This is a genomic window from Stieleria magnilauensis, from assembly GCA_007753675.1.
GTDB lineage: Bacteria > Planctomycetota > Planctomycetia > Pirellulales > Pirellulaceae > Stieleria > Stieleria magnilauensis.
Genome location: CP036432.1, coordinates 8596890 through 8827575 on the forward strand (window position 1 = coordinate 8596890; position 230686 = coordinate 8827575).

Genomic DNA, 230686 nt, shown 5'->3' on the forward strand with positions numbered 1-230686 from the left:
TTTCACTTTGCACGACTTGTCGAAATTATCTATGCGCTCGAACGGATGAAGGAGTTGCTGGACAATCCCCATATTCTGGACACGCGGGTGCGAGCCCGCGCACGTGGCAACAGCGACGAGGGCATCGGGGTTGCCGAAGCTCCTCGGGGAACGTTGATTCACCACTACAAGATCGACGACGACGGTCTGATCACGTGGGCCAACCTGATCATCGCGACCGGCCACAACAACCTGGCGATGAATCAAGGCATCAAGCAAGCGGCCAAACACTTCGTCGACGGCAACAACATGCAGGAAGGGATGCTCAATCGCGTCGAAGCGGTGATCCGGTGCTACGACCCGTGCTTGAGTTGTGCCTCGCACGCCTTCGGCCAAATGCCGCTGCGGATCGAATTGCAAGACTCACGCGGGAAGGTCCTCGATCAGTTGCTGCGGCAGGTTTCCTGAAACTTGAAACTTGAAACTTGAAACTTGAAACTTGAAACTCACCGCACTCGTCATCGGTCTCGGAAACACCTTGCGCGGTGACGATGCGCTCGGGCCCATCGCCGCCGAACGGGTGCGGCAGGCCGTTGATCCGCAAGTGGTCCGCGTCATCAACCGCTGCGCGCCGACGCCCGATCTGGCATTCGAACTCAGCGAAGCCGGACGCGCCGTCTTCCTGGACGCGTCGATCGAAGGCCCTGCCGATCGGGTTCTCGTCCGACGGCTGCATGAAACCAATGCTGCCGAAGCACTTGGGCACCAGCTGAGTCTCGGCAGGCTGTTGAGTCTCACGCGTCGTTTGTATGGCGACGTTCCGGAAGCGTTCGCGATCACCTTTCGAGGCCGGACGTTCGAGTTGAGCGATCGCTGTTTGACCCCCGAAGCGGAATCGGCTGTCGCGACAATGGTCGCCGAGACGCTGCGGGTGATCGAGTCGGAGAAGGTGATCGCTGATGCATGAACTCTCCATCGCATTGAATATCTTGGATATCGCGGCCGAAGAAGCCGAACGTCGGAACATCGATTGCGTCGAAGCCGTCCATATCAAACTCGGTCCGCTCTCGGGGATCGTGAAGTCCGCGTTGCTCTCGGCATTCGATCTGGCCCGCGAGCACTCGGCTCTGCCCGCGGCTCGACTGGTGGTGGAAGACGTGCCGATCGTCATCTACTGTGAACACTGTCAGGCCGAACAACCGGTCGAGTCGATCCAGGAACTCGTTTGCCCGGTCTGCCGAACGCCTTCCAACCATGTGGTCGCCGGGCGAGAAATGGAAATCACTGCGTTGGAAGTCACTGCGCTGGAAATCACTGATCCGGATATCAAAGCATGAATTCTCAAACCCGCCTTGTCGAAGTCCGCACGAAGATCTTGAAACAAAATGATGTGCTGGCAAGGGAGCTGCGGGAGCGGTTTCGACAAGACGGCGTGACCGTTGTCAGCTTGGTGTCCAGTCCGGGCGCGGGCAAGACGGCGCTGTTGGAGGACTTGTTGCTTCGTCTGCGCGAGAACTATCGAGTTGCTGCGCTCGTCGGTGATCTGGCCACCGACAACGATGCCCGACGTTTAGCCCGGGCCGAAGTCCCGACGAAGCAGATCACGACCGGAACGGTGTGTCATTTGGAAGCGGACATGGTCGCCGACGCCCTTCAGGGCTGGAACACCGACGAACTGGACTTTCTGTTTATCGAGAACGTCGGCAATCTGGTCTGTCCCGCCACGTGGGACCTCGGCGAGGCCTTGCGTCTGGTCCTGTTCTCAGTGACCGAAGGCGAAGATAAACCGCTAAAGTATCCCACCATCTTCAACACCGCCGACGTGGCCGTGATCACCAAGATGGATCTTGCGGCGGCCGTCGAATTCGATGCCGCCCAGGCAAAGCGTAGCCTGCAATCGGTGCGGCCGGGAATCGAATCCTTCGACGTGTCGGCCAAGACCGGCGAGGGAATGGCGGAGTTGCTCGAGCGGTTGCAGAGGCTGCGGGGGCTCGGCGTTGCCGGCAACCAACAGCGGACGAAGTGAAAAGGGAAGGCAGACACGAATGGCACGGGCAGACGTGTTGGTGTGCAGGCTTTAGCCCGGATATTGCATCCGCTGACTGGTTGACTCTGATTTTAGACTGAGTTACGGCGAGGCTGTCCACGATAGCCGGTTTTTGCTGCAATCGATTCGCTGCGGGCAGAGGGCCCCCTACCCCCAGACGACCGGAAGTCGCTGCGCGGTGCCACACGATGCGATGGGAGTGGCTAATCGCTACGGCACAGACGTGCCAGCACCTGATTGAACAGCGGTTCCCAGGGGCAATGGCTGCAAAGATGAAATACCACCCGACGACAAGTCACTCGAACTCGGGCTGCTATTTTCAACAGTCGCAATCGAATCGTGTCCACACGTAGACGACTCTGTTTCGTTCCACTCAGGCCCAGGCGACGCAACCCATCGAGTAGAACGTAAGCAAATGATGAAAGCATCACGCGGAACTGATTGGCAATAAAACGGGTGCAACTGGTGCGATCAGCGAACAGACAAAGCTGTTGCTCTTTGATCCGATTCTCCATCTCGCCACGCATGCAGTAGTGCTCTCGATAAAACTTCTCCGGGTCATAAGCGACAGAGCACCATGTCCCTGGAGTCTTAACTTGTAGCGGCTGCCTTTTGCCATCGACCATCGGTCGATGGTAGGTCGTGTCGACAATGTCGTCACTTGAGAAACAGTTTGTTACGACGAAGCGAGGATTGGGGCCTTTGGCGGTATACTCTGCTTTGCCGACCACCCAGCGATGGCGGTCCCACGTCCTGCCGGTGCGATAGCGAAACCACTTGTAAAAGGCTTGTTTGCCACCACGGTGGAATCTCTCGACTCTTGCGCGAGTCATTTCGCAGGCAATTTGCTTGACCAAAACCTTATTCTTGGGCAAACCAAAGACGTAGTGGACATCGTTTTTGTCGCACCAGCGCATGAGGCGTTCGATCGCAAAACCTCCGTCACCACGAAGGGTGATTTTGACCCGAGGCCATCGTTGGCGGATCCTTGCAACAAGCAATTTTGTGATTCCGCGTGCGTGATGGCCATCACCGAGGTTGGCTGGACGAAGATACGAGACGAGAAGTTGGTCGCCGCAAAACACGTACAGAGGTTGGAAGCAATAGCTGTCGTAGTAGGCATTGAAAGCCTTTTTATCTTGATCGCCGTGTACCTTGTCGTCCGTTGCGTCTAGATCGAGTGTGATTTCATCAGGCGGGGTGTCGAAGCTGTCAAGAAAAATGTCGACGAGGATCTTGCTGAGTTCGAAGAGTTCTTTTTTGGTGATTCGGTTTTCAAATCGGGAATGAGTCGAGGGGCTCGCCAGAGTGGGATCCCAATCGTCATCCGACCTGTCATTGATTCGAGGGGGCCGTCCGGCGGCGACTTGAAAGGCGGCATCATCGCGAAGCTGCTGTTGATCGTTTGCGTCTTCGTATCCGGCCGCGATCGCAAAGATTCGACTGATAAGGATTTCCGCTTGAGAATGAACGGTGTGAATCGGATCACGCGGGTCGTGAATCGCTTGGTCGATCCGCTTGATCAAATTGAGCTTTTTGTCGACTTCGCGAAGCAGGACGAGGCCCCCATCGGAAGTGAGCGATCCGCCGTCGAAATCTACCTCAACGGCCTGCCTTCTGAGGCGTTTCAATGCGGGACGATTTCGTTTACGCTTTGTCATTGCCGAAAGCCTTGGTTTTGTGGTCTATGAAGTGTCGTAACTCCAATAGATACACGAACTAAGGCTTTCGCGCTATAGGGGCAGTCGAATAAGCGGATGCAATATCCGGGTTAGCCGCCCACTGACAACCAAAAACGTGTCGGACACCTTGTCTAGGGTGCGAGGCGTTTGCGTTCCCAGCCTTGGTGTTCGTCGGCTTCGTAACAGATCCGATCGTGCAGTCGGTTCGGGCGGCCCTGCCAGAATTCGAAACGCGTCGGTTTCACGCGATAGCCTCCCCAGAAACTTGGCAGTGGCACTTCTTTGGACGCGAATCGCTGTTTCATTTCTTGCATCTTGGCTTCCAACATCGACCTCGACGAAACGATCTCGCTTTGGTGCGATACCCACGCCCCAAGTCGACTGCCCCGCGGTCGCGTCAGAAAATACTTCAGCGACTCGGCGGTACTGACCCGTTCGGCCGTGCCGCCGATTTCGACTTGTCGTTGCAATGGCAGCCACTGAAACAGGATCGAAACGCGGGAGTTGAGTGCGATATGTCGCGCCTTGCGGCTTCCGTAATTCGTAAAGAAGACAAAACCGCCCACATCGAAGTACTTCAGCAGAACCGTTCGTTGGGTCGGCTGACCGTTCGGGGCGACGGTGGCCAAAATCATCGCGTTGGGTTCCAGCAATTCCGCCGTCGATGCTTGGTGGTACCACCGCTCAAATTGCACGAAGGGACACGGATCGACACGATCAATGCCGAGAGATTCGAGTGCATATTCCTGTCGAAGATGTGAGAGATCCATCGCAAACGATTCCGTGAAGCCACAAAGACGCAACGGGTTTAGTTTAGTGGATGGGGCGACGTGGTGAGTTGGAACGACATTTGCGACACTCAATCACCCTGGGGAAACTTTGGACCAAACGCACACCCACCCCCAACTACATACCCACCCCTGGTCCCCCGCCGAGAACGAGTACCCCGACATGCCGCAACGCGGTGTCGCGAAGAGGTTGCAGTGTCCAATCGCACTGACAACACTTCCCATCCGATGGTGGCGACACGCCTGAGTTTCTCGTGCACCTTTGATTGCGGCCTGCCGCAAGAAGGAGTCATGCGCGATGTCAATACGATCATCCCTCTGGTTCATTCTGTGTTTGACGTTGGTCTGGCGCAGCGTCGCGATTGCGGATGGTCGCACGGCGAACCTCTATGAAAGTGCTGTTGCAGCAACTCCGAACGGCGAGATCGACAGAATCGTTTTTGCCGAGCTGTCTTCGTTGGGCATTCAGCCCGTCACCTGCTCCGACGCGGTGTTCGTCCGCAGGGTGTACCTGGACATCATCGGCACGCTGCCGACGGCCGACGAAGCGCTGCAGTTCATCGAAGATCCCGACGTCAAAACGAAACGCGCGGCGCTCATCGAGCGCCTGTTAGACCGGCCCGAGTTCGCCGACTATTGGTCGATGAAATGGGGCGACGTGTTGCGGATCAAGGCGGAGTTTCCCATCAATTTGTGGCCCAATGCGGCTCAAGCGTATCACCGTTGGGTGCGGGCATCGATTGTGGAGAACAAACGTTACGATCAATTTGCCCGCGAGCTGCTGACCAGTAGCGGAAGCAATTTTCGAGTCGGCTCGGTTAACTTTTATCGCGCCATGCAGAACAAAACTGCCGAGGGCATTGCCAGCAGCGTGGCGTTGACATTCATGGGCACGCGGACCGAATCGTGGCCTGAAGAACGTTTGTCCGGCATGGCCGTCTTCTTCTCGCAGGTCGGTTACAAGCCTACTGCCGAGTGGAAGGAAGAAATCGTTTTTTGGGACCCGCTCGATGCAAGCACTCTGCCAGACAACGCGGCGCCCGGCCAGGCTGCGGTCGCTGCATCGCTGCGATCGAGCGAAGCTGCCGACCGCGCACGTGTATCAAACGCGAAACCGGCGAAACCAGCGAAGGCGGAGAAACGGTCCGCGGCGGTCTTTCCCGACGGCACCAAGGTGTCGCTGAGACCTGATCGAGACCCACGCGAGGTGTTTGCCGACTGGTTGATCACGCCGGAAAATCCGTGGTTCACGCGAAGCATCGCCAACCGCGTTTGGGCTTGGCTGATGGGCCGCGGGATCATCCACGAGCCGGACGACATTCGAGAGGACAACCCACCCAGCAACCCGGAACTGATGGCGTTCCTGGAGCAGGAATTGATCGCCAGTGACTACGATTTGAAACACTTGTATCGACTGATTCTGAATTCCGCGACGTATCAAATGTCTTCGATGCCGGTTGCGGATCCATCGGAGGCTCCCTGGGCCAGGTATCCACTGCGTCGACTTGACGCCGAGGTGCTGATCGATGCGGTGAACCAGATCACCGGAACAGTCGACCTATACACCAGCCCGATTCCGGAACCGTTCACTTACATTCCCAGTGACCAACCTGCGATTGCGCTGGCCGATGGCAGCATCACCAGCCCTTTCTTGGCGTTGTTCGGACGTTCCGCGCGGGCCACGGGAATGGAGAACGAACGCAACAATCGACCGGTGGCTTCCCAGTGGCTGCACCTGCTCAATTCCGGGCACATCCAAACCAAACTGGAACGCGGCCCGGCGCTCAAAGCAGTGCTGACGTCCAGTCGCGATCCCGCCGTGATCGCCGAGCGTCTCTATCTGACGATTCTTTCACGCCGGCCGACCGACGCGGAGTTGAAGACGGTGGCGTCGTACGTGCGATCCACCCCTCTAAAAAGGAACGAGGCAGCGATCGACGCCGCATGGGCGTTGATCAATAGCCCGGAATTCCTTTATCGACACTAACTGTCTTTGGATACCGATCACCATGAACACGAACCATCGATCTGCCACCGCAACGCGGATTTCCAGACGTGACTCATTGCAGCGCGGCGTTTGCGGTGCCGCGGGCGTGCTGGCGGCCCATCAACTCGGATCCCCATTCGTCTCCGCCAAGCCGGCCAACACCACGCCGCGATCCGACCCCAAGTCGGCCAGCGCCAAGTCGGTCATCCAGGTGTTTCTATGGGGCGGGATGTCTCACAACGACACCTGGGACCCGAAACCCGAGATGGGACGCGAGTACATGGGAGAGTTTGGCGATGTGTTGTCGACCAACGTTGTTGGAATGCAGATCGGCGGATTGTTTCCCGAACTGGCCAAGCAGGCCGACAAGTATTCGCTGATTCGCAGCATGACCCACGGTATCAATGGGCATGAAACCGCGGCCTACCTGATGCAGACCGGGCACAGCGCCGGCGAACGGCTTGCCTATCCGAGCATCGGCGCCGTGTTTTCGCTGTTCAAGGGCCGGGACTACACGGGAATGATTCCGCCCTATGTCGTGTTGACCAAACCGCAGGGCCGGTTTTCCGAGGAAGGATTCCTGGGGCCGAAATTCAAACCCTTTGCAACCGGTGGCGACCCGGCAGCGGCCCGTTTTGAAGTCGAAGGCATCGTGGCTCGCGGCATCACCGACCAACGTCAAGCGGCGCGTCGCGACTTTTTGGACAAGATCAACACGATGGGCCAGCTGATGGACGGGCATCCCCAGTTGGCGGCCGCGGAGGAAGCCAAGGCACAGGCGTATGAGTTGATGCTGGGGCAAGGCAAGCAGGTGTTCGATCTAAGCAAGGAGACACCGGAATTGCGAGATCGCTACGGTCGCCATACGTTCGGCCAGGATTGCCTGGTCGCGCGGCGGTTGGTCGAATCAGGCGTTCCCTACGTCGTGATCAACTATCCCGGCGGCTGGGATACCCACAAGAATCACTTTGCGACGATGCGCCGACAATGCCCGGAACTGGATCAAGGCTTGGCGATGTTGCTGCAGGATTTGGATGATCGCGGATTACTCGACAGCACCGTTGTCTGGTGCTGTGGCGAGTTCGGTCGCGGCCCGAAGGTGGATTGGCAGCCGCCATGGAACGGTGGTCGCAACCACTACGGCAAAGTCTTTAGTGCATTGCTGGCCGGCGGTGGATTCCGTGGCGGGCATGTCGTCGGATCGTCCGATGAGAAAGCCGAAGAGGTCAAAGATCGCCCCGTGTACCCGGCGGATTTGCTGGGCAGTATTTATCAGCTGTCCGGTATCGACGCGAATGCCGAATTGCCGCATCCACTCGGCCTGGAAGCCCACGTGCTGCCTACCGCGAGCGAAGGCGCGCCGTCGGCCGGACGGTTAGCTGAAATCATGTAAACAAAACGTGGGATAGGCGTCCAGCCTGTCAACGCGGGAAAGAGGCTTTAACTGAACAAGGAACTCACCATGGACAAGTCGACTTGGATCCCGATCTTGGGACTGACCCTGGTTCTGGTCGCGGGTCCCTGGGCACCGGCTCCCTCGGCAACGGCCCAGCGGGCATCGGGCCAATCGGCACCGTACATCGGATTCGTCTATCCCGCCGGCGGTCAACAGGGCACCACGGTCGAAGTCAGACTGGGCGGGCAACGGATTGACGGCGCGCACGCCGCGCTGGTCAGTGGTGAGGGCGTGTCCGCCGAAGTCAGCCAGTTTTATCGCAAGCTGAGCAACCAGGAAGTGACGTTGCTCAGGGAGCAGCTCAGGGAGCTGCGGGGCGAAGTCGCTCAGCAGAAGAAAGCCAAACAGGAGGTGGATGAAGCGACCGAGCAGTTCATCGTCAGGCTTGAAAAGCGTATCGGCGAATGGGTCAACCGGCCGGCCTGTGAAGCTGTTTCCAGCATCGCGCTGGTTAAGGTAACGATCGACCGTGACGCCGAACCCGGGGCCAGAGAAATCCGCTTGATCGGCGCTCGGGGGCTGACCAATCCGATGGTCTTTCACGTCGGGCAATTGCCCGAGTCTTCTCGCAAACCCATGCTGACCAGTCCGTTTCAGGTGCTCGGCAAAGAAGCGCTCGCGCAACGAAAGCGACCGGCGGAGGAGATCGAGTCAAGGATCGAATTGCCCTGCACCGTCAATGGCCAGATCGCATCGGGTGAAGTCAACCGCTATCGCTTTGAAGCCCGTGCCGGTCAACGACTTGTGATTTCCACCAAAGCGCGGGAATTGGTTCCCTTCATCGCCGATGCAGTCCCCGGCTGGTTTCAGCCCGTGATGGCGCTATATGACTCTGACGGACGAGAGCTGGCGTTCAACGACGACTATCGCTTCAAGCCTGATCCGACGCTGTTTCTGGACGTTCCCCGCGACGGTGAGTACGTGTTGACGATCACCGACGCCTTGTACCGTGGTCGCGAAGATTTCGTCTATCGCATCTCGATCGGCCAGTTGCCCTTTGTCACGAGCGTCTTTCCGCTCGGAAGCCGTTCCGGTCAAACACCGGACGTCGAACTCTTCGGGCGGAATCTGGAGCAGACGCAACTCTCCCTGCCTTCACCCGATGCCGCCCCGGAAATATACCAAGCCGTTGCCGATGTCGACGGTCTTGCCAGCAACACCTTTCCCCTGGCTGTCGACGCACTTCCGGAAGGTTTGGATCGCGAACCCAACAATCGCCCGGCCGATGCCCAACCGGTGAAGCTTCCGATCATCATCAACGGGCGTATCGATCGACCGGATGATTGGGACGTTTTCAAGATCACCGCCAACGCCGGCGACAGAATTGTGGCGGAGGTCCATGCCCGCCGACTCGATTCGGCGTTGGATTCGATGTTGAAAGTCACCGATTCGAGCGGCAAACCGCTGGCCCATAACGACGATCACATCGACGCGGCAGCCGGCTTGAACACGCACCACGCCGATTCCTATGTGGCGATCACGTTGCCCGAGGATGGAGATTATTTCGTGCATTTGGGGGACACGACGCGTGACGGCGGACCGGAACATGGCTATCGCCTTCGCCTCAGCCGTCCACGCCCCGACTTTGCCCTCCGCGTGGTCCCGTCGAGTCTTAATCTACGCGGCAAATCGGCCGCCGCAGTTACCGTTTACGCGATCCGCCGGGATGGATTCGAAGGTCCGATCAACTTGAATGTCGAAGACTTGCCAGACGGCTTCACCGCGGCACCGGTAACGCTCAAGGCCCATCAGAACGAAGCCAAACTCTTTGTCAGGAGCCATCGGAACAACATGGATCAACCGGTCGACCTGACGATCGTCGGCCGCGCGAAGATGCTTCACCGCACAGTCACACATCCGGCGGTCCCGGCGGAGGATCGCATGCAGGCGTTCCTGTGGCGTCACCTCGTTCCCGCCCAAGACTTGAAGGCCCTGGTGATCAACGCCGCCGCGGGGCGTCCGCCCACACGCGTCCGCCCGCCCAAGCTGGAACCGAAGGATCTGCCGACAGGTCCGCCGCAGTTCTCCAAGAACCAAGTGGCGGGGCGATTGAGGCAGCTCAATCTGCTGTTCGACGAGTGGCTGTTGACCGACGACTTCTACCGTCGCAAGGTCGCTCAGTGCGAGGTCTTCGGGGCGGCAGAACCGGTGGTGGCGAAGAAAAAATAGCAGGGCTCCATGGCGACCTCGCAGTGCTCCATGCCGACTTCGTCATTGGGCATTTGTCGCACTGCTGAAATGGCCACCGGCGAATGCGTTCATGATCCCCATTCTCGGTCGCGAATTTTCCGGCCACCGCTTCTTTGCACTCAAGCCCCGATTGAGCAGCGGGATTCGTTGTGACGGAGGGGCGGACGTCGAAAGTGTAAAATTTACAGCCGATTGAAAAATGGGGAGGCCTCGCGGGCGGTTCCGGTTTCGTTTGACGGGCCGGCCCGATCGAGAATCCCGTTTTTTCCTTCCACGCGCGCCGTCCTGCATTTCCGCCACTGATCCTGGCGGCGGTAACTTACGGTGCGTTCGGCAAAGCGCGGGCAACTAGAAACATCGCCCCTCGCCGTTGAAGCGTCGCTACCTTCGCCAGAAGGTGGAGCTTCGCCGTTTTCCACACTCTGGCGAACGTCGAAACGTCAAAGTGGCGCTGTCCATCTCGATGGATCGCGGCCTTTGGCATGCCGGTTGCTTTCCTGGTTGCCGCTCGCCGTCGGACCGACCCACCGGGACGATCAACTCCAGCGGCCTTCGAAGAGTCAGGATGACCCGCAATCAGAATTCAGGAGGAATTCGACCATGTTTCAATCTCACCTTCTCCCCGGTGGTTCAATGGAAGTCGCACGATGTTCGGGCCAGCGATGTTCGGGCCAGCGATTATCGGCACAGCGATGTTCGGGGCACCGGATTGCAGTGGTGCACGCGTTCGCTAACGCCGCTCTCGCCTGTGTCCTGTTCGCCGTTTGTGCCTTGCCGGTGTCGCCGGTTTCGGCCCAGCAAGCGGTTTCGGCCCAGCAAGTCCCGCCATTGGATCAACCCGGCCACCGCTTCGCGGTGATTGATGTCGGCCATGTGTTCAAAACTCTTCCGGCAATTCAGGCACAAATCAGCAAGGTCAAAGCCGAATTACAGAAACACGAGGCCGAGGTGAAACAGAAGAGGGATGCATTGAATCAGGCTGCCATCCGCCTGAAATCGATGACCCCTGGCACGGCGGAATACAACCGACAAGAAGAACTCGTTGCGAGTTTGGATTCGAAGCTGCGGTTGGACATGAGACGCCGCCACAACGAGATGAGTGAGGCCGAGGCGAAGATCTACTACGACAACTATCTGAGTCTGAGTGCGGCGGTGAAGGCCGTTGCCGTCCACAACAACATCAACGTGGTGTTGCGTATCAATGGTGAAGACGTCGATTCGCAGAAACGCGATTCGGTCACGCGTCACGTCATGAGGAACATCGTCTTTCACGATCCCGGCATCAATATCACCGACACCGTGATGCGGTATTTGGAACAACAGACGCAGACGTCGCAAGCAGCCACGGGATTCGGTTCTACCGGGGGGACGCAACGTTGAGGCTTTGGCGGTACGGTCAGACAGGCTGCGGTGGGGGCAAACGGATGGGGCTACCAGATGGATTGGGGGCAAGAAGGAGGAAGGGAAACGCGAAATCGCTGGTGACGCGGAAGCGTCAGACTTGATACATCTAGGGAGTCCGTTGCGCCACGTACGTTCCATTGCAAGCATTCGATTTGATATGAGTCTCCAATCCCCCCAACCGTCTGCCAAGTATTCGGACACACAAACGTTTGAAGCCGGGACCCTCCGCGTCGAGGAAGGGGTCACGTCTTCGGATCGCCAAACGCCCAAGCGGGCGTTTTTGAATGTGATTCGCAGCCGCGCCGACATCGGCGTCAACGCATTTCTGGAAGATCGAACCGTGATCGGCCGCAACCCGACGTGCACGTTTCCGTTGCATGATCTGAAGGTGTCCGGACATCACGCGGCCATCACGCCCAGTGGCGACGGCGAGTTTGTTCTGGAAGACTTGAATTCCACCAATGGAACACGGGTCGACTCAACCCCGCTGATCGGTCGCAGGACGCTGCGGGATGGTGACAAAATCTTCGTCGGGGAAACGGTGATCCGTTTTTCACTGGCCGACGAGCTGGACATCGATTTTCACAGCGAAGTCGCAACCCTCGTCGGCAGGGATCCGCTGACCGATCTGCCCTCGAAACGACGCTTCGACGAGGCGTTGGAGTTTTCACTGCAGAGTTCGCAACGCCGTGACGTTCCGCTCGCCGTCTTGATGATGGACATGGATGGCGTCAAGCAGATCAACGACACCTATGGGCATCTTTACGGCGCACACGTCATCGGTGAAACCGGACGGCTGATTGCAAACGTGCTGGGATCTCGGGGACAAGCGTGCCGATTTGGCGGCGATGAATTCAGCGCCTTCCTGCCCGGTCATGACTTGGAGGCCGCTCTCGGGATCGGTGAACAGATTCGCGTTGCGGTCGCATCGGCGGGATTTGAGAAGAACGGGGTCGCGCTGCGGCCCACGATCAGCATTGGCGTGGCCTGTTTTCAAACGACCGCGACCGACACGCTATCGCTGGTCACCGCCGCCGACGCGGCACTCTATCGAGCCAAAGCCCGGGGAAAGAACTGCGTGACCGCGTAAGACCGCTCGGGTCTGCTGCGAGAGTGGCTCAGGGAGATTCGTTCAGGGAGATTGCCGCGGATGCTCCGCAACTTTTGCACAGCAACTTTTTCGTCTGGCTGGGGTTTAGATTAATGCCCCGGGACGTCCTTGATCTTGCTTGGTAGCCCGACGTGTGAGCCAGGGAATGGACGAGTTTTCCTCGCTCACGCGTCGGTTTGCGAATTCTCCAAGCGATCTTCGTTCGTTCTCGCGGCACCCGCATCCGATAGCACCCCGCACTTCGCTTCTCGCGGCACCACCATGACCGAACATGAAAAACCACTCGTGCAGGCGTCGTCGAACGGAACGACGCTCGTGCTCGAGATTCAAACCGATCAGATCCGCGATAGCGACACCGCCTCCGCAATCAGCCGGGAGATGATTGCGTTGGCGAAAGAAAATCAGGCGAACCGACTGGTGATTGACATGCACAGCGTTCGTTTCATGGGCAGCGTCGGCTTTCTCGCCTTGATGGGGTTGCGCCGACACCTCGACGAGCCCAGCATCATTTTGTGCGGCTTGAGCGAGCACCTGAAAGACATCCTCGAAGCCTGTAAGCTGATCTCAAGAGACCCCGATGAATCGGCGATGTTCACCATGGCAGACACGGTCGACGAAGCCAAGGAGCGGCATTAAATCGACTCGGACGCGGGACTCGTATGGTCACGTCCACGCAAACGGCGACGGCGAATCCATCCAGGTATTCACTTCAATCGAGTTCGGCGGCACCTCACCAGAGAGTCACTGAGACAGCTCTGTCTCATTGTGATAGCGTGCCGCTTCCCGCTCGATCAAGTCGAGATCAGACGTCGACCAATCGGGATACTCGGTCAATCGCTGTGCCCGACACTCAAGCCGCAAATCAAGGACTTGCAATGCCCGTTCGCTCGCCGCATAGGTCGCTTTGACGTGCTCAACGAATTCGACGAAACGATGGCTCAACAAATGGTTCTGCATGTTACAACTCCGTTGTTGTATAGAAGTAAGTTGATCAACACCCGAGATGACGGTTGATAACGTTTTAAAGCAGAGCAGACGCAGCGACCAGTTGAAGCATGTCTACCAGCTCATGCTTGCATCAGATGCATGAACGGTTGGTGAATCGATAAATGGGATTCGGTCACACAACAGATGCGCTCGACGCGATCCATCAGGTCCGGTCGATGCCAACCTGTGCGGTTTCAGCTGACCTGTGCGAATCCAGACCACTTGGATGCCAGCACGCGTTCGGCCGCTTGCTGTCCGCTGCGAATGCAATGCGGAATGCCGACGCCGTGATAGGCGTTGCCGGCCAGTTCCAGACGGGGATGTTTCGCGGCAAGCTGTTCGATTCCTTGCACACGTTGCGCGTGCCCGAGCACGCATTGCGGCATCGCGCGATGCCAACGCTTGATTCGCGAAAACAACGGCGGCTTGTTGACTTGCATCAATTGACGTAGTTCGTCTTGCACGGTTTGCACAATCGTTTCGTCGGACCACTGCATCACTTCCTCGCGGCAGGCTCCGCCGAGAAACGCCCGCAACAAGACTTTGCCTTCGGGGGCCCGACCGGCATACTTCACACTGCTGAACGTGCAAGCCAACACGGGCCGCTGTTCGACATGCGGCACGAGGAATCCAAAATTGTCGGGCTCACCGGGAAACGCATCGCGATCGTAGGCGAGATTCACTACGACACATCCCGCGTACGGAATCTCGTTCAACGCTTGCGAGAGTTCTGGATCGGTTGTCCGTAAGATCGAACCCGCGTGATGCGCCGGTACGGCCAGGATCACCGACGAATACTCTTCGCGTCGCGTTTCTCGGGATTCGGTTTGCTTGATTTGCATCGCCCAACCGTTGTCACGGCGTGACAGTGAGAGCACTTGATGGTTGGTGCGCACGTCGCATCGGCCCAACTCAGATGCCAACGCATCGATCGCGCTGCCCAAGCCGTGCCGCGGCGCGACGAACAAACTGTACTCGGGTCCGCCGGCGGCTGGATTTGGGGGCTTCGTTCGCGGGGCTGCCGCTCGTAGCGTTTTGGCACCCGCGCGCGCCGCCTTGATCAGACTGCCGTACTTGGATTCCATCTCCACAAACTGCGGAAAGGTCGCGTTGATGCTGAGCTGTTCCGGGTCGCCCATGTAAATCCCGCCGGCGAGCGGTTGGACGAGGCGCTGGAATGCTTCACGGCCCAGTCGGCGGCACGCAAAGGCAGCCAAGCTCTCGTCATCTGAACCATGACGCCTGGGAATCAAACGTTCGGCGGCGAGTCGGACTTTGCCGCGCCAGCTGAGAATCGGCGTCGTCACCATCGGCCAGATTCGCTGCGGTGCCATCACCGCCAAGCCGTCGGGCAAGCGTTCCAAACGCCCGCGACAGACCACGTCGACTCCAGGGTGCGATGAATTGGTATTGATCAGCTGGTCAGACAGGCCGATGTCGCGAAACAGGTTCACGGCCAAGGGCATTCGGCTGAGAACACTATCGGGACCGAGTTCGATGCAAAAGCCGTCGGTCTGTTCGGTTTGCAAGACGCCGCCCAACCGATCGCTCGCTTCGAACACGGTGATCTCAAGTGAAGCGTCCGATCGACTCAACTGATGAGCGGCGGCCAAGCCGCTGATCCCCCCACCGACAATGGCGACGCGATGTTTGATCTGGTTCATGAAAGGTTCGCCACGACGTCGGTTTCAATCGGCGAGTAGACGCAATCCGGTTCGCTGGCCAACGGGTCGCCGAAGACGGCATAGGCACGCGATCGGCTGCCGCCGCAAGCGTCTCGATACTCGCACACGCCGCACTTGCCACTGAATTGTTCCGGGTCGCGCAGCGAACGAAAGGTCGGATGATTTTGATAGGTGTCGACCACGCTATCGTTGGGAAAGCGTCCGCATCGCAGCGGCAGGAATCCGGCCGGATAGATTTCACCGGTGTGACTGACAAACATGATGCCCTTGCCGTCGCCGACGCCCAGCGGTGCACGCCGTCGTCGTCCGGGATGGGACGAGGCCAACGGGTCGCCTCCGCGTTCGATCACATAGCGCCGATAGTGTGGCGCTTCGGTCGTTTTGATCCCATAGGGTTGCCGTTGCGACTGCGTCCACAGTTTTTCGAAGACCTGCTCGTATTCTTCCGCCGAAATTCGCTCCTCCATCGTGCCGCGTCCTACCGGTACCAGGAAAAAGACCGACCACATCATGATCTGTTGATCGGCGAAAAGCTCCGCCATGGCATCGACTTGGTGCACGTTGCGGCGCGTGATCGTCGTGTTGACTTGGACCGGCAATTCCAACTCACGCGCATCGGCCAACATCCGCAGCGTCCGCTCAAAGCTGCCTTCCCAGCCTCGAAACGCGTCGTGCGTCTCGGCGTCGCTGCCGTCCAGGCTGATGCCCAACACACTGACACCGGCATCGCGGGCCTGCTGCAGCGCTTCGCGCGTGGCCAGAGGTGTCGCCGACGGTGTCAGCGCGATTTGCAATCCCTTGTCGCGGGCGTAGCGAATCAAAACCAAAAGATCGGCGCGTTTCAACGGATCGCCGCCGGTGAACACAACGACCGGCGGGCGAGGAAAGCTCGCGACCTGGTCCAACAACGCCCGTGACTGCACCGGTGTCAGCTGTTGCGGGTCGGCGATCGGTTGCGCAGAAGCTCGGCAATGTTGGCAGGCCAGATCGCACGCCTGCGTCACTTCATAATAAAACATCAGTGGGGCGCTGCCGAAATCGACTTGCCCGTAGTCAGCATGGGGATGGGGCATGAAAGTGGCAAGTTGCTAAAAGTGATCTGCCGGGATTCTGATTCGCAATGTGGCGTGTCCGTGACTGGAAAGTCGTTGGGGCGCCAGAACCGGAAAGGCGAGAGAGTTGGTCAAAAGCTGGGTTGGTCAAAAAATGGGTTGGTCAAAAAATGGGTTGGTCAAAAAATGGGGCGTGCAAAAATGGCGGGCTGGTGGGGTGTGACGTGACTAAGGGGCTCGCCTGGCGGGCGAGCCCATGTGTTTGGCCTGGGACTAGAGTTCGACCCACTCGCCGGCTTCGGGCGGCGGGAAGAATCCGTTTTCATCGGCTTTCACCGGCGGCGGGCTGTCTTCGGTCAGATCGTCCAGGTAGTCACAGAATTGGAAATCGGACTGGGTGACTTCGTCCCACGTCACGGTTCGATTCAAGTGCGCCGCCGCTCGGCCCATCAGCGAAGCAAAATCGGCGTACACCGCCCGCTTGCCTTCGTTGTGGGGCAGGTCGTTGCGGATACTGTGAATGAAGTCGATCCATTCGTAGTCCCAGGGATTTTCGGCATCCGGTGCCGGCGTCCATTCGATGTTGTCTTTGGCGATCCGATGGTCTTTGAACATGTGGACGGTCGCCTTGTGAACGTTGCCGGAGAACTGCCCCGCTTTCTTGCTGCAATGAACGTAGGTGGCGAAGTCGTTGTCGCCGTTCTTGGCCCGACGGAAGCCGCAAAATGCTTTTTGGCCATTGGGGAACGTGTACTCCATCGAATAGATGTCGTTGTTCTGGCCACGGTCTTCACTGTTGACTTCGCGACCGCCCATCCCGTGACAGCTGGTGGGCCAATCGTCCATCAACCAACAGCATTCGTCGATCTGGTGAATCAAGTTGTCGACCATGTGTCCGGAGCCGACCCACATCAGTTGGGCCTTGCCGAACTTGAGTTGTTCGCCGAACAGGTTGGACTTGTCACGTTGGTCGCCCAGCCAGCGCCGTCCGGTCAGTCGGTTCGCCCGGATGTACGACAGCTCGCCCATTTCGCCGCTGGCGATTTTGTCGATCAAGGCGGCGCGTGCCGGCGAGTGTCGGCATTGCAGTCCGGCCGCGATCTTGACGCCGTTTTGTTCGGCCAGTTCAGCGGCCTGGAGCATCCGCCGCAGACCCACCGGGTCCGGCGAGAACGGTTTTTCCATGAAGACGTTGATGCCTTTTTGGACGGCGTATTCGACGTGTACCGGGCGGATGTAGGCCCGCGTCGTACACAGTGCGACGTCGCCGGGACGCAGCGTGTCGATCGCAGCCTTGTAGGCCTGGAACCCAAGAAACTGTCGGTCCTTGGAGACATTGATGCCGTCGGGGAATTTTCTCGCCAGCGGTTTGAGCGAATTCTGGATCTTGCTGGCCTCCAAATCCGCAACGGCGTACAGTTCGATCGGCCCTTGATTGCTGGTGTTGAGGGCGTTGACGACGGCGCCGTTGCCGCGTCCGCCACAGCCGATCAATGCCAAACGGATCGTGTTGTTTTCACCTGCGTGGACCGCCGGAATGGTGTGCCCGAAGATCGTTGCGCCGACCGCCGCGGCACCGGATCGTTGAATGAATTGGCGACGGGACGTTTCGGAGGAGGTTTGGGGTTGGGCCATGGTTAACTCCTAACCATCAAATGGGGATGGGGGTGGGCAGCGGGCGCGGCGTCGCTGCCGGCCGAACAAGCCGGGCACGACCACGCCGGATCCGAAGGTGAATGCCGATCAAAGGATGCAAATGGCGTTCCAGGAGGCCTGGTTTGGCGAACGGGAATGTCACCACCGAGAGATCGAGCCGCACGCGTCAGACGGTGATTCGGCCATTTTTAGCGGTCTTTCGATCCGTGGAAGCGCACCGGCGCCGCTGCGACAGGACGCACACGTTCGCGTTGATCCGATGCTCCGGATCGCACGCCTGTGCGAAACACCGAATGCGCCGGGGGGCGACGGCGTGATGCCACGTGCGTTGGCACCGCAGGTCTTAGCGGAACGGCGCGAGCGGCCTGTCGGTTTAGTGTATCCACAAAACGAGGGGAGGTGGCTTAGTAGGCATCGTCACGATGTTTGCTATTCTTGGCGGATCGTCGTCGCGATTCACTTCTCACGCAGGGAGGCTTGCCCAGTGAGCCAGAGACAACCCAAGACCAGCTATTGGCAGGAAGCTCCTACACCACGCGGGCAACTGGTCCTCATTCCCACCGCCCTGGAGGAACTCATCCCTCAGGATCATCCCGTTCGCTTGGTCGACGAGATTCTCGATCAGATGGACTGGACTGATTGGGAGGCGGCCTACAACGGCGGATTCGGTCAGCCGCCGATCCATCCCAGCGTAATGGCAAAGATCCTGCTGTTTGCCATGATTCGGCGAATCCGATCCAGCCGGAACATTGAATACGAACTCAAGCATTCGATCGATTTTATCTGGCTTAGCAGCGGTCGCCGCATCGATCACAGCACGATCAGCGACTTCCGCCGAAACAATAGTGATGCAGTCAAAGGCATCTTCAAACAAATGGTCAAGCTGGCGATCAACCTGGGGATCGCCAATCTCTCGGAACTGTGCATCGACGGCACACGCATCCTGGCTGACGCCAACAAATACAAGACTTGGACGGCCAAACGATTAGCCAAAGCACTCGAAGAACTTGACGCGCAAATTGATGAGGCCCTGGAAACCTTCGAAGTCAACGACGCATGCGACGAAGATCTCATCGGCCAGGACGTTTCGGCGGACCGCCTCCCCGCCGCCGTCGCCAACTTGAAGTCACGCCGCTCACAACTGGCCGCTCATCTGGAGACGGTCAATGCGATGGACGAAGTCCGCAGGAAAAATGGGACGAAGGGCCCCGCCCAGTTACCCAAGACTGACACGGACAGTCGCATTCTTCCCAATAAGGAGGGTGGTTACGCAGCCAACTTTACTCCGATGGCGACGACCGAAACGCAGAGCGGCCTGATCGTTGCGGCGGACGTCTTGATCGGCAACGTCGAACACCACGAATTTGCCACCATCGTCGACTGTGTGGCCAACGACTTTGGAATTGACATTAAGCGAGTCATGGCTGACTCGGCTTACACGACGGGCAAAAACCTCACTGCGGCTGAGGAAAAACAGATCGAACTGATTGGCCCGCTTGCCGAAACCAATCGCGAGAACAACCCTGCCGAGCGTTCGGATTTGACTGAGCCCGTTGCCGCCGATCAGATTGATCAGTTGCCGGTTAATCCACAAACCAAACGATTTGACAAAGCAGCGTTTGTGTACGACGAAGCGAACGACTGCTATTACTGCCCGGCAGGCAAAGTGCTTTCACATCGGACGACCGAGAACACGACGCATGGCGACGGCTCTCCGGTGCAGCGAAAGGTTTACACCTGTTTTGAATGCGAGGGCTGCACGCTGGCTGGGCGTTGTCGCAAGAACGTGAAGCCAAAAGACGAGGCAAGCAGCAGCGAGGCATCGTCCCAGGAGTCCAGCGAAGCGACCTCGTCGGACAAGCGAGCGGGCAAGCGACGTGGTCGCAAGCCTGGCCCGCCACGTGGTCGCGAGACGATGCATGATGAGCATGAAGGAGCGCGACGTCGGCAGCGTGCGCGAATGGAAACGCCTGCAGCCAAAGAGGCTTACTCTCGTCGTCAGCATTTCGGTGAAACGCCTTTCGCCGTGATCAAGAGCACGCTTGATATGCGGCGATTCCTGCTTCGAGGTATCGCAGGTGTGAATCAAGAATGGCGCTGGGCGGCGACCGGATTCAATCTGAAGAAAATCATGAGTTACTTGGCGAAGCTGCGCGCCGCCGCGGCGACACAATCGCTCGGAACAGCAAACTAGGGGAGATAGGGGGCATTTCGAACGAAATCCGCCACAAGCGAACGCCACGATCCCGTCAACACGCTTACCAACGACTCTGGATGCCCCGCATAGCACCATAAAAGCCTCGTCCGGAACCAAAATCGAATCAACCGTCCCCAGGAACTAAATCGACAGGCCGCGAGCCGTCCGGTGTCGGCTTGACAGACCGGAGGGCTCGCGCCCCTACCGCTCAATCGACAAGGCACTTCGTTTGTTGTCAAAGGGTCGCGTCGGCGATTCCAGTCTCCCGGAGGGCTGACAGCTTTCGCGACGTTTGGCTGAGATTCCTTCTCTCGGAACCAGCGACGGGGAGATCAGATCGCTACATTGTGGTCTACCAACATGCTTGTCACGTTGGATTGGCCGCGTTAGACGATCGGGCGATGCGGCGAGAAGACGCCACGGGGCGGACGCTCGTGGCTGGCTCCCGATCACGCTCTCCTCCGGACTCATTCACGCCTTTCGGGCATCAGGGACAATCTTGTGTATTTGGTCACTCTTCTCTCGTTCCTTTTTTTCACGGGACTTGTCGGCCTGTGTACGTGGTGGATCACTCGCAAAGACGACCACGGCAGCAGCACCGGTTACTTTTTGGGCGGGCGTTCGCTGACGTTTCCGCTGATCGCGGGCTCGCTGCTGCTGACGAATCTCTCCACCGAACAAATGGTCGGGCTCAACGGAGCGGCCTTCACCGACGGACTGTGCGTGATGGTCTGGGAGGTCGTCTGTGTGGTGGCGCTGGTGTTCATGGCGTGGTTCTTTCTGCCACGGTTTTTGCGCAGCGGTGTTGCCACGGTTCCGCAGTACCTGGAGATCCGTTTTGACCATCAAACCCAGGTGATCACCAACCTGATTTTCCTGTTGGCCTACGTCGGCATTTTGTTGCCCATCATCCTCTACACCGGCGCGACGGGGATGGTCGGCATTTTGGATGTGCCTTCGATGCTGGGCAGTCTGCCCGAAAGCGTGGGAATGGAACCGGGCACCCTGGCGTTGTGGTTGATCGTCTGGGCGGTGGGGCTGATCGGTTCGGTGTACGCCTTGTTCGGCGGGCTGCGCACCGTCGCGGTTTCCGACACGATCAACGGCGTCGGGCTGCTGGTCGGCGGCTTCATGATCACCGTCTTTGCCCTCGCACAACTCGGAGGCGACGGCGGGATCTCCGAAGGCGCGAACCTGCTGGTGGAACAACAACGTGATCGATTCAATTCGGTCGGCGGCGAAAACAGCTCGGTACCGTTCGGCACCATTTTTAGCGGCATCTTTTTGCTGAACTTGTTTTACTGGACCACCAATCAGCAAATCATCCAGCGGACCTTCGGCGCTAGCAGCCTGGCCGAAGGTCAAAAAGGCGTCTTGTTGACCGGCGCGTTAAAACTGCTCGGGCCGCTTTACTTGGTCATCCCCGGCATGCTGGCGTACAGTTTGTTTGCCGGCGATGACATCAAGGCCGACCAGGCCTATGGCATGTTGGTCAACAAAGTGCTTCCCGCACCGCTGACGGGCTTCTTCGCCGCGGCGATGATCGGGGCGATTCTGTCCAGTTTCAACTCGGCGCTCAACAGTTCCTGCACGCTGTTCAGTCTGGGACTTTTTAAGAACGTGATCAAGAAGGATGCCAGCGAACAGGCTGTCGTCCGTTCGGGAAAAATCTTTGGATGGATCGTCGCGGTGGTCGCCATGTCGATCGCTCCGTTGCTGGCCAACACGACCAGCATCTTTGGCTACCTGCAAAAGATGAACGGCATGTACTTCATTCCCATCTTCGCGGTGGTGTTGGTCGGCATGCTGACCAAACGGGTTCCGCCGTTGGCGGCAAAGGTCGCGTTGATCGCCGGGTTTTCCGTCATCGCCATCGGGTACTTTGTGCATCCCTTCGACATCATTGTCGCGTCCCTGCACGAGTACCATTTCCTGGGAATCGTCTTCGCCTGGTTGCTGATTCTGATGCTGGTGATCGGCGAAATCAAACCGCGCGAGACGGAATTTGTGCAGGAGGATGTCGGCGCCGTGGACATGACGGCGTGGCGATTTGCCAAACCCGTCGGTCTACTGCTGATTGCGATCGTGTTTGCCATTTACACCACCATGGCTGATTTCTCGGTGCTCATGCAATGATCTGAATCGTCGGCCCGGTCGCTGTGCGGCCTGTTGATTCAATGGAGACTGTGAAACGAAGGGTGAGCCGCTGGCCGTAAGGCCCAGGCATTGCGCTGTTCCCGGCCGCTCACGCGTCACGGCGGCCGAGACGGATGCGAGTTGGCACGCAAATTGCCTCATTGATACAGAGAACTGAATCCAATCCCTTTCCCGGAGGAACTCTGCGATGAAAATTGTTAGTGCGATCATCAATCCGTTGAAATTAGATGCCGTCAGGGATGCCCTGGCCGAGATCGGTGCGAAAGGAGCAACGGTGACCGAGGTGAAGGGTTACGGACACCAACGAGGGCATACGGAGATGTATCGGGGCGCGGTCGTGGACGTGAAGTTCAACCCGAAGGTCAAGCTGGAGGTCGCGATCGAAGACGCTTTGGTTGATCCGGTCATCGAGGCGATTTCCAAGGTTGCCAAGACGGGACACATCGGTGCCGGCAAGATCTTTGTCACACCCCTCGAACGCGTCGTACGAATTCGCACCGACGAAACCGGAGAAGCCGCCCTTTAATTTTGGTCAACGTCTGGCCAATATCAGGCAACGCAGTGAGGCGGACTGCGGTTGCCGACATCCGATCCGGGTCTGAGGAAAAACATTCGTTGAGTACGCCCGATCGTGCCCACCCTCTGTGAAGCAAGTTTGCGATCAAGAATGTGCCAATCCGCGCGCCGGCAAACCCGTTCAATCGCTCATCGCACACCTCCGTTCGGGCCGCAATGAACCCCCGTGAATCTGGAATGCGAATCGGGCGTCGACTCCCGTCCGGCGAATCGGCCTGTTGTATGATGTGGATCATCCCGTAGCCTGCGTGCGACGCGACGGTGGAGTTGGCGAAGCGGGGCCGCGTTCATTCCGTGATCAAGGACAATCCAGATGGCAAAGCATGAAGTCGATTTTGATGTTCCCAAACGCCCGCTCGGTCGCGCGGACATCGAATTCACGGTCAAGGCAGACGGCAGCGTGCTGGGCACGTTGACCGTTTCCAACGGATCGCTGGTTTGGTTTCCCAAAGGCACGACGAACGGCTGCAAGATGGGATGGAGCAAGTTTGATGCGTTGATGCAGGAACATGCCACCAAGCAAGAACGACGTTAGCGGCCGACTGAGTCGGCTTGCCGATGCGGAAAACAGGTAGGAAGATTTTGGAGGTAAGAAAATGATGCGGATGCACCATCCCTTCGATTGAGCCAATCTTCCTACCTTCAAAATTTTCCTACCTCGCCAGCCAACGAAGCGAGAAACTTCGGCACTTCGATCGATGCTTTGCCCCGAATGGTCAAATCAAATTGGTCGCTTTGGGGAGTGTCGTCCAGATTGATTTCGACGCGGCGACAATGCGGGGGTGTGGCTGCGACAATGCCTGCGGCCGGATAGACGACGGCCGAGGTGCCGATCGCCAGGAACAAATCGCAGTCTGCGGCAAAGTCGGCGATGTGATCCAATCCGATCGGTACTTCACCGAACCAGACGACGTGGGGACGCAGAGTGCCGACCAAGTCGGGTTCGGTCGGGTGCGGCGTTTGGACACTCAAATCGCCACGCCAATCAAACAGATCACCTGTCAGCGAGCAGCGTGCTTTGAGCAGTTCGCCGTGCATGGGCAAAACGTTTTGGCTGCCGGCCCGCTGGTGCAGGTCGTCGATATTTTGCGTCACCAGTAGAAACGGATCGTCGTGCTGCTTTTCGAATTCGGCCAACGCGACGTGTGCCGCGTTGGGTTGAATCGATTCGTCGAGCAGATTGCGTCGTCGAGCGTTATAGAACTCGTGAACCAGATCCGGGTTGCGTTGGAACGCTTGCGGTGTGGCGACGTCTTCGAACCGATGCCCTTCCCATAATCCGTCCTCACCGCGAAACGTCGGGATCCCGGATTCAGCGGAGATCCCGGCGCCGGTGAGCACAAGAACTTTCATCGTGACGGGGCCGCGTGGGTGTGGGTCAAACGGTCGTTGGTTCGGGGCGACGCGCGATCAAACGCCGGCCAGACGGTCGGCCAAGACGGGATCGTCCGCCGCCACCCGCATCGGATCCGCGCCGAGTGTTCCGACCAAGCTGTTCAAATACGTCGACGATTCCGATTGGGCCAAACGTTCTTTGGCGTAACCAAGGCGTTCATCGAGATCGAGATTGAGCCGCAGGCCGTCGCCGTTGAGGGATTCGATCGCTCGTTCAATCCGCTCGATGCAGTCCGTCCAGTGTTGGATGTCGCGTTGTTGTTGTTCGACGAGTCGACGCCGATACCATTTGCTTTGCAGCATGTTGTCCAAGGTGAACAGGTCGCGGACTTCGGGATCGTCGATCGTTTTGCCTTCGTACTTGCCCGTGGCCAGGATACTCAGGATCGCGCGAAGCGGCGGACAGGCCAGTTCGTAGCCTCCGTCTCCCATGTAGACCTTGGCGACTCTGGCTTGAGCTTCGGCGATATGCAAGATTCCGTCGGCGAACGAATCGGGGTCTTGAAGTTCGGGTTTCAGGATATCGTCGGTAAAGACTTTGCTGGGGTTATCAAAGACGCGAGCCATGTAGGTGCGGACGAAGCGTCGGGTGATGCGATAGCCGAGTCGGCTGGCAGGGATGTCGACACCGTTGTGCTGGAAGTCTTCGACGCGTTCCAGCATTCCGTTGTCGATCATGTGTTGCGGCGATCGCTCTTCGGGGGTCAAACGGCACCAGACCTCGGGGATCAGCAACGAGATGTCGTGTCCGACTTCGAACCGCGGCCCGATGTGACCGGCGGCGGTGCTGTACCCACCCAGCCCGGTCAGGATCATGGACACGATCATGTTGTTCATGTCGGTCGACGGCATCAACGCATTGAAGGGGCCCTTGGTCAGTGCGCCTTCGCTGCCGGCACCGGTGGTGCTGGGGCTTTTGCCGGTCAATGAACAGAGGTAGTCCATCACCAACTCGGGCAACTCTTGATAATGCAGGGGTGAGTAGACGGCCAAGGAACGAATTCGTTTGGCCGGCTCCGGCGGATTGTTTCGCCGGCCTCCCAGTACTGCTCCGACCGGGATATGGATCGGTTCATCGGGGCCGAGTCCGCGGTTGAATTGGACGCCACGTCGGGCGACGTAGGTGTCGCGGGCAAACACCATGTCGGGCCGATCTTGCAGGTATCGCGGGTTTTTCGTTTGTTGGCCGTCGACCAGCCGTGGGTTGGCCGTGCTGACGACGAAGCTGTCTCCGCGCTCATAGGATTTCGTGAGCAGATCCGCCATCGGGCCGGTGAATTTGTCAAACTCGATCGCGTCGAGCACGATGTCGCGAACTTCCGAGTGGGTCAACGGGTGGAAATTGCTGATGAAGTTGGCCGGCCGCGACAAGTCCCATTCGGTCTGTTTGTCCAATCCTCGATGGATGGCATCATCGGGACGTTGGAACAAGCGGTACTCGCAGTTTTCGATGAACTTGTAGCTGGTCGCGGGCAGCACGCTGTCGCCGAGATTATCGATCCGATCGGCCGGGACGATCGTGCTGGCACTGATGTCGTCTTCACGCTGCACCTTGGCGGCCGGCATGAAATCCTGACGCACCTTGAACGTTCGCCAGCGTTTGTTGTCCAAGCCGACGCGAAGATACGTCCCCACCAGGGCTCGGTCACCGATCTTCAATTCGTGTCCGGGCGAGCCGTTGACGATGTCCACGCCGAATCGTTCTTTCCAATTCAGCGCCTCGCCTTCCTTGGTGAATCGTTTGATGATCAAGGCCATCGAGTACACGCGCTCGGGGATGCTCTCGAGCCATCGATTGTAGTCTTCGTTGTAATCGGGCGACGGTGTCAGCAGCTTGATCACACTGCCGAGACTCCGCTTCGGGCTCAACACACTACGGCTCGGTCCATCGGTGTAATCGGTGCGCCCGGAATAGGTGTCCGACCAGCGGGTGGAGTAATCCTTTTCGAAGATCTCGTCCAGTTTCGCAAAGTCATCGTCTCGGTCGCCGATAAAGATCGGGCCGTAGAGCATGTAGTCACGCAGGCTCTTGCTGATTTCGCTCTTTCCGCCGCCGCTGACGGTGCAGGGTTTGTGACAGAAAACGCCTTCGCCGACCGTCCCGACCAGTCGCCACGAGGGCGCGTTGGGGTGTTTTTCCAAGCGGATCTTGTACCCGCTCGGGGCGATGTAGATTTGTTCCGGTGAAAGCGGAATCCGGTGGTCGTTGCCGTCGCGCGTCCACTTGATGCACCGCTCTTCCAACGTCACCTTGGCATTTTCGGGAATGTAGATGATCGAATCATCATTCCGGTCCACGCCATAGCCTTCCGGTTTGGCATCGACAAATTCCGCATAGTCGCGGACGACGTCATCAAACGTCCGCCCGTTGTAGCGTTGACTGTCGACTTGAAATTCTTCGCCCAAGGAATACGACGCGAACGCGAGTGCTCCACCGGCGTGTTCTTCTTCCGATCGCCCCATCAGATTGCAGGCGTAACTGATCTGCGTCTTGACTTCTTTTTTGCAGTATCCGTAGTAGTTGTCCGCGATCAGCGTGACGACGACGCCACGGCGGTCACGACAGGTCAACTTGAAGGCCGTGCCGTTGTTGTAACACTCCGATTCGTCACTCCAACACATGCCGTCGCGGCGTTGCCGTTCGGACGCACTGCTTTCATGGGGCAATCCAAGTTCCTTCTTCGTCAACTTGGTCAGGTGGGGTGCCAAAATCACACAGCCCGTGTGTCCGGTCCAGGATTTGACATCGAGCCCGGCATCGTTTTCAGGGATCAGCGGATCACCACCGTTGCCGAAAATCGATTCGACAAAGTCCAGGTTGCTGACCAAACTGGCGGGGGCAAAGAAACGAGTCTCCATCGACAACGCGTTGGTGAATCCGGGGACTGCCGGGCAGACCAACGGACGCAACATCAGCGAGACCCAGGCGTGCGCCGGATTGGTCAACTCGCTGGTGTAAGGTAGCAGCATCAAATCTTTCGGCGGCGACATCGCCGCGCGGAACAGTTTGACAAACACGCCTTTGGGGACGGAGCGTTTGTCACCGGGGATCGGCAGCCCGCCTTCGACAACATGGAACGTTCCCGCCGTCGTCCGACGGTCCGCGCGTGGATTGTTCAGCACCCCATTGGTGCAGCGATAGGAACTGACCAGGTCGTTTTCAAAGGAGTCTCCGTTGATCGGCAGACTCAATTTGCGGGCCATCCCGTGTCGGTCCAACGTCAACGGGTTGGACGGTAGATGAAGTTTTCCGTTGCGGAGTTCATCGGCAAAGTAGCCATTGAGAAACGTTTCGATGCGTGTGTCCACCGGGACACGGTGGGACGAAAGCAAACGCGACTTTTCCCGAATGCTATCGAGAATCCCGCTCGAAAACTTGGTCATCGCGTTGCCGAGTTCATTGTCTCGACCCAGCAGCCCGGCGGCCGCCAATTGCAAGACCAAGTACGTGCGTAGATTGTCACGTTCGACCGGGTCGGTGGTGAGCGACTTGTCCCAACCAACGGCACGCTGCAGTTCGTCAGCATCATGGAACAGTGAGAGATTTTCACGAATGAGCGACATAAAAATCTTGGTGGTTGGAGACAAAATGACAAAAACACGAAAAGAATAGCAGACACGCAGCTGCCCGATGACGTCTCAGCGAAAGGAATCGCCGACACGTATCGCTCTAGCCTGGGAGAGGTTTCTCGCTCGTCAATGCCCGTGCCCCGTAGCGTTGTCTAGCTGCCCATTGTCTGGCGATGATGGCGTGATGCACGCCGCGTTCGTTCGGGGGGTGTCTCCTGGCCTTGCCGTTCGGCGTTCCGAAGGTTTTCCGGCAATCGGATGATTCTCCGCTGAAACGGCGCCGCTCAATCAACCGGTTGCAGGATCGGTTGGGGCGATTCACCGAAGGTGTAGATCAAGGTTTCACCATCGATCGTCGCTCGAACGCGTCGCAGTTCCGGTTGGGCGGTCACGAAGGTGGTCAGCCCGGTCGACTGTGGCGAAACGACTCGTTCCAGCTGTTCGTGGATGGTTTCGCCATCAGTCAGACGGATCATGGCAACGTCCATTTTGGGCGTTGATTTGTTGATCTCATAAATGGTTTTCGAACGGGCTAGCAACACCACGGGCGAACCATAGGGCTGGTCGATGGTCATGCCCCAAGGATCTTGTTCGAAATCTCGCCTCCAATTGATTTCGCCCGATTGTGTCGACACGGCGATGATCTTGTGAACGGTACGGTGTGTTTCTCCATGCTGGGTCAGCATGTCGCCTTTCTGACGCACGACGGCGTTTGCCGGTAGCACCAGGATCTGGCCGTCCATCCACATCGCGTACATCGATTGAAGATCCGGCATCTCACCGATTTCATGACGACACAGCTCGGTCGCCTGCAGCAGGTCCCAGATCACAAGCCGCCCCGTGCTGTCCAACAGCACCAGATAGCGGTCTTGCAAGATGCGTCCGCAGCCTCGTCCGGCCGCCTGGGTGAGCGGTTGTTTGATCAAGGCTTCGATTTCCAAGGCGACTTGGCCGCTGAACGGATCCACCAAACGCACCATCGCCGCGGAGGATTTCGAATCGACTTCATAGGCCAAGACGTGTTTCCCGCTGGTTGCCCAGACCTTTCCATAATCCCAGTCTGCCGAATCGAGCTTGCGGCCGTCATGCAGGTCAAACTGTGACACCGAGGCGAAGATGCCTTTGACGTAGGAAACCACGGCGACGCGGTTGTCGTCGACCACGATGTGGCCGATCGTCGGGGCCGACGAATTTCGCCACAGCGTTTCTTTGTCTCTGGTATCAACGGCAATCAAGTCACCTGCTTGCAGCACCAGGACGCGATCCCCCAGCACCGGCCCGACGCGGAACTCGCTGATCTGATTGGCCGCACCGGAATTGGTCGGGTAGGAGAAATTGGAATCCCCGAAGACGGTCGTTTCAATCTTGCGCTGGGTATTGGTTGCCCCGTCCGCCCCAAAGTCGCGCGACCATAAGGACGCTTCGCTGCGCCGACTGCTCTGCATCGCAAACAGATCCACCGCGGAGATCCGCCCCGGACGCTCCAGGATCATCAGCCCGCCGCTGATCTTGGCCTTGCGGTCTTGAATCCTGGCGGCGCGGAATTCATCCATCGGCAACGGCATCACATCGCCGTTGGGATTTTGAAACATCACCGAACCGCCGCGGTTGACCACTTTCCAGCCTTGAAAGGTTTGCCCGCCGTAGAGCGTCGGGTCGACCACCGCTTGCAGAAACGTCGACCGGCCTCCGCCCGGCAGCGATTGCGATTGCCATGACAGCGAGACCGGCGCGGTGACATCGAGTGTCGGCGTTTGCGCCGCGATCCGGTCTGCGGCGAGTGTCTCTATTTGCTGCAGCTCGGTTTTGACATCCGCCCCGAGATCGGCGGAGTCTTCGTTCGCATCGGGATTCAGCATCGCCCGACTGACGGCTAAGGCATCCTGATGTAGCGAACCGTCGTTGTAGACCTCGCCGAGCATGGCGGCACGACGGGGCGTGTACCGCCACTGTTGCTGGTCAACAAGCCGAGACGGCAGAGTCGGTCCTAGCAACAAGCGTTCGGCCGAAAACAATTCGTCCTCGGCAACGCGTCGTTTGGCCAGCGAGATGACAAGATCATCAATGCCCAGCGGGCCTAACTGCCCGGTCATGACCGACAACCGTTTAGTCGATTCCAAAGGCATCGATTCCAAGTGTTTTCTTAGTTCTTGCGCAACGGCGTCGAGTTGGTTTTCTTCCTCGGCGATCCGCATCACTTCGGCGGCTCGCGCGGACACCCAGCTGTCCAGTGCACAACCACGCGTCGGGTCGCGAAGGATCGCATCGTCTTCATTACCGACCAGGGAAATGTTGGTCATCACGTTGGAGAATTCCAGCAACCGCTTCGTCGCCGTCTGGACGGATCGGTTGCGCAGTGCCGATTGGATTCTCAATGCCACGAACTCCAAGCGTTGCGCCGGTGTATCGATCAACGCATCGAGTTCCTCTTCCAAACCCGGTGGCGGCGTCGGGTTTTCACGCAATTCGCCCAGCATGGACGAAATCGACAACATCAGCACGTCGTCGCTGTCCGGATCGATCTTGCGTGCTTTCTGCAGCACCTTCAGTGCTTCTTGACGCTCGCCCCGTTCGCTCAATAGCAACGCCTTTTGGACGAGCGCATCTAAGTTGTCCGGGTCTTCTTGGAGAATCCGTTCGACACGCGGCCCCAGCGTTTTTTTTCCGAGGGCGACGACAAGACGTGTGGGGCTCTGTGAAATGATTTCACCGTCGATGGCGATCAAGTTGCCGAGCGGGAATTGCGCCGTCACACGATCGACCAACGTGCCGTCGTCCAATGAAATCTCGACCAACTCGTTGCCGCTGGTCGGAACGATGTAGGAATGGTCTCCGAACACACCCCGGCCGACGATTTGTTGTCCGGCGGAGATCAGACGTTGGTCGGTCCGCCAGTTCAGACGCCCGTTTTCCAGATCGTGGCTGACGACTTCACGTGCACTGACCATCAACAGCTGGTCGTCGCGAATGCCGGCCACATAAAACGCGGCCTGTCGCGATTTGCTGAAACGCTTTTTGCCATCGACCAGTTCAAAGCAGTACAGGTTGTCGGTCGCGGCGGGGGTGACCAGCACACTCAACCCGCTGGCGGTCGCGACGGAGTTGTGCCAGCGCTGCAGCAACTGGTCGGACGATTTCCCCGAACGCGAGTTGAACATGATGCTGCCCATCGCCCGGCGTTGATAAGAATTGCCCCAGCGTAACGTCCGGTCGGCCAAATCGACCGCGACGGTCGCGCCGGCACCGGTCGGACAGATCAAGACTCCCTCGTGATAGCTGGGCGTCGCTCCGGAGATGCGTCGGATCGCGTCAAATTGAATCCCGGCACCCTCGATCGCCACCAGTTGCTGTTGCCACAACAGTTTTCCCGTCGCGGGATCCAGGCTGACCAGCATGATGTCACCGGCGATTTCCGCCATCGCGTACAAGGACCCATCGACCGCGATCGGAGCCCCCAAAAAGAAAGCCTGGTTCAACTCGCTTTCGATGGTCGGGTTTTGGCCCAGACGCCATAACGTCTTGCCTTCGGTTTCCAATTCCAGCGCGACCAATGTGTTGCGTCCGCCGTCGGCCGTACTCGTGTTGCGAACCCCCATCAGCGGATTGATCTGCAACATTTGAAACGGCGAGAGGTCGTCGAGCAAATAGACGCGCTGGCCGTCGCTGGTGATTTGCCCGTATGGCAAATCATTCCACACGCGGCGGCTGAGGCGGTCCGGCGGATCGGAGGATCCCATCCCCAGCATCGCGTCGTATTGTTCGTTGTCGGCCGAAACGTCGGTTTGAAACCAGGGGTACTGCCAGACCCGTTTTCCGGTTCGATAATCCACGCCCCGCAGACGTTCGGTCGTTCGCATCAGCAATTGGTTGCCGACGCGGATCGGTGTCCAGCTGGGCGGAACCAAACGACCGCTGGCCGCCAACTCGTCTTCCTTCTGCCGCAGCCGTTGTTCTTCCAGCGGAGTCGCGGTGGTTTCCAGCATCCAACGGGGCGTCGAAAGCGGTAGCTGGCCGTCGGCGGTTTCGTTTCGCGACGTCGAACCGCCCAGCATCGGATAGTCGGTCGAACGACTGATCGAATCGGTATCGGGCAATTGGTAATGCTCATCGATCCAGCTCCGCCAATCGGTCACGGTTTCGGCGGTCTGGTTGTCGCCCACGTTCCATTGCACGCTGATCGACCCTAGATCACGCGGGACCGTGCGACCGGCCAAGCGACAGGCAATCGCGTGCATCGCCGACACCTCGTCGCCGAGTTGATCGACGGCGTGTCGACTGGTCACCACATCATCGAGCAGCAACGAGCACGCCAAGGGATGCCCCAGGTACAGCTCGCGCTGTGCCAAGATCAACGACGCTTGATATCCCGCCGCGGTGTGAAAGTACTTGCGGCGGACGCTGCGGAGAAGTTTCCAATCGCGTTGCCGGGTCGCTTCATCGAGCAATTGTTTGGCCAGCGCGCCGTAACGAAGCTCGTAGGTGGCAAACGCGTCGCTGGGAAGCGCCCCGATCAAATCACGACAATGACGCAAAAAGCTCTTGTCCAACCGCTGTTGGTCGCTGTCTCGGATCTCCAGGAAAAAGTCTTGGCCGGCGATCGTCGGATCGTTCGTCGGGTCGACGTGGCGTTCGAGGATGTCACCGAGAATCACGACCGCGTCACTGTACCTGGCGTCGGCGATCGCTTCTTCGGCGTCCTTCAATTGCTGATTGAGCAAGCGAGGCGGCGGGATGAACCGCGACATGTTCTGATCAAATCCCACCCCGAAGCGGCCCTGTTGGGCCTGGGCATGATCGCCAACGCAAATCGCAAACCACAGCGAAAGCGACAGCGCGAAAAACCGAGACGTAAACGGAACGGCGGATGGGGCAGCAAAATTCATGTTCAAACGACTTGCGGAGCGGAACAGCGGAGCAGACGCGGCGAGGCAGCACGCCGCAGCCTCCATTGTAGCGCCGCAGGGCAAACAAGGCGCCCGCAGCTGACCATTTTATGGGGGGAACGCGCCGTTTACTCGGCGAGCAACTCGCGGATGGTCGCGAACACTTCGTCCGGTGTTCCCGCGGCGTTGACGTCGATGACGATGCCCCGCTGGCGGTAAAACTCCAGCACCGGCTCGGTTCGGTTTCGAAACACCTTCAATCGGGTCTGAATCGTTTCGGGGGTGTCGTCGGCTCGTCCCTCCGACTCCGCCCGGGCGAGCAACCGCCGAACCAAAGCGTCTTCTTGAATGATCAGATTGATCACCGCGTCGAGCCGCTGATCGCGCTCGGCCAAGAACCCGGTCAGCATCTCCGCTTGGTTCACCGTGCGGGGGAACCCGTCGAACAGGTACCCGTTTTCGCAATCGGGTTGTCGAAGCCGGTCGATGATGAATTGCATCATCAAGTCATCGGGCGCCAAGTTGCCACCGTCGATGTAACCGGCGATCAACTCACCGAGCGGTGAGTCGTTCCGGCAGGCCCGAAGCATTTCACCCGAAGAGATGTGCGGGATCCCCAACTCGCGACTGAGGCGACGGCACTGTGTGCCCTTGCCAGCGCCCGGTGGACCGATAAAGACGATGCGCACTGGATTGTTCGCTTCGAGCAGGGTAAGTGGCGTGAGCATCCAGCTTGCGTGAATGGGACCACGCAAGCGGTAGGTTTACGCCACGTTGATTTAGACGACTGGGCTGACGCCACCGCCGGCGCCTTCCAACAGGCCGCGGTAGTTTCGCATCACCAGGTGGCTGTCGATTTTCTGAACCAGGTCAAAGGCGACACTGACCGCGATCAACAACCCCGTTCCGCCGTAGAATCCGGCAATCGAATACGGCACACCGAGTGAACCGTAAACAATCGTCGGCACGATCGCGACGATCGAAAGGAATCCCGCACCGACGTACGTGATCCGAACCATGACCTTTTCCAAGTAGTCGGTCGTCCGTTTTCCGGGCCGGTAGCCGGGAATGAACGTCCCACTGTCCCGCAAGTTGTCCGAAATCTCTTTCGGGTTGAACGTGATCGCGGTCCAGAAGTAACAGAAGAAGAAGATCAGCGCGACGTACAGCAGATTGAAGAAATACGACGCCTGGTCTTGCATCGTCAAACTGACCAAGTTCAACCCCTTGAAGATCGCTCCGCCGGTTTCGAAGGCTCCGGCCATCAAGCCGAAGAACACGCCGGGAATCATCAACAAGCTGCTGGCAAAAATGATCGGCATCACGCCGGCCTGGTTGATACGCAGCGGCAGGTGTTGGCGGGTTCCGCCGTAGACCTTGCGGCCGCGGGTGAATTTCGCCGATTGGGTTGGGATTTTACGCTGGCCGAGGGTGATGAAGACCACCCCGACGACCACGCCGATGAACAACACGAATAGCAAGATCAACGTTTCGATCCCGACTTGACCACGGCTCAGCCCGGTCAATTGGGTTTCCATGTTGCGAATCAATTCGTACAGCGCTTTGGGCATCTGCGCCAGAATCCCAGCCATGATCAACAGGCTGATGCCGTTGCCGATCCCGTGTTCGTCGATTTGTTCGCCGAGCCACATCAGGAACACACTGCCGCAGGTCATCACCGCGACGGCGACGAACTGCCAGGGCAGGTACAGCCCCGTGCCGGCTTCGTTCAAGAAGTTGGCGTTGATGTTGCCGCCGCCCGGTCCGCTGGCCGACAGCATGACCGAGACATAGATCCAGCTCTGCACCAGACAGATGCCGACGGTCAGGTAGCGGGTGTATTCGTTGATTTTCTTCTGGCCGGCCTGGCCTTCCTTCTTCAATTCCGCCAGCGCGGGAACGGTCGTTCCGAGCAACTGCAGGATGATCGAAGCAGAAATGTAGGGCATGATGCCGAGGCCGAAGATCGTCAATTGACGAAGGTCGCTGGCGGCAAACAAGCTGACTTTTTCCAGGAAATCGGCCGCACCACCGCCGGCCGAGTCGGCCGGGGCGTTGTCCACCATCGGCAGCGGGATGTGGAAACCGATCCGATAAATGGCCAGCAATCCCAGGGTCAGGAAGATTTTCTTCCTCAACTCGGGGATGGTGAACATGATTCGCAGTTTTTCAAGCATTCGCTCGATCCGTCTTTCGTTGATTGGGACGCGGCAACTCTGGCGATCGGCCGAATTTGTGCCGCCTGCGGAAATTTAGTGTTTTTGGCGATCCATGGCGAGGGCAACGCCCATTCAAAACAAAACGCCAGTCCGCGGGGGCGACTGACGTTTTGAACGTTTCATTCAGTGGCTCGTTTGTCTCAAACGAGTGCTCGCTGCGCCGGCCGAGCGACCCCTCGATCAGGCTTGTTTCAGGGCCGCGACGCGTTCGTCGGGGGTCCGTTTGGGAGCCAATTTGTTGACGGTCCCGCCGGCAGCGGTGATTTTTTCTTCGGCCGACTTGCTGAACCGGTGCGCCGACACGGTCAGCTTCTTGGTCAGTTCGCCGTCGCCGAGGATCTTGACTTCGTCGAACGTGCCCTTGGCGACATCTTTGGCAGCCATCGCTTCCAAAGTCACTTCGGCACCGTCTTCGAAATGGTCGTTCAGCTTGCCGACGTTGACCGCAAACACGGTCACCGCCCAACGGTTGTTGAACCCGCGTTTAGGAACGCGCCGGAACATCGGCATCGCCCCGCCTTGGAAGCTGGGTTTACGACTGTAGCCGCTTCGGCTCTTGTGACCCTTGTGGCCGCGGGCGGACGTTTTGCCGGTGCCGCTGCCGGGACCACGCCCGATACGTTTACGTTTGCGGTTCTTTTGAATTCCGCGATGGACATCATTCAGGTTCATAACGAAACCCAGGTAAGCAATGTTGCAAGTTGCGTCGCGGCATGATTCGCTCCGGACGCGTCAATCTTGAGTGTTTTTTTAGGACGACAGTTCTTCGACGGTCAACCCACGCAGTGCGGCAGTTTCTTCACGCGTCCGCAGTTGCTTGAGGGCTTCCACGGTGGCTTTGACCAACGTGACCGGGTTATTGGTGCCGTAGGACTTTGTCAAAATGTCGTGGATGCCGCAGGCTTCGCAAACCGCACGCACGGCCTGGCCGGCGATGATACCGGTACCGGCCCCGGCGGGGATCAACGTGACCTTTGCGGCACCGAAGCTGCCCCAGACTTGGTGGGGGATGCTGCCTTCGACCAGCGGCACCTTGACCATGTCACGGGTGGCTTGTTTGGTTGCTTTTTGGACGCTCGGGGGCACTTCATTGGCCTTTCCGTAACCCCAGCCCACTTTGCCCTGGCCGTCACCGACGACGACCATGGCGGCAAAGCTGAAGCGACGACCGCCCTTGACCACAGCTGCACAGCGTTTGATCTTCACCACGCGATCGAGCAAGCCGTCATCTTTCGACTCTTCCGCTTGCTTTCCGCCACGACGACGATTCTGGTTACTTCCGCTACTAATTGTTCCGACCCTCGGTTAGCCGACCCATTGGGGTGCGGCAAGTTGAATTGGTTTTCGTAATCTCTGCTTTTCGATTAAAGCACGAGCCCGCTTTCACGGGCGGCGTCTGCGAACGCTTTGACGCGTCCGTGATATTTGTTGTGGCCGCGATCCAGTTTGACTTCCTTGATCCCGGAGGCTTCTGCCTTGGCAGCGATCGCCTTTCCCACTTCGGCGGCACCGTCACAGTTGCCACCGACCTTGACCGATTCGCGGAGGTCCTTGTCGCGGGTGCTGGCGCTGGCCAGGGTTCGTCCGGTGGAATCGTCCACCAATTGAACCGAAAAGTGCTTCAGGGTGCGTTGCACGCACAGACGCGGTCGGTCCGCGGAGCCGCGGAGCACGTTCCGCACGTGGTTGCGTCGACGAACACGTCTCTGTCCGAGTTTCTTGTTTTTGTCCATTGAAGTGCCGTCCTGTATCGCGGCCGATTCTTTTCGTTATTTGAAACGGGTGTGACGGGATTACTTGGTCGCCGACTTACCGGGCTTGATCTTAACTTGTTCGCCTTGGTAGCGAATCCCCTTGCCCTTGTAGGGTTCGGGCTTGCGGAGCGATCGGATTTCGGCGGCGAACTGGGTGACCATTTGTTTGTCACAGCCCTGGACGACGACGTGCGTCTGGTCGGGGCAGGTCACGGTCAGATCGCTGGGGATCTTGCGGTGCAGTTCGTTGGCATAGCCGACACGCAGTTGCAGCGTATCGCCGGAGATGCTGGCGAGGTATCCCACGCCGACGATCTCGAGTTTCTTTTCGTAGCCGTTGCTAACGCCTTCGACCATGTTGCCGATGATCGCCCGGGTCAACCCGTGCAGTTCTCGACTGGTTCGGTCTTCACCGCTTCGCGTGCAGTTGACGGTATCACCCTCGACGTTGACCGAGATCTCGGGACGATGGGTGAAGGTCAGCTTGCCCTTGGCACCCTCGACGGTGACGACACGATCGGCAACGCCGACGGTGACACCGCTGGGGATCTGGACTGGTTTTTTTCCGATACGACTCATTTCAGATCACTTGCTGAAAACGTTATTTGTACGGGTGTTAGGCGACTTCGCAAAGGATTTCGCCGCCGATCTTTTCTCGCCGAGCTTCACGGTCACTGATCACACCCTTGCTGGTGCTGATGATCGTGATGCCCAGCCCGCCCAAGACCGGTTTCAGGTCCTTGCAGTGAGCGTACAAACGGCGTCCGGGTTTGCTCATTCGGCGAATGGTTTGGATCACGCGTTCGCCATTGGAACCGTATTTCAGTTCCAGGCGAAGCACATTGACGGGGCTTTCTTCGACCTCCGCCCAATCCCAGATGAAACCTTCGCGCTTCAGCACGTCGGCAATCCCCCGCTTTACGCGGCTGGAAGGGATGTCCACAAAGGCACGTTCAACGCGAACGGCATTGCGGATTCGGGTCAACATATCGGCAATCGGGTCTGTCATCATGGCTTTTCGTCGCTCCGTTGTCTTACCAACTGGCCTTACGAACACCGGGGATCAAACCCAAGTTCGCATTTTCGCGGAAACAGATTCGGCACAAACCGAACTTGCGGTAGACCGAACGAGGTCGACCACAGAACTTGCACCGGTTCTCGCGCCGGGTACTGAACTTCGGCTTCCGATTTGCCTTGGCGATTTTTGATTTACTTGCCACTGGCTGTCTTGGGGTTGCAGCTGTGAAACGGTTCGCAAAATAAAGTGACTGTTAAAACGTCGCTCACGCAGCGTCGCTTTTTCCCGGCGCCGCTTTAAACGGCATGCCGAACAATTCCAACAACGCTCGTGCTTCATCATCGGTCTTGGCCGACGTCACGTACGTGATGTTCATGCCCTGCGGGCGGGTAAACTTGTCAGGGTTCAGTTCGGGAAAGACCAATTGCTCGGTCAGTCCCATCGTATAGTTCCCACGGCGGTCGAACGCTTTGCGGCTGATTCCGCGAAAGTCGCGGACTCGAGGCAGCACGATCGAGACCATCCGGTCGAGGAACTCGTACATGTGTTGTCGACGCAGGGTCACCATGCATCCGATCGGCATGCCTTCACGCAAGCGGAAGTTCGCGATCGATTTTCGGGCGACCGTCATCACCGGTTTTTGGCCGGCGATCTGGGTCATTGCATCGTAAGCCAGGTCGAGGATTTTTTTGTCGCCGATGGCCTGGCCGACACCCATGTTCAGCGTGATCTTTTCCAGACGCGGAACTTGGTGCGGGTTCTTGTAGCCGAAGCGTTCCACCAACTCTGAGCGGATGGATTCTTCGTAGGCCGTTTGGAGTCTTGGTTTGTTTGCCATGGTTCGGTTCACGCCTTCTTATAGCTGTCACGGGGCGGGGAGATCTTTCCCAGGCTTGCACCGCTTTTCTTTGCAAATCGTTCCTTGGTGCCGTCGTCCAAGTAGCGGACTCCGATCCGCGTGGGCTGGCCGGTCGTCGGGTCGATGACCATCACGTTACTGGCGTGAATCGGCATCTCTTTGCTCAGACGACCCCCTTGCGGGTTCTTCTGGCTTTTCCGAACGTGTTTCCGCACCAAGCCGGCGCCTTCGACGACAACTTTGTTTTTCTTGCGATCGACGACCAGCACCTTCCCGCGATGACCCTTGTCACCGCCGGCGATCACTAGCACTTCGTCTTCAACTTTGAGCAACATGACTGGAATACTCTGCATGGACTGGGCGATGGGACGCCCAATGTGATTTGTTTCGAGACTCGGAGTCTGGCGACTCCGGCCGCTTGGAGGGTTAGACCACTTCGTTGGCCAGGCTGACGATCTTCATGAAGCTCTGCTCACGCAGTTCACGGGCGACCGCACCGAAAATCCGCGTGCCGCGAGGGGCTTTGTCTTTATCGATCAGGACCACAGCGTTGCTGTCGAATTTGATGTAGCTGCCATCGTTGCGGCGGGTCGGGGTTTTCGTCCGAACGATGACCGCTCGCACGATCGCCTTCTTCTTGATCTCGCTGCCCGGGATCACGCTTTTGACGCTGCAGATGATGACGTCGCCCACACGGGCGAATCGGCGTCGGCTGCCGCCGAGCACCTTGATGCACATCACCTGACGAGCACCGGTGTTGTCGGCAACATCGAGACGGGTTTCTTGTTGGATCATGGCTGGTTATTCAACTGAAAAATTATTCGCTTTCGCTTTCGGATCCGGCCGACGCAGCCTCTGCTTGTTCAGCTTCCTTACGTGCGGCACGCAAGGCGACCAAGTCCACTTCGGTGCTCTTCTCAATCACTCGAACCAAACGCCAACGCTTCAACTTGCTCAGCGGTTCGGATTCGATGATCTCGACGCGGTCACCGACGCCCGACTCGTTTGCCTCGTCATGGACGTGACAAACCGTTCGACGGCTGATGTATTTCTTGTACTTGGGGTGCTTCACCAGGCGATTGATTTCGACGCGGCGCGTCTTATTCATCTTGTCGCTGGTGACGATGCCCGAAACTACGCGTTTTGGCATGGTGCTACGCTTCGGCTGGGGTGTTGTTGGCTGCTTTGCTTCGCTCGGTCTGAATCGTCTTGACGCGAGCAATCAAACGTCGGTTCTTGCGGATGTCGCTGGGCGTATTCAAACGCTCCGACTGAGACTGAAAACGCAGTCGAAACAAGTCGGCGGCCGCTTCGGCAGCGGTCGCTTCGAGCTGTTCGTCGCTCATCTCTCTCAGTTCGCTATTGCTGGTCATGACCAGGCCTTCGGTAAACAAAAGTGGAGGTCGGGTCCGTGGGCGGTTGATGCCCGTCGGCTACTCATTGTCTCAATCGAATCAGAGCCAATCTCTGATTCCCAATTAGAACGACCGTCGTTCGACGAATCGTACTTTCACCGGCAGCTTGCTCGCCAATCGGGCGAAACAAACCTTGGCTTGCTGTTCGGTCACACCGCCGAGTTCGTAAAGGACGGTGCCCGGCTTGACGACCGCGGCCCAGAAATCTGGTTCACCCTTACCCTTACCCATCCGTGTTTCCAGCGGCGTGCTGGTGACGGACTTGTCCGGGAAGATTCGGATGTACAGTTTTCCTTCGCCACGGACGTATTGCTGAGCCGCAATCCGTCCCGCCTCGATCGTCGTCGCCTTGATCCAACCGGGTTCCAAGGATTGGATCCCATAGTCACCAAAGACGACCGTGTTGCCACGAGTCGCACTACCTTTTATGCGCCCTCTTTGGCTTTTTCGATGCTTGACCCGTTTGGGCATCAGCGCCATCGTTGTCGTCTCCGTAAGTACCTTGGTTAATCCAGACCTGAATTCCGATGTGCCCCTGTGGCGTCATCGCTTCGGTCGTTCCGTAATCAATCTTCGCCTGCAATGTGCTCAACGGAATCGAGCCCATGCTTTGTTTTTCGCGGCGTGCCATTTCGGCTCCGCCCAATCGTCCGGCCAGTTGGATCTTGATGCCCTTGGCACCGGCGTCCATCGTCTGCTCGAGCGATCGCTTCATCGTGCGTCGGAAACTCGATCGCTTTTGCAACTGCTGTGCGATGTCTTCGGCCACCAGTTGAGCTTGCAGCTCGGGGCGTCCGACCTCTTCGACCTTCAGGTTGATGCGGCGGCCGATCAGGTTCTGCAATTCCGCTTGCAGGATCTCGATCTCTTGGCCTTTCTTGCCGATGATCAAACCGGGCCGAGCGACGTACATCATCACTCGCACTTCGTCACGCGTTCGTTCGATCTCGATGCGATCGATTCCGGCGTTCTTGTATTGGTTCTTCTTGGGGTGGTTGGTGATGAAGTTTCGCAGTTTGCGATCTTCGACCAACAGGTCCGCAAAATCTTGCTTCGACGCGTACCATCGACTACTCCAGCCGCGGGTGACACCGGTTCGAAACGCGATTGGATTGACTTTCTGTCCCATCGTTTACGACTCTTTGATTGTGCTGTTTCCGAGGGGCTTAAATTTCGTCGATCGGCGTCACTTTGACGCTGATGTGGCTGCTGCGTTTTTTGATGATGTGGGCACTGCCTCGTGCCTTGGGACGCATCCGCCGGAACATCGCTCCGCCGTCGACTCGCACATCGGTCAAAACCAGTTCATCGATTCGGTGTGGGCTGCCGCCGGTCTGGTCCGGATCGAGTGCGTTGGCAACGGCACTGCGGATCACTTTTTCCAGCATGCGGGCACCGCGTTGCGGCTGATACTTGAGCGTATCGAGCGCTTCGTCGGCGTATTGGCCACGCACCAAGTCGGCAACCAGACGCACTTTTTGTGCACTGATCCGAGCGTTGCGATGGCTTGCTACAAATGTTGACATCGTATCGACCTATTTCTTTTTGCCGCCGTGACCCTTGAACGTCCGAGTCGGAGCGAATTCGCCCAACTTGTGACCCACCATGTCTTCGGTCACTTGGACGGGGATGTGTGCCCGTCCGTTGTGGACCATAAACGTCAGATTGATGAACTCGGGAACGATCGTGCAGGCACGAGCCCAAGTTTTAATCGGCGTCTTTTTGCCTTCCTCGGCCTGCTTCTGCACCTTGAAGTACAGCTTCGGGTCGACGTAGGGACCTTTTTTGCTACTGCGGCTCATCGTTCTTCAGCTACCTGATTACTTGTGCAGTTTCAACTGACCGTATCGCTTGCTCTTGCGACGACGAACGATCGAGCTGTTACTTGGTTTACGTTTCTGGCGAGTGGCACCACCCTTGGCGCTCTTGCCCTGCGGGCTGACCGGGTGACGACCGCCCTTGGTTCGGCCTTCACCACCACCGTGCGGGTGATCGATCGGGTTCATCGCGGTCCCACGCACGTGCGGGCGACGTCCGAGCCATCGGGCTCGGCCGGCCTTGCCCAAGACCACGTTCATGTGCTCGCTGTTGCCGACCTGGCCGATCGTTGCTCGGCAACGGCTGGGCACTCGTCGTACTTCACCGCTGGGCAGTTGCAATTGTGCCCAATCGGCTTCGCGAGCCATCAGCGTGGCACCCGTGCCGGCCGATCGGCACAGCACCGCACCGCCACCGATTCGCATTTCGATGCAGCACACCGTGGTGCCCAGCGGAATGTTCTTCAGCGGCAGGCAATTGCCCAGCGTCGGTGGGGCTTCGGGACCGTTGAGCAGTTTGTCGCCGGCCTTCAGACCCGAGGGAGCCACGACGTAGGTCTTTTGACCGTCGGCGTACTTCAGCAACGCGATTCGAGCCGACCGGTTGGGGTCGTACTGAACCGAGTCGACCGTCGCAGGCACTCCGTCCTTGACGCGACGGAAGTCGACCAAGCGGTACATCTGCTTGTGGCCGCCGCCGCGATGTCGGGCGGTGATTTTGCCTTGGTTGTTGCGACCACCGGTCTTTCGTTTCGGCTTCAGCAGCGACTTTTCCACGGTGTAGCCGGGCGTCAGTTCAGCGAAATCGCTGACCGATGCATTTCGGCGACCGGGGCTGGTCGGCTTGTAGATGCGAATTCCCATCGCTGAGTTCTATCTGGCTGTTAGGAAAAAACTGGTTTCTGGAGGCCCGCCCCGGTTGGAGCGAGTGGCTGGACGACTTTGTCGGCGGCGGTTGGCGGCCTAGAAGAAGTCGATTTTGTGATCTTCGTGCAAGTGGACGATGGCTCGGCGCCAGTCGGACGTGCGTCCTAGACCGTTGCGTGTGCGACGAAACTTGCCTTTGCGGTTTTGGGTGCAGACCTTTTCGACCTTGACATCAAACAGCTTTTCAACAGCCGCTTTGATCTCAGGTTTGGTGGCCATGCGGTGCACTTCAAACGCGTATTCGTTGTGCCGTGTCGCGCGGTGAACGCCTTTTTCAGTCACGAGCGGACGCAACAGGATCTGGTGCGGCTCGAGCTTGATCTTCGTTTCCGGCTGGGCAGGTGGTTGAATTCTTGCCATCGCTCAAATTCTTCTTGTATTAGTGTGGGGGTGCGGTCGGACCTAAACGGCCTGCCCGTCGGCAAACGAGCCATCTTTGATCTTGTCCAACGCCGCCTTGGTGACCAGCATTCGCTTGGGCTTGAGCACCGAAAGTGCGTTCAGCTGGCGAACCGGCTGCACGTCAACTCCGGGGATGTTTCGGCCGCTCTTGTAAACCGCGACGTCTGCATCGGCGGTTGCGACGAGCGTGGTGGTCGATTCGAGGCCCAGGTTTTTCAGCGTCGACGCCAGTTTTGACGTTTTGGGCGCGTCGTAGCTGAGTTGGTCGATGACCAACATCTCGCCGTCGTCGATTTTGCTGCGGATCGCCATGCGGGTGGCTCGTCGCAACGCCTTTTTAGGCAATCGGTAGCTGTAATCGCGTGGTTTGATCGTCCGTGCAACACCACCACCGCGGCGAACGTTGGTTCGCTTGGAGCCGGCACGGGCGTGGCCGGTGCCCTTTTGGCGGTACATCTTTTTGTTGGTGCCGCTGACTTCGCCACGGGTTCGCGTGTTGTGAGAACCCTGGCGATTGTTCGCCTGGTACATCACCACTGCGTCGTGGAGCAGTTGCTTGCTGATTCGGTCCGCGATCGCGGCTGAATCGATTTCGTAGGTTCCGACTTCTTCGCCGGATTCGTTGACGATTGAGAGTGTTGCCATCGGGACTAACCCACCTTGTTCGTTTGACGGATCGTCACCAGGCCACCATTCGGCCCGGGGACGGAGCCGCGGATCAACAGCAAATTGTCTTCGGGGACGACTCGAACCAGTTCCAGGTTTCGCGTGGTGACCTTGGTGTTTCCATATTGGCCCGCCATGCGAATGCCTTTGAACAGGCGGCTCGGCGACGCACTGCAGCCCGTACCACCGGCGTGGCGGTGTACTTTCTTGACACCGTGGGTGGCTCGTTGGCCCGAGAAATTGTGGCGTTTCATGACGCCGGAGAAGCCGCGGCCCTTGCTGGTGCCGGTCACGTCGACGCGTTTGACGCCGTCGAAGATTTCCACCGTGACCGTGCCGCCGACCGACAGGTCGGTTTCGCCGCGGAATTCGCGGATGAAGCGTTGGGGTTCGCAGTCAGCTTTTTCAATCAGCTCGACGCCTGCGTCGGCCCGTTTCTTGGACCGTTTGCTGTCGAGTTTAGCGACGTGGCCGCGTTCGGCGCGACTGGCCAGTCGGCGTGGTTTGTCTTCAAAACCCAATTGGACGGCGCTGTAGCCGTCGCGATCAGCAGAGCGAATCTGGAGCACATTGCACGGGCCGGCCTGGATCACGGTCACGGGGACGACGGTACCGTCCTCTTCGTAGACCTGAGTCATTCCGATTTTGCGACCAAGTATTGATGGTGACATAGCTCTAGCACCCCGGCTTTCGCCGTGGTCATTTATCGCTCGTATCTGGGTTTTGAACTTCTCGCCCCGAACCGGAAGCTTGCGTTGTCCGCGAGAGGCGGTGGCAGCTAGGGTTATCGGGAGCGATATCCGTTCATGCGGAATACCGGACCTAAAAACTTTGGGGCATCGACCCGCACCGCTTCAGGCGGTGAGGCAAGGGCGAAACGTCGCGACGAGCGACGTTCGTGCTATCGAGCCGAAGCTTTGATTTTGATATCCACCCCGGCGGGTAGACTCAGTTTGTTCAGTGCTTCGATCGTCTTGGCGGTTGCTTGGACGATATCGATCAAGCGTTTGTGGGTTCGGATCTCGTACTGCTGACGAGCCTTCTTGTTCACAAACGGACTTGAAAGCACGGTGTAGCGTTCGATGCGAGTCGGCAACGGGATCGGCCCGTGGACTTCGCTGTGAGTTCGCTTGACCGTATCCACAATCTCCTGGGCACTCTGATCGAGCACGGAGTGATCGTATGCTTCCATACGGATCCGAATGACTTCGTTGGCTCCGGCTGACACAGTACGCTTCCAGTAAATAATGAGTGGCGAAACAAAGGACGGTGCACCTGGCCGCTCGGCGAGGTGTTTCCCGGGCGACGTTCGTCTCACGGGAGGGCGAGAATGTAGGGGCGGCTCTGGTGAGCGTCAACGGCTCTTCGCAAAAACTGATGAAAAGTTTCTTCAAATTGGTTGGCGTGGGATTTCACGGGGGTTAGCGAGGTCGCCGGTTCGCTGCAAAACCGCCGCCCTGGGCGATTTGCCACGTCGACACGCATCTGCCGGGCCGGTATCAGATAAGTGACAGCCAATTCTCGCTGCTGAACGGAATGATCGGTGGCGGAATGGCGAAACTGAAATCAGATGGAGTATTTGTATCGTGAATCAGCTCGGCGGGCTTTGGCGTGACACTTGGTGGGTTTGGATCGGGTTTCTCGTGCTGACGGTGGTGTTGGCCGTTACCGTTGGCAGGTTTTTCTATCTGCTGATCCCCTGTTTGCCCGTGCCCTTTGCCTATTTTGCCTTCAACCGCTACGACGAGCAGGGAAACGAGAAGGCGGATCTTTGAGAGCGTGGGGCAGCGGTCGTTCGGTACGGGGTCTGCGGGCGATTGGTGGTCGTTGGCATGGCCCCGGATGGGTCAAAGCCAGTAGCCGGAGGTGAGCGGAGCGGCACCTCCGGATATTCGGTCCCCTGTCTCACGCGACCCCGGAGGGTGTCGAAGCAAGTCGCGTTCGAACCCTCGTCCGGCCCCGCCCCACCGATTGGACCCGCCTCTCGATCGACTCTTTCCGGGACGCGAACTGCGTCGCCGCTACCGAATAGATTCGCTGCGACCCCTCCGGGGTCGGTGGGCTTCTGGCGGCGTGCTTTCCGGAGGTGGCGCTGCGCTGACCTCCGGCTACTCGCTGTCATCCCTCCGGGATACCCAGTTCGCTAAAGCGAATCGGCTGGGATCGCTCGCGCTATGAGCCGTTTGGCGCGAGATCTGCGGGCGATCGGTGATCGCTGGCAGGGCCATGGCGGGGCAAGGCCAGTCGCCGGGGGGCCGACGCAGGTGTCGTGCCGGCGTGCCCGAGAAATGAAAAAGGCACCCTCGGCCGAGCCAGGGTGCCTTTTTCGCATTTGAGAGCGGCTGATGGGATTCGAACCCACGACAATCACGTTGGCAACGTGATGCTCTGCCAACTGAGCTACAGCCGCGTCATTTCTGTCAGTGCGGGGAGATTATCAACAGATTGTGAGAATCGGCAAGCCCTCGGGGAAACTTGAGGCAGATTGTTTTCAGAAATCCTGACGAATGTGCGAGAATGGCCGGAAGCAGCGTAAAATCGCGGCGGTGACTTGCCGATTTTGACTCGACCGCGATAGATTACGGGCTTCTCCAGCAAACAGAGCATTTCGCTGCAGCGAAAAAACGCTTTGCGGCAGACACACTAATTTTGTTCACCCCGTTCCCGTCCAAGGTGCGTTACAGGATGTCCACGTCCATAGATTCCCCCGAAAACGCCGAAGAAGCGACCCCTCTCCAACTGGAGGTCCAGGTCAGTTCCCCGCAGGCGTGTGTCCGCGATGTTGTCGTGACCGTTCCCGAGTCCGAAGTCAAACGCTACCTCAAAGACGCGTATGATGAATTGGTGCCGGAAGCTCAAGTACCCGGTTTCCGCAGCGGTCGTGCACCGCGGCGTCTGGTTGAAAAGCAGTTCAAAGACCGCGTGGTCGAGCAGGTCAAAGGCAAGCTGCTGATGGACAGCCTTTCGCAGGTCACCGAAAGCCAAGACTTCTCGGCGATCAGTGAGCCGGACTTCGACTACAACTCGATCCCCGATCCGGGCGAAGGTCCGTTCTCGTTCCAGTTCTCGATCGAAGTGCGTCCCGAGTTTGAGACTCCCAACTGGAAAGGGTTGGAACTGACCAAGCCCGTCGAAAACATTGACGACGAGGCGGTCACCGCGGCGTTGCAACGGGTCCTGAAAGACCGGGCTTCGTTCGAAGCGACCGACGAGCCGGCAGAACTGGGCGACAAACTGGTCGTCAACATTCGCTTCAAAGAAGGCGACGAAGTCATTTCGACGATGGAAGAAGAATCCATCACGCTGGCTCCGGCACTGTCGCTTAGCGACGCCGTGTGCGAATCCTTCGGCGCTGATGTCGCCGGAAAGAAGGAAGGCGATACCGTCACGACGGCCGTCACGCTCGGTGATTCCGACGACGAGGCGGACAGCGCTCGCACGATCACCGCCGAAGTCGAGTTGGTCGAAGTCCAGAAGCTTGAAAACGTCGAGCTGACCAGCGACGTGCTCGAAGAACTCGGTGACTTTGAAACCGAAGAAGAGCTTCGTGAATTCGTCAAAGATTCGCTGGTCCGTCAAGCCGAGTACCGCACGCAGCAAGCCGTTCGCCAAAAGGTGACCAACCTGTTGGCCGAGTCGGTCAGCTTTGAGTTGCCCGAAGACTTGGTTCGCCGTCAAACCAATCGCGAATTGCAACGGCGCGTTTTGGAAATGCGTCGCAACGGATTCGACGACACGACGATCCGCGGCATCGTCAACGCACTGCAGCAGAACGCGCGTGCGTCGACCGAGGCGGCATTGCGTGAGCACTTTGTGCTCGAGCAAATCGCGGAAGAGGAATCGATCGACGCCGAGCCTCAGGAATTCGAAAGCGAAATCATGTTGATCTCGCAACAGTCCGGACAAAGTCTGCGGGCCACCCGGGCTCGGTTGGAAAAGACCGGTCAAATGGATGCGCTGCGGAATCAAATCGTCGAGCGGAAGGTGATCGAGTTGGTTGTCGAGAACGCCAAGGTCACCGAAGAAGAGATTTCGGCCGACATGGATGATCCGAACAAGGACTCCTATCCGGTCTCGCACAGCGTCTTCGGGACGAAAGCGGAGTCGGAAATTCCGGAAGCGAAATACGAGGACAATAGTGCCCCCGAATCGCCGCTGCCGGGATCGTCCGAGCAAGACAAGGATTGATTCGGACCTGGTTCTACGAGCACCGGCAACCTTTTGAGGGGCCAACGGATCGATGGCGTTTTTGTCAACTAGTGTCGGAAGCAGTTCACTCGATGCAGGCGTCGACTCCGCCGCTGGCGCGCTCAGCGGCGGGCCGGAACGCTTTGAACTGGCCGAAGAAGAGACGTCGATCGGACGCCATCCCGATTGCCACATCGTGGTTGATGCCGGTGCGGTCAGCCGATTTCATGCCAAGGTCGTTCGTCAGAATGACCAATTCACGGTGTTCGATCTGGGCAGCCGAAACGGCACCTTTCTCAACGGTCAGTTGCTCTCCGGCGGACAGGTACTGCGTGAAGGCGACCGCATCCGGATCAGCGACATCGAGCTGATCTTTCACGGCGATAGTTATCCCGAATTCGCCTCCAGCGGCGCGGCGGAATTGACGTTCAGCGGTTCCAGCTTCGGAATCGTGATGGTCGACGACGAATCGGATAACTCGCGCGTCGTCTCGCCGCAGGTGGAGTTCGAAAAGTCGGGCGAAGGCCTGAAGATGAGAGCGACGCCCGAGGCGAAGCTCGAAGCGTTGTTGAAGATCAACCGCAACCTCAGCAACACGCTCTCGCTGGACAGCGTGTTGCCGGGGATCTTGGACAGTCTGTTCTCGATCTTTCCGTCGGCCGACCGCGGTTTCATCGTGATGGAAACCGAAGACGGCGGGTTGCAGACCCGCTGGATCAAAACCCGTCAGGCCCGTGACGAGACCGAAACGGTGCGGATCAGTCGCACCATCATTCGCCGCGTGATCTCAAGCGGTGAAGCCCTGCTGTCGTTCGACGCCATGCAGGACAGCCGATTCGATAGCAGCGAGTCGATCGCAGACTTTTCGATCAAAAGCATGATCTGCGCACCGCTGGGCGATTCCGAAGGCAATCGGTTCGGTGCGATTCAAATCGATTCGACCCAAGGGCGTGGCCAGTTCGTCGAAGAGGACATCGATCTGCTGGCCGGCATTGCGGCCCAGGCAGGTATTCTGATCACCAATGCTCAGATGCACGAACGGGCCTTGCATCAACGCGAGGTGGAACAAGACCTGAAACTCGCGACGGACGTTCAAAAGGCGTTCTTGCCGCAGCGGTCGCCCGACGCGAACGGCTATGCCGTCGAAAGCTATTACCAGGCCGCCAATCACATCGGGGGCGACTACTTCGACTACATCCACTTGGCCGACGGAAAAATCGCAATCGTGGTTGCCGACGTCGTCGGCCACGGCGTGGCGGCGGCGATGTACATGGCCAAGTTGTCCGCCGAGACGCGGTTCTGCTTGGCCGGGGAGCCCGACGTCGCACGGGCGATCGAAAAACTGAACGATCGCATGAGTGAACTGGGCGTCGAGCGATTTGCGACGTTCTTGCTGGTCGTCATCGATCCGGCCAGCCCCAACGTGACGATCGTCAACGCCGGGCACATGCCTCCGATTTGGCGGCACGCACGCACCGGTGAGATCACCGAACCAGGTGGTGAAGAATCGGGGTTGCCGATCGCAATCTATGCGGGAATCGAATACGAAGCCGTCAGCGCGGAGGTGGAACCCGGCGACGTGCTGTTGCTGTACACCGATGGCGTCAACGAAGCGATGGACGCCGATGACAACGAGTTCGGGATCGAATCGATTCGAAAGCTTGCCGCGATGGAGAGCGAAGCCGGGGCGATCAAAGACCGCGTCGTCCAGGCGGTGATGAAGCACGTCGGTGACGCGCCGCCGTTTGACGACATGTGCATGGTCGTGATCCAGCGGACTCAGCCTGCCGAGCCCCCGCCAGAGGCCGAACCGGTGGACACGGTCGATGGCGATGAGATCGATACGGCGCTGCGATGAACGTTCGATTGATCGCACGCTACCGTGGTCGCGTTCAAGGCGTCGGATTTCGAGCGACCGTGCTGTTTCACGCCAACGGCCTGGACATCCATGGCTTCGTTCGCAATGAGCCCGACGGAAGCGTCTTGGTCGACGCCGATGGGACCAAGAGCCAATTGAAGGAACTGATTCGTCGGATCGATTCGCGGCCGGCCGGTTCAATCGACGATTGTGACGTGACGTGGGTGGATTCGTTGCAGCGGAACAGTGGGTTTTCGATCGGTTAGTGTGATTTCGTTGCGGACCAGCCAGCAGGCTCACCCGGAAGGTGGATTTGGATCATGGAACAGTCTTTTCTCGCTTATTTAAAAGGTCGCACGCGGTCGTTGCCGCAGGTCACCGTCGGCATCGGTGACGACGCTGCCGTGATCCAGTCGCCCGCCTCGCCGTCGATTGTCTGCACCGACCAGATCATCGACGGGGTCGATTTTGCCATCGATGAACACGACTTGGCGGACGTCGGTTTTAAAGCGATGGCGATCAACTTGAGTGACATCGCGGCGATGGGGGCGATCCCGACCAGCGCCCTGGTCACCCTGGCGTTGCCCAAACAAAACGCAACGAAGATCGCCGGCGAGGTTTACGAGGGGATTCTCGAGTCTGCCAAACAGTTCGATGTCGCCATCGCGGGCGGGGATCTGTCGACCTATGACGGTCCGCTGGCGATCAGCATCACCGTGCTCGGCCACGTCCCCGACGGCGATCCCTGGTTGCGGAGCGGCGCCGTCGAAGGCGATGTCGTGTTGGCTAGCGGCAGCTTTGGCGGCAGCATCGGTGGACGGCACCTGAGGCCGACCCCACGCATCGAACTCGCCTCCGCCATCCGCAAGCTCGCCACCATCCACGCGGCGATCGATGTCAGCGACGGCCTGTCCCTGGACCTGGATCGGATGTGTGCCAGCAGCGGCTACGGTGTCGAATTGGACGTCGACGCGATTCCGATCCACACCGATGCGATCAAGTTATCGGCCAAAACCGGACGTGAGCCGTTTCAGCACGCCTGGAGTGACGGCGAGGATTTCGAACTCCTGCTGACCGCCGCGCCGGCCGACGCCGAGCGCCTGCTGGCGGCGGACCTTCCCGCCCCGCTGACCGCGATCGGAAAAATCGTCGGACGCACCGGGCTGTGGAAAATCCATGAAGGCAAGTACTTGAGACTTTCGCCGCAAGGTTACCTGCACGGCGAGTGAGGCCGCGGCACTGGTGCGATGGAGGTGCGATGCCGAAGAAATCGGTTGATCGAAGAATAGGTTGGTCAAAAAATGGGAACCCGGTGGGCTGCCGCAAAACGGCTGATGTCCATTGATCAGCCACCTGACTGAGCTCTCATTTTTTGACCAACCCATTTTTTGACCATTTCTTCTCCCGCCCCGCTTCAGCGCCACATCCTTCGGGCGTACCCCGCTCCGACACTTCGCCAACGGAGTCGATAGCGTTCTTCCAGGCACCACTGGACGAAGGTGTTGCTGTTGGGGCCGGGGACGTAGCGGTAGGTGTGGCACCAGGGATAAGCGTGCGGTGCGACTTCGATTCGGCGCGCCAGTTGGTCGGCTTGCTCGCCACTCCATCGATGCAACCCATAGGCGAGGTGATTGCGGATGCCGGCGGTGGGGGCCATCAGATTTCGATGCACGTGCCCCCAGCTCTCTCCTCCGGCGTCGGCATCTTGCCAGACCTCCCAGCGGTCGCATTGGTCGCCGCGACGGACCAGCAGCCAGCAGTGCTCGGCAAATCGAAAGGGGCCCGGCAGACGGGCCGCCCAGAGTTCCACGGTGACGGCATCGGCTGTCATGCGATTGAATTGTTCGGCTTTGATGTTTGGGTGGTGTTTGTCGAGCGGAAGAGGGATCAGGCTGAAGCTTGCGGAGCGATGAAGTGATCCGTGAGCCAACCGATGGCAGCGAGCCCACCGATGGCAGCGCGGACCCGCGGCTTGATTGCACCCTGTCATCCGTGGGTTCGCGCTGCTATCCGTGGGTATTGTTTTCGGTGTTTCGCCCGACAAAACTGCTGGAGCACTAAGACCCGATTTCGCCTCGGTCACCCGTTTGCCCGGCGGCGATGTCGGCGGCATAGCAATCGATCAAGGTGGACACGTTGGCCATCCGTTCGAGTTCTCGAAGCGCGCGAACGCTGCGATCGAGCCGCGCCAGCGTGATCGGTCGAGGGGCTGCGGCGAAGGCTTCTTCACGCATCGTCTTGCGGTAGTGCCCGATGGCCATCGAGAAAACGTCGCGTAGCACGGCGCGTTTTTTCGGAGCCTCTTTGCCGGCTTCGTCCACGCGCGTCGTGACGATCCGTCGGATCGCGATCGGATCGGGGAACGGGCTCGCCAGGGCACCGATCAACGCATCGCGAAAGCGTCTCGATTCGTCACTGAGTAGACGCAGTGCCGCCGGAACGTCTCCGCCGGCGATCTCGACCGCGTGAGAGATTTCGGCCGGTTCGGCTGGGATCTGGTGGACGTCACGGATCAGCCGTGTCGCTTCTTCGGCGTTCAACGGCGCAAAGCGAATCACCTGGCAGCGGGAACGGATGGTGGGCAATTGTTTTTGTTCGCTGGTGCCGACCAGCATGATCACGGCATCCGAGGGCGGTTCTTCGAGCGTCTTGAGCAGACAGTTGGCGCCTTCTTCGTTGAGGAAATCGGCGTCTTCCAGGATCGCGACTTTGCGGCGCCCACAGTACGGGCTCAACCGGACGTCGCGACAGAACCCTTCTTGCATCCGCACTTCCGGGCGACCGATCAGCAGGTCGACGGGGATCACCGTTTTGTCTTTCGGTTTACGAATGCGGATCAGGTCGGGGTGGGTTTCGGCGTCGACTTGGACGCACGCTTCACAGGTTCCGCAGGGCTGCATCGACTCGGGCGGATTGCGGTTGCACAGCATGGTCCGGGCCAGCAGCGTCGCGACGCTGCGTTTGCCGACACCGGGCGGGCCGACCAGCAAGAAACTGCCGCCGAATCGTTGTTGTCGAATCGAGTTGCCGAACCACTGTTCCAGGTGGCGGTTGCCGATCAAATCGGTCCAGTTGGCGATCATGAGGCCTGGGAATCCGCGGCGGCCGTGTGGCCGGTCACGCGGTTGTCGCTATGGCAATTGGGGCCGTGCACGTTTTCCTTTTCGATCTTTTCGATCTTGGCGATCCGTTCGGCGTGGCGGCCGCCGTCGAATTCGGTTTGCAGCCAGCGGAGGACGAGGTCATCGATGGAACGTTCGCCGATCAGATCGCCGGGCAGGCACAGCACGTTGACGTCGTTGTGTCGACGGCTCATTTCGACCATGACTTCGTCGTAACACGGTGCGGCGCGGACGCCGGCGAACTTGTTGGCCGTGATGGCCATGCCGATGCCGGTGCCGCAGATCAGGATGCCGCGATCGGCCTGGCCGTCGCTGACGCGTTTGGCGACCACTTCGGCAAAGTCGGGGTAGTCGACCGAGGAGTCGTTGAAGGTGCCTTCGTCGAGGATCTCGTACGAGTTGGCGGTCAGGGATTGGACCAGACGCGCTTTGATCTGTACGCCGCGATGATCGCTACCGAGTGAAATTCGCATTACGCAGACTCCTGATCTCCGTCGGAGACCTCGGGAAAAAAGTCGTCGTCCAGCCGCTCGAACCATTTTTCCAGCTCGCCTTCCATCTGGTCGGCACACTGTCGGTACGCATCGACCGGCATTCCGATCGGATCGGAAATGTCGCCGCCGTCGTGACGCAAGGTGAACACCCGATCGTGCATCTCGGGCCAGGCGGCCAAGATCGCAGCGCGGTGCGAACGGGTCATGGTCAAGACGAGATCGGCGACGTTCATGATGTCATCACCAAGCGGTTGGCTGGCGTGTCCGGTTAAATCCAGTTTACGCTCTCCCATCACTTCGATCGACTGTGGACTCGCACTCCCGCCGGCGGAGGCGGCCACACCGGCCGAAAGCACCCGAACGGCGTCTTCCCGGCCCATCTTCTTTCGCAGTAGTTCACGCATCAGGGTTTCCGCCATCGGGCTGCGACAGGTGTTGCCGGTGCATACCATTACAATAACGGGTTTGACGAATTGATTCATGGCGGCTCGTTCAATCACTCCTTCTCGCAACAGTTCCCAACGTTTTCCGATCACCCGGACCACCGTCGATGCCCCACCATAACGAGTCGGGCCGTCGTCGAGCAGCAGTGGTAGGGTACCGGAGAGTTGCTCAAGCACACCGGCGGCGGTGGTTTGTGTCGGTTTTCCAGTTAAATTGGCACTGGTCAGCACCAACGGGGCGGCCATAAATCGGTGGATCGATTGCAAAATTCGGTGGTCGACGACGCGGAATCCGACCCCCCCACTCGGTCCGGTGATCCGCTGGCGGACCGATGGTGGTAATTGGTGCACCGCGGAGTGGTCGTTTTCACAGGGGGTGACCAAGGTCAACGGACCCGGCCAACAGCGGTGGCTCAGCCGACGTGCGACCGGAGACGCTTCGCAGAAAAAGTCTTCGGCCGCCTGACGACTCCGCACCGAAATCGCCATCGGTTCCTCGCCTCGACCCTTGATCTCGATCAATTTCTCAACCGCTTGGGCATCCAACGCGTGTGCGGCCAGTCCGTACACCGTGTCGGTCGGAAACGCCACCACCTGGCCTTCGGTCAACGCTTGGACGGTGCGGTGGATGATGTCGCTGGGGTCGTCGGTTTCGCGAAGATCAAGGACTTTGGTCATGAATGCCGACGAATGAGTCTGTCAAAGACGAGCAGGGCCCGCGCCCCGGATCGAGTGCCGCCATTGTAAGAGCGGCAAAATTAAGTCCACAACCGGACGAACCGGAAAAGCCCTGTAGAATGAGAACGTCCCCTGCGAAAAACGACGACGCGTCAATCCGATCCGATGAGACACCTGCGACAACCGGTCATGCAACCCACAACCTCGCTCACACGCCGCGCGATGCTGAAACGGGCGGGGCTCGGCGCTGCAGCGGCGCTCGCCGCCACCGTGCCGGGATGTGTGCCGGCCAGCGGGCACGGCCAGACCGAATTGGTCTGGGGCCGAAGGGGCCAGAGCTCGGGCCGTTTCCTCAAGCCTCGCGCCATCACCATCGATCGCAACGATCAGCTTTACATCGTCGATACGACCGGTCGCATCCAAGTCTTCGATCGCGATGGGAACTGGTTGCGTCAATGGAAAACGCCGGAGACGAAGAACGGCCGGCCGACGGGGCTGGCGATCCAACACGGGCGACGCCCCGAAGACGATTTGTTGTTGGTCGCCGATACACACTATTACCGCATGTTGGTCTACCACCTCGACGGCCGGCGGATCGAGTCCAAGGAGATCGGCGGCCAGCCCGGACGCGATCCCGGCCAATTCGCCTTCGTCACCGATGCGGTCTCCGACGACGACGGCTGTTTTTATATCGGCGAATATGGCGATTCGGACCGCATCCAGAAATTCGATCCCGATGGCAACTTCATGACCCAGTGGGGCGGGACGGGACGCGAGACGGAAAAATTTGTCCGTCCCCAAAGCCTGGTGATTGCCGGCGATGTGTTGTGGATCGCCGATGCGTGTAACCATCGGATTCAACGCTACGACATCAGCGGCCCGACACCGCGGTGGATCGACGCTTGGGGACAGCAAGGCCAACAGCCGGGCCAGTTTCATTATCCCTATGACTTGGCGCTGCTGGCCGACGGCGGCGTGCTGGTGTGCGAATATGGCAACCAGCGGATTCAACGTCTGGCCGCCGACGGCACGCCGCAGTCGATCTGGGGCGCGCCGGGATTCGAGGTCGGCCAGCTCTACCAGCCCTGGGGGCTGGTCGTTGATTCAGAAAACAGAATGCACGTCCTGGACAGCAACAACCATCGCATTCAACGCACCCGTTTACCGGCGTGATGCTAACCGGCGAGTAGTTCGTCCATCGTTGCGACGAGACCCTTGACCGCGTCGACGCTCTTTTGGAAGTCGGCCGTTTCGGATTCGGTCAGATTCAGTTCGATGACCTTTTCCACACCCGCGCTGCCCATGATCACCGGCACGCCGACGTAGTAGCCGCCGACGCCGTATTCGCTTTCGCAAAGTGCGGCGACGGGGATGCAGCGTTTCTTGTCTTTGACGACCGCTTCGACCATCTGTGCACAGGCCGCCGCGGGGGCATAGTAGGCACTGCCGGTCTTGAGCAGCGAGACGATTTCCGCACCGCCCTTGCGGGTCCGCTCGACGATTTCTTCCAATCGTGCCGGATCGATCAGCTGGGTCACCGGGATTCCGCCGACGCTGGTGCAGCTGGGGATCGGAACCATCGTGTCGCCGTGACCGCCCATCAGCAAGGCGCTGATGTCTTCGACGCTGACGCCCAGTTCCATCGCCAGGAATGTGCGGTATCGCGCGGTGTCCAGCACGCCGGCTTGCCCGCAAACCTTGGAGCGATCAAAACCGGTGACCTTCCACATTTGCTGGACCATCGCGTCGAGCGGGTTGCTGACGACGATCACGACGGCGTTGGGACTGGATTTTTTGATCTCTTCGCCGACGCTGGTGATGATCCGTGCGTTGGTGCTCAGCAAGTCATCGCGGCTCATGCCCGGTTTTCGCGGGATTCCGGCGGTGACGACGATCACATCGCTGTCCGCCGCGTCGTCGTAACTGGTCGTCCCCACGATCTTGGAATCAAAGCCCATGATCGGCGACGACTGCATCAGGTCGAGTGCTTTCCCGGCCGGCATGTCCTCGGTTTGCGGGATATCCAACAGGACGATGTCACCGAGCTCTGCAGCGGCACACCAATGTGCACAGGTGGCTCCAACGTTACCAGCTCCGATGACGGTGATTTTTGCGCGACGCATGGTTGATTCTTGAAACGAGGAAGGGGGCGAAAACGCTTTGGCGATACAAGCGCCCATCGTCTCAGCGCAGCCGTGGCGGTCAAGTAGAGGCAGTGTCGCTGGAGTCGGCGTTGACCAGAATTTCAGTCGATTCGCTCGCCGGAACACGCCGCACGAACAGGAATCAAGCCGCCAACAGCGACAAGGCTGCGAATTTTAGAAAAAACATCCGGCTCGGCGTGATTCGCTCCGCCGGCGGCGCCTTTGTTTATCGCAAGCGAATCGGCGAGACCGCCGCGACGCGATGCTCGCAGCATCGTTGAGATGAATCGCAGCAGAACCCTTGCAGGAGGAATCGAGATGGTGCGCCCTATCCGCACATCCACCCGCGTGCTGGCGGCCGGTTGTTTCGTTATGACCCTCGCCGCAACGGGCGTCACCCAACACGCTCTCGCGGCGGAACCGAGCGATTGGGCGCAATACAACTACGACAATCGCGGCTGGCGATTTAATCACGCCGAACAAAAATTGAAGGCCGGCAACATCGGGACACTCGAAGAGAAGTGGCGGTTTCCGCGACGTGGCGCGACCGACCCAGTGGGCGTCGTGCACGCGACACCCGTCGTGGTCGACGGCTACGTCTATTTCGGTACCACGCGAACGCGTCCGTCGTTCTACAAGTTGACGCCCGATGGGGAGGTCTGCTGGTGCTACGAGATCGAATCGATCGTGACCGCTGAACACGGGGATCCATACATCGAGCACGGATTAACCTTGACCGTCGATGGTGTGATGAATTCGGCCTTGGTGGACGATCAACGCGTCTACTTCGGCACGTTCGGCGGGCAATTGATCTGTCTGGACCGATTCAGCGGTGCCGAACGATGGAAGGTCAACACCAAGCATGATTCATTTCCGTTGGCGCATCCGGCCAACACCATCATGTCGTCTCCGATCCTTGCCGACGGCAAATTAATTGTCGCCGGCGGAGGATTCGAGCACGCCTTGGGAGCGATCCCGGACTATCCCTGTTGCTCCGGACGAGGCTTTGTCGCCGCCTTTGACCCGGAAAACGGAAATTGCCTTTGGGACTACGCGGTCGGTCCCGAGCCACAACAGTTCGACCCTCCCATCGCCATGGAGTTTGACAACGGCGAACGCATTGAATTTGTTGCCGGCCCCTCGACGAGTTCCGTCTGGTGTACGCCCAGTTACGACCAACAGTCAAAGACGCTGTTCTTTGGCACCGACACCCACAACGCCCCCCGCAAGCCGACCCCGGACGATCAACGTCCCTACAACAAGTATTCTTCGGCGATCATCGCGATCGGTGTCGAACACGGGAATGAAAAATGGGTGCGGCAACTCGTTGCCAACGATGTTTGGAACAATTCCATCCCGGCTTATGATTCGCGGACCGGTCGATACAAAGACCTGTCGATTGGTGACACGCCCAAACTGTATTCGATCACCGAAAACGGAGTGCGCCGAAATGTGTTGGGTGTCGGGTGCAAAGATGGAGCATTCTACGTGATCGATCGAGACGACGGACAGATGCTCTATCAAACACCAACGTATCAAGGACCGCCCGAACCCGACAGGATCGCACCGAAGCAAACCCGGATTTTGGCTCTTCCCAGCGCGCTGGGCGGGTTGCAGACCGGATGCGGATTCGATGGCGATCGTGTCTATGCCAACGGGACCGACTGGCCGGGACTCGCGATCGCACTGCAGGGCGTCGCGAGTTCCAGGACCCATCCGATCATTCCACCTTCGGCGGGACGTGTCACCGCGATCTCCCCCAATACCTTGGTCGAACATTGGCGTCATGAGCGACCGCGTCTGCATCACACCAATCTGGACGACGGTGGGAAATTCACGTGTGGTGATCCCGTTGCCTCCGGCGTCGCGTTGACCGACGAACTGGTTTTCTTCACCACCAACCTGAGTGGATCACTTTCGGCGCTCGATTCGAACACCGGTGAGTTACTCAAAGCCATTCCCATTGGTCCGGTTTGGTGTGGCCCGTCGGTCTCCCGGGGCAGAGTCTATGTCGGGTCGGGGTCGGATCTGTTCCAGGCCTGGAGCAGCAAAAAACAAGTTCAATCGCGGATCGGATTTTCGCTGCCCAAGACGAAGGTCGGAGCCGTCTATTGTTTCGGATTGCCCGACGACAACGGATCCCAGTTCTCAAACGCGGAAACTTGTCCGGAATGCGAAACCGACTGATTCACTCTTGTCTTCCTTCTGTCCAATCATTTCGGAGCCAGCTATGCCCGTTCGATGCATCGTGCCCCTCTTGCTATTCGCCTTCGTTTTCCACCGTTCGGCATCTGCGCAGCAGCCCGGCGGCGGACCGTTGCCAAACGCCATCGATCAGCACTTCAAGTTCCTGACCGGGACGTGGGATTACAGCTATCAGGACAACGGGCAAGCCTACCACGGCGTTTGGAGTGTTCGACGAAGTGAAAACGGCGCGGCGCTGTTGAGCCATTTCGAAGAAGTCGGGCCCAACGGAGCGGTCTCGGGAGACTATCTCCACGGTTGGAATGCCGGCTCGAATCAACTGATCGACAATTTCGTCAGTGGCAAACTGGGTATCGGCCGAGCGACCTACACCCTAGTCGCGGAAGAAAAAGCCGAGGGATCGAGTGAGAGCACGTTACCCGACGGCACACCACGCACGACGAAGTTGCGATCGGAGTACTCGCCCGACAAGATCATTTGGACAAACTACCAGACGGTGCTGGACGGAAAAAAACAGGCGGATCGGGTCTTTACGTTCACCCGGCGAAAACCCACCACGCAAAAGGAGAGCACCGAAACGGCGGCTGCGACGTTACCTGACGATGTGAAAGCGAAGATGGCCAAACAAGTCGGGACCTGGACGACACGCGGGACGCGCGACGGAAAACCCTTCGAAGGTTTGTACCTGGCGCGATGGAACGACGCAAAAACCGGATTGATTTTCAACAGTCGCGAAGGACATCATGTGCTCAACGGTATGAGCCACTGGGATCCGCAGACGGGCGCGATCGTCGAAGTTTGGGCGACGCCGCAGGGTACCGCGATCTTGCATTTTGAGAAGTTTGACGATGACCGTTGGTCAGGGCATGCGGATCTACAATTCGATGCCAACGGTCCAATCAATGGTGTGGGAATCGAACTAAGATTTCACGATGGTGGCTTCGCCTTCGTCGGTGATGCAGCCCCAGGAAAACTGCCTTTCTCCGTCACCAACACCAAAGTTTCTCTCGACCAATCAATGCAAGCCTTGCAGTCATTTGGCGACTTGCTCGTCGGCGGGATTTGGGTCAACAAAGACGAGGATTCGGTAGCGGAGCACACTTACACTTGGCTGCCAGGCGAAAACGTCTTGAGCCTTCAACGCGAGGGGGGGACTTTTCCAGGAACCTCCGTCTATTCGATCCATCACCCGACACACAGCGTCCGCGGGTATGAATCGGACCATGATGGTGTCATGGGCGTCGCGACCCTGGTCCAAACTCGCGATGACCAGTGGAAACTCTATGGCCATTACAGCGGAGAAGACGCCACACAGGACCTGTTGCTGACCATCACGCAGACGGGCCCTGATTCGGTGGAAGCAACCGGTTCGATTCGGATCAATGGAAACACGCAGCCATGGAACGCCTGCCACTGGACGCGCGAACAGCCCTAATATCTACCGTCGAGGCGGTGTGACCGGATACACCACGCTCGAAAATTGACCGCTCGTTCGGGTGGGTGCATGGTAGTCTGGCAAGGTCGTCTGGTCGACCGCAGATCCACCGCGAGCGGACATGGCTCATGTCGGGAACGACTTCAATTTCACTGGTTCAGCGACTGCAAGCGGAGAATCAACCGCGATCCTGGCAGCAGTTTTTCGAGTTTTATGAACCGTTTATTCGACGCTGGTTGACCAGGCAGCGGCTGCCTGAGCCGGACGCCGAAGACATACGGCAAGAGGTGATGTGCACGGTATTCAATGAGATTTCGAATTTTCGACACAACGGATCGGTCGGTGCATTCCGTTGCTGGCTCAGGATGATCACCGTCAATCAACTGCGGCGGCATCGCCGCCGGCGACGTGATCAATCCGGCGTGGACTTGGAATGGTTAGCCGCATCGCTTGCGTCCTCGGATCATGAGATCCATCAGCAATTTGACGTCGAACACGATCGCTATCTGCTGACGAGGTTACTGGACTCCGTCGATGGGGATTTTGCCTCGGCGACGATCGATGCGTTTCGCCTGACGGCGCTCGAGGGGGAATCGCCTGCCGACGTCGCCGAGCGACTGGGCATTACTAAAGCGGCGGTCATTGCGGGACGCTCTCGAGTGCTCTGTCGATTGCGTGAATCGGCAGCCGCGTTGTTTGTCGATGATTCATGAACGTTGACTGAGCAACAGTCTGAGACACGTGAGAGGGACGAACATCGATGCCGCAGTCAAACGAACACCCGACACCGGAGGAATGGCATCAGTTCTTATCGGGAAAGCTCTGTTCCGGTCGCGCCAAGGAATTGGAAGAACATTGCAATCGTTGTCCGGCGTGCGCGACGTTTCTGGAACAACAGTCGGATTCGGTCGGCAGCGTCTCGCTTGTTCCCTGGGACGACGCGGGGCAGACGCCGGGCGTCCAACCAGGCTCGACTTCTCGCGGCGAAGATTCCGCGATTCCGGATGTCGTCTACTGCGATCCGCTCCCGTCGTTCGAAGCGGGAACCGAGTTCGGTCATTATCGTCTGGAATCTCTGATCGGAGAGGGCGGCAATGGAGTGGTTTACCGCGCGGTGCAGCAACAACCCATTCGGCGTACCGTCGCCGTAAAAATCGCAAAGCAGGCGGCGAGCGATGCCAACCAGCCTCAACGATTCCTGCTGGAGCACCAAACGCTCTCGGAGTTGAGGCACTCCGGAATCCCACACGTCTACGATGCGGGAGTCACGGCGAGCGGTCGGGCTTATTTTGTGATGGAGTACATCGACGGGCAGCCCCTGTCCGATTACCTGTGTGATCATCACTTACCAGTACCCGATTGCCTCGTGTTGATGAAGCTTCTTTGCGAAGCGGTTCAGTACGCACATCGCAATGGGGTGATCCACCGAGATCTCAAGCCCTCCAACATTTTACTGGAGCGAGACGAAGCGTCGGGGATGCCCGTCATTGATCGCCCTCGGGTGATCGACTTCGGCATTGCCAAGAATCTTACCAGCGATGCCCCGTCGTTGACCAATACGAACGAGATGGTCGGAACGCTGGAGTACATGAGCCCCGAGCAATTGGAACTCAATCCACACTGCGACACACGTGGCGACGTCTATGGTTTAGGGCTGATCTTCTATGAACTGCTCGCGTTTCGCCTGCCGTATTCCGCGACCGAGCTTCGTCAAATGCCTCTCGCCGCGGCCATTCGCACTGTTCGTGATCATGATCCCCTTTTGCCCAGCCAAACATTGGTGCAAACATCCGTCTCGCCAACGAACCGCGAGGTCAACCTGCGAATTCGGCACCTTCAGGGTGAATTGGACTGGATCACGATGAAGGCGATTGACCGAGATCCGGAGCGTCGCTACCAATCGGCCGCGCTGTTTGCCGAAGACATTCAGCGACATCTCAACGGCGACTTGATTACCGCAGCACCTCCCTCGTTGCGGCACAAAGCGGGCAAGTGGATTCGGAAGCATCGCGGCTGGTTTGCGGCGAGTGTCTCGTTTGTGTCTTTATTGTTGCTGTCGGGGACCATCATCGTTTGGTTGCTCGCGGCGACGTTGGAGGTCAACCGGGAACTGGCTCTGCGAACTTACATCGGCGAAGTTCAAATCGCCGAAGAGCGTCTCGAACGCGGGCACACGGCCGAAGCGATCGAAATCCTTCAGCGGCACCGCGACGATCCCGCACTGGCCCGGCTGCGAGGACTGGAGTCGAGGTTGCTGTGGAAGAAAACGCACCCCGACGCGTTGTTGGACCAAGTCAAAGTCTTTCATGATCGCATTGATGACATGGCCGTGTCTGCTCGAAACCAAGTCGCGACGCTTTCGCGGAAATATCAGACGATCAAGTTTTACCGTGCCGACGCGGACAAGTTGCACCCGATCGGAACACTTGACTCTGCAGTGCTTGGGAAATCCGATCCCCGCGTTCGTTCGCACTGGGAGAAACATGCCGGCGAATCCGATCGACGGCGTGTCAACGCGATGACCTGGGGGCGGAATCCTCAGCCGCTGATTTCGTGTGTCGCCTACACACCAGATGGCAATACCCTCGCGATTGGGACCTGCAGCGGCATGGTGTTGTTGTGGGACGTCAAACGACAAACAGTGACGCGGGTGTTGGATTGCCAATCCGATCTTGTCTACCGCGTGGCGATTTCGGAGGACCAGCGATGGTTGGCGACCGCGGGAACCGCCGTCCGATTGTTTGATCTCAACAAGCTCACCGCGGATGACAAGCCTCGATTGTTGCTGCAGGCCCCCCAGACCTCTCGTGTCGATTTTTCTTCGGACGGTCGATATCTGGTCCTCGCGGACCACGAGAGAAATCTCAGAATTTGGAGAACACAACCAGAGACGGACGAATTGCCACAGATGCCGATGACAGTCCGTGTCGCAGAACACGCCACGATCCGTGACGTTCGCTTTTCACCGGACGATGCCTACGTCGTCTACGGAATGTCGAACTCCACCGTCGTTCGACGATCCTGGGATGGCAATCGACTTGGTGAACCCGACCAGATGACCACGACCAAGAACGGGGTGAAATCGGTTCGGTTTGCCAGCAATGGAATCTTGGCAAGCACCTGTGACGGAGGCCTCTTGCAATATTTGGATCTGACGGATCCTGAGCGGCCGCAACGGGCCGCCAACCTGGCCGGACATTCCGGTCCGGTGGGCTGCTTAGCGTACCTGACGACGCATGACCGATTTCTCACCGGCGGGTATGACGGAACTCTCGGGCTCTACCATCCCAGACCCCCTCGGCAAAGGTTTAGACCCACGACGCCGATCACCTGTCTGGATGTCAGCTCGGACGGGAAATGTCTGGTGCTCGGATTTCGGTCGGGCGTCATCGAATTGCGCCGCACAGCTTCTGCAGCGATCGAAAAGACGTTACAAGAAAGCAAGGCTTCCGTGTCGGCACTGTTTTACTCGCGCGACCAAAATGGGGTGGTTGCCGTCTGCTCGGATCGCCGACTACGGATTTGGAATGTTCAAACCGGCCAATGCGATTCGATTCCGCTGCCCGCGGCGCCGAAAGGGATTGTGGGCGATTTACCCGACGGTCGGTTCCTCGTTGCGTTTCGAGACAGCACAATCGGACTGTTCGATGCGAGTGGCCGGATGATTCGACGATGGCGGGTTAATGAGAAAGGTTTCGCCGGAGCGGCCTACTATCCTGAAGCGAAACAAATCGTTACCTGTGAAAACAACTGGATTCGATTTTGGGATCTTGGCGGAAACCCGATTCGAAAAATCCCCGTCAATCAAGATGTTCGTGCCGTGGTTGCACATCCGACCGAAGACGTTCTGATCGGGTACGGAGTCATCGGATGTATCGTTGCGATCAACCCCGCGACGGGAGCAACCCTCCGAGAGTATCGCGGTCATGTCGGTGTCGTCGAACGGGTGATCGTGCTCCAAGGCGGCAAGCGGTTGCTTTCGATCGGCAGCGATTTTACCTCTCGATTCTGGGACTACGAATCTGGATTGGAAGTCTTGATGCAGGACGGCGAATCGAGACACTACCGCAGGTATGGGACCAATGAACGTCAAGACATTTTGGTGACGGTGTTTTCGGACGATACCGTGGAAATCGTCAATTTAGAGTCGGACGGAAAATAAATGTCGGAACGATGCGTTACAGATCGATCGTCGTGGTTTGGCTGGCACGCCTGCGAACCTCAGCGTCCTCTTTGGCGTTGCGCCGCGTCCACCAGATCGTCGCAAGGATGGCCAACGCGATTCCGATCGCCAACGCGTATCCGATCACCCGCACGCCGCCATCTTCGTTCGCCGGTGGGGCCATGGAATGCCATTGCGAAACGACGATCAGCGGACCGACCTGTTTGCCGCCGCCCTCGCGGGTCATGAATTCGTTCTTGTAGCTCCACAAGCGATAAAAGAAACCTTCGATCGCGACGGGATGGCTGAGCATCGTGACGACTGCCTTTGGATCGTCCCGCTCGGCGCTGAGAAAATCGGGCAACTCGGCGGCGACCAGCGAGACCGGGTAAGTGCCGCTCATCCGAATCGGCTCGCCGGGATCGTCCGCGCCACGGGCCAATTGGATGATCGTGTTGCCCAGATCGCCGCTGGCGTCGACCTGGTAATAGTGGTCCTGACCCAGCTGCGCCCGCCGCGCCGGATCGGACACGCTGATGCGTGTGATCCGGACCGTCGACGCGTTCATCCGGATCCACTGCCCGTGATAATCCTGAGGGGATTCCAACAACTTCACCGGTTCGATTCTCAGGGGAGCCAGGGAGACGTTCCGATCAAAGGGTTCGGTGTTCAGGTTCTTGGCGGCCGCGAGCATCGAGTAAAACGCGTCTCCGTCGGCGGCTTCGAGCGATCGGCGATTCCTGGACGCCGCTTCGGCGATGCGACTCAAGTCGACGCCCTGACGGGCCAGCAGTTTCCAGCCGACGGTTTCAGCCATCGCGGGGAACCAGGCGACGCGTCCGGCCGCAAAAACTTGTTCGGCACTCGAAGCGTCGATCACAACGGCATTCGCTTTGACTCGGTCGCCCTCGGAAACCTTGCCCACCAGCGACGGCGCAAATACTGCAATCGAGTCTTCGGAATCCGGTAGCTCTAGAACCAGCTCTTGAAACGTTTCCAACTCCAAGAACTCGATCAACGATTCGGGGACATTGTATTGGCGAACTGCGGCGATCGTGCCTTCGACCTCCACCGAGTCGCCAGTCGTCAAGCGGGCTGCGATGGCGGCGTCGGTGAGCGAACCGACCGATCGCGATGCCAACGCGTCTTCATCGGCTTTGCGCAAGCGAAACAACAATCGCGCCATTTCACCGGCCACCTTGGAATCGCTGACCGGATAACAGCCTTCGATCCGCCGGGCATCAAAACCGCTGAGCAGATCGATGGCGGATTGTGCGGGCGCCCGCACACCGAAGCACAACGCCGAAAGCACGAACATCAAGTAAACAACAGAACTCGCCACCAGTGACACAGTCCGACGGGACTGACGTTTCAGCAACCGTTGGTGTCCAGCCTTGAGGCGCTCCCCGCTCGCTGCATCGCAGCGACAGTCGGCGGCTAAAGCCTGCACACCAACACTTGTGCCCGTGCCCATCGTGCCAAATACCGTTCTTGTCCAAACCAATCTCATGATGGCGTTCCTTGCGTGTCGGAGTCGTGGTCGGCGAGGGCGTCGAGGTCAAGTTGGACATCGTCGCCGGCTTGTTGCCGCAAGATTCGAGTTCGCTTGGCATCCAGGGCACTGCGGTACATCAGCCATCCGGCCAGCGCGATGCCGGCAAGCACCGCGAATAAAATCCCCGTGATCCACGCGACGTGATCAGCATCCGCATTCGGGCCGCCGTCAGCGTTCCTCGCCGGTTGGCCGTCCGTCGTCGCCGCGACACCCTTGGCTCCGACGAGTCGACCGATCACCACCGGCGCCAAGTCGGCGCCGATCGATGAGCGATAGGGTAGCCGTTTGATGAACCGACCGACTGCGGCAATCTGGCCGTCTGGGTTAGCGGGATTGGACGCTCGGTCCCATGATCCGTCGGCGGTCAATGCGTCCGCGATGGCCTCGGGCAGTTGTCGCGTCATCAGGATCGTCGGACGGATGCCGCCGTCGGCAGGAATGATCCACAGTTTCCAGTAACTTTCGACGGCGACACGATTGGTTTGAGCGGTTTTCTTTTCGGCCAGTTGCAGCCGACCGACCAGCCGAACCGTCTGCCCGCGATAAACCTCGGGTTGTTGCAGCAGCGGCAGCGTGCCCGTCGTGACACCCTGATCGACGGCAAGCCGGTCCGAACGAGCCAGCCCTAAATAAAACGCGTCGCTGTCGGTGCTGGTCCAAAAGGTTCCGTCGTTGACACGCTGGAATGCCGCGGTTTCGAGCGCGTCGAGCAGCGGCAATGCCCAGGACGAAATCTGGTTCCATGATTCCGGATCGCATTCGCCCGCGGCGGCACACGCGCGAAGTGACTTCAGCCCCGCCAAGACTTCAGCGTTCGGTTCACTGCCCTGTGAGTCACTGCCCTGTGAGTTATTGTCGGGGGCACTACTATCGGACGCATCACTTTCTGACAGAGGTGACTGCGACACCAGCCGTTCGGCCGACGCATCGAGTTGCTCGACCGACAATCCGACCCACTCCACTGGTTTGCGATCGTCACCCGATTGTCGGCTGACCGATTGCAGCTGGATCAACGACTGAATCCAGGCTTGTTGCAACGACAATTCCATCGCGCTGACCCACAGCGGGGCGGAGTCCCAAGTGGCGGCAAGTGACGTCGCCGCGGCGGATGGGGGCGATGCATCGCGAGCCGAACGATTAGCGGGCGGATTGGCGAAGGCGTCTGTCGAAGCCTCACCCGGCTGAGCCATCGCCAAGGTGGGCTTGGTTGCCGGTTCGATTTCGACCCAGGTTTCTTCTTGGGCGTCAAAAAAGGTCTGGTAAAGCCCCGGCCGGCGGGCTTCACGCATCATCACGATCACCAACAGCAACACCACGCCCAGCCGAATCAGCCGTCGCCGATTGTCTGCCGCGCCGGGCACCGACGTCCGCTTTTTTGCATTTTTCTCCCCTCGCCTGGGGCGATAAAGGCTGGAATCGTTAAATTGCGATGGGATTCGCATGACTCGTCGGACCGAAGGGGGGCGTGCGCTTGAATGACTGCAGGGACGACTTTACGCTAGATTAACCTCTTTCTTCAATCTGATCACTTTTCGACGAATCGCGGTATGACGAATCTCATGCGCCACAGGCGGCCGAAGTCGTGTTTCCATTGGCCATCGGATCCAGTTCGCCGCCTCATGGTCATGGCATCTTGCGTGCTGTTTGCGTCGGCGCTGCCGCAAAACGCGCGTGCCGAGGGTGAACCGGCCGAAGCCTTCGTCAAGCAACTTCGCAACGCCGGCTACTTTGATACCGCGATCATGTATTTGGATCGAGCGGAAAAGATGCCGGGGGTCGATTCCTCGTTCGTCGCCGCGATCCCGCTGGAGAAAGCACAGACGTACATCGAGACGGCGCTCCATTCCCGTAACCCCGACGACCGGGACAAGGCGTTCGCCGACGCCGAAGCCGCGCTCCAGGAGTTTCTCAAACGCGAAAGCCACCCGCGCCAAAGCGAGGCGCGGCTGCAGTTGGGCAAGTTGCAAATGATTCGGGCGGCACAATTGCTGGCCGGCGAACCTGTCGAAACCGAAAAGCGGCAAGCCCGCGAATCGTATTTGGCGGCCGCCACGACGTTCGACGGCATTGTCAGTGACCTGAGGGGGAAACTGGAATCGATGCGGGGCCAGAAAATCGATCCCGAGAAGGATCCCGACGCCGCCGCGCTCCGCGATCAATATCGATTCGAATTCCTGCAGTCTCAGCTCAACGCCGCCGATGCCATCAAGCTCGCGGCAAAGACGTATGCCGATCCGGCCAAAGACGGCAAAGCACAACTCGAAGACGCGGTCAAACGATTTGAGGAACTCAACGAGAAGTATGCCACCTACTCCCCCGGCGCGATCGCGCTGTCCCATCTCGGCGATTTGAACGAATTGCTCGGCAAGTCCGATGCGGCGTTGGACAATTATTTGCGGATGCTCGAAGAACCTGCCGTCGACCAACTCCGCGAGGCCAAGTTCATGTCGGCCGCCGGCGTGATTCGGCTCAAGTTGGCCGCCGACCCGCCGGCGTACCAAGAAGCGATCGACCGCACCGCCAACTGGGTCAAGGAAATTCGCCCCAACGAGGAGTCGCTGCCGGTGGTGCAGGAATTTCGCATCCAATTGGCCAAGGCTTATCTCGCCAAAGCCGCCGACGACAGTTTGAAAAAGGGTGAAATCGGCCGCGCCAAATCCGAGGGACGCGATCTGCTGCGCGCCGCCAGCAAGGTTCCCGGCCCGCACGTCGAAGAGGCCAAGGCGATGTTGGCCGACTTGGGGATCGAGCAGAAAGCCGAAGCACTGCCCACCGCGGAGCCCCCCTCCAGCTTTGACGACGCGATGGAAAAGGCCACCCAGGTGTTGACCGTGACCAGTGATCTGGAAGAAGCGCTCAAGGTCATTCAAGCCCAGACGCAAACGCCTGAACTGAAACAACAGATCGAAGACATTCAAAAGCAGATCGACGAATCGTATCGTATCGGCGTCCAAGTCTTGCGCGGCGGTTTGGCGATGGTCACGTCGGAAACCAACATCGAATCGCTCAACCAGGCGCGCCAGATTCTGGCGTACTTTCTCTACCAGTCCAAGCGGCTTCGTGAGACCGTGGTGGTGGGTAACTTTTTGGCACGCCATGCCCCCGGCACCGAACTGGGACTCAAGGGCGGCTTGATGGCGCTGACCAGCATGCAGTTGCTGTTGGCCGAGGTCCCCGATGATGCCAACGAAGGTTTGATCCTTCAATTGGAATCACTCGGCAAGTTCTTGGCCAAGACCTGGCCGGACGATCCCAACGCCGCCGCCGCCCAAGGATTGCAGATCCGATTGTTGCTCAAGAAAGATGACTTCGACGGCGCCCAAAAGCTGATCGATGACATGGCCGCCGGCAGCGAACGGGCTTCATTCAAACGGTTGCTCGGCCAACTGTTGTGGAACCAATCGATTGTTGCGCGGGCTCAAGAGAACGACGACGCCAAGTCTGAAATGTTGATGGACCGCGCCAAGCAGAATCTGCAAGCCGGGTTGGATGAGATCGAGGGCAATCTGATTGAAGTCGAGGGCATGCAGGCCGCGACGGTGCTGGCCAAGATCCATCTGATGCAACAGGACAGCGCCGCCGCACTCAAGGTCCTGGATCATCCGAAGTACGGTCCGCTGGAGTGGATCACCAAACTCGGCGCGCAGTCGGAAGCGTTTGCCGGCGAGTTGTACAGCACCGAACTGAAAGCCCTGGTCGGCCAAATGTTGGCCTCCGACACCCCGGACAAGTATCTGGACCGGATGACCGCCACCATGGAAAAGCTCCGCAAGGCGTACCAGGGAGAGGAGTCGCAAACTAGGCTGACGCAGACTTACATGCGTTTGGCCAACGACCTGAAAGAACAACTCGACACCGCCACGCCGGCCCGAAAGGTCAAGTTGATCGAAGCGTTTCGCGTGATGCTGCAACGCATCTCCGACGCGACCAACGACAACGCGACCCTGCGGTGGGTCGGCCAGACGCTGATGTCGATGGGCGAGGCTTCGATGGACCAAGGACAGGTCAAAGCGACCGGCCAAGCCGCGGACTTGTTGGCACAAGCCGTCGAAACCTTCAAATCGCTGCCCGATCAAGACAACCCGACGACCGCCTATCTGTTGGGACTCGCTCAGCGTTTGATGGGTGAGTACAAGGACTCGATCGACACGTTTGACAAATTGTTGCAGCAAAAACCGCTGATGCTGGAAGCCCAGGTCGAAGCCGCCCAGGCCTACGAATCCTGGGCCGGCACCCTGCCGCCCAACATCGCCTACAAAGCCTACCGGGCCGCGTTGGAAGGCGCCCGGCCGGGCAAGGACAAGAAGAATGTCATCTGGGGTTGGGCGGAGATCAGCAGCAAAACCAGCAAGATGATCAATCGCAACGAGAACTTTAAGGAGAAATTTTTTGAGTCTCGCTACCACGTCGCCCTCTGCTTGTACCTGATGGGAAAAGCCGGCAAGCGAGACGACGACATCAAGAAAGCGATCAAGGTGATTCGTGAAGCGGCCACGTTGTTCCCCGACCTGGGCGGCCAAAAACGACGTGCCGAATACGACGCACTGATGAAGGAGGCTCAGCGCTCGGTCGGCCAAAATCCGGTCGGGATCGCCAAGCCACAACCCAATGGAAACTAATCTTCACCGCCGGCCGCTGCCACAATCACCCATTCAACCTTTGCGTCCCACGATAACACGATTCATGACCCACCCTCGCCTACTCTGCCTCTGTGTCGTTGCCGCCGTTTTCAGCTTCGGTCTCATGACCGAGGATGCCCAGGCTCAACTCGATCGCGTCTACACCCATGACTCCGGGACCGCGTCCAGCGGAACCATCACGACGGTGACCAAGAACGGCATCCAGTTAAAGGTCGGATCGAATACGAAAAACTTTAGCGAAGACGAAATTCGCAAAGTCGCTTTCCAAGGCGATCCGCCTCCGTTGGCCCGCGCCCGTGAATTTGCCATCGATGGGCAATACGAACAGGCGCTCGACGAATTGAAGGCGCTCGATTTCAACACGATCTCGCGAGAACTGATCAAGGTTGACGCCACCTACTATCGGTTCCTCTCTCGCGCCAAGTTGGCGTTGGCCGGACAGGGCGATCGCAAAGCCGCGACGGCCGAAGGACTCAGTTTCGCCGGCAGCAATCGTGATTCCTATCACTTCTATTCGGTCGCCAAGCTGCTGGGCGATCTCGCCCTGGCGCAAAAACAGCACGCCAAGGCACTGCAGTTCTACGGAGCCCTGGCCCAAGCGCCGTCGACGGAGTCCAAGATCCAATCACGCTACCTGATCGGCGTCACGCTGTTGGAACAAGATGACATTCCCGGTGCCGAAAAAGCATTTTCAGACGTCGCCTCGGTCGAAGTCAATTCGACCAGCGCGCTGCGTTTGAAAACGCTCGCAAAGGCGGGGCAAGCCGTCGCGCTGGCCAAAGGCGGCAAAGCGAAAGAAGGGCTGGAGTTGGCTGACAAGTTGATCACCGAACTCAATCCCACCGACATCGAAATGTCCGCCAAGATTTACAACGCCCAAGGCGCCAGCTACGAAGCCGCCGGCGATATCGAAGGCGCCATCCTGGCGTATCTGCACACGCACCTGATGTTCTCCGGCCAGCCCGACGCACACGCCACCGCGCTCAGCCGATTGGTCGAACTCTGGCCCAAGGTCGGCCGAACCGAACGCGCCGCCGAAGCCCGACAAGAACTGCAAACCCGCTACCCCGGCTTCGTCAATTGACGCCTTGCGACCGGCAACCATACGCGGCCAATCCGATTGAAGTCACCCTTCCTGGCAGCAATGGTATCGACATAAGTCGCTTTTTGCCCAAAGGGCATACAGATCCATAGCCTGGGGCAAGCAAACCGAGCATTTGCGAGGGTTGCGCCGCCCCAGGAACCTCATCGCAATGAGGTTCAATTTGGCCAACGGCCATGCACAACCTTCGCGTTTGACGAGGCATTTGTGGATGACCGTTGGCCAATCCCTCTGACATGCAAACGAGGGGTAGATACCAATGCCCTCGCAGCCAGGGGAGGGTCGTCATTCATCGCAACGCGATTCTCCCGCACATAGAACCCTCCCCATCCCCTCGTTCCTCGCGTCCGACAAAATCTAAAATGGAAGTCGCGTACGCGAGGTTTCCCACGAGCCATCACCGTCCAAGCATCCCGCCGATGAACCGTCCAGTCCATCCACCGTTGGCCGTCACGCTCTTCCTGGCCGTCACAACCTTGGCCGGTTTCATCGGGAACCGTCGTGCCCTCGGCGACGAGCCACCAGCCGATTCGGCGACCCCAACGACCGTTCAAATCGCCGGCCAGTCGGTCACGTTGGCCGAGCCGACGCTCGGCGACGAATCGGATGCCGATGCGCAGCGACGGCTGATCACACCCCTGCTCCGCGGACTCAGTTTCAACCAGTTTGCGCGCGATTCGGTCGTCGCACCGGTGCGCATTTACCTGCGATACATCACCAACGAAGCCGGTGACCGTTTGGGGCACGATGTCCATGTCGTCTTCATCATCCACGAGAGCTTGCAAACATTCTCGGACCAAGACATCGCTCAGCGACTCGGCGGAGAAGTTGCCGACGAGACTGCCGAGACGCCGGCGGAGGTGGACGACGTCTCGGCCGAAACGTTACAGGGTCTTGGCATCAACGACGCCGGGCCACAGATCCGCTACCGAAAGCTGGATTTTGAGTTGCTGGACAAGGTGCGGCTGACGGGGTTGTTGCGAATTGCACAGCGTTCATCCGCCACGCAAAATCGGATCGATGTTTCGCTCGTCGATCGCTTCGACAACCGCTGGCAGGCGACCGACGGACGCGAGGCGGGAGGCGAGTATTCCGGGTTTCAGGGGTGGCTGACGGCAACCGCGCTGGCTGGGATGGACGCGGTGTTCGTCGAAGCGCGTTTTGTGATGCATGAACCGGAGCAGTGGTTCGCCGGTTCCAACTACGTCCGCAGCAAGTTGCCGTTGGTGTTGCAACAAGCCGCCCGCGACCTGAGGCGACGGTTAAAGCGGGATCAGTAAAGCGTCGCCGCAAAGTCCAGCGCAAAGCCACACTGGTCCCCGCCGCCGACCGTCCTCCAACGTGTGAACAAACCCGCACGCCCGTATACACGCATGCACGGTCCACAACAGTTTGGTTGACCAGCACATCGGGAACCCGTAAGATTGGGTGGTTCGTGATATTCCGCAGTCCGACCACGAAGTATCTGCTTTTTACCGCAGTCGGACCACCAATAATTGATTGTTCGTCAGGAGAATACGATGATCCGACACCTGATGCTTACAGCTCTGACCGTTTGCCTGCTAACGCATGCGACGGCGACTGAACCGCCACCGGTCGAGGTCAAGCATCTCGACTACAAATCGATTGCGAGAGCAAATGACTGGATTGGATTACATTTCTCGGACGCCATAACAAGAAATTCCGTTTCACGAATAATCTTGACTCGGCTAACACCCGTTGGAATTCCCGGCACCGCTGACAATGAGTCAACTGATCAGCAAACCCATGATATTGCGTCCGGATTAACTCGCACACTGTTTTCTGAGACAGGTGCGATACAAAAATGGGGACAATTGGCGGAAGAAGTGGAGACGGCAGAACTTGTCATTGTCACAAAAACAGGTGAAATCTTCTTCGTGAACGTGCTGCGGAAAACGGGAGAGGAAAAAGCAAACGCTTTCATTCTTCGTGGCTCTGGATTTTCCGTTAGGCTCCCAGTTGTCGGTGTCTCGGAATAGTAAATCTGACGAACCATCGCGTGCACCCGAGCACGCGAATCAGGCGAATTTGAAATGGAAAATCTCTCGCGCGTGCCGGGTGACGCGTAACGTTCGCCTCAAAGAATGATGAAATCCAACTTGGAACAACAGTTTGCGGAACTTTGCTCAACTTTGGAGCGAGATCACATCATCGATCAGGGCACGGTCACCGGGTGTACGGACTCTGAGATTCAGACACTCGCAGATCGCTATCAACTTGAATTGCCACTTTCCTACCGGCTGTTCCTCGCCCGGATGGGTAGGAACGCCGGTAGGTTGACCGCGTACGGAGAGTATGACTTTGACTATGACACCGTCTTGAGACTCACAGACGATACGAGACGATTCGCACTTGAAGACGGTACTCGGCAGCATCTTGACTGTGTGGTGGGACCGACGGATCTAATTGTCTTGACGAGACAGGGTGATTTTCAGCTAGTCATACGATGTGATGGGTCGCCCGATTCTAAGGTGTGGTATTACTTTTCCGACGACTTTCGGACCGAGGTTGTCCATCCCAATATCTATGCGATGATTGACTCCCTGGCCGATGAGTGCCGACGTATCAAGTATTGGTGAGAATGCGGCGAACCAACGGATGCACACGGAGCCGCGGAGTCGTCGTTACACTGTGTTCAGGTCGCTTGCCGCGGCCCGGTGATCCTTTACGTTCGCGCTTCTAGCTGACGCCGGACCGCAACGCCACGTCGTCTTTCGTGTTTTTCGCGTCTTTCGTGGTTGCTCTCTTTCCGCTGATCACAGCACTGCACAACGACTGACGGCAACGGCCCTCTTCTTCTCTATGTCCCTCCGTGACCTCTGTGATTGCTCATTCATCGACGGTTTGATTGGTGCGCTCGAAGGGCGCCCACCGGATTTCATCGGACCTCCTATATCCTGGGATTCGCTCCTGATGTCACGGTTCGATAGGTGCGCGGTCGACTCAACTGGCAAAGACAAACCGACGCCTGTCGATTCCAACGTTGGTAACCAACGCCTGAAATGCCGGCTGCTGATTGGGACCCTGGATTTCCCTTGGCGATTCGGATCAGCTACATTGGCAAACAGCCACGATGGATCGGGCTGTCGTCGTGGCCGGACGCGCGAACCATCCGTTGCACCCGCAGGCACGGAGTCGGCGTCCATCGAAAACACAACGTCGTTCGCCGTGCCGCGGTGAACGGTGGCCGTTCACGCTGCTGACCGACGCCTGACGACAATGCCGATTTCTCTTTCGTGTGATTGGTCTGTTTCGTGGTCACCTCTCTTCCGCGGTTCCCAGCGTTGTCCAACGCCTGACATCCCGACTGCGATTGGTACGCTCGAATTGCGCTCACCGGATTTCATCAGACCTCTGTTTCCTGGGGTTCGCTCCTGATGTCGCGGTTCGATAGGAGCGCTGGCGTACTTGCCGGAAGGAGCTCACGCAAAGTCGCCAAGCCGCAAAGATTTGAACCCGCTCCTTTGCGGCTTGGCGTCTTTGTGTGATTGTTATCTTGCTTGGTGCGCGGTCGTCTCGGCCGAACGAGGCAAACCGACGCCTGTCGATACCAACGCTGACAACCGTCGCCTGGCATGCCGACCGGAAAATGGGGGTCTCGATTTCCCACGGCGTTTCGGAGTGAGTACATTGACAAAGAGCAGCGATGGCTCGTGCCGTCGTCGTGGCCGATCCGCGTGAACCAAGTGGTGCACCGCAGTCGGCGAGTCGAGTTTGTATTTGAGTTCCGGTCGATCGCGCCGACGCGGTGACCACCGCCGTTCACGCTCTCGACTGCTTGAAACGGGTTCCGAGATTAGCGTTCATTCGCGTGGATTAGCGGTTCGTGTTTCCGGCGTTTTGGCACCGCTAATGAACGCCGATGAACGCAAATGCCAGTACCCGAAGTCGCGCCCACCAGATTTCAGCAGACCTCTGTTTCCTGTTATTCGCTCCTGAAGTCACGATTCGACAGGTGCGCTGACGTACTTGCTGGAAGGGTCTCACGCAAAGTTGCCAAGCCGCAAAGACTGGAACCCGCTCCTTTGCGGCTTGGCGTCTTTGCGTGACCCTTGTCTTTCTTGGTGTGCGGTCGTTTCGGTTGGACGAGGCAAACCGACGTCTGTCGATACCAACGCTGACAACCGTCGCCTGACATGCCGACTGCTGATTGCGAGACTCGATTTCCCTGGCGATTGCAATCGAGTACATGGGCCACCAGCGGCGATGGCTCGTGCTGTCGTCGTGGCCGAGCCGCGTGAACCAAGTGGAGCACCGCAGTCGGCGAGTCGAGTTTGTATTTGAGTTCCGGTCCATCGCGCCGACGCGGTGACCATCGCCGTTCGCCGACTGAAGCGTTGCAGGTGTTGTCTGGCCTTCGCACCGTTACAATTTGGGTATGGACACCATTTACATCGAAACCTCAATTGTGAGTCATGCATCGGCGTGGCCCAGTTCCAATATCCAGGTTGCTGCAGTGCAGCACCAAGCTCGCGAATGGTGGGCTGTCGAGCGGCCAAAATTCAATCTCGTCACTTCTCAGCTCACGATTATCGAGGCATCAGATGGCGATCCATCTGCAGCCGCCAACCGGCTGAAAATGCTCGATGGTTTACCTCTGGTCCCACTCGGCCCTGAGGTTGATGCATTGGCGAATTTGATCCTTTCCAACCACTTGATGCCACAAAAGGCGACCGCCGATGCGGTTCACGTTGCTGCTGCCGCGATTGCCGGTGTAAACTACTTGCTGACGCAAAACTGCAAGCACATCGCGAACGCACACGAACTTCCTCGTGTCTATCGCTTATTGAAAGATCAAGGTTACGACCAGCTGTTGATTTGCACACCGGCTGAATTTTTGGGCGGAGATAACGATGACGAAGAATCCGATACTTGACGAACTGCATGCGACGCGTGAACGACTGCTAGCCGAATCTGGTGGTACGGTCACCGGGTTGCTTGACCGCCTGCGTGCCGACCAAGCTGCCTCAAAACGTCCCGTTTTCAAACCGGCGAACCATGCGATGCAACGGAGCGGCGGTGGTGACGTTTCTGCAGGTGGTGAGTCAACTCCCGCCACCCGCTGATCGCTACCGTTCGCCGAATGAGAGACCGCGTTGACAGCCTTCTTTGATAACTTCAAGTCTGATGATTGGGACGACCGCATCGTGTGGAAGACGGAGGCCCCGCTGTTTGTAGACGCGCAGCTGATCTATGAGTTTAATTCGTTGCGAGGAGTCATCACTAAGAATCCGCGATCGCGCCGCACCAATCGCGTCGACGTTTACGCACACAATCAACTTGAAAACGGATATCAGAGATATCAGGAAGTTGCTTGGAAATACTTAACCACACGGGTGGACTCGATCGAACGAGCTGTAACGAAGAAACTTTGGCTAGATTGCCACGACAATTTCAATCGCTGCTTGGACTCCATCTCAGATACGGATAGGACTTGGAAATCGATCCGCAGTCGAGAGAACTGGAACGACACCTCGGTGCTGCGGAAACAGATAGCACTAGCTGATATTTCGCTCTTTGATACTGAACTCAACGGTCATGGGCTATTCACGCTCGACTTCGCCGTTGGGTGGGACGAAGAACACGGTGTCAGCGTCCTAATGTGCCGCAACAAAGTAATTGCGACCAGTAGTTGCGCCGACTTTACGTGTCGCGGAGACTCGTTGCTCGATCACGCGAAATGTATCCAAAACTGTAACTACACTGAAGGCGATTTACGTCTTTGAGTGGTACAAGAACGGGTAACAATGCCGTGCACGCGGAGCACGGTTTGCATGGTTTCATATATGGAAAGTCAACTGTCCGTTCCCGGTTACGGCAACCGTTACGCTACGACGGGGACTTATACTCGAAGCGATCAATGAAGCACGACGTGAATCCGTACACGCCGCCCGGCGACGTGGGCTCGGAACTGCCTGCGCTTAGAACCGCTAAGAAACACAGGGGACCGTTGCTCTACTTCGCCCTTGCCGGAATCGCGACGGCCATCATTGCCGTGCCTCTTATCGTTCCGCGGTCACTGGCAGTGAAGGACGATCCGAATCCGATCGGATACCTTCTGATATTGCTTAGCATGCCTGTTGGCGGATTGGTGTTCCGCTTACGGTCACGGAAGTGGCCGATTGACCGAACCGTAAGAAAACGACAGATCACCGCTTGCTTTGCAACTTTGTTGCTGCCACTCTCTGTCGGGGTACTCACCGGTTTGCGAGGCCAAGGCCTTCACATGACTGTCCTGAGTGGAGTCGTGTCATTGACCCTAATGGCTGGTATACTCATTTCCGGTTTGCGTCGCGGTCGAAACGTGGCGTAACAATGCCGTGCACGCGGAGTCGCCGATCGCGCGGTTTGCCAATGGAGAGCGTACTCCGGCGGCCCGGTGACGGCCACCGTTCACGCTCTCGACTGCTTGAAACGGGTTCCGAGATTAGCGTTCATTCGCGTGGATTAGCGGTTCGTGTTTCCGGCGTTTTGGCACCGCTAATGAACGCCGATGAACGCAAATGCCAGTACCCGAAGTCGCGCCCACCAGATTTCAGCAGACCTCTGTTTCCTGTTATTCGCTCCTGATGTCACGGTTCGACAGGTGCGCGGTCGACTCGGTTGGACGAGGTCAAACCGACGCCCGTCGAATGCAGCGCTGACAACCGACGCCTGACGACCGACCGCTGATTGGGATACCGAATTTCCCTTGGCCATTCCGATCGAGTAAATTGACCGTCAGCGGCGATGGCTCAAACTGTCGTGGTGGCCGATCCGCGTCAACCAAGTGGTGCACCACAGTCGGCGAGTCGAGTTTGCTTTAGAGTTCCGGTCGATCGCGCCGACGCGGTGACCACCGCCGTTACCCGATCGAAAACTTATACTTGCAAGTCTCAAATGCGATTTCTGATTGTTGCCTTGGTTTTCGCTCACGTCATCGGATGCACGCGTGACGACGACCGATGATTGAAGACAAAGAAGCGTTCGTCGATCTTTCTGTAGATCAGCAGTCATCCCTCATCGGTGATGACCCACGTCTGGATTCGCGAATCGTGGAACTGACCGAGGCAATTGAATCGATGCCAATCTCCAGAGCGTATTCGCGACGCGGTGGCGCGTATGTCTTGAAGGGGAACTACGAACTCGCAATGACCGACTTCGATACCGCGATCAAGCTTGATCATGGAAATGCGCATGCCCACTACAACCGAGGTGTTCTACACTCTCAGTTGCTCGAGCATAAACTGGCGATCCAGGACTACACATCTGCGATCAACGCAGACCCGCAATACTCGCTTGCGTACGCAAATCGCGGTATGGATCTCCTTGAGCTAAAGAACTACGCGACGGCAATCGCTGACCTTCGCGAGGCGATAAAATTGGACCCGGATGACCACCTTGCGATGCACGCGCTAGGAATCGCGTTGTTTGAGAATCCAAGCCGTGCGGGAACTGATATTGGTGCCGCTCGAGATCTACTTACACGAGCATGCGAACTCACCCATTACGAGTACGACAACTATGTGCAATCGCTTCGCTACGTCGAAGGCGCCGCCGACGTTCGATCCGATGACGGCGGGTAACCACGCGATGCACACCGAGCCGCGGAGGTGTGATTCTTGAAGTGATTGATCGTCCGCCGCGACCGCGTGATCGCCACCGTTGAACTCAATTGAATTGCTCTCCGCTTCGGCGGTTGATCTGCGGTCACCGTGGAGCGACGTTGCGTGAGGCTCCAGCCCGAAAGGCTGACGCCAGCTTCTTGAATCCTCTGGCCGCAGGTCGTCAGCGTTTTGGTGTAGCAGTCGTCTTGATCTCTTGTGGTCCATCGAGTGATCCGCAGGCGCCTGACTCCCCCGTCACTTGCGTCGTGTGGTCCGCGGTGTTTTTCTTTTATTGAAAGACGAATCTGACCGAACGCACGACGCGCCGATCCTTGGAAGTCGAGCGCCTTTGGATGTTTGAAGTGCACCCGTGAGACCAAAACGACCATCGCACCGCGACGCCGATGTACGGCGTGCCGGAGACTTCTGAAGCGGACGGTCTGGAGAAGTGGCCCGGAGGTGGCGCTGCGCCTTAGGTTTGACCACATCTTTTTACAATCTTCATTGCGTCAACGCCGCAGAGCATCGCTTGGAGGTCGTTCCAGCCTCGCCAAATCGTTTGCCATCCCGGTGGGTGATCGGATTTGCGGTTCTGATGACCGCCGAGTCTCGCCAGTGCATAGAAGAAATCGTGAATTGACCAGTCGGGTTTGATTTGGCCATGTCGCCAAGCGCTCAGCACACTCACGTAGTCGCTGCAGATAACTTCGGTCGCTTTGCGTTTCTTTGCGTCCCAACGACGACTGGCATCACGCATTTGCAGCAGAGTCAACGCCACCACTGAAATCAAAGCGATCGCTGGCTGCAGACGTTCTTCGCTAGTGAATTGCGGGCTCTCAATGCTACATCCTGTTTTCATCCCTTTGTGATACTCTTCAATGATCCAGCGACATTCGTACCAACCGACAACCTGATAGGCATCTTCAAAATCAAGTACGGGTTGGTTTGTAATCAAAAACCATTCCAGACGCTCTTCTCCGGCGGGCGGATCTTCTTCCCAGACTCGAACAACCCAGACGGCAAGCGGATCGTTGCCGTGTTCTCCTAGTTTCTTCGCGGGTGGTTTGATTTGAACCGGGGCAAATGAGACAGCCATCTTCGCCTCACGAGCCCGTCGATTGGCTGATTTCTTTTTGCCTTTGCGAACCCGTACTTTCTTGTCGACTTTGCTCGTTACCGATAACGTCCAGTGTCCTGCTGGCGGAAGGCTGGCAGCATAGTTGCGAAGGTAACAGGCTTGATCGCTACTGCCTTGATCGCCATGTCCAGGAATGATCGCCCGATTATGAGAGGCACGAATGACGAACCTACGGCCGCTGGCCAATTCATGTTCGAGGAACTCGAACGTGTCAGCTCCTCGATCACAAACATCAACGAGTTTCTCGCTGTTAGCCAGTGGATCGGCACCGCGCAACCACAATCGACTCTCTCGTGATTCACGCTTGCGTTTCTGAGCGGTCAGTTCGTCTTTGGGAGCATCCTCCCGATGGTGCAAAACCTGATTGTACAATCCAATTACTTGCCGTGTTTTCGGGTTCACGGCCAAGCTGTTTTGCGCGATGTACCCACGGCGATTGCCGTTGCCAATTTGGCCCATGTCATCGGAAAGTGACTTGTGATTGGTAAAATCCAGCTCGGTGGCATCATGAAGAATCAGGACTGGGCCTCTGATTTGCTTGATCTTGAGACAGGTTGCCTCACGATGAGATGCGAGAATTGCCTCATGCGTCACCTGGTCACGGTCCATCAACCGGTAGAAAGCCCTGAGGTCTTTGGGGCTATTGAATTTCTGTGGCAATGTTCCACTTGGTCGTCGAGCCATCGAGTCAGCGAGTTGTACGAGACGATTTGTTCTACGTTTGTCGCCGAGTTGAGCGTTGGCAAAGTTGACTTGTCCAAATGTCTGCAGGGGCAAAACCATGGGGGGCCTTCCGTGATACGAGTGCTGGTAGCCATTCCGTCACCAGCAACCATCTCAACCCGCCGTCGCGAATCAATCGCAGCGTGTGTTCCACGCCACGGTTCCCACAGGGAAAAAACTCCAGGCATCGCCAAATTACCAGATCAACCTTACCAAGCTTGACTCATTTACAAAGATCAACAATTGGTTTCACAGCCGCGCCAACTCGACACATCCGCCGGCAAACAAAAAGATGTGGTCAAACCTAAGCGCTGCGCTGACCTCCGGCTACTGGCTGTGGTCCCTCCGGGATGAGGACATCGCTTTGGGGTGGTGGATGGGTGTCGTCTTGATCCGGCAGCGCAAGCGTTGCCACGGGGCTTGAGACTGTCTTGTTCAACCCCGATTGGGGTTTGCGGCGAGGTGGTGTCCGGATCTTGGGGTGCGCTATCGCGACCCCACGCTTTGATGTGGCACGCCGCTGGTGTGACTCTGCGGCCCCGTCCGGGGTCGGTGGAATGGAGGGGGGCGTGGTCCGGAGGTGACGCTGCGCTGACTTCCAGCTACTTGCTGTGATCAATTAAGATGAGCTACGTTTTAGCGGGCGTTCATCGTGCGCAGAAGTCCGAGGCTGGACCGGATCGTGGGACTGCCACTGGACACACATTCGGCCGGAATGAAAATACTGGCACCGCTTGCCACGATCCGTTCTAATCGAGTTCCATCGCCGGCCCACTTGTGGGCCGTTAAAGTTCGGACGCCCGATCTGTCCCCGTGCTTCTGGATTCGCGGATCGATCGCAATACGTTATCCGAATGAATTGATCTCCAACGCTGTCCGGCTCCAAGCTTTGAAACGCTACTCGATCCGAACTCTGCTGCTTGCCACGCTGTTGATCGCTGTTTGTATCGCGGTCCCACTGCGCCGTGCCCGGATGCAGAGGCAGGCTCGCGAATGGGTCTCGGCACAACGAGGGCATAGCCTATTCCAATACGGATACGGACGCGACACGCAATGGTACGAAACCGATTCGGAGCTCGTTGTTCCCGACATCCTCATTCGTGCGTTCGGCATTGACGCTTTCAATCCTGTTACGGCGGTTATCTTTGATTGCGACGAACTTACCACCCTCGACCCGCTTGTTGGGATGGTGTCGCTTCGCAATCTCCATGTCAACATCGAGATGGCCGACGAGATTGATTTCACGCCGCTTGCTGAACTGCCGAAGTTGCAATCAATCCACTTTACCGAATGGTCGTTTCTGAACGACTCGCAACTCGCCGAACTCCGCGTTCTTCTGCCGCGCGTCCGCATTGTTTCTGATGCTCATTCGGATACAGACGCCAATGGTCCATGAAGCGGATGGCCAAGACGTACAGCGGAGCACGACATCAAACGGTTCGGCGTTGACATCCAATCGACCGTTGCCGGTAACGAAAGCAGGGATGAGACAACAGTCTCTGTCGATTCGAGTTGGTATAGAATATTGGTCGCCGCGGTGATGCGATGGCGATTGTGGTTTTGCTGGGCAGGGGAGACGGCACTTTGAGGTCACTGATGCAACGAAGACGAATGATCCGCCGGGCGATGATCGCCGCGTCATGTTTGGTGGTGACGGGCTTGGTCGCGTCTTGGTTTGTCGCCGGCGCACTCGTCGCGCCGAGCCCTCGTGTCATCGGCGATCCGCCACGTGAATTGAACGCGACCGCGTTCGTTGTGAAAAGCGATTCGGGGTCGTTGGTCTCGGGTTGGCAGACAAGGCCGAATGACGGAAACGGTGTAATCGTGTTGCTGCACGGGATCCATGGTTCGCGTCTGTCGATGTTGGACCGCGCGCGAATGCTGCATGACGCCGGGTATGCGACGGTGATGATCGATTTCCAGGCGCACGGCGAGAGTCCTGGAGACACCATCACCGTCGGATACCTCGAACAACACGACGTTCGTGCCGCGGTTGAATTCGCACGACGCGAACACCCGAATGAACCGATCGGCGTGATCGGTGTTTCGCTTGGTGGCGCCGCGGCGCTTCTGGCGTCGCCGTTGAAGATCGACGCGCTGGTGCTGGAATCTGTTTATCCGAACATTCATGACGCCATCCACAATCGTGTCGCCGCCAAGCTTGGCCCGCTTTCGACGGTTCCCGCGACGATTCTGCTGCTGCAATTTCAACCCCGCTTAGGGTTTTCGCCGCAGCAGCTGCGCCCCATCGACCATCTGCCGGACGTCGGATGCCCGGTTTGCGTCGCGTCGGGATCCGACGACCTGCACACCACCGCGTCAGAGACACAAGCGATGTTTTCCGTCGCCACTGAACCCAAACGGTTGTGGTTGGTCGATGGAGCTGAACACGTGGATTTGTTCGGTGAAGATCCCATGGAATACCGAGAACGGATCGTCGGATTCTTCGACGAGTACCTGCGCGGTGATCGCGAGACTCCGACGCGCCCTCTGACGGAATTGGGGACAGAGCCTAATACCGAACAATCAACTCGGTTTGCAGCCGGCCTTCGATCACGTCTTTGAATTCGGTCAACGGGAATTCGTACGCGACGCCCCATTCCGTCTTGGCGTTGGGTTTGAATTTCAAGCCGACGTTTTGCGTGACCAAATCGTTGCCGGTTACGTCGCTGGTGGACAAGTTGAACAGGTCTTGTCCGGCAACACCCAGCGCTGCACCGCCCTCGGCACTGTCAATCCAGTGCCACCAAGCGACTTCGGTGACGAAGTAGGTTTTCTCGGTCAGCTTGAGGTCGAAGTGGTTGGACCAGTGGATCGATTCCGATTGCAGGAACCCGTCGCTGGGAACGCGCCAGCCGAAGGCCGACATCAGGTGGGCCTTGCCGCACATCAGCCGTTGGCCACCGGTGGCGAACAGGTGGAATTCCCCGTCGGCAATGTCTTGCAAGGAGTCACGACTGCCTGGCAATTCATACGTGCCCCCGATCGAGGCGATCGTGCCGCTTTGCGTGTCTCGGAGAATGTTGTATTTCAAACCGGCCGTGACCGAAGCCCAACCGTCATCCAACAGCGTGTCCAACGCTCCGTTGGTGTTGTCCCAAATGTAGCCGTCTTTGACTCCGATCAGGCTAAGTCGTTCGGTCAGCGCGATGCGGAATTGCATGGCCAGCAACTGGATGGATCCGCCGGCGGGAATGTTGTTGCCGATCCGTTCGGGAACCCAGTGATTGACAAAGATCGGACGGAGTTCGGTGAGGGTACGTGGGTCTTCGAAGTGAACGAAATTGATCATCGGGCTGACAAAGTCGTCGAAGCAACGATCGCTGGGTTTGATCAAACCGCCCAGCAAGCCGGCGTCACAGCAGTCGGAGACACAGCTGACACATCCGTCGCAACCGAGGCCACTGCAGTCGGCCGCGTCGCAACCCAGCGGGTCGCCGCAAGCACTGTCACAGCAGGCCGCGTCGCAGGAGGGCATGACACATCCGGCGTCACAGGCGGATCGGTTGAACAGTCCAAGGCCGCCGGCATCAGCGACCGAGGCTGAGCCGGTGGTGGCGGCCGCCAGCCCCAATACGAGTGCAACGAATTTGGGCCGAATGAATTTGGGGGTGAGTGATTGAAGCATGGGTTCGCATCCGTGAGAAAAATTCCGTCGATTGTCTTTTCTCTTCGGAAAACGCACACCCGTTCAGGCGACAGCAAAAACTGTCGGGCTCATCAGGTACCCAAACGTTACAGTGTGATGTTGTCAGCCCGAATACCCCTGCGATCCGCAATGGAATCCGAGGCCAGATCGCGACACGCTGTGACGAAGCGGCACGTTTTGGGCTTCGCTCTCCGAGCCTACAGCTCACGGATTCGGATGTTGCGCCAGGAAACTTGGTAGGGGCCGCTCCCTTTCTTGATCGAGTGGACTTGCAGACCGATTAGACCTTCCGCATCACGGTCGTCGGTGAAGTCAGCGACGGGAACCCCGTTGACGAAGCTTTGGATCCGATTGCCTTTGGCAACGATGCGAAATTGATTCCACTGACCGGGCTTGTAAACGGCCTGTTTTTCTTCCGCGTTGACGGATTCGTCCAGCCATTTCGTCCGGCGGCCTTCGTCCCAGAAGTTCCCCGAGCATCCGTTGGCCCCATTTGTTTTCCCGGTGATCTCGCACTGGTAGCCGTACATCTCGCCTTGTTCGCGGATTCGATCAGGTTTCGATTCCTGGGGCGTCGGTTTGGGATAAAGGTGGCTGCGAATTTGCACCCCCGAGTTCAGTTCGCGATCGCACTTGACCTCGAACTCCAACTCGAAATCTGCGTAGGGTCCCTTGGTCAAGAACGTGTTCTTGCCCGGACCCGTTTTGCCGGTGATCACGCCATCGTTCAAGTGATAGCTTGCCTCTCCGCCGACCTTCGTCCAGCCGTCCAGGGAATCGGCGCCGATCAAGGACACCCAGTCGCCGGCCGAGAGGGAGATGGCGGAGAGCATCAAGAGAACGAACGTAGCGGATCGCAGAATCATGGCGGCGGCCTCGCGGGCGTGGGGGGAAATCGGATGATGGACGGCGATAGATCCCACCATCATACCGAGTTCGATTCGGCGTCGCGTTTGATCCCCCGCAACATGACGGGAAAGACCAGTCCGTGCAGCGGTAGGACGCTGTACCAATAGGCCAAACCCAGCAAGCCGCTAGGGCGAAATCTGGCGGTCATGGTGACAATGGTGGATTCATTTTCCGCCGGAGCGAGCTGGAAATCGAGTTCGGCGTCGCCGGGCAGTTTCATTTCGGCGGTCAATCGCAATCGTTCGTTGGTTTGGTGGGCCGTGACCCTCCAGAAATCAACCGCTTCGCCGAAATGAAGGTCGTTCGGGTGGCGACGTCCGCGCCGCAGTCCCGGACCGCCGACCATCAAGTCCATCCAGCCACGCACGTGCCATAGCCAGCCGGCTCCCCAGTATCCGTGGCCGCCACCGATCTTTTCGATCACCTGATAGGTTTGTTGCGGAGTGGCGTGGACGGTGATCGACCGCTCGTCGATTTTGGTGGTTCCGCCTGCCCAATCGGGATCACCCGGCATCACGCCGGCGGTCGACCAGCGGGTTTCGATGTCATGACTTTCGATCTTGCCCAGCGCCGCGTCGAGCGCTTGTTGCACGTTAAAGAGGGGGCCCGGCATCAGTTTTGTCGCCCAATCGTTGCGGCACACCGTGCGATTGCGAAGCCCTTCGGCAAGTGGTCGTCCGATCGCGCTACTGACGGGAGTGACCAACGAAATCCACAGCGAACTCAGACGCGGCGTCAACACGGGCACCGGTACGATGATGCGTCTGGGTAAACCGATCGCCTTGGCCATCGCTTGCATCAGTTCGCGATACGTCATCACGTCCGATCCGCCGATGTCGATCGTTCGTCCGCGGGTTTCCGGCACGCTGATACACTCCACCGCGTACCGCAACACATCACGAATGGCGATCGGCTGAGTTTCTGTGTTCACCCATTTCGGCGTCACCATGATCGGCAAACGTTCCACCAGGTAACGCAGGATTTCGAACGACGCCGAACCGGACCCGATGATCATCGCGGCACGCAGTACCGTGACCGGAACGGTACTGGTTTGCAAAATCTCGGCCACTTCGCGACGGCTTCTCAGGTGGCGACTGAGATCGGGACCGAGTTCACCGAGGCCACCCAGGTAGACAATCTGACGACACGGGGATTGATCGATCGCCGCGACGAAATTTTCAGCCAACTCGCGATCGCGCTGCGCGTACTTGTCGCTGGCGGCGATCATGGAGTGCACTAGGTAGTACGCCACGTCGATGTCGACGACCGCCGTGTCAATCGCTTCGCGGTCCTGCAAATCGCCCTCGAGTACCTGTAATCGCGGATGGTCACGCCAGCCGAATTTGCTCAGTTTCTGCTTGTTTCGGACCAGGCAGCGCACGGAGTGGCCTTGGTCCAACAGCAATCGAACCAAACGGCCGCCGACGTAGCCCGTCGCGCCACACACGAGGATCTTCAACGAGGGCGTATCCATCAAATCTCGGCGGCAGTTGGCGTGGTGGTTCGGCGTGGGGCAGGTTCATCAGGCTATCGTAGACGGGAAGGAAGTGGGGGCGGCGTCAGCGACCTGGACTGATTTACAGATGAATTCTTGTCGAGCCGCTGTTGCGTTTCGACGTGCGGGTGTGCCCGTCCCGCACGGACGACCGATGGTCCGCCGCTTATGTAATACGAAAGTTTTGCCAAACTCGGCAGAGTCGTGGGGAAGCGCTGATGGGCAAACTTGTAGGCAGTAGACTCGTTGGTTGTCGGGGCAATTCACGCGTTCGTGTTGACCAGCGAGGCTGTCTGCAATGGGATCTCGATTACGACGCCGCAAATCAATCGCGGAGCGTCGTCGGCGCCGCCGCGCCGGACGACTCGAAGTCTTGGAGACACGTTGTCTGTTGGATGCCGCCCTGGCGGTTGAGTCCCCTTCGCTGGACATCGACGCCGGCGCGTTTGATTCCGAAAGTGTGCTGGTGCGGTTTCATGCCGGTGCGGCGACCTCGTCGAGCAATCCGATCGCCGAGTTTTCCGCGTTGCCCGGGCTGAAGCAAGTCGAACTGCCGCAGGGCCTGGATGTCGACCAGACGCTTGATTTTTATCGACACCATCCCGGCGTGATCTATGCCGAACCCAACTACGAGATCCGGCTTTCGGTGGTCCCCGATGATCCAGGCTTTGACAGCCTTTGGGGGCTGCACAACACGGGACAAACCGGCGGCACCGTGGATGCCGACATCGATGCAAGTGAAGCGTGGGCGATCACGACGGGAGACTCGAACACGGTCGTCGCGGTGATTGATACCGGGGTCGATTATCTGCATCCAGATTTGGCCGCGAACATGTGGTCCAACCCGGGTGAGGTTGCTGGTGACGGGATCGACAATGACGGCAATGGCTTTATCGACGACGTTCATGGGTTCGACTTTGTTTCCGGTGATGGCGACCCGATGGACGACCACAATCACGGGACGCACGTTGCCGGCACGATCGGTGCGGTGGCGAACAACGGGATCGGCGTGGTCGGCGTCAGTTGGAACGTTCAGATCATGGCCGTCAAATTTTTGAATGCCTCCGGCGGCGGATCGACCGCCGCCGCCGTCAGCGCCATCCAATACGCGGTCGACAACGGCGCCACGATCTCCAACCACAGTTGGGGGTTCAACGGCACCGCGTCTCAGGCACTCGCCGATGCCATCGAGTACGCGCGGGCGGCCGATCACATCGTGGTCGCGGCGGCGGGCAACGGTGGCGGAGACCAAATCGGCGACGACAACGAGACACGGCCTTTCTACCCCGCCAATTTTCCCCATGACAATCTGATCGCGGTTGCGGCGACCGACCACAACGATGCATTGGCGACCTTCTCCAACTTCGGAGCCACCCAGGTCGACCTGGGGGCGCCCGGCGTTGGTATCTACAGCACGACACGAAACAACACCTACAGCACATTCAACGGGACGTCGATGGCGACGCCGCATGTTGCCGGAGCCGTTGCATTGCTCAGGAGTCAGCATCCTGATTGGCCGTCTGGGAAGATCCGCGATCGTCTTCTGGACACGGTCGACGTGATCCCGGCCCTCCAGTCGCGCACCACGACGGGCGGACGATTGAACGTCGCCGCGGCGGTGGCGCCCGATGAAAACGGCCCGATCGTTGTTGCAAACGTTCCTGACGGCGACGTGATGAAGGTTCAGGATCGACTGCGTGTTACCTTTGACGAACGCATCGATGTCGATTCCTTCACAACCGATGACATTGTGGATTTCCAGGGGCCGTTGGGGTCGATTGCGGTCACCGCAGTTCAAGCTGTTTCCGGTTCCGCCGGACGAGTGTTTGAAATCGTCTTCCAACCCCAAACGGCACTCGGTGACTACGTGATCACCTTGGGGCCGGACATCGTCGATCCGTTCGGCAACGCCATGGACCAAAATGCCAACGGCATCAACGGCGAAGTGACGGCAGACCGATTCATCGGCGGGTTCACGATCGTGCCCGATACCGTCGGACCCTACGTCGTCGCTGCCTCGCCCCAAGACGCCGTGGATGTTCCGGTCGATCGGGTGCGGATCACGTTTGACGAACCGATCGCGGCTGATTCGTTCACCGTCGCTCGGGTCAGCGATTTCGTCGGACCGGCCGGACCGATCGGCGTTTCGGCGATCGAGTCTGTTTCGCAGACTGAGTTCGACATCGTTTTCCCGACGCAGGATGTGTTGGGAACCTATCGGCTGACGATCGGCGGGGCGATCACCGATCTCGCCGGGAATGTGATCGACCAAGACCAAGACGGGGTCGGTGGCGAAGTGGAGGATGATCGGTACGACATCCAATTCACGCTGCAGAGATGGTTGTACGCGGATGAGGTGATTGATTTTAGTTCCCAGTACACGACAACGGCCTGGTCAGCCGCGCAGGCACTCGGGGCACCGGATACGTTCAGCTACGGTGACTTGCAAACGGCTTGGGCGCCGCGATCAGAGAACGGGACCGAAGAGTTTTTGACGGTCGGCTTTGCGGAACCCTTGTTGGCCAGTGGCGTCGTGATTCGGGAAACATTTGGAAATGGATTCGTGCGAACCATCGAAGCCCGCAACGCGACGACCGGAGAGTTCGCCACCGTGGCTCAGCCGCAAGACAACAGTTTGCCCAATGTCCCCTTTGACTTTCTCGTGACGTGGCCGCAAACCAGCTATCCGGTCGACGCGGTGCGGATCACGATCGATACCGATCACAATCTCAATGCTTACGAAGAGATTGATGCGGTCCAGTTGCGCGGGGTGACGGTTCCGGATACCGACGGTGCTCGGATCATCGAATCGACGCTGCAGGGTAGTGTCAACGGTCCGGTCAGCCGTGTCGAACTGACGTTTGACGAGCCGATTCAAGATGGTTCCTTCACGCTCGACGACGTGTCGAGCTTCGCAGGCCCGGAGGGTGCAATCCAAGCAACCGCGGTCAATCGACTGACCAGCACCCGCTACGAAATCACGTTCCCGCCGCAGACCGCGTTCGGTGACTACTCGCTGTCGGTCGGCCCAGATCTGTTGGATCTGAAGGGAAAACCGATGAACCAGGATGGGGATGGAATCGACGGAGAGCCGTTGGAGGATGCTTACGTCGTCCAGTTCACGGTCGAACTGTGGCAGTTTGCCGAAGTGGTTGTCGATTTCAGTTCTCAGTACAGTCCGACATCGTGGTCGGCCGAGCAAGCACTCGGTGCGTCGGACACCTTTGCCTATGGGGACTCGCGGCAGGCTTGGGCGCCACGTGCCATCAATGGAACCAGCGAAACGCTGACGGTCGGATTCGCGACGCCGGTTCAATCGACCGGTGTCATCATTCGTGAAACCTTCGGCAACGGTTTTGTCACGGCGGTGCATGTTCGTGACGCCGACACGGGCGAGTACCATTTGGTTTCGACCGCCCAGGACGACAGCCAAGCGGGGACGGCGGTTGATTACAACGTGTCGTGGCCGCTGACCGACTACCGCGTCGACGCGGTTCGGATCACCGTCGATACGGATCATTCTTTGTCGTATGAAGAAATTGATTCGGTGCGATTACGGGGCATTGTCCCACCGGACACGACCGGCCCGCGCGTGGTCGCTTGGTTACCCGACGCCGGGCATCCCGGCCCCGTGGACCATGTGGAATTAACGTTCAATGAGCCGATCGACGTGGGAAGTCTCTCGCTGGACGATTTCTCCTCGTTCAACGGCCCCGGCGGTCCGATCTCCATCGACTCGATCGAATCCGTTTCCGAAACGGTCTACCGGGTTTGGTTTGCACCGCAGAGCGATTGGGGAACGTATTCGTTGGCCGTTGGTCCGGATGTCGTCGATTTGGCGGGCAATGCGATGGATCAAAACGGCGACGGAGTTTCCGGCGATCCTTCCACCGACGTCTTTGAGCTCAGGTTCGATCTGGAGCTTTGGCAAGACGCGAGTTCCGTCGTCGATTTCAGCTCACAGTACAGCGCAACGTCGTGGTCCGCGTCTCAAACCCTTGGGCCGCCGGACACGTTCGTCTATGCCGATCAACGCACCGCCTGGGCGCCAGGGGCGGTCAACGGGACGACCGAGACGTTGACCGTCGCGTTTGAAACGCCCGTGTCAGCGACCGGCGCGATCATTCGCGAAACCTACGGCAACGGGTTCGTGAGGATGGTGGAAGCCCGCGACAGCGAAACCGGAACCTTTCACATCGTGTCGACGGATACCGATGACAGCCAGCCGGGGACGCCAGTCGACTACTTTGTTTCCTGGCCGATGACGACTTACGACGTCGACGCGCTGCGGATCACGATCGATACCAACCACTCCTTCTCGTACGAAGAAATTGATTCGGTGCGTCTGCGTGGCATCGTCGCACCCGATACGAGCGGCCCCCGGATCATCGCGACGGTTCCCGATGCAACGCACTCCGGCCCGATCGACCAGATCACGGTGATGTTCAATGAGCCGATCGATCCTCTCAGCTTTACGCCGGACGATGTGGTCAGCTTGTCCGGTCCCGCTGGAGCGTTGGCGGTCGATGAAGTCGTCCAGCTCAGCGATGACACCTATCAGATCCGGTTCGCGACGCAAACGGCAATGGGTGTCTATGCATACTCGATTGGGCCGGAGATTCGCGATGTCGCTGGAAACCTGATGGATCAGAACGCGAACGGTGTCGGCGGCGAAGCGGTAGACGACGTGTTTTCCTCATCGTTTGCAGTGGAATTGTGGCAATACGCTTCGACCGTCATCGACTTCAGTTCCCAGTACAGTCCCTTCGGATGGTCAGCCGCCGATGCGTTGGGCGAACCGAACACGTTCGCCTATGGCGATGCCCGCACCGCGTGGGCGCCGCGTTACGCAAATAGCGGCGATCAAACCCTGACCGTCGGATTTGAAGTTCCGGTCCGTTCGTCCGGTGTGGTCATTCGCGAAACCTTTGGCAACGGGTTCGTGCGCGCGGTGGACGTCCGGGATGCGGTCAGCGGGCAATTTCACGTGATGCCGATCGGACCCGATACCAGCCAACCCGGGACACCGGTGGACTACGACGTGTCGTGGCCGCTGACCAGTTTCACCGTTGATGCGATCCGTATCACGATCGATACAACGCATTCGTTGAGCTACGAAGAAATCGATGCGGTGCGATTGAAGGGGCAGTAGGGCATGCTGTGCATGTCGATTGTCACGCACAGCGTGACCTACTGTTAGTTCTGGCTGACCTTGATCAGTGTCAGCTCGTTTCCGGTTTCGTTGTAGGTGACCTTGTCCATCAGCGTGCTCATCAGCGCGATGCCAACTCCGTCTCCCGTCCCGAAATAGTCTTCACGCGTGAACGTGCGGGCAGAGAGGCGTTGGTTTCCGACGCCGCCGTCGCGAATGACGAACCGTGCCGTGCTGTTGGTGACATGGACTTCCAGCACCATCTGTCGATCACGATAGGGCGATTGCGAACGACGTTGCGAAATCAGCTCCTTGAGTGCTTCCCAACCGGCGGCACGACTGCGATCGAGTTCGTCACTGGTCAATTCCAGGTTGCCGTGCCAGATCGAATGGAGCAGCGCTTCTTCCAATGCCACGCCGACACGGATGTGCTCGGTCTCGTCGCTCAGTTCCAGCCCGCCAATGATCTGTTGGACATAGTCGACCAACGCGGGGATCTTGTCGAGATCGTTATCCAGGTAGAACGTCGCATTGATCTTGCCATAGAACTTGGTCGACCGGTTGCGATTGCGGTTGGCGCGGGCACGGGCCAGGACCCGGTAGACGGTTTCCACCAGCCGCTCCACCCGTTTGGCTTTGGGGACATAGCTGGCCGCACCCTCGTACAAGGCGTCAACCGCCAACGATTCGTTGCCGTAGGCGGTCATCAACACCATGGGGATCTCCGGAAACTCGCGTCGGGAAGCACGCACCAATTCCAAACCATCCATTTCTGGCATGACCAGATCGGTGATGACCAAGTCGGGAGCCGAGTGACGCATCTGCTGCAACGCGTCGAGACCGTGTTCGGCAAAGACAATCTGAAAGCCTGGCTGATCCGCAATCAGGTCGCGCGTGAAGTGCCTATCGACCGGGGAGTCGTCGACGATCAGTATCGTGGTCATAGAGTCTCACCTGCATCTCGATAGAAGGGGGGCCGTGACGTTCGCACGCAACCTCGCCCGCATCACCCTATGCTAATGGATGGCGGCCACGGAAGCACGAAAAAAGAGCGCTTTCGGCGGCCAGGAGGTCACGCTGACGGAAGTGTCCATTCGCACACTGCTTTGTTTTCGACAAAATCGTCACAACGGCACTGGCGTCGAACCGCCATGTCCACGAGCCGTCCGAAACCGACTTCAAAAAAATCGGAATTCGGTGCGCAACACGTTTACTCCGGAAGGTTCTGGTGTAGGTGAAGGGGACACGTGCCACGGGGATCACGAAAGCCTCCCCGGATCCGTCCGGCCACGTGACTTGGCATCTGAAATGCTGCCAGGATGGATGTTGTCCATGCCGGTCTCCCTCTTTCCCCCATTTGCAGGAGCCTGACGATGAGCTTTTTCTCAAGAGTGTCGGACATTATCAATGCCAACGTCAGTGACATGCTGGATCGGGCAGAAGACCCCGAAAAGATGGTCAAGATGTTGATCTTCGAAATGGAGGAACAGATCGCTGTCGCACGCGACGGTGTAGCCAAGGCGATTGCCGGTGAAAAACAGCTGGAGGCGAATCTGCAGAAGAATCGCGGTCTGGCCGAACAGTGGCGGGCGAAAGCCGGAGCGGCCGTTGGACGCGACGACGACGATCTGGCGCGCAAGTGCTTGGCCCGCAAGAAGGAATACGATCAGATCGCCGCCAGCTTGCAGCCTCAATGGGAAGCCGCCCGCAAGACCAGCGACGCACTCAAGTCGGACTTGCGACGCATCGAAGAAAAACTGGAGGAAGCGGTTCGCCGTCGCGACAGTTTGATCGCACGCCAGATGGCGGCCGAAGCGTCACGCGAAGTCCAGGGTGTTGCGCCTTCGATGAATCGGGTGCAGCGCAATTTTGACAAATTCGACCGCATGGAACGTAAGATCGAAGGCATGGAGGCGGAAGCGGCGGCCTATGCCGAGCTGTCCGATTTGTCGACGGATCTGGATCGCGATGTCGAGCAGGCCCAGCGGGATGCCGAAGTCGAATTGGAACTGGCGGCGTTGAAGCAGCAGGCGACTGTCGACGGGCAACCGTGACAGAGTGATTGAACTGCAGGTGTTAGCGGAACGGCGCGAGGCGTCCGGTGTGGGCGTTGCAAACGCGGTGAGGGACCGGAGGGCTTGCGCCCTACCGCTAACAAATAGCAGCAGGTGTTCGCGGAACGGCGCGAGGCGTCCGGTGTTGGCGTGGGAAACGCGTTGAGGGACCGTAGGGCTTGCGCCCTACCGCTAACAAATAGCTGCACGTGCATTCGTTTCCTAACATGAGCTTGCCGTTCCATGAATGCATCCGATTGTCGTTGCCCCGCGTGCGGCCATCCGACCTCCTTCTTTCGTCTCTGGTGCGACGGCTGCCACGCACCCTTGCCGCATCCCGCATTCGAACCGGCGCCCGCGGACGTCATCAAGAAAGAGTCCGAACGGAAGCAACTTTATCGACGAGTCTTAGCCGATCTGGAGCAGCTTGCTCGGTCATGCGAAGTGCCAGGCGATCAGGCCGCGACGATCCATGCGTTCTATCGAAAGCAACTGGGCGAACTCGAACATCGAAACGCGGAGCGGTCAGAGACGATCGCGATTGACAATCTGGTTCGCGGCGCAAGGGCCGCGGCGCAAGCGGGACGCTATGAGCAGGCGATCGAGTCGTTGCGGTCGTTGGACCGGCAGCATCCCGGCATCGTCCCAACCGAATCGATGTCGCGGGAGATCCAGGCCCGGGAGGTGGAGGAGCGAACCGAACGCGAAGTCGACCGACTGGTCGCTTCCGCACGAGCGTGTCTGCGACGAGGGCAAGTCGACGAGGCGCAACAACAACTTTCTCGGGCACGCGAGTTGCGCCCCAATAGCGAAGCCGTACAACAGGCATTGGCCGCAGTCCAGACCCGGCGGGCGGCCGAGTCGGTTGAATCCACTGTCGGCCCGACGGAGTCGCTCGATCAGGTCGCAGCGGATCGTGTCGAAGCGAATCAAGTCCCAGCGAATCAGGTCGCAGCGGAACAGGTGCAACAGCCGCCGGTTGACCAGCAGGTTGCCGTCCCCGACACCGCTCCAGAGTTGCCATCGGCGGGCGAGGAACCGCCCGCTGTGCAGCCGACCGATCCGATGTGGAATCCGATGCCGTCCCAACGTCCGACGCCGGCCGCGCGGAGCTTTGCGGTGGAGGACGAGGAGGTCCCCAGTGCGACGCAGCGGTTGATCGATTCGGCGTCGCAATGGTCCGCGGTACTCAAGCCGTTTCTGCTGGACAACGTCGGCTGGTTCGTCGGTGCGTTTCTAGTGATTGCCGGTTTTGTGGTCTTGATCGTATCGTTCTGGGGCAACATCGAACAGAACCAAGTGCTGATGCACTCTTTGGTTTACCTGTCACTGGCCACGACCACCGGCATGTTTTTCGCGATGGCGTACTTCATGCGATTGAAGTACCCGCAACTGGAAAGTTCCAGCAATGTGTTGCTGGTGATTGTTGCATTGTTGATTCCCTTGGTGTTCGCGGCTGCGGTCTTAACGACGTTGGTGCCCGGTGCGACCGGCGATGTCATCGTCCAAGCCGGCATGAGGTAAATGATGAATCCACTGGCCATTGTCATCGGGCTCGTGTTCGGTGTTGTTTCCGCGGCAGCCTTCTATGGCGTGTCGATGATCACGTCGGGTTTGTTCGCCCGTCCGTTTTATCGGACCTACTCGCGGGTCTTGATCGGTATCTGTTGTGTGATGTTACTGGCACCGGGTTTGCGTTTTCTCGCTGCGTCGAATCCGTTGGCCGGAGCGATCGGGTTGGCGATGACTCAGTACCTGGCGATGGCGATTCTGGGTTACGGGGTGTACCGATTCAATCGCGACTTCATCAAACGGGTCTTTCTGCGGCGAAGGACAACGACGTTCTTCATCTTTGGCACCCTGGCCTACGCGACGGTGGTGACGTTGACGTTCTTGCACGTTGCGGTCGGCGGCACGCCGTCTTGGGCGGGACACGGGCACGGCCTGATCACGTCGGCTCACTACGGGCCGCTGCTTGTTCTGTTGGCCGTGATGTTGTTCGACACAGACAACCGACTGAAATCATTGCACAACGAACCGCGTCGCTTCAGCCGATTCACGTTCGTCGGTTACGCGATTTCGTTTCTGGGTGTTTCGGTTTCCACCGTTCCGATTGTTGCCGACGCGTTCCATCGGCTCAGTTCGATGGCCGTGGATTCACCGTGGATACAGAGCGTGAGTGCGGCGGAGGCGTTGTTGATCTCGATCGGTTTGTATGGATGGCTGGTTTGGCGTTACGAATCGATTCCGCCGTTGTTCTTGCTGCTGCTGGCGATCATTGCCGAATACCATGTGCTGGTCACCCAGTGGGTGCTGCAGGCATTCGGGCCGGAAAGCTGGGGGCTGGCGTCGCTGCCGCTGTTTGCCGGAATCACGCTGCTGGATCACTACTTTAGCCATTGGGATCAGCGCAAGCGGGAGTCCGACGAACGACGGTCCATTGCAGGTGAGCGATCACTCGACACGATGCTCGAATCGCTTCGATTTGCCACGCCATTTCGGATCGTGCAATGGGGTTTGGCAGCGGCGCTGTTCGGTGTCACCTTTTGGACGCATTTCTACACTCCAGCCGTCGCGCCGGTTTGGCTCGGTGTCACATTTGCCGTGTACTGCGTTTTCTTTTTGCTGACTTCGTTTGTCCGGCGACAACCGACGCTGATCTATCTGGCCGGCGGCCTGGCGGGGCTTGCCGCGTTCTTCGGTGTCGCACCTGCCGGCGGCCCCGTTGCGACGGTGGTGCTGGCGGGTATCGGTTCGGTCGCGGGACTAATGGCCTGGGCGGGCGAGCGACGGGGGCTGAAACTCTGTTGGCGGACACCGCTGGTCGACGTTTCGATGCTGGCGTCGGTGTGCGTCATCGGACTGGTGTTCTCACGCCACATCTTCGGCGCCAATCCGTACCACTTTCATGCCGTCGGAATGTTAGACGGGATCGCGTTGGCGGGATCGATGTTGGGCTGCATCGCGTGCGCGTTGCAGTATCGATCGCAACTGCCGATGTACTTCCTGATGATCGCAGCGGTCACGTTGATCCCGGTGTGGAGTGCGGGGCTGGGGCTGTTGGCAGCGATCGCCGCCACGTGGCTTGATCACACATTTGCAGCAGGTCGACGCCTGTCGGTCGGCGACCGAGTCCGCTGGTTCGACCGTGTCGGGCTTCCCTTGGCCGATGAATTGCCGGGGCTGCTGTCGCGTCCCCTCTCGCTCGGTGGGATTCCGTTGGCGTTGCTGGGGCTTGCAATTTCGATCGTGCATGTCGTGCAAGCTGATTTTTCCGGCAGTGTGTTGTGGGGGGCCGCGATCGCTGCTTTGGTGCTGGTGTTGCTGACACGCAACTATCGCGAGCCATGGCTCTACGTCACGGGTATTCTGGCCACCTACTTCGCCGTGGGTGCAGTTGCCCAGCGATACTGGTTCACGGACTGGGCGGCCGATGAGGTCGTTGCTGGTCAGATGACGATTCTGTCGGCCGTCTCGTTGCTCGGATGGCTCGTCGCCGGTGGCTGTGCCTGGTGGTGCACGGCATGGCTGCGGCGTTGTGCGGAAGAGAAAGAGTCGTCGGTCGTCGCCAATCGGGCGTACTACAGCGGTTGGTTGTTTCACGTCACGGCGATCGTTGCTGTCGTCCCACTGGCGGGCAACTGGGGTGTCTGGCTGAGTACCGACCTGCCGTTGTGGACGATGGGTTCGGCTTCGCTGGTGGCGATTCTGTTTGCACTGGCGGCGTCGGTCTACCGGACGCAATTGGCATCGTATTGTTCGTTGACCGCGCTGACACTGGCCGTGTTCAGCGGGATGGAATCGACTACGTGGATGACGGTCCAAACGTCGACGATCCTCGCCGGTCTCAGTCTTCTCGCCGCCCTGGTGTCCTGTTTTGGGTTCAAACGCTTGTCGGATGCGGGGCGATCCGAACAGTCGTCGGCGTCGTGGATGATCGCTCTGCCGGCGCTGCCGGCGGAAGGGTTGGGGCTGTGGATCCGTCCCTTGGCGACCTATGCGTTGCTGTGCAGTCCGATTGCCGTGCTCGCATCGATGCACAGCGATGCGACATGGTCGTTGAGTCATCTTTGGATCCGGCCGGCGCCGATGACCTTCGCCCTGGCAAGCGTCACGTTTCTGTTGAGCACCCGTGCCTATCGCGTTGGCGCCATCTACGTCGCTAGCGTTGTGCTGGCGTTTGCGGCCATCCATTCGGCAGCCCAAGTCGGGTTGAACGAAGGTTGGCTAGGCGACGATGGAAACGGCGTTCACTTGTTGGTCGGATCCGTCATTGCGTTGTCGAGTTGCTTGATCGCAATCACGGTGACCTGGGCAATCAATCGGCGGCTTTCACGCGTTGACCCCTCCCGTGAATCCGATCTACGTGCCAACCGCGAATTCTATAGCGGAATCTTGCAGCATCTGGCGCTGCTGCTGGCCGCATCGTGTTTGATCGGCCTGTCCGGCATGTGCTTTTTCGATTCGGCATCGTTTGCGGCGTCAGCGCCTCTGCATTCTTTGACGGCGGTGGTTCTGACAGTTGCATTTGGGATTTCCGGAATCATCTACCAGTCGCGTTTGCAAACGTATGCGGCCTTGGGTTCGGTATTGATTGCGGTGCTGGCCGGAGTCGCGCTGTGGGTCGGTCCGTCGGAACACTTGGCCGACCAAACGCTTGCGATGGCGTTGATGGCGTCAGTCTTTGGTATCGCTTCGTGGTGCTGGCTGCCGGCGGAAGGTACCGGGGCGGACGGTGAAGGCGAGGGGCGAAGCGGTGGTATGGCGTGGCGATTGATCCGATGCTGGGAACATCCGCCGTTGCCGTTGGTTTCGCGAGACCGAACGTTGTGGACCAAGCCGCTGGCGCAAACGTCGACCGTCGTGGCAGCGGCCACGCTCGTCCCGCTGGCGATGCATTGGGGGCAAATGCCGATCTGGATGGCCGTTCAACCGATTTTTCTGGCATCGTTGGTTTGGTTGATCGCCACCTTCACTTACGGATTCGGCATGCTCGCGGTGCTGGATCAAGCCGCCACTTCATCTGGGCGTGCCGGTGGCAGGATGCGATGCGATGCGATTGAACGACGATTGCTTTATGTGGCTGCCGTTCTGACGTTCGGTGTCGGCGTTCACTTGACCACTCACTTCACCACGCTCGCGATGCTGACCGATCGCATTGCAATGGCATGGCACCTCGTCCTTGCCGCGAGTTTACTGTTGGCCGGTTGGTGCTTGGCGGCGGTGGTTTCGATGCACCTGGCGGTTTCGGCCGACGGAGACGCTGAGGACTCGTCGAGGCGGCAGTCTCGGGAACTTTACAGTGGATTGCTGCAACACCTTGTTGCGACAATCGGTGTGTTGGTTCTGCTCGGTGCTGTGATGCTGGGGCTGGCCGGAAATGAACTGTCGTTGCCGCTGGCTCTCTCATGCGGCATCCTGGTGGTCGTGTTTGCCTTGTCGGGCGGCACCTATCGGACACAGTTTGGCAGCTATCTGTCGCTGGCGTCACTCGGATTGATGGTGGTCCATCTGGTCCTGTTTGCCCCAGGGCGTTGGGACGTAGGCGGTTGGGGACCGGACGCGGCCATGGTCGCCGCGGCAAATTCGTTGCTCGGTTTGGTCCTGATCACGATCGCCGTGGCCAGCGATCGAGCGGTGAGCCATCGAAAGGGCGTCGATGGATCAGAATCCACCGGCGGGCGTCGCCTGCCGCCCAGCATCTGGACGACGTTGCGGCTGCCGCTTCAAGGCGATTCGTGGTCATCGTTGTGGTTCCAGCCGCTTTGCCACGCTGCCGTTCTGTTTGCTCAGATTGGTGTCACGATCGTTTTGGTCCAGATCGTGTGGCAGGGCACCTGGGCTGGATGGGCGATGCCGGGGTTTGTCACGTTGATCGTCGCTGGGATGGTCTGTGCGATCGCCGCGAAACTCTATGACAACGCGTTGTTGACCTACCTCGCCGCCGCTCTCGCTGTGGTGAGTATATTTCCGTGGTTCCCGGGAGGCGGAGGAACGGATCCGCGAGTGGGCGTCACCTGGTCGCTGATCGCGATCGTTTTCTGGGTGGTCGGTTATGGTTGCGAGCGGTTGGGCGGGGCTACATCGGAGCATCCGAGGAACAACGCTTCTGATTCTCCGTTGGTTCGAATTTACGAACGGCCCCTGATCCGGTCGTCGGCGGTGCTGGCGATCATCGCAATCGCTCAAAGCCTTTACGCGTGGAAGGTTGATTCGCCGACGGCTTCGCTGGTGCCGATGTTGGTCGCCAGCGGCATCGGCACGTTGACGTTATTGCTCGGTGCCCGCTCGATGAATGTCTTGCATCGGTTTTCGCTTGGGCGTCTGCTGGTCTACCTGGCGTGTCTGGCGGTCACGGTGTGTGTGTTGGTGGTTGCTTCTACAAACGCCGGTGTGCTGTCGATCGGTCCGGCGGCGGCACTGACCGCCTTGTTCCTGTCGGGGGCCGGTTTGTTGACGATGGAGTGGGGGCGAATCGAGAGCGTGACGAAACCGCATCGAGCGGCCGGTATCGTGACGTTTGCGAGACCGCTGTCCAACTTTGCAGTGGGACTTGCCATGGCGGCATCGCTGGCGGCAATCTTGATTGCGATCGGAACGGCCGGTTACGACACGGGACCGGTGCTGATCACCAGTTTTGCCCCATGGGTGCAGCGTCTGGCACTGGGCCCGATCGCGTTGACGTTGACGTTGGCCGCGGTAGTGAGTTTGCTGACCGTTCGGGCATCACGCAAGGTGATCTGGTTAGACGTGGCGGTGGTGCTGGGAAGCACCGGCCCGTTGTTGCTGGTCAACGACGCGATGGGGTGGTCGGCCGCCTCGTTGATGTTCATCGCGTTGATCGCGATGAATGGTTTGGTCGTCATGGCTCGCTTGGTCAAGTTCGGATCACAGCGTGTCCAGTCTTGGTTGGGGCTCTCGGATGCCTGCTGCGAACGCTCGTTCTATCGCTGGCCGTTGGTGGTCGCGTCGGGATGTTTGCTCGTGCAGTCGGTCAGTTTGCTGCTGATTCGTTCGGGCGTGGCGGAACCCGACCCCAACTGGAATTGGTTGTTGGGCGGCGGTCTGTGCGTTGCGTTATTCTTCCACGTCATCTACCTGCGACCTCATCCCGCGCTGGTGCACTTGTTGATTGCAAGTACGGTGATCAGCTTTTTCGGAGCCTGTCTGAAACGTGGCTGGGACGTCACCCCGGATGTCGCGTTGTCCGTGATGGGGTTGGTTTGGGGGATGATCGCGGTTCCGCTGAATCGCAGCGTCGGAAAACGCATGTTATCGATACTCCGATTGCCGATCACCGCGACCGAAGAGGCGGCGATGGGGCGCGCGTTGGTCGGCTGGGCGATGGGCATGACCAGTTTGGCCGTCGCAATCACGTTTCCGATCTTCCGGATCGTTCGTCCAGACTTTCCGAACTTGACGGTCACGTTGCTGCTGGCGTCGATCAGTTGCCTGTTGACGGGCGTGAGTTGGCGAAACGTCTACGCAACCATCGCGTCGGCGATCCTGTTGCCGATTGGCCTGGTGGCGACCGTCGTCCTTTATGGGGATCCGATGTTGTCGCGCGACTTTGCCGCATTGGCGACCGCGGGATTTGCATTGGGCTACGTCGCGATCGAGTTCGGATTCCGGTGTCACGCGAATTCCAACGCCGGGGCGTCCGATGCCTCTGTGGACGACTATACACGAGGTGTCAGCCGCTCGTTGATCACGCTTTCCCATGTGATCGCGTCGGTCGCAGTCGTGATCACCGCGGCATCGATGACGATGTTGAACCCCTCGCCGGTATTCGCCATCGCGATGGCTTTGGTTGCGGCCAGTTGGTTGTGGATGGCTTGGGAATCGGGACGCGAGTTGCTGGTCTACTTGTCGGTTGCGGCGATTTTCGCATCGTTGATTTACCTGTGCACCTCGCTGTTGGGAATCGCGTTTGAACGCAGCACCCTCGGGGCGTTTTCCGTCGTCGGATACAGCTTTCTGCTGTACGGGGCCAATATTCTGATCGGCCGCTCGCAGAATCCGCGGGCTGGCGTGTTCTTGAATCCGACCTATCACATGGCGCTGCTTTCGCCGGTCGTCTTGATGCTGGTGACGCCACTGGATCAGAAGGCGGTAGCCGCATTCACGTCTCTGGCGGCCGGCTCGTTCTACCTGGTGGTTTCGCATCGCACGCACGCTCGATGGACGGTCTACGTTGCCGCTGCCCTGTTCAACTTGGCGATCTATCTTTGGATTCCGGAGGCCAAGCAATGGACCGGGCTGGCACAGGTCTATGTGATTCCGGCCGCCGTCACGGTGTTGATCTTTGCCCAGTTGCATCGCAAGGACTTGAAGCCGCGAGCGCTCAGTGGAATTCGTTCAGCCGCCGCGGGCGCCATCTTGGCCGTTTCGACCTTCGAAGTGTTCTTTCAGGAGGATGCGGGACTGACGCAGTTCATCGTCGTCCTGATGCTCAGCCTGATCGGGATCGCGACAGGGATTTCGTTGCGGATTCGGCCCTTCGTTTCGATCGGGATCGCGTTTTTGGTGATCAACGTTCTGGGCCAACTCGGGCTGCAATTTCACCGCGAAGGAGGCGTCATCCGGGCCGTGATCCTGATCGGCTTTGGCATGCTCGTGTTGTTGGCCATGATCTTTTTCAACATCCACCGTGAACGGATCCTGCGTCGCTACCGGGGATTCGTCGCCGATGAGAATTGGAGCTGAGGTGATGCTGCGGCGCGACTGCTGTCAGTGTGAGGTTGGGGGCAATGAGGCTTTGGTGGAGGCGGATGGGTTGGTCAGAAAATGGGTGGTCAAAAAATGGGTGGTCAAAAAATGGGTTGGTCAAAAAATGGAGTGGTCAAAAAATGGAGTGGTCAAAAAATGGAGTGGTCAAAAAATGGAGTGGTCAAAAAATGGAACGGTAAAAAAATCGAACGGTAAAAAAAATTGGGTGTGTGGAGTGATTGGGGCAGCGACGAGCAAGGTCGTCGTCGCCATCATTCTGCCCCGAATCAATCACTCTGGACTTGCCACCTTGAACGTCTTGAGCAAGAAGTCGACTTGCATTTTGCGGATTTCGGGTTGGGCGAACTGGGGACCGCCGTGTCCGGCACCCTCAATGACGTGCAGCGTGCTTTGGACCTTTGCCGCTTGCAATGCTTGGTGCAGCAATTCGCTTTGGTTGGGCGGTACCGTACGGTCGTCGCTGCCGTGGATGATCAGGAACGGCGGGTCGTCTTTGTCGACGTAGGTGATCGGGTTGACTTGCTTGATTCCGTCTGGTTTTTTCAGCACTTCGCCGCCGCCGAGCAGTCTTGATTCCGGCGAACCGTCGCGGTTGTGCGCCTCGTATCCGGGTGTGGTGACAAAGGTATTGAAGTCGGTGGGGCCGTAAAGGTCCACGACCGCCTGCACGCGGCTGGATTGATCGGGCCAGCCGCCGCTGCCTTCGAGTGCTTTGACCCCGCCGGAGGTGCCGAGCAGGGCGACCAGATGGCCACCGGCTGAACTGCCGCCGACCGCGATGCGATCAACGTCGAGGTTGTACTTTGTCGCGTGGGCACGCAGGAATCGTATCGCGCACTTGCAATCTTCGATCTGAGCCGGGAACGCGGCCTCGCCGGTCAACCGGTATTCGATCGTGGCTCCGACGAACCCGCTGCGGACCAGTGGCGTGACCTGGCCGACGCCTCCGTCTTTCGTGCCGCTTCTCCACCCTCCGCCGTGGATCCAGACATAGACCGGCATCGGACGCTCGGACGGTTCTTTCGGCAGCACGAGATGCATCGTCAAATCGCGTCCGCCGCCGGTACCGAAGACGACGTCCCGTTCGACGGTGACATCGTCCGGTGCATTCAGACGACCGGCATTCGGGCGGCCAGGGTTCGGGCGGTTGGCATTCAGGCGATCGGCGATCGGAAAATCCTCGCGTGTCAGCACGTCATCACGATTGCGATCCAAACGCTGGAACAATCGCGGCGCCGCCTTGAATTCGTCCTTCGTCACTTTCCCGTCCCGGTTCGTATCCTCGCGCCGCAACACCTCGGCGAAGGTGATCCGTGGCCGCCGCTGCTGGGGCGTTGGTTGTTGCGGTTGAGGTGCTTGAGCCCCGCCGGAGTCGCAGAAACAACATGTCAAAGACAAGACGGTAGCGAAAGTAAAATGACGATTCATCGATTGCTCGTCGAGAGGTGAGAGAAAAAGTGTCGTGGTGGGACCGTGAGATCGTTCGACCACCAATATACGGCGAGATTGTGAGGGCAGTGATCAACAGGACGGGGTTGGCGTTGATTTCCAGACCTCGGGACACTTGGTGAAACGATTTTCGCCGAGTCGAATCTGTCGCAGCGCGATGATTCGTTACCATACGGTCCTTGACCGGCTACTTTCCTCCCTCCAAGTCGACGATTTCATTCGCTCCATGGCCATCGACACGAATAAACAACCCGCCAATTTCGAACAGACGGGACCAGCCCTGTTGGCTCACCGTCGAATCGCGATTCTCACCGACGGCTACTCCACGCCGTTCGTGGCCAAGACCGCGATCAGCCTGCTTCGATATCGCACGCAAGATGTCACGGCCGTCATCGATGCTGCCGCGGCGGGTTCAACCTCACAGGACTTGCTGGGGGTCGGCGGACCGATCCCCGTGGTGAGTGGGTTGTCAGAGATTCTAGACGTGGATGCCTTGTACATCGGCATCGCGCCGCCCGGGGGAAAACTGCCCGAGGAGTGGCGTCCGATCATCCTCGAAGCACTCCGCCGAGGCATCGACGTCGTTTCGGGGCTGCACGATTTTCTGACCGAGGACGCGGAGTACATCGACACGGCGGCGGGATCCGAGAGCCGCTTGATCGACGTCCGTCGCAATCGATTGAAGTCGACGGCGGATTGCCACCGGTTTCGCCCCGGCTGCATCCGCATCCATACCGTCGGTCAGGATTGTAGCCTGGGAAAAATGGTCACGTCGTTGGAGATCCACCGAGGATTGGTCGATCGCAAACTGAATTCCAAATTCCTCGCCACCGGTCAAACCGGCATCATGATCTCCGGCGAGGGCGTGCCGATCGATTGCGTCGTCGCGGATTTCATCAGTGGTGCCGCCGAACAACTTGCCCGGCAAAACGAACAGCACGATTTTTTGCTGATCGAAGGCCAAGGCAGCATTTCCCATCCGGCCTTTTCCGCGGTGACGTTGGGGTTGTTGCACGGCAGCGCCCCGGACGGATTGATTTTTTGTTACGAAGCGGGACGCACGCACGTCAAGGGACTCGATGACATTCCCATTCCGCCGATGAAAGATCAGATGGAGGCTTACCTGGTTGCAGCAAATTTGCGGCATCCGTGCAAGTTCGTGGGCATCGCGATCAACACACGTCATTTGAACGACGAAGAGGCGCTGGCGGAAATCGAGCGAGCGGAGTCGACGTTTGGGTTGCCCACATGCGACGTCTATCGCACCGGTGCTGACAAATTGGTCGATGCCTGCATCGGATTGCGAGCCGAGGTGCTGGGGCGATGAAGCTGACCGTTTATCGATTGAAGTTGCCCCTGAAGCACGCGTTCACGATCGCGCGCAGTTCGATCGAGACACAATCGAGCTTGATCGTGGAGCTGGAGCATGATGGCGTCCGCGGCTATGGCGAAGTGACCGAAGACTCGTTCTATCGCCACAGCTACGATTCGATGATCGAGTCACTCAATCGGGTCGCTCCTGATTCACTCGATCGGTACGCCTCAGAGTCTACCGCGGATCTTTGGCCGATGATGCGAGAGGAGACGGCGGGCGACATGTTTGCGTTGTCGGCGCTGGACATGGCGGCGCATGATTATCACGGCAAAAAACTGGGGATCGCGGCCTGGCAGGATTGGGGACTGGAATGGAACGACGTCGTGGATTCGAGTTTTACGATCGGGATCGACACGCCCGAAACGATGATCGCAAAACTGGATGAAGAGCCCGGATGGAGGGTTTACAAAATCAAACTTGGCACGAAGCGAGACATTGAAATCGTGACCGAGTTGCGGCGGCACTCCGACGCGGTGTTTCGCGTCGATGCAAATTGTGGTTGGACGGCAGACGAGGCGATCGCCAATTCCAAGCCGTTGGCGGATCTGGGAGTGGAGTTCATTGAGCAGCCGCTGCCGATCGACGCCTCGCGTGAGGACAAGCAGCGGGTTCATCGCGAATCGGCGTTGCCGATCATTGCCGACGAAGACTGCCAGGTGTTTGATGACGTCCAGCGATGCCGTGGTCTGTATCACGGCGTCAACGTCAAACTTTGCAAGTGCGGCGGTCTGTCGCCGGCGCTGCAAATGCTGAAGGATGCTCGCCGGCTGGGATTGAAAACGATGATCGGCTGCATGGTCGAAAGCTCGGTCGGCATCAGCGGCGCGGCGCAGCTGTTACCGCTGTTGGATTTTGCCGATCTGGACGGGGCGGTGTTGTTGGCGGACGAGCCCTGTGTCGGCGTTTCAATCGACAAGGGAAACGTCACCGCGTCCCGGTTGGCCGGTTGCGGCGGCGAACTCGATCGCGATCGGTTGGGCGAATTCCTGGTTTCGCCGCCGGTGGTGATTCATTCATCGTGAGGGCTTCGCCTGCCGAGCGACAATTTGGCCCCACACGTCGCATCTGGGGCAAGTAAACTGCGGTGATTCGTGTTCGCACCGGCTGTCCCCTTTTCTTCTTTTCGGCGAGCTGATCGTGAGTGCCCCCGCCCGTTTTATCTTGCATCCGACTGATTTTTCCGCCCAATCGCAGCTGGCATTTGCACACGCCTTGCGTCTGGCGCTCAGCAATGAATCGACGTTGTCGTTGTTGCACGTCGGCGACGACGCCTATGAAGACTGGGATCGCTTTCCGGCGGTTCGAAAGACACTCGAGCGCTGGGGGCTGATCGAACCGGACGCCAAACGCAGCGACATTCAAGAAAAGCTCGGTGTCGGTGTGGAAAAGGTCATCGCCGAGCAAAAGGACGTTGTCGACGCGATCACTGGTTTTTTTCAAGAACGCCCGATCGACTTCATGGTGTTGGCCGCTTCCGGTCGCGATGGTCTGGCATCGTGGTTGATGCCCTCCAAGGCCGAGAAGATCGCGCATCAGACGCATGTGCCGACATTGTTTGTGCCCGCCGGCGGGCACGGTTGTGTTTCGCTGGAAACCGGCGCCGTCAACATCGATCGGATCATCGTACCGGTCGATCAGACGCCGCATTCCAGCGAGGCCATCGAACGCGGGCTGCGCGCGATCTCGGCGCTGGGAAGCGAGAACGCGACGTTGACGCTGTTCCACGTCGGCTCGACGTCGATGCCCGACGTCAAGATTCCCGAGGGTCCCTGGCGAGTCGAGCAGAAGGTGGTCCCGGCGGGCGATCCGGCGTCTGAAATCATCGCGCTGGCCAGCAAAACCAAAGCCAACCTGATCGCCATGGTGACCGACGGCGCTCACGGGTTCTTGGATGTCTTTCGTGGCACGACGACCGACAAAGTCGTCCGTCACGCACCCTGTCCCGTGCTGGCTATCCCGACCAACGGATGATCTGCAGTGGCGTACGCTTCCAGCTTGCGATCCACAATCGCGAATCGCAAACGCGGAAGCCTCGCCCACGCTCTACTCAACAAATTCGACAAAGCCGAAGTAGTCGGGGTGGTGGAAGCGTGGGAAATTGCGGTCGCCTTGCGACCATTGGCTTTTGACCGCCATGTTGCCCTCGAGCCGATTCAGGTTCAACCGCCAGCGGTCGCCGACCTCGGGGCGACCGGATGGTAAGACGTGTTGAAACAATCGGAATGGAATGGCGACTTCCAAGGTCCAGCCACGGTCGGTGTCGGTCGAATCGTTTAATGTTCCGTCGACGACGACCGCGCATCGAATTCCATCTGGGTTCCATTCATCGTCGGGGTTTTTTCCTTGGGGACGATAATTGTCCAGCTGGGTTCCGAGCGCGTTCATTTCGAGATTGAAGTAGTTTTCAGGGTGAGCGATCTCGGGTGATGCGAACACCTCCACGCAATCATCGCGATACACGTCACTGTCGCGCTCGGTCCGCGTCGCCAAGACATCGCTATCGGTGCAATGGAACGAAACGTAGAGGAACTGATCGTCCCACAACAGTTTGGCGTCGGTGGGTTGCCGCGGTCCATCGCCTTCGTTCCACCAGGTAAACACAAACTCGCCGACCGATGGCGCGGATGCCCAGGCGGCTTCGTCACGTCGTCCATCGATCACGACCGGTTGGCGGGTGCGTCGAATGATCGCCGACTTGTGTTGCAACGGTCCGATCTTGCGCTGCGATCTCAAATAGGCTAACAGGTCGGCGGCTTGCTGGGGCGTCATGCCGGAGAGCAATTGGTCGGGCATCACCGACTTAGCCGACGGTTCCATCAACTCGATTTCATCGACCGCTAGCGTGCGTGATTTCCCGGTCGCATCGGTCATCGTCAATTGTTCCGCTGTCTCCTCGGTGACGATCCCGACGAACACCTCGCCGTCGCCGGTCAACACCTTTCGAGCGCGGTACTTGGCATCGATCTTTTCCGAGGGACGCACGATGCTGGCCAACAATTCGCCGGGCGTCATTTGGGTTCCGATGCCGCTTAAGTCGGGGCCGACGTTTAGCCCGATCGCTCCGATGCGATGACAAAGTCGGCAATTCACGTCCTTCGCTTGCTCGAACAAGTGCTTGCCACGCTCGGCGGAACCCTCGATCGCCAACAGTGTCTCTTCGTCGATTGTCGCGCCCAAACGGGTGACACGCTGGTCTTCGGGGAGATAGTGTTCAAACAAATCTCGTACCAGGGGATCGTCACTCCGGGTTGCCCGCTGAATGATGGCACTTCGAAGTTCGTTGGCCGCAGACAGTTGGGCACAGGCCAGCGACAATTCCAACGCTGCTCCGGGCGACTGCAGCCGTTGGTCCAGCTTGCGGTCGAAGTCGTCATCCAGTGTCAAACCGGCGATCGCTTCGGAGACGTCATCGGTCTTGTCCCCGCCCTTCATCGAGGCAATCCAGTCGCGCAGCAGCGTCACTCCTTGCACATCGATCACGTTGGATCCGAATTGCGGCATGTGTCCTCGGCCGGTTTTCAGAGCACGATACAACAGCACGCTGCGGTGCGGATCGCCCGGTGCGACGACGCGAGCGTCTGGAATGCCGAACGTGCCTTGGGCCGGTGGTTCGTCAAGGTAATTATTGAACTCCAATGACTTCGTCACCTCGAAGTTGAAGTTGGCGGTCCCGCCGCCTTGCTTGCGATGACAAGTCGAACAGTTCAGTGCCAGGTAGGATCGTGCCCGGTCCTGGATCGGCTGGGATGGGTCATGGGGTGACGCGATCGGTGGCTTCGCGGGAACCGGATCACGAAACAATCCCAGCTTGGTCAAACGGGTCAGCTGGTTGTCTTGCAGGGAGCCGATGTTCAATTGTTCTGGCCAGAAGGCGTGCACGGTTCCGGCGGCCCAGATGTGACAGAGTAGACATTCGCTGCGGCTGGCGTGTCGCCAGGTTTGGGTGCGTTTGCCGCCGGGAACGTTTTTGTCTTTGATGGTCAACGTGCGTTCGGTCGCGACGTCGTCTTGCAGCACCGCGTCGGTTTGATGGTCGTTCCAGACGTAGTTGTACGCTTGCCATTCGTCGCCGAGCAGGTGTAGCACTTGGGTTTCCAAGCGTCGCTCGGTCGCCGGGTCAGTGGGATCGGTGCGGTAAGTGACCGTTTTGGCAACGACGGTATCGGGAGGGAAACGGAATCGGCCTGCCGTTTGGCCGGTCTGCCAATCGTCGCGATCGTACAGCGTCAGTTGCTCGTCGCCGGGGATCGCGATCCACTGTCGGGACTGGGTACCGTCGGCCCAACGGTGCGCACTGATTTCGTACTCGACGACACCCGCGGCCGGCGTGAGTGATTCAACATCGGCGAACAGTCCGGTCTCGCTGAGTCGTTTCGGAAACGTTTGACTGGCCTCGGTGATCGGATTGGGCTGCAACCGCAGGATGGTGCCGTCGTAGCCGACGATCAGCACTTCGCCGCTCGGATCGAGCATGAAACAAATGACTTGCAGCGGGGTGTCAACCAATTCCTTTTGCCACAGCACGCGATCGCCTTGGGACTTCAACGCCCACACCTTGCCGGTCATCCAATCGCCATAGAGGTAGGCTCCCTTGAGTTCCGGCAATCGGTCGCTGTGCCAAAAATGGCCGCCCGAGATCGATCGCGAATCCAAGTGGGTGTGTTCGAACAAGGGCGGTGTAATCGGGATCGCCGGCTGCTCGTCCGGCTTGACCGGCTGGCTGCCCTCCATCACGCTCCAGCCATGGTTCCGACCACGGGCGACGCGGTGAATCATTTCACGCATTTCCCAGCCGACGTCGGCCGCCAACAGGTCGCCGCTGTCTGGATCAAACGCGATCTTCCAAGGGTTTCGGAATCCGTAGGCCCAAATCTCGGGGCGTGTCGAGTCGCGGCCGACGAACGGGTTGTCCGTCGGAACGCGATAGGGTTGGTCGGCAGTCGGGTTGTCGACGTCGATTCGCAAGATCGCTGATTCCAGGTCGCTTAAGTCTTGTCCGGTGTTGTTCGCGTCGGGCGGATACGGCGGTTGGCCGTCACCGATCGAAACATAAAACATGCCATCGGGACCAAACTGCATCGAGCCGCCGGTGTGGCCTGAACCGCTCCATTGCGCCAAGACGACCCGGCTGGTCAAATCGATCGTGGGGATGGTCGGGTCGAGCACCTTGAATCGAACGAGCATGGTACGTGGGTTCTCGCCACCTCGAAACGAATAGGTGACGAAACACCAGGGCTGGTCGGCCAGGTCGTGATGAAACTGTATCGCTAACCCTTGGGAGATCGGGCGGTCGTGACAGTCATTCAGGTCCAGGCACAGTTCGGCCGTTGCGTTTTCGGGATCGTTTTCGAAGGAGACGATCTGGCCCTTGAGCTGAGTGGCGATCCACCGCTCGGCCTCCGGCAGCCAGACGATGTCTGTCGGGTGGTCGAGCTGGACGTCGGCGAAGACGCGTTGAGTGATGTAGGGCAACGGTGGGGCGGGGCTGCCCTGGATCTTGGAACTGGTCCAAGGCACCTGCCGTGGCGGTGGCGTCTCCTGGCCGACCAGTGGCAGACCGACGAAACAGACAGCGAGAAGGCATGCAAGAGTGCGCACGATCGAGAGTCTCTGGCGGAAGGGGAATCCGGCGACACGTTGAACCAACCATCATACCAGGAACGCTCGTCGCGGCGCGACGAGAGACCGAGCGGTTCAGAGTCGGCCCAAGATGGCCTTTCGCAAATTGGAAAGGAGACGGACGTAACGAAGCAGCATCAGAATCATGATGACCAAGACGACGACACCGGCCAGTCCCGCGATCGAACCAATGAAAGCGACCGCGACTGCGACTGCGATCGCTAAAACAAACACGACGGCCCCCATCACGACCAGTGATTTCGCGTCGCCTTCCAAATCGGGACGTCGGATGTACGCCGAAACCCGCTTGAGAAACAGGACAAACAGTACCGTCGCGATCAACGAGAGCAGGTTCCCCAGGCGTTGAGGCCAATAGGGTATGACGAGAATGTAGGACAGCGCCCCACCCACGATGGCGGCCAGATCGAACGCGACCGCGGCGTAAATCAATCCCCTGGCTCGGCTCTCCTCGGGGATCGTCAGACAGCAAATCCGACCGACCAATCCGAGGAATACGCCAAGCATCATGCCCAGGCCCAGCATCAGGGCTAGCACCCCGATCGTGGCCACCCCCGATCCTCGCATCAACAGCGGGACCATCACGCCGGTACCGATGATCGAGATCATGATCAAGGCGATGCCCCAATAAACCAGACTCAGGCCGGTGGCCACCCGCGACATCGCTTCGGGCGACCCGAACGCCGGCAACGGATCAAACGAATCGTCGGAAGTCGCTTGCGTGGGAGCGTACGGATTGAGAGGCTCTTGGGGTGTCGTCATGGTTGAAGTCTAGAGCTCCGCTGGTGGCTCCCATGCTGTGGTGTCATGAACGGCAAGATGGGGGCGGCAGAATGATGGGGTGGCAGAATGATGGGGTGACAAAACGATGGGGTGACAAAACGATGGGGGCAAAACGATGGGGGCAAAACGATGGGGGCAAGACGATGGGGGCAAGACGATGGGGGCAAGACGATGGGGGCAAGACGATGGGGGCAAGACGATGGGGTGGCAGCCCGGGCTCGGCAGGTCCTCTTCCGATCGATCGTCCCGCCCGACTCTCCTTGTCTCCCTCTCTCCTTGTCTCCCACTCTCCCGCTGCCATCACCTTCGCGGCGGCGGCGTGACCACGGCGGTGTCGAACAGGCTCGGCTCGTCTGAATCTTGCTGTTCCAAGTCATGCGCCAGCTGTTCGGCGATCCGTTTGAAGACCGACGCCGAAGCACTGGGTAGGTCTCCCAGCGCCTGATGCGTCTCCTGCATGTGTCGGCCGAGCTGTTGCTTGCTGACTTCGCCGGGTTCGATCCGCAGAAACGTGCCGGTGGACGTGGGGGCTTTGGAAAGCAGTGTCAGGTAGCGATCCAGGCTGGTTGCGGTCAGCAATCGGGTCCGAGCGGCTTCGTCGGCGGCGACATGAAATCGCTTCGCCGTGCCCAGCCGTTGAAGTTTCAGCAAGCAGCCCAGGAAGGTGCTGTCCAGGTATTCACACCCCAGCAAGTCAACGGTCACGGTCGCATGGGGATCTTCGACCAGGCATCCCTTGACGAACTCCGCAAACGCCGGACTGTGGGTCGCAGTCCCCTTTCCCTGGACACGGACCACAAAACCATTTCTGGTTCGCGAGACACACAGATCGCAGCGTAACGTCATCGGACCCACCTCCGCCAAGGAATTTCAATCGCTCCGGCAATTGGCAAGCCTAACAGAGTTTTTTGATGGCGGCAAATTTTGTCGATGGTGTCACTGGCCGGTCTCGCGCGGCGAGCACAGTGCTGAGCCGCTTTTCTTCGGCACCGATCCGCCACCACCGCCCATCGGAGTGGCTATGATACTGCCAGACATTACCGCCAATTCACTGGAAGGCCGTTTGGATATCATCGCCAAGGCAGTGGGGAAATTTGAGCCGGATGCCGCGGCGTGGGAGGCAAGTTTGAAGGCGGGCCCCAACAGCGTCACCTCGCAGTTCACGCAACACCACATGATGCAAGGTGGAACCCGAGCCAGCGCCAAGGCGCTGATGCTGACGTTGTGGAGACTGGTTCCGTTGGCGACCGTTCTGATCTTCGCCGCCCTGTTGCTCTGCATGCGATTGATGTCACAAAGTTTCAATCGCGCAATTCGAGACCTGGTACGCGAAGAATCGGCGCGCGATTTGAGACGCATTCGACGTCGCTATTTACAAAACACCGCTCAGTCGCAACTGCCCAAATGACGCAGCTACCCAGCTGACGCAGCGGCCCAGGTGACGCAGCGGCCCAGGTGACACCCGGGCCGCAGCGATGACAACGACCGCACTTAGTTCTTGAAGAACTCGTGCTTCGGATCGCCGGCGCTGATCAGGTAGGCGACCAAATCCAGGATCTCGTCTTGGGTCATTCGGTTGAACAGCCCTTCGGGCATCGCCGACGTCTTGGAAACCATCATTTCTTCGATCGTCTTGCGGTCGATGTTGACCCGGTCATTGGGATCGGTCAGATCGGTGTTGATCGTCATCGAATCGCCGTTCAGATTGACCACCACACCGACGTGGATTCGACCGTCGTCGGTCAGGACCTTGACCGCCGAGAACTGGTCATTGATCACCTTGCTGGGATGGATCACCTGGTCCAACAAGTCGTGCGGCGAATAGCGACGTCCGGCCGAGGTCAGGTCGGGGCCGGTCATGCCGCCTTGGTCGCCGAAGCGGTGGCAGGCATAACACCCCGTCGCGGCGAACATTTTTCGACCGTTTTCAAAGTCGCGCTGCTTCAATCCGGTGCGGGCGGCTGCCGACAACTCTTCCAGCGTCCACTTCTTCTCGGGGCGTCCCTCAAAGATTTGGCCCAAGTTTTCCAACGCCGACTTCTTGACCGGCTTTCTCGCCAGCAGTTCCGCCATCTCGGCTTTTTGCGTTTCACTCAGCGAGGCGACTGCATCGTCGCGAATGAACTGAATGAACTGATCGAAACTGGCACCGCCTTTGTAGTTGGCCGCCTTCAGGAACCACTCGAAGTACGCGGTGTGCAACTCGGGCGTCCAGCCGGCTTTCAGCATGCGAATCGAACGAGCGTATTGCATCTGTTCTTCTTGCGTGGGCGCGTCCTGGATCAACGCGATCGCCTTCTGGGCGACGGTCGGCGATTGCAGCCAGGCAAGCGTCTCGCACAACAGCCAATTCAATTCCGGAGTGGACGCGGGAAACAGCGGGTCAAACTTGGCGATCAGGCGATCGATCATGGCATCATCGGGCCGGCCGAATCGATTCAAGATGATCTGTGTAGCCCGGTGAAGCGTCAGTTGCTGCGTTTCGGTCAAGCGTGCCACGTCGATCGAGAGCACCGCGTCGAGCAATTTCTCTCGCATGTCGGTGTCAACCGCGGCAGTCGAGTCGTCGCGGTGTTGGGGGCAGACGCCGGTGACGCGAGCCAGGGCAAGCAGGGCTTCGACTTGTTTCGCGGCGTCCGATTCGTTCAACGCTTTGTCGGCCCATTGATCGGTTGGTTGGTGCTCGATCGCGGTTCGGGCGGCGAATCGAATGAAGCGGTCTTGATCGTCAAGGTACGGCCAAGCGACAGAGATCGCCTGGGGGTCTTGTTGACCGTGGAAGGCTTCCAGCATGTGTCGCGTCTGGCGAGCTTTGCTTTTCGTCGCCTTTGCTTGGACGGGTTCGGTCGACTGATCGCCGACATAGGTCACGCGGTACAGGCCCGATTGCACGCGTCGCCCGCCGATCGTGAAGTACATCGCACCGTCTTGGGGGCAAATGATGGCATCGGTGATCGGCAACGGTGCACCGGTGACGAACTCTTCTTTGGTCGCGGTGTAGGACGATCCGCTTGGTTCCAAGTGGATCGCGTAGAGCTTTCCCCAGCTCCAGTCGAGTGCGTAGAGTGCGTCTTGGTACTTGGCGGGGAACTTGGCGCCGTAGCCGAACGTCATGCCGGTCGGAGACCCGGGGCCGATGTCAAGCACGCCGGGCAGGTTGTCGGCGTAGAACGGCATGCGTTTTCCGGCACCGTTTCGCCAGCCAAACTCGGCGCCGCTGGTCACCAAACAAATACGCGTGGGGCGATACCACGGCGTGTTGAAGTCGTACTCCATGTCGGCGTCATAGGTGAACAACTCGCCGTCACGATTGACCGCGGCGTCGAACACGTTGCGAAATCCGGACGCGTAGGCTTCGAAGGTTTTTCCGTCGGGCGTGACACGGTAGATGATGCCGCCGGGGGCGAGCACGCCGCGGTTGTGCCCGCGTCCGTCCGGCATGCTGGGCAACAGATGGTCTTCGCCCCAGACCTGACGCACCGGTGAGCTGTCTGCTAGCGGCGGCGGAGTCGTGTTGTTGCCGGTGACCAGATACAGCGCTTTTCCGTCGGGGGTCGGCATCACTGCATGAACGCCGTGATCGCCTCTGGATTTGACTTCGTGAAGCAGTTCAACCTTGTCCAGGGAATCATCGCCGTCACTATCACTGACCCGGTACAAACCGGAGGGGATTTTTTGTTCGTAGTCGTTGACACCGACGTACAGGGCTCCGAAGGCCCAGACCATTCCGTTGACCGCTCGGATGTCGGCCGGAACTTGTTCGACGTCCGCCGCTTGCAGGGTTTCGCCAGCCGGCGGCGGCGTGATGCGATACAGGCCGCCGAATTGATCGCTGACCAGAATTCGACCTTTGTCGTCGGTGCAGAGATTCACCCACGAGCCCTGCTCTTCGCCGGGAACCGAATACAGCAATTCGACTTCAAACCCCTCGGCGGCCTTGATCCGATCGATCGGAGTCGCGGTGTTGCCGCCGATGGCCGGACCGACGCTGGTGGGCCGCGTTCGTTTTGCCGGCGTTTTGCGTGCCTTGGCCTTTGCCTTCGCCGCGCCGTTCTGGGCAGCGGCATCGGGGACGAACATGGCAACGCAGAGGAGCGACAGGCAGATCGCAGCGATACGCCGGCCGGTCGATTGAAGCCCGCACACGCTAGCCAGGGGCCACGCAGCGCTCCTCGCTGACGCGTCGGGCTGGCATGATGGCGTTGATTCCGGAATGTCGATCAAATCGACAGGCCGCTGCGCGGCGGGGGAGAGGATCAATCGGAGGGAAGCTAGGTTCATTTCAGTTCTGGTTTCGCGGAAGATCATGGCGTGCGAGTGGGGTGGGGAGCGACGCTCTCTACCGAGTGGGAGCATTGCGTCAGAGCGTTTTCCGCTCGGGGTCCCTTATGTTACACCGTCCGCCCGTGGATGACAGACTGGAAGCCTGTTGCAGTTTTCCGCCCGGTGTCGCAGCCCGCCGATTTCGTCGATGTTTCGAATTCGACGCGCTGGTGTGAAACGCGACGCGTGGGCGCGGGGGGCGGCGTCAGCGAGCGGCACGGCGTGCACCCTTGCTAACGCGTGCGGGCTTGGGGCCCCGGGCCGCTAGCGGACGCGGCGCATGTACGTAACGAGGAACTTGTCGATTTCGGCGACCGAGGCGTCAAAGGTTTCTTCGAACATTTCGATCCGCTCTCGGGCGGTCAATTCGGCCATCGGTTTTCCGCTGCTCAATTTCCTCAGGTACTCCACGTACTCTTCCCGCCGCGTCTTGAGCAAGAAATAGGTCAACGCCCAGCTTTCGGCGTAGGCATCGGTGGCGGTCTCCGAATTGCGAAAGCGATCGTCGTCGGACAGCAAGGTGACCAGCGAGTTGGGCGGTCGCACCGGCAAGTAGTCTCGCCATCGTTTCAGATTCACTTGGTTGACACGGCCGATCCCGCGCCAACGCGAGGCACTTTTGAAATCGGGCGATTCAAAAAACATCGCCAACCCTTCGCTGATCCACATCGGGTTGTCGGCGAATCGTCGCTGCAGTCCACAGTTGTAGGCCAGCTGGTGCGTGGCTTCGTGAATGATCGTTGCGACGTTGCGTTCCAGGTTAGGCATATTGAACGTCGTCATCCGGTTGCTGGACAGATGGTAGTACCCGATGACCAATTGGGCCGTGTCCCCGACTTCCGCACCGGCATGTTTCAAAAAGTCATTGCGGTCGGCCAGCACCAGGGCGACAAGCGGGAACTTCGGCTCGGGAAGTCGCCAACGCTGATTTTTCCAGAACGTGTAGAAGCCTTTGTAGAGTTGCTCGAACAGCAATCCGACCTGTTTGACGTAGGCATCGGAGGTGTTGTGGGCGATCACATAGTGGGCGGTTTGGTAGATGGAAAAGCCGCTCGGCAATTCCTGTCGCATCCGCTCGGCCATCTGGTCGGCGGTGAGCGGTTGCAGCGGTTCGTCGTCGGAATCGCGTTGAATGATTTGATCGGGCTGGATCATCCAGATCCGGCCATCGTCACTTTGCAGCATCAAACCCCCGTCCTGGGCCTCGACCAGGATCTCGCCGACGACGGTGCGTGTCGGCATCGGCGCACCATTGACCAGATCCGTTTTATCCGATCGAAAGGTGACGGTTTCCACGCCGAGGGCCGGCGTCGCCGCAAGGGTCAGGCTGGTGAAGCAGAGAAGAAAGATTCGAATCGCAATCGCGTCGGCGTTGATCAACTTCAATCGAGCATCCTTGGAATGGGGATCCATCGGGGGGCACGTGGGAAGGGGCCATCTCAGTCTGTTCCAGTGTACGTTATCACGCAGAACGCTTCCAACGTCTCGAGCAAACGATCGCCAGAACGATGATCGAACAGACATACCAGAACGCCAATGCGGCTTCCTGATTGCGTGCACCGCTGTGCAGTAAAGCGAATAATCGCGTGCCCACGGTGACGACACCTGGTGGCAGGACGGGGAGCGTCGCCGGCACATCTCCGCTGGCCATCACCGCCGCGGCGACCGCCGCAATCGCCAACGGTTTGGCCAAAAGGGGGCGTTCGATCCACCAAACGCGGCCGATCCAGGCCAGATCGAGTTTCGCACTGTCCAGGATCGATCGATCGATCCCCGCATATCCCGCTCGCAGGATCCAGTACGCGACCGGCACGGCGCGGACTGATAGGGCGACCACGGTCGGCAGCAACGTTTGGTGGTAGAGGGTTTGCAGACCCGGTAGGGACAGAGTGAAAAACCGCACCACCGTCAGGCCGACGACCGGACCGGGAATCAGAAACAGCAGCAGTGAAACCAGGTCGACGGCTCGGCGAAGTCGGGGGCGTTGCCGCGTGATCGACGCGAGCACCCAAGCCAGCGGGACGCACACCGCAGCGGTCAGCGCGGCCAGGACCGCGGTCCAAAGGTATTCCCGGGAAAACTCTTGGGGCGCCGAGGCCAGCAATCCGATTGCCTGCCGCAGGGACCAGCCGACCGAGAACGTCGGCTCGGGATCCGCTGACACGGTGATCTGATGACCGATCTTGACCAGTAGACCGCCCAGCGGAAACGCGAACATCATCGTCGCCAGCATCACCGCGGCCGATGCGGCCAGGTGGGCGATCATTCCCAGCGGTTCGGCCGCGTCGCCGGCAGAGCGGTTTTGTTCCAGCAGTTGCACGTCCAATCGGCGTCGGCGGGAAACCGCGACGGTGGCGATGATCCCGATCGCGAGCACACAGGGCAGCACCAGGACGATCATGATGGACGTGATCGACGGTTGCACGGCATGAAACAGATAGAACTCGTCGGCGAGGGTCCGCACGCCATACAAGTCGACGACCGTCATTTCGGTGGCGGCCAGAATCGCCGTCGCCAGCAATCCCGTCACGACCCAGGGGGCGGCGATCGGCAATCGGATCCGCCACCAGGTCCAGATCGGTCCGCCATCGAGTCGACTTTGATCGATCACTTGGGCTGGGATCCGCGAGGTGCCGAACCAGGTCGCCAGCGACACCAAGGCGGACCCCAACAGTCCGTGGATCCAAACGCAGGCGACCAGTCCGCCGTATCGGCCGGCCAGCCCGGTGTAGGTGCGCGAGGCGGTTTGAGAAAACGTCAGCCAGCCGAATTTACCCGCCGTCGCCTCCCACGCGGCCGCATGCAGAATCATCGGGGTGGCGATGCAGGCGACCAGGCTGATCAGACAATACCCGACGACCGCCCGGCCGATGCGACGATGGCGTGGGACCAACGAAATCAAGAACGCCAGCGTGATCCCGATCCCCGCGGCGACCAGAACGCTGAACGCCATCAGCTGCAACGTCAACAGAAGCGGACGGATCCAATGCATGAATCAGTACACGCGGATTTCGATCGCCGTCGACTCGCTCGGGCGTTCCATGATGGTTTGCTCGTAGGTCGGCGGCCCGACCAGGCTGCGCGCGTTGTTGGAAAAACCGTAGGGTTCCACCGGGGCGTTGAACAAGGCCCGGTTCAGTTCGCCGTTGTCGTCCAAATCATGGTAGGCCGCGATCGCGAATTGTTCCGGCAAGATGCCGAGTTGGATTTCCCAGACCACAAATCCATCGATCGGAACCAGGGAGTCCTTGATGATCGCCCGATCGGGATTGCCGAAATTCTCCGCCGAATCGTAAACCGCGATCCGAATCGGGCCTGGGGAATCGAGCTGGCTGGTCACGACGCGAATCAGGATCACGTTGGGCGGCAGCGATTGGGCCTGATCGGTATTGGCCACGGTGCCCAGATCGACGTCAAACTCGGACGTGTCTGGCGGGCTGGCCCAAATCATCGCCAACCCGATCAAGAAGATGACGCCGGCGAACGAGAGCAACAGGTTTCCGTGGCTTTCTTTCCAGGCGCGGCGGTAGCGGCCTTTCTCGTTCGGGGAGCGAAACGGGAGTTTGTCATTCTGAACTGGCATGCGATCAACGGCCGGGTGAGTCACCGAAGTTGAGTTCCAACTGAGTTTCGTCGACGGCTCCGCCGAACTCACGGTACATCAAACTGGGCTGAATGTCGCGGCTGTGCTGGTACTTGTCGCTGCAATACGCGGCACCGTCACCGCTGAGCTGCTGATAGTAGATTTGGCAGATCTGCATTCCCGGGACGATCCGGACCGGTTGCACGCAGTACATCTCCAAGGTCCAGGTGCCACAATAACCCACGTCCCCGATCGACCCGCCGGGATTGATGAACAACCCCAGCCGGCCCAGTGAACTGCGGCCCTGGATCAGCGGCACCAGACCTCGCGTTTCGGTGTATTCGACGGTTCGGCCGAGATACAAGACGTTCGGTTGCAGCGTCAGCCCTTCGGCAGGGATTTCCAACCGGCGATAGCGATTGGGGGTCGCGACGTCGAGCACGATTTCCTCGTACACCAACAACTCGTCGTGCAACGCCAGGTTGTACCCGTTCGGGTTCAGCCGAGCGGCATCAAACGGTTCGATTTTGATTTCGTCATTTTTCAGCCGCCGGTGAATCTCGTCGCTCGATAGAAGCATCGCCGTTCCGAATCGATCCAAATGGAAAAACCCGAGCCGGCAAACGATGCCGAGATCGGGCTATCCAGAGTGTAACAAATCTCAGTGACGTCGAGCGAGAGGCCACTATTTTCGTCGCTTGGCGGAGACTTTTCCGCTGACGAAGACTTTCAGCGAATGGCATGGCATTTCGACGGCCCGGTTGCTGGGCGGCATCGGTCCATCCAACTCGGGATAAATGTCTCTGGGGGAATCCGCGGCGGTGTCCAGGAACAGGTTCCACTTCATACCACGTCCGATCGCCGGCAATTGCTGGGTCCGCTCGTCCCCGGTGCTGTTGAACATCATCACCAGGTCGCGGCCGAGTCCGGCGGGATCTTCCGAGCGACTCGGGGCGGCGATGTAGGCCACCATGCTCAGATGGTGTTGTCCCCAGTCCAAGGGGCTGCCGTCATCGGCGTACCACGAGACGTCGCGGATCAGCCGGCCATCGACAGGTTGGCCGGTCAGGAAATGGATCCGTCGGACAGTCGGTTGTTGGCGTCGGAAATGAATCAGCGTCTGGACGAATCGCAGCAGATCCTTGTTTTTCTCGACCAATCGCCAATCGAACCAACTCAGGTCGTTGTCTTGGCAGTAGGCGTTGTTGTTGCCGCGGGCGGTGCGTCGGACTTCGTCACCACTGACGATCATCGGAACCCCTTGCGACAACAGCAGCGTGGCGAACATGTTGCGGACTTGTCGCGCCCGAATGGTGTTGACGCCTTTTCGACGCGTCGGGCCTTCTACCCCGTAGTTGTCGCTGATGTTGTGGTTGTCGCCGTCGCGATTGTCTTCGCCGTTGGCTGCGTTGTGCTTTTCTTTGTAGCTGACCAGGTCGTTGAGCGTGAAACCGTCGTGGCTGGTGATGAAGTTGATGCTGCAAAACGGCGGCCGTCCGGCATGCTCGTACAAGTCGCTGCTGCCGGCCAAGCGGGTCGCCAACGCGCCCAACGTTCCGCCATCGCCACGCCAAAAACCGCGCACGTCGTCGCGGTAGCGGCCGTTCCATTCGGCCCAGCGGTGATTGCCGAACGAACCGACCTGGTACGCACCGGCCGCATCCCAGGCTTCGGCGATGATCTTGGTGTCGGCCAACAACGGGTCTTCGGCGATCAATTCCACCATCGGCGGGTTGGGGACCAGGTTGCCGCTGCGGTCGCGTGACAAAATGCTGGCCAAGTCGAATCGAAAACCGTCGACGTGATAGTTGTGCACCCAATGCCGCAAGCAGTGGAAAATCATTTCGCGGACGACCGGGTGGTTGCCGTTGAGTGTGTTTCCACAGCCGCTGTAGTTGGTGTAGTGCGTGCCTTCGCTGAGGATGTAATAGACCTGGTTTTCCAGTCCCTTGAACGACAACGTGGGGCCTTGCTCGTTGCCTTCGCAGGTGTGGTTGAACACGACATCCAAAATCACCTCGATCCCGGCCGCGTGCAGCGCCTTGACCATCTGTTTGAATTCGTTGACCTGGGCGCCGGGCCGTTTGTCGTGGGCGTATCCGCGGTGCGGAGAGAAAAACGCCATCGGGTCATAACCCCAGTAATTGGGGCGTTGCGGCGGGTTGCCGTAGATATCCAAGATCGGGAATTCGTTGACCGGCATCAATTCGACGGCGGTCACACCGAGCGACTGCAGATAAGGAATCTTTTCGATCACACCGAGGTAGGTCCCCGGGCATTTGATTTTTGCGGTGCGGCTTTTGGTGAATCCACGAACGTGCATCTCGTAGATCACCGATTCGCTCAGCTCGCGGCGCAGGTGTCGGTCGCCTTCCCAATCAAAGTCGTCCTTGACGACGACGCACTTGGGCGGGCGAACGACGCCGTCGGTGCTTTTTCCAAACGTTCCTGCGAGCGCTTGGGCATAGGGATCGATCAAACGGGCGGCCGAATCGAATCGTTGCCCCTTGGCCGGATCCCACGGTCCGCTGGCTTGGTAATGGTACAGCTGGCCCGCTTCGAGCCCCTTGACGTTCAGACTCCACACATCACCCCAGCGATCGGTCTCGCGATCAAACTCGATGATGTCGGCCGGCTCCTGGTCGGTGACTTTGTTGTACAGCAGCAAACGCATTGCGGTTGCCGAGCGGCTGAAAACCGAAAACTGGACGCCGTTCTCCTGCAACGTTGCACCGAACGGCGGTTGGTAGGTGAACTGAAGGTTTCCGGTCGGTTGTCGCATAAGCATGTTGTGAGTGTCTCCTGCAATCCTTTCTAAACGCGTCTGTGGGGTGACACACCATGTGTCATCTCCAATGCGCCTGCATCACGTGCCTGCACAATGCTTGCCAGAAACCCTACCACCTACCGACCGGAGATCAGAAACCCTCGGGGAGGAGATTGGAAAACAGGCAGGCAGTCGATCACGCGATGACGCCTAGCGATGGATTGCCGAAGAAACCTCAGGAAACAGTTGGTGAAACGGTGACGGTCGGGACTATCAGCCGGGTTTGGAACCCGACATCTCTTAGTCAACCGGCACAGTTTACCGTTTTTCGGCGTATTTGGCGGCCTCAATGACGGTTGACGGCCGCCCGCAGGAGTGGGCGGATCATCGCAGCGCACTACACCACGGATAATGGCGTTCTGATTGCCAGACGGCTACCAGAGCCGGGGCGAGGATGTCAAACTGGCTTTTGCTGACCAGACTTCCACTTCAATCTTGACTGCTGACCCCCCTCCATGGCTGCGACTTATAAGGACGCCGGCGTCGACCTCGACGTGTACGCCGAATCAATGCGGCGTTTACCCAAACTGATGCACCGCACTTTTTCGCCGCGCGTGCTGGCCAGCGATGGAGGGTTTGCCGGGCTGTTTCAACTCGATTTCGCCGGAAAACTGTTCGCCCGCAATTACGAACAACCCGTTCTGGTCAGCGGCACCGACGGCGTCGGGACCAAGCTGAAGATCGCCCAGACCACCGGCATCCACCACACCGTCGGGATCGATCTGGTGGCGATGTGCGTCAATGACCTGCTCTGCACCGGCGCCGAACCGCTGTTCTTTCTCGATTATGTCGCGATGGGCAAAGACGACCCGGCGCGGCTGGAAAAGATCGTTCAAGGCATCAGCGACGGCTGTGTCGCCGGCGACATGGCCCTGCTGGGCGGCGAAACCGCGATCATGCCCGACATGTATGGCGATGAGGACTACGACTTGGCCGGCTTTGCCGTCGGAGTCGTCGAGCGAAAACGCCTGATCGACGGCAAACAAATCGGAGAGGGCGACGTCGTGCTGGGCATCGCGTCCAGCGGGCTGCACAGCAATGGCTTTTCGCTGGTCCGAAAAATCATCGCCGATGCCGGCCTGACCTGGGACTCCACCCCCGACGCCCTGGGCGGCAAGACGATCGCCCAAGAATGCCTGACGCCGACTCAGATCTACGTCGCCGCCGTCCGCGCGATCCAAAATCACTATCGCGTCAAACAAGTCATCCACGGCTTGGCCCACATCACCGGGGGCGGTATTGAAGAGAATCTGGACCGCATCCTGCCCCCCGGCGTCGACGCCGAGATCGATCCCACGTCTTGGGAACGCCCGGCAGTGTTCCGCTTTCTGCAGGAAACCGGCAAGGTGGCCGATGCCGAGATGCGACGGGTGTTCAACATGGGCATCGGCATGGCCATGATCGTCAGCGATTTTTATGCCGCCAGCATCCAATCCCAGCTGAACGAGCTGGGGATCGCGGCCACACCGATCGGACGGATCACCTTCGGTACCGGCAAGGTCCGCTACCTCTAGTGCTTTGTCAACTTTTGGATTGAGGGTGCCGCGGAAAAGGCAACCCTCAGATCTGGATCGATTGCTACTCTACTCTTCCGTCTCAGCCCAATTATCCAGGTCGTGGACGAGGCGACGAGTCCTTTTCTCCTCTTCCTCTGCAGTGGGCATATTGGCAGAGGACTCGTCGCCTCGTCCACTACCGCCTACCCGAAATGCAAGGTGAAACGGAGCACTAGCGGTAAATGAACTCGATCGGTGCGTCGATGTCGGGATGAATGCTTTGGTGGACCGGGCATTTCCGCGCGGCCGTCTCCAGTCGGGTTCGCATCGCGGCGTCGTTGACCGAGCCGGCCGGCAGCGTCACGACCGTCCGTAGACCCCCGATGCGTCGCACCGGCTGCTGGATCATCTCTTTGGTCACCGTGACCTCTGCCCCGGTGAGGTCCAATTCGTGACGTTCGGCGACGAGTCCCAAGATGGTCAACACACAGCTTCCCAGGGCGGTGGCGACCAGATCGGTGGGAGAGAACGATTCGCCCTTGCCGCCGTTGTCCAACGGCGCATCGGTGGTCAATGTTTTGCCGCTCGGACCGTGGGTGGCGGTGCATCCGAGCTGGCCGGTGTACACCCCGTGAATCTCGACAGCCATGTTTGCTACTCCTCGTCGCGCTACAGTGAATCGTGCTCGCCGTTGTTGACGGCGCCCCATTGATAGCCGAACAGATCGGCGGGGGGGATCCGGGGAGAGCGATCAACCGGCCTGAAAGGTATGAGATTTTGGAAAAATTTCAGAAAACAAAACGTTTTTTCGAGCGTCTGATTAGCGTTAAGAGACGATTGCGGTAGATGGCGCAACATTACGCGTTTTGACTGAATCCGAAAACTTGACTCCGATTCGGGTCGACGTAGGTGTTGCCGCCTGATATTTCTGCGTCCCAGCAAAATTTACATTTTTGTTTGTCACTTCTGCGGCCGAAGTTCGCTTGTTCCCTTAGCTGAAACCCCCTTCTGCCGCTTGGGAGATAGCCCGATGGCTACTACACAATTTTCTGATTCGCGAATCACCAACCTGATTCAGCGAATCGACTCGGTCCTGTGTGCCCACCACGAGCTCTGCAATCACCTGGCAGACCTCAAGATTTCGATGGAGGGGTCCCGCATCGTGCTTCGCGGTCACCTGCCGTCGGTGGCACTCAAGCAAGCTCTGGTACCGGCGATCCGCCAAGCCGGTGTGCTCGGGCAAGTTTGCAACTGCGTCGAAATCGCCTGAGAGTCAGGTCGATCTCCATCAATTCAACGCCATTAAGTAGCCCGACGCGTAAGCGAGGGGCGACGCGTGGCCCCTCGCTAACGCCCAATACCACCTTCTTTCAAACCAATCGGGGTTGTTGTTTGATAGCGGCAGGGCGCGAGCCCTCCGGTCTACCTACGCCGGCACCGGACGGCTCGCGGCCTGTCGGTTTAGTGTATCCACAAAACGAGGGGAGGTGGCTTAGTAGGCATCGTCACGATGTTTGCTATTCTTGGCGGATCGTCGTCGCGATTCACTTCTCACGCAGGGAGGCTTGCCCAGTGAGCCAGAGACAACCCAAGACCAGCTATTGGCAGGAAGCTCCTACACCACGCGGGCAACTGGTCCTCATTCCCACCGCCCTGGAGGAACTCATCCCTCAGGATCATCCCGTTCGCTTGGTCGACGAGATTCTCGATCAGATGGACTGGACTGATTGGGAGGCGGCCTACAACGGCGGATTCGGTCAGCCGCCGATCCATCCCAGCGTAATGGCAAAGATCCTGCTGTTTGCCATGATTCGGCGAATCCGATCCAGCCGGAACATTGAATACGAACTCAAGCATTCGATCGATTTTATCTGGCTTAGCAGCGGTCGCCGCATCGATCACAGCACGATCAGCGACTTCCGCCGAAACAATAGTGATGCAGTCAAAGGCATCTTCAAACAAATGGTCAAGCTGGCGATCAACCTGGGGATCGCCAATCTCTCGGAACTGTGCATCGACGGCACACGCATCCTGGCTGACGCCAACAAATACAAGACTTGGACGGCCAAACGATTAGCCAAAGCACTCGAAGAACTTGACGCGCAAATTGATGAGGCCCTGGAAACCTTCGAAGTCAACGACGCATGCGACGAAGATCTCATCGGCCAGGACGTTTCGGCGGACCGCCTCCCCGCCGCCGTCGCCAACTTGAAGTCACGCCGCTCACAACTGGCCGCTCATCTGGAGACGGTCAATGCGATGGACGAAGTCCGCAGGAAAAATGGGACGAAGGGCCCCGCCCAGTTACCCAAGACTGACACGGACAGTCGCATTCTTCCCAATAAGGAGGGTGGTTACGCAGCCAACTTTACTCCGATGGCGACGACCGAAACGCAGAGCGGCCTGATCGTTGCGGCGGACGTCTTGATCGGCAACGTCGAACACCACGAATTTGCCACCATCGTCGACTGTGTGGCCAACGACTTTGGAATTGACATTAAGCGAGTCATGGCTGACTCGGCTTACACGACGGGCAAAAACCTCACTGCGGCTGAGGAAAAACAGATCGAACTGATTGGCCCGCTTGCCGAAACCAATCGCGAGAACAACCCTGCCGAGCGTTCGGATTTGACTGAGCCCGTTGCCGCCGATCAGATTGATCAGTTGCCGGTTAATCCACAAACCAAACGATTTGACAAAGCAGCGTTTGTGTACGACGAAGCGAACGACTGCTATTACTGCCCGGCAGGCAAAGTGCTTTCACATCGGACGACCGAGAACACGACGCATGGCGACGGCTCTCCGGTGCAGCGAAAGGTTTACACCTGTTTTGAATGCGAGGGCTGCACGCTGGCTGGGCGTTGTCGCAAGAACGTGAAGCCAAAAGACGAGGCAAGCAGCAGCGAGGCATCGTCCCAGGAGTCCAGCGAAGCGACCTCGTCGGACAAGCGAGCGGGCAAGCGACGTGGTCGCAAGCCTGGCCCGCCACGTGGTCGCGAGACGATGCATGATGAGCATGAAGGAGCGCGACGTCGGCAGCGTGCGCGAATGGAAACGCCTGCAGCCAAAGAGGCTTACTCTCGTCGTCAGCATTTCGGTGAAACGCCTTTCGCCGTGATCAAGAGCACGCTTGATATGCGGCGATTCCTGCTTCGAGGTATCGCAGGTGTGAATCAAGAATGGCGCTGGGCGGCGACCGGATTCAATCTGAAGAAAATCATGAGTTACTTGGCGAAGCTGCGCGCCGCCGCGGCGACACAATCGCTCGGAACAGCAAACTAGGGGAGATAGGGGGCATTTCGAACGAAATCCGCCACAAGCGAACGCCACGATCCCGTCAACACGCTTACCAACGACTCTGGATGCCCCGCATAGCACCATAAAAGCCTCGTCCGGAACCAAAATCGAATCAACCGTCCCCAGGAACTAAATCGACAGGCCGCGAGCGTTCTGTCGATTCAATCGGTGAGGAGCAGCCCAGCCGCTGGCGCGAACCGGCTGACATCAATTGACGATCAGCGGTTAGCCGCGGGCCAACGGGCCAACACGCGACGGCTAGATTCGGCCGATGATCACGACCGAGTTGATGCCGAGCATGCCGAACGAATTGTTCAGGATGTAATCGACCTTACGAGCTTCCTGGACTTCGTTAAGCACCAGCCCCGGCAGCCGACAGTCTTCGTCGAGCGTATCGACATTGATCGTCGGGTGGACCGCAGAATCACGGAACGAGGCCAGATTGCCGGCCAACTCCAACGCCCCGGCGGCGCCCATCGCATGACCGATGTAGCTCTTGGTGTTGTTGATCCGGACGTTCTCACAGTCACCGAAGACCGATCGCAGTGCGGAGCATTCCTGAGCGTCGCCGCTGGAGGTCCCGGTCGCGTGGGTGCTGACGATGTCGATCTGATCGGGCTGCAATCCGGCTCGATCGAGCGCCATCTGGACGCACTGGGCCTGTCGTTCCGGGTTGGGCAAGACGAAATCGGTCGCGTCGGTGTTCATCGCATAGCCGACCAATTCGCCGTAAATCTCCGCGCCACGTTTTTTCGCGTCGCTGAGCCGTTCGAGCGTGTACAAACAGCCGCCCTCGGCCACCACGATGCCGCTGCGGTCGACATCAAACGGCCGCGAGGCTTTGGCGGGGTCTTCGTGGCTGGCCAACGCGTTCTGGCTGTTGAAACTGGCAAAAATCCCGAACGTGTGAATGCTCTCGCTGGTGCCGCCGGCGATCGCCAAATCACATTCGCCCAACCGCAACATCTGGGCACCTTGGATGATCCCCGCGTTTCCAGCGGCGCACGCCGCCCCGATCGTGTAGTGCGGACCGGTGACCTTTAAATTCAAGGCGATCTCACCGGCCGGGTTGTTGGCAACCGTTCGCGGATTGTGATGGTGCGACCAACAACTGGTGTCATAGTCGAATCCCTTGATCACATAGATCTCGTTCTCGGTTTCCACGTTCCCGTGCTCGGTGACGCCGACGTAGATGCCGACCCGCGACTTGTCGGTGTTTTCCCAGTCGATTCCGGCATGCTTGATCGCCTCGTTGGCGGCATAGACGCCGACGCTGCCGGCGCGTGTCCCGCGACGGAGATCTTTCTTGGTTTGGTAGCGGGTCGTTTCGAAATCACAGATCCCCGCCAGCGTCTTGCCAAAATAGCGGATTTCGTAAGGCTTGACGCCGCTGCGTTTTTCCAACAGCGCTTCGCGAAACGCATCCCAATCATTTCCGTTGGGAGCGGTCAAGCCGATTCCGGTGATGACGATTCGCTGTTCGTCGGGTAATTCGGAGGCGAGATTGGGAGCGATCACGTGTTTGCTGGGGTGGGGTCGGTCTGGTCGGTCGGGTTTCGCGTGCGTACAAATCCTTGCCTGCTGGAACCGAGCGTACCAGTTAAGAAATAACCGATCAATGGTCGCCGACGACGCGATGGCTGGCTGGATATACTGAACCGGGGGGACAGTCACCGCGCAACATCCCTACCTGCTTTCGCGTCGCGGTGGTGTCGCCAGACGGCGGCCACCGCACGTCTGCTGCCGTCGCTCGTTCGAACGCCTTCCCCCCTGACACTTTTTGAGTCCGAATCGATTTGACTACGCTGTCTCCCTCCCCCACCGCAAGCGATGCGACGCGACAGAAATGCAGAGAAACGCTTGACCGAGTTCGCCGCGAATTGTTGCAGGCCCAAAACGATGCCGGGCACTGGACCGGGCAACTGGCCGCCAGCGCCCTGAGCACCGCGACGGCCGTCAGCGCGATGGCGGCGGTCCTACAACACAGCGATTCCCAGCACAGCGATTCCCAGCACGGTGATTCATCGCAGCCACAACAGCAAGAGTTGCTGCGATCGCTGATCGGGCAGGGGATGGAGTACCTGAGCGGCCAACAGAACGGCGATGGCGGATTCGGCGACACCGACCGCAGCCACTCGAACATCGCGACCAGCTACTTGGTGCTGTCGGCGTCGACATTGGCGGAAAAAGTCGGCCAGCAACCGCTGCCGTCGACCGCGATCGACAAACTGCAGCAATACATCGACCGCTCGGAAGGACTGGACGGACTTCGCCGGCGGTACGGCAAGGACAAAACGTTCGTGGTGCCGATCATGAACAACATGGCCATCGCCGGGCTGATCTCCTGGGACGACGTCGCCGCCCTACCGTTCGAAGCGGCCGTGTTTCCGCAATCGATGTATCGCTTTCTGCAGATGCCGGTGGTCAGTTACGCGATTCCCGCACTGGTCGCGATCGGGCAAGCCCGTCACTTTCTCGGCCGCCGCGCCTTCGCACCGATTCGCCTGATTCGGTCCCTGAGCGTTCGACGCACCCTTTCGGTGCTGGAGAAAATGCAGCCCGCCAGCGGAGGCTATCTCGAAGCGACTCCGCTGACCGCGTTCGTCGTGATGAGTCTGGCTGCGACGGGACGATGCGACTTGCCGGTCGTCCGCAACGGGCTGCGTTTTTTAAAGGAATCGATGCTCGACGGTGGATGCTGGCCGATCGACACCAACCTTGCGACATGGGCGACGTCGCTGTCGATTCACGCGTTGGCATGCGATCCGGACGACGATGGCCGCTGGTACAGCGAGCGTCTGGCCGATTGGCACCTGGGTTGCCAGCATTTGACGCGACATCCATTTACCGGTGCCGAACCGGGCGGCTGGGGATGGACGGATTTGAGCGGGGCGGTTCCGGACAGCGACGACACGCCGGCGGCCATCCTGGCCCTGGGACTGATGCAGCCCCACGCCGATGAAAGTCGACGGCACCAGATGCACGAGGCGATGATCCGCGGCGGCCGTTGGCTGATCCGGCTGCAAAACCGAAACGGCGGCTGGCCGACGTTCTGCCGAGGCTGGGGAAAACTGCCCTTTGATCGCAGTAGCACCGACCTGACCGCGCACGCCATGCGGGCTTTGAAATCGATTCCCTGTCGCCCGGAAGCATCTCGGGGGGCGGGACCGAGCCAAGCGGATTTCCAGCGTCCAGAGCGAAAGGCGATTCGATTTCTGAACCGTCAGCAACAGCCCGACGGCTCCTGGATGCCGCTCTGGTTCGGCAACCAAGACCGCGACGACGAATCCAACCCCGTCTATGGAACGGCGAAGGTCTTGATTGCAGGTGGAATCGGCACCCGCCCAGAAGCGGCAGCATGCGACTATCTCCTTCATGCCCAGAACCCGGACGGTGGCTGGGGTGGGGGGCCGTCGGTGGCGACAAAAATCCGCGGACTGATCGACTCCGATCCCGAGTACGCCTCGATTGCACCATTAATCCCCGACGATTTGCACAGCAGCGTGGAAGAAACGGCGTTGGCGGTCGAAGCCCTGGCGACGGTCATTCTACGAACTCGCGATCAAACCGAGTTCGCTGCGCCGCAATCCGGAATGCCGCAATCTGGCCCTGCGCTGTCGAATCCGCGATCCGATCGGGCAAATGCCGGGTTAACAGAACTACGACCAGAATGTTCTGCCGCAGTCTGCTCCGCCGCTGTGAACGATGCCGTGCTGGCGGCTATACTACGCGGGGTCGAATTCTTGATGCAGAGTGTCGAGGATCGGCGACATCAAGTGGCTTGGCCGATTGGATTTTACTTTGCCAAGCTCTGGTACCATGAACGCTTGTATCCGCTGATTTTCACTGCCGCCGCACTGGGGAAATTTCTCCGTGCGTTCAACGAAGAACACGACCCGAATTGGCCTCGATGACGACCGGTTTTCCGGTCTCAGGCTACAGTGAACCCACCTTAGATTTCCGCACCATTTCTTGCCCGAGGTAATCGGTTTGTCGACCGGATTCAGCCCCACCGATACCCCTGCCAGCCAAACCGTCACCCAAGCCTCATCGGACCCTGCGTCATCGGACGCGGGGACCGTCTCACGCAGCAAGCGACGGAAGACGAGTCATCTGAAAGAGGTCCCCGAAACGCTTGAGTTGCGGGAGAGTCTGCGCGCCCGTTGCGAGGAGGTCGCCGACCGGCTGGACCGCAGCGTTCCAATGACCAAAGATGAATTGGAACAGGTCGCCCGGCGGACACTCGAAGAAGCGGATCTCCCCGAATCCCTGGTCGGCTGGGTGATGGTGATGATCAGCACCTCGTTTTGGCGCCATGCCCTGGAAGGGGTGCCGCCGGAACGACGATTGTTCCTGCTGCCCCATTGCCTGAAACACGCCGAGGGCTGTCCGGCGGAATACGACGAGTTCGGCATGAACTGCAAAGAGTGCGGGGCCTGCAGCATCGCCGATTTCCGCGGGCTGGCTGAAGAAATGGGTTACCGCGTGCTGGTCGCCGAGGGCTCTCCGGTGGTGATGAAGATCATCGTCGGCGGATACGTCGACGCGGTGGTCGGCGTGGCCTGTTTGAACGTCTTGGAAAAAGCGATCGACAAGGTCTTGCTGGCAGGAATCCCTTGCATGGCCGTCCCGTTGTTGAGCAGCGATTGCCGCAACACCAAGGTCGATGAAGCGTGGGTCGACCAGATGATTCGCACGCCTTACACGCCGGCCAAACAAGAGACACGCAGCTACGTCCACCTGATGCGTGCGGCCGGTGATCTATTCGCGCCCGAGACGCTCGACGAGATTGCACCGCGACTGCGTGGCAAAACACCGTTCGGAACGGGCGATCTGAGTACCGAGAGTGTTGCGGCGATGGACGCGATCGAAGCCACCGAACACATCGCCTACGACTTCCTGGCTCGTGGCGGCAAGCATTCACGGCCCTTCATCACCTTGGCCGCCTACGATGCAATGACGGGCGGCGAGTGCACCGGCAGCGATGCGGCGCGTGCAATCTCCAAACTCCCCAACGCCGTCCGCCGAGCCGCACTCAGCATCGAGACCTTCCACAAAGCGAGCCTGGTCCACGACGACATCGAAGACGATGACGCCTATCGCTACGGACAGCCCTCCCTGCACAAGGTGTTCGGAGTGCCCACCGCGATCAACGTCGGCGACTTCCTGGTCGGCATGGGATATCGCCTGCTCAGCGACCGGGCCGCAATGTGCGGCAACAACGCCCAGACCCCCATCGATGCGATGGCCCAAATCGATGTGATGGATTGCCTTGCCGCAGCCCATATGCGACTCGGCGAAGGCCAAGGCGCCGAACTGCTCTGGCGCGACGGCACCGACCGCCGATTGACGCCGCTGGATGCGTTGAAAATCTATTCGCTCAAAACCTCTCCGGCGTTCGAGGCCGCGCTGTTCAGCGGCGTTCGACTGGGCTGTGGCGATGACAGCGAAGGAAAAGCGGAGCAGTACCGTGAAGCCATCCGAACGTTCAGCCGCAACCTGGGCGTCGCCTTCCAAATCCTCAACGACCTCGGCGACTTCGCCGGCGACGACGACAACAAACTCTCCGCCGGCGGTGACATCTTCGGCGGCAGACCGACCTTGTTGTGGGCACTGGCTCTGGAATCGCTGGACGAAAACGATCAACAACAGCTGCTGGAACTTGCCCACGCCGATTGTCCGTTGAGCGACGGCGAGCGACTGACCGCCGTGCGTCGGCTGTACGAAAAAGCGGGCGTGTTCGAAACCGCATTTCGCCTGGTCGACAAACATCAGCAACGCGCCGAACAGGTCGCCGATACATTGGAACCGGATGCCTTGCGTCGGCTGCTGTACTTCTTGGTCGACACCGTGCTCGAACGCCCCGAAATCAAGACTCCCAATGTGGTCGCACTGGGCGTCGCCGCATCCGCGGTCTGAATCGATGGGTTCATGAATCACCACTTTCAACACTCAAGAATTCCCCGAGCGGAAACATGGTTGTAGGGCTTTCCAAAGACGATGCCGACGTAAAAATCGAAACGCTATTGGCGGAGTTCTACGAGCCGGAAACAGGGTTCTCCCAGTGGGGGCGATGCAATTCGACGCTGCGGGTGCCATCACCCTACGACGAATTGATCAACCACCATTCGCACATGACCGTGACCGTCGAATCACACTACGGCGAAAAGGTCGACGTCGTCGTCCATCGACACCACCGCCACGCCGACGACCATGGCGATTGGTACGTCCGCGAAATCACGCTCAAGACTCAGGTGACCGGCAAGGTCGTTCAGTATGGAATCGTTCGTCTGAACGTCGCCGCACTCGACCCGAAAGTCTGGGAACGCATCGAAGCACGACAGACACCGCTGGGGCGGGTCCTGATCGAACACAACGTGCTGCGTGAAGTCCAACTGTGCGAGTTGTGGGAGATCCAGGCCGGACCGGCCCTGGCAGGCTTGCTCAACGCCAAAGAAGGCGAAACCGTTTACGGACGAACCGCACTGATCTACTGCGACGGTGAACCCGCCATCGAACTACTCGAAGTGGTCGCGAAGTAGCCCCCAAAACAATCATGACTCCACTTCGAACCACCACCCTGGCCTGCGTTTCGCTCTGCATGATGACCTTCTGCTTAGCTCAAACAAATCAGGCAGCTCAATCGAACCAGGCAGGCCAAACGATCGAAGACAACTTGCGATGGGCCGGCGAAGCACGTCAGGCGCTCGAGCGACAAGACTACCCGGCGGCGTTAAAGGCGGCCAACAAACTCGCCAAGTCGCCGGCGAGCGATGAGTTTCGACGCGTCGCCGGTGACACCTTCCTTCGCTGCGGTGAACCGAAACGCGCGATCGAGATGTTCCAGGGCTACTTGGCCAAACGCCCCAACGATCGACCGTACTTGTGGCAACTGGGGATCGCGTTTTACTTCGACGGCAAATTCAAAGAAGGCGCCGAGCTGTTTGAAGTCCACCGTGAGGTGAATCCCAATGACGTCGAAAACGCGGCGTGGCATTTTCTGTGCATCGCCAAAAACGAATCCCCCGAAAAGGCAAAACAACTGCTGTTGCCCGCGCCGAACGATTCCAGGGCTCCGATGGCCGAGGTCTTAGAAATGCTTCGCACCGGTGACCCCGAACCGGTCAAACAACGCATGAATTCCTTCACGCCCGGCACGTCGGCGGAAAAGTCGGCCAAGTTCTATGGGCATTTCTACCTGGGGCTCTACGCAGACGCCATGGGCGACGACACGACGGCCAAACAACACCTCAAACTCGCCGCAACCGACGCGCCGCGAAACTACATGGGTGACGTCGCCAAGGTCTACGCCGACCACCTCAACAAACGCGAGTAGGTCACGCTGTGCGTGATATCCAGGTAGGTCACGCTGTGCGTGACAGCTCAAGCCGTGTAGGTCACGCTGTGCGTGACAGCTCAAGCGACCGATGGCATGCACAGCATGCCCTACGCGCTCGCAGCCGACCCTAAACCCGATCCGGCTTGGCGGTCGCTTTCATGATGGTGAAGAATGAAAACGGGTTGGGTTTGTAGCGTTGGTCGATGCGGATGGGCAACTCACGCAAGACTTCTTCCAGTTCCAGATCCGTTCGCCAACCGAGTCGTTTGGTGACGTTGCCGGCCGAATCGACCACGCGGGCGATGATAGGATTATCGCTGCGAAAGTGATTGATGATCAAAATCTGCCCGCCGGGACGACAAACGCGGACCAGCTCACGCATCATCTTGGCGGGATTGGACACGACACTGACGGTGTGAAACGAAGTCACCACGTCAAATTGGTCGTCTTCGAATTCCAACTCTTCGGCATTCATCGGTTGAACCGAGATGTGGTCCCAACCCTTTCTGTCGATCAATGTCTGGGCTTCGGCCAACATCGATTCGGACAGATCAATGCCCGTCAATCGAATGTGTGTGGGATAGCTTGCCAATGAGAGCCCGGTGCCGACGCCGACCTCGAGAACCTTGGTATCTTTGGCCAGCTGCAACGCGCCGACCTCGGCACGAATATTCTTGCCCGCGACGGCCGGCCAAAATGCTTGGTAGGCGGGAACAAGGTTGTGATAAAGCTTAGCCGCGTGCGGCACACGCGACCGTTTGTGCTCGGAATCGGACTTGTCTTTTAAATCTTGCTGGTGCGGCGTAGCGGTGCTCATCAACAATTGCTCTTGGGCGACGAACGCCAGGTGGTATGGTTGGCCGGCCAGCAGCGACACCTGATCGCTTCGAACGCACCGCCCCACCCGATGTTTTCGGCTAGTCTGTAGCGAAAAGCATGGCAAATTTTGCCAAGCCGTCAAATCGGAGACCTCTCGGCAGGGAAACCCCAAACCCGTGATAGGTTAACGGTTTAGGATCGCTCGTGCCACGCCGCTGGAAAGACAATTCGCACCATTTATTACGTCGCCGTTACAAAGCAGTCGCCGATTTGCAGGCGTGGAGCGTCCCAAGCCATCTCGTCAGGTGCGGACGCGTAAGCAAATACCGCCAAGTGAAGCAGAATGGAGAGGTCCGCACGCTGGCGCGAACCGGCTGATGATCAAACGATGACCAGCCGTTTGGCGCGAACCGACAGGGCGCAAACCCGAGGAAACGAGACGCAACCTAGCGGTATTGGGCCTAAATCGGCTGGCCGTCACGTGGCGGGATCGGGCCGAAGCGTTTGACCGGTGTGGTCCTGAAGATTCAGCAGTGACGGACGACACAAAGCCGCCCACCAGGGGAGTCACCAACAGCCACTCAGCGAAATTCAGCTTTCTCGGCCGGGGCCCTGGCGGTCGCCGGGGCCGTTCGGGCGTGAAGCATCGCCTGCCGGATCGCCGACGTTTCCCGTTTGGCCACGCGAGCCATCTCGGGAAACCGCCGATGATGTCGATGGCCAAATGCCGCTGGGACCCACGACCAACGTTTCTTTCAGCCCGTGAACGGACTCGATCGTTAAGCTTGGCGGGACAGACCAGCTAGACGGAGTGATCATCTCTTTACCTATAGCTACTTGCTCGCCCTGAAGTTGCGAGCGGAATCGAACAGTGAGGCACTGCCAACAACTTCGCCCATCGATCCGATGGAATTGGGTTTGATTTGACGATCCCGTCAATCAAGTTTCGCTCCATCGGGTGATTGAGACGATTGCAGGGACCTTACATGCAATCTAACGGAAAAACCAAGACCGATTCCACTTCGTATCCCATCCCATGAGAGTTGATTTTTTAATCACCGAATTGAACGTCGGAGGCGCCGAGAAAGCGTTAACCGAATTAGCCCTCGGGATGCAACGGCGGGGCCACCGCGTCCGCGTGCTCTCGATCGGTTCGGCGCCGTCGGCTGACCGACACCGTCTGGTCGACCGCTTGGCCAACGAACACGTGACGGTTGAATTCGGTGGCTTTGATCATTGGAGCCGGATGATCTCGGCAACCCGCTGGCTGGCCCGCCGAATCCACGCGGACCCACCGGATGTTTGCCAAACCTTCCTCTTCCATGCCAACTGCTTGGGAACCCTCGCAGCCAAACGCGCCGGCGTACGACACGTCGTCGGCGGGCTTCGCGTCGCCGAAGCCAAACGCGTGCGGTTGATCCTGGAATCGAAAGCGATCCGCCGCATGAGTCACCTCGTCTGCGTCAGCGAACAGGTTCGTTCCTTCGCGATCGAGCAGCTGTCCGCTAACCCTCAATCGTGTTCGGTCATCCCCAACGGCGTCGACGCGCCAACCTATCGAGACGCCGTGGCGTTGGACTGGTCCCAAATCGGTTGGCCGAGCGAAAGCCAAGTCGCGGTCTTCATCGGTCGACTGCATCCCCAGAAAGGGATCGAGTTGATTCAACAGCAGTTCCACGAACTGTTTGCTGATCACAGTAACCGGCGACTGGTGATGATCGGCGACGGCCCGCTGCGAGAACCGTTGTCGCGCTGGGCCGATGAAGTGGGCCAGGATCGTGTCAAAATCCTGCCCTGGCAAAACGATGTCGCGCCGTTCCTGAAAGCCGCCACGATGCTGTTGCTGCCGAGCCATTACGAGGGCATGCCGAACATCGTCCTGGAAGCGATGGCCGCCGGTTGCGTGACCGTCTGCAGCCGAGTCGAAGGCAGCATCGAACTGCTCGGCGACGCGTCTACCCGACGCGGCCAATCTCAGGGGTTCGCTGCCGGCGACGGTGCCGCCCTGACACGTCTGGCTGACGCCTTTTTTCGCTCCCCCGAGTTGCGCCGCCAGATCGGCGAGGCCAATCAGCTACACGTCGAAAACTATTTCTCCAACCGCCAGATGATCGAGCGTTACGAAGCGTTGTACGAATTATTGCTATCCCGATAAAACACGCTCGGTCCACACGACGCGAGTGACGGGGAAGTCCTGCGTCTGCGGATCTCACGATGGGCCACACGAGATCAAGACGGTGCGAGCGTTTCCTCAGCGATGACCTCCAGCCGGACTCGCTTCGGTCGATGCAACCTCTGCGCCGGCGTGCTGATTCTGAATTCGGGCGTCGATTTGTCCGATGGAGTGAAAATCGAGAACGAGCAGGGGGCAAAACGATGCGGGGCAAGACGATTACTATCTGGAATTGTTTTGCCCCTATTGTTTTGCCACTCATTCCCGAATCGTCCGCTGGAAAAAGGCAAGAAGATTTCGGAGGTAAGAAAATGAATTCCGGCTGCGATCCTTGATCGTCGGCAATTTTCTTACCTCCAAAATTTTCCTACCCCCGCTTCTTCGTCGTCCGAAGCAACGAAACAACTCTCTCAAACTCGCGGAGGCTGGACCAACCGCCTGGAGTGACGCGTCTCGCCAATTGCGTTCGGTGCTGGACACGGCGTCCCCATCACACCAAGCCGTCACCGTTCTCGTCGATGCCATGCCGGTCGGTGTGGGCGGCAGATGTGGGCAGCGGTGGCCGGGCTGGAATACAATCAGCAGCTTGGCCAGACGGGTGCCGTGAGGTCCATCGGTTGGCAGCCGATTGGATCGCGCCAATTGGATTGCACTGCTCGCCTGGATTGCACTGCTCGCCGGTTCCCGTCTCGGTACCCCTGGGCGTACAATCTCGACGACCGAATCACCGACTGGCGAGGCCGGTTGCTGGCCGCCAGCGACGGCGGTTTGTCTGCCGGCGGGCCATTCGGAAGGCGCAGGCGGAACGCCCCGCCCCCCCATTCACCCCCACACAGTTTCTATGGCAATTCAGCGAAATCAAACTCGGGCGGTCGCGATCGGCAATGTCGTCGTCGGCGACGGCCATCCGATCGCGGTGCAGAGCATGACCGCGACCAAGACCCAAGACATCGACGCCACCGTTGCCCAGGCGGAAGCCTATCGCGAGGCGGGTGCGGGCGTGGTCCGGATTGCGGTCGACAGCGACAAAGATGCCGCCGCACTGGCCGAGATTCGAAAGCAAACCACCGCCAACCTGGCCGTCGACTTGCAAGAGAATTTTCGGCTGGCGGAAAAGGTCGCGCCGTACGTCGACAAGATTCGCTACAACCCCGGTCACCTTTATCACCATCAGCGCGACAAGCCCTGGCAAGACAAGGTGCGGTTCATCATCGAGCAAGCCCAACAACACGACTGCGCGATTCGGATCGGGGTGAATTGTGGCAGCGTCGACCCCGACAAAAAAGCCAAGTACGATCCATCGGACTCGATCACGCCGATGCTCGAAAGCGCCTTGGAGCACTGTGACTTCGTCGACTCGCTGGGCTTTCACCGCTACGTCGTCTCGCTCAAAGATAGTGATCCGCAACAGGTCATCGAAGGCAATCGACGTTTCGCCCAACAACGGCCCGAGATCCCGTTGCACCTGGGCGTCACCGAAGCCGGGATGCCGCCGGAGGGAATCATCAAGACACGGATCGCGTTCGAACAGTTGATCGGCCAGGGCATCGGGGACACCGTGCGAGTCTCATTGACGCTTCCCAACGATCGCAAGCCCGAAGAGATCGCGGCGGGGCGTCAGATTATCGAAGACATCTATGCCGGACGTGTCCGAACGGTGGTCAAGCTGAATGAAAAAGCGTTGAACATCATCAGTTGTCCGAGCTGCTCGCGCGTGGAGAACGAAGCGTTTATCGATCTGGCCCAAAGCGTCAAGGAAATGACCGAGTACGCCAAGGACCACGACATCACGATCGCGGTGATGGGCTGCCGCGTGAACGGCCCCGGCGAAACCGACGATGCCGACCTCGGGTTGTGGTGCGGCCCGGCCAAGGTGAACCTGAAACGTGGCACCGAAGCCTTGGGTGCATTCGGGTACGACGAGATCCTGCCGCGGCTGCGACAGGAACTGGACGCCATCATCGCGACGAAATGCTGAAGATTTTACTGACCAACGATGACGGCATCGATGCGCCGGGAATCCATGCCCTCTATGACAGCGTCCGTCATGCGATCCAGGTGCATCGCCCCGACGAAGACGTCGAAATCGTTGCCGTTGCGCCGGACCGCTGCCGTAGCGAGTGCGGACACAGCATCGTGACCACGCATCCGCTGACGGTCACGACGGTTCGCGAGAACTGGCACAGCGTCAACGGGACACCCGTCGATTGCATCCGCGTGGCCCACTACGCGATGGATTTCCAACCGGACATCGTGTTTTCGGGAATCAATGCCGGAGCGAATCTAGGTGTGAACTTGATGATCAGCGGTACCTTCGCCGCAGCCCGTGAAGCGAGTCTGTTGGGGATTCCGGCACTGGCGGCGTCGCACTATCGGCGGCCCGATGTGCCTCGGACCTGGGACCACACGCCGACTTGGCTCGAGCCGACGATCGGTGACTTTTTTCGTGCGGCGATCGACGCCCCGGCCGGTGGCAATCCGCCACCGCTGTGGAACGTGAATCTGCCCGCCGTGGCTCCAGACGCCGACCTTCGACCTGACATCATCGAATGCGAAGTCGATCGTTGCCCCATCGATCGAACGGGAACGATCGAACCGGGGGGACGTGTTCGATTCGAGTTGGATTTTCATGCCAGGCCGCGAGAACAAGGACGTGACGTCCAGCATTGTTTCGACGGCCGAATCACGGTCAGTAAACTTGGCGTCCACCTGGGCCAATGACCCATGCGGGGACGGACACCGCAAGCCCCGATCGGAACGGGCACCCTCACGCCTCTGCTTTGCTAGCGACCGCGATCGCTGCTTCGCCCATCGACGCCGTGTTTGGGGTGGATCCCGAGGGGGCGACTTGATTTTTTTGCAACTCGCCTCGCACGATTCGGACATTCCGGGGCGCTTCGATGCCGATGGCGACTCGGTTTCCCGAGATCCGATTGACGGTCAGAACAATGTCATCGCCGACCATCAACTTTTCACCGACTTTGCGACTGAGAACCAACATGAGCTTACTTCCTTGATCTATGGAGTCTGAAACGATTCGTTTGCGGAAACAGAGTACAAACCGTGTGCCAATCACTAGCCTAAATCGCGTCAACCAATCCCAAACGCCGGCGAACTTTAGAAAATCCGCTGAAAAAAGTCGAACTTTTCTGTACCACCACGGGACGAGATTGACATTGCTGGCAATTTTCGACCGTGCTTGGGTAACTCATCCTGGAATGCTTGTCGCGAATTGAGACGTCTGCCCTGGTCGGCTTGTTTCCCTGACGCTGATAGAGTTATCTGCGCTGGACCTGACACGGCTGGTCATTCGACCGCGACAAGTCCGATGCTATACTCCAATTGCAGGGCGGGCCTGGCTGATCCATCCAAGCACAGCTTGCCGATTCAGAAGAGACCGATGAAACGAACGATGCATCTAGACGATCTACTCAAGGAATGGGAATTCAACCCGCACACGTTGAATGTCCGCATGGTGAAAGGAAATGACGGACGCGATGTGATCCAGATGCGAGTGGACATGGGTGTCCTGCAGCTCGAGACGACCGGCCGCCCTGACGGCACCGTGGTCGAGGGGCATCCGACCTATCTGGAATACCTGCAGGAAGCGGTCTTGGAAGACCCCGAGATGGAGCTGGACGAAGATCAGTGCATGGAGGTCGATCGGGAGTTCATGCAGTTCTACCATCGCCGTATCTGCTGGTTGCGGTTGCAGTACTACAACCGCGCCGTGATGGATGCCGATCACACCTTGCGGCTGATGGATGTCAGCGAGCGGGTCAGCCCCGACGAGGAATGGTCGCGATCGCACGAGCAGTATCGACCGTTCGTGCTGTTCCATCGCACGCAAGCGGCCGCCCTGGGCGCCTTGGAAGAGGAGGAGTCGGGCGAGGACGCGGTGATGGCGATCAACGCCGGCCTGGAAACGATCCGACAGTTCTTTGAAAAACACGAAGCCGACGAGCACTTCGAAGAAGACGAACTGGTCGTCCGTCTGGTCGAATTGCGTGAAACCCTACGCAGCGAATATGAAGTCGGCCAAACACTGCGCGAGAAACTGACCGCCGCGGTGGAACAAGAACAATATGAGCTGGCCGCGAAACTGCGCGACGAACTCAATCAACGCGAACTGGACTGAAAAAAAACGCGTGCGAACGAGGTCGGGAACCTCATCCGCACGCGTCATCAACGAGTCGGCCGAGTCTGGGCCAACTTAATCTGGCCCAGCCGAGGGCGGCTCAAACGGCCGCCCCCAGCAAGTCCATCTCCTTGGCCAGTCGCTTTCGCGCGACGTGCAATCGTCGCTTGATCGTACCGATCGGGGCTTGGAACGCGTCGCTCATCTCGATCAACGTTTGACCGTTCAAGTAGAACGCGGTCAACGTTTCTTGATCCAATGCGCCGAGACGGTCGATGCTGTTTCGAACCGCTTCGGCTTGCTCACGATGCTCGGCCACCTCGTCGGGAGCGTCCTCGGACACGCAGGTCGCTTCCAAGGTTTCCGGATCGCAGGCGATGGCCGATCGATTGCGGGTCACGCGATTGATGGCCATTCGGTGCACGATCTGACGCAACCAACCGCCGAATGCTTCGGGCACTCGCAGTTGGTCGATCTTTTGCATCGCCTGGATGAAAACGTCTTGCGCCAACTCGTCGGCTTCGTCCGCGTTACGAACCCGGCTCATCGCACCGGCGACGATTGCGGATCGGTATCGGTCAAACAATTCGCCAAAGGCATCGCGATCGCCGCCTTGGGCGCGAACGACCAGTTCAGCGACAGTCAATTCTCGGAGATCAAACAGGGTTTCAGTGTTGATGTTCATCGCTCGGTTCCTTCCGAAAGCTGACCGGTGTGGCGGATTGATTCCGCACGGGGAAAATCAGCGTCTTCGGGTGTCAGCTTGATCGCCGCGTCGTTTCTTTGCGCTGTGCTGGAGCGCTCCGTGACGCGGCAGGGTGATCAAGCCAGGTTGATCGTCGGGGTAAGGCGAGGCCGAGCTTGTGAGGGGGTCTGTGGCAACAGGCCGCGTTCACGCGATCGACTTGGATGTATCAGTCGCGACTGCCAAACGTCTCGATGTCCGAAATCGGAGCGATGCACTTGATTCTCGAAACGGGCCGAACGGCTTTTCGATCGAGAACGGGCGATGACTTGAAAGCGCTGGGCTTCAGGTCAAAACCGTTAAACACATCTCCGAAGGTGCCTGGGGGGAAACCTGCGTCGCGTTGACGCCGGTTTCGGCTAGGACCATCGGCCTGGCATTCGCAGTGGGATTGGGAGACCTGCCTCGACAGGCTTCCAAATCTCAGCCTCTCTGTCGCAGAGCGGCCGAGCCACGTTCGGCTAGTCCCAGTAGCCGGACGGTGAGTGGTAAACGTTTCCGTTTACCCCCGGCCGTCTGGACGACGCTGGCTAGCCAAGCGTGGGATGTCGGAGCACTCGGATGGCCGCAACGGGGCTGATCTTGCATCAGCAATCGTTGTGGCCCCGAATACATCCCGATCCCGGGCGATACACACGCCATACAGAGCTGGAGGTCTGGTGCGTGTGCAAATACATCGGCGCTCGAAATCTCACGGACACCTGCGATATTCAGGCTACGTGTGACAGCTGCGATGATTTGATTAATACGCATTTCAAACCTCCCGGCACCGTTCGTGGTGCGGCGTGGAGCAAAGAATAAAAATTCAAATGGCGGACCGACCAAACCGTTCGCCCGACGGGAACGAACTGCTGCGGATGCATTAACATGCCGCTGGCCGAGGGTCTGCCGACCTGCGTTAACGGTAACGCACGTCGACCCCAAAAGCCAGTGAAAACTCACCGACCTGTGGTAGTTGATCGTACAGAGCGAGCCCTCAAAGAAAGGTTCGCGCGAAAATAAATCAATTTTTGTTTTGCCTGATCATGGGTGCAGACAGTTCCCCTCCAAACGCCGCCCCGGCCGCCCGACGGCTGCGGCTCCTCGAGCGGGGCGCCCGTTTCGGGGGTCAACTGGGCCGGCAAGCGTTGGAATTGGTTCTGCCGTCGACCTGTCGGTTGTGCGACGCCTGCATCGCGCCGGAGCGAGATTTTTGTGCCGATTGCCGCCCACAACTCGAATCGAGCGAATCACTGATGCGATCGGCCTGCCTGCGCTGCGGGCACCCTGGCGCTGGTACTGCTGGAGCTGGCACTGCGGGGGCAAACCATCGGGGGGCTGCTCCTTTCGCCCTGGCCGCGGCGGATCCGCCAGGTCAACAACCGCCCCCGCTCGACCGCTGCCCGCGATGCAAACGGGAAACCTACGCCTTTGACGGCTGTATCGCGTTGTGGAGCTACGACGGGTTGGTACGCAGCGCGGTCGTGGCGGCGAAGTACGGCAGCCAGATTTCGCTTGCCGACGCATTGGCACGACGCTTGGCCCGCCGCATTCGAGAGGTCATTGAACCGCCATCAGACGACGGCAACAACGCTGAATCCGACATTCCGAACTTGATCACGTCCGTCCCGTCGCATCTGTGGCGTCGTATTCAGCGGGGGGCCGGCGGCAGCCGTGTGCTGGCCCGATCGGTCACCCGCGCCCTGGGCCGGGACTGGCCGGGCGTGGCCTACGCGGACTTGCTGGCGACCACACGCAAGATCAACAAGCAGGCTTGGTTGGGGGAAAAGGAGCGGATTGCGAACGTGAGCGGCGCGTTTCGCACCTCGCGGACGCCCTGGCGACCCTGGCAACGGCGGTCGCTGGCAGGCAAACACGTGCTGTTGATCGACGATGTGATGACAACCGGCGCCACCGCAGGGGAAAACGCGAAGGTGCTCAAACAAGCCGGGGCACGCCGTGTGACCGTCGCGGTCGTTGCACGCGCCTGCTCGGGATGACCGAGTGTCGAGTTTTCGGGGAATTGCTACTAAGAATTCCGTCGAGGGGCCGAAGCGCCTTAATGCAGGCAGTTCGCGAAGTTTCGGCAAATTCAAAGCGTGGCGGAGGCGTGGCGGGCTGGAAGACGGGTTTTTCAATGCGATGATTCTTGCGAACATGCCGATTGTGCATACTGTGAGGGTTAGGGGCCGCTACGTCCGAAGGCGGCCCCGGGAATTCCAATCCAGACTTGACCCAGTAGCGTACAGTTCTACTCACAACCTTTTTCCATTGCTTTGCCTGATTCAACCACACCCGCTGTGACCGATCACGACGAAAACTTTCATGCTTCTCGAACGGTGAGCGTGCGAAACATTTTGGTTCGCGGCCTGGGGGTCGTTTTGCCGCCGCTGCTGACCATTCTGGTCCTGATTTGGGCGTGGCGAACGATCGAAACGTACGTGCTGCGTCCGACCGAGTGGATCGTCCAAGAGGGACTGGTGTGGGGTGCCGAATACTTTGACGGCACGCTGAGCACAGTTCCTGAAGGGGCGGTCCCCGAACCTGGCGGCGGCTTCAGCACCTACACGCTGCTGGGCTACAGCAAGTACGTCCCGGATCCGACGGGGCGACGTTACTTGCCCAAAGAAATCGTCGACAGGGTCAACGAGAACGCGGACAAGTTCGGGACCGACGCCAAACCGCTGGTTTCGGCAAACGCCTACTGGCATCGCTACATCCAGATCACTTGGATGCAGCGAAAGTACGTCGTCCCGGTCTTCCTGATCGTGTTCCTGACGGTCCTGTATTTCATGGGACGTCTGTTCACGTTTCGCCTCGGCCGCTGGTTTTTCCGCGGCTTCGACGGAGCGATCTTGCGCATCCCGTTCGTCAACAAGGTTTACGGCAGCGTGAAGCAGGTCACCGATTTTGCGTTCAGCGAACGTGAAATCGAGTTCAACAACGTCGTCGCGGTTCAATATCCCAGCAAGGGCATCTGGTCATTGGGGTTCGTCACCGGCAACAGCGTCCGTCAATTGCACGACGCCACGGGTGAAGAAATGATGAGCGTGCTGATGCCGACCAGCCCGATGCCGATGACGGGGTTCACCGTCACGGTCCGGCGCAGCGATACGATCGATATCGACATGACGGTCGACGAAGCGATCCAGTTTGTCGTCAGCTGTGGCGTCGTGGTGCCACCGAATCAGCGGGTCAACGGCGCGCCGAACAACAAACCCCGACCGACCGGAAAGCTTCGCGACGGCGCGGTGATCCTGCCCGGCAACCCGCAAACCGAACACTCCGTCGACCCGTCGACCGTTTGAATCGGCCAACGCTCCGCCGGCAGACCGTCACTTCTTACGACTTGTAGATTTCCGGGTTGAGCGACGGATCGTTGTACATCTTCATTTGACGATACGTCTTGTGTTGCTTCTTTCCGTCGAAGATGTCGACCAGTAATTCTTGCAGCGAATTGGAAAGATCCGTGTGCTGTTGTTGGCACAGATCGATTCGAGCGGCGACCATGGCGCGGTGATTCGCATCGGCATCTTCACGATCGAGTTGCTCGCGATAGTGATACAGTCGCAGCGACATGATCGACAAACGGTCGATCGCACTGCCGGCGGTTTCGGTGTTGATCGGCGCGGCGGGGGCGGGTTGGACATGCAGCGTGCGGAGCAGTTCGGTGATCGCATCATCCAGCTTTTCGATCATGTCGTTTCGCTGTTGATTGAGCTTGTCGATCGCCCGTTTCACTTCGGCAATCTTGACATCGTCGGCGGTCGGGCTGCGGGCGATGTCTTCCTGGTGCCACAGCCGATAGTTGTATTCATGCTGGGTGCACACGAGTTGCTTGAACCCGTCATAGGGATTCTCGATCGGCCCCTGGTGCCAAGCGGCCACGGTGTCGATTTGCAATTGCGTGATTTCTGAAACCGAGGGCAAACGCGTTGCGGCGAGGGTGGATGCTGACATGGTGCTGGAGGCCGGCTAGACGCCGGGGCGAGCGAGGGAGCGAAATGAAGCACCCGCATTGTGCGGATTCTGGCGGCTCATTGCGAGAGCAATCCGACGACACAAAAAAAGCCCGGGTTCCCTGCTGTCAGGAAACCCGAGCCGTTGTCATCGTCCGGTGCAGCAGGCCCTTCAGGGGGTAACGCTGCGAAGCATTTTCCCCTGCGTTTTGCGAGACGATAGCGGCAGGGCGCAAGCCCTCCGGTCCCTCATCGTTCCCGAAACACCGGAGGGCTCGCGCCCTACCGCTAAAAAATGCTTCACCGCGATGCCCCGTCGGGGCCTGGGCCGATGATCAGGAGACTTCTTTTTCTTCGATCCAGGACATCATTTTTCGCAGCCCACGTCCGATCTGCTCGACACCGTGGTCTCGTTCGCGTCGTCGGGTGGCTTTGAAGAACGCGGCGCCGCCACGGTTTTCCAGGATCCAGTTGCGGGCGAAGGTGCCGTTTTGAATCTCTTCCAAGACGCGTTTCATCTCGGCCTTGGTTTCGTCGGTGATGATGCGGGGACCGGTGACGTAATCGCCGTACTCGGCCGTGTTGCTGATGCTGTAACGCATGTAGCTGAGTCCGCCCTGGTACAGAAGGTCGACGATCAGTTTCAGCTCGTGCATGCACTCGAAGTACGCCATCTCGGGCTGATAACCGGCTTCGACGAGGGTTTCAAAACCGGCCTTGACCAGTTCGCTGACGCCGCCGCAGAGCACGACTTGTTCGCCGAACAGGTCCGTTTCGGTCTCTTCCATGAACGAGGTCTCGATCACACCGCCTCGCGTTCCGCCGATCCCCTTGGCGTAGGCCAAACCGATTTGCTTAGTGGTTTCCGACGCGTCTTCGCCCAACGCGATCAACGCCGGGACGCCGCCGCCTTTTTCATATTCGCTGCGGACCAGGTGACCGGGGCCCTTGGGTGCGACCAGCAGCGTGTCGATTCCTTTGGGAGGAGCGATCTGCCCGAAGTGGATGTTGAATCCGTGCGAACACATCAGCACGTTGCCTTTGGAAAGGTTCGGCAGAATGGCGTCGCGGTAGACATCGGCCTGCACTTCGTCGGGCAGCAGAATGTTGATCACGTCCGCTTCTTTGGTGGCGTCCGCGATCGATTTGGGCTCAAAGCCGTGGGAAACGGCCAGGTCGTAATTGGCCGAACCGGGGCGTTGGCCGATGATGACATTGACGCCGCTGTCACGCAGGTTCTGTGCCTGGGCGTGGCCTTGGGATCCGTAGCCGAGGATCGCGACCGTTTTGCCTTTGAGGTGCGAAAGGTCGGCGTCGTTGTCGTAGTAAATGGTGGCTGCCATGATGAAATGGTCTCGAGGTGATTGGAAAGGTGGTAGGGAAGGAATTCCGAGGGAGAAATCAGGCGGTCGCCTTGGCGGCTTCGTCAGCGATGGAGATGTCCGAATCGCTGCGTACCATCGCGACGCGGCCCGTTCGCACCAACTCGGTGATCCCGTAGGGGCGGACGCGTTCGATGAACGCCTGGACTTTGTTCTCTCGGCCACTGATCTCAATCATCAGCTCTTCCGGCCCGACATCGACGATGCGTCCGCGAAAGATATCGACCAGCTCACGAATTTCGGCCCGCTTGGGCCCCGAAGGGGCTTGGACCTTCAACAGCAAAAGATCCCGTTCGACGAAATCGCGACTGCTGACATCGATGACACGGACGACCGTGACAATCTTCTCCAACTGCTTGCGTACTTGCTCCAGCACTCGATCGTCGCCGACGACGACAAAAGTCATGCGAGAGAGCGTTTTGTTTTCGGTTTCACCGACTGCGAGCGAGTCGATGTTGAAGCCACGCGAGGCAAGCATCCCAGAAATATGGGCGAGTACCCCGGGAACGTTCTGGACCAGTGCGGAGAGAACGTGTCGCTGAGTGGGGCTGGGCATCAGTCCGGTTTTGACCGTGAAAGGGAAAGAAAGTCCTGAAATTTGAGCCCGGTAGGATAATTTTGAGAGGTCAGACCAGCAAGGGCCTGATCCCCAGCCCTCCCCGTGCACCTTGCACCCGGGTAGAGGGGAGCCGCTGTTTGAGCAGACAAAAGCGGGTCAAACGCGGGAAATCAATACTGCACCGCGTACACGTTGGGGGTGCCAGTGAGGCGTTCGTTCAGCGGTTTCCACAGGGAGTTTCGCTTCGGGAGATCCACACCGGGATCCCAACAGCTCTTAGAATCTGGTGGATTGGTCCTTGTTTCCGTGGAGAAATCTGATGGGTTTGAATCGTTTCCCGCTGGTCTTGTTGGTCGCGCTGGCCTTGCTGGGATCCACGCTATCGGCAGCCGAGGACGCGACGGCGGAAGGTTGGATGAGCTTGGCCCCACGGGAGGAGATCCAACCGATCTTTCAAACGTCGCCCTCCGCCGACGGGGACCCGGCCGGGCTGGAACTCATCATCCGAGCGGACGATCGCCAGGGGCTCAGCGGGCATTGGCGACGCAGCGTCCCCGTCGTCGGCGGTCGGCACTACCAATTCTCGGTGCTGAGAAAAACCGACGGGATCGAACACCCCCGCCGCTCCGCGATCGCACGAGTGCTGTGGCGTGACCCAAACGGCCAAAAAGTCAAACATGCCGCGCCGGCCATCGACGCCTTTCGCCGAGGGATTCGGCCACAGTCGGAACCGGAGTTTCCCGCGGTGGTGGGAACACGTGACGGCTGGGACGAACTGGCGGGCGTCTATCTGGCACCGCCCGACGCAACCACGGCGACGATCGAACTGCATTTTCGGTGGGGCGATCCGCATTCGTCGGTCCGTTGGAAGCAGGCTCGGCTGGAAACGGCACCGGCTCCGCCGAAGAACCTGGTTCGCCTGGCGACCATCCACTACCAACCACGCGGCGGCGAAACCTCGATGGACAAATGCCGCCAGTTCGCGCCGTTGATCGAACAAGCCGCCAAGCAAGACGCCGACCTGGTCGTGCTACCGGAAACCTTGACCTACTACGGCACGAAGGGAACCTATGCCGACGCTGCCGAGCCGATCCCCGGACCGTCGACGGACTACTTTGCCGAACTGGCCAAGCAACATGACCTGTACATTGTCGCCGGACTGCTCGAACGCGACGGGCATTTGATTTACAACGTCGCCGTCCTGTTGGGCCCCGACGGTAACATCGTCGGCAAGTACCGAAAGGTCTGCTTGCCCCGCAGCGAAATCGAAGGCGGCATCATGCCCGGAAACGAATACCCGGTCTTCTCGACCCGCTTCGGCAAGGTCGGCATGATGGTCTGCTACGACGGCTTCTTTCCCGAAGTCGCGCGGGAACTGGCCAACAACGGCGCTGACGTCATCGCCTGGCCGGTTTGGGGATGCAATCCACTGTTGGCCCAAGCGCGGGCGTGTGAAAACCACGTCTACCTGGTCAGCAGCACGTACACCAAGTCGACCGACAACTGGATTCGATCAGCGATCTACGGACTCGACGGCACCGCCCTGGCCGCCGCCGACGAGTTCGGAACGATCGCGATTGCCGAAGTCGACTTGAATCAGACGCATCATTGGCATTCCCTCGGCGATTTCAAAGCCCAGCTTCCCGCCCACCGACCGGTGGCGGTTCGGCCTGTCGATTAAAGCCCTACACCACTCAGTTAAGCGTGGCTTCCTTAGTTGAGGGCCCGTAGGCTCGCGATAAACGGCTGCCTACTAGAGCTTCACTCCACACGTTGCATCCAAGCCTCGTTGCCGATCACTTCACTGATAAACATTTGCTGCGCGACCAGAATTGATTGATGCAGCTGTTCCGCGGTCGCCTTGCCGGCTTCGTTTTCCACCGTCAGTGTGCCGGTCGCGTCACGCAAGAACTCCACCTTGTAACCGCGATGAAAGGCTTGGCGGGCGGTCGTGTCACAGCACATGTGGGTCATGTATCCGGCGATGCTGATCGTGTCGGCAGCTGTTTTCTTCAGCCAATCCTCCAGCTCGGTTCCGGTAAACGATCCGGGCCATTGCTTGTCGATCAGCACATCGCGGGGGCGCGATTGGACGTCGGGGTGCAATTGCCACATCTCTGAATCCTTGCGAAAAATCGGTGATTCGGGATCGGCTTGGTGGTGGCGAATGACGGCGGTGGGCACGCCCGCTTCGGCCGCTCGATCCATCACCTCCAGAATGCGTTCGAGGTGTCCGGCGGGATGAGAAATCGGCAGTGCTCCGTCGAAATACTCACGTTGAACATCGATCACCAATAACGCTCGGGACATGCAGCGGTCTCCTGACAGGTTCTACGGTAGAAGGAGTGTCTAATGTAGGCGTTCGATGCGTTCTCGGGGGCATTGCAATGCTGCCCCCCGACCACGCTCCACAAAAAAACCTCGCCGTTGCCAATGGGCAACGACGAGGCAATGGAACCAACCGGGAGTTTCGATTGGGCAATCACTCGGCGACGGGTGCCGGCGGGGCCGCCGGCGGTGTCGGCAAAGCTTCTGACGGAGACCGATAATAGTCCGCCGCATCGACGGGTAGCTCGACGGGTAGCTCGACGGGTGCATCCACCGCGGGCTCAGCGACCGGTGCCGGCAGCACCGATGCTTGGCTAGGCTGCAATGCCAGCGGGGCGGCGGCACATCCGCTATCGCAGCCCGTTCCGCCCCCACAGGCACCTGCACACGAACCGGGGCAGCAGCCGCAGCGATCCTTCTTTTCCGCCGTCCAGGTGTACTCGCAGGCGGGGCACTTGTACTTTTCAGTCTTCAGCACGCAGACCTTGCGGACACGGGCTCCGTTGTGCACACACGCGGTACAGCCGAGTCCGTCGCAGGCGGTGCACGACGCACAGGCAGCTTTCTTGGCTTTCTGCCACGGAAAGACAACTCGTGGAATACAGATCGCTTTGGATTCGACGGTGAAACACGTCTTTTCCTCTTCGACCTGTTCGGCATCGAGTTTGCAAACATGGTCGCACACGGGGCAGCACGCACAGCCGGTTTGATCGAGCAGTTTACCGCCGAGGGCAAACGCACTGTGGCAATCGAGCAGACAGAGCGCGGCGGTCAGCAACAGGGCGGCCTGAATGTTTTTTTGAATGGACATGACTTCTTCTTGAAATGGAGTGGTTTGTGAAAACACCCGTTGGGGCGTCTGACATTGAACGGATCGTTAGAAGTCGATCATGTAGCGGAAACCGAGGATGCTGAAGTCGCCATCGATCCCGGCGGCCAGCGGCACGGCCGAGCGACCTTGGCCGGCATTCTCGATTTCACCCATCACCATGTTGGCTTGGATCTTGGAGTACGCGGTCCAGTACCAGTTCAGACCGGCCGTCAACGCATACCCTTGTCCGCCGCGGATATCGGAATCAGACAAATCCAGGTAGTCCGCACGCAGCCCCATGCCCAACGCACCCCAACCCCTCCCGGTGCCGCCGGTGCAGCGATCGACGACGAAGAAGTTTTCGAAGGGTTTGACGCGATCGATCGTTCCCGAACTTCGCTTCAGCGGAATGTGCTCTCCGGTCAGGAAGTAGTGCGCGAACAGGTAGCCGCCATGGAATGTCAGGTTGCTGCCGTTGAACCCGCCCAACGCGTCACGCTGCATCCAGGTGGTGAAGTACTCACCGGTGATCTGAAGCGCGCCGATGTTCAACATCGACTCAAAGGCAAGTTGTTGGTAGCCCTCGGCACCGAGGATCCGCCCGGTGTCCCACCATCGCGAATCGCTTCGCGCCAACGGTCGCGTTCGAAAACGTCCTTCGTTGGCGTTTTGGTCATTGTCCAATTGGCCGTCGCCATCGGTTTGGTTGACCGACCCGGCGATCCCCCAGTGCCAATAGCCGCGCCCGCCACTGATTTCGTCGTACCAGGGACTGCCCGACAGACGACCATACAAACCGCATTCGTCAAAGTCACCGCGATAGCGTCCGTCTTGGCTGATGTTTTCCAACAGAAACGCACCGTATCGCCAGTGGAGCGATTCGTCATCGGTCAGGCCGTACATGCAAACACCCAACCGACGGGCGTCTTCGTTGAACGTTTCCACCGCCAACGGTCGTTCGGCGAACACGTTGTGACGGCTACTGTTGAGGTGATCGAGACCGATGGGTCGTTTTTGATTGCCGATCAACAGGGTTTGGTTGTGCGGAAGCTCATTGAACCCGAAATAAACGTCCTTGATCTCCGCCGAACTGGGATTGTTGAAGTCGATCTGGATGCGGTACTCCATGTTGCCGGGCACGTCGCCGGTCCAGGTCAGACGAATCCGACGGAAGTCCCAACGGTCTTCCGGATCGTCCGTCGGATCACCCGTCTCCAATTCGTTGATCCCCGCATCGCTGTCGAGGAAGTTCCAATTGTCCAGGTGAATCCGTCCGTTGAGCTTGTACGACGGCTTCTTCTTTTTGGCGTCGGAGTCGCTCTTCAGCTTGTCTTGGTACTTTTCCCACGACGACTCCAAATCGCCGACGCGGCCGAGCAACTTTTCGTAGTCCTTCAAGGGAACGGTTCCGCCGTCGACAACCGCATCGGATGCGGACGGCTCGACCCCCGAATCAATCAGCCCGGCATCATCGAGCGGATTCAATCGGGCGGTTTGATAGACCGGCGCCGCGTGGTCGGCCGGCATGCCGAAAAAAGTATCGTCGGCAAAAGTGTTGTCGGCGTTGACCGCCGCAGTGCCGAAGCACGTTGCCAGCGCCAGCGCGAGCGAGAATCGCCGCGAGCGCGCACCATGAGTCTTTTTCATCGCTTCGTTGTCGTCCGTGAACAGTCGCGACGAGCGTGAGGTACCGATCCATCAGTACCTGATTAGCCACTCGTCCTAAGTTGATGGGAGCAGGCTCGGGAAACGCCCCTCTCCCAGTTCAGCCATCGTCGCGTGCGGCATGAAACAATGCGTCGGTGTACATAGTTTTGCCGCTAACACGGATCCCCCACTCTGACGACGCGTTCGACCGTTGTTTGCCGATCAATTCGCAACACCGTCACCATCGATACACCTTGACTCGATTCGCCGTCCCGTTCCCCCGAATCGTTGCAGCTTTCCTGCCATTGGCCCGACCATGAAGATCGCGTGAAGCACAGATGAAGAACCGGTGATCACGACGCGATCAGCGCGAGGTAGCGAATCAATCGATCCGGTGACTCAGAATCCGTGTTGTCCAACGCAATCGTCAACAATTCGCCTGCCGATTTCCGCCGCTGCGGCTCGCCGACTGCCGCGGCTTCAAGCCGGCGGATCATCTCTTCACAGACCGCTTGGGTGTAAGCGGATCGCGAGGTGGATCCGTTTTTGATCGCCCGCAGCGCCCCGACCACCGCGGAATCGTTGAGCGCGGCCTCTCGTTCAGCGATGCTGAGCACGGCTTCGATCAGCAGTTGGGGGACATCGACACCGTCCGTCGGACGTCGATTCACGTCGCTTGGGGCGGTCGGCCGGTCGTGACCGCGACCGGCCAAATTTCGGCGGCGACGGCGGCGATCAGCGGCCTTGAGATTGGATCGTAACTTCGGTGATTTCGGCATGGAACGGCGCCGCCGGCGACGACAGGAAGATGCTGCAGGTTCATCAGTAGTAATAGGTAACGCGTCAAGTGCGAGTGTAATCCGTCGACCGGTCAGAAGAAAACTCGCGCGTCTGTCGCAGACGCCCCCCCATAAGCGTTGCCGTTTCTGTCGGTTGTGCCGCGGAGGATGAGTCGATCCCATCGTGGTGCCGCGGGATTTGAAACACACGGACCATTCAATGAGCTAGCTTCGAGAAGCCATTTCAGACAGACCGCACCTTGGGCCCGCTTTTTCGCATGATCCACGTTCAACATCTGACCAAGACGTATGAGGATCTCCAGCGTGGCCGGTTCGTGGCCGTTGACGGCATCTCGTTTTCGGTGCAAAAGGGCGAGATTTTTGGTTTGCTGGGGCCGAACGGGGCGGGCAAAACCACGGTGCTGCGGATCTTGAGCACGGTGCTCGAACCGACCGAAGGCATCGCCACCGTCGCCGGGTATGACGTGGTTCGCGATTCGGCCGAAGTCCGGCGGCACATCGGGTTCGTCAGCAACAACACGGCCATCTACGACCGCATGACCGCCTGGGAGATGGTGGAGTATTTCGGGCGACTTCACGGGATGAAGTCCACCACATTAAAAAAACGTTTGGAAGACCTGTTTGATCAATTGCGAATGAACGACTTTCGCGATGTCCCCGGCGGCAAGATGTCCACGGGGATGAAGCAAAAGGTTTCGATCGCACGGGCGATGATTCACGACCCGCCCGTGCTGGTGTTTGACGAAGCGACGTTGGGCTTGGATGTGCTGGTCGCCCGCAATCTGCTGGGCGTGATTCGATCGCTGCGTGAAGCCGGCAAGTGCCTGATCTTCTCGACGCACATCATGAGTGAAGTGGAACGGTTGTGCGATCGGATTGCGATCATGTATTGCGGCAAGATTCTCGACAGCGGCACCCTCGAAGAACTTCGAGACCGCCATCGCGAAGATGACTTTGAAGAGCTGTTCTTTGGGTTGCTCAGCCAACACGAACAAGAGATGCGCGTCGGCGGACGAATCGGTCATGCGTCGGCGGCCAACCATGGGGTGGGAGAACAACTGGTATGAGCGATTCGTCCCGAGCGATTCGACGACAAGCTGAACTGGCAGGCAAGCCTCGCGCGTCCGCGGTCTGGCTGATCTACATGCGCGAGATGCGGGACCAGCTGCGCGACCGCCGAACGCTGTTCACCATCGCCGTGCTGCCCATCATGCTGTATCCGCTGGTGGGCATGCTGCTGTTGCAGATTGCCCAGTTCACCCGCCAAAACCCGACCTCGGTCTGCGTCATCGGCACCGAGAACATCGAAGGGGCACCGCCACTGTTCGAGGGCGAAACGTTTGCCCCCGAATTGATCGAGCAACCTGATTCGCTGGAACTTCTGACCTATCGCTGGGACGAACTGTCGGCCGATCGACCGGTTCGTGACAAAGCCAACGAGTGGGTCAAGACCGGTGCGTTTGATTTGGTCGTGTTGATCCCGCCCGCCTTCAAAGACAACGAACTGATGGGCGACCTGGTCGGGACAGACTCGAAGTCGACCTCGGCAGAGGAGAACCGCGACTCGGACATCGAACTGTTGTTCAACGTGGGCAGCGACCAGTCCGTCGTCGCCAGACAACGTGTCGCCGGCGTGCTGGCGTCCTGGCGAGGCGAATGGATCAAAGAGCGTTTGTCCGGCGTCGGCATCGATGCCGAAATGTTACTGCCCTTTGAGTGGTCCGACACCGACATCGCGCCCGAACGGACGCGTGAAGCGGCGTTCTGGAGCAAGCTGCTGCCGTTCATCATGCTCGTCTGGGCGATGACGGGAGCGTTCTATCCCGCCGTCGACCTGGTGGCCGGAGAGAAAGAACGGGGAACGCTGGAAACGCTGCTGTGCAGCCCCGCGCTGCGCAGCGAAATCGTCTGGGGAAAACTGGGCGCGGTCGCTTCGTTCAGCATGTTGACGGCCCTGCTCAACGCCGGAAGCATGCTGCTGACCAGCTCACTGGTCTTTCAACACATGGGTGTCGGCGGTGCCGGCGCCGCATTGGGCTCACCGCCACTGGTGCCGATGCTTTGGTTGTTCGTCGCGCTCGTACCCCTGTCGTGCCTGTTCAGCGCGCTTGCCCTCGCGGTCGCGGCGATGGCCCAGAGCAGCAAAGAGGGCCAGTACTATTTGATGCCGCTGATGATGGTGACATTGCCATTGGTGATGTTGCCGATGCTGCCCGGGACTACGTTAAATATCGGCACCAGCCTGATTCCCGTCTCGGGGATGTTCTTGCTGGTCCGCGCCTTGGTCGAAGGCCAGTATGGGACCGCATTGTTTTATGTTCCGATGGTGGCAACGGTCACCGGTACCTGTCTGTGGCTGGCCGCCCGCTGGGCCCGACGCCAATTCGAAGACGAAGCGGTGTTGTTCGGCGGCGGCGAACAATGGGAACTGGGGATGTGGGTGCGGCACCTGTGGCGAGATCGACAAATCGCGGCCACCCCCGCGCAGGCCTACGCCTGTGGGGCGATCGTGCTGGTCACCTTGTTCTTTGCCCGGTTAACGATTTCGGAAATGCCGAAGGACTTTGCCGGCATCGCGAAACTGGTGATGATGCCCCAGGTTCTGATCGTGTTCCCGGCGTTGATCATGGCGACGATGCTGACGACCTCCGTCCGCCAGAGTTTGCGACTGCGGATGCCGCACTGGACCACACTACCGCTGGCGGTCTTGTTCGGCATCACGCTGCACCCGAGCTACGTGATGCTGTCCAAGATGATCAACCACGTCTATCCGGTCAGCGAGCAAGCGGCCGCGGCGATGAAACCCTTCGCCGAACAGATCGCATCGGCTCCCTGGGCGGCCGTCGTGCTGCTGATGGCGTTGGTGCCGGCGGTTTGCGAAGAACTCGCGTTTCGAGGATTCATCTTCGGCGGACTGGTTCGCGAAAAAGGCAAACTCCGCGCGGTGGTGTTGACCGCCGTCATGTTCGGCATCTCACACGGCGTGCTGCAACAATCGATCGCCGCGTCCGTGATGGGCGTCGCACTCGGCTGGATCACGCTGCGAACCGGAAGCATCCTCCCCTGCATCCTGATCCACTTCACCAACAATGCGTTATCGGTTTCACTGGGCCGCATCGCGGACAGCGGCTGGTCGGGCGCAACGGTCTTTTTATCTCAGACCGAACTGGGGCCTTCGTACCAGCCGTTCTGGACGCTGATCAGCATGGGAATCGCAGTGACCTGCCTGCTGTACTTCGGAACGGTTTCGCCGGCGACCGATGAGAGCGAATCCGAATTGGTCGGTTCGCACCACGACTATGTCGACCCCACGGCGTCACTCGCCTCGGCCTAGCATCAGTCGGTCTGGGTCCAATAACGAAACGCCCGCATGGTTTGACGGGCGGCTTCGTGGGGATCGGGCCACGGAAACGCTTCGGCGCACAAGTAGCCTTGGTAGTCGATCGCCCGCAACGCCTCGATGATGCGTCCGTACTGCATGTGACCACATCCGACCGGCCGGCGGTTGCTGTCGACGAAGTGAATGTGGCCGACGAGGTCACCGCCGTGGGTCAAGGCATCGGCGATGTCGGTCTCTTCGATGCCCATATGAAACAGGTCGCACAGCAATCGCACATTGGAGGTCGACAGCGATTGCAGCAGTTCGACGCCTTGGGCGACGGTGCAGCACTGATTGGTCTCGTAGCGATTCAGCGGCTCATAGATCAACGGCACGCCGTACTGGCTGGCATGCTCCCCGCCGTCTTCGAGCGCCTCGGCGAGGTACGCCCGGGCGGTTGGCGAATCGACCTCGGCGTCACTGCGACCCTGCATCGACCCGATGATCGCCATCGCGCCGAATCCGCCGGCCGCGTCGATGATGGTGCGAACAAACGCGCGGGCGTCGGACCGTTTCTTCGCATCGGCATCGGCCAACTGCAGCCGATGTTTCACCCAACCGGCACCGGTACCGAGTGCGGCCAGTCGAACGCCGGCGCCGTCGAGCAGATTGCCGAGCGAATCCAAGTTCAACGATTCCACCGAGGGGGCAAAGATTTCGACGGCGTCGTAACCGAGTTCGCCGGCAAACGCGATCGATTTTTCAAGTCCGTCCCACAGGACGAACGGCCCACCGCGAGCTTCTTCGACCAACGAAATGGTAATGCAAGATTTCATGTGACAGGGGGGTAGGGGGATTGGGAGAGACAGGGAGAGACGGAGACAAGGAGCGGACTCAGGACTTGAAACTTGAAACTTGAAACTTGAAACTTGAAACTTGAAACTTGAAACTTGAAACTTGAAACCTCACTTGTCGTTGTTTTCGGGACGTCCCTCGACGTAGACCCAATTGTGAATCGGTTTGAGGATCTCTTTGACTTCGGCGACCAGGGTTTCGTCCAGGGGTTCGTCGAGCCAATCGCACCAACCGGCGACGCGATCGGGGTTCGCCGATCCGACGACGCAACTGGCGAAGGATTCGTTGGCGGCGGAATACTGCAGCGCCAACTTTGCGATATCCGATCCCCGCTCGCGGCAATGGGTGGCGGCCGCCTTGGCGACCTCACGCACCTGATCGGTGGCCTTGTGCCACGACGGCAAGGGGGCGTCGGTCAGCAGCCGCGCCGAAAACGGAGCCGCGTTGATCAGCCCGACGCCGGCGTCTCGACAGGGCTCGACCAGGCTCAGCGCCATGTCGTTCTGTAGCGTGTAGTGGTTGTAGGTCAAAATGACATCCAGCTCGCTGCGCCGAATCATCTCGTGGAAGATTTTCATCGGGTATCCGCTGACGCCGACAAATCGAACCTTGCCCTTTTCCACCTCTTTTTTCAGGGCGGGGATGGTTTCATTGACGATTTGATCCAGGTCCACGAATTCGATGTCGTGACAGAACACCATGTCCAGATGGTCCAGCTGCATTCGTTCGAGCGAAATATCGATGCTTTCGGCGACACGGCGGGCTGAAAAGTCGAAGTGTTTGGGAGCGAAACGGCCCAGTTTGGTGCTCAGATAAAAGGAATCACGCGGCAGTTGCGGCAGCACGCGTCCGAGCATGATTTCGCTCATTCCGCGTCCATAATAGGCCGCGGTGTCGATGTAGTTCATGCCACGATCCAGCGCGACGTTCACACATCGCAGCGCCTCCGACACATCAATCGGGCGGAACTCGGCTCCGATCGATGAGGCTCCGAATCCGAGCACGGACAGTTCCAAACCGGTATTTCCAAGTGGGCGTTTTTGCATCCTGAATGTCTCCTTTTTGGTGCGATCGCTTGAGCGATGAACCTACCACACAATGGCCTCCGCTGGACACCACCGCCCACACCTGGCGGATCGATGCACCGACGTGCGACAGGAGGTTTCGGACGCTGATTGTGGACGATCGGTCTTCCCGTCGACGAAGCCGGTAAACCCGATCAATGGGTCAGAACCCGCACAGCCGATTCGACCGGATTGAGGAAAACGGCCAAACCCCGACGAAGCGATTGATAGGATTCGCTGGCCACCACACGCGAACCAAGAGTTCCGCAGATTCTTTCTTTCGTTAGGCGGAGTGCCATGAGTTCCAACGTTTCCTCGATCAATCATCCATCGTCCAACCAGGGGATCCCGGTCCCGGCGGTCAACGCCCCCTTGGTCCTCGACTCGCAGGTTCGCGTCGAACGCCGTCAGGATGTCCCGCCGGGCAAGATCATGATCGTCGATGACGAGATCGCCAACGTGCTGATCGCCAAGAAAATCCTGTCTCAGGCCGGGCACAGCGATTTTGAAACCACCACCGACTCGACGGTCGCGATGAATATGATTCACACGCGCGAACCCGACGTCGTGTTGTTGGACATCAACATGCCGCACGTCGACGGGATTTCGATCTTGTCGCAGATCCGCAGTGTCGAAAAATTCAAGCGTCTGCCCGTGCTGATCTTGACCGCGAACACTCACAGCGAAGTCAAATTGCGCTGCCTGGAACTCGGCGCGACGGACTTTTTGATCAAGCCGATCGACCCGATGGAACTTGCACCGCGGGTTCGCAATGCACTGCAGAGCAAGATGTACCATGACCAGTTGTTCTATCATGCCGCAGAACTGGAAAAGATCGTGTTGCGACGCACGAAGGAACTGGAAAAATCGCGTCGTGAAGTGATCTACTCTCTGGCCCGTGCCGCCGAGCTGCGTGACAACGACACCGGAAACCACGTCATCCGCGTGGGCCGTTACGCGGGCGTGATCGCCCGAAACCTCGGTCTGCCGGAACGCTTCGTCGACGATCTCGAACTGGCCGCCCAACTTCATGACGTCGGCAAGATCGCGATCCCCGACGCCATCTTGCTCAAGCCCGGCAAACTGGAACCGGAGGAGTACGAGATCATCAAGGGGCACGTCAAACACGGACGCCAGATCATCAAGCCCTTCGCCGCCCACGACGCCGCGACGATGCGCAGCCATGTGCAAACCGGTTCGGAAATCCTCTCCGACGGGACCTCGCTGATGCGATTGGCGGCCAGCATCGCGCAAACCCACCACGAGAAAGTGGACGGAACGGGCTACCCGATCGGACTGGCCGGTGATGACATCCCGATCGAAGGCCGGATCACCGCGGTGGCAGACGTCTTTGACGCCCTGTCCTCCGAACGGCCCTACAAGAAAGCGATGCCGCGCGAAAAATGCTTCTCGATTCTCGAGGAAGGCCGCGGAACCCACTTCGATTCCGACGTGCTGGACGCGTTTTTCGCCGGCGCGGCCGACATCGTTCGCATCCAGGTCGAATTCGCCGACTACGCCTGATCGCATCTACGCCTGATCGCATCAGGCCCAATCACATCCGGGCTCGGCTGCGCCTGCGGCGGTCCGCGTGAGATCGGTTATCGATTCAGTGAGATCTCTTCCCAATCCCGGCGTGTCGGCGGCGCGCCCGTCGTGTTCCATGTTATCTTCTTGGACTTCGTTCCAAGCTGCTGAATTCTCCGCTCGTAGAATCACAGCGGATGGAATCACAGCAGTGGACACGTTTAGAGAACATCAGCAGCGATGACAAATGCGCAGTGTCGTTGGGGAATCCTCAGCTCGGCTAATATTGCAAGGAAGAACTGGAAAGCCATCCGATTGAGCGGCAACGGCGTCGTCCGGGGTGTGTCCAGTCGATCGGTCGAACGAGCCGATCAATTCATCGCCGATTGTCAACACGAAGCCCCCTTTGACGTGGTTCCCGAGGCGTTTGATGGACACCAGGCACTGTTGGACTGTGCCGAAATCGACGCCGTCTACGTCCCCATGCCGACCGGCAGCCGAAAGGAATGGGTGATTGCCGCCGCCGAAGCCAAAAAACACGTGCTGATCGAAAAACCGGTCGCCGTCAACGCCGCCGACGCACAAGCGATGCGCGACGCCTGCAACGCCAACGGCGTTCAATTGATGGACGGGGTGATGTTCGACCACGGCAAGCGGATCGACGCCGTCAGCGAACAGGTCCGATCGGCGGCACTGGGCCAACTCCGCCGTATCCAAACCCACTTTTCCTTCGCCGGCGATTCGGAATTCCAATCCGCCAACATTCGCACCGACAGCGTTTTGGAACCCCACGGATGTCTCGGCGACCTGGGCTGGTATTGCATTCGATTCATCCTGTGGGCGAGCGGCTTCCGCGATCCCCTGGAAGTCTCCGGACGCACCCTGACCCGTTTGACACGGGAAGGATCCGACGATTGGGTCCCAGGCGAATTCGCCGGCGAACTGGTTTTCGATGACGGACTGACGGCCGGTTTCTTTTGCTCGTTCTGCACCGCCAACCAGCAACTGGCGACCCTCTCGGGTGATTCCGGATACCTGACGATCGATGACTTCGTATTGCCGTTGTACGACTCCAAAACCGAATACCAAATCCATCGTCACGAGCTGCAGATCGACAATTGCCAGTGGAATTTCCGTCGTCGCAGCGAAACGTTCCAGTGCGATGAATACCACAGCGGTGAATCCAACGCGCAAGAAGTCCAGATGATGCGGACGTTCAACGAGATTGCCCGTTCCGGCAATCTCGATCACGGCTTGGCTGACCGCGCGGTCCAAACCCAGCGCATTCTCGATGCCTGTCGGCGGAGCGATTCGTTGGACGGAAAACGGATCCCGCTCAGCGATCCCAACTGATACCCACGACGATCCCGCCCAACATCTCGCAACCCAGCGCAGCCCCACCTGCCCCTCGCTACGGGTCCGCCCCCTCTCTCGCTTCGGCACGGTCCATTGACGATTGCAACCTTTCTGTTCTTTACCGCCCTGGTCGCGTTTGCCACGTGGTGGGTCACCCGCGGCGGTGGCGAATCGACAGACGAGAGCTACTTTTTGGCAGGCCGATCGCTGACCGGTGTCTTCATCGCCGGTTCGCTGTTGCTGACGAATCTTTCCACCGAACAATTGATCGGGCTCAACGCAGCGGCCTTCACCGAAGGACTTTCGGTGATGGCTTGGGAGGTCGTCGCGGGGATCTCCCTGGTCGCCCTGGCGTTGGTGTTTCTGCCGCGTTATTTGAAATCCGGGATCGCAACCATCCCACAGTTCTTTGAAGAGCGTTACGGCAGTGGCGTGCGAACGTTGACGACGTTTCTCTTCGTCATCGCCTACATGCTGATCCTGCTGCCCTTCGTGCTCTACCTGGGGGCCAACGGATTGTCGGGAATGCTGGAACTGGAATCGCGGTTGAACATGACACAGATCCAAACGATCTGGACGGTGATCATTTTTATCGCAACGGTCGGTGGTGCCTATGCGATTTGGGGCGGATTGAAAGCGGTGGCGGTCTCGGACACCTTCAACGGTGCGGGGCTGCTGATCGGCGGATTGATGATCACCTATTTCACACTCTCCACGATCGCCGGGGAGGACGGCAGTTTACTCACCGCGTTGTCGCTGATCGCCGACCGCGACCCCGATGCCTTCCGTTCGCTCGGATCGGCCGACGAAGATGTCTCCTGGCCGACCCTCATTACAGGGGTCTTGCTGCTGAATTTTTTCTACTGGTCCACCAATCAACAAATCATTCAGCGCACGTTCGGCGCCAAAAACCTGGCCGAGGGGCAAAAGGGTGTCCTGTTGGCCGCGTTCTTCAAAATTTTGGCGCCGCTGATTTTGGTGTTGCCTGGGATTGCGGCCGCGTACTTGGTTGCCACGAATCCCGAGTTTGCCGAGCGCGTCGGCGCGACGACCGATGGGGCGGCCAACCGGGCCTACGGCACGCTCGTGGTTTCAGTTTTACCCGAGTCGTTGGTGGGATTTTTTGCCGCCGTGGTCGTCGGGTCGATCCTGTCAACGTTCAACTCGGTGCTCAACAGCAGCGCGACGTTGTTTTCCCTGGACATCTACAAGAAATTCATTCGTCCACAGGCGTCGACACACCAGGCCGTGCTCTCCGGCCAGCTGTGCAGTTTCGTCGTCGCGGTGTTCGCCGTGATCGCCGCCCCCACGTTTTTTCATGGCCGTGAAGAGGTTTTTGGTTTCTTTCAAAAGCTCAATGGCGTCTACTTCATCCCCATTCTGGCGATCATGTTGGTCGGCTTGACCAATCGCACCGTCGACGGGATGTCTGCGCTGATCACGCTGATCGTCGGCTTGACCGCAATGTCGATCGGGACGTTCTTAAGTGGCCAAAGCGAAACGGAGCAGGGCTGGGTGATCGGGACCTTCGGGTCGGGGTATCACTTCATGGGCGTCGTGTTTCTGGGTCTGATCGTGCTGCAGTTGGTTCTCGGCGCGGTCGGGTTCCGCCGCAGCACACCCTACGTCCAACAAGACGTGGGGGCGGTCGACCTGACTCCGTGGAAAGCCGCTCCCTACGTCGGCGGCGGGCTGATCCTGTTGGCCATTTCGCTGTACGCGGTCTTTGCGTTCTGATCGAAAGCGAGCGGCGGCGATGGGCGACAAATCGGGCCGCCGACAAAGGGAAGGCAGCCCCCCCACGATGCAACATTGCGGGGACACGATGTGCGCAAACGCCACGATTCAACTTCTTCTGGCGCACACCTGGATTTTGCCTCCAGCGGTTCGACCGAGTCGTTTATACTGCGTCTGAAAATTTGGCGGGGCTTCGCCACCAAAGAGATCAGAGGCAAACGATCAGGGCCAAGAGGGCTGCCGAGAGGCGAACGAACGGTTGTTGCCGAGCAAATGAACTCGATTCAATCGATCCAAGCATACGGCTAGCGTCATCGCGATGGATGCACCTCCAGAGAACCCTCCTGCAAATCCGTCTGACGAAACTCAGGGCCGCCCGTCACGCAACGACGAAACGCGTTTATCCAACTCGCTTGAATCGTGCATGAGTTCGCCGCTGGTGGCCGGCCAACGCTTTGGCGATTTCCGCATTCGCGAGTTGATCGGTCGTGGCAAGGCGGGATTTGTCTATTCGGCCGACGACTTGTTGGCCAAGCGGCGCTGCGCACTCAAATTGCTGTGCCGCATGTCGTCGCACGATTTGTATCGCAACAAGCTCGGGTTCCGCCGGATGTCTCCGTTTCGGCACCCCTGCCTGCTCCGCACCGACCGGATCGAGATCATCGAGAAGTACACCGTGCTGTCGATGGAAGAGATCGAAGGGGAGACGTTGTATGCGGCGGCATTGCGGCTCAAAGAACTGCCTCCGCCGGAAGCCTATCGGCGGCTTCATTCGCTGCTGCACGACTATGCCGTCGGATTGGCGATCATGCACTTCGGCGGTCTGGTGCATCGCGATTTAAAACCGACGAACATGATGGTCCGCAAGAACGGGCACGGTGTGATCGTCGACTACGGATTGGTCGCCAACTGCGATCCGGAAACCGACCCCTATGGGCTGCGTCCCTACATCGCGGGGACCCCGCGGTACTTTTCCCCGGAAGCGTTATGGGAACAAAGTTACACCCCGGCGGGCGATGTGTTCAGCTTGGGGCTGGTGATGCTGGATTGCCTGAACGAGATCTCGGGAAGCGATCGCTGGCTGCGTCAGGGCGATTTCGCCGACTGGGTGCGTGACGAAGACGAGCAAACGATTGCCGATGCCGTCTCGGGCATGGACGAAGACGTCCCACCGCTGCTGCGAATGGCCGTCGCCGGCATGCTCAATGCCGACCGTACCAAACGCCCGTCATCACTTGAAATCGTCGCGATGACGAAGACCGATGACAATCCGATTCGCTTGGTGACCACGCACCATCTGTTCGGCCGCGAACGGGAGTTGGAACAATGCGAGCGGTGGATCCGTGAAATCTATCGCGGCCGCACCGGGCGGCTGCACATCCACGGCGAAGCGGGCGCGGGCAAGACGCGACTGCTGGATGAACTGGAACGTCAACTTCGACAGAACAACTGGGGCCAGGTGTTTCGGGTCAAGTGCCGATCGCGCGAAAACCAGACGCTGCAGGTGTTGGACCAAATCGCCGATCAAATCGCCCAGCGTTACTCCCGTTCCGATCGCGATGCGTTGAGACTCGATCCGGTCAGCGCCTCAATCCTTATCCATTCGTTCCCCCAGTTGCGTCACGTCATCGTCACGGACCTCGCCGAAACGCCCGACATGTTCTCCGCGGTTCCGGAACGACTCGACGCACTTTCGGCCGCGTCTCGGCTGAGCCGTGAACTGCGCAAAGTCGGCCCGCTGATCATCATCATCGATGACACCCAGTGGTCCGACCACGACAGCGACACCGTCTGGGACGAGTTGCAAAAGGACACCGATGGCTTCCTGGGAATCATCACTTCCTCGCGAAAACCGGAAACCAATCAACGCCAGGCAGCCGACCAGTGCATTTACATCGGCCCGCTACCACCCGACGCGGCGCTGTCGTTCTTGCAAACCGCGGCGACGCGTTGGGATGCCAACATCAATCCCGCCGGCCTACAGGAACTGGTCGACGTCTCTCGCTGCAACGCCTTCCGATTGCAAGAACTGGCCGAAGAGTTTCGCCCCGAAGGGATGCTACACCAGGTCGAAGAATCCAACGACGCCTCGATCTCGAACCTGGGCGACGTCGATCGATTTTGGCGTGCCCGATTTGACCGTTTGAGCGACGATGCCAAATCCATCCTCGCCTTCATCGTGACCGCGGCGGCCCCGGTTTCGATCAGCCAGCTAGCGGATCTGACCGGACGAGGCGAACAAGTCGATGTGTCCGTGTTCGAATTGGTCAACCAACGTCTGGTCAATGACGACGCCACGGGTAAAGAATGCATCACCGTCGTTCATGACAAGATTGCCGACGGTTTGATCGAAAACCTGGACACCAACGAACTCCACCAAGCCCATCTGGCCTGGGCGGACTTGTTGTCCAAACTCAATCGACCGCGTGATTTCGCCGCCCGCATTGCCGGCCATTATTATGCCGCCGACCAGGACGGCCGGGCATTGCCGTTCGCGATCATGGCCGCCGAAAATGCCGACCGCGCCTTTGCCAAGTCCGAGGCAGGCGAATGGCACGAAAAGGTGCTACGCCAAGTCACCGGGGATGCCCGCGAGAAACACTTGCGAGACGCCGCACGGTGTTTCCACGAAGCCGATTTGCCCGAGAAAGCAGCCCACTACTATCTCGAGCTCTCCGAAGGGGCCACCGACACGCACGAACGCCTGCGATTTCAAACCCTGGCGCTGCAACTGTTGCTTCGAAGCGGGCAAATGGATCGCGCCCGTCCGCTGTTGGCTGACCTGGCCGACCAGTTTTCGATTTCCTTCGCCCCGGGCTCCGGGGAATGCTCACTTTCCGATGTTCGCTCGCAACTTGCCCGGCTGGCCGATCAACTGAGCGACATCAGTGAACTCGAGTTGCACCATCAAGACGCGGTGCAATCCGACGATCGAGAAACAGGCGATGAGCCTGCACCGCAACAAGATTCCGTCGAAGCGTGCGAACTGCATTTCTGTAGCGAGATCAGTCGTTCGATGGCGATGCTGGACTTTCGAGGCACGCTGCAGTTGGTGCTCCACGGCGCCAACCGAGCCCTGGAACATGGATCGACCAACGAGCAGATTCATTTCGCCGCGATGGCACATGTCTGGACCTCGCTGGTGTCCGCCGACCAGACCAGCGTTCAAGTTCAAAGCCGCGAATCCCTTGATTCCCTGCTGGCGTGCCTGAACCATCAACCGGCCGGCAAGATCACCGCGGAGATCCGTTCCGGGATCGCATTCACCGAGTCGCTGGCGATGCGATGGAGTGCCGTCCCCGATGCCGTCGACTCCTGCGTGCTCGATTTCATCGCCGATTCCAAACCGCTGCGTTTCGAAATCGCACACACCCGATGGTTACGTCTGTGGGCCGACTGGCACCTCGGACGTTGGAACGAAATGCAGTCGATGGTTCATGAGATGGTCGACGATGCCAAGCGTCGCAACGATTCCTACCAGCAGTTGGTCGCAACGATTGGCTATGGCGGAAACGGCTTGCTGTTGTCCGACAACGTCGCCGAACTGCAACAGCTTTGCCGGGACAACCAACGCATCAAGACCGACACCGGGATCGTCGAGCTGATCGATTTCTTGCAGTGGATGCAAACCGTTCAGCAAGCTCTTTACCTGGGCGACTTCGCCGCCGCCTCACCGCTGGTGATGAAGATGCGACGGTCCATCGAAAGCTCACCGATCGGACAGATCTTGCTGGTCCGTGTTTCCCTGGACTACTTCACGGCGTTGGTATCGCTTCACCTGCGAGGCCAATCATCCGCCGGCCCGCTGACCGACCCCGCAGTCGTTGAAGCCTGCATCGGTCGCTTGGAAAACCAGACCTCTGACTATGGACGGATGCTGGCCGCGCTGATCCGCGGAATCGAAAAACGTCAGTCCGAGGAACGGGAACAGGCGATCGAGGCATTTCAGCGAGCGGCAGAACTGGCAAGCCGACATGGTTTGTTTCCGTATCAACTGGCGGCCGAAGACGGTTTGCTGAACTGCGTCAAGCCTGAGGCGGATGCCGATTCGCTCTGTCAGCAGATGCTCAATCAGCGGATCGAGCACCCCGAAAAACTGCAACGCCTCTACACGGTCGCCCCACCGCGACCTCTGCCGGCAGCGACGGAAAACACCGACGCCTAGTGCTCCGTCAACTTTTAGATTTAGGGTGCCGCGGAAAAGGGGTCAGGTACCAAAAATGCGAAGCACCCGTTGGGCCATTTGGTTTTTGGTACCTGACCCCTTTTCCGCTCGATAAACGCAACCCTAAATTCAAATCTGGACAGAGCACGAGCCGCATCGCGATCGATGCTAGCCCGACGTGTCAGCGAGGGGCGCCGCGTGGCCCCGTGCTAACGCATGCGGGCTTCAATCGACAGCCCGCTAATGGTCGATGTCGGTTATCCCCTGGTGAGATTGATTTGCGTCAATCCTTAGCGACCTAGACTTTCGAGGCGATCGACGAATCACCCAATCTGAATCCGTTCTGCAACCCCTCCTCCTCCGACCCTGTTTCGCACCCATGACTCCTTGCCCACCGTGCGAACCGACCGTCGATTGTAACGAGAGAGCCAACTTTCAGTTCGAAATCCCTCGATTCTCCGCCACCGCATCACAACTCGTTGAGACGCTGAACCAAACCGAGGCGAACGTGCCCGCGGTCGTTCAACTGATCGAATGTGAACCGACGATCAGTTCTCAGGTTCTGGGACTCGCCAATAGCCCGATTTACGGCGCAAGTCGCGCGATCACAACGATCGGACACGCGGTCGTGGTCCTCGGTTTTCGTTGTGTCGCCCAGCAAGCGATCGCGTCGGCATCTGGGGCTCTTTTCAAGGCGAAAGACGCAGCTTGCCAAGCACATCGCCTGGACACTTACATCCAGTCGCTGGGCGTCGCCACGACGGCCCGGTTCATTGCCAAACGGACCAAGACCACCAACCCGGACGAAGCGTTTTTGTGTGGCGTTGTCCATGACATCGGCAAACTGATTCTCTTTCAACATGCCGGTGAAGCATACGCAGGCATGCTCGACGAGTCTCCACACGAAAAGTCATTGGCGCCTGAAATCGAATCGTACGGGATCACGCACGCGACGCTCGGTCGTCAATGCGGCGTGGCATGGTCGTTGCCGACCCAAATGTGCATCACCATCGCGAATCATCATCTGCCACTCAACGAGGCCACCGACCCGCTTTCCCGAACACTCATTTGTGCCGCCTATCTGGCGAAAAAATGGCAACTGGGATTTTGCGAGGACGCTTTCAGCGAAGATTCTGAGATGGAGAGCGAGCTTTGTGATTTCCAAGATCCTGACTTAGCGGCCGAGTGTCGCGAGCAGTTTGAAGCGATCCGCGACATCTGTCTTTCGTAGAGAGTGCCGTGGAAACGTACCGTCTGCAAAGAACGCTGACCGTCCTGGTCAGTTGCCTGATCGTCACCGGTTCGATCGGGTTCGTCGCGATCGAAGGCTGGTCGTTTGCCGATTCGCTCTACATGACGATCATCACCATGTCGACAGTTGGCTTTGGCGAAACCAACGAGTTGACGCCTCACGGTCGCATCTTCACCTCGTCGCTGATCTTGGCCTCGATCGTGTTGATGGCATGTTGGACGGCGGGCATCACCAGTTTCTTGGTGAACGGTCAGCTGAGTGGACAGTTTCATCGTCTTAGGACCAAAAAGAAGATCAACCAAATGAACAACCACGTCGTCGTTTGTGGCGGTGGAGCAACCGCCCGCACCCTGATTCATCAATTGAAAGTGCAGGGCAACGAGATCGCCGCGATCGTCAAAGAGCCCGCTGAAGTTGCGATGACGCAGCGTTTTTTTCCGGACATTCCGCTGATCGAGGCCGATCCCAAATCCGAAATGGCGTTGATCGATGCCAATATCCTGGAGGCAGCCCACTTGGTCGCCGCGACCGAATCCGACTTCGACAACCTGTTGATCGTGATCAGCGGCAAAGGACTCGGCACTGAATTGAAAGTTATCAGCGTTGCGGAGAACCCCGAATTGGCCAACCGAATGCTGAAGGTGGGGGCCGATGAGGTGGTCTGCCCGCTGGTGATTGGCGGCGAACGGATCGCGTCGATCATCAACGAAAACGCCAATCAAGAAGATTCCGTCGTCGCCTCGCTGTGAAACTTCGATCGGCCCGACAACGGCAGTTTCGGGCTTTCCGCATCCCAAGGGGACAATTCGCGACATTCAGCCCGTTTCCGTTGGATTCGTGTTGGCCAATCCTTGCGGCGCGTGTACTCTCCCTACATCAGCGAGACGGACAAGGCGCTTGCTGAGACGATTGATCGGCCAGATCAAAACGAGAAACGTCATGGACGTTTGCTGGCCCACGCGAGCCGAATCGTTGAGTTGGATGCTCAACAGGCCGCGACTGCGAGTTTCGAAATGAACGAATTCGCGCCCCTTGCTGCCTTCATTCGGCCACGTTGGCCGCTCTTTGAAAGCTGATTGCATCGATTCGATGCAACCCTCCCCGGGACTTTCTTGTTTGTCCGGGAGATCGAGCATTTCTTTCCATGCTGAAGTTGCGTCATGACATGACGCCATGAGCTGTCGGACATGTTTCGAAAACGCGAGTCGGTCTATCGAGACACGGCCACCCCAACACATCGAGATTCCCACAGCAAAGCTGTTCCGCGGGACTCTCACACAAACGATTGAAGAGACGTACGTTGAAATCATTTCAAGAATTGGAATTGTTCGAGTCGCTGGAAAAAAGACTGGCCGAATTGGACTACACCGTCCCGACCCCGATCCAAGCCCAAACGATTCCCGCCGCCATTGAAGGCAAAGACATCTTGGGTTGCGCCCAAACCGGCACCGGCAAGACCGCTGCGTTTGCGCTGCCGATCCTCGACTACCTGGGGCACGAAGCACCCCGCGCCGCGGCGGGACGCCCGCTGGCCTTGGTCCTCGCACCGACGCGTGAACTGGCCATCCAGATCGGCCAGAGCTTTCACACCTACGGAAAACACGTTCGGTTTCGACAGACGCTGGTTTACGGCGGCGTGGGCCAAAACGAACAGGTCCGTTCCTTAAAAAAGGGTACACACGTCCTGATCGCCACACCGGGCCGATTGATCGACCTGATGGATCAAGGCCACGTGCAACTGTCGGACGTCGAAATCCTGGTGCTCGATGAAGCCGATCGCATGCTGGACATGGGCTTCATGCCGGCGATCAAAAAGATCATCGCCAAGCTGCCCCAAGATCGGCAATCGCTGTTCTTTTCCGCCACGCTGCCTCCCAAGATCCGCGAACTGGCCGACCAGCTGTTGTTCAACCCGTTCCAGGTCAACGTGACGCCCAAAACGAAAAGCGTCGAACAGATCGACCAAAGTGTCCGCATGATGGACCGCTGTGAAAAGGTCGATGAGCTCGTCAAGGTGCTTCGCGGCGAAGACGTGCTTCGTTCGATCGTCTTCACACGCACCAAGCACGGCGCCAACGCGCTGACGCGAAAGCTCGAGAAGCACAACATTTCCGCGACCGCGATTCACGGCAACAAGAGTCAAGCGGCCCGCCAACGGGCACTCAGCGCATTCCGAGAGAACCGCATCTCCGTCCTCGTCGCGACCGATGTGGCCGCCCGAGGGATCGACATCGACGACGTCACCCACGTCGTCAACTTTGACATGCCGATGGAACCAGAAAGCTATGTTCACCGGGTCGGTCGAACCGGACGCGCCGGCGCCAACGGCATCGCGATTTCGTTTTGCACCGTCGACGAACGAGACAAGCTTCGGGAAATCGAAAAGCTGATCGATCAACCCTTACGCATCCAAAACCCCGGCGCAAAACTGAACGACACGGCAAGCAAACCCAGCAAGTCGTCCAACTTCGGTGGCCGTAACGGATCACGAAATGGATCGTCGTCGGCAAACGGAAACCGCCGCCCCAAGAAACGCTTCGGCAAAGGCGGCTGGAACAAGCGTCGCGCGACCGCAAAAGCGTAACGCTGAAGGCACTCAATCCGTGGGAAGAGGCTTCTACACGAGTCGCTTTTTTGCCCAAAGGGCATGCATATCCATCGCCTGGGGCAAGCAAACCGAGCATTTGCGAGGGTTGCGCCGCCCCAGGAACCGCATCGCAATGAGGTTCAATTTGGCCAACGGCCATGCACAACATTCGCGTTTGACGAGGCGTTTGTGGTTGGCTGTTGGCCTATCCCTCTCGTTCTCGTTTGATGTCTCTCCCACCAGCGGTCAATGAATACCGGGCTCTTGGCCCGGTGAACGGCCCTCGAGAAAATCGAAATCACAGCCCCGATCGGCTTGCGTGACATGCTTGGCATACAGGTGTCCGTAGCCGCGTTCGGGGAGCAACGTGCCCAGCTGTTTGGATTGGCGTCGGCGATCGATTTCTTCGTCGCTGACATCCCAGTGGATCCGTCGGTTGGGCACATCGATTTCGATGGAGTCGCCGGTCTCGACGAGCGCGAGCGGACCGCCGGCGGCACTTTCGGGTGCGATATGCAACACGCAGGTGCCATAGCTCGTCCCGCTCATCCGCGCGTCGCTCAGCCGCACCATATCGCGAACGCCCGCCTGCAGCAGTTTCTTGGGGATCGGCAACATGCCCCATTCGGGAAATCCCGGGGCGCCGAGCGGGCCGGCATTGCGGAGAATCAAGACGCTGTCCGCGGTCACGTCTAGTTCGGGGTTATGCAGCTTCGCTTTCATTTCCGGATAGTTGTCGAACACCAGCGCCGGACCGCGGTGGGTCAATAATTTCGGGTCCGCGGCGATCGACTTGATCACGCAGCCATTAGGCGCCAGATTCCCTTTCAACAAACACGTTCCACCGGCCGGCGAGACGGGATTGTCGCGCGTTCGGATGACTTCGTCGTCGATCGCTTCGGCACCTGCGATCTGTTCTCCCAGCGTGACGCCGCCCACGGTACGACAGTCGGTGTGCAGCAAATCAGTCAGACGAGCGAGCAGCGCGGGAAGACCGCCGGCATTGTAAAAATCTTCCATCAAGAATCGGCCGCCGGGACGGATGTCGCCCAACACCGGAGTGGTCCGCGACAGTTCGTCGAAATGATCCAGCGTCAGCTCGATGCCCAGCCGTCCCGCGATCGCGATCAAATGGACGATCGCATTGGTACTGCCACCGATGGCCAGCGATGTCATCAGCCCATTTTCAATGGACTCGCGGGTGAGAATGTCTGACGGTTTCAGATTCTCCCAGGCAAGGTCCACGGCGCGGCGTCCGGTTTGGGTGGCCAGACGGTGGTGGTCGGCAAACACCGCCGGTACACAAGCCGCCCCGACGAGCGACATGCCCATTGCCTCGGTGACCGCTGCCATGGTGCTGGCGGTTCCCATCGTCATACAGGTACCGGCCGAGCGGGCGATACAGTTTTCGATCCCCTTCCAATCCTGATCACACAAGTTGCCGGCAACTCGTTCATCCCAGTACTTCCAAACGTCGCTGCCGCTGCCGAGTGTTTCGTTCTTCCAGCGGCCTTTCAACATCGGCCCGGCAGGCAGAAAGATCGACGGGATGTCGGCACTGATGGCACCCATCAACATCGCGGGCACAGTTTTGTCGCAACCGCCCATCAACACCGCCGCATCGATGGGATGACAGCGCAAGACCTCTTCAACCTCCATCGCCAGCAGATTGCGATACAGCATCGTCGTCGGCTTCATCAACATTTCGCCGAGTGACATCACGGGAACTTCGACGGGAAAGCCGCCCGACTGCAAGATCCCCCGGCGGACCTCATCGGCTCGATCGCGAAAGTGCGAATGGCAGGTATTGAGTTCGCTCCACGTGTTCAGAATCGCGACGACCGGTCGGTTCTGATAATCGATGTCGTCCACCCCCATGCCCTTGATCCGCGAGCGATGCCCGAAGGAACGCATGTCATCGGGGCCGAACCAGCGATAGGAACGAAGTTGTTTCGGATCGTGGGAGGAAGGCTGGGTCATGGAGCGAGACACTGCTTAGGGAAGGAGTAGGGCGGGGAAGGGAAGGGCAGGCTAAATTCCAAAGCCGACAAGACACTAGTCCTCAAACAGTCCGTCAAACAGTTCGCGGTTGCTGGCTCTGGCTTGTTGGACCAACGCTTCGATCATCTTCGGATCGGATTCATTCATCAAAAAGGCCAGATCGCGCATCTTGGATTCTTGATCGGGCAACTCATGACGTGCCGATACATTCATCAGACGCAGATTGGCTTCGACGCGTCGCAGCGTGCGATAGTTGTTGATCAGTCGTAGCGACGTGTCGGCGGGCAACAGATCCGCGTCGGCCAACCGCTGGAGCGCATCGATCGTGCCGGTGGCGTGGATGTCGGGATGCAATCGAATATGTTCAAGCGTCAACATTTGGGCGACGAACTCGACGTCGACGGTTCCCCCGACGCCGCGTTTCAAGTTCTCTTCGCTGGCCGTTTGCTGCATCCGCAAACGCAATTCGCGGATCTCCCGAGCCATGGCGGGCCGCCACTCGGTGCCGCGCAGGATTCCCAACAAGGTATCGCTGGCGTGCTTGCGGACGTGTCGTGAACCGGAGATCACCCGAGCCTTACAGAGCGCCAACCGCTGCCACAACGGAGCCATGCCGCGTTGGAATCGGTTCGTGAACTGGTCCAGCGAAACCGCCAACACGCCTTCTTCGCCGGTCGGTCGCAGCCGCCCATCTAGCTCGTACAAACGACCATATTCGCCGGGGTGGTTGACCCGCGACATGATCGCCGAGGTCAACTGGTTGAAGAACTGGGCATTGGTGATCGTCTTCCGCGGCCCGCCGACGCGTCGCTGGGTTTCGCCGTCGCCGGTGTACAAGAAAACGACGTCGAGATCGCTGTGGTAATTCGGCTCGCGTCCGCCGAACTTTCCCAGCGCCACGGCAATCAACTCCGCCGGCTGACCGTCCGGGCCGATCGGATCACCGAAACGCATCGCCAGCTGTTCCTGCTCGTACTCGGCGACTCGCCGCACGCAGGCTTCGGCGGTATCGGCGAGCGACCGGTGCGTCGCCTGAACGGACTCTTTGCCGAGGATGTCACGCACGCCGATCATCAGATGCGCGCTGTTTTTGAACCCGTGCAAGACCACGTCGATGTCGGTGGCACGTCGACACAGATCGATCGAACGTGCGTCCAACCGCTGGGCCGAGGGCAGACGATTCATCAGCAACGAATCGATCAGCTCGTCGATCATGCCGGGCATCTCGATCAAGATGCTGCTCAGATACGGCGTCGCGGCACACATCCGAATCATCAACTGCATCGTTGCACGATTGGTTCCGAACAATTCCCACAGACTGGATTTGCCGCCGATCGATTCGGCCACGTCGGCCAGCGTCACCAACGTCCGGTCGGGGTCGGGCGTGGTCGCGATCTCGGCCAACAGGTGAGGCGCCAGCGAGGCAAGAAAATGACGACAACGTCGGCTGGAAAGAAACTGGATGGATTCGGTCGCCAGTGAATTGAGATGCTCCATCGCACGATCGGGATCTCGCAGCGAATGTCGCGACAGGGTTTGACGAACCAACTCGGGATCCGGTGACGGGTCGAGCACCAATTCGGTTTCGATCGCAAAATTCTGTGGCGAATCCGAATCCTCATCCGACGGCGCGTCGACCATCAGGTGATTGAGCACTTTCCGGTTCAACTGGAACGTTTCGCGCAACTGAGATTGGAACCGTTCCAGATCGCCGGATTTTCCCTGCGTGTCACGGATCCCCAAATGCCAGGCGACGCGTCGCCGCATCAGATCATCGTTCGGCAAGCAACTGGTCGAACGGCCGAACATCACGGACAACTGATGCTGCAATCGACAGAGACGGGCATAGCCCTTGGACAACAGGCTGCCTTCTTGATGCGTCAGACAACCTTCACGTTCCAACGCGTTGATCGCTTCGGCCGTGCTGCAGACTCGGACGGACTTGATATCGCCGCCGTGCAACAGTTGAAGGAACTGGATCATCAATTCGATATCGCGCCGACCGCCGGGCGCCATCAAGACATCGTCACCCTCGGCTTGCTGTGAATCAAAGCGACGTTGCAGTTTTCGTCGCAGCGAACGCACCTCGGCAAAGTCTTGTCGACTCATGAACCGCCGATAGATCCACGGTTCCAGTCGACCCAGGAAATCGCTCCCCAAGGAATGATCTCCCGCGACCACCCGAGCCTTGGTCAATTTGATCCGCTGCCACGTCCGCCCTTCCGATTCCAACCGTCGGGCGGTCAACGAACTGCTGCCGATGACGACATCCGACCCGAGCGGTCGAAACGAGGTGTCGATCGCGATGTTCAGCGCCGCGGCGTCTTCGGAGCTGACCAGCGCAATCACATCGGCGACCACCTGCTGAACGAACTCGCGATGCGATTCATTTTTTTCTTCGATCGCGTCGTACAAGAACAACAACTCCAACGGGCTGCCGTATCCCATCTCCGTTCCGCCCAAGTGCCCCAAACCGATCACGGCCAAACGGACGGTCTGGCCGTCAATGCGTCGCGGCAACCCGACGCGTTCGGTTTGACGCCGAAGCACGAATTTCAACGCCGCCTCCAAAACCGCATCGGCCACAAACGCCAGTTGTTGGCCGACGTGATCGGGACTCAGATCACGGACGAATTCGCCGTAGGCGATGCGAACGATTTCGCGGCTGGTGAATTTCCGGATCGCCAACGCGGCTCGATTGGGGCTTTCGAGCATTTCGAGTTCGGCGACCAATTCGTCGACCAGAAACTTTCGCTCGGCCGGCTGACCATCGCTGGCCCGCATCAAATCAAAACTTTCCGGATCGGCAATCAAACGATTGGCCAGCGTTTGGCTGGTGGCAAAGATTTGCAGCAAGGCCGACAACGCCGCCTCGTCGCGTTCAAACAACGACAACAGCGACGTCGGCGAACGGCTGGCCGAGATGAAGCGATCCAGGTTCTTGACGGTCGCGTCGAGATCGTCCAGTTCGTCGAAGTGACGCTGCAGACGATCGCGCAGGATTTCCAACAGATCCGACGGCGCACCACAGTTCCAGATCGACTGTAAATGTTGCCGGGTCGTTGCCCAGTGGTTCACCCGACCAGTGTCGATCCAATCGAAGGCGGAATCGTCGGCGCCGGGGTGGTCCGAGGGCTGGTTGGTCGAAGACGGCGTGGGCGGCTTCACGGAGGAATCGTCCTGAGCGAGGAATCGGAATCAATTAAGGAAGCGCCTACCGCCACACCACGACGGTTCCCCCCGCGACTGCACGACGCTATACGACAACGCTGTACGACGATTCAACAGAACCCGTCGGCCGGGCCAAAAAGCAAGGGAACTCTCCGTGGCATGCCCTAGTCTAAATTCCTGAGGGTTTTCCGTTAAGTCCGTGTCCGGTGACCTACCTTTGACAGACACCGGCTCAGCCAGGGGGCAAACGCGATCGTCAGGTTCAGTGAACCGTTCGGTCCCACAGCACCCCAGGCTTCATTGCTGCTGGCGCCAGGAGGCCCATTGTTGCCACGTTGGTTGAGTTTTTGCGACGCCCCTTCGTGGACATTTCGCAACACCCCACGCCTGACTCCTGCCGGTCTCATTGACGCAAACCCCACCCCACAAACGACTTGCAATGCTACACACGACCTCATCGACGGGGGTCGGCATCCTGGATGCTGTACCCCTCCCGGACCAGAACGAATATTCCAAGCCGGGATCAGAGGAGAAGTTGATGGGAACCAGGATTAGCGGACGTAGCTTGCAAGACGATTCCTTCGCCGCAGAAGAATCGGTGGACCGCCGCTCTCGCGTGATGGGAGACGAATTCGCCGACCACCACCTGGAAGAGGCCCCCGCAGACTCTCGTGGCGTCGCCGACGAAATGGACGGCGACACCGATCCGACCGAAGACCCGGTGCGAATGTACCTGATGCAAATGGGTCAAATCCCTTTGCTGACTCGCGACCAAGAAGTCTCCGCGGCCAAGCAAATCGAACGCACCCGCGACCGCTACCGCCACTGCATGCTGGCAACCGATTTCATGCTGCAGGGCTCCCTGAAACTGTTGCAACAGGTCCGCGACAAGCAACTGCGTTTGGATCGCACGATCGAAGTCAGCGTGACCAACGCCGTCGAAAAGAAGGCGATCATGAAGCGGATCGTGCCCAACGTCCGCACGCTGGAACACCTGCTGAACCAAAACAAGGTGGATTACTTCACCGCGATCAACAAACGATTGCCGATGCGTCAACGACGTGCGGCCTGGAAAAACCTGGTGATCCGCCGCAACAAGGCCGTCCGCCTGGTCGAAGAAATGAATCTTCGCACCGGCAAACTGCAACCGATTTTCCAAAAGCTGGAAAAATCGTCGCGTCGGATGAACGAGATTCGCAAACAACTTCGCGAAGGTTCCTCGTCGGACCTGCCCGGCATGCCCTCGGAAAAAGAACTTCGCAGCGAACTGAGCTATCTGATGCGGATGACCTACGAGTCGCCCAAAACGCTCGATCGCCGCGTCTTGTCCTGCGAAGCCCTTCGTGAAGATTACGAAGCGGCCAAGCGAGTCCTGTCGGCCGGCAACTTGCGACTGGTCGTGTCGATCGCCAAGAAGTATCGCAACCGTGGCCTGTCGTTCTTGGATCTGATCCAGGAAGGCAACACGGGGCTGATGCGAGCGGTCGACAAATTCGAACACGCCCGCGGATACAAATTCAGCACCTACGCGACGTGGTGGATTCGACAAGCGATCACCCGCGCCATCGCCGACCAAAGCCGAACGATTCGTGTGCCCGTTCACATGATCGACACGATGAACAAGATCCGCCAAATCACCCGCGATCTGGTTCAAGAAAACGGACGCGAACCGACGGCCGAAGAAGTTTGTGCCCGCAGCGGCCTGAGCTTGGACGACACCCGTGTGATCTTGAAGATGAGCCGCCAACCGCTGTCGTTGGATCAACCCGTCGGCGACCACGAGGACAGCGTCTTCGGCGAGTTCTTGCAAGATCACCGCGACGACGATCCGTTGCTGGAAACCAACCGCCAAGCCTTGAAGGCTCAGATCGATCTGGCCATGGAAACGCTGAACTATCGCGAACGAGAAATCTTGCGTCTGCGTTACGGCCTGGCCGACGGCTACACCTACACGCTCGAAGAAGTCGGACGGATCTTTCAAGTCACCCGCGAACGCGTCCGCCAAATCGAAAGCAAGGCGGTTCGCAAACTGCAACAACCGTATCGCGCTCGATCCTTGGCCAGCTTCCTCGACGGAGCCGACTTGGCACTGATCGAAGGCGGCGAACCGGTTTAAGACGTCGCTCCGACCGAGTGACGGCCTTAGGCAAGACTGACTCTACTTGCGGCGAAACGCTCTGGCCAACGCCGAAACCGTGATCAATCCTCCGACGATCGGAATCGCCGGAATGATCAACTTGGGCTGGGCGGCAAGCACCACCAGCGCGATCACGCCGATCACCGGTGCACTTGCCGGCAACCATTTGGCCGGTCGCTTCAGCGAAGGCCATGCCAACCACAACGCCCCCATCACCAACCCGATGCGTCCGCACGCCGCAGCCACAAACTCCCCGGTGCTGCCGGACCCGAACCACCACGCCAACAACGACGCGATCAGCATGATGATCGCCAGCACCAACGCCATCAGACGGCGCTCACTCGGCGGCGATTTCGGTTCAGACGATCGTTCAATTCGAGCCATCGGTGTCCAATTCATGTTCAAGTTCTGAATCCAACGGCGCCCGGCCGGCGTCAGCGACGGGCAACCAACGACGCCACGCCAACAGTAGCACACCGACGACGGCGTAGCCCGCGGCAAACTCGAACACCTTGGACCGACTTTCCGGCCCCAGCACGATCGTTTCCCAGTGCTCCGGACCCAGCGGCAGAAACAGCCGACTGCCTTCCAGCGGTGAATGCATCAGGCCGAACAGCGTGAACACGGCACAGACCAAAAACACGATTCCCGCCGTCCGCAAATTGCGATCGATCGACGCGGCCAATCCCCAGGCCCACAACAAGCTGGTCAAGATAAACCCGCTGCCCAACATCGAAATGGTCGCAAAACTTTCTTGAAACACGGGACTGAGATCGGACACCGAGATGCCCGCCTCACGCAAGGCCTGATCACCCAATATCTGCCCGCTGAAATTCAAGACCAACGCGGCCAGCGCCGGTAAACACGCGATCGCCACCGCCGCGTAGTGCCGCCTGGGTGTCGCCGAAAAACTTTGAGCGGTGATTTCCAAGCCGATGAAGACCAAAATCGGCAACACCGCCGGTTTGGGAATGATGTCGTTGAGGAACGTGAAGTACCCGATCAGTCCCGCCGACCCGATCACCAACGCGGTTCCCAGCGTGTATCCCGCCCGGCCTCCCATCGCTTTGTAAGCGGGGTGGCCGATGTAGGGCGTGGTCTGAATCACCCCACCGGACAGCCCGGCCAACAACGTCGCGACCGCTTCTACCCCGATCACCATCGGAGTGTGATAAGAATCGCCCGCTGCCGCGGCACTCTCGGTGCAATCGATTCCCCCGACGACCGTGGCGATCGCAAAGGGCAAGGCGATGGGAAGATACGGCACCGCATCGGGCCACGCGGAAATCCAACTGCCGTCCCAGCATTCCATCCACCGCGTCGGGAACCACTCGATCGTGCTCAAGCTGGGAAAGTGATAGCCGTCCACTCCCAACCCACACATCAGATAATAGATCAGCCCGGCGACTACCAAGGCCCCTAGCGTGCCGGGAACCCGGCCGGGCAGCGGAATCCGAGCGATCAACGTCGTCAACACGATCGCCAAGGCGACGAGTCCCGGCAGCGGACGACCGAGAATTTCCGACAGCGGCAAGAAACTGATCAATGCCAACGCGATCGCCGCCAACGACCCCAGCAATCCGGCGCGGGGAACGACGCGCCGCACCCAGTTGGACGCCGGCGCCATCACCAGTTTCAACACGCCGCTCATCACGATGCACCAAATCCCGATGTGCCAGGTTCGATAGGCGGCATCGATCTCCGACAGCCCCAGCGAATCGACGCCTTGGCGAAACGATGGCCCCAGGATCAACAGGCAGACGCCGAACACGCTGGGCGTATCCAACCCGAGCGGCATGGCCGTCACGTCGCTGGAATTTTTCTTCCGAGCCAACCGAAACGCGAAATACACAAAGGCCAAATCGCCGACCAGAACTCCCAACGCGGTGCCGGGCACCAGGGCCGAAATCGCGAACTCGGTGGGGAACCCGAACCCGCTCAGTAGGATGACGACCAGAAACAATCCGGTCAGATTATCCAACATCAGCCCAAAGAATGCGTTCACATCACCGGGCGTCATCCACTGGTAGCGATGGGCGTGTGGAGCCGTTTGATTCGATGCGTTCAATGGAAATCCATGAGAAAACGTTTTGATGCGACCCTCCGCCTCGCTCCAGGCGTTTTATCGGTGAAATCAGCCTGCAACTAGCCGTTTGGACACCGCCGGCCGACAATTCAGCCAAAAAGCGCTTTGACGAATGGGGCAATTGGCGAGATAATGGGTCTCAGGGTGCACAAAGATTCCCGGTGCACAGCGGCGGTTTGGACGCTCTTTTGACGCGTGCTGTGGACCGCTTGTTTCCCTTAAAACACTTGTCCGCTCATCGGAACCTCGGCCCATGTCTTCCACCACCGCTTCTGTCCATTCCGCTTCGGCCACCGAAAGCGATGAATTGAGCGACGAAGCGTTGCTGGCCGCCTATCGCAACAGCGGTGATCGAACGCTGTTCAATCAGTTGATGGGTCGCTATCAGCGTGAAATCTACAGCTACCTTCGCCGCTACATCGGCAGCACCGAGATGGCCGAAGACGCGTTTCAGGGCACCTTTTTGCAGGTTCATCTGAAGTGCCAACAGTTTGACAGCTCGCGCCGTTTCCGCCCCTGGTTGTATGCAATCGCGACCAACCAGGCGATCGATGTCCAGCGCCGCAACAAGCGGCATCGGATGGTCAGCCTGGATCGCACCCCGAACGACACGGAACAACGCAACGCCAGCTGGGCCGAAAAACTCGTCGGCGGAACCCCCGACCCCCTGGCCGCCGCGGCCTCGCAAGAAAACGGCGACTGGATGAAAGAATCGATTTCATCGCTCGGCCAGCCCATGCAGCAGGTGATCCAGTTGGTCTATTACCAAGGACTGAAATACCGCGAGGCGGCGGAAATCCTGGGAATTCCGGTGGGCACGGTCAAAAGCCGCCTGCACGCCGCCGTCCAGCGATTGGGCGTGATGTGGGAAGACTCCCACGCCCCCTCGGACGATTGAGTAGAATCAACGAGCACCGGCGCCGCTGGGACGCGCGCCAAACCGGCTTGGCCTGACGAACCGGCCTGAGTCTCGCTGAACCGGTTGAGTCGACTGTGCGTAGGATTCAACAACACTCACCCATCGCTGCGACCGCAGCAGAGTCAGACTTTCATTCGCCCGCCGCATTTCCTGCCGATGCACGAAGATCTGCTTGGATACCTTCTCGGAGCTCTTGAGCCAGACGAAATGCAACGCGTTTCCGACTGGCTACGCGACCATCCCGAGGGTCGTGAACAGCTCGCAGAAATCGAGCGGAGCCTGAAACCGCTGGAAGAAAGTTTTGAAGCGGTAGAAGGTCCCAGCGACGACCTGTTGGCCCGAACCCTGGCCGCGATCCCCGACGGCATCCCGCCGACGGATGATTCGCCCGCGGATCCGCTGGTGACGCTGACTGATGTCGATCTATCGGGTGAAGCGGGAGCGGGCGGCAACCGTTGGAACGTGATGGATTCGATCGGCGGCCTGTTGTCGGTCGCCACGTTGTTGGCGCTGCTCTTGCCGACGATTGCCGCGGGCAGGTTCGAGGCCCGGAAAGTAGCCTGCGAAGACCGGCTGCGCCGCAATTGGACCGCGCTGATGCAATACGTTTATCGCAGTGAACACGGGCGACTGCCCGAAGTCGCCGAGTCGGGACGAGAAGCCTTTGCCGGAATGTTTGCCATCCGACTGGCCGATGCGGGGCTGATGGACGACGTCGATCAACGTTGGTGCCCCTCAGCGGACCTACCGGTGCTCAGCGATGCCGGCGGTTCCGGTCCTCAGGAACCCTCCCCACTGATTTCGCTTTCGACATTGCCATCGGTGGAGTCGCTTCACAGCCTGCCGCCCGATGACCTGAAACGGGTCCAACAATTTGCCGGCGGCCACTACGCCTACACCCTCGGTGTGATCGGCGATCAAGGGTTTTCGGCGCCGCGTTTTGAGGCCCGATCGTCGTTCGCCGTGATGGCCGACGCTCCCTTGGAACACGCCATGACGGCGGACCAGCCGGCGAAGATGCGATTCAGCCACAGCGGCCAGGGCATCAACGTGCTGTACGAAGACGGCAGCGTTCGATTCATCCGCGCCGACGCCCTCAACTCGATGCCAGACCATCCATTCTTCAATCACCTCGGGGCAAGCGAAGCGGGGGTCAACATCGACGACGCCAGCCTGTCACCGAGCTGGCGTGCACCGTTCTCGATTTCCCTCCAACGCTAGCGACGCGTTGCAGCGGACAACGCGGCAGCTGGATTGAACAAAGCGGTTCGCCCGCCCCGCTACGCGCTTTGCGCCGACCAATCCACACGGTGCCAATCATCCTCGCCAAAGCGATGTTCTTATCCCGACGGGATTACAGCGAGTAGCCGACGCTCAGCGCAGCGCCACCTCCAGGACACGCCCCCAATCCACTCCACGCCCCCGGACGGCAACACTGTGAAGCATTTATTCCCTGCGTTTGACGAGGTGTTAGCGGCAGGGCGCAAGCCCTCCGGTCCCTCATCGTTGCCGGAAACACCGGAGGGCTCGCGCCCTACCGCTACAAAATGCTTCACAGCGTTGCCCGCACGGGGTCGCAGGGTCACGCCGGCGGCGTGCCACATCATAGCTTGGGGTCGCGTGAGCGCACCCCAAGATCCGGACACCACCTCGCCGCCAACCCCAACGGGATTGAACAATACGGTTCGCCCGCCCCGCCACGCCATTTGCGCCGCCCAATCCACACGATGCCAATCCTCCACACCAAAGCGATGCTCTTATCCCGACGGGATTACAGCGAGTAGCCGGAGGTCAGCGCAGCGACACCTCCGGGCCACTTTTCCAGACCATCCGCTTTAGAAGTCTCTGGCACGCAGTTCATCAGCGCTGTGCAGGTAACGGCGTCTGCATCTCATGGGTGCACTTCCGACATCCAAAGCCGCTCGACTCCCCAATAACGGCGCTTCGTGTGTTCGCTCGGTTTTGTCTTTCAGTAAAAGAAATACCCCCTCGACCACACGACGCGCGCCACTGGGAAGTCATGCGCCCGCGGATCACACAACGGGCCACAAGAGATCAAGACGGCGACCGCATCAAGACGCTGACGACCTGCGGCCAGAGGATTCAAATAGCTGGCGTCAGCCTGACGCCTCGGAGCCCCACGCAACGCCGCCCATCGCCACCACACGTCAACCGTCGATGCGGAACGCGATTCGACAAATTTCAACAGTGGACCTATCCCCTCCGATCGCCTCGGTCAGATCACAAACACACACCTCATCATGCTCGGAAGGGAGATCAACCAGTTCCAGCCGAGCAGGGTGCGGGAGCGCTTTGAGTACTTTGGCGTCACTTTCGCATTTGTCTCTGTCGTCTTTGCCCCTACTGATTCTCTCTCGGCCCTTGCACACTTGCGTTTTTAGCCAAAGCGACACGGGACCAAAATACCGAGCGAGTGCCGTGCCGTTGCAAGCCACTACCCACCCATCGCCCGCCGGATTGCATCGTGTCGAGCGGTTCGCATCGAACGGGAGATAAGCGCCGGATCTTACCAGTGGGACAGGCTCCCAGGCTGTCGTTCCGACGTTAACAAGCTGGAAGCCTATCCCTCTTATTTGTGTTCGTCGCTTAGTCGACGAAACTCAGCAATTCGTGCTGATCGATCGGTTGCAACGCGTTGCTCATGCCAGGGCCTTTCTAAGGCTGAGATTGCTTTGACGATGGGCTTGGACGGCGGAAAGCTGATTGGGTGACTGCTCTTCGACAGCCTGCTCCAACACCAGATGCGGATGGATCGATTGGTCATCCAGATAGTCAAACAAACGGGTGTAATCGATGTCGCCCTGCATCGCGAACGATTCGGACCAGACTCCGCCGTTTGATTGACGCAGGTGCAGCTCAACGATCCGGCCATGGTAGTGAGTCAACACGTCAAAGACAGCAACTTCCGAATCACCGCAACCGCGGAACACCCAATGAGCGTCCAGACAAAACTTCACATTGTCTGGGTCGCTTTCCGTCAGCATGTGGTGAAACTCACGGCCGCCTTGCCTGAATTCCGCGTCATGGTTGTGATAAGCCAAAGTGAGCCCGAGATTGCGCAGTTCCGCACCCAGCAAATCAAGTGACTTGGCTTGCAACCGCAACTGAGCATCGTTCTTGTCTTCCAGTCCACCCCACCGAATCGGCGATGGGTTAGTCACGACGATCCTCGTCCCCAGTGGCTTGGCTTTGGTCGCGATCTCTAAGACACTCGCAATGCTCTCGTCTACTCTCGCAGCGTCATGCAGCACACTGTTGACGTAGATCGACCGCATCTCCAATTGATGGGTCCGCAATCGCTCTTCCAGGCCGACAAGCTCTTGGGCCTTTTCGACGATCGGCTCGTAGCCCGTAATACCGGTCGCTGCGATGTCGCTTAGCAAGGGATCCGTGTGTCGTTCAAATTTGCGATTCGCTCGCCGCGCGAACGTGAGCCAGGGGTAGGTGTTGGTAGCGATATGACGCGTCGATGGGTCGATGTTCGCAAGTGCCGCTGACGGGCGAGTCAAAGCCGCCAGAGCCAATGTCGTCCCACAGCGGCCGAGCATCTGCCTGCGTGTGTGCTTCATCATTTTGCTTCCTTATTCCCCACGCGAACCGTTCCAATGTCAACTCTCGGGCCGCTCGAACCCCTGGCGGCTTGGCCGATCGAGCAAACCGAGGACCGTTGCGTCACCAGCAAAACGCTCGGCCTTCGGATTCCATTCTAGCGACCGAGCGAACATCCGGCAGGGATTCTGATTCGACATCGAATCTCAATTGGCATACCCCTGACTCCAACGGACTGCAACAGCGAAACAAACAGATTGTCGTCGATGACGGGTTCAGTCTTTCAACAAAAGAAAAACACCACGGACCACACGACGCAAGTCACGGGGGAGTCATGCGCCTGCGGATCACACAATGGGCCATGAGAGATCAAGACGACTGCCGCACCAAGACGCTGACGACCTGCGGCCAGAGGATTCATGAAGCTGGCGTCAGCCCTACAACCCTGAGTCCCACCTAACCCGACCTACCGTGACCGCACATCAACCGCCGAAGCGGAAAGCAATTCGATGAAGTTCAACGGTAGTGATCACGTGGTCGCCGCGAACGACTTGCCACTTCAATAAACTCAATTCGGCGGCTCACATGCATCGTCTGGTTCGCCGTCTGATGGAGGAGACGTTGGTAGGGTCATCGATCCATGAATCACAGCAAGTATACGAACCTCGCCGGGCAGTACTTGATGTATGATCCGATATGAGTCGGAGAATACTTCGCGAATGTCTTTACGTCCGTATTCGGGAACAACGGATCCGGAGTACGGGAAATCGATGAGCTGTGGCTCAGGGCGAGCGAAAATTCGCTCTGCGACCGCAGAAGCGAACTCTGGAGAAGATTGAGCAATGTAGTCGTGGACACCAATCAATTGATCCGTCGCCCTTTCGGTCCAGCGGAGCTTCATTTGGATGCATTCGCTTTAGCCGCATCCAGCCGTTTGCGAACATCTGACGTTTCAAGAAGCCGCCCAGCCTCAGCGTCTGCCAACCCAAGTTCGACTTGTTGACGGACAAAAAGGTGATACTGCACACGCTCCCACGTCACGTCGTCAGGAAGACCCTGAAGAATGGACGAAGCGGCTTGTTTTACGGTTTCTGGTTCGCTTTGCATTTTTTCGCTCGCCGTTGAGTGTCGGTTGACATTTTAGCGTGCGGCCGGAGGGGAGGCAATCAATGCCGACCCCTGCCGGCGAACGAATTGCGATCGATCCGCGCATGCGGAGGAACGGGGAGAGATCGGACGTCAACACTTTGTCGGCCTTCATTGGGGCCGCTGAGGGGACTCGATTAGAACGGACCCTGCCAGTGCGTGCCAGCGTTTAAGTCCCAAGCGAATTCGAGTTGACCGGACAAGCTTCATTGCTTGTGCGTAGAACGCCGGTCCACGCAGCGTTACGCCAGCGGCGTGCCACATCAAAACTTGGGGTCGCGTGAGCGCACCCCAAGATCTGGGACCACCTCGTCGCTAACCCCAACGGGATTGCATAAAACGGTTGCCCGCCCCGCTTCACCATTTGCGCCGTCCATTCCACCCGACGCCAATCCTCCACGCCAACTCGATGCCCTCATCCCGGAGGGATCACAGCGAGTAGCCGGAGGTCAGCGCAGCGCTTAGGTTTGACCACATCTTTTTGTTTGCCGGCGGATGTGTCGAGTTGGCGCGGCTGTGAAACCAATTGTTGATCTTTGTAAATGAGTCAAGCTTGGTAAGGTTGATCTGGTAATTTGGCGATGCCTGGAGTTTTTTCCCTGTGGGAACCGTGGCGTGGAACACACGCTGCGATTGATTCGCGACGGCGGGTTGAGATGGTTGCTGGTGACGGAATGGCTACCAGCACTCGTATCACGGAAGGCCCCCCATGGTTTTGCCCCTGCAGACATTTGGACAAGTCAACTTTGCCAACGCTCAACTCGGCGACAAACGTAGAACAAATCGTCTCGTACAACTCGCTGACTCGATGGCTCGACGACCAAGTGGAACATTGCCACAGAAATTCAATAGCCCCAAAGACCTCAGGGCTTTCTACCGGTTGATGGACCGTGACCAGGTGACGCATGAGGCAATTCTCGCATCTCATCGTGAGGCAACCTGTCTCAAGATCAAGCAAATCAGAGGCCCAGTCCTGATTCTTCATGATGCCACCGAGCTGGATTTTACCAATCACAAGTCACTTTCCGATGACATGGGCCAAATTGGCAACGGCAATCGCCGTGGGTACATCGCGCAAAACAGCTTGGCCGTGAACCCGAAAACACGGCAAGTAATTGGATTGTACAATCAGGTTTTGCACCATCGGGAGGATGCTCCCAAAGACGAACTGACCGCTCAGAAACGCAAGCGTGAATCACGAGAGAGTCGATTGTGGTTGCGCGGTGCCGATCCACTGGCTAACAGCGAGAAACTCGTTGATGTTTGTGATCGAGGAGCTGACACGTTCGAGTTCCTCGAACATGAATTGGCCAGCGGCCGTAGGTTCGTCATTCGTGCCTCTCATAATCGGGCGATCATTCCTGGACATGGCGATCAAGGCAGTAGCGATCAAGCCTGTTACCTTCGCAACTATGCTGCCAGCCTTCCGCCAGCAGGACACTGGACGTTATCGGTAACGAGCAAAGTCGACAAGAAAGTACGGGTTCGCAAAGGCAAAAAGAAATCAGCCAATCGACGGGCTCGTGAGGCGAAGATGGCTGTCTCATTTGCCCCGGTTCAAATCAAACCACCCGCGAAGAAACTAGGAGAACACGGCAACGATCCGCTTGCCGTCTGGGTTGTTCGAGTCTGGGAAGAAGATCCGCCCGCCGGAGAAGAGCGTCTGGAATGGTTTTTGATTACAAACCAACCCGTACTTGATTTTGAAGATGCCTATCAGGTTGTCGGTTGGTACGAATGTCGCTGGATCATTGAAGAGTATCACAAAGGGATGAAAACAGGATGTAGCATTGAGAGCCCGCAATTCACTAGCGAAGAACGTCTGCAGCCAGCGATCGCTTTGATTTCAGTGGTGGCGTTGACTCTGCTGCAAATGCGTGATGCCAGTCGTCGTTGGGACGCAAAGAAACGCAAAGCGACCGAAGTTATCTGCAGCGACTACGTGAGTGTGCTGAGCGCTTGGCGACATGGCCAAATCAAACCCGACTGGTCAATTCACGATTTCTTCTATGCACTGGCGAGACTCGGCGGTCATCAGAACCGCAAATCCGATCACCCACCGGGATGGCAAACGATTTGGCGAGGCTGGAACGACCTCCAAGCGATGCTCTGCGGCGTTGACGCAATGAAGATTGTAAAAAGATGTGGTCAAACCTAAGGCGCAGCGCCACCTCCGGGGGGCCTGTCCAAAACTTTGTGTCACCGGTTCAGTTGTTTAGTATCGGTGGCTCGGCGGCAGGCGGTCCTCAAAGAGGATTGCAAAGTGGTTGAGTGCTTGCTTCCAATACTTGATCGGGCGGGTCCAGCGTTTGGATGCCTCCATGATCGCCATATAGATCAACTTGGTTGCTGAGTCCTGGCTCGGGTAGATCTTGCGGTTCTTAGTAAACTTGCGAATCGTGCTGTTGACCGACTCGATTGCGTTGGTCGTGTAGATCACCTTACGAATCTCGGGCGGGAAGTCAAACAGTGTGATGATGTCCGTCCACTTATTTCGCCACTGCCGCGAGATCGTCGGATACTTCTTGTCCCATTTCTCCGAGAACCGCTCCAGTTCGCTTTCAGCCTCTTCGGTTGTCGATGCGCGGTAGATTGATTTTAGATCACCTGCGACTGCCTTGCTGTCTTCATGCGAGACGTAGCGAAGGGCGGCGCGAACCAGGTGCACCAAGCAAAGCTGAATTCGAGCTTGTGGAAAGGCGGCTCGAATGGCTTCGGGGAACCCGGCAAGGCCGTCGACACAGCATACGAAGATGTCGGAAAGTCCGCGGTTTTTCAGGTCGGTTAAGCAGTTCAACCAGAATTTCGCCCCCTCGGTTTCAGCGATCCAGAGGCCCAAGAGCTCTTTCTTACCATCCAGATTGATTCCCAAAGCAACGTAAATCGTGTGGGGGCTGACCTTGGCCGATGCACCCCGAACGTTGACGACGATCCCATCGAAATAGACGATCGGACACACCGGATCGAGACGCCTCGACTGCCAAGTCTTTAGCTCGGCTTCCAGGTCCTCGGTGACGCTAGCGATCAGCGTTGGTGAAACATCCACGCCGTAGAGGTCTTTGACGATCTGCTGGATGTCGCGGGTGGTCAATCCTTTTGCGTAGAGGGCCAGGATTTTGTCATCGAATCCATCAATGCGACGCCGGTGCTTTTCAATGATCTTCGGCTCAAACGTCGAGTCTCGATCCCGAGGTGTTTCGATCTCCAGTTCCCCAAAGTCACCCTTGAGCTTCTTTGAAGAATGTCCGTTGCGACAGTTGTTTCGTTTTTCTTTGGAAGGCGTGCTGCCGGAGGCCGGTTCGGATTGTTCTTGATCGAGATGGTGATCGAGTTCGGAGTTGAGCATCGTTTCGATGCCCGACTTCATCATTGTTTTGACCAATGCATTCAATTCACCGATGCTCGAAGCATTGCGAGCAAATTCAGCAGCAAGTTGTTCGACTTGCTCTTTCGTCTTGGAATCCATGGGAAGGGGCTCCTGCAGGAGAAGGTGTTTGGGTCAGCTTACAGTTATTGCTGGCAAACACAAAATTCCTGACAGGCCCTTCCATTGTCAAAAACGGCGACTCCGCGACTTCGGTTCATCGCATGGTTCGCTGGCTTCTTCCGGTATCAGTTGAAGAATGATGTCCCATTCTACGAGTCGTTCCATGATGGGTAAGTCAATGCCAATAGTCTGATCGATCTTTCCGCAGTATGCACGCAACCAAAACCTGCAATTCATCGCACGGAGCGATTTCAGGAAGTCAGCCTTGTCGTATAGCAAGTTGGTGACGTGCCAGATGTGCTCAGAAATTGAGTTAACCGGACCAACGTAGGTCGATGGATCTAGCGTGATCCGCCATTCGCAAGTTCGACGGCTGTCGTTGAACGTTAGTTCGCTTTCGGTGATCGGCAAACCGCTCAGTTGCAGAAATATCGCGACGTGCTCATCGGTGAACGAGCAGTCCGTAAAGACGAAAAACCGAAGGTCGCCAATCTGAGTTGAGTTCATGAGAACAAGCCACATGTCCTTCCGAAAAACAGCTCAGCACAACGAGTCCAGCGAACGTTGCGGATCACGCGGTCGCCGCGAGTGATCCTCCACTTGAAGAACCACGACTCGGCGACTCGTCGTGCATCCGATTGTTACCCGCTTCGTACGACGGTTGGCGGCAGGACGTGCCGTCATCATCCACCATTTGGTATAGGCTTGCAATCGCAGTCGTCGCTGTCCGCAAGGCCATCCCAGCACCAAAGAAAGTCAGAGCAGCCTCCATCCACGAGTGATGCGTGTGTATCAGTCGCAACGTCTTGAATTTGCAGGGGTGTCGCAAGCACAGCCGATCCGAAGATCCGACGAATCCAGCCGGGATATCGTGCTGGTGCAATCTGGAGTATCCATCGTCGATCATCTCCATGGTAACGAGAAACAACGATGTCGATGTGTGCGTGTTGGTGAACGAGGGGAATCAGAAATCCAGCGTCCCTCCAAACGTCAATCTCACCGATCGCCCATCCGCGTGATGTTAACCCATCAGCGATTAGGTGAGCAAATGACTCGCCGCGTAAGTGGTCGCTAATTGATTCGGGCTCGTCTCCGTGAAACGTTGCATTCTGAGATCGAGCCATGCGTTCACTTGGCTTGCTGTCGGGTAACGGTAGACATAACCGAGCGGCGGCAAAAGACCGACCACTTCAAAAACGACGACTCCGCCGCTTCGGTTCATGTCATGGTTCCGCCATTGTATCGGTTCAGTTGCCAACTGGAATCTGACGCGATGCAGGCCACACACCCAGACCTAACGTTTGATTTCGGGTTCAGGGCGTGAGAGACCACATTGGTTCATTGGTTATAGGGCGCCCGGTACCAACGGCCGATTCAATTGCGATCAACGGAAAGTAGAGTGTTGTCAGTGAATAGTGCGTCCATCGCCAGTTTTCACCATCACCCGGAAGCGCAAACCATACACCGTCTATTTCCCGTTCGTCAGCGTTTGCAAACGCACGGCGTGAAGCAACGACGTACGACGAAATGTAGACGATAATTAGAAGCATCCAAATGGTACGGCGGCGATACCAGGGAACTGGCGCTGACGTCCCGCGCGATCTTGGTACGTAAGGATTCATGTTTCACGCGTTGCCAGGAATCGGCGAAGAGCTCAGCTTGTTGGCGGAACGTCCACGATCACGTGGTTCGCGGACCATTGGTTTGGTGTTTGTATCGGTTTGCTTCGCCGCCGAAGTGTGAACGTTGACCATCGAGACGACGAGCGAACTCACGTGCATCGATTGGTTCGCGCGTTCAGCCGGAACGCCGGCCGCGAACCTGCGACGCTCTTTGCCAGTGTACTCGACCCGAATCGCCGTGGGAAATCCGACGTGACCATCAGCAGTCGGCTCGTCAGGCGTTGGTTGTCAGTTTGGAATTTGACAGGCGTTGGATTGTCTCGGCCGGCCGAGTCGACCGCGCACCCATCAAACGATGACATCAAGTGCGATTTCCAGGAAACAGAGGTCTGATGAAATCAAATGGGCCCAATTCAAGCAAACCCGTCAAACCATGACATCAGATGTGAGTTGGAAGGAGCGGAACGGCAAAAATCAATTGGGCCGATTCGAGTGTCCCAATCAAACGGTGGACAAATCCAAAATCGGTCAGATCAGAAGGGCGAAGACGAAACGTTGGTCCGGTCCAATCGAGCACTGCCATCTGCCGCGAACGGTAGCGATCACGTGGTCGCCGCGAACGATAAACTACTTCAACAAACTCAGCTCGGCGACTCACGTGCATCGTCTGGTTCGCCATCTTGTAAACCCAGAGCATCAGACCAACGGCGTCTCGATTCATCAGTGTAACCGACGGCGACAGTCGTGTAGGACCGCACTTGCCCAAGAAGATCGCGGTAGAGTGGTGGAAGGTCGATCAGGATCAGCTTGCGTTCAAAGAACAGGCAATTGCGAGATTTCCGTGTCGCGTACTTCATGTGCCGGATACTGCCTAATCGCAGGTTGCAGTCTGAGACCTGCGATTCAATGGTCTCACCGTTCCAAAGGACGGTGACGAGATCGCCAGTGATTCTCACGACAGGGAGTTTCGATTGCGACCAGCCAGCCCTCGTAAAACTCGTGAGGAACCGAAGAGCTAGATACCCTAGTACGCCCATCAGGATAGTAGCGAGGATCAGTACCGCGACCTGGAGAGACCCATCGTTTTGTCGAAAAGGAAGCCACGCCAGCGCCACGCCGATAGGCAGCCACATCGCGAGAATTACTCCAATGCCAAGCTGCATCCAAATCGCGGAGGCGTCTCTCCAGCGGTCAACCAAGTGAGACGGAATGTGCTCCACAAGTTGGGTTTGATCTTGAGGTGGATCTGAAGATGGTGGTTGCACAGAATTCAATGGGCGAACGATACGGATCACGTGGTCGCCGCTAACGACTCACCACTTCAATAAACTCAACTCGGCGACTCACGTGCATCCGCTGGTTCGTCGCATTCTATGTCTCAGATGCGTACCGTCGAAGGAGCGATGCGATCTCTACACTTCCCTCTTCTTCGGCAACGTCAATCATCGACCTGTCACCAGGATACATTAAAGCAGTCGCGTCAGTTCCTGAGTCAAGCAATAGACGCACCATCGCAACTCGGCCGGTCAAAACGGCAGTACCGAGGGGAGTGATATAGACGACGTTTTTCGAGTGTTCAATGTCCGCACCTCGTTCGATCAATAGTCGCACAAGTAACTGGTTGCCGCTTCCAATCGCATAGTGCAGCGATGTGTAGCCATCGAAGATGTCTTGCCAGTTTGGATCCGCGCCGCTGTCGAGCAAATCCTGGACGCGTTTCAGGTCACCATTTCGGCTTGCTTCAAGAATACGCGTCCAAAGATCGGCTGTGTCTATCACAATTTGATGTCAAAACTTCTTGTCGACGAACGTCAGCGATCACCTCGCACACGGGCCTTCACGATTGAGACGGCGTGAGCGTGATGATCGAATCTGGGTGAAAGTTTGCGTCTCGCAATAATGAGTGTGCTGGGGTGCATCGCCGGGTTCGTGGCGCCGGTCGGCACGCCGGGTTGAAACATCGTCGCGGTTTGCCAATGTACTCGATTTGAATTGCCGTGGGAAATTACAACGTCCCAATCTCCAGCCGGCACGTCAGGCGTCGGTCGTCAGCATTGAAGTCGACAGGCGTCGGTTTGTCTTTCGTCAGGTGAGTCGACCGCGCACCCGTCAAACCGTGACATCAAGAGCGAATCCCAGGCAACGGAGGTTCGACGATATCAAGTGGGCCAAATTCAAGCGCACCCGTCAGCAGCATGGACGACAGGCGTTGGACATTGGCAGTCACGTCTACCGCCACGAACGGTTGCCGTCACCGAGGACGGACGATTGATTATCCATTTGTAAAACCGCGCAAGCCGTCCTTCGGTGCACGGCGTGGTTCCCTGAGCAATGAAGCAATTAGAAATTCCAAACGGATAGCCATACGGTTTTGGTATCTGGATCGATCACGATCAAATGCCCGTTGTGCCACGGGAGTCCATCGCAACACCGCTCCTTTGCATCATAGAGCACACCCTTAGAGCTTAGCAATCTGACGAGCGAGTCATCACCGGAGTAGGTTCCCGGTTGTCCAATTGGGCCACCAAACGCCACGCCATCCGTTCCGAAATCACAATGAAATCCTATTTCACCCGGCACTGGACCTGATTGCCAACTGGCAGACCAAGGGGGCGCAGATTCGATCAGCTTGTCTATTGCGGGCTGTGTCAACTGGAACACTGCAAATGTTTCGCCATCACCAACGAGACCTCCGTGCTCGTCTTCACTATCAACCTCGCTCCATCCATCACCCATCGAAATTCCAGTTTCAGAACGAAGGAAGTCCGGCGCTGAAATCTCTCGCTTGACCATGCGAAAAGGGGAAAGCACCAATGGTAGCCCCATGCATAGCGCGATGGCGATTGCGAATCCGATCGCAAGACGGAACGCGGCGTTTCGTGAAAAGACGTCCATCGATTATCAGGATTCTGAACACACTTTCAGGGAACATCAGCGATCACCTCGCACGCGGGCCTCCGCGATTGAGATGGCGTGAGCGTGATGACCGCATCGGGTTGGAAGTTTGCGTCTCGAAACAATGAGTGTGCTGGGGTGCATCGCCGGGTTCGTGGCGCCGGTCGGCACGCCTGTTGGAACATCGTCGCGGTTTGCCAATGTACTCGATTCGAATCGCCAAGGGAAATTCCAGCATCCCAACTTCCAGCCGGAATGTCAGGCGTCGGATGTCAGCATTGAAATCGACAGGCGTCGGTTTGTCTTTCGTCAGCCGAGTCGACCGCGCACCCGTCAAAACGTGACATCAAGAGCGAATCACAGGAGACGGAGGTCTGATGAATTCGGGTGGGCGTCCTTCGAGCGCACCAATCAAACGATGACATCAATTGCGATTCCCAGGAAACGGAGGTTCGATGACTTCAAGTGGGCCAAATCCAAGCGCACCCGTCAGCAGCATGGATGACAGGCGTTGGACGATCGCAGCCACGTCTACCGCCACGAACGGTTGGGATCAGCGGGCGGCGGGAGTTGACCTTGATCTCACCAAAAAACGCACCACCGCCGCTCCGTTGCATCCCTTGGTTCTGCCATCTTACCACGGTTTCCACCATGGCTTTGTCTCTTTCGATTCCCAGGATTTGCGAACGCTGTCTCGCTGATCAATCACAGCGCGGTACATAGGCACAAGAAAATCGGTTTCCTTTGTTTCCCATCTTTTTGCGACCATGCTCGCAGGACAAACCAATACGTCGCCCATACTTGGCAGTGCGCGAACGCCGAGATCCGTACCAAATTGATCAGTGACGAGTGTCCATTCGAATTCATCATTGTCTACGAGAAACTGACCGAATGCAAATCCGATCGCGTGTACAACGTCATTGGCTTGTTCGTTGATGTCTGTTCCATTGGTAAGCCATTGCCTGTATGCGACATCGAGGACGCCAGGCGTCATATCGCAGGCGTCACCATCAGGATCCGAGGCCGCTATGAGCGAGCGTGCGTGAGCAATTGATTTAGCGATCCACTCCTGCTCGGCTTGGTTGGGCTGACTGAACTTTGGTTTCATGTCTTTGGCAGAACGTCACGCGTCACCCGGTACGCGCGAAAGATTTTCAACTTCAAAACCGCTAGACTCGCGTACTCGGGTGCACGCGATTGTTCTGTGCTCAGTAGTTGCCGACGAAGCAAAAGCGGGTGTCTCTGAGATCAGCATCATCCAGCACTGACTCAATTGTCTCCATCAGATCAATATATGAAGCGTGCGTTTGGTCGTCCAATGCGCCGCGGTTGTCACGGAGATGTTCTAAAACCGAGCGGGCGGCCATTAATCCCTTCGCCGAACTATGCCATCGAGTGGACGAGTTGCCGTATTCCCCTTCATAAACGTAGAAGTCGTTGATTCGATCTACGTCTAGATTCGCGGCAATGGTATCCCAGTGCGGATGGAAACGCGCGAACTGTTCAGGGTCAACCGCATTCATGTGATCGACACCGGGTACTGGTCGCTGCAATCGTAAGTGTAGCTTCTCCATCTTAACCTATTCATGCACAGAACGTCCGCCGTCACCTGGCACGAGCGGAAACACTTGAACTCAAAGCAGACGCGATCGAGTGCTCAGGTGCACGGCTTTGTTCCTCGAATCTAACTGTCTTCGTCATTGCTCGGGCACCTGCGTCAAATGCGGCCCGGCGGTCACAGAATAGCGTGATCGATCAGTTGAGGCAACTTTTTGGGCGTCATTGAAGAAATCGAACGCGGAGGCTCGATGGGCGCGTGACCCAACATTGCGATGCGTCCGGCACCGAGATGTCGAAGTGACCTTGCGGCGAATCACACGTCTGGTCCGTTGCGGCGGGTACCAACGTGCCAATTCACTTCGTGGGGCGTCGCGACAAAAAGAGATCTCAGTTGTCATGCGGCACCGATCAATCGAGTGATCAAGTCCGACGTCGGCAGGTCAACGGTGCATGCGCCCACCGAAAGAGTGAAACGCTCAAGCAATCTGGCCAGTAAATCCGTCAACACAAATCGATGTTGGGAGTCTCGCTACTGACGAGGAACGTTGGCGATAACCGAGTCCGAGCGGACAAGTCACCACTTGTAAAATCGTTTTCGAGGACTTCGGTTCATCGCATGGTTCCCCGCTTTGTTGAGTCAGGGCAAACGGTGAACCGTCAACCAATATTGAACCCGAGATTCATGCGTTCAGCAACATCCAGAGCAGAACGAAATCGGTTCACGTAAGTACGAATGTCTCGCGCGCCACGTACGCGAAGCCGTCGAGCGCGTTGTGAGCGTTGCACCGGGCAGAACCGATCAATTACCTCATAAGGCCAGATGTCGTGAGCGATCGCACGAGCATTCCGATGGATCATGGCAAGTTCATCGCGAAACGCATCGAATTGGTCGGGCGTCACGTACAAGTCGTTGTTCCTAAGCGTCGGCATGAACGTAGCACCACGTTCGGTCAACGAGCGAGATCCCCACAACCGTGTCCGATAGCATTCAAAACCCGCCGCGCAACGGTTCTCGATATCGGGGACGGAAACGAATTCAAGTCGTTCGGTGTCATGGCGATAGAGCGAGACGGAAAGTGTCATCGATACGCCTAGGTGTCACCGGTTGCGTTTCACTCAGTCGGGGAACGTCAGCGATCACCTCGCACACGGGCCTTCACGATTGAGACGGCGTGAGCGTGATGATCGAATCTGGGTGAAAGTTTGCGTCTCGCAATAATGAGTGTGCTGGGGTGCATCGCCGGGTTCGTGGCGCCGGTCGGCACGCCGGGTTGAAACATCGTCGCGGTTTGCCAATGTACTCGATTTGAATTGCCGTGGGAAATTACAACGTCCCAATCTCCAGCCGGCACGTCAGGCGTCGGTCGTCAGCATTGAAGTCGACAGGCGTCGGTTTGTCTTTCGTCAGGTGAGTCGACCGCGCACCCGTCAAACCGTGACATCAAGAGCGAATCCCAGGCAACGGAGGTTCGACGATATCAAGTGGGCCAAATTCAAGCGCACCCGTCAGCAGCATGGACGACAGGCGTTGGACATTGGCAGTCACGTCTACCGCCACGAACGTCGGTGGTCACCGCGTCGGCGCGATGGACCTGAACTCAAATACAAACTCGACTCGCCGACTGCGGTGCACCACTTGGTTCACGCGGCTCGTCCACGACGACAGTTTGAGCCGTCATCGCTGGTTGCCAATGTACTCGATTGAAATCGCCGAGGGAAATCGAGTCTCCCAATCAGCAGTGGGCGCGTCAGGCGTCAGTGTTGCATTTGACAGGCGTCGGTTTGTCTTATGCGGCCGAGTCGACCGCGCACCTATCGAACGATGACATCAGGAGCGAACCCCAGGAAACATAGGCCTGATGAGATCCGATGGGCGCACTTCGAGCGCACCATTCGCAACTGGGATGTCACGGGTTGGAACAGGATGCGAACAGCGGAGAAGAGATTTGTCCACGAATCACTCGAATGACACGAATCGATGTGCCGTTGCTGCTAGGCGTCGGTTGGCAGCGTGAACGGTAGAAATCACGGTGGACGGGCGAAAGACTTGCAAGCAGTCCAAGAATCGCGACTCCCGGCCTGCCGTGCATTTCATGGTTCTGTCAGTGTTTTGCTGTTGACGTGTTCAGGACGAGTTAGTGCGATCGGAACTGGTCCCATGTCTCGATGACGTCCTCTACGCTATCGACCCATTTTCCTGGTGGAACAACAAAAACTCGAGTAGGGTGAGTTGGCCCCGTACTTTGTGTCCAACTACCATCCTTCGCTTTCCGTAACCTAAAAGTCGAAACGGAGAAAGTTGCCGATGGTGTTGACTGAGTGGCAAATCTACAAGTGAAATGCGATGAACGTCGTTTTTCACCAACACCCACGTTGGTGGCCCAAACTCGAAGGTCTGCTCGAGTCCTCTGCCAACGTTTATTGTACTCCAGATTCATCCAAATTTGCGTTGCAACAGCGAGCACCGCGACAAGGATGAGCAGCGTTCGAAGGCTAAACTTGACACTTGGCAAAAAACAAAACCCTCGGAAATGATATCGCAGTAAGTGACGACAGAACGGCAGGCATAACCGAGTGGCGGCAAACGATTTGCCACTTCAAAAACCACGACTCCGCCACTTCGGTTCATGCCATGGTTCTGCCATTCTTGTTTAGTTACGGCGGCAGGTCACGAAACCGATACCTCTCGGCTCGCCGCTTCCTGCTTCGTGCCTCTTGATCAAGTTCCTTCATGTAGACCCGAGCGAACCATGTTTGAGCAAAGCCACCGACGCCAAGCATAACGAGCAACGGAATTAGTTGTGAGGGCATCAGCATGCCGAGCCACGAATGTCCGGGGATCCAAGTCCCAGATCGGTGTGGGAAAAACATCCCCACAACGAGTGCTGCGACGACGCCCACAAAGATTCCTGCGTAGCATTTTTGACGCAACGCGATCAAAACGTGAAAACCAAGCCATACCTCGATAAGGATCGCGGTCTGTGCGGCGGCACGGGGAAGTTGCAAGGTTGCGAACAAAGCGGCGATCACGACCGTTGCCCACAAACAATGAGCGATTCCAAATTGAGTGCGCATTGACGTTCCCATTACTCAGGGCACTTCATCGGCAGAACGATTGCGATGACCGAGTCGCGACGAATGACATTGTGATGGCCAAAGGACCTGATTAGCGACTTCGTGTCCATCGCCTGGTTCTGGCAAACTCATTGTCGCAGATTCGAGAATGCCTAGCGAGCAGCAGTTGCTCCGTATTTCTCGTTTAGGTCCAAAAGGTGGTGACCGTAAACACGCAGGTGCGTGTAGTCGGTGATGACGACGAGGTAGCAGTTCGGTTTCCCGTAGTAGAGCAATGCATGACCGAACGTCCGGTCTCCGTTGATGTAAACATCTTGAAGTTGCAAATCTTTCATTATGTCAGCGAGATCGAAATCAATAATGCAGTTTTCCACGTAGCCAGCCAGAGGAACGATTTCAACGTATTCATCTTCGTCGATACGCCGCATTGGTTCAACAAACGTTGCGATGTATTGTTCCTCTGTGAGCTGTGTAGTATTGGGCACGGCGTGATGTCGACTCCTGCTCTAGACCTGTCACGATTCGTGCCAGAACGTTACCCGTCACCGGGCCGGGAAAGTTGAGTGTCCATTCGTGAAACCTTGCAAGCCCGGCTCCGGTGCACGGGATGGTTCCCCGCAATCTCAGAGCCAAGGTGAACCAGGTGCGGGGTCTCCGTCGATGAATTTACGATCGATGATACCACAGATTGGAGTAAAGTACGGATCATCAATGTCGATGGGAGATCGCGTTCCGTGCATGAACACTGTACCACCATGCGCAACAAATACGCGCAATGCCTTACGCACTAGTTCGATTGCGAAACACAGAGCGGTGAACGTGTCGTGTCCACCCTGGGGGCGCCTTACGATGAACGGATCAAAGGAGACGTGAATCAGGTATTCAGTCCGACCGTGCTTGTCTTCGCGAGTTGTGGGGTCGCCAATCTGGACTGTCGCGACAAAAGCGTTTCCGTGTCGATCGACGCAATCGAATTTGGTTTCAGCAATAGGTTCGGACACAATTCTTCAGTCGGGGAACGTTAACGATCACGTGGTCGCCGCAAACGACTGACCACTTCAAAAAGCTCAACTCGGCGACTCACGTGCATCGTCTGGTTCAAGTAAGCCGCTTCGCGGCGGGATTTTGGTGGGTATGAGACCTTGATGGAAGGAGCGGTTCACGGTGAACCGCTTCACACACTCCTTCCACAAGGAACTTTCGATGTCCAAGTCTAACAATCGTCGCCGCAATTCGCAAAAGTCTGCTGCTCTGGGCCTGTCAGGAATTTTGTGTTTGCCAGCAATAACTGTAAGCTGACCCAAACACTTTCTCCTGCAGGAGCCCCTTCCCATGGATACCAAGACGAAAGAGCAAGTCGAACAACTTGCTGCTGAATTTGCTCGCAATGCTTCGAGCATCGGTGAATTGAATGCATTGGTCAAAACAATGATGAAGTCGGGCATCGAAACGATGCTCAACTCCGAACTCGATCACCATCTCGATCAAGAACAATCCGAACCGGCCTCCGGCAGCACGCCTTCCAAAGAAAAACGAAACAACTGTCGCAACGGACATTCTTCAAAGAAGCTCAAGGGTGACTTTGGGGAACTGGAGATCGAAACACCTCGGGATCGAGACTCGACGTTTGAGCCGAAGATCATTGAAAAGCACCGGCGTCGCATTGATGGATTCGATGACAAAATCCTGGCCCTCTACGCAAAAGGATTGACCACCCGCGACATCCAGCAGATCGTCAAAGACCTCTACGGCGTGGATGTTTCACCAACGCTGATCGCTAGCGTCACCGAGGACCTGGAAGCCGAGCTAAAGACTTGGCAGTCGAGGCGTCTCGATCCGGTGTGTCCGATCGTCTATTTCGATGGGATCGTCGTCAACGTTCGGGGTGCATCGGCCAAGGTCAGCCCCCACACGATTTACGTTGCTTTGGGAATCAATCTGGATGGTAAGAAAGAGCTCTTGGGCCTCTGGATCGCTGAAACCGAGGGGGCGAAATTCTGGTTGAACTGCTTAACCGACCTGAAAAACCGCGGACTTTCCGACATCTTCGTATGCTGTGTCGACGGCCTTGCCGGGTTCCCCGAAGCCATTCGAGCCGCCTTTCCACAAGCTCGAATTCAGCTTTGCTTGGTGCACCTGGTTCGCGCCGCCCTTCGCTACGTCTCGCATGAAGACAGCAAGGCAGTCGCAGGTGATCTAAAATCAATCTACCGCGCATCGACAACCGAAGAGGCTGAAAGCGAACTGGAGCGGTTCTCGGAGAAATGGGACAAGAAGTATCCGACGATCTCGCGGCAGTGGCGAAATAAGTGGACGGACATCATCACACTGTTTGACTTCCCGCCCGAGATTCGTAAGGTGATCTACACGACCAACGCAATCGAGTCGGTCAACAGCACGATTCGCAAGTTTACTAAGAACCGCAAGATCTACCCGAGCCAGGACTCAGCAACCAAGTTGATCTATATGGCGATCATGGAGGCATCCAAACGCTGGACCCGCCCGATCAAGTATTGGAAGCAAGCACTCAACCACTTTGCAATCCTCTTTGAGGACCGCCTACCGCCGAGCCACCGATACTAAACAACTGAACCGGTGACACAAAGTTTTGGACAGGCCCCTGCTCTGGGGGCCTACTTTCCCGAGGATCTTCGTCAAAAACCCAGCGAAGACCTGCAACTCTCCGGGATGGCCAAGCGGACACACGACGGATACATCCGTGCCATCCGGCAACTCTCCGATTTCGCCAAGTGCTCCCCCGACCAAGTCACTGAGAACCATGTTCGCCAATTCTTCTTGCACCTCAAGAACGACCGAGGTTTCGCCTACGGTTCACTGCGTGTCGCCCTCTCGGGAGTGAAGTTCTTTTTTACCCGCACCTGCAAGCGAGACTGGGACATCTTTTCCATGCTCAAACTGCAAAACATCACCGCACTGCCGGAAGTCCTGACCATCAGCCAAACCCACGAGTTGATCGGTCAGGCGAACACCTTGCGGATTTACGCGTATTTCTGGACCGCTTATTCGATGGGCTTAAGGCTGAACGAAGCGCTTCATCTGCAGACGACGGATCTGCAAAGCCAACGCGGCTTTGCCCACATCCACCGCGGCAAAGGGGCAAAGGATCGTTACGTCCCGCTGCCAGAATCAACTCTGAAGTTGCTGCGTGCCTATTGGCTGACCCATCATCACGACACGTGGATCTTCCCCGCCGTTTCGCCCGGGTACTGCTTCGACATCCATGGCAAGAGCAAGGCCGAGCGTCCGATGTCGGAAACCACCGTCCAAGGTGCGATGAAGCAGATCGCCAAGAAGCTCAACTTCGGCAAGAAAATCACGATCCACACGTTGCGACATTCTTACGCAACGCATCTGCTCGAAGCCGGAGTTGGGCTGAAGGTCATCCAGAAATACATGGGGCACTCCTCGCTGCAGACGACCCTCGTTTATCTACATCTGACCGAAGATGCGGAGGCCAATGCGCGGGGAGCGATCGACGGACTGTTCGGAAAGTTGCCGGGGGACGACGATGATCCCGATGCGCTCGGCTGTCCCGCACGACTGAAGTAAACCGGTCGCCGAAACGTGTCCACGCTGGCCGAAGCCATCGCCAAGCATGGACCGGCATACCTCGCCAAGCTTCCCGACCCGCTCCCCGAGTCACTGTATCAGGTTGCACGCGTGATCTCGTTGTTGCCGTTTTGCCGAACCGGTGCCCTTGGCGGAGTCCTGTATCGATGCGACGGCTGCGGCCAAACGCATTGGACGGGACGGAGCTGCGGAAATCGTCACTGCGCCACCTGTGGTCACGAGAAGTCGCAACGTTGGATCGAGAAGCATCAGAAGCGGTTGCTACCGGTTCATCACTTCTTCGTCACCTTCACGGTTCCCCGTGAAGTCGGCTTGGTGCTGCGCGCGAACCAACGTGAAGGCTATCGTTCGCTCTTTGATGCTTCGGCACAGAGCATTCGGGACGTCGGTGCCGCAACCAAAGCACTGAAAGGATGCAAGCTCGGTTACTTCGGCGTTCTGCACACTTGGGGGCGAGATCCGCTCGTCTATCATCCGCACATTCACTACATCATCCCCGGCGGTGGAGTGAAGGTCGATGAGGAGGGCGCGGCGATCGGCTGGCAGAGCACACCGCAAGGCTTCCTGTTTCGCCACGGCACCCTGGTTCGGGTCTACAAAGCGAAGTTGGCTGACGAGCTTCGCCGCTGTGGACTTTACGATTCGGTGCCGCGCGAAGCGTGGAAGAAGAACTTCGTGGTGGACATCGAAGCGGTCGGAAATGCGTGGGGCTCATTGCGTTACCTCGCGCCCTACATCCATCGAGTCGCGATCAGCGACAAACGGATCGTCTCGGTCACCGACAGTTCGGTCTCGTACACCGTCACGCCCACAAAGGCCAAGCGGACGATCGAGCGGAACGTTAAAGGTGTCAAGTTCGTCGAGGGATTCGCGCAGCACATTCTCCCCAGCGGATTCCAGAAAGTGCGGCACTATGGCTGGATGAGCAGCAATTCGGCGATCCGCCTGGATGAACTGCAACTCCTTGTGTGGATGCATCTGGGCTGGGTGTACTGGTTGGCCAGCGGGCATGCTCCACAACCGGAACGTCTCGTCAGCGAGCCTCGCTGTGCCCACTGTGGTGGTGACCTGCGTGTGGTGACGGTCAGCTTCGACCCGATGCCACTTCCTCGTGGACCTCCACCGGCGGCGTTTCAAAGGAGAGCCAATTGAACGTTCAACGGAAATCGGAGACACAAAATCAAACGTCATCGGGGAGGCGAACAGAGACGCTCTGCGCTGATCGCGTTCAAATTCGCGCAGACGTGGTGCCGAAGCGCACCTTGGCAGGCAAAACGCACATCCGCTGCCGCCGGCTCACCGTATCGAGACCAGCATGGCAACCGCCGAAGAGCATCGCACCTGGCAGATACGTCTTGAACGAGCCCGGGCCATCGAAGCAAAATCCAAGAGAGATTTAGGCGGCCGAGCGAGCGTTATCGGGCTTCTTGAACAGAGGACTTGAACTTCGGCTCGCAAGCTCGCGAAGTCAAATCCTTACTGGTTCGCCCACTCTTCGGGTCAACTATTGGCACTCGGGTCCGAGTCTTCAATATACAGCAAGTTGTCGCGCGGTATGTACACTCGGCGCCCGTCTTCTCGTTGTAGGACAATCCATCGATTGTGAGTAAACTCTTCGTACGCGGGCTGGTTGTCCTCGTCCGTCATTGGAGTAGTGAATCCAACCAGAAGGCAGCGCTCAAAAACTTGGGTTGCCGATTTGTCGTATGCGATTCGAAAATGGAAATCGTGCGGTTTCGTAAAGTCAATTTCTTGGACGTTGGCGGGCGCACGCGTACCCCCGATCTTTGGAGGACGGACCGGCTTTGGTTCTTCCGGTTTTTGCCACGGCCATCGCCATCCGGATTGCTTCATGTTGTTGGTTCTAAGAGATTACTTATTGGGCGAACGGCCGCCGTCACCTGGCACGAGCGGAACAACTTGAACTCAAAACAGACGAGATCGAGTGCTCAGGTGCACGGCTTTGTTCCTCGACTCTGACTGTCTTCGTCATTGCTCGGGTCCTAGCGCCAAAACGCTTCCCGGCGGTCACAGAATAGCGTGATCGATCAGTTGAGGCAACTTTTTGTGCGGCATTGAAATCATTGAATGCGGAGGCTCAATGGGCGCGGCACCGATCATTGCGATCCATCCGGCAACGAGACGTCGAAACGACCTTGCGGTGGATCACACGCCTGGTCCGTTGCGGCGGGTACCAACGTGCCAATTCACTTTGTGGGGCGTCGCGACAGAAAGAGATCCCGGTCATCAAGCGGCATCGATCAAGCGGACGTACAAGACCGACGCTGGCAGATCAACGCTGCATGCGTCCACTGACAGAGTGAAACGCTCAAGCAATCTGGCTAGTAAATCCGTGAACACAAATCGACGACTGGGGTCTCGCTAATGACGAGGAACGTCGGTGGTCACCGCGTCGGCGCGATGGACCGGAACTCAAATACAAACTCGACACGCCGACTGCGGTGCACCATCTGGTTCACGCGTCTCGGCCACGACGACAGCTTGGGCCATCGCCGTTGATGGCCAATGTACTCGATCCGAACAACCCTAGGGAATTCGGAGTGCCTGGCTTTGATTTGTTTCCGCCGGGCAACGGCGATGAAGCCCGAAGGGCTGGCATAGTGCATGCCGGTGGCGTCAGCCCAATGCCACCTATTCTGGACCCTATCGGGTGGCGCGGTCCCAAAAACCCGGTTTTGGCACGATTTTTGCGCCTGGCAGGTAAGTTTACACTTACTGCCTTTCTGACTGGGAATCGCCATGGTCGACCCGACGACACTCGGTGCCGATGAAGAGTCTCGCTTTGGCAAAGCCAAAGCGTTGCTGGCTGAGCTTCTTGAATTACCCAAACTACAACGGGTCTTTGAAGATCACGATTGTGCCAACGCGCGGATGGTCTATACGCAGGCCCCGACCCTCTGGCTACTCGTTTTACAACGGCTCGAAGGAGGCATCTCACTAACCGATGCCGTCGCAGATTTGCTCAAAAATCATACGGATATTTTGCCTGACAATCGAAGGGTTCAAGAGAATCGCCTTTCCGAAAACAATTCGGCCTACAACGCCGCCAGAAAAAGGATTCCGCTCGCTGTCGTGGAAGAGTTTTCCCATCGAATCTGCGATCACCTTGCTTCCCGCGCTCCCAAAGCCTTTCTCGATCGACGTGTATTCATTATCGATGGGACGACGATCACGCTTCCTCCGACCGAAGCACTTCAGAAAGCGTTCCCGCCGGCGTCCAACCAACACGGAGAGACGGTTTGGCCTATTGCGAGATTGCTGGTCGCAAATGAAATGCAGACCGGGTGCGCGTTGTTGCCGCAAGTCGATCCGATGTACGGAGCGGACAACAAAAGTGAACTTGAGCAAGCCAAGCCGATTATTGAACGACTCCCGAAACGCTCGATCGTTCTGGCTGATAGCGGTTTTGGGATTTTTAATGTCGCCCACCACTGCCAATTACATCATCAAGACTTCGTGCTGCGGCTGACCAAACAGCGATTCAGGTCGTACCGCAAGTCGGCTACGTTGGTCGACCAAGGGGACGGGTACAAGACGTTTCACTTGATTTGGCGGCCGACACCGAAGGACCGCCGAACCAATCTCGATCTTAGTAAAGACACGTCTATCGAAGTCTTTCTCCACCAAATTGAACTTGAAAATGGAGACACGCTGGAGATCGTGACGAGCCTTGAGACGGACGCTCACTCGGCCGCTGCCCTGTACGTTCGTCGCTACGATGTGGAGTTCGATATCCGCGATGTCAAAGTGACGATGGACACAGAAAACATTCGCGCCAAGAGTGTCGACACGGTGATGAAGGAGCTAATGGGATCGATCATCGCTTATAATCTTGTCGCTCAGCTACGCAAACAAGCAGCGAAATTGATTCGAGTTGACCCTCGCGAGCTCAGCTTCACGGGAGTTTGGACGACGTTCAAGCATCATCTGCTACGTGAAAAGCTTACGACCCTGGAGGAATGGAGGCTGGCTTATCACGGCGCTTTGGTGAGCGCAGCGGGCCGCAAACTTCCCAATCGAAAATTGCCTCGCAGCTACCCACGCATAGCCCACCCGCGGCGCCAAAAGACAACGAAATTCCAGAAGTCACTTCGAAGAAAAAAACAGCAGCCCGATGATATACCACCCGAATGACCACAAAGTAGGTGGCATTGGGCGTCAGCCACCGGTAGCGAATGAAATGAAACACCAAGGCCTGAAAGGCCGGCACAATCGGTCATGTGGCTACCCGGAGTTGCTAGAAGCCGGAACACTGTGTCGGCCCGCTGGGTCTGAAGAATTGCTTGGACTGCATACCCGGTGGCTGACACCACCGGCAGACACTCTACCGGCCCTCCGGGCCTCAAACGCATTACGTATCAAACGATGACATCAAAAGCGGATCCCAGGAAACAGAGGTCTGATGAAATCCGATGGGCGCGATTGGAACGCACCAATCGCAGTCGGGATATCAGGCGTTGGAGCAGGATGGGAACTGCGGAGAAGAGATTGGTCCACGAATCGCTTGAATGACACGAATCGATCTGCCGTAACGTGTCAGGCGTCAGATGGCAGCGTGAACGACACGCATCAGCGGGCCGGCGCGAGATGCTTTGACTTCAGGACCGACCCGACCGCCGGCTCCGTTGCATGCGATGGTTATTTGACGTCGTCCCAGCTCGTTTCGATTTCCAAGTTCCAAGCCCGCAGAAACTCGATCAGCCCCTGAACTGCAGCCCGGCATACGACAGTATCGTCTCCACCAACAGCGAGTATACCAAGTCTGTCAATTCGGGCATCAAGTGTAATGCCTTGGGAAATACTTACGGCTAGATGGCGTTGGGTGCCATGTTCAAGTGCGACACGTTCAGTGCAGCGAATCGGCGCGCTGTCTTCTGCCATTCCAAGTCGCTTCGCGATCTCTTTCTCGCGCTCGATCCTATCTCGGTAGTAGTCGTCCGAGATCATTCGTGATTCGGGGAAGGCACAGAAAAGCTGAGCTACGAGCGAGTCAAAGTCGAGGCTGCCATCAGTTCTACCAATTACAAACGGCATTTGTACTGCCTGCTTTGGTCAAATAACGTCCGCCGTCACCTGGCACGAGCGGAACAACTTGAACTCAAAACAGACTCGATCGAGTGCTCAGGTGCACGGCTTCGTTCCTCGGATCTGACTGTCTTTGTCAATGCTCGGGCCCTCGCGCCAAAACGCTGCCCGGCGGTCACAGAATAGCGTGATCGATCAGTGGAGGCAACTTTTTGTGCGGCATTGAAATCATTGAATGCGGAGGCTCAATGGGCGCGGCACCGATCATTGCGATGCTGCCGGCACCGAGATGTCGAAACATCCTTGCGGTAGCTCACACGTCAGGCCCGTTGCGGCGGGTACCAATGCTGCCAATTCCCATCGCGGGGCGTCGCGACAAAAAGAGATCCCGGTCATCAAGCGGCATCGATCAAGCGGACGTACAAGTCCGACGCCGGCAGATCACCGCTGCATGCGTCCACTGAAAGAGTGAAACGCTCAAACAATCTGGCCAGTAAATCCGTCAACACAAATCGATGTCGGAAGTTTCGCTACTGACGAGGAACGGCCGCCGTCACCTGGCACGAGCGGAACAACTTGAACTCAAAACAGACGAGATCGAGTGCTCAGGTGCACGGCTTTGTTCCTCGACTCTGACTGTCTTCGTCATTGCTCGGGTCCTAGCGCCAAAACGCTTCCCGGCGGTCACAGAATAGCGTGATCGATCAGTTGAGGCAACTTTTTGTGCGGCATTGAAATCATTGAATGCGGAGGCTCAATGGGCGCGGCACCGATCATTGCGATCCATCCGGCAACGAGACGTCGAAACGACCTTGCGGTGGATCACACGCCTGGTCCGTTGCGGCGGGTACCAACGTGCCAATTCACTTTGTGGGGCGTCGCGACAGAAAGAGATCCCGGTCATCAAGCGGCATCGATCAAGCGGACGTACAAGACCGACGCTGGCAGATCAACGCTGCATGCGTCCACTGACAGAGTGAAACGCTCAAGCAATCTGGCTAGTAAATCCGTGAACACAAATCGACGACTGGGGTCTCGCTAATGACGAGGAACGGTAGAAATCACGGTGGACGGGCGAAAGACTTGCAAGCAGTCCAAGAATCGCGACTCCCGGCCTGCCGTGCATTTCATGGTTCTGTCAGTGTTTTGCTGTTGACGTGTTCAGGACGAGTTAGTGCGATCGGAACTGGTCCCATGTCTCGATGACGTCCTCTACGCTATCGACCCATTTTCCTGGTGGAACAACAAAAACTCGAGTAGGGTGAGTTGGCCCCGTACTTTGTGTCCAACTACCATCCTTCGCTTTCCGTAACCTAAAAGTCGAAACGGAGAAAGTTGCCGATGGTGTTGACTGAGTGGCAAATCTACAAGTGAAATGCGATGAACGTCGTTTTTCACCAACACCCACGTTGGTGGCCCAAACTCGAAGGTCTGCTCGAGTCCTCTGCCAACGTTTATTGTACTCCAGATTCATCCAAATTTGCGTTGCAACAGCGAGCACCGCGACAAGGATGAGCAGCGTTCGAAGGCTAAACTTGACACTTGGCAAAAAACAAAACCCTCGGAAATGATATCGCAGTAAGTGACGACAGAACGGTAGGGTTCAGCGGGGCCGCGCAAACGACTCTCCACTTCAAAAACGTCAACTCGCGGCCTCCGTTGCAACCCATGGTTCCCCGCTTTGTTGAGTCAGGGCAAACGGTGAACCATCAACTAATATTGAACCCCAGATTCATGCGTTCAGCAACATCCAGAGCAGAACGAAATCGGTTTACATAAGTACGGATGTCTCGCGCGCCGCGTACTCGAAGCCGTCGAATGCGTTGTGAGCGTTGCACGGGGCAGTACCGATCGATTAGCTCATACGGCCAGATTTCGTGAGCGATCATACGAGCGTTCCGATGAATCATGGCAAGTTCATCGCGAAACGCATCGAATTCGTCGGGCGTCACGTACAAGTCATTGGCCTTGAGCGCCGGCATGAATGCAGCACCACGGTCCGTCAACGAGCGAGATCCCCACAACCGCGTCCGATAGCATTCAAAACCCGCTGCGCACCCGCTGTCGAGATCGGGGACGGAAACGAATTCTAGTCGTTCGGTGTCATGACGATAGAGCGAGACGGAAAGTGTCATCGATACACCGAGGTGTCACCGGTTGCGTTTCACTCAGTCGGGGAACGGCAGTGGTCACCGCGTCGGCGCGATGGACCGGAACTCAAAACAAACTTGACTCGCCGACTGCGGTGCACCACCTGGTTCACGCGTCCGGCCACGACGACAGTTTGAACCATCATCGCTGGGGGCCAATGTACTCGATTGGAATCGCCGATGGAAATTCGAGGTGTCTGGCTCAGACTTGTTTTCGCTGGACAGGTACGATGAAGCCCGGAGGGCTGGCACAGTGTTTGCCGGTGGTGTCAGCCACCGGTATTCAGGGCAATGAAGTACAAAGGCCTGAAGGGCCGACACAATTGTTCTCTTAGCCGCCCGGGAACGCTCAAACCCCGATTACTGTGTCGGCCCGCTGGGCCTTGAGCGTTGTATGGAATCCATCCCCGGTGGCTGACACCACCGGCAAATACTCTATCGGCCCTCCGGGCCTAAGACACATCGCCCAACCAACCAAATACGATCCATCGATTCCGTTGGACTCGGCAAACACTGAGCGGTCACCATTTCAGCCATCGGTTCTTTTCGTTCGGCCCAGTCGACCGCGTACCTGTCGAACCGTGGCATCAGGAGCGAATTCCAGGAAACGGAGGTCTGATGAAATCCGTTGGGTACACTTCGAGCGCACCAATCGCAGCCGGGATGTCAGGCGTTGGACGATGCTGAGAACATCGCAGATGAGGGAACCACGAAACACGCCAAACACACGAAAGAGAAATCGGCACTGTTGTCAGGCGTCGGTTAGCAGCGTGAACGGTAGACATAACCGAGCGGCGGCAAAAGACCGACCACTTCAAAAACGACGACTCCGCCGCTTCGGTTCATGTCATGGTTCCGCCATTGTATCGGTTCAGTTGCCAACTGGAATCTGACGCGATGCAGGCCACACACCCAGACCTAACGTTTGATTTCGGGTTCAGGGCGTGAGAGACCACATTGGTTCATTGGTTATAGGGCGCCCGGTACCAACGGCCGATTCAATTGCGATCAACGGAAAGTAGAGTGTTGTCAGTGAATAGTGCGTCCATCGCCAGTTTTCACCATCACCCGGAAGCGCAAACCATACACCGTCTATTTCCCGTTCGTCAGCGTTTGCAAACGCACGGCGTGAAGCAACGACGTACGACGAAATGTAGACGATAATTAGAAGCATCCAAATGGTACGGCGGCGATACCAGGGAACTGGCGCTGACGTCCCGCGCGATCTTGGTACGTAAGGATTCATGTTTCACGCGTTGCCAGGAATCGGCGAAGAGCTCAGCTTGTTGGCGGAACAATCAATTATTGGTGGTCCAACTGCGGTAAAAGTACATATTCCGCGGTTGGACAACGGAATATCTCCCGCCACCCGATCTTACGGCACCCTGCAGGGGTAGTCAAGCGGTCCGCGAGTCACTAAGGTTTTCGGATCGACGAAAAAACGTGAAGTGCGTTTCGATGCCTTCTGTTTGCATCGCCGGTCGCGGGCATTTGCCGAGGCCATTGGCTGACCGATAATGCGGAACAAGGCCCACAACCCTGGATCAACGCGGGAGCGATGAGGATGTCAGTGGAACGATTTCGACGGTGCCTTGGCGTGATGAATCTTCCCGAAAAGGATCGCGAGTGGTTTCCAAAGTGGTTGGGCAGCTATGCTAGCTTTCCGGCCGTCCGAGCCCAAACAGACTCTTCAGAAGAGATTGTGGTTCGGCGTGACCTGGTGATCGAGTTTCTTCAAAAACTTCTTGCCGCCAAAACTCCCGCTTGGCAACGGCTTCAAGCGGCGCGCGCGATCGAGGCCTACCAAGGAACGGTGCTGCAAACCAGCGTCGTAGACTTTCGGCCTATTCGAGACCGATTGACAGAAATCACGCGTCGCTACGACGGAGCCATCGGCGGTGGCGAGGACTATGATGCTGACCTTGTGCCGGGGGAAGGAAATGCAGGTCTGATCGATGCGACCGAACCGGAGTGCGTTCAGCGGATGCGAGCGACATTGCGTCGGTTACATCATCCCAAGAGCACCGAAGACGCCTACGTCGGCCAACTCAAAAAGTTTATCCGGCACTTAGATGACGACCGGCTTGAACAATTTGGCGAACCAGAAATTGGGGACTTCCTGACTGATCTGGCAATCGAAGGCAACGTCGCAGGATCGACTCAGAACCAAGCACTTTCGGCAATCCTGTTTTTCTACGAGAAGGTGCTTTGTCGCGATCTCCACTTTATCAATGCCGTACGAGCCAAGACGAGCGAATATCGGCCCGTTGTGCTGACCAAAACGGAGATCACTGAAATATTTCAATATGTTTCCGGGGTCTACCGTTTGATGTTCTTGATGATGTACGGCGCCGGTTTGAGACACCGAGAGTGCAGGAAATTGCGGCTGAAAGACTTCTGCATCGAAACACGCCAGATCGTCGTCCGAAACGGGAAGGGAATGGAGGATCGCGTGACGGTGTTACCCGACAACACCATTGAGATGCTGCAACAACAGATCGCCACGGTGCGCGCGATGCACAACCAAGACCTCGCCGATGGATACGGAGAAGTTTACCTTCCCTACGCATTGGCGCGGAAATACCCTGCTGCTCAACGTGACCTGGGTTGGCAATACCTGTTTCCATCCAACAAACTCTCACGAGACCCCCGCAGTGGACGAACTCGGCGTCACCATGTTCACGAGCGCACGTTTCCAGCTCGTTTCAAACAGGCCCTGCGCCGAACCGAGATCCTCAAGAAAGCGGTCCCTCATACGCTTCGCCATAGTTTTGCCACCCACATGCTTGATGACGGGGCGGACATTCGTAGCGTGCAGGAATTGCTCGGACACAAGGATGTCAAGACGACGATGATCTATACCCACGTCATGAACCGGCCGGGATTGGCCGTGACCAGCCCCGCGGATCGGCTGGGGTTGGTTTGACTCGCCGGCATCAGGTGGAAGCCGCCAAGGCTTTCGTTTTCTAGGGCGGCGGCGACTTTTGCTGCGCGGGCCCTCTCTGGCGTTTGCTTGCTGCGCAAACGCCGTCGCTCCCAGAGGGAGAGAAACTAAATGGGCTGCCGCTACATTGCTCGAGAAAAACTAGCGGTCGGCGTACACCATGATGCTCTCTTCCTTCGTCACCGGCACGTTGGATTGGTCGCTGGTGACAATCGCCTTGACCAGATGCCGCCCTTCAGCGACACCCCTGGCTTTGACCCGATAGACCATTTCATCGTTGGCCTTGAGTAGGGCTCGCGGCGAGAAGGCGATGATGCCTTGTCCTTGAGGCGTGAAGTCACCTTGTTCGACCAACTGCAACCCCTGGGGAAGCTGCAACGCGACCTTGACGTTGGTGTCGTCGCGAGAACCGGTGTTGCTGATTCGGATCTCGTAGATGGTGTCGCCACCGATTTCGATCGGATCGGCACTGTCGTTGATGGAGAACGTCAGCTCGGCCAGCGAGGCCACTGCGACCTGACTCTCGGTCATCGTCTTGATGCCCAAGTCCGCGGTCGCCACGGTTTGCAACACACGATTGCCTTCTTCGACCGGCAACAGCGTCAACGGCACCTTGCCGGATTGTCCGACCGGCAATGCGTCCAAGGACCAGAACACGGCGTGTCGAGACGCGTCGTATTGTCCTTCGTAGTCTGTTTTCACAAACGTGAATCCACGATCAAGCTGAACGCTCATCTCAACGTTCTGTGCTTCGGCCGTCCCCACGTTGGCAATCTCTACCGTGTAGGTGGCCTGTCGTTCCAAGAACCGACGCGACGGTCCGGTCAGGGTCGCCTTCAACTCCGGAGCGACCACCTCGACGGCGATCGTGTGCGTGGTTTCCAATCCGTCATCGCCTTTGACGCGAATCTGATTTTGCACAACACCGGCTTTGACCGCCCGCATCCGCAAAACTTGTCGCCGGATTTCACCCGGACCGAGTGTGCCAATCAAGTTATCCAGCTGTGTACCCTGGGGATGCTCCAGTCCGACCGGAACGTCCTCCTGCAGCATCACGCCGGTCGCGTCGCCGCTGCCCGGGTTGCTGACTTCCAATTCGATCTCCAGTTGCTGACCGATCAAGACCTTTTCAGGTGCCCGTTGGACGACGCGTAATTCGGGCCGCGTGCTGATCGTTCGGACCGACGCGGCGGCTTCGAACGTGACACGGGCGACGCTGCCCAACTCGCCTTCTTGTTCGGGAGTCAATTGCAACGTGATCGTGCGTTCTTGGTTGGGTTCCAGATCACCGAGTTCCCAATACAACTCGGGTTGGTATTTCGGGTTCGGACGCGGCGTCGCATCGGTCAACGTCATTCCGTTGGGGACACGGTCATGAACCTGGACATTCAACGCCTTGGAACCGCCGACGTTCTTGACCGTGATAACAAACGAAGCCGGCTTGCCGACCTTCACTTCCTCAGGCGCCCGTTTGTGAATCACGACCGACGGAGACTGTGGACCGTCCAGGTAACGTTCGCCGGGAGCCGCCAAGGTTGGTCCGGCGGGCAATTGACCTTCGGCAGCGGTTTGCTTGTAACCGACACCCTGATAGACCGAAGCGTTGGGTGCTTGAGCCGCGGCCGAATAGGCCTGTGCCGCAGGATAGGCGGGCGCGGTGGCGGGGTAGTTCGTCGCGGAAGCCGCCGTCGGCAGAGACTGCATCCCTTGCGGATGCATCGCGCTGGCGCCCGTCGCCGGGGTACCGAACGATGGAGCAGGCAATTGGGTTGCCGCGGGCGCGGCGGCCATCGGAGAGTGATCGGGAACACCGAAACCACCGGTCGGCTGCGCGTAGCCTTGTCCGGTCGGCGCGGCGGCGGGTTGGCCGTAGGGCGACGGTGTCGAATCGGCAACTTGTCCGTTGCCGACGATTTGAGGCCGAGACGTGATGCCCATGGTGGCGGCAGTCATCGCTGGCTGAGACGCAGCCGGTGCGGGCTGTTCCGCTTCGTCTTGCATCGGAAATTGGGTGGCGCCGATTGCCAGCGTCATCGCCGGATCGCGATGGATCCGCATCGTCGACCCCGGTGCTTCGGCCAATTGCGGCTGGGACGGCCCGGCCGCATCCTCACCGACAGGCGTCAACATGGCCGACGGCATCCCGGCGGCCGGATCGGCGGTATCGGTCAACGAGGGACCGCGATCGAATCCTTGTGGTGCAGCAGCGGCAGCCGATGCGGTGTTCGGGTCGAATGCTTCGGAATTCGCAAACGTTCCGCCGCGCAGATCGTTCGCCGGCGGTGGACCGGCTGGGCCGCTGCCAGCCAGGTCGCTGCCAGCCAGATCGCTGCCGGCCAGATCGCTGCCGGCTTGGGGTGGTTCGGAACCGTTCTCGCTGGGCGTCTCGGCGAACGTGATTTCGGACAGTCGGGGTTGTTCGGGAAGCGATGCGGCGGGAGCATCGGCGATCGGCAATCCCATTGAAAACGAAGGTCCGCCGGCGTCGGCTTGGGCGTCGATTGCGACGTCCGCTTCGGCATCCATCGGGGGCGCGTCGTCAAAACTGGGCAACCGCATTTTCATCACCGAACGTCCGCCGGTGGAGCTTTCGGGCTGCGCCGAATTCTCGGAGTCCGCGGGGATTTCCGGCAACACCATCGAATCGCTCGACTCGGTGTGCTGAACCAGACGCACCGACGGCGACGCTGAGCCTTCCGCAGGTCCGGGCTCACCGACCGGTTTGAGCAACTGGACGTCTGCGGGATCGACCGACTGCAAACCCGCCGTTGCGCCGATAGGCGAAACCGCCTTGCCGGGTGGAATTTGCTCTTCGGTCCAAGCCGATTCGGTGCTGGCTTCTTGGTCTTTTTGTGCTTGGGCAGCCATGATGGCTCCCAACAAAATCGTCACAGCACCTGCGGCGAGTCTTACGCCAAACGCTTTCATGGGTCTCAATCCGTTGGTGAAAAAACCGACTGGTCCTCCAGTGGGAACTACGGCATAGCAAATTCGCACAGGGTGTGAAAAGTCCGCTTCTGCGGAACTGCGGCCGTGACGTCGTTCCGCGCGTGTTGGTGTTTCGCCTTGAGGCGATTCTCCGCTCGCTGCGGAGCAGCGACTCGGGGCGGCTAAAGCCTGCACACCAGCGCATGTTGGTGTCTAGCCTTGAGGCGATCCTTCCTGACTCGCTGCGGAGCAGCGAAACGGGCGGCTAAAGCCTGCACACCAGCACATGTTGGTGTCTAGCCTTGAGGCGATCCTTCCTGGCTCGCTGCGGAGCAGCGAGCCAGGGCGGCTAAAGCCTGTACACCAACGTGCTCGCTGAGTGCCGCTCTGGGGACTGTCCCCCCAAGCGTTTTCAACCGCCCGCGTGGCTTCGTTCCCCATAAACACGAATGCAAAGCATGCCGCGGCTGCTATCATAGAGGTGACTTCCCCACCTCAACGACGCCCGCCCCACCTTCGATGCCTGTACCCACCCCTCCGCCGAGTTTCGTCGCCCTGTGCCTGGCCGCCGGCTTGGTTGCTTTCCACCCGCCTGCGGAGTTGTTCGCCCAAGAGCCCGCCGCCAAGTACGAACACGGCCCCGACTCCCAGCCAAACGATGCGGTTCCACACGGAACGGTCACCCAACACGTGTGGCTCAATAGCAAGGTCTTCCCCGGGACCAAACGCCGTTACAGCATCTATGTTCCGGCACAATACGACGCCCAAACGCCCGCTGCCCTGATGGTGTTTCAGGACGGACATACCTTCGAAGGCACCACCGGCGACTACCGCGTGCCCGTCGTCTTCGACAATTTGATTGCAAAAGGTGACATGCCGGTGACCATCACGGTGATGATCGACCCGGGTTACACGAGCGAATTGCCCGAGAAACGCGACTGGCGGCCCCGTCCGGAAAATCGCAGCGTCGAATACGACACCGTCAGCGGTGACTACGCCGAGTTTTTGCTCACGGAAATCTTGCCGGCCGTCGAAAAGGACTATCGGATCAGCTCCAACCCCGAGTTGCGAGCGATTTGCGGCAACAGCTCCGGAGGCATCTGCGCCTTCGGTGTCGCCTGGCATCGGCCGGACCAGTTTCGCAAGGTACTCAGCCACATCGGCAGCTTTGTCAACATCCGCGGCGGCCACCACTACGCCGCAATGATCCGTAAAACCGAAAAGAAGCCGCTGCGTGTCTTGCTGCAAGATGGTGCAAACGACCTGGACAACCAGCACGGCAACTGGCCGCTGGCGAACCAACAGATGGCCAAGTCTCTCGAATTTGCCGGCTACGATTACAAGTTTGTGTTCGGCACCGGAGCCCACGACGGGAACCACGGTGGCGCGATTTTCCCCGACTCGCTGCGATGGCTGTGGCGGGGATGGAAGGAGCTGACGCCGTAATGCTTCGTCCATCGAACCCCAAGAGTCATTCGCCCCAGCCCCCAGCCTCCGTCGCGGACTCGATCATCTCCAGCCCCCCATCTTCCCCTGCGGTGCCCCAAGGCAACGCCGCTACCGACTCATCGCTGGACGTTCCGTTTGCGGTTCCGTTCGTGCACCGCTTGCGGACGACCGAGCAAATCGCGGGCGCCGATTTTCCGACGCTGCTGGAGCTTTTAAAACAGGACAGCTTTGGCGACGCCAAGGTGCTGCTGGTCGCCGAACGCCCGGTCGCCGAAGCGGCCGACCACGTTGCCGACCTCGCGGAGCGGTTGACCGAATCCGCCGGCGTGAATCTCGTGAGCGATGTGGTCTTGGTCGAAGGTGGCGAAGCGGTCAAAAACGATTCCGTCTGCGTCGAACAGATTCTGGCGGCCATCAATGCCCATGACCTGGACCGGCGCAGCTACGTGATCGCGATCGGCGGTGGTGCGATGCTGGACGCGGTCGGGTACGCCGCTGCGATCGCCCACCGCGGAATCCGTCTGATTCGTCTCCCCACGACAACGCTGGCGCAAGGCGACAGCGGGGTCGGAGTCAAGAACGCGATCAATTACTTCGGCAAGAAGAACTGGGTCGGCACGTTCAGCGTTCCGTGGGCGGTGATCAACGATGCCTCGCTACTGAAAACACTGCCCGACCGAGACTTTTGCAGCGGATTCAGCGAGTCGGTGAAGGTGGCGTTGCTGAAGAGTCGCACCGAATTTGATTGGCTGTGTGACCACGCCGACCAAATCCGAGCACGCGACATGACCGTTGCCTCGGCGGCGATTGCGACGAGCTGCAAATTGCACCTGCGGCATATCACCGAAGGCGGTGATCCGTTCGAAATGCTGGAAGCCCGACCGCTGGATTTTGGCCACTGGTCGGCGCACAAGCTGGAACCGATCACGGACTTTGACATTCGGCACGGTGAAGCCGTCGCGATCGGAGTCGCGATCGATTGCTTCTATTCGCATCTCAAACTCGGCTTCGCCATCGAAGACGTACACCGCGTGTGCGAGTGCTTGCACACACTCGGATTGCCGCTTTGGCACGAAGCCTTGTCGCCGCTCGATCGCTTGCTCGATGGGTTGGAAGAGTTCCGCCAACACCTCGGCGGCCGCTTGACGATCACGATGCTTCAAGGCGTCGGAGAGAGCATCGACGTTCACGAAATCGACTCGGCGGCGATGGCAAAGGCGATCGAAATGCTGCGTGCCGAAGGCGACCGTATCGCTGGTAAACGTTAGCACACGGTCTTGTCTTTAGCGGGCCCTATCGCTGAGTCTCGCAAGTGATTGGGCACGAGTCTGTAGGTCGGCGGGAAAATCGGGTAGGAAGATTTCGGAGGTAAGAAAATGATGAGATGCGCCATTCATTCGATCTAGCCAATCTTCCTACCTTCAAAATCTTCCTACCTTCAAAATCTTCCTACCTCCAAAATCTTCCTACCTCCAAAATCTTCCTACCTCCAAAATCTTCCTACCTCCCCCCCAGACCACCGCACCCTGTCGTGTCGGCGGAAACCGGGAGGGATGGCAGAATGATTCGGGGCAGAATGATGGAGCAGGCGTCTTATAGAGAGATTCCGCATAGCCCAGGCTCCGCTTCGGATACCCTGTTTCCCCAGGCTTTCGACCGATACTGCTAAGTTAACATCAATGAAGGTGCCCGGACGCTGGCGCGAAGCGGCTGATCTCAAACCATGATCAGCCGTTTGGTGCGAGCCTACGAACGAGGGAATGAATGTGTATCTTGACCGGCAGGACTGCCTGCCATCGTTAACCTCGTAACGGTCTTGCCTGACATGCAGAAGGAGTTTTATCGGATCGGCGTTCTGCTACTGTCTCTGTGGCTGATCCGGATCGTCGATGCCACGATTCCGTATGACTTGACGGACCTCGGGTTGCAGCCACGGCATTGGAGCGGGCTGTTAGGGATCGTGACGATGCCGTTTCTGCATGGCAGCTTTGGGCACCTGTTTAGCAACACGATGTCGCTGGGAATCCTGCTGGGCCTGCTGGTGAGCTCGCAGAAATCCCCCTGGTTGCTCATCACGATGACCTCGCTCGTCGGTGCGTCGTTGTTATGGCTGGTCGGGCGTGACGCGAATCATGTCGGCGCGAGCGGCGTGGTGTTCGGGCTGATCGGACTGTTGATCGTCAGCGGTTTCCTGACTCGACGACTGGCCTCGGTCGGCGTCGCGATCGTGGTCGGCATCCTGTTCGGCGGCACACTGTTGTCGGGGATCTTACCGGGCGGCGGCGCCGAGGTTTCCTGGGACGGCCACCTCTGTGGCTTGATCGGCGGCAGCGCGGTTGCGTTTTTCACCAGCGGTGAAGCCGGGCGGTTGAGAATCAAAACGTGACGAGCCGGCAAACGACCCTGACGCTACCCGTCCGTGACGGACAGAACAGTCGGTATCTACACAAGTCGCTTTTTGCCCAAAGGGCATGAATAACCATAGCCTGGGGCAAGCAAACCGAGCATCTGCGACGGTTGCGCCGCCCCAGGAACCTCATCGCAATGCGGTAAGATTTGGCCAACGGCCATGCACAACCTTTGCGTTTAAAGTGGCATTTGTGCATGGCCGTTGGCCAATCCATCTCGTTTTCGTTTGCGGACCTTGGGCGGTGCCCAAGGCTACGGATGTAAACGGCCGTTGGCCGAAACGATCCACTCAGAACAAATCTGACATGCAAAAGATCCGCAGCCGCCCAGGCGGGGAGACTTCCTAAGCTGGACTGTCGCTGCGGGGCAGCGACATTGGGCGGCGAAAGCCTGCACACCAACAAAAAACGCCCGAACCAGATGGCTCGGGCGTTTTCGTTTGGGTGATTGATCTCGCGTGGCGGATCAATACATGTCGTGGTCGCCGCCGTGGCCCTTGGCACCGGCCTTCGGCTTTTCGGCAACCAGTGCATCGCTGGTCAGCAACAGGGTTGCGACGCTTGCGGCGTTGCCGAGTGCGGTCCGCGTGACCTTGGTGGGGTCGATGACGCCGGCCTTGACCAGGTCTTCGTAGGTATCGGTCAGGGCGTTGTAGCCACCGTTGCCCTTCATCGCAGCAACTTTCTCGCAAACGATTCCGCCGTCTTGGCCGGCGTTTTGCGCGATCATGTGCAGCGGGGCGCGGCACGAACGCAGGACGATGTTGTAACCAACTCGTTCGTCGTCGCTCAGGTCATCGCCGGGCTTGACGGTGCTGCTGGCACGCAGCAGTGCGACGCCACCACCGGGCAGAATACCTTCTTCGACGGCGGCACGGGTTGCGTGCAGTGCATCTTCGACGCGAGCCTTCTTTTCCTTCATCTCGCTTTCGGTTGCGGCACCGACGTTGACCTTGGCGACACCACCGGCGAGCTTGGCCAAACGCTCTTCCAGTTTTTCGCGATCGTAATCGCTGGTGCTGTTTTCGATTTCACGACGGATCTGGTCGATGCGAGCCTTGATGTCGCTGCTCTTACCGGCACCTTCGATGATCGTGGTGTTGTCCTTGTCGATGATAATCTTCTTGGCACGACCGAGTTGCGGCAGGTCGACGCTTTCCAGCTTGATGCCGAGTGCTTCGAAGATGGCTTGACCGCCGGTCAGGATGGCGATGTCTTCCATCATGGCCTTGCGTCGGTCGCCGTAGCCGGGAGCCTTGACGGCACAGACGTTGAACGTGCCGCGCAGTCGGTTGATGACCAACGTGGCCAGTGCTTCGCCATCGACGTCTTCGGCGATGATCAACAGCGGCTTGCCTTGTTGGACGACCTTTTCCAGCATCGGGACCATGTCCTTGATGCTGCTGATTTTCTTTTCGAAGACCAGGATGTAGGCGTCTTCCAGGACGGCTTCCATGCTGGCGCTGTCGGTGACGAAGTAAGGCGACAGGTAGCCGCGATCGAACTGCATCCCTTCGACCCATTCCTGCTCGGTTTGCAGGCTCTTGCCTTCGTCGACGGTGATGACGCCGTCCTTGCCGACCTTGCTCATCGCGTCGGCCAACAATTCGCCGATTTCACGGTCGTTGTTGCTGGCGATCGTCGCGACGTCTGCCATCGCGGACTGATCCTTGACCTTGGTGGCCATCGAATGCAGTTTTTCGGTCAGATCGGCAACGGCTTTTTCGATGCCCTGCTTCATCTTGATCGGGTTGACGCCGGCGACGACCGCCTTCAGGCCTTCGTTGAAGATCGCTTCGGCCATCACGGTCGCGGTCGTGGTTCCGTCACCGGCGACGTCGCTGGTCTTGCTGGCGACTTCGCGAACCATTCGGGCGCCCATGTTTTCATAGACGTCTTCCAGCTCGATTTCCTTCGCCACGGTGACACCGTCTTTGGTGACGGTCGGGCTGCCGAAACTTTTCTGCAAGATCACGTTACGGCCCTTGGGACCGAGGGTGACCTTGACGGTGCGAGCCAGTTTGGAAACGCCTCGGCGAATCGCCTCACGGGCTTCCTGCTCAAATGCAATGATCTTTGCCATGGAATTCTATTGGGGTGTGTTGTTAGAGGTTTTTGATCGGGTGGGATGCGTACGATGATGACTCGGCTGCGGCCTAGCCGATCACCGCCAGGACGTCGTCTTCACGCATCAGCAAATATTCTTCGCCATCGATCTCGACCGATTCGCCGGCGTAACTGCTGAACAGGACGTGGTCGCCTGCGGACAACTGGCTTTGTCCACGGGTGCCGTCATCGAGCAGCTTGCCGGTGCCGATTGCCACGACGGTGCCGCGGGCCGGTTTTTCGCGTGCCGAATCGGGAAGAACGATCCCGCCAGCGGTCGTTTCTTCGACTTCTTCACGCTGGACCACGATTCGCTCGCCGATCGGTTGCAGTCGAACGGAAGCCTTTTTCTTGGTGGCAGTCGCCATAGTTGCGGATACCTTTTCTGTAGTGCGGGAAATTGAATGGAGAATGTCTTGTAGGCTGCCGCCAGCGGCAATGGCCTGCCCAATCACGATCAACGCAACTGCGGCCGAAACGACCGCCTGGCAGTCCACCGCGCGACGTCGACTGTGTTGAGTCCACTGGCGAGCGGCTGTCGTTTTGGCGACCGGATGGCCGCGCCAAGTTGACAGTTTTTCTGACTGGCACGCCGAGCAGCAAACGGTGTGCCAGATCCTGACCGCGGCCGGGGCATCACACTCCTCCAACCGGAACAAGCCCTCGAAAGAGCCTCAAAATATCGGTGCAGAAAGTTTCCTGAAGGTCGCTGATCGCGGACGCGTATCTTGGTGCATTTCTGGTTTCTGCAACAGGGGCCAAATGTTCGGCCCCGGCCGGAATCTTGTCTGCCCACCGGTTTTCCGCGATTCCCACCGCAGAATCGACAAATTGGCAGACGGCTTGCCCCGAGTCGATCGTTCGCGCCGTGCCGGATGCCCAATACCGCTAAGTAAAGCGTCGTTTCCTCGTGCGAGGGCCCGTAGGCTCGCGCCAAACGGGTGATATTCGTTTGATATCAGCCGGTTTGCGGCAGCGCGAGCGGCCTCTCGGTCGGCCTTAACTTAGCGGTATTGGCCTGAAGCCACCCTCCTGGCGGGAGGCTCGAGCGATGCGGTTCCTGGGGCGGCGCAACGCTCGCAAATGCTCGGCTCGCTTGCCCCAGGCGATGGGTATCCATGCCCTTGGGGCAAAAAACGGCTTGTGTAGATACCAATGCCAAAGGGAGGGCAACCTTGCCCCAACAAATCCGCTCCCCGCTCGCCCGCCGCCTGACAAGGTCCGCCGCCGGCAAACGAACATTGACCTGCCGATAAAGTTTCTGCCGTCGCTTCAATCGACAAGTTGCCTCGCCAGGGCCTCAATTGGCGCGGCGATTGCATTTACCTCCGCGGAGACAGTTTCCCTGTCAAAAACTGCTTTTCAGCGTTTCAAATAAGCCAATACGGGTTCCTCGATGCTCCTTTTTGATCCGATCTACCTGCTTTTCATCGCCCCCCCGCTGTTGCTCGGGCTGTTCGCCCAATGGCGAGTCAAAAGCACGTTTGCGTCCATGTCCCAAGTCCCGGCTCGGATGAGCGGCGCCCAAGCGGCGCGGCAAATGCTCGATTCGGCAGGCCTGCACCAGGTCGGGGTCGAACAAGTCCCGGGCCACCTGAGCGACCACTACGACCCCCGCGCCAAGGTGCTGCGATTGAGCCCCGAAGTTTACGGCGGGCGTTCGATGGCCGCACTCGGTGTGGCCTGTCACGAGGCGGGGCACGCGTTCCAAGACGCCAAGGGCTACGCGCCGCTGATCATTCGCAACATGGCGGTCCCGGCGGCGAATTTTGGCAGCAACATCGGGGTCACGCTGGCCACGATCGGGCTGTTCCTCAGTTACCAGATCCCGTCGGTCGGAAACCTGTTGCTGCTGGCGGGAATCGTCCTGTTCGCCGGCGTGGTGTTCTTTCAAGTCGTCAACTTGCCCGTGGAGTTTGACGCCAGTGCCCGGGCGCGTCGCCACCTGGTGTCGGCGAACCTGATCGCGGCCAACGAAGAACACTTTGTCGCCAAGGTGCTCAACGCTGCGGCGTTGACTTACGTTGCCGGAACGCTGCAAGCGATCATGACGCTCGCCTACTTCATTTTCCGCTTGATGGGTGACCGACGCTAGGCGTTTCCCGGTACGATGGGGCGCATGAACGATGCGCTCCGTCAAATCACCGAAGGCCAATTCCAAGCGTACAGCAAACTGCCGTGGCTGATGCTTGTGGTTTTTGCCGTGCCGCTCGCCGTGGCGGCATGGCGGTTCCGCACGTATCCGACCAAGCTGTGGATCGGCGTGCTGACGATCACCTTGATCGGAAGTGTCTTTACCGTCTTTTCACCCGACGCGTTCATCTGGGTTGCCGCGCTGGATTGGTTGCTGCTGATCGTGGCGACGGTCGATTTCCTGTCGATCTATCTGGCGACCAATCACGGGATCCACGCCAGCCGCGAAATCGCCCATTCCTGCTCGCTGGGCGTTCCGGTTGAAAGCCACCTGACGATCGAAAACCTTTCCGGCATCACCTTGGTCGGCCACGCGCGTGACGATCTGCCGGACGATTTCGAATCGTCCCCCGACCAGCACCGGCTGCGCTTGCCGCCTCGGGGACGCGTCAGCTTTCGGCGAAAATTGACGCCCGGCCGGCGAGGGGCCTTTCGACTCGAGCACGTTTCACTTCGCTTTCTCAGCCCGCTGAGGCTGTGGCACCGCTACATCCAGATTCCACTGGAAAGCGAGCTGAACGTTTACCCGGATATGAAACAGCTGAGCGACTATGCGTTGCTCGCCCGCACGAACCGATTGAGCCTGATCGGTGTCCGCCGCACCCGACGGATCGGCCAGGACAGCGATTTTGAACGTCTCCGCGACTACAGCCGAGACGACAACTTTCGCCACATCGACTGGCGCAGCACCGCACGCCGAAACAAGCTGACCGTTCGGCAATTTCAAAGCGATCAAAGTCAGCGCGTGATCTTTCTGCTCGACTGTGGTCGCATGATGACCAACACCCGCGACGGCTACACACTGCTGGATCACGCGATGAATTCGGCGCTGATGATGGCTTACGTCGCGCTGCATCAAGGCGATGCAGTGGGGATGCTCTGCTTTTCCGATTCGGTGCACGCCTACATTCCGCCCCACGGCGGAAAGAGTCAGATGAATCGATTGATTCATGCCTGCTTTGACCAGTTTCCGCGGATGGTCGAATCCCGATACGACCAGGCCTTTTTGTACCTCCGCAACCATTGTAAACGCCGATCGCTCGTCGTCCTGGCGACCAACATCATCGATGAAGTCAACGCGGCGGCGGTTACCGATTACCTCGGCAACATCAACGGCCAACACCTGCCGATGGGAGTGATCCTGCGAGACCGCACGCTGTTCGAGGCGGCCGACCATCCCGAAGGCGACGAATCGAACCTGTACCGTGCCGCCGCGGCCGCCGACATCCTGGTCTGGCGAGACCAAGTCCTCAAAGACCTGGAACATCGCGGCGTGCTGATGGTCGACACGTTCCCCGACGAACTGACCGCCCCCCTGGTCAATCAATACCTGGAGATCAAGGCCAAGCATTTGCTGTAGCCTTCTTCAATAACGTGGCTATCGAAATCGCATGACTCTGGTAATCTGGTGGGTTCGCAAAAACCATTCACCTGACCGCAGATTGATCCATGCCCCGTCGCTCGTACAAGAATTCACCCGGCAAAAAACCTTCCGTTGGCAAGCGGACGGGGGGCAAGCCGAAACGTGGGGCACGAAAACCAAAGGCCAAAACGGCTGAAAGCGAGCCCAAATCGAAAGCCTCGGCCCCCAAGAAACGCACCGTCGGTAAAGGCGCTGCCACCGAAGGCACTGCCACAAAACGCACCGCCAGCAAACGGGCCCGGCGAGCCCCGGCGGCCGCGACGACCAGCTCGCGGGACCAACCGCAACGACTCCAACGCCTTTTGGCGGCCGCGGGATTCGGCAGCCGACGCCAATGCGAATCGCTGATCGAAGAAGGACGCGTCGAAGTCGATGGTGAGATCGCCGCGGAACTGGGCACCGTGGTCGACCCCAAGAGCAGCAAGGTGCTCGTCGACGGCGTGCCGCTGCGACAACAGAAACTTGTCTATTACGCCGTCAATAAACCGACCGGCTTTCTGAGCACCAACGCCGATCCGCGCGGACGCCAACGCGTCATCGACTTGGTCCCCAACAGCGAACGCGTCTTTCCCGTCGGACGATTGGACCAGAGCAGCCAAGGATTGATGCTACTGACCAACGATGGCGATTTGGCTCAACAATTGTCGCACCCGAAATACGGCGTCCGAAAGGTCTACCGGGTCACCGTCGCCGGCAAGATCGACGGCGAAACGATGCGGAGTATGCGAAAGGGGATCTACATCTCCGACGGTTTTGTGCGCGTCGAAGGAGCGAAGATCGTCAAATCGCGAGCCCGCGCGACCGAAATGGAAATCACGCTCCGCGAAGGCAAAAACCGTGAGATCCGTCGGATCCTGGCGCGGCTGGGACACAAAGTCCAGATGTTGCGTCGAATTGCGATCGGACCGCTGCGAATCGGCGACTTGCCCGTCGGTGCCCACCGCGTCCTGTCGCGTGACGAAGTCAGCCGGCTGAGAAAAGCGATCGAGCACAGTCGCGACGAAGTCGCCGAAGAAACACCGCGACGCCGACCGGCAGGCAAGGGGACCAAGAAACGATCCGCGAAGAAGAAATCGACCGGAAAGCGGCGGCGAGCTGAAAGCCGAAACGACGTCACCGCACGGCGAACGAGCCGAAAACCGGCGACGACCAAGTTTTCGTTCAAACCGAAAAAGTCCGACGACGGCGGCTCGATCATCGGCGGCGATTGAACCGACGACGCGAGCGTTTTTGTTAGCGGCAGGGCGCGTGCCCAATGCCATCGACTCTGACGCCAAGCGGGTGCTTTTTGTTAGCGGTAGGGCGCGAGCCCTCCGGTCTTTCACGGCGTTTTTGAAGCGCGACCGGACGGCTCGCGCTGTTCCGCTAACACCTTAGAGCCCAGTGCCATCGACTCTGACGATAAGCGGGTATTTTTTGTTAGCGGTAGGGCGCGAGCCCTCCGGTCTTTCACGGCGTTGTTGAAGCGCGACCGGACGGCTCGCGCCGTTCCGCTAACACCTTAGAGCCCAATGCCATCGACTTTGACGCCAAGCGGGTATTTTTTGTTAGCGGTAGGGCGCGAGCCCTCCGGTCTTTCACGGCGTTGTTGAAGCGCGACCGGACGGCTCGCGCTGTTCCGCTAACACCTTAGAGCCCAATGCCATCGACTCTGACGATAAGCGGGTATTTTTTGTTAGCGGTAGGGCGCGAGCCCTCCGGTCTTTCACGGCGTTGTTGAAGCGCGACCGGACGGCTCGCGCCGTTCCGCTAACACCTTTAGAGCCCAATGCCATCGACTTTGACGCCAAGTGGGTGTTTTTTGTTAGCGGTAGGGCGCGAGCCCTCCGGTCTTTCACGGCGTTGTTGAAGCGCGACCGGACGGCTCGCGCCGTTCCGCTAACACCTTTAGAGCCCAATGCCCCTCGCCCTGACAGCAGGCTGACTTACAGCGTCGCCCGGAGCTTGGCTCCGTTGCCGGCTTGCCCGAAGGCGGTCATGCGTGCGACGCATACGTCTTTCATCGCCGTACGAGCGGGTTTCAGATAAGCACGCGGGTCGAACGCCGAGGGGTCTTCGGCGAACACCTTGCGGATCGCACCGGTGATGGCCATGCGGCAATCGGTATCGACGTTGATCTTGCGAACACCGCTCTTGATGCCGCGTTGAATTTCTTCGACCGGCACGCCGTAGGTTTGCTTCATTTGGCCGCCGTACTTGTTGATGATGTCCTGCAATTCTTGCGGAACACTGCTGCTGCCGTGCATCACCAGGTGGGTGTTGGGCAATTTGGCGTGGATTTCTTCGATCCGCGACATCGCCAGCACTTCGCCGGTCGGTTTCTTGGTGAACTTGTACGCGCCGTGGCTGGTCCCGATGGCGACGGCCAGTGCGTCGACGCCGGTTTCTTCGACAAATCGCTGGGCTTCGTCGGGATCGGTCAGCAATTGGTCGTGCGTCAGTTCGCCGACCGCACCGTGGCCGTCTTCCTGCTCCCCTTCGCCGCTTTCCAGCGATCCCAGGCAGCCGAGTTCCCCTTCGACGCTGACGTTTTTGGCGTGTGCCAATTCAACGACGGCCTTGGTGACGCGAGCGTTGTATTCGTAATCCGCGGGAGTTTTTCCGTCTTCTTCCAGCGAACCGTCCATCATGACGCTGGTGAAGCCGTTTTCGATCGCCGATTTACAGGTCTCGGGGCTGTTGCCATGGTCTTGGTGCATGACGATCGGAATGTGCGGGTACAATTCGGTCGCCGCGATCATCAGGTGTCGCAGGTAAGCGTCCTGCGAATAAGCCCGTGCACCACGCGATGCCTGGATGATTACGGGCGAATCAGTCTCTTCGGCGGCTTCCATGATCGCCTGGATCTGTTCCATATTGTTGACGTTGAATGCCGCAACGCCGTAATCGTTTTCTGCGGCGTGGTCGAGCACAACGCGAAGTGGAACCAATGCCATGATCAGCTACCTTGGGGTAAAATGAGAGTCGGGGGTCAGTCTTTTGCCGGGAATTATCGCTGCGTGACCCCTGACCGCAAGGGCGGGGGATCATGATTCTGCTGTTGGACAATCAGGACTCCTTTGTTCACAACTTGGCACGCTATTTTCGCCTTACCGGGGCGGAGACCCGTGTGATCCGGAGCAACCAGATCACCGCCCGCCAGGCGATTGACCTCGCCCCCCAGGCAATCGTCCTCTCCCCAGGCCCCCACGGCCCGGCCGATGCCGGCTGCTGCATCGAACTGATCCGACAGGCCCCCGAGCAGCTTCCGATCCTGGGCGTCTGCCTGGGACACCAAGCGATCGGGGCGGCCTTCGGCGCGCAGATCATCCGCAGCGAGCCGCGCCATGGATTGGCCAGCCCGATCACCCACGACGGCGAAGACTTGTTTCGCCACTGCCCCAGCCCGATGAATGTCGCGCGTTATCATTCCCTGGTCGTCTCGTCGCAGGACCTGCCTAGCTGTTTGCGGGTGACCGCCACCAGCACCGACGACGCCTGCGTGATGGGGCTACGACACCGCTCGCGTCCGGTCTTCGGAGTCCAGTTCCACCCCGAATCCATTCTGTCGGACACCGGCCATACCATCATCCAAAACTTCGCCTCTCTGACCCAAAACGCAACGTGATCCTGGAATCAATCGTCACAACGATCGGCGTCGACGGCCGCATCAATCTTGCGCCGATGGGGCCGGTGGTGTCCGATCCCAATGCGATGACTTCCAGCGGATCGACCGATCCGGGCTTTGTCCTGCGACCGTTCGAGGGCTCTCGCACGTTCAAAAACCTGCGTGCGACGCGCCGCGCGACGATCCACGTGACCGACGACGCGGCCCTGTTCGCCCGGGCCGCGGTGAGCCAGCTCGACGATCAAGCCGCATCGGTGCGGCGGTCGGAATGCGGACGATGGGCGATCCTGAACCGTTGCCATCGTTGGTTCGCCGTCAAAGTCGTCTCCGTGGCCGAAACACCGCCCCGCTATGAGATGCCGTGCCGTGTCGTCGACTCCGGAATCATCGCGCCGTTCTTTGGATTCAATCGAGCCAAGCATGCCGTCATCGAAGCGGCCATCCTGGCAACGCGGACCCATTTGATCTCGGCCGAGGACGTCAGATCGCAACTGGAGGC

At 58.5% G+C, this 230686-nt stretch carries 175 protein-coding genes and 1 tRNA gene (2 of these 176 only partly in view); 85 read left to right on the forward strand and 91 right to left on the reverse strand.

Annotated elements, in window-relative coordinates; genetic code table 11:
- The 4 genes in view from TBK1r_RS30860 to hypB are tightly spaced (at most 31 nt apart) and all read left to right on the forward strand, a layout consistent with a single transcriptional unit that may run on beyond the window.
- Positions 1 to 447 carry the 3' end of a Ni/Fe hydrogenase subunit alpha gene (locus TBK1r_RS30860; protein ID WP_145219148.1) on the forward strand. The gene continues 987 nt to the left of window position 1, outside the view, so the window shows 447 of its 1434 coding nt (coding positions 988-1434); its start codon lies off the left edge, out of view; its stop codon occupies positions 445 to 447.
- Between the two features lie 31 nt (positions 448 to 478).
- The gene (locus tag TBK1r_RS30865; RefSeq protein WP_145219149.1) at positions 479 to 946 is read left to right on the forward strand and encodes a hydrogenase maturation protease; all 468 of its coding nucleotides are present in this window, start codon (positions 479 to 481) and stop codon (positions 944 to 946) included.
- Positions 939 to 1316 carry a hydrogenase maturation nickel metallochaperone HypA gene (hypA, locus tag TBK1r_RS30870; RefSeq protein ID WP_145219151.1) on the forward strand — a complete coding sequence of 126 codons (378 nt, stop codon included), beginning with the start codon at positions 939 to 941 and terminating at the stop codon, positions 1314 to 1316. The genes TBK1r_RS30865 and hypA overlap by 8 nt, the downstream gene beginning before the upstream one ends.
- Complete coding sequence (gene hypB, locus TBK1r_RS30875; protein WP_145219153.1) at positions 1313 to 2005, forward strand: hydrogenase nickel incorporation protein HypB; 693 nt, start codon at positions 1313 to 1315, stop codon at positions 2003 to 2005. The genes hypA and hypB overlap by 4 nt, the downstream gene beginning before the upstream one ends.
- A 224-nt stretch (positions 2006 to 2229) precedes the next feature.
- Here hypB and TBK1r_RS30880 read toward each other — a convergent pair whose 3' ends face one another.
- Together TBK1r_RS30880 and pdxH are read right to left on the reverse strand one after the other, a co-directional pair.
- Entirely contained in the window at positions 2230 to 3687 is a 1458-nt protein-coding gene (locus TBK1r_RS30880) for an IS1380 family transposase (protein ID WP_145208447.1), read from the reverse strand.
- A 152-nt stretch (positions 3688 to 3839) separates the two neighbouring features.
- Positions 3840 to 4478, reverse strand: coding sequence for a pyridoxamine 5'-phosphate oxidase (gene pdxH, locus TBK1r_RS30885; protein WP_145219156.1), 639 nt, complete (start codon positions 4476 to 4478; stop codon positions 3840 to 3842).
- A gap of 316 nt (positions 4479 to 4794) precedes the next feature.
- Between pdxH and TBK1r_RS39250 the strand changes: the two genes are divergently transcribed.
- The 6 genes from TBK1r_RS39250 (at position 4795) to TBK1r_RS30915 (ending at position 13280) form a co-directional block, all read left to right on the forward strand.
- Positions 4795 to 6483, forward strand: coding sequence for a DUF1553 domain-containing protein (locus TBK1r_RS39250; protein WP_419580566.1), 1689 nt, complete (start codon positions 4795 to 4797; stop codon positions 6481 to 6483).
- A gap of 22 nt (positions 6484 to 6505) precedes the next feature.
- Entirely contained in the window at positions 6506 to 7876 is a 1371-nt protein-coding gene (locus TBK1r_RS30895; protein WP_145219158.1) for a DUF1501 domain-containing protein, read from the forward strand.
- Positions 7877 to 7945: 69 nt separating this feature from the next.
- On the forward strand, positions 7946 to 10108 hold the full coding sequence (locus TBK1r_RS30900; RefSeq protein ID WP_145219160.1) for a PPC domain-containing protein: 2163 nt from the start codon (positions 7946 to 7948) through the stop codon (positions 10106 to 10108).
- A gap of 621 nt (positions 10109 to 10729) precedes the next feature.
- Entirely contained in the window at positions 10730 to 11509 is a 780-nt protein-coding gene (locus TBK1r_RS30905) for an OmpH/Skp family outer membrane protein (RefSeq protein ID WP_145219163.1), read from the forward strand.
- Positions 11510 to 11690: 181 nt separating this feature from the next.
- Positions 11691 to 12623 carry a GGDEF domain-containing protein gene (locus tag TBK1r_RS30910; RefSeq protein WP_145219165.1) on the forward strand — a complete coding sequence of 311 codons (933 nt, stop codon included), beginning with the start codon at positions 11691 to 11693 and terminating at the stop codon, positions 12621 to 12623.
- Between the two features lie 282 nt (positions 12624 to 12905).
- Complete coding sequence (locus tag TBK1r_RS30915; RefSeq protein ID WP_145219167.1) at positions 12906 to 13280, forward strand: STAS domain-containing protein; 375 nt, start codon at positions 12906 to 12908, stop codon at positions 13278 to 13280.
- Between the two features lie 105 nt (positions 13281 to 13385).
- Here TBK1r_RS30915 and TBK1r_RS30920 read toward each other — a convergent pair whose 3' ends face one another.
- The 4 genes from TBK1r_RS30920 to TBK1r_RS30935 form a co-directional block, all read right to left on the reverse strand.
- On the reverse strand, positions 13386 to 13601 hold the full coding sequence (locus tag TBK1r_RS30920) for a hypothetical protein (protein ID WP_145219170.1): 216 nt from the start codon (positions 13599 to 13601) through the stop codon (positions 13386 to 13388).
- A gap of 224 nt (positions 13602 to 13825) precedes the next feature.
- Positions 13826 to 15295: a protoporphyrinogen oxidase gene (hemG, locus tag TBK1r_RS30925; protein ID WP_145219172.1), complete on the reverse strand. Its 1470-nt coding sequence runs from the start codon at positions 15293 to 15295 to the stop codon at positions 13826 to 13828.
- Positions 15292 to 16389: a TIGR04053 family radical SAM/SPASM domain-containing protein gene (locus TBK1r_RS30930; RefSeq protein ID WP_145219174.1), complete on the reverse strand. Its 1098-nt coding sequence runs from the start codon at positions 16387 to 16389 to the stop codon at positions 15292 to 15294. Before TBK1r_RS30930 ends, hemG begins: the two co-directional genes overlap by 4 nt.
- A 252-nt stretch (positions 16390 to 16641) precedes the next feature.
- Entirely contained in the window at positions 16642 to 18003 is a 1362-nt protein-coding gene (locus TBK1r_RS30935) for a Gfo/Idh/MocA family protein (RefSeq protein WP_145219176.1), read from the reverse strand.
- 505 nt (positions 18004 to 18508) lie between these two features.
- Between TBK1r_RS30935 and TBK1r_RS30940 the strand changes: the two genes are divergently transcribed.
- From TBK1r_RS30940 to TBK1r_RS30955, 4 genes are all read left to right on the forward strand, one after another.
- A complete protein-coding gene (locus TBK1r_RS30940; protein WP_419580133.1) occupies positions 18509 to 20218 on the forward strand; it encodes an IS1182 family transposase in 1710 nt (569 codons plus the stop codon).
- A 504-nt stretch (positions 20219 to 20722) separates the two neighbouring features.
- Complete coding sequence (locus TBK1r_RS30945; RefSeq protein WP_145219180.1) at positions 20723 to 22357, forward strand: solute:sodium symporter family transporter; 1635 nt, start codon at positions 20723 to 20725, stop codon at positions 22355 to 22357.
- A gap of 208 nt (positions 22358 to 22565) precedes the next feature.
- Positions 22566 to 22904: a P-II family nitrogen regulator gene (locus TBK1r_RS30950; RefSeq protein WP_145219182.1), complete on the forward strand. Its 339-nt coding sequence runs from the start codon at positions 22566 to 22568 to the stop codon at positions 22902 to 22904.
- 363 nt (positions 22905 to 23267) lie between these two features.
- Positions 23268 to 23489, forward strand: coding sequence for a hypothetical protein (locus tag TBK1r_RS30955; RefSeq protein WP_095738310.1), 222 nt, complete (start codon positions 23268 to 23270; stop codon positions 23487 to 23489).
- A 107-nt stretch (positions 23490 to 23596) separates the two neighbouring features.
- Here TBK1r_RS30955 and TBK1r_RS30960 read toward each other — a convergent pair whose 3' ends face one another.
- The 25 genes from TBK1r_RS30960 to rpsJ all read right to left on the reverse strand — a co-directional run bounded on the left by TBK1r_RS30960 (position 23597) and on the right by rpsJ (position 45107).
- Positions 23597 to 24307, reverse strand: coding sequence for an SIR2 family NAD-dependent protein deacylase (locus tag TBK1r_RS30960; protein WP_145219185.1), 711 nt, complete (start codon positions 24305 to 24307; stop codon positions 23597 to 23599).
- Between the two features lie 57 nt (positions 24308 to 24364).
- Positions 24365 to 27913, reverse strand: a complete 3549-nt coding sequence (locus TBK1r_RS30965) for a PPi-type phosphoenolpyruvate carboxykinase family protein (protein WP_145219187.1) — start codon at positions 27911 to 27913, stop codon at positions 24365 to 24367.
- 290 nt (positions 27914 to 28203) lie between these two features.
- Positions 28204 to 32802 carry an outer membrane protein assembly factor BamB family protein gene (locus tag TBK1r_RS30970; RefSeq protein ID WP_419580567.1) on the reverse strand — a complete coding sequence of 1533 codons (4599 nt, stop codon included), beginning with the start codon at positions 32800 to 32802 and terminating at the stop codon, positions 28204 to 28206.
- 128 nt (positions 32803 to 32930) lie between these two features.
- The gene (locus tag TBK1r_RS30975; protein ID WP_419580568.1) at positions 32931 to 33530 is read right to left on the reverse strand and encodes an adenylate kinase; all 600 of its coding nucleotides are present in this window, start codon (positions 33528 to 33530) and stop codon (positions 32931 to 32933) included.
- Between the two features lie 51 nt (positions 33531 to 33581).
- On the reverse strand, positions 33582 to 34979 hold the full coding sequence (secY, locus tag TBK1r_RS30980) for a preprotein translocase subunit SecY (protein WP_145219191.1): 1398 nt from the start codon (positions 34977 to 34979) through the stop codon (positions 33582 to 33584).
- A gap of 222 nt (positions 34980 to 35201) precedes the next feature.
- A complete protein-coding gene (rplO, locus tag TBK1r_RS30985) occupies positions 35202 to 35693 on the reverse strand; it encodes a 50S ribosomal protein L15 (RefSeq protein ID WP_095738315.1) in 492 nt (163 codons plus the stop codon).
- A gap of 78 nt (positions 35694 to 35771) precedes the next feature.
- Positions 35772 to 36242 (reverse strand): 30S ribosomal protein S5, encoded by a 471-nt coding sequence (gene rpsE, locus TBK1r_RS30990; protein ID WP_197455395.1) that lies wholly within the window; start codon positions 36240 to 36242, stop codon positions 35772 to 35774.
- Between the two features lie 143 nt (positions 36243 to 36385).
- On the reverse strand, positions 36386 to 36754 hold the full coding sequence (rplR, locus tag TBK1r_RS30995; protein ID WP_145219193.1) for a 50S ribosomal protein L18: 369 nt from the start codon (positions 36752 to 36754) through the stop codon (positions 36386 to 36388).
- A gap of 60 nt (positions 36755 to 36814) precedes the next feature.
- Positions 36815 to 37354 (reverse strand): 50S ribosomal protein L6, encoded by a 540-nt coding sequence (rplF, locus tag TBK1r_RS31000; RefSeq protein ID WP_145219195.1) that lies wholly within the window; start codon positions 37352 to 37354, stop codon positions 36815 to 36817.
- A 37-nt stretch (positions 37355 to 37391) separates the two neighbouring features.
- Complete coding sequence (rpsH, locus tag TBK1r_RS31005; RefSeq protein WP_095738319.1) at positions 37392 to 37787, reverse strand: 30S ribosomal protein S8; 396 nt, start codon at positions 37785 to 37787, stop codon at positions 37392 to 37394.
- Between the two features lie 22 nt (positions 37788 to 37809).
- Positions 37810 to 37995, reverse strand: coding sequence for a type Z 30S ribosomal protein S14 (locus TBK1r_RS31010; RefSeq protein ID WP_095738320.1), 186 nt, complete (start codon positions 37993 to 37995; stop codon positions 37810 to 37812).
- A 63-nt stretch (positions 37996 to 38058) separates the two neighbouring features.
- Positions 38059 to 38631 (reverse strand): 50S ribosomal protein L5, encoded by a 573-nt coding sequence (gene rplE / locus TBK1r_RS31015; protein ID WP_145219197.1) that lies wholly within the window; start codon positions 38629 to 38631, stop codon positions 38059 to 38061.
- 8 nt (positions 38632 to 38639) lie between these two features.
- The gene (gene rplX, locus TBK1r_RS31020; protein ID WP_145223178.1) at positions 38640 to 38987 is read right to left on the reverse strand and encodes a 50S ribosomal protein L24; all 348 of its coding nucleotides are present in this window, start codon (positions 38985 to 38987) and stop codon (positions 38640 to 38642) included.
- A 91-nt stretch (positions 38988 to 39078) separates the two neighbouring features.
- Positions 39079 to 39447 carry a 50S ribosomal protein L14 gene (rplN, locus tag TBK1r_RS31025; protein ID WP_095738322.1) on the reverse strand — a complete coding sequence of 123 codons (369 nt, stop codon included), beginning with the start codon at positions 39445 to 39447 and terminating at the stop codon, positions 39079 to 39081.
- A gap of 22 nt (positions 39448 to 39469) precedes the next feature.
- Complete coding sequence (gene rpsQ, locus TBK1r_RS31030; RefSeq protein WP_095738323.1) at positions 39470 to 39802, reverse strand: 30S ribosomal protein S17; 333 nt, start codon at positions 39800 to 39802, stop codon at positions 39470 to 39472.
- A 4-nt stretch (positions 39803 to 39806) separates the two neighbouring features.
- Positions 39807 to 40025 (reverse strand): 50S ribosomal protein L29, encoded by a 219-nt coding sequence (gene rpmC, locus TBK1r_RS31035; RefSeq protein WP_095738324.1) that lies wholly within the window; start codon positions 40023 to 40025, stop codon positions 39807 to 39809.
- Positions 40026 to 40130: 105 nt separating this feature from the next.
- Positions 40131 to 40547 (reverse strand): 50S ribosomal protein L16, encoded by a 417-nt coding sequence (gene rplP / locus TBK1r_RS31040; RefSeq protein WP_095738325.1) that lies wholly within the window; start codon positions 40545 to 40547, stop codon positions 40131 to 40133.
- A complete protein-coding gene (gene rpsC / locus TBK1r_RS31045; protein ID WP_095738326.1) occupies positions 40486 to 41196 on the reverse strand; it encodes a 30S ribosomal protein S3 in 711 nt (236 codons plus the stop codon). The genes rplP and rpsC overlap by 62 nt, the downstream gene beginning before the upstream one ends.
- Positions 41197 to 41233: 37 nt before the next feature.
- Positions 41234 to 41593: a 50S ribosomal protein L22 gene (gene rplV / locus TBK1r_RS31050; protein ID WP_095738327.1), complete on the reverse strand. Its 360-nt coding sequence runs from the start codon at positions 41591 to 41593 to the stop codon at positions 41234 to 41236.
- Positions 41594 to 41602: 9 nt separating this feature from the next.
- Entirely contained in the window at positions 41603 to 41869 is a 267-nt protein-coding gene (rpsS, locus tag TBK1r_RS31055; protein WP_095738328.1) for a 30S ribosomal protein S19, read from the reverse strand.
- 18 nt (positions 41870 to 41887) lie between these two features.
- Complete coding sequence (gene rplB / locus TBK1r_RS31060) at positions 41888 to 42748, reverse strand: 50S ribosomal protein L2 (RefSeq protein ID WP_145219198.1); 861 nt, start codon at positions 42746 to 42748, stop codon at positions 41888 to 41890.
- Between the two features lie 99 nt (positions 42749 to 42847).
- Positions 42848 to 43171 (reverse strand): 50S ribosomal protein L23, encoded by a 324-nt coding sequence (gene rplW, locus TBK1r_RS31065; protein WP_095738330.1) that lies wholly within the window; start codon positions 43169 to 43171, stop codon positions 42848 to 42850.
- A gap of 42 nt (positions 43172 to 43213) precedes the next feature.
- Positions 43214 to 43858, reverse strand: coding sequence for a 50S ribosomal protein L4 (gene rplD / locus TBK1r_RS31070; protein WP_145219199.1), 645 nt, complete (start codon positions 43856 to 43858; stop codon positions 43214 to 43216).
- 5 nt (positions 43859 to 43863) lie between these two features.
- Positions 43864 to 44517, reverse strand: coding sequence for a 50S ribosomal protein L3 (gene rplC, locus TBK1r_RS31075; RefSeq protein ID WP_372896418.1), 654 nt, complete (start codon positions 44515 to 44517; stop codon positions 43864 to 43866).
- A 263-nt stretch (positions 44518 to 44780) separates the two neighbouring features.
- On the reverse strand, positions 44781 to 45107 hold the full coding sequence (gene rpsJ, locus TBK1r_RS31080) for a 30S ribosomal protein S10 (RefSeq protein WP_095738333.1): 327 nt from the start codon (positions 45105 to 45107) through the stop codon (positions 44781 to 44783).
- Positions 45108 to 45465: 358 nt separating this feature from the next.
- Here rpsJ and TBK1r_RS31085 point away from each other — a divergent pair, with 358 nt between their 5' ends.
- A complete protein-coding gene (locus TBK1r_RS31085) occupies positions 45466 to 45654 on the forward strand; it encodes a hypothetical protein (RefSeq protein ID WP_095738334.1) in 189 nt (62 codons plus the stop codon).
- A 562-nt stretch (positions 45655 to 46216) separates the two neighbouring features.
- On the opposite strand, the gene TBK1r_RS31090 is transcribed toward TBK1r_RS31085, so the two are convergent.
- Positions 46217 to 46289, reverse strand: a tRNA-Gly gene (locus TBK1r_RS31090).
- 275 nt (positions 46290 to 46564) lie between these two features.
- On the opposite strand from TBK1r_RS31090, the gene tig reads away from it, so the two are divergent.
- The 4 genes from tig to TBK1r_RS31110 are packed head-to-tail and all read left to right on the forward strand — an operon-like array spanning position 46565 to position 51154.
- Positions 46565 to 48067 (forward strand): trigger factor, encoded by a 1503-nt coding sequence (tig, locus tag TBK1r_RS31095; protein ID WP_145219201.1) that lies wholly within the window; start codon positions 46565 to 46567, stop codon positions 48065 to 48067.
- A 52-nt stretch (positions 48068 to 48119) separates the two neighbouring features.
- Positions 48120 to 49925: a SpoIIE family protein phosphatase gene (locus TBK1r_RS31100; protein ID WP_145219202.1), complete on the forward strand. Its 1806-nt coding sequence runs from the start codon at positions 48120 to 48122 to the stop codon at positions 49923 to 49925.
- The gene (locus tag TBK1r_RS31105; RefSeq protein ID WP_095738336.1) at positions 49922 to 50191 is read left to right on the forward strand and encodes an acylphosphatase; all 270 of its coding nucleotides are present in this window, start codon (positions 49922 to 49924) and stop codon (positions 50189 to 50191) included. The genes TBK1r_RS31100 and TBK1r_RS31105 overlap by 4 nt, the downstream gene beginning before the upstream one ends.
- Before the next feature lie 54 nt (positions 50192 to 50245).
- Complete coding sequence (locus TBK1r_RS31110) at positions 50246 to 51154, forward strand: thiamine-phosphate kinase (protein ID WP_145219203.1); 909 nt, start codon at positions 50246 to 50248, stop codon at positions 51152 to 51154.
- A gap of 185 nt (positions 51155 to 51339) precedes the next feature.
- Here the strand turns inward: TBK1r_RS31110 and TBK1r_RS31115 are convergent, their stop codons facing one another.
- From TBK1r_RS31115 to TBK1r_RS31130, 4 genes are all read right to left on the reverse strand, one after another.
- Entirely contained in the window at positions 51340 to 51756 is a 417-nt protein-coding gene (locus TBK1r_RS31115) for a DUF3750 domain-containing protein (RefSeq protein WP_145219204.1), read from the reverse strand.
- Between the two features lie 226 nt (positions 51757 to 51982).
- Positions 51983 to 53008, reverse strand: a complete 1026-nt coding sequence (locus TBK1r_RS31120) for a DNA polymerase III subunit (RefSeq protein WP_145219205.1) — start codon at positions 53006 to 53008, stop codon at positions 51983 to 51985.
- A complete protein-coding gene (gene rpiB / locus TBK1r_RS31125; RefSeq protein ID WP_145219206.1) occupies positions 53005 to 53520 on the reverse strand; it encodes a ribose 5-phosphate isomerase B in 516 nt (171 codons plus the stop codon). Before rpiB ends, TBK1r_RS31120 begins: the two co-directional genes overlap by 4 nt.
- Positions 53520 to 54662, reverse strand: coding sequence for an L-threonylcarbamoyladenylate synthase (locus TBK1r_RS31130; RefSeq protein ID WP_145219207.1), 1143 nt, complete (start codon positions 54660 to 54662; stop codon positions 53520 to 53522). The genes rpiB and TBK1r_RS31130 overlap by 1 nt, the downstream gene beginning before the upstream one ends.
- A 189-nt stretch (positions 54663 to 54851) precedes the next feature.
- Here TBK1r_RS31130 and TBK1r_RS31135 point away from each other — a divergent pair, with 189 nt between their 5' ends.
- The gene (locus tag TBK1r_RS31135) at positions 54852 to 55835 is read left to right on the forward strand and encodes an NHL repeat-containing protein (protein WP_419580569.1); all 984 of its coding nucleotides are present in this window, start codon (positions 54852 to 54854) and stop codon (positions 55833 to 55835) included.
- A gap of 2 nt (positions 55836 to 55837) precedes the next feature.
- Here the strand turns inward: TBK1r_RS31135 and mdh are convergent, their stop codons facing one another.
- Positions 55838 to 56785, reverse strand: a complete 948-nt coding sequence (mdh, locus tag TBK1r_RS31140; RefSeq protein ID WP_145219209.1) for a malate dehydrogenase — start codon at positions 56783 to 56785, stop codon at positions 55838 to 55840.
- A gap of 110 nt (positions 56786 to 56895) precedes the next feature.
- On the opposite strand from mdh, the gene TBK1r_RS31145 reads away from it, so the two are divergent.
- The 5 genes from TBK1r_RS31145 to TBK1r_RS31165 all read left to right on the forward strand — a co-directional run bounded on the left by TBK1r_RS31145 (position 56896) and on the right by TBK1r_RS31165 (position 64608).
- Entirely contained in the window at positions 56896 to 57087 is a 192-nt protein-coding gene (locus TBK1r_RS31145; protein WP_145219210.1) for a hypothetical protein, read from the forward strand.
- A 37-nt stretch (positions 57088 to 57124) separates the two neighbouring features.
- Positions 57125 to 58993 carry an outer membrane protein assembly factor BamB family protein gene (locus tag TBK1r_RS31150; RefSeq protein WP_419580570.1) on the forward strand — a complete coding sequence of 623 codons (1869 nt, stop codon included), beginning with the start codon at positions 57125 to 57127 and terminating at the stop codon, positions 58991 to 58993.
- Positions 58994 to 59054: 61 nt separating this feature from the next.
- Positions 59055 to 60446, forward strand: a complete 1392-nt coding sequence (locus TBK1r_RS31155) for a hypothetical protein (protein WP_145219214.1) — start codon at positions 59055 to 59057, stop codon at positions 60444 to 60446.
- A 128-nt stretch (positions 60447 to 60574) separates the two neighbouring features.
- Positions 60575 to 61159 carry an RNA polymerase sigma factor gene (locus TBK1r_RS31160; protein ID WP_145219217.1) on the forward strand — a complete coding sequence of 195 codons (585 nt, stop codon included), beginning with the start codon at positions 60575 to 60577 and terminating at the stop codon, positions 61157 to 61159.
- 47 nt (positions 61160 to 61206) lie between these two features.
- Positions 61207 to 64608 (forward strand): serine/threonine-protein kinase, encoded by a 3402-nt coding sequence (locus TBK1r_RS31165; protein ID WP_145219218.1) that lies wholly within the window; start codon positions 61207 to 61209, stop codon positions 64606 to 64608.
- 16 nt (positions 64609 to 64624) lie between these two features.
- On the opposite strand, the gene TBK1r_RS31170 is transcribed toward TBK1r_RS31165, so the two are convergent.
- Both TBK1r_RS31170 and TBK1r_RS31175 read right to left on the reverse strand, forming a co-directional pair.
- Positions 64625 to 65950, reverse strand: coding sequence for a hypothetical protein (locus tag TBK1r_RS31170; RefSeq protein WP_145219220.1), 1326 nt, complete (start codon positions 65948 to 65950; stop codon positions 64625 to 64627).
- Positions 65951 to 66114: 164 nt separating this feature from the next.
- Positions 66115 to 67605 (reverse strand): hypothetical protein, encoded by a 1491-nt coding sequence (locus TBK1r_RS31175; protein ID WP_145219222.1) that lies wholly within the window; start codon positions 67603 to 67605, stop codon positions 66115 to 66117.
- 177 nt (positions 67606 to 67782) lie between these two features.
- Between TBK1r_RS31175 and TBK1r_RS31180 the strand changes: the two genes are divergently transcribed.
- From TBK1r_RS31180 to TBK1r_RS31215, 9 genes are all read left to right on the forward strand, one after another.
- Complete coding sequence (locus TBK1r_RS31180) at positions 67783 to 70782, forward strand: tetratricopeptide repeat protein (protein ID WP_145219224.1); 3000 nt, start codon at positions 67783 to 67785, stop codon at positions 70780 to 70782.
- Between the two features lie 64 nt (positions 70783 to 70846).
- Complete coding sequence (locus tag TBK1r_RS31185; protein ID WP_145219226.1) at positions 70847 to 71887, forward strand: tetratricopeptide repeat protein; 1041 nt, start codon at positions 70847 to 70849, stop codon at positions 71885 to 71887.
- A gap of 437 nt (positions 71888 to 72324) precedes the next feature.
- A complete protein-coding gene (locus TBK1r_RS31190; protein ID WP_145219228.1) occupies positions 72325 to 73185 on the forward strand; it encodes a hypothetical protein in 861 nt (286 codons plus the stop codon).
- Positions 73186 to 73425: 240 nt separating this feature from the next.
- Positions 73426 to 73905 carry a hypothetical protein gene (locus TBK1r_RS31195; RefSeq protein ID WP_145219230.1) on the forward strand — a complete coding sequence of 160 codons (480 nt, stop codon included), beginning with the start codon at positions 73426 to 73428 and terminating at the stop codon, positions 73903 to 73905.
- Positions 73906 to 74010: 105 nt separating this feature from the next.
- Positions 74011 to 74505: an SMI1/KNR4 family protein gene (locus TBK1r_RS31200; protein WP_145219232.1), complete on the forward strand. Its 495-nt coding sequence runs from the start codon at positions 74011 to 74013 to the stop codon at positions 74503 to 74505.
- Positions 74506 to 76304: 1799 nt separating this feature from the next.
- The gene (locus TBK1r_RS31205) at positions 76305 to 76802 is read left to right on the forward strand and encodes a PIN domain-containing protein (RefSeq protein ID WP_145219234.1); all 498 of its coding nucleotides are present in this window, start codon (positions 76305 to 76307) and stop codon (positions 76800 to 76802) included.
- Entirely contained in the window at positions 76780 to 76992 is a 213-nt protein-coding gene (locus TBK1r_RS39255; RefSeq protein ID WP_419580571.1) for a hypothetical protein, read from the forward strand. Before TBK1r_RS31205 ends, TBK1r_RS39255 begins: the two co-directional genes overlap by 23 nt.
- A 30-nt stretch (positions 76993 to 77022) precedes the next feature.
- Positions 77023 to 77652, forward strand: coding sequence for a DUF6985 domain-containing protein (locus tag TBK1r_RS31210; protein WP_145219236.1), 630 nt, complete (start codon positions 77023 to 77025; stop codon positions 77650 to 77652).
- 1218 nt (positions 77653 to 78870) lie between these two features.
- Entirely contained in the window at positions 78871 to 79491 is a 621-nt protein-coding gene (locus TBK1r_RS31215; protein WP_145219238.1) for a tetratricopeptide repeat protein, read from the forward strand.
- 493 nt (positions 79492 to 79984) lie between these two features.
- Here the strand turns inward: TBK1r_RS31215 and TBK1r_RS31220 are convergent, their stop codons facing one another.
- Complete coding sequence (locus TBK1r_RS31220) at positions 79985 to 81433, reverse strand: IS4 family transposase (RefSeq protein ID WP_145208234.1); 1449 nt, start codon at positions 81431 to 81433, stop codon at positions 79985 to 79987.
- An 829-nt stretch (positions 81434 to 82262) separates the two neighbouring features.
- Between TBK1r_RS31220 and TBK1r_RS31225 the strand changes: the two genes are divergently transcribed.
- Together TBK1r_RS31225 and TBK1r_RS31230 are read left to right on the forward strand one after the other, a co-directional pair.
- Entirely contained in the window at positions 82263 to 82769 is a 507-nt protein-coding gene (locus TBK1r_RS31225; RefSeq protein ID WP_145219240.1) for a hypothetical protein, read from the forward strand.
- 200 nt (positions 82770 to 82969) lie between these two features.
- Entirely contained in the window at positions 82970 to 83938 is a 969-nt protein-coding gene (locus TBK1r_RS31230; protein ID WP_419580572.1) for an alpha/beta hydrolase, read from the forward strand.
- On the opposite strand, the gene TBK1r_RS31235 is transcribed toward TBK1r_RS31230, so the two are convergent.
- From TBK1r_RS31235 to TBK1r_RS31245, 3 genes are all read right to left on the reverse strand, one after another.
- Complete coding sequence (locus TBK1r_RS31235; RefSeq protein ID WP_419580573.1) at positions 83886 to 85001, reverse strand: hypothetical protein; 1116 nt, start codon at positions 84999 to 85001, stop codon at positions 83886 to 83888. The two genes, TBK1r_RS31230 and TBK1r_RS31235, sit on opposite strands and share 53 nt — an antisense overlap.
- Before the next feature lie 218 nt (positions 85002 to 85219).
- Entirely contained in the window at positions 85220 to 85951 is a 732-nt protein-coding gene (locus TBK1r_RS31240) for a 3-keto-disaccharide hydrolase (RefSeq protein WP_419580574.1), read from the reverse strand.
- The gene (locus TBK1r_RS31245) at positions 85948 to 87405 is read right to left on the reverse strand and encodes an SDR family oxidoreductase (protein ID WP_145219244.1); all 1458 of its coding nucleotides are present in this window, start codon (positions 87403 to 87405) and stop codon (positions 85948 to 85950) included. Before TBK1r_RS31245 ends, TBK1r_RS31240 begins: the two co-directional genes overlap by 4 nt.
- 319 nt (positions 87406 to 87724) lie before the next feature.
- On the opposite strand from TBK1r_RS31245, the gene TBK1r_RS31250 reads away from it, so the two are divergent.
- Positions 87725 to 92578: a S8 family serine peptidase gene (locus tag TBK1r_RS31250; protein WP_145219246.1), complete on the forward strand. Its 4854-nt coding sequence runs from the start codon at positions 87725 to 87727 to the stop codon at positions 92576 to 92578.
- Between the two features lie 44 nt (positions 92579 to 92622).
- Here TBK1r_RS31250 and TBK1r_RS31255 read toward each other — a convergent pair whose 3' ends face one another.
- A complete protein-coding gene (locus TBK1r_RS31255; RefSeq protein ID WP_145219248.1) occupies positions 92623 to 93522 on the reverse strand; it encodes an ATP-binding response regulator in 900 nt (299 codons plus the stop codon).
- A gap of 429 nt (positions 93523 to 93951) precedes the next feature.
- Here TBK1r_RS31255 and TBK1r_RS31260 point away from each other — a divergent pair, with 429 nt between their 5' ends.
- From TBK1r_RS31260 to TBK1r_RS39260, 4 genes are all read left to right on the forward strand, one after another.
- Positions 93952 to 94632: a PspA/IM30 family protein gene (locus TBK1r_RS31260; RefSeq protein WP_419580575.1), complete on the forward strand. Its 681-nt coding sequence runs from the start codon at positions 93952 to 93954 to the stop codon at positions 94630 to 94632.
- Positions 94633 to 94875: 243 nt separating this feature from the next.
- Positions 94876 to 96156 (forward strand): tetratricopeptide repeat protein, encoded by a 1281-nt coding sequence (locus TBK1r_RS31265; protein WP_145219252.1) that lies wholly within the window; start codon positions 94876 to 94878, stop codon positions 96154 to 96156.
- On the forward strand, positions 96157 to 103338 hold the full coding sequence (locus TBK1r_RS31270) for a hypothetical protein (RefSeq protein WP_145219254.1): 7182 nt from the start codon (positions 96157 to 96159) through the stop codon (positions 103336 to 103338).
- 81 nt (positions 103339 to 103419) lie between these two features.
- Complete coding sequence (locus TBK1r_RS39260) at positions 103420 to 103557, forward strand: hypothetical protein (protein ID WP_419580576.1); 138 nt, start codon at positions 103420 to 103422, stop codon at positions 103555 to 103557.
- Positions 103558 to 103632: 75 nt separating this feature from the next.
- Here TBK1r_RS39260 and TBK1r_RS31275 read toward each other — a convergent pair whose 3' ends face one another.
- Positions 103633 to 104622, reverse strand: a complete 990-nt coding sequence (locus TBK1r_RS31275) for an alpha/beta fold hydrolase (protein WP_419580577.1) — start codon at positions 104620 to 104622, stop codon at positions 103633 to 103635.
- Positions 104623 to 104929: 307 nt separating this feature from the next.
- Here TBK1r_RS31275 and TBK1r_RS31280 point away from each other — a divergent pair, with 307 nt between their 5' ends.
- The 3 genes from TBK1r_RS31280 to TBK1r_RS31290 all read left to right on the forward strand — a co-directional run bounded on the left by TBK1r_RS31280 (position 104930) and on the right by TBK1r_RS31290 (position 108157).
- Positions 104930 to 106138 (forward strand): N-acetyltransferase DgcN family protein, encoded by a 1209-nt coding sequence (locus tag TBK1r_RS31280; protein ID WP_419580578.1) that lies wholly within the window; start codon positions 104930 to 104932, stop codon positions 106136 to 106138.
- Positions 106135 to 107208, forward strand: a complete 1074-nt coding sequence (locus TBK1r_RS31285) for a dipeptide epimerase (protein WP_145219274.1) — start codon at positions 106135 to 106137, stop codon at positions 107206 to 107208. The genes TBK1r_RS31280 and TBK1r_RS31285 overlap by 4 nt, the downstream gene beginning before the upstream one ends.
- Before the next feature lie 115 nt (positions 107209 to 107323).
- Positions 107324 to 108157: a universal stress protein gene (locus TBK1r_RS31290; RefSeq protein ID WP_145219276.1), complete on the forward strand. Its 834-nt coding sequence runs from the start codon at positions 107324 to 107326 to the stop codon at positions 108155 to 108157.
- Positions 108158 to 108229: 72 nt separating this feature from the next.
- Here TBK1r_RS31290 and TBK1r_RS31295 read toward each other — a convergent pair whose 3' ends face one another.
- The 3 genes from TBK1r_RS31295 to TBK1r_RS31305 all read right to left on the reverse strand — a co-directional run bounded on the left by TBK1r_RS31295 (position 108230) and on the right by TBK1r_RS31305 (position 113452).
- On the reverse strand, positions 108230 to 111784 hold the full coding sequence (locus TBK1r_RS31295; RefSeq protein ID WP_419580579.1) for a carbohydrate-binding family 9-like protein: 3555 nt from the start codon (positions 111782 to 111784) through the stop codon (positions 108230 to 108232).
- A gap of 96 nt (positions 111785 to 111880) precedes the next feature.
- Positions 111881 to 112585: a hypothetical protein gene (locus tag TBK1r_RS31300; protein ID WP_145219280.1), complete on the reverse strand. Its 705-nt coding sequence runs from the start codon at positions 112583 to 112585 to the stop codon at positions 111881 to 111883.
- A 321-nt stretch (positions 112586 to 112906) separates the two neighbouring features.
- Positions 112907 to 113452, reverse strand: a complete 546-nt coding sequence (locus tag TBK1r_RS31305; protein WP_145219282.1) for an STAS domain-containing protein — start codon at positions 113450 to 113452, stop codon at positions 112907 to 112909.
- Positions 113453 to 113627: 175 nt separating this feature from the next.
- Here TBK1r_RS31305 and TBK1r_RS31310 point away from each other — a divergent pair, with 175 nt between their 5' ends.
- Entirely contained in the window at positions 113628 to 114014 is a 387-nt protein-coding gene (locus TBK1r_RS31310) for a hypothetical protein (RefSeq protein WP_145219284.1), read from the forward strand.
- An 83-nt stretch (positions 114015 to 114097) separates the two neighbouring features.
- Here the strand turns inward: TBK1r_RS31310 and TBK1r_RS31315 are convergent, their stop codons facing one another.
- The 6 genes from TBK1r_RS31315 to glgX form a co-directional block, all read right to left on the reverse strand.
- Entirely contained in the window at positions 114098 to 116887 is a 2790-nt protein-coding gene (locus tag TBK1r_RS31315; protein WP_419580580.1) for a c-type cytochrome, read from the reverse strand.
- A gap of 306 nt (positions 116888 to 117193) precedes the next feature.
- Positions 117194 to 118342, reverse strand: coding sequence for a DUF1570 domain-containing protein (locus tag TBK1r_RS31320; protein ID WP_145219288.1), 1149 nt, complete (start codon positions 118340 to 118342; stop codon positions 117194 to 117196).
- A 49-nt stretch (positions 118343 to 118391) separates the two neighbouring features.
- A complete protein-coding gene (locus TBK1r_RS31325) occupies positions 118392 to 119921 on the reverse strand; it encodes an ABC transporter permease (protein WP_145219290.1) in 1530 nt (509 codons plus the stop codon).
- Positions 119922 to 119924: 3 nt separating this feature from the next.
- Positions 119925 to 120512, reverse strand: a complete 588-nt coding sequence (locus tag TBK1r_RS31330; protein ID WP_145219292.1) for a DUF2141 domain-containing protein — start codon at positions 120510 to 120512, stop codon at positions 119925 to 119927.
- Positions 120513 to 120516: 4 nt separating this feature from the next.
- Positions 120517 to 121092, reverse strand: coding sequence for a dCTP deaminase (gene dcd, locus TBK1r_RS31335; RefSeq protein WP_145219294.1), 576 nt, complete (start codon positions 121090 to 121092; stop codon positions 120517 to 120519).
- Between the two features lie 105 nt (positions 121093 to 121197).
- Entirely contained in the window at positions 121198 to 123300 is a 2103-nt protein-coding gene (glgX, locus tag TBK1r_RS31340) for a glycogen debranching protein GlgX (protein ID WP_145219296.1), read from the reverse strand.
- A gap of 494 nt (positions 123301 to 123794) precedes the next feature.
- Here glgX and purM point away from each other — a divergent pair, with 494 nt between their 5' ends.
- On the forward strand, positions 123795 to 124853 hold the full coding sequence (gene purM / locus TBK1r_RS31345) for a phosphoribosylformylglycinamidine cyclo-ligase (RefSeq protein WP_145219298.1): 1059 nt from the start codon (positions 123795 to 123797) through the stop codon (positions 124851 to 124853).
- Positions 124854 to 125067: 214 nt separating this feature from the next.
- Here the strand turns inward: purM and TBK1r_RS31350 are convergent, their stop codons facing one another.
- Positions 125068 to 125484 (reverse strand): OsmC family protein, encoded by a 417-nt coding sequence (locus TBK1r_RS31350; protein ID WP_145219300.1) that lies wholly within the window; start codon positions 125482 to 125484, stop codon positions 125068 to 125070.
- A 381-nt stretch (positions 125485 to 125865) separates the two neighbouring features.
- On the opposite strand from TBK1r_RS31350, the gene TBK1r_RS39265 reads away from it, so the two are divergent.
- On the forward strand, positions 125866 to 126105 hold the full coding sequence (locus tag TBK1r_RS39265) for a hypothetical protein (protein WP_419580581.1): 240 nt from the start codon (positions 125866 to 125868) through the stop codon (positions 126103 to 126105).
- 302 nt (positions 126106 to 126407) lie between these two features.
- On the forward strand, positions 126408 to 128117 hold the full coding sequence (locus TBK1r_RS31355; protein WP_419580133.1) for an IS1182 family transposase: 1710 nt from the start codon (positions 126408 to 126410) through the stop codon (positions 128115 to 128117).
- A 273-nt stretch (positions 128118 to 128390) separates the two neighbouring features.
- Here TBK1r_RS31355 and TBK1r_RS31360 read toward each other — a convergent pair whose 3' ends face one another.
- Complete coding sequence (locus tag TBK1r_RS31360) at positions 128391 to 129650, reverse strand: beta-ketoacyl-[acyl-carrier-protein] synthase family protein (RefSeq protein WP_145219305.1); 1260 nt, start codon at positions 129648 to 129650, stop codon at positions 128391 to 128393.
- A gap of 278 nt (positions 129651 to 129928) precedes the next feature.
- On the opposite strand from TBK1r_RS31360, the gene TBK1r_RS31365 reads away from it, so the two are divergent.
- From TBK1r_RS31365 to TBK1r_RS31380, 4 genes are read left to right on the forward strand one after another with little or no spacing between them, the layout of a single operon-like run.
- Entirely contained in the window at positions 129929 to 132046 is a 2118-nt protein-coding gene (locus tag TBK1r_RS31365; protein WP_419580582.1) for a prenyltransferase/squalene oxidase repeat-containing protein, read from the forward strand.
- 58 nt (positions 132047 to 132104) lie between these two features.
- A complete protein-coding gene (locus tag TBK1r_RS31370; RefSeq protein WP_145219307.1) occupies positions 132105 to 134051 on the forward strand; it encodes a polyprenyl synthetase family protein in 1947 nt (648 codons plus the stop codon).
- 56 nt (positions 134052 to 134107) lie between these two features.
- Positions 134108 to 134674 carry a hypothetical protein gene (locus TBK1r_RS31375; protein WP_145219309.1) on the forward strand — a complete coding sequence of 189 codons (567 nt, stop codon included), beginning with the start codon at positions 134108 to 134110 and terminating at the stop codon, positions 134672 to 134674.
- A gap of 14 nt (positions 134675 to 134688) precedes the next feature.
- Positions 134689 to 135468 (forward strand): tetratricopeptide repeat protein, encoded by a 780-nt coding sequence (locus tag TBK1r_RS31380; RefSeq protein WP_145219311.1) that lies wholly within the window; start codon positions 134689 to 134691, stop codon positions 135466 to 135468.
- Between the two features lie 130 nt (positions 135469 to 135598).
- On the opposite strand, the gene TBK1r_RS31385 is transcribed toward TBK1r_RS31380, so the two are convergent.
- Positions 135599 to 136288 carry a class I SAM-dependent methyltransferase gene (locus tag TBK1r_RS31385; protein ID WP_145219313.1) on the reverse strand — a complete coding sequence of 230 codons (690 nt, stop codon included), beginning with the start codon at positions 136286 to 136288 and terminating at the stop codon, positions 135599 to 135601.
- Between the two features lie 1038 nt (positions 136289 to 137326).
- Here TBK1r_RS31385 and TBK1r_RS31390 point away from each other — a divergent pair.
- The 3 genes from TBK1r_RS31390 to surE all read left to right on the forward strand — a co-directional run bounded on the left by TBK1r_RS31390 (position 137327) and on the right by surE (position 141184).
- A complete protein-coding gene (locus tag TBK1r_RS31390) occupies positions 137327 to 138445 on the forward strand; it encodes a glycosyltransferase (RefSeq protein ID WP_145219315.1) in 1119 nt (372 codons plus the stop codon).
- An 859-nt stretch (positions 138446 to 139304) separates the two neighbouring features.
- Entirely contained in the window at positions 139305 to 140441 is a 1137-nt protein-coding gene (gene ispG, locus TBK1r_RS31395; RefSeq protein ID WP_145219318.1) for a (E)-4-hydroxy-3-methylbut-2-enyl-diphosphate synthase, read from the forward strand.
- Positions 140435 to 141184, forward strand: a complete 750-nt coding sequence (gene surE, locus TBK1r_RS31400) for a 5'/3'-nucleotidase SurE (RefSeq protein ID WP_145219320.1) — start codon at positions 140435 to 140437, stop codon at positions 141182 to 141184. Before ispG ends, surE begins: the two co-directional genes overlap by 7 nt.
- 46 nt (positions 141185 to 141230) lie before the next feature.
- On the opposite strand, the gene TBK1r_RS31405 is transcribed toward surE, so the two are convergent.
- Positions 141231 to 141464, reverse strand: coding sequence for a carbon storage regulator (locus tag TBK1r_RS31405; RefSeq protein ID WP_145219323.1), 234 nt, complete (start codon positions 141462 to 141464; stop codon positions 141231 to 141233).
- A 399-nt stretch (positions 141465 to 141863) separates the two neighbouring features.
- Between TBK1r_RS31405 and TBK1r_RS31410 the strand changes: the two genes are divergently transcribed.
- Entirely contained in the window at positions 141864 to 142601 is a 738-nt protein-coding gene (locus tag TBK1r_RS31410; RefSeq protein ID WP_095741262.1) for a UvrB/UvrC motif-containing protein, read from the forward strand.
- Positions 142602 to 142701: 100 nt separating this feature from the next.
- Here the strand turns inward: TBK1r_RS31410 and TBK1r_RS31415 are convergent, their stop codons facing one another.
- On the reverse strand, positions 142702 to 143286 hold the full coding sequence (locus TBK1r_RS31415) for an RNA polymerase sigma factor (protein WP_145219325.1): 585 nt from the start codon (positions 143284 to 143286) through the stop codon (positions 142702 to 142704).
- Positions 143287 to 144371: 1085 nt separating this feature from the next.
- Here TBK1r_RS31415 and TBK1r_RS31420 point away from each other — a divergent pair.
- Positions 144372 to 145325 carry a ComF family protein gene (locus TBK1r_RS31420; protein WP_145219327.1) on the forward strand — a complete coding sequence of 318 codons (954 nt, stop codon included), beginning with the start codon at positions 144372 to 144374 and terminating at the stop codon, positions 145323 to 145325.
- A 345-nt stretch (positions 145326 to 145670) separates the two neighbouring features.
- Positions 145671 to 146633 (forward strand): DUF502 domain-containing protein, encoded by a 963-nt coding sequence (locus tag TBK1r_RS31425; RefSeq protein WP_419580583.1) that lies wholly within the window; start codon positions 145671 to 145673, stop codon positions 146631 to 146633.
- 34 nt (positions 146634 to 146667) lie between these two features.
- Here TBK1r_RS31425 and TBK1r_RS31430 read toward each other — a convergent pair whose 3' ends face one another.
- The 3 genes from TBK1r_RS31430 to ilvN form a co-directional block, all read right to left on the reverse strand.
- Positions 146668 to 147285 carry a DUF4254 domain-containing protein gene (locus TBK1r_RS31430; RefSeq protein ID WP_145219329.1) on the reverse strand — a complete coding sequence of 206 codons (618 nt, stop codon included), beginning with the start codon at positions 147283 to 147285 and terminating at the stop codon, positions 146668 to 146670.
- Between the two features lie 334 nt (positions 147286 to 147619).
- Positions 147620 to 148627: a ketol-acid reductoisomerase gene (ilvC, locus tag TBK1r_RS31435; RefSeq protein WP_145219331.1), complete on the reverse strand. Its 1008-nt coding sequence runs from the start codon at positions 148625 to 148627 to the stop codon at positions 147620 to 147622.
- 58 nt (positions 148628 to 148685) lie between these two features.
- The gene (gene ilvN / locus TBK1r_RS31440; protein WP_145219333.1) at positions 148686 to 149222 is read right to left on the reverse strand and encodes an acetolactate synthase small subunit; all 537 of its coding nucleotides are present in this window, start codon (positions 149220 to 149222) and stop codon (positions 148686 to 148688) included.
- 322 nt (positions 149223 to 149544) lie between these two features.
- On the opposite strand from ilvN, the gene TBK1r_RS31445 reads away from it, so the two are divergent.
- Positions 149545 to 150906 (forward strand): carbon-nitrogen hydrolase family protein, encoded by a 1362-nt coding sequence (locus tag TBK1r_RS31445; RefSeq protein ID WP_145219336.1) that lies wholly within the window; start codon positions 149545 to 149547, stop codon positions 150904 to 150906.
- Between the two features lie 80 nt (positions 150907 to 150986).
- On the opposite strand, the gene TBK1r_RS31450 is transcribed toward TBK1r_RS31445, so the two are convergent.
- The 4 genes from TBK1r_RS31450 to TBK1r_RS31465 form a co-directional block, all read right to left on the reverse strand.
- The gene (locus tag TBK1r_RS31450) at positions 150987 to 151535 is read right to left on the reverse strand and encodes a cysteine hydrolase family protein (protein WP_145219338.1); all 549 of its coding nucleotides are present in this window, start codon (positions 151533 to 151535) and stop codon (positions 150987 to 150989) included.
- A 172-nt stretch (positions 151536 to 151707) separates the two neighbouring features.
- Complete coding sequence (locus tag TBK1r_RS31455) at positions 151708 to 152364, reverse strand: hypothetical protein (protein ID WP_145219340.1); 657 nt, start codon at positions 152362 to 152364, stop codon at positions 151708 to 151710.
- Positions 152365 to 152430: 66 nt separating this feature from the next.
- Positions 152431 to 154011 (reverse strand): OprO/OprP family phosphate-selective porin, encoded by a 1581-nt coding sequence (locus TBK1r_RS31460; RefSeq protein WP_145219342.1) that lies wholly within the window; start codon positions 154009 to 154011, stop codon positions 152431 to 152433.
- A gap of 353 nt (positions 154012 to 154364) precedes the next feature.
- On the reverse strand, positions 154365 to 154790 hold the full coding sequence (locus TBK1r_RS31465) for a hypothetical protein (RefSeq protein WP_145219344.1): 426 nt from the start codon (positions 154788 to 154790) through the stop codon (positions 154365 to 154367).
- 278 nt (positions 154791 to 155068) lie between these two features.
- Here TBK1r_RS31465 and TBK1r_RS31470 point away from each other — a divergent pair, with 278 nt between their 5' ends.
- The gene (locus TBK1r_RS31470; RefSeq protein WP_145219346.1) at positions 155069 to 155878 is read left to right on the forward strand and encodes an ATP-binding cassette domain-containing protein; all 810 of its coding nucleotides are present in this window, start codon (positions 155069 to 155071) and stop codon (positions 155876 to 155878) included.
- Entirely contained in the window at positions 155875 to 158145 is a 2271-nt protein-coding gene (locus TBK1r_RS31475) for an ABC transporter permease subunit/CPBP intramembrane protease (protein ID WP_145219348.1), read from the forward strand. Before TBK1r_RS31470 ends, TBK1r_RS31475 begins: the two co-directional genes overlap by 4 nt.
- A gap of 2 nt (positions 158146 to 158147) precedes the next feature.
- On the opposite strand, the gene TBK1r_RS31480 is transcribed toward TBK1r_RS31475, so the two are convergent.
- Positions 158148 to 158966 (reverse strand): sugar phosphate isomerase/epimerase family protein, encoded by an 819-nt coding sequence (locus tag TBK1r_RS31480; RefSeq protein WP_145219350.1) that lies wholly within the window; start codon positions 158964 to 158966, stop codon positions 158148 to 158150.
- Between the two features lie 129 nt (positions 158967 to 159095).
- Complete coding sequence (locus tag TBK1r_RS31485) at positions 159096 to 160031, reverse strand: aldo/keto reductase (protein WP_145219352.1); 936 nt, start codon at positions 160029 to 160031, stop codon at positions 159096 to 159098.
- Between the two features lie 315 nt (positions 160032 to 160346).
- Here TBK1r_RS31485 and TBK1r_RS31490 point away from each other — a divergent pair, with 315 nt between their 5' ends.
- From TBK1r_RS31490 to TBK1r_RS31520, 7 genes are all read left to right on the forward strand, one after another.
- The gene (locus TBK1r_RS31490) at positions 160347 to 161573 is read left to right on the forward strand and encodes an HD-GYP domain-containing protein (protein ID WP_145219354.1); all 1227 of its coding nucleotides are present in this window, start codon (positions 160347 to 160349) and stop codon (positions 161571 to 161573) included.
- A gap of 243 nt (positions 161574 to 161816) precedes the next feature.
- Complete coding sequence (locus tag TBK1r_RS31495) at positions 161817 to 162929, forward strand: Gfo/Idh/MocA family protein (RefSeq protein WP_145219356.1); 1113 nt, start codon at positions 161817 to 161819, stop codon at positions 162927 to 162929.
- 96 nt (positions 162930 to 163025) lie between these two features.
- On the forward strand, positions 163026 to 164669 hold the full coding sequence (locus tag TBK1r_RS31500; RefSeq protein ID WP_145219358.1) for a solute:sodium symporter family transporter: 1644 nt from the start codon (positions 163026 to 163028) through the stop codon (positions 164667 to 164669).
- A 424-nt stretch (positions 164670 to 165093) separates the two neighbouring features.
- The gene (locus tag TBK1r_RS31505; protein WP_419580584.1) at positions 165094 to 168834 is read left to right on the forward strand and encodes a protein kinase domain-containing protein; all 3741 of its coding nucleotides are present in this window, start codon (positions 165094 to 165096) and stop codon (positions 168832 to 168834) included.
- A gap of 379 nt (positions 168835 to 169213) precedes the next feature.
- Positions 169214 to 170065 carry an HDOD domain-containing protein gene (locus TBK1r_RS31510; protein WP_145219362.1) on the forward strand — a complete coding sequence of 284 codons (852 nt, stop codon included), beginning with the start codon at positions 169214 to 169216 and terminating at the stop codon, positions 170063 to 170065.
- A gap of 8 nt (positions 170066 to 170073) precedes the next feature.
- Positions 170074 to 170835, forward strand: a complete 762-nt coding sequence (locus TBK1r_RS31515; RefSeq protein ID WP_145219364.1) for a potassium channel family protein — start codon at positions 170074 to 170076, stop codon at positions 170833 to 170835.
- A gap of 551 nt (positions 170836 to 171386) precedes the next feature.
- Positions 171387 to 172670 (forward strand): DEAD/DEAH box helicase, encoded by a 1284-nt coding sequence (locus TBK1r_RS31520; RefSeq protein ID WP_145219366.1) that lies wholly within the window; start codon positions 171387 to 171389, stop codon positions 172668 to 172670.
- A gap of 249 nt (positions 172671 to 172919) precedes the next feature.
- On the opposite strand, the gene araD is transcribed toward TBK1r_RS31520, so the two are convergent.
- Both araD and TBK1r_RS31530 read right to left on the reverse strand, forming a co-directional pair.
- Complete coding sequence (araD, locus tag TBK1r_RS31525) at positions 172920 to 174653, reverse strand: L-arabinonate dehydratase (protein WP_145219368.1); 1734 nt, start codon at positions 174651 to 174653, stop codon at positions 172920 to 172922.
- A gap of 75 nt (positions 174654 to 174728) precedes the next feature.
- Positions 174729 to 177842 carry a [protein-PII] uridylyltransferase family protein gene (locus TBK1r_RS31530; RefSeq protein WP_145219370.1) on the reverse strand — a complete coding sequence of 1038 codons (3114 nt, stop codon included), beginning with the start codon at positions 177840 to 177842 and terminating at the stop codon, positions 174729 to 174731.
- Positions 177843 to 178383: 541 nt separating this feature from the next.
- Between TBK1r_RS31530 and TBK1r_RS31535 the strand changes: the two genes are divergently transcribed.
- Positions 178384 to 179961, forward strand: a complete 1578-nt coding sequence (locus tag TBK1r_RS31535) for a sigma-70 family RNA polymerase sigma factor (protein ID WP_201724027.1) — start codon at positions 178384 to 178386, stop codon at positions 179959 to 179961.
- A 42-nt stretch (positions 179962 to 180003) separates the two neighbouring features.
- Here TBK1r_RS31535 and TBK1r_RS31540 read toward each other — a convergent pair whose 3' ends face one another.
- Together TBK1r_RS31540 and TBK1r_RS31545 are read right to left on the reverse strand one after the other, a co-directional pair.
- Positions 180004 to 180366, reverse strand: coding sequence for a hypothetical protein (locus TBK1r_RS31540; RefSeq protein WP_419580585.1), 363 nt, complete (start codon positions 180364 to 180366; stop codon positions 180004 to 180006).
- The gene (locus TBK1r_RS31545; RefSeq protein ID WP_419580586.1) at positions 180353 to 182050 is read right to left on the reverse strand and encodes a permease; all 1698 of its coding nucleotides are present in this window, start codon (positions 182048 to 182050) and stop codon (positions 180353 to 180355) included. The genes TBK1r_RS31540 and TBK1r_RS31545 overlap by 14 nt, the downstream gene beginning before the upstream one ends.
- 271 nt (positions 182051 to 182321) lie before the next feature.
- Between TBK1r_RS31545 and TBK1r_RS31550 the strand changes: the two genes are divergently transcribed.
- Positions 182322 to 182966: an RNA polymerase sigma factor gene (locus TBK1r_RS31550; RefSeq protein WP_145219372.1), complete on the forward strand. Its 645-nt coding sequence runs from the start codon at positions 182322 to 182324 to the stop codon at positions 182964 to 182966.
- Between the two features lie 228 nt (positions 182967 to 183194).
- A complete protein-coding gene (locus tag TBK1r_RS31555; protein WP_145219374.1) occupies positions 183195 to 184208 on the forward strand; it encodes an H-X9-DG-CTERM domain-containing protein in 1014 nt (337 codons plus the stop codon).
- 1439 nt (positions 184209 to 185647) lie between these two features.
- Here the strand turns inward: TBK1r_RS31555 and TBK1r_RS31560 are convergent.
- The 3 genes from TBK1r_RS31560 to TBK1r_RS31570 form a co-directional block, all read right to left on the reverse strand.
- Positions 185648 to 186580: a sugar phosphate isomerase/epimerase family protein gene (locus TBK1r_RS31560; protein WP_419580587.1), complete on the reverse strand. Its 933-nt coding sequence runs from the start codon at positions 186578 to 186580 to the stop codon at positions 185648 to 185650.
- A 545-nt stretch (positions 186581 to 187125) separates the two neighbouring features.
- The gene (locus TBK1r_RS31565) at positions 187126 to 187458 is read right to left on the reverse strand and encodes a type II toxin-antitoxin system RelE/ParE family toxin (RefSeq protein ID WP_145219377.1); all 333 of its coding nucleotides are present in this window, start codon (positions 187456 to 187458) and stop codon (positions 187126 to 187128) included.
- Complete coding sequence (locus tag TBK1r_RS31570) at positions 187455 to 187664, reverse strand: hypothetical protein (RefSeq protein WP_143547653.1); 210 nt, start codon at positions 187662 to 187664, stop codon at positions 187455 to 187457. Before TBK1r_RS31570 ends, TBK1r_RS31565 begins: the two co-directional genes overlap by 4 nt.
- Before the next feature lie 748 nt (positions 187665 to 188412).
- Here TBK1r_RS31570 and TBK1r_RS31575 point away from each other — a divergent pair.
- Positions 188413 to 189861 carry an IS4 family transposase gene (locus tag TBK1r_RS31575; protein WP_145208234.1) on the forward strand — a complete coding sequence of 483 codons (1449 nt, stop codon included), beginning with the start codon at positions 188413 to 188415 and terminating at the stop codon, positions 189859 to 189861.
- Between the two features lie 57 nt (positions 189862 to 189918).
- Here TBK1r_RS31575 and TBK1r_RS31580 read toward each other — a convergent pair whose 3' ends face one another.
- The 10 genes from TBK1r_RS31580 to TBK1r_RS39270 form a co-directional block, all read right to left on the reverse strand.
- Positions 189919 to 191169 carry an IS256 family transposase gene (locus tag TBK1r_RS31580; protein ID WP_145207413.1) on the reverse strand — a complete coding sequence of 417 codons (1251 nt, stop codon included), beginning with the start codon at positions 191167 to 191169 and terminating at the stop codon, positions 189919 to 189921.
- 87 nt (positions 191170 to 191256) lie between these two features.
- On the reverse strand, positions 191257 to 191712 hold the full coding sequence (locus TBK1r_RS31585; RefSeq protein WP_145219379.1) for a hypothetical protein: 456 nt from the start codon (positions 191710 to 191712) through the stop codon (positions 191257 to 191259).
- Between the two features lie 514 nt (positions 191713 to 192226).
- Entirely contained in the window at positions 192227 to 192412 is a 186-nt protein-coding gene (locus tag TBK1r_RS31590) for a hypothetical protein (protein WP_145219381.1), read from the reverse strand.
- Positions 192413 to 193453: 1041 nt separating this feature from the next.
- The gene (locus tag TBK1r_RS31595) at positions 193454 to 194077 is read right to left on the reverse strand and encodes a hypothetical protein (RefSeq protein WP_419581605.1); all 624 of its coding nucleotides are present in this window, start codon (positions 194075 to 194077) and stop codon (positions 193454 to 193456) included.
- A 106-nt stretch (positions 194078 to 194183) separates the two neighbouring features.
- Positions 194184 to 194591 (reverse strand): ankyrin repeat domain-containing protein, encoded by a 408-nt coding sequence (locus TBK1r_RS31600; protein ID WP_419580588.1) that lies wholly within the window; start codon positions 194589 to 194591, stop codon positions 194184 to 194186.
- Positions 194592 to 195152: 561 nt separating this feature from the next.
- A complete protein-coding gene (locus TBK1r_RS31605) occupies positions 195153 to 195707 on the reverse strand; it encodes a hypothetical protein (protein WP_145219385.1) in 555 nt (184 codons plus the stop codon).
- Between the two features lie 634 nt (positions 195708 to 196341).
- Positions 196342 to 196815, reverse strand: coding sequence for a DUF3806 domain-containing protein (locus TBK1r_RS31610; protein ID WP_145219387.1), 474 nt, complete (start codon positions 196813 to 196815; stop codon positions 196342 to 196344).
- 100 nt (positions 196816 to 196915) lie between these two features.
- Positions 196916 to 197230 carry a hypothetical protein gene (locus TBK1r_RS31615; protein WP_145219389.1) on the reverse strand — a complete coding sequence of 105 codons (315 nt, stop codon included), beginning with the start codon at positions 197228 to 197230 and terminating at the stop codon, positions 196916 to 196918.
- Positions 197231 to 197924: 694 nt separating this feature from the next.
- Positions 197925 to 198350, reverse strand: coding sequence for a hypothetical protein (locus tag TBK1r_RS31620; protein WP_145219391.1), 426 nt, complete (start codon positions 198348 to 198350; stop codon positions 197925 to 197927).
- Positions 198351 to 200494: 2144 nt separating this feature from the next.
- Positions 200495 to 200827 (reverse strand): hypothetical protein, encoded by a 333-nt coding sequence (locus TBK1r_RS39270; RefSeq protein ID WP_419580589.1) that lies wholly within the window; start codon positions 200825 to 200827, stop codon positions 200495 to 200497.
- Between the two features lie 847 nt (positions 200828 to 201674).
- On the opposite strand from TBK1r_RS39270, the gene TBK1r_RS31635 reads away from it, so the two are divergent.
- The 4 genes from TBK1r_RS31635 to TBK1r_RS31650 all read left to right on the forward strand — a co-directional run bounded on the left by TBK1r_RS31635 (position 201675) and on the right by TBK1r_RS31650 (position 208088).
- On the forward strand, positions 201675 to 202925 hold the full coding sequence (locus TBK1r_RS31635; protein ID WP_145207852.1) for an IS256 family transposase: 1251 nt from the start codon (positions 201675 to 201677) through the stop codon (positions 202923 to 202925).
- 12 nt (positions 202926 to 202937) lie between these two features.
- Positions 202938 to 203912, forward strand: a complete 975-nt coding sequence (locus TBK1r_RS31640; protein ID WP_419580590.1) for a site-specific integrase — start codon at positions 202938 to 202940, stop codon at positions 203910 to 203912.
- Positions 203913 to 203927: 15 nt separating this feature from the next.
- On the forward strand, positions 203928 to 205085 hold the full coding sequence (locus TBK1r_RS31645) for an IS91 family transposase (protein ID WP_145207619.1): 1158 nt from the start codon (positions 203928 to 203930) through the stop codon (positions 205083 to 205085).
- A 1608-nt stretch (positions 205086 to 206693) separates the two neighbouring features.
- Complete coding sequence (locus tag TBK1r_RS31650; RefSeq protein WP_145207138.1) at positions 206694 to 208088, forward strand: IS4 family transposase; 1395 nt, start codon at positions 206694 to 206696, stop codon at positions 208086 to 208088.
- Between the two features lie 504 nt (positions 208089 to 208592).
- On the opposite strand, the gene TBK1r_RS31655 is transcribed toward TBK1r_RS31650, so the two are convergent.
- Positions 208593 to 208988, reverse strand: a complete 396-nt coding sequence (locus TBK1r_RS31655; RefSeq protein WP_145219397.1) for a hypothetical protein — start codon at positions 208986 to 208988, stop codon at positions 208593 to 208595.
- Positions 208989 to 210688: 1700 nt separating this feature from the next.
- Positions 210689 to 211114, reverse strand: a complete 426-nt coding sequence (locus TBK1r_RS31660) for a hypothetical protein (protein WP_145219399.1) — start codon at positions 211112 to 211114, stop codon at positions 210689 to 210691.
- 1615 nt (positions 211115 to 212729) lie between these two features.
- Here TBK1r_RS31660 and TBK1r_RS31665 point away from each other — a divergent pair.
- Complete coding sequence (locus TBK1r_RS31665) at positions 212730 to 214055, forward strand: integron integrase (protein ID WP_372896444.1); 1326 nt, start codon at positions 212730 to 212732, stop codon at positions 214053 to 214055.
- Between the two features lie 159 nt (positions 214056 to 214214).
- Here the strand turns inward: TBK1r_RS31665 and TBK1r_RS31670 are convergent, their stop codons facing one another.
- A complete protein-coding gene (locus TBK1r_RS31670) occupies positions 214215 to 216941 on the reverse strand; it encodes a hypothetical protein (RefSeq protein WP_419580591.1) in 2727 nt (908 codons plus the stop codon).
- A gap of 579 nt (positions 216942 to 217520) precedes the next feature.
- Here TBK1r_RS31670 and TBK1r_RS31675 point away from each other — a divergent pair.
- The 3 genes from TBK1r_RS31675 to TBK1r_RS31685 all read left to right on the forward strand — a co-directional run bounded on the left by TBK1r_RS31675 (position 217521) and on the right by TBK1r_RS31685 (position 220836).
- Entirely contained in the window at positions 217521 to 218447 is a 927-nt protein-coding gene (locus TBK1r_RS31675) for an alpha/beta hydrolase (protein WP_145219403.1), read from the forward strand.
- Positions 218448 to 218539: 92 nt separating this feature from the next.
- Positions 218540 to 219718, forward strand: a complete 1179-nt coding sequence (locus tag TBK1r_RS31680) for a 3-dehydroquinate synthase (RefSeq protein ID WP_419580592.1) — start codon at positions 218540 to 218542, stop codon at positions 219716 to 219718.
- Positions 219719 to 220275: 557 nt separating this feature from the next.
- The gene (locus TBK1r_RS31685; RefSeq protein WP_145219407.1) at positions 220276 to 220836 is read left to right on the forward strand and encodes a rhomboid family intramembrane serine protease; all 561 of its coding nucleotides are present in this window, start codon (positions 220276 to 220278) and stop codon (positions 220834 to 220836) included.
- Positions 220837 to 221324: 488 nt separating this feature from the next.
- Here the strand turns inward: TBK1r_RS31685 and groL are convergent, their stop codons facing one another.
- Positions 221325 to 222941 (reverse strand): chaperonin GroEL, encoded by a 1617-nt coding sequence (gene groL, locus TBK1r_RS31690; RefSeq protein WP_145219409.1) that lies wholly within the window; start codon positions 222939 to 222941, stop codon positions 221325 to 221327.
- Positions 222942 to 223014: 73 nt separating this feature from the next.
- The gene (groES, locus tag TBK1r_RS31695; RefSeq protein ID WP_095741296.1) at positions 223015 to 223332 is read right to left on the reverse strand and encodes a co-chaperone GroES; all 318 of its coding nucleotides are present in this window, start codon (positions 223330 to 223332) and stop codon (positions 223015 to 223017) included.
- A gap of 1028 nt (positions 223333 to 224360) precedes the next feature.
- Between groES and TBK1r_RS31700 the strand changes: the two genes are divergently transcribed.
- The 3 genes from TBK1r_RS31700 (at position 224361) to TBK1r_RS31710 (ending at position 227791) form a co-directional block, all read left to right on the forward strand.
- Positions 224361 to 225059, forward strand: coding sequence for a zinc metallopeptidase (locus TBK1r_RS31700; protein ID WP_145219411.1), 699 nt, complete (start codon positions 224361 to 224363; stop codon positions 225057 to 225059).
- A gap of 24 nt (positions 225060 to 225083) precedes the next feature.
- Positions 225084 to 226517, forward strand: a complete 1434-nt coding sequence (locus TBK1r_RS31705; RefSeq protein ID WP_145219413.1) for a DUF58 domain-containing protein — start codon at positions 225084 to 225086, stop codon at positions 226515 to 226517.
- 89 nt (positions 226518 to 226606) lie between these two features.
- Positions 226607 to 227791, forward strand: coding sequence for a pseudouridine synthase (locus tag TBK1r_RS31710; protein ID WP_145219415.1), 1185 nt, complete (start codon positions 226607 to 226609; stop codon positions 227789 to 227791).
- A 714-nt stretch (positions 227792 to 228505) separates the two neighbouring features.
- Here TBK1r_RS31710 and fba read toward each other — a convergent pair.
- On the reverse strand, positions 228506 to 229516 hold the full coding sequence (gene fba / locus TBK1r_RS31715; RefSeq protein ID WP_145219417.1) for a class II fructose-bisphosphate aldolase: 1011 nt from the start codon (positions 229514 to 229516) through the stop codon (positions 228506 to 228508).
- A 92-nt stretch (positions 229517 to 229608) separates the two neighbouring features.
- Here fba and TBK1r_RS31720 point away from each other — a divergent pair, with 92 nt between their 5' ends.
- Both TBK1r_RS31720 and TBK1r_RS31725 read left to right on the forward strand, forming a co-directional pair.
- On the forward strand, positions 229609 to 230187 hold the full coding sequence (locus tag TBK1r_RS31720) for an anthranilate synthase component II (RefSeq protein ID WP_145219419.1): 579 nt from the start codon (positions 229609 to 229611) through the stop codon (positions 230185 to 230187).
- Positions 230184 to 230686 carry the 5' portion of a DUF447 domain-containing protein gene (locus TBK1r_RS31725; RefSeq protein ID WP_145219422.1) on the forward strand. Its footprint extends 115 nt past the window's final position, so 503 of the gene's 618 nt are visible here — the first part of the coding sequence; its start codon is at positions 230184 to 230186; the stop codon falls past the right edge of the window. Before TBK1r_RS31720 ends, TBK1r_RS31725 begins: the two co-directional genes overlap by 4 nt.

Bases quoted from the DNA above. Each gene is read 5' to 3' on its own strand.
- hypA (WP_145219151.1), top strand. From the start codon at position 939: ATGCATGAACTCTCCATCGCATTGAATATCTTGGATATCGCGGCCGAA.
- hypB (WP_145219153.1), top strand. From the start codon at position 1,313: ATGAATTCTCAAACCCGCCTTGTCGAAGTCCGCACGAAGATCTTGAAA.
- TBK1r_RS30880 (WP_145208447.1), bottom strand. From the start codon at position 3,687: ATGACAAAGCGTAAACGAAATCGTCCCGCATTGAAACGCCTCAGAAGG.
- pdxH (WP_145219156.1), bottom strand. From the start codon at position 4,478: ATGGATCTCTCACATCTTCGACAGGAATATGCACTCGAATCTCTCGGC.
- TBK1r_RS39250 (WP_419580566.1), top strand. From the start codon at position 4,795: ATGTCAATACGATCATCCCTCTGGTTCATTCTGTGTTTGACGTTGGTC.
- TBK1r_RS30895 (WP_145219158.1), top strand. From the start codon at position 6,506: ATGAACACGAACCATCGATCTGCCACCGCAACGCGGATTTCCAGACGT.
- TBK1r_RS30900 (WP_145219160.1), top strand. From the start codon at position 7,946: ATGGACAAGTCGACTTGGATCCCGATCTTGGGACTGACCCTGGTTCTG.
- TBK1r_RS30905 (WP_145219163.1), top strand. From the start codon at position 10,730: ATGTTTCAATCTCACCTTCTCCCCGGTGGTTCAATGGAAGTCGCACGA.
- TBK1r_RS30910 (WP_145219165.1), top strand. From the start codon at position 11,691: ATGAGTCTCCAATCCCCCCAACCGTCTGCCAAGTATTCGGACACACAA.
- TBK1r_RS30915 (WP_145219167.1), top strand. From the start codon at position 12,906: ATGACCGAACATGAAAAACCACTCGTGCAGGCGTCGTCGAACGGAACG.
- TBK1r_RS30920 (WP_145219170.1), bottom strand. From the start codon at position 13,601: ATGCAGAACCATTTGTTGAGCCATCGTTTCGTCGAATTCGTTGAGCAC.
- hemG (WP_145219172.1), bottom strand. From the start codon at position 15,295: ATGAACCAGATCAAACATCGCGTCGCCATTGTCGGTGGGGGGATCAGC.
- TBK1r_RS30930 (WP_145219174.1), bottom strand. From the start codon at position 16,389: ATGCCCCATCCCCATGCTGACTACGGGCAAGTCGATTTCGGCAGCGCC.
- TBK1r_RS30935 (WP_145219176.1), bottom strand. From the start codon at position 18,003: ATGGCCCAACCCCAAACCTCCTCCGAAACGTCCCGTCGCCAATTCATT.
- TBK1r_RS30950 (WP_145219182.1), top strand. From the start codon at position 22,566: ATGAAAATTGTTAGTGCGATCATCAATCCGTTGAAATTAGATGCCGTC.
- TBK1r_RS30955 (WP_095738310.1), top strand. From the start codon at position 23,268: ATGGCAAAGCATGAAGTCGATTTTGATGTTCCCAAACGCCCGCTCGGT.
- TBK1r_RS30960 (WP_145219185.1), bottom strand. From the start codon at position 24,307: ATGAAAGTTCTTGTGCTCACCGGCGCCGGGATCTCCGCTGAATCCGGG.
- TBK1r_RS30965 (WP_145219187.1), bottom strand. From the start codon at position 27,913: ATGTCGCTCATTCGTGAAAATCTCTCACTGTTCCATGATGCTGACGAA.
- TBK1r_RS30970 (WP_419580567.1), bottom strand. From the start codon at position 32,802: ATGAATTTTGCTGCCCCATCCGCCGTTCCGTTTACGTCTCGGTTTTTC.
- TBK1r_RS30975 (WP_419580568.1), bottom strand. From the start codon at position 33,530: ATGCTCACGCCACTTACCCTGCTCGAAGCGAACAATCCAGTGCGCATC.
- secY (WP_145219191.1), bottom strand. From the start codon at position 34,979: ATGCTTGAAAAACTGCGAATCATGTTCACCATCCCCGAGTTGAGGAAG.
- rplO (WP_095738315.1), bottom strand. From the start codon at position 35,693: ATGAACCTGAATGATGTCCATCGCGGAATTCAAAAGAACCGCAAACGT.
- rplR (WP_145219193.1), bottom strand. From the start codon at position 36,754: ATGGACAAAAACAAGAAACTCGGACAGAGACGTGTTCGTCGACGCAAC.
- rplF (WP_145219195.1), bottom strand. From the start codon at position 37,354: ATGAGTCGTATCGGAAAAAAACCAGTCCAGATCCCCAGCGGTGTCACC.
- rpsH (WP_095738319.1), bottom strand. From the start codon at position 37,787: ATGATGACAGACCCGATTGCCGATATGTTGACCCGAATCCGCAATGCC.
- rplE (WP_145219197.1), bottom strand. From the start codon at position 38,631: ATGGCAAACAAACCAAGACTCCAAACGGCCTACGAAGAATCCATCCGC.
- rplX (WP_145223178.1), bottom strand. From the start codon at position 38,987: ATGTTGCTCAAAGTTGAAGACGAAGTGCTAGTGATCGCCGGCGGTGAC.
- rplN (WP_095738322.1), bottom strand. From the start codon at position 39,447: ATGATCCAACAAGAAACCCGTCTCGATGTTGCCGACAACACCGGTGCT.
- rpsQ (WP_095738323.1), bottom strand. From the start codon at position 39,802: ATGCCAAAACGCGTAGTTTCGGGCATCGTCACCAGCGACAAGATGAAT.
- rpmC (WP_095738324.1), bottom strand. From the start codon at position 40,025: ATGACCAGCAATAGCGAACTGAGAGAGATGAGCGACGAACAGCTCGAA.
- rplP (WP_095738325.1), bottom strand. From the start codon at position 40,547: ATGGCGCTGATGCCCAAACGGGTCAAGCATCGAAAAAGCCAAAGAGGG.
- rpsC (WP_095738326.1), bottom strand. From the start codon at position 41,196: ATGGGACAGAAAGTCAATCCAATCGCGTTTCGAACCGGTGTCACCCGC.
- rplV (WP_095738327.1), bottom strand. From the start codon at position 41,593: ATGTCAACATTTGTAGCAAGCCATCGCAACGCTCGGATCAGTGCACAA.
- rpsS (WP_095738328.1), bottom strand. From the start codon at position 41,869: ATGAGCCGCAGTAGCAAAAAAGGTCCCTACGTCGACCCGAAGCTGTAC.
- rplB (WP_145219198.1), bottom strand. From the start codon at position 42,748: ATGGGAATTCGCATCTACAAGCCGACCAGCCCCGGTCGCCGAAATGCA.
- rplW (WP_095738330.1), bottom strand. From the start codon at position 43,171: ATGGCAAGAATTCAACCACCTGCCCAGCCGGAAACGAAGATCAAGCTC.
- rplD (WP_145219199.1), bottom strand. From the start codon at position 43,858: ATGGCAACACTCTCAATCGTCAACGAATCCGGCGAAGAAGTCGGAACC.
- rplC (WP_372896418.1), bottom strand. From the start codon at position 44,517: ATGACTCAGGTCTACGAAGAGGACGGTACCGTCGTCCCCGTGACCGTG.
- tig (WP_145219201.1), top strand. From the start codon at position 46,565: ATGTCCACGTCCATAGATTCCCCCGAAAACGCCGAAGAAGCGACCCCT.
- TBK1r_RS31100 (WP_145219202.1), top strand. From the start codon at position 48,120: ATGGCGTTTTTGTCAACTAGTGTCGGAAGCAGTTCACTCGATGCAGGC.
- TBK1r_RS31105 (WP_095738336.1), top strand. From the start codon at position 49,922: ATGAACGTTCGATTGATCGCACGCTACCGTGGTCGCGTTCAAGGCGTC.
- TBK1r_RS31110 (WP_145219203.1), top strand. From the start codon at position 50,246: ATGGAACAGTCTTTTCTCGCTTATTTAAAAGGTCGCACGCGGTCGTTG.
- TBK1r_RS31115 (WP_145219204.1), bottom strand. From the start codon at position 51,756: ATGACAGCCGATGCCGTCACCGTGGAACTCTGGGCGGCCCGTCTGCCG.
- TBK1r_RS31120 (WP_145219205.1), bottom strand. From the start codon at position 53,008: ATGATCGCCAACTGGACCGATTTGATCGGCAACCGCCACCTGGAACAG.
- rpiB (WP_145219206.1), bottom strand. From the start codon at position 53,520: ATGCGAATTTCACTCGGTAGCGATCATCGCGGCGTACAGATCAAAGCG.
- TBK1r_RS31130 (WP_145219207.1), bottom strand. From the start codon at position 54,662: ATGACCAAAGTCCTTGATCTTCGCGAAACCGACGACCCCAGCGACATC.
- TBK1r_RS31135 (WP_419580569.1), top strand. From the start codon at position 54,852: ATGCAACCCACAACCTCGCTCACACGCCGCGCGATGCTGAAACGGGCG.
- mdh (WP_145219209.1), bottom strand. From the start codon at position 56,785: ATGCGTCGCGCAAAAATCACCGTCATCGGAGCTGGTAACGTTGGAGCC.
- TBK1r_RS31150 (WP_419580570.1), top strand. From the start codon at position 57,125: ATGGTGCGCCCTATCCGCACATCCACCCGCGTGCTGGCGGCCGGTTGT.
- TBK1r_RS31160 (WP_145219217.1), top strand. From the start codon at position 60,575: ATGTCGGGAACGACTTCAATTTCACTGGTTCAGCGACTGCAAGCGGAG.
- TBK1r_RS31165 (WP_145219218.1), top strand. From the start codon at position 61,207: ATGCCGCAGTCAAACGAACACCCGACACCGGAGGAATGGCATCAGTTC.
- TBK1r_RS31175 (WP_145219222.1), bottom strand. From the start codon at position 67,605: ATGCGAATCCCATCGCAATTTAACGATTCCAGCCTTTATCGCCCCAGG.
- TBK1r_RS31180 (WP_145219224.1), top strand. From the start codon at position 67,783: ATGGTCATGGCATCTTGCGTGCTGTTTGCGTCGGCGCTGCCGCAAAAC.
- TBK1r_RS31185 (WP_145219226.1), top strand. From the start codon at position 70,847: ATGACCCACCCTCGCCTACTCTGCCTCTGTGTCGTTGCCGCCGTTTTC.
- TBK1r_RS31190 (WP_145219228.1), top strand. From the start codon at position 72,325: ATGAACCGTCCAGTCCATCCACCGTTGGCCGTCACGCTCTTCCTGGCC.
- TBK1r_RS31195 (WP_145219230.1), top strand. From the start codon at position 73,426: ATGATCCGACACCTGATGCTTACAGCTCTGACCGTTTGCCTGCTAACG.
- TBK1r_RS31200 (WP_145219232.1), top strand. From the start codon at position 74,011: ATGATGAAATCCAACTTGGAACAACAGTTTGCGGAACTTTGCTCAACT.
- TBK1r_RS31205 (WP_145219234.1), top strand. From the start codon at position 76,305: ATGGACACCATTTACATCGAAACCTCAATTGTGAGTCATGCATCGGCG.
- TBK1r_RS39255 (WP_419580571.1), top strand. From the start codon at position 76,780: ATGACGAAGAATCCGATACTTGACGAACTGCATGCGACGCGTGAACGA.
- TBK1r_RS31215 (WP_145219238.1), top strand. From the start codon at position 78,871: ATGATTGAAGACAAAGAAGCGTTCGTCGATCTTTCTGTAGATCAGCAG.
- TBK1r_RS31220 (WP_145208234.1), bottom strand. From the start codon at position 81,433: ATGGTTTTGCCCCTGCAGACATTTGGACAAGTCAACTTTGCCAACGCT.
- TBK1r_RS31230 (WP_419580572.1), top strand. From the start codon at position 82,970: ATGCAACGAAGACGAATGATCCGCCGGGCGATGATCGCCGCGTCATGT.
- TBK1r_RS31235 (WP_419580573.1), bottom strand. From the start codon at position 85,001: ATGCTTCAATCACTCACCCCCAAATTCATTCGGCCCAAATTCGTTGCA.
- TBK1r_RS31240 (WP_419580574.1), bottom strand. From the start codon at position 85,951: ATGATGGTGGGATCTATCGCCGTCCATCATCCGATTTCCCCCCACGCC.
- TBK1r_RS31245 (WP_145219244.1), bottom strand. From the start codon at position 87,405: ATGGATACGCCCTCGTTGAAGATCCTCGTGTGTGGCGCGACGGGCTAC.
- TBK1r_RS31250 (WP_145219246.1), top strand. From the start codon at position 87,725: ATGGGATCTCGATTACGACGCCGCAAATCAATCGCGGAGCGTCGTCGG.
- TBK1r_RS31255 (WP_145219248.1), bottom strand. From the start codon at position 93,522: ATGACCACGATACTGATCGTCGACGACTCCCCGGTCGATAGGCACTTC.
- TBK1r_RS31260 (WP_419580575.1), top strand. From the start codon at position 93,952: ATGAGCTTTTTCTCAAGAGTGTCGGACATTATCAATGCCAACGTCAGT.
- TBK1r_RS31265 (WP_145219252.1), top strand. From the start codon at position 94,876: ATGAATGCATCCGATTGTCGTTGCCCCGCGTGCGGCCATCCGACCTCC.
- TBK1r_RS31270 (WP_145219254.1), top strand. From the start codon at position 96,157: ATGATGAATCCACTGGCCATTGTCATCGGGCTCGTGTTCGGTGTTGTT.
- TBK1r_RS39260 (WP_419580576.1), top strand. From the start codon at position 103,420: ATGGGTGGTCAAAAAATGGGTGGTCAAAAAATGGGTTGGTCAAAAAAT.
- TBK1r_RS31285 (WP_145219274.1), top strand. From the start codon at position 106,135: ATGAAGCTGACCGTTTATCGATTGAAGTTGCCCCTGAAGCACGCGTTC.
- TBK1r_RS31300 (WP_145219280.1), bottom strand. From the start codon at position 112,585: ATGACGACACCCCAAGAGCCTCTCAATCCGTACGCTCCCACGCAAGCG.
- TBK1r_RS31305 (WP_145219282.1), bottom strand. From the start codon at position 113,452: ATGACGTTACGCTGCGATCTGTGTGTCTCGCGAACCAGAAATGGTTTT.
- TBK1r_RS31310 (WP_145219284.1), top strand. From the start codon at position 113,628: ATGATACTGCCAGACATTACCGCCAATTCACTGGAAGGCCGTTTGGAT.
- TBK1r_RS31315 (WP_419580580.1), bottom strand. From the start codon at position 116,887: ATGAACCTAGCTTCCCTCCGATTGATCCTCTCCCCCGCCGCGCAGCGG.
- TBK1r_RS31320 (WP_145219288.1), bottom strand. From the start codon at position 118,342: ATGGATCCCCATTCCAAGGATGCTCGATTGAAGTTGATCAACGCCGAC.
- TBK1r_RS31325 (WP_145219290.1), bottom strand. From the start codon at position 119,921: ATGCATTGGATCCGTCCGCTTCTGTTGACGTTGCAGCTGATGGCGTTC.
- TBK1r_RS31330 (WP_145219292.1), bottom strand. From the start codon at position 120,512: ATGCCAGTTCAGAATGACAAACTCCCGTTTCGCTCCCCGAACGAGAAA.
- dcd (WP_145219294.1), bottom strand. From the start codon at position 121,092: ATGCTTCTATCGAGCGACGAGATTCACCGGCGGCTGAAAAATGACGAA.
- glgX (WP_145219296.1), bottom strand. From the start codon at position 123,300: ATGCTTATGCGACAACCGACCGGAAACCTTCAGTTCACCTACCAACCG.
- purM (WP_145219298.1), top strand. From the start codon at position 123,795: ATGGCTGCGACTTATAAGGACGCCGGCGTCGACCTCGACGTGTACGCC.
- TBK1r_RS31350 (WP_145219300.1), bottom strand. From the start codon at position 125,484: ATGGCTGTCGAGATTCACGGGGTGTACACCGGCCAGCTCGGATGCACC.
- TBK1r_RS39265 (WP_419580581.1), top strand. From the start codon at position 125,866: ATGGCTACTACACAATTTTCTGATTCGCGAATCACCAACCTGATTCAG.
- TBK1r_RS31375 (WP_145219309.1), top strand. From the start codon at position 134,108: ATGGTTGTAGGGCTTTCCAAAGACGATGCCGACGTAAAAATCGAAACG.
- TBK1r_RS31380 (WP_145219311.1), top strand. From the start codon at position 134,689: ATGACTCCACTTCGAACCACCACCCTGGCCTGCGTTTCGCTCTGCATG.
- TBK1r_RS31385 (WP_145219313.1), bottom strand. From the start codon at position 136,288: ATGAGCACCGCTACGCCGCACCAGCAAGATTTAAAAGACAAGTCCGAT.
- TBK1r_RS31390 (WP_145219315.1), top strand. From the start codon at position 137,327: ATGAGAGTTGATTTTTTAATCACCGAATTGAACGTCGGAGGCGCCGAG.
- ispG (WP_145219318.1), top strand. From the start codon at position 139,305: ATGGCAATTCAGCGAAATCAAACTCGGGCGGTCGCGATCGGCAATGTC.
- surE (WP_145219320.1), top strand. From the start codon at position 140,435: ATGCTGAAGATTTTACTGACCAACGATGACGGCATCGATGCGCCGGGA.
- TBK1r_RS31405 (WP_145219323.1), bottom strand. From the start codon at position 141,464: ATGTTGGTTCTCAGTCGCAAAGTCGGTGAAAAGTTGATGGTCGGCGAT.
- TBK1r_RS31410 (WP_095741262.1), top strand. From the start codon at position 141,864: ATGAAACGAACGATGCATCTAGACGATCTACTCAAGGAATGGGAATTC.
- TBK1r_RS31415 (WP_145219325.1), bottom strand. From the start codon at position 143,286: ATGAACATCAACACTGAAACCCTGTTTGATCTCCGAGAATTGACTGTC.
- TBK1r_RS31420 (WP_145219327.1), top strand. From the start codon at position 144,372: ATGGGTGCAGACAGTTCCCCTCCAAACGCCGCCCCGGCCGCCCGACGG.
- TBK1r_RS31430 (WP_145219329.1), bottom strand. From the start codon at position 147,285: ATGTCAGCATCCACCCTCGCCGCAACGCGTTTGCCCTCGGTTTCAGAA.
- ilvC (WP_145219331.1), bottom strand. From the start codon at position 148,627: ATGGCAGCCACCATTTACTACGACAACGACGCCGACCTTTCGCACCTC.
- ilvN (WP_145219333.1), bottom strand. From the start codon at position 149,222: ATGCCCAGCCCCACTCAGCGACACGTTCTCTCCGCACTGGTCCAGAAC.
- TBK1r_RS31445 (WP_145219336.1), top strand. From the start codon at position 149,545: ATGGGTTTGAATCGTTTCCCGCTGGTCTTGTTGGTCGCGCTGGCCTTG.
- TBK1r_RS31450 (WP_145219338.1), bottom strand. From the start codon at position 151,535: ATGTCCCGAGCGTTATTGGTGATCGATGTTCAACGTGAGTATTTCGAC.
- TBK1r_RS31455 (WP_145219340.1), bottom strand. From the start codon at position 152,364: ATGTCCATTCAAAAAAACATTCAGGCCGCCCTGTTGCTGACCGCCGCG.
- TBK1r_RS31460 (WP_145219342.1), bottom strand. From the start codon at position 154,011: ATGAAAAAGACTCATGGTGCGCGCTCGCGGCGATTCTCGCTCGCGCTG.
- TBK1r_RS31465 (WP_145219344.1), bottom strand. From the start codon at position 154,790: ATGCCGAAATCACCGAAGTTACGATCCAATCTCAAGGCCGCTGATCGC.
- TBK1r_RS31470 (WP_145219346.1), top strand. From the start codon at position 155,069: ATGATCCACGTTCAACATCTGACCAAGACGTATGAGGATCTCCAGCGT.
- TBK1r_RS31475 (WP_145219348.1), top strand. From the start codon at position 155,875: ATGAGCGATTCGTCCCGAGCGATTCGACGACAAGCTGAACTGGCAGGC.
- TBK1r_RS31480 (WP_145219350.1), bottom strand. From the start codon at position 158,966: ATGAAATCTTGCATTACCATTTCGTTGGTCGAAGAAGCTCGCGGTGGG.
- TBK1r_RS31485 (WP_145219352.1), bottom strand. From the start codon at position 160,031: ATGCAAAAACGCCCACTTGGAAATACCGGTTTGGAACTGTCCGTGCTC.
- TBK1r_RS31490 (WP_145219354.1), top strand. From the start codon at position 160,347: ATGAGTTCCAACGTTTCCTCGATCAATCATCCATCGTCCAACCAGGGG.
- TBK1r_RS31495 (WP_145219356.1), top strand. From the start codon at position 161,817: ATGACAAATGCGCAGTGTCGTTGGGGAATCCTCAGCTCGGCTAATATT.
- TBK1r_RS31505 (WP_419580584.1), top strand. From the start codon at position 165,094: ATGAGTTCGCCGCTGGTGGCCGGCCAACGCTTTGGCGATTTCCGCATT.
- TBK1r_RS31510 (WP_145219362.1), top strand. From the start codon at position 169,214: ATGACTCCTTGCCCACCGTGCGAACCGACCGTCGATTGTAACGAGAGA.
- araD (WP_145219368.1), bottom strand. From the start codon at position 174,653: ATGACCCAGCCTTCCTCCCACGATCCGAAACAACTTCGTTCCTATCGC.
- TBK1r_RS31535 (WP_201724027.1), top strand. From the start codon at position 178,384: ATGGGAACCAGGATTAGCGGACGTAGCTTGCAAGACGATTCCTTCGCC.
- TBK1r_RS31540 (WP_419580585.1), bottom strand. From the start codon at position 180,366: ATGGCTCGAATTGAACGATCGTCTGAACCGAAATCGCCGCCGAGTGAG.
- TBK1r_RS31550 (WP_145219372.1), top strand. From the start codon at position 182,322: ATGTCTTCCACCACCGCTTCTGTCCATTCCGCTTCGGCCACCGAAAGC.
- TBK1r_RS31555 (WP_145219374.1), top strand. From the start codon at position 183,195: ATGCAACGCGTTTCCGACTGGCTACGCGACCATCCCGAGGGTCGTGAA.
- TBK1r_RS31560 (WP_419580587.1), bottom strand. From the start codon at position 186,580: ATGATGAAGCACACACGCAGGCAGATGCTCGGCCGCTGTGGGACGACA.
- TBK1r_RS31565 (WP_145219377.1), bottom strand. From the start codon at position 187,458: ATGAAGCTCCGCTGGACCGAAAGGGCGACGGATCAATTGATTGGTGTC.
- TBK1r_RS31570 (WP_143547653.1), bottom strand. From the start codon at position 187,664: ATGCAAAGCGAACCAGAAACCGTAAAACAAGCCGCTTCGTCCATTCTT.
- TBK1r_RS31575 (WP_145208234.1), top strand. From the start codon at position 188,413: ATGGTTTTGCCCCTGCAGACATTTGGACAAGTCAACTTTGCCAACGCT.
- TBK1r_RS31580 (WP_145207413.1), bottom strand. From the start codon at position 191,169: ATGGATTCCAAGACGAAAGAGCAAGTCGAACAACTTGCTGCTGAATTT.
- TBK1r_RS31585 (WP_145219379.1), bottom strand. From the start codon at position 191,712: ATGTGGCTTGTTCTCATGAACTCAACTCAGATTGGCGACCTTCGGTTT.
- TBK1r_RS31590 (WP_145219381.1), bottom strand. From the start codon at position 192,412: ATGAACCGAAGCGGCGGAGTCGTCGTTTTTGAAGTGGTCGGTCTTTTG.
- TBK1r_RS31605 (WP_145219385.1), bottom strand. From the start codon at position 195,707: ATGGACGTCTTTTCACGAAACGCCGCGTTCCGTCTTGCGATCGGATTC.
- TBK1r_RS31610 (WP_145219387.1), bottom strand. From the start codon at position 196,815: ATGAAACCAAAGTTCAGTCAGCCCAACCAAGCCGAGCAGGAGTGGATC.
- TBK1r_RS31615 (WP_145219389.1), bottom strand. From the start codon at position 197,230: ATGAATGCGGTTGACCCTGAACAGTTCGCGCGTTTCCATCCGCACTGG.
- TBK1r_RS31620 (WP_145219391.1), bottom strand. From the start codon at position 198,350: ATGACACTTTCCGTCTCGCTCTATCGCCATGACACCGAACGACTTGAA.
- TBK1r_RS31635 (WP_145207852.1), top strand. From the start codon at position 201,675: ATGGATACCAAGACGAAAGAGCAAGTCGAACAACTTGCTGCTGAATTT.
- TBK1r_RS31650 (WP_145207138.1), top strand. From the start codon at position 206,694: ATGGTCGACCCGACGACACTCGGTGCCGATGAAGAGTCTCGCTTTGGC.
- TBK1r_RS31655 (WP_145219397.1), bottom strand. From the start codon at position 208,988: ATGCCGTTTGTAATTGGTAGAACTGATGGCAGCCTCGACTTTGACTCG.
- TBK1r_RS31660 (WP_145219399.1), bottom strand. From the start codon at position 211,114: ATGACACTTTCCGTCTCGCTCTATCGTCATGACACCGAACGACTAGAA.
- TBK1r_RS31665 (WP_372896444.1), top strand. From the start codon at position 212,730: ATGAATCTTCCCGAAAAGGATCGCGAGTGGTTTCCAAAGTGGTTGGGC.
- TBK1r_RS31670 (WP_419580591.1), bottom strand. From the start codon at position 216,941: ATGGCTGCCCAAGCACAAAAAGACCAAGAAGCCAGCACCGAATCGGCT.
- TBK1r_RS31675 (WP_145219403.1), top strand. From the start codon at position 217,521: ATGCCTGTACCCACCCCTCCGCCGAGTTTCGTCGCCCTGTGCCTGGCC.
- TBK1r_RS31685 (WP_145219407.1), top strand. From the start codon at position 220,276: ATGCAGAAGGAGTTTTATCGGATCGGCGTTCTGCTACTGTCTCTGTGG.
- groL (WP_145219409.1), bottom strand. From the start codon at position 222,941: ATGGCAAAGATCATTGCATTTGAGCAGGAAGCCCGTGAGGCGATTCGC.
- groES (WP_095741296.1), bottom strand. From the start codon at position 223,332: ATGGCGACTGCCACCAAGAAAAAGGCTTCCGTTCGACTGCAACCGATC.
- TBK1r_RS31700 (WP_145219411.1), top strand. From the start codon at position 224,361: ATGCTCCTTTTTGATCCGATCTACCTGCTTTTCATCGCCCCCCCGCTG.
- TBK1r_RS31705 (WP_145219413.1), top strand. From the start codon at position 225,084: ATGAACGATGCGCTCCGTCAAATCACCGAAGGCCAATTCCAAGCGTAC.
- TBK1r_RS31710 (WP_145219415.1), top strand. From the start codon at position 226,607: ATGCCCCGTCGCTCGTACAAGAATTCACCCGGCAAAAAACCTTCCGTT.
- fba (WP_145219417.1), bottom strand. From the start codon at position 229,516: ATGGCATTGGTTCCACTTCGCGTTGTGCTCGACCACGCCGCAGAAAAC.
- TBK1r_RS31720 (WP_145219419.1), top strand. From the start codon at position 229,609: ATGATTCTGCTGTTGGACAATCAGGACTCCTTTGTTCACAACTTGGCA.